Raw genomic sequence first — 230,686 nt, forward strand, 5'->3', positions numbered from 1 at the left:
GCTGAGCCGGTCAGGCGGGGCGGCGGCTCGGCCATGGTGGTCAAGCCGTCAAAGTAGAACAACAGGTGCTTTAAACGCCCGACGGCGGCACCCGGGTTCCTGGATTCCAGAACCTGGGGGCCGCCGTCGCGTTAAAGCAGCCGGCTACTTCTTGAAGGTTTGAGCCGGCGGGTTCGCAACCACCGGGGAGAGTCCGGTGTAGCCGTCGCGGGTTTCGGCGATTTGGCGGATGCGGGTGCGGCAGGCGTACCAGCCGATGATCATGAGGGTGGAGGCGATGGCGGTGACGAGCATGGTCAGGGGTGAGTCGATGAAGACCATGATGAGGACGCCGGCGAGGAAGAGCAGGGAGAGGTAGCCGGTGTAGGGGGCGCCGAACATGCGGAAGGATGGGCGTTCGACCCAGCCTTTGTCGGCCCAGCGTTTGAGTTGGATCTGGCACAGGACGATGGTGGCCCAGGTCATGACGATGCCGACGGAGGCGATGTTCAGGACGATTTCGAAGGCCTCGGCGGGGACGAGGTAGTTCAGCGGGACGCCGAGGAGGGAGACGACGGCGGTGATGGCGATGCCGCCGTAGGGGACGCCTGCTTTGTTCATGCGGGAGGCGAAGCGGGGGGCGGAGCCGTTGACGGACATGGAGCGCAGGATCCGGCCGGTGGAGTAGAGCCCGGCGTTCAGGGAGGACAGGGCGGCGGTGAGGACCACGAGGTTCATGATGACGTCTACGCCCTGGACGCCGATGGAGCCGAAGAAGGTCACGAAGGGGCTGACGCCTTTTTGGTAGGCGGTGAAGGGCAGCAGCAGGGCCAGCAGGATCACGGAGCCGACGTAGAACACGGCGATCCGGAAGACCACGGAGTTGATGGCCTTGGGCATGATTTTTTCGGGGTTTTCGGTTTCGCCGGCGGCGGTGCCGACGAGTTCGATGGAGGCGTAGGCGAACAGGACGCCCTGCATGAGGATGATCATGGGCAGCAGGCCGTTGGGGAAGATCCCGCCGTTATCGGAGAGCAGGCTGAGGCCGACCTGTTGGCCGTCGACGGGGGTGCCGAAGATGACGAAGTAGGTGCCGATGATGAGGAACGCGACGAGGGCGGCGACCTTGATCAGGGCGAACCAGAATTCCATTTCGCCGAAGACTTTCACGGAGACCAGGTTCAGGGCCAGGACCACGAGGAGGGCGGTCAGTGCCCAGGCCCACTGCGGGACGTCGGCCATCCAGGGGATGTAGTTGCCGAAGAAGTGCATGTAGAGGGCGGCGGCGGTGATGTCCACGATGGTGGTGGTGGCCCAGTTGATCCAGTAGAACCAGCCGGAAACGAACGCGGCCTTTTCGCCGAAGAATTCGCGGGCGTAGGAGACGAAGGAGCCCGAGGAGGGCCGGTGCAGGACCAGTTCGCCCAGGGCGCGCAGGATCAGGAACGCGAAGAACCCGCAGACCGCGTAGGCGATGACCAGGGACGGGCCGGCGGCGTTGAGCCGGCCGCCGGCGCCCAGGAACAGGCCGGTACCGATCGCACCGCCGATCGCGATCATCTGGATCTGCCGGGGCTTGAGGTTCTTGTGGTAACCCTTGTCCTCCGCGTGCAGGGAGGTCTCAGACGCATGCGCGTGACCGCCGTCAATCAGGTGGTCTGGAAGGGGGGAATTTGTCATGGGAGTGTCCTTTGGGGGATGTGGGGACTACTTGCTGAGGTTGGCCAGGCGTTCGGGGCTTAGGAGGTCCTGGAGCTGGGCATCGGTGAGAAGCCCGTGTTCCAGGACCAGTTCGGCCACGCCCTTGCCGGTAGCAAGTGCTTCCTGCGCGATGGCAGTGGCGGTGGCATAGCCGAGGTGGGGATTCAATGCGGTGACCAGGCCGATCGACTGCTCCACGCTGCGGCGCAGGTGCTCGGTGTTGGCGGTGATTCCACGGATGCAGCGGGCCGTAAGGGTGCGGCAGGCGGCCTCCAGGTGGGAGATGCTCTTGTGGAGGCTGTGGACGATGATTGGTTCGAAGGCGTTGAGTTGCAGCTGCCCGGCTTCGGCGGCCATGGTGATGGTGACGTCGTTGCCGATCACCTCGTAGGCCACCTGGGAGACCACCTCCGGGATGACCGGGTTGATCTTGCCGGGCATGATGGAGGACCCGGACTGGACGGCCGGCAGGTTGATCTCGCCGAAGCCGGCGCGCGGGCCTGAGGACAGTAGCCGGAGGTCGTTGCAGATCTTGGACAGCTTGACTGCCACCCGCTTGAGCACGCCGGACAGGTGCACGAAGGCGCCCACGTCCTGGGTGGCCTCAATGAGGTCGACGGCGGTCACCAGCGGCAGCCCGGTGACTTCCGCCAGGTGCCGGCAGGCCGTTTCGGCGTAGCCGGCCGGGGCGTTCAGGCCGGTGCCGATGGCAGTGGCGCCGAGGTTGATCTCGTGGATCAGCAGTTCGGCCTCCGCCAGGCGCAGCCGGTCCTCGCCGATGGTGACGGCGTAGCTGCCGAACTCCTGGCCCAGGGTCATGGGGACGGCGTCCTGCAGCTGGGTGCGGCCCATCTTCACCACGGTGCGGAATTCCATGGCCTTGGCAGCGCAGGCATCCTCGAGTTCCTCGAGTGCGGCCAGCAGCTCCCTCGCGGCGAAAATCGTGCCCAGCTTGACGGCCGTGGGGTACACATCGTTGGTGGACTGGCTGAGGTTCACGTGGTCGTTCGGGTGCAGCCGTGCGTAGTCACCCTTGGGGTGGCCAAGGATTTCCAGTGCCCGGTTGGCGATCACCTCGTTCGCGTTCATGTTCGACGACGTCCCGGCACCGCCCTGAACCACATCCACCACGAACTGGTCGGCAAGCTGTCCGGCCAAAACGTCCTTGCATGCCTGCTCGATCGCAGCGGCGCGTTCGGAGTCCAGCAGGCCGAGCTCGTGGTTGGTGCGGGCGGCGGCCAGTTTCACGGCGGCAAGGCCGCGGACCAGGTGCATGTTGGAGGACAGCTTCTGGCCGGTAATGGGAAAGTTCTCCACGGCGCGGAGCGTGTGCACGCCCCAGTACGCCTGGGCGGGTACGTCGCGGTCGCCGAGCAGGTCGTGCTCGGACCGCGTGGTCGGAGCGGACGTGGCGTCCGCGGTGGTGTCAATCATGGTCATGGGGGTCCTCACAGGGCTTCGTTGTCGGGCGTGGACCGGTCTGTGGCCGGGAACTCGGTGTTCAGGAAATCGGTGGCCAGCAACTGGCCCACCTGGTGGCCGCCGCCCAGTACAGGTGCGGTGGCGATGCCGGCGAGGACTTCGGTGTCCACGCCCAGCGCATCCAGCAACCGGACGGTGGCGGGCATCCGGGCGCGGTCGCCGCCGTCGGAAATCTTCACGGCCACGGAGCTGCCGTCGGCCAGGCCCACCAGTTGCACGCCCTCAAAGCCGTCCTTGGCCACGGCGCCGGGCAGCAGTCGCATCAGTTCCGTGACGTCGCGGCCTTCCCCGGCCACCATGTCCGGGTGCTGCTGCATGGCGAGCCCGACGGCGGCTTCCGCACTCCCGGAACCCAGCCCGCCGTCGTCGTCCAGGCTGGCGGAAGCGGCGGCGCAGGCAATCCGGCCGAAGGCGCGGGCCATGCCGCGAAGGGTGAGGGCAAACAAGGGAGTTCCGCAGCCGTCGGTGCTTACTGCCGGCGGCTCCTCGCCGGTCAGGTCGTTGACGGTGTGTGCCACGAGCTGCTGCAGGGGGTGGGACGGGTCCAGGTACCCCTGGACCGGCCAGCCGTTGATGGCGCAGGTTGCGGCCATGGCCGCGTGTTTTCCGGAGCAGTTCTGGGTGATCCGGGTGGCGCTGCCGCCATTGCGCAGCCATTCCTCACGCTCGGCGGTGCCATAAGGGAGGTCGGTGCTGTTTTCCAGGTCGGTGGGGGCGAGGGCGTGCAGTTCGAGGATGCGCAGTGCGCCCTCGCGGTGCGCTGCCGCTCCCGAATGGCTTGCGGCGGCCAGGGCCAGGAGATCTGCAGGGAGCTCAAGGCCGGCGCGGACCATGGCCACTGCCTGGAGGGGCTTGAGCGCAGACCGCGGGTAGAAGGGCGCCAGAGGATCACCTGCGGTTGCCGCCACTGAACCGTCAGCCGCAAGGGCAATCCCGGAACCGTAGTGAACGCTCTCCACCAGGCCATCACGGGTGGCGGCTACCAGGGGTGCGTGCTGCGGCAGGGCCAGCTGGGGCGGGGCAGCAGTGTGGGCGGCAGAAGGCATGGGGGATGGCATGGAGTCCTTGGGAGAGTTGGTTGGAGTCGGCTAGTTGTTGAGGATGGAGTCCAGGGCCACGCCCACGGCTTCCAGGTGGTGGGCCATGGCGGCGCGGGCGTTTTCCGCCGAGCCGGCCTCGATGGCGGCAAGGATCTGCTGGTGTTCAATGTCGGAAGCATGCTGGCGGTCTGCCACCATGTTCAGCGTCTCGGACTGGTGTGCCAGCGCGTCCCGGATATCAGCCACCACGCTCGCGAACACTTTGTTGCCGCTGGCACGTGCGATCGTGGCGTGGAAGGTGGAGTCCAGGGTCACCCAGGATTCCGGATCGGCTTCCGTGGCCATGGCGGCAACGATCCCGCGGAGGATGTCGAGTTCCTCCGGCGTGCGCCGTTCCGCTGCCAGGCCGGCGGCAGGGACCTCGATGTGCGGGCGCGCTTCCGTGAGGTCCCGTGCCGAGTACTGCCCCAGGGTGAGGTCATTGGCTACTTTGCTGGCGACGACGAATGTGCCCTTGCCGGTCCTGGTGACCGTAAGGCCCAGGGCCGTGCAGGAACGGAGGGCTTCCCGGATCACCGAACGGCTGACCCCGTACTCCTGCGAGAGCGTGGCCTCCGAGCTGAGCTTGCTTCCTACCGGAATAACACCGGACTCGATGTCCTCACGGATTGCGTTGAACACTGCCTCGGCAGCACTCAGCCGGGCAAGGGGTCGGGATACAGGCTGTCCTGCTGTCCGGCTGTCTGACAGGTTCACGCCTTAAATATGGCACTGGTCACAGTTGCTGTCAAACTCTCCCTAGTCCCGCCGCTGGCTCGCCGCGCGCCGCCGTTGCCGCCGCCGTCGTGAGCGAATGTGCCAGGCGATGAACGCCGCCACCGCCACTAGACCGATGACGACGGCGAGGTCCCGGCCCGCTGCCTGGGCTACCGCTTCATAGGAGTTGCCCGCGAGGAAGCCCAGCAGGACGAAGCCGGTTCCCCACACCAGGCCACCCATCGCGTTCCAGGCAAGGAACCTGCCGTAGGGCATCCGGGACGTGCCGGCCAAAGCGGGCATGACGGCACGGAAGAAGGCGGTGAAACGGCCCAGGAAGACGGCGGAGCCACCCTTGCGGCGCAGGAAGTCCTGCGCGTTCTCCAGCCTCCCGGAGTGGCGGGCTAATGCTCTTGTCTTCATGATGCGGGTGCCCAGATGCTTGCCTACTTCGTAGCCCACACTGTCGCCAATGATGGCTGCCGCCACCACCAGGGCCATCATGGTGGCCAGCTGCACCTCGCCCCGGCTGGCCACCACGCCGCCGAGCACAGCGGCGGTTTCGCCCGGAATGACGAAACCGACAAACAAGGCATCCTCGGCGAACACCAGGCAGAAGACGGCGATGTACGCCACGAGCGGGCTGACGTTCAGGAGTCCGTCGATGAAGCCCGTCATGGCAGCGGATCAGCCCCGGGGGGCCGGGATGGGGCCCAGCTTTGCCAGGAGCGGCACCCTGGTTAGGACTGCCAGGCCAAAGCGGTTCCACAGGCCGGTCACGAATGCCGCTCCGGTGGCCGCGGTCAGGAAGGATGCCGTGACGTCGGTGGGGTAGTGCACACCGAGATAGACACGCGAAAAGGCCACGAGGGCCGCCACAAGGATGCCGAGGACGGCCGCGGGCCGTTGCCACCGGGTGCCACGGGCCAGGAGGAAGACGGCGATGGCCAGCGCGGAAGCCAGTGCGACATGGCCGCTGGGAAAGCTGTCAGTTCCCGGTTCAGGGATCAGCGGGTTGTACAGCGCGGTGGAGTCGGGGCGGTGGCGGGCCACCAGAACCTTGAACAGTTCGCTGCTCACCCAGCCGCTGGCCGCCACGACGCCTGTGGCGACGGCATTAACGGGGCTGCGGCGCACCAGCAGCAGGTACAGGCACAGGGCCGCGATCATCAGTACGCCGCCTGCAGGGCTGAACACCACATTGATGAACATGGCCACGCCCGTCAGCGCGGCAGAGTGATCATGGCTCAGCTCCGCGTCCACGGACATGTCCGCGGAAGTCAGTGCGGGGATGAACCGCAGCGCCAGCCCGGCGGCCACAATCAGGAGGGCCGCGATGACGGGCACGGCGATCCAGTGCCGGGGCTGGGGGAGTACCGCCATACGCACGGCTGCATTCTCCGCTGGAGATGCTGGCTGTGGGAATCGGTTGGTGTGCGACGTCAAGGTTCAGCCTGGTTCTCTCGCCGGTCAGGGTACCTACGAGTATGCGCCCATGCGGCTGAAAGAAAGCTGAGAAAACGGCCGTTACAGGTGTTGGATGCCTGCCCGCTGCATCGCGTCCCGATAAGTTTCCACGCTCTTGGCGAGCAGCTCTTCCTGCTTGGCCTCGGAGACGGCGAAGGCCCTGCCGCCAAGGGCGGAGGCCTTGTAGATCTTGATGCCACTGTTCTTTAACGACGAGTGGTAGGTCTTCTCGAACAGGGTCAGGAACGTGGACGCATCCGTGCCGTGCGCGATGATCGCCGAAACACGGGAGTTGATTTTGAGGAACTGCCGGAACGGGCGGAGGCCGTCCGTCTTTTCCTGGACACTCAGGGCCGACGGGCTGCCGCTTTCGCGGACCCAGGGGTAGGCGTTCCATGGCATGACGTAGCGGGGGTCCAGTTCGGCGAGTTCGTAGATCTGGGTGGCGCGGCGGGCAGCTTCGTCATCGTTGTTGTGGGAGACAAACCCGGACTCGGTCCCCTTGCCGGGGCTGGCCTGGAGGCTGATGATCCTGCACTCATCTTCGTCGTGGACGGGGTCGATGTAGGGGACGGTGGAACCAGGCTTCTTTTCCATCAGTTCATCGCAAAGCTGGGTTACCTTCGCGATATTCGGTTCCTGTAGCAGGGCCTTTTTTTCGTCCCAGTCAATCGTCACGATTTCTCCCTTGGCAGCGAGGCGTCCAGAATCAGGCGTCCTATGTCACTCTACGCTTCCGCGGGTAGGGGTGGGCACACTGAATTTTTTGCAGCAGCTCAACCCGGGGCAGCTGCCACGATGACGAACGGCGCTGCAGCCCAGTGGGGCGGCCATGAGGAACTCAGGATCTCAAGGGGTGGCACGCGCCAACGCCATCCGCCGTTCCTGGGAGCTGCGCGCTCGATGTCCCGCTAATCGTGTACCCGGCAGTGGTGGTGCGGTGGAGTGGTAGGTGTGGCCGGCGGGGGTGGTGGTTGCCACCGTATGGCGCGGGCCGGGAACCGGTTTTGCGGTCCAGCCTGGTGTTTCCTTGGTGTGGTTGCAGGCTTCGCAGAGGCCCTGGCCGTTGCCGGCGCTGGTGCGTCCGCCGTCGTGCCAGGCGGTGATGTGGTCGTGGTGGCGGATCGGGGCGTCGCAGTACGGGGTGCGGCAGGTATCGTCCCGGATTTGAAGGAAGCGTTTGAGCCCTGCAGGGAAGATCCGAGCCTTGGAGTCCATCGCCACCAGCTCCCCGGTAGCGGGGGCGGTGTAGAGACGGCGCACCCATACGTCCAGGTCGCGTTCGTTATTGAGGGCGGTGTCTCTGGCCCGGGCTGCCGGTAGAACGCCGTAGCCGGGGAGCCGGGCGGGTTCGGCGTCGGCCTGGAGGAGGGTGCGGTCGGTCATGACGAGCTGGATCTGCACCCCGGTGATCCCGCCGGGGGTGCCGGTAACTCTCTCGACGAGGGTGTCGGCCATGACCTGCCCCCGGGACCGGTCATCCCCGGCGCTGCAGGCGGTATCGGCGTCGCGGGTCAGGGCTGCGTAGGCGGCGACGCCCTGGGCGGCGGGCAGCAGCGCGGTCAGGTAGGTCATGGTGTCCGGGGCCGGGCGCAGGCTCACAGTGCGTTCCGTGACAGCGCGGGCCGCCCGCTTCGCCACCGAGGCAGGGTCCCGCCGGTACGCGGCGGCCCGGACAGCGGCGATGACGGCCTTATCTCCCATCCCTTCGAGGGTGCCGGTGTCCGCGGCGAGTTCCTCATCCACCCCGGCCCGGTCCCCGGCACTGAGGCAGATGGTTTCCTTCACGATCAGCGTGACCCGCCACTCATTCAACAGCCCAGCCCGGAACGCGGCGAACGTGTGCGGCATCCCGGTCAGGGTTCTGGCCAGCCCCAGCAGCCGGGAACCCCGCGCCGGGGACTCCCGCCGCGCCAACGCGATCTGCGCGCCGACCCCGGCGCCCTGCTCATCGACGGGCACCCCGGCGGCGGCCTGCTCCCGCCGCTGCTGCAGGTCGAAGGCCACCGCGGTATCGGCCTGACGGGCAGCGGCAAGGCACTGTAGATCCTCCAGCCGGCGCATCTGATCGATCATCCCCGCACCGTCGGCAGCCAGCGGAACTGCAGCGAGCAGCCTCAAGACATCACGCATCGAAGGCGCAGCAGGCGGGAACGGAAGCGCTTCCTTGGCAGCCGGAACAGTAAACGTGGATTGCGGGGGATCAGCAGCTAACAGTCCCCGAGGTTCTGCCTCCAGTACCACCGCCGTCCCCACAACCGCTTCCATAACCAAAGTCTTCCACCAGGGTGTGACAACGACAGCAACCCGATTGCCCTATGTGGAAAACGGAAGGCAGCAACGGTCCCAGGACATGCTGTTCAATGGATTATGCAGTTCACCAGGAAGGGCCTGAAGGCCGAAGGGTTCGCCGGCTTCCGGCCGATCCAGGACCTCGAGACCATGAGGATTCCGCAAGGAACAGGCCTGTATATTGTCGTGGCTCCGGAAGATTTCCAGCTGCGCTTCCTCACGAAAAGCACCGCGGGCGTCTTCAAGAAGAAGGAACCGTCCCTCCCGGCAGCCGCTCTAACCGCCGAGTGGGTGGACGGCGCCGTCGTTCTCTACGTCGGAAAGGCCGGGCCCGGAAGCAAAGGCAACCGGGGGCTCCGACGCCAGATCCAGGAGTTTGTGGACTTCGGGCAGGGAAAGCCGCCCGGGCATTGGGACGGGCGGGCAATCTGGCAGCTTGCCGACTCCGGATCACTGGCCATTGCCTGGAAAGAACTCCCGGCGGAACAACTGAACGACGCAGAGGCGGCTTACCATTCAGCGTTCGTGGCGGAATTTGGTCGGTTGCCGTTCGCTAACCTCGTGCAGGCGCGCACCAGGTCCGGCGGTTGACGGCTTCGGCACGCCTTTTACGCCGGCCCCCGCAGGCGCTCCATCTCGCGGCGGTCCTTCTTGGTGGGCCGCCCGGCGCCCCGGTCACGCTGCGGAAGCCCAAGCGCCGGCAGGACAGGCCGCGGGGGAGTGTGGTCGGTGAAGCAGTGCGACGCGGCCTCGGCTCCCACGCGCTTGGCGATCAGCCTCCGCACCTCAAGGATGCGCTCGTACCCGGGCATCCGGACGGTGACGGTGTCGCCCGTTACCAGGGTTGCCGAAGCCTTCGACGGGCTGCCGTTGAGGCGGACATGCCCGGCGCGGCAGGCCGCCGTGGCGGCGGACCGCGTCTTATAAGCACGGATGGACCACAGCCAGGCATCGATGCGGACGCTGGCGGGGGAGGAAGGGAGGCTGGTCATGATTGGCACTGAGTATAGCCGCGGCCGCGGCCCACTGTCCCCGCTGCATGGAAGACTGGGAGTACCTGCCAGGAAGAGAGAACCGTGGAGCCCTACCGCCCGCACCAGCACGAAGACTTCAACCGTGACGAGGATTCGTTGAAGAAAACCCCGTTGCCTGCATGGGCAAGGATCTTCCGGACGATCCTGCTGGTCCTGGCCGGCATTCTGCTGCTGCTTCTGCTGCTCTTGATCACCATGGGCACGTCACGGGCCGGCGACATGTATGACGACAACACCATGGCAGTTTTTCAGCTGACCATCTGCCTTGGACTGGCGCTGACTGCCCTGACCATTCCCTACCTGCTCGCCAGCGTCACCTACGGGGCTCTGTGGGCGGCCAGGCTCCGCGGCAAGGGCTACCGCGGCTACCCCGCCACCACGTGGATCCTGGTGGCGGGGCCCCTTGTTGTTGGAGTGTCCGTAATGGCCCTGGTCGCGCTGGTGGCGGCCCCGCCCAGCATGTTGTAGAAGCCTCGAATTCCGGCGAAGCGCGGCTCTGCTCCGGCAGGTCTAGCCGGTTTCCACCATCACCCTGACCCGCTGCACCACGTTGTTGCCCATCCCCTGGTAGTTCCAGCTCTGCTCCAGGGGCTGGGTGGAGCCGGTGATGTCCGTGGCGCGGCAGGTCAGGACGTGCTCGCCCGGGTCTGCCACCCAGGGCAGGCTCCACCTCCGCCACGCGTATCCGCCGGCCGGCTTGTCCAGATGGGCGGGCAGCCAGGTGCCGTCGATTCCCACCTCGACGGAGGTCACGGCACCTTCCCCCGACCAGGCCCTGCCCTCCAGCATGACCGGACCCGCGCGGAGGAACCGTTGCCGCGTGAAGAAGTCCGGAACGCCCGGGGGGACCATCAACGAACGCACCCTGATCCGCGAAACCGGCCTGCCGGCGTCGTCCGCGGAATCCTGGTAGCGGTAGGCGGACTGCTGCTGGAACCCCGTGAACGGCGCCCTGGCCACGTCAATGGACTCCAGCCACTTCACACTGGCCATGCCGTACCAGCCCGGCACCACCAGCCGCAGGGGGTAGCCATGCTGCGGCGGCAGGTCGGCGCCGTTCATTTTGTAGGCGAGGACGACGTCGGGACGCAGCGCTTCACGGATCGGCAGGCTCCGCGCGTACTGCTGGGGGACGCCGCCCTGGACCCCGGCGTCGGCTCCGGTGAAAACCACCTCGACGGCGTCCGGCAGCACGCCTGCCTTGCCCAGGAGATAGGCCAGCGGCACCCCGGTCCAGTGCGCCGTGCCCACCGCCCCTAGTATCCAGGGCTGGCTGAGGGGCCGCGGCTCCAGGAGCGATCGGCCGTTGCCCGCGCATTCGAGGGTAACGGGCACGGTGATGGCCGGGTCCCTGAGAAGCGCGGCCATGCTCAGCTCCAGGGCGCGTTCCACTGCCCCGCCGATCCGAAGATGCCAGGACGATACGTCGAGGTCCGGAATGTCGAAGTGGGTCAGCACGTAGTGAAGCCCCGGCGGCGTCACCTCGCGGCGGAGGGCCTCAAGCGGCATGGCATGGTTGCGGGCGGCGAGTTGCAACTCCTCGGGGGTGAACGGGCTGGACGTGGCTTGGGCAGCCGGCGGCAGGACCGGCACCTGCCCCGCCGCCCGCTCCTGCCGGGTGGACTGCTGATTGCTGTGGCTCATGGCGGTGCGATTCTGCTTGGCGTAACTGCGGACAAGGGACGCCCCCCTGCGAGCAGGTCTACGCCGTGCCCACCCTCGCGTCAACGCCCTAAACGTCCGTCAACGCCTGACCAAGCAGCTTCTACCTCTACAGCACCGGCCGGGTCAGGAATTCGGCAAGGCTGATGGGGTCCTGCCCGGTCAGCCCATGGACATCCGGCGAGAGCCCGGCCATCTCACCAGCGGCCATGGCTGTGTAGGTGCTCACCCACGCATCCAGCTGCCACTGCGGAGCACCGTAGGAGGCCCGTGAGGCATAGGCTTCCTCCACCGTCTCCGGCTGGTAGCTGACAGTCCGCCCGGTCCCGGCACTGATCACCTCGGCCGCCCGCGCCATGGTGAGTTCCTCCGGGCCGGTCAGGTCATAGGTCTTGCCCTTGTGGATGGCGGGGTCCCGCAGCACGGCATGGGCGCAGCGGGCAACGTCCTCCCGTGCCACCCCAGAGAACACGCCGTCACCGGCGGGCCCGCGGATCACGCCGTCCTCCCCGGTCATCAGCGGCAGGAAGTCGAGGTAGAAGTTGTCTCGCAGGAAGGTGTACGCCATCCCGGACGCCTTGATCCGCTCCTCCGTGGCGTGGTGGTCCCAGGCCAGGGTGAAGGTGGCGTCCGGGGCGGCACCGTAGAAGGACGTGTACACCACGTGCTCCACCCCGGCCTCCGCAGCAGCGTCCACAAATGCATAATGCTGCTGCAGCCTGTCTTCGGCCTCCGCGGCGGACACCATGAACAGGACTTTCGCGCCGTCCAGGGCCTGCCGGGACGCCTGGCCGTCCCCGTACGAACACACCACTGGATGCGCGTCATCCAGCTGCGGAGCCCGTGCGGCATCGCGCACCAGCAGGCGCTGGGCGAAACCGGATGCGGCAAGCTGCCGCGCCACCATTCCGCCCAGGCCTCCGGTGGACCCGGTGACGGCAAGCTCTGGCAAGTCCGACGGGGACGCCATTTACGCTTCCCGTGTAGCCGGCGACTTTGTCTGCGCGGGGTCGCGTTCAGCGAGGCCACCGACGGCGTCGTCGATCTTCTTGAGAACCTCCGCCTCCAGCTTCACGCCGGCTGCGGCCACGCTGTCGGCAATCTGCTCGGGCCGTGAGGCGCCCACGATGGCCGACGCGACGTTGGGGTTCTGCAGCACCCACGCAACAGCCAGCTGCGGCATGGACAGCCCTGCCTCCTGGGCAACCGGCTTCAGTTCCTGTACGGCCGCCAGGACGTCGTCGCGCATCCACCGCTCGATCATCTTGGCGCCGCCCTTTTCGTCCGTGGCGCGGCTGCCTTCCGGGGCGGGCTGGCCGGGCAGGTACTTTCCGCTGAGAACGCCCTGTGCCATGGGCGACCAGACGATCTGGGAGACGCCCAGTTCTTCCGACGCCGGGACCACCTCCGCTTCGATAACGCGCCACAGCATGGAGTACTGCGGCTGGTTGGAGATGAGCTGGAAGCCCAGTTCCCTGGACAGCTTGTGTCCTTCGCGGAGCTGGTCCGCGGTCCATTCGCTCACACCGATGTACAGCGCCTTGCCCTGGCGGACGATGTCAGCGAATGCCTGCATGGTTTCTTCCAGCGGCGTTTCGAAGTCGTAGCGGTGTGCCTGGTAGAGGTCCACGTAGTCCGTCTGCAGCCGGCGCAGCGAACCGTTGATGGATTCCATGATGTGCTTGCGGGACAGGCCAAGATCGTTCTTGCCCTTGGGGCCGGTGGGGCCAAAGACTTTGGTGAAGATTTCCAAGGACTCCCGGCGCTCATCCTTCAGCGCCTGGCCCAGGACGGTTTCCGCAGCGGTGTTGGCGTAGACGTCCGCGGTGTCGAAGGTGCTGATGCCGGCGTCGAGGGCAGCCCGCACGCACTGGGTGGCAACGTCGTTCTCCACCTGCGAGCCGTGCGTCAGCCAGTTGCCGAACGTGATTTCCGAGACTTTGAAGCCACTGTTTCCGAGGTATCTGAATTCCATGGGTTTCACGCTAGCCCAGATGGTTGCTCAGGGTAAGGGTTTAACCATTCTCCTGCGCGTGCTCCCTGAGCACCTGCTGCGGACCGGACAGGGAAACGAGGGACCCAGTGTCCAGCGGCGGCACCGGATGCGGCGGCTGGGGTTTCTTGAAGGACCGCGGCATTTCATGCGGTGGCCGGTGGTTGTGCAGGGCGGACTCCACCAGAGGGGCTACTTCGGACACCTTGTCGGCAGGCACGGCGGGGTCCGGAAGGTCCCGCACCGACAGTTTGATCTCCGGCGCAGCTGCCCGTGCCCTGGCCTCGGCGCGCCTGTCGGCCTCGGCAACGGCAGAGGCCCAGTCTTCGGCGAGGACCGGGGGCTCGTGGCGTACGGCGGCAACCTTCGGGTGGCGTACGACGGCGGTGCGGAGCGACTCTTTCAGCCGGCCCGGCTTGGCTGCGGCGGCACGTTCCCGGAGCGGCTTTCGGGACTGGGTTGGCTTAGCGGGTGCGCCGGCAGGACGAACGGAATCACTCCTGCCTGGAACGCGCCCGAACAAGGCCATCAGCACGATGGCGGTAAGGCGCCCCAGGCCCGCGAGGACCACGGTGATGGCGCCGAGCAGGAAGAGGACCAGGAACATGAGGAGAGCCACGCCCACTGTCCCCAGGAAGGTGAGGTTGAGGACGAGAGTGTCCGGGTTCTCCACGTTTCCTCTCCTCTCCGGCCGATATCCTGGGGGCCGCGTCCGGCACCCAGTGCCGGGGGCAAGCTCCTTCTCCACCATACGGATTTTTGTCCAGCCATGCCGCCGTGGGCACGGCAGGGTCCGAGGTTGTAGCGAAGCTGTTACCCGATGTGACAGCATCGCCGGGTGACCGAATCAATTGAGTCCGCGAACTGCATGTGCCTGTCCGGGGAGCCGTATGCGGCGTGCTGCGGCCGGTTCCATTCCGGCCGGGCGGAGGCCGCAACGGCGGAACAGTTGATGCGGTCCCGGTATACCGCGTTTGCGCGGCTGGATGAGGGCTATCTGCTGCGCACGCACCATCCATCCACCGCACCGGCCACCCTGGACCTGGACCCCGCCATGGAGTGGCGCCGCCTGGACATCGTGGCCACCAGCGGCGGCGGACCTTTCGACACCGCAGGCACGGTCGAGTTCAAGGCCTTTTACCGGCACGGCAAGGAGCGCGGCGTCCTGCACGAGAACAGCAGGTTTGTCAGGGAGGACGGCCGCTGGCTGTATGTGGATGGCGACATCCTCGCCTGACTACTCCTCGTCGTCGTAAAACTCGCTGTCCGGCGTAAAGCCGGCGCGGTCAACCTTGCGGTGGAACCGCATGCCGGCCAGGCCGCCCAGCACTGCGCCCACCAGGGCCACGGCGGCAACGACGATCGCCGCGATGATGCTGGTGGTGGTCAGCTGTCCCTCATTAATGGGGATGCGCGGGAAGCTGTTCAGGTTGGCCAGGACATTGAACTGCTGTCCCGCCACGAGTCCGAGGATTGCGATCACGATCGCGGCGACCAGAGCCCAGATCCACACCATGAGCCCCTGCTTGGCGCCGTTGAAGCGGGCCATCCGGCCGGCCACGTAGCCGCCGCAGTAGTAGGAGAGGAACAGGATCACCAGCAGCACGATGATGCCCACCAGCCCAACCGTCCCGCTGTTCTGCGAGGCCTGGTTCACGGCCTCGTTGACGTCGGTGTTGCTGGCAAGGCCCACTGCGGTCCCCGCGGCTGCCACGAATGCGGTCAGCAGGACTGCCATGCCGGTGGCGGTCAGCCAGCCAAAGAATGCCGAGCCTACTTTGATGCCGCCGAACCGCTCCTTCTGGCGCGCGACGGCGGTCTCGCGGTTTGCCAGCGTGGGATCCACCCGGGGGGCCGCAGCGGTTGGCGCGGGAGTGTATTCCCGCTCCGCGCTGGGCGGGGCGGCTTCGTACTGCCGCTCCGTTCTGGGGTTTGGGTTGTAGCCCCGTTCCCCGGAGCGGGCCGGTGCCTGGTCCATCGAGCGCGTGGCGGCATCGTCCGCGGCTCCTGTACGGTAGCTTCCGCTGCGGGTTTCATCCTCCCGGGCGCGGCGGGGAGGCAGGTTCTCTGGGTCCGTTGAGCTGCTCATGGTTCAACTCAACCACCCACCCGGAGTGATAGCAAGCGTGCTTACTATTTTGTGACCTGCGGTTTTACCGGTATTTCCGGTGCAGGTCCTCCTTCGTTGACGGACCGGGCGTTGCATCGGCGATCCATGGGCCGGTGCCTTCGGACTGGTCCAGGACGCCCGCCTCCAGCCAGGTGTAGTCACCGGCAAGGACCTTGCGGGTAAGGGCATGGTCGGCGTCGTCGGTATTGCGCCACAGCTGGTCGAAGTACTCATCTACCCGCACCTTGGCCTGCTCGCAGTAGGCGTCGGCGAGCTCGTAGGCGCCGGCGGCCCTTTCGGGGGCAGTCTTCAGGAGCATCTCCGCCCGGGAGCAGCAGGCGGTCATGGCGAAAAGTTCGGCACCGATGTCCACTACCCTGCCCAGGAACGCCTGCTTGCGCTCCAGCTTGGCCTGCCACCGGCCCATGCCGTAGAAGGTCTGCCGCGCCAGCCGCCGCGACGAGCGTTCAACGAACCGGAGGTGTTTGGCCAGCCTGCCGAACTCACCATAGGAGCGGGGGTCCATGCCGGCGCCGGCCACCAGCTTGGGCAGCCATTTTGCGTAGAAGCCGGAGGCGCCGACGGCGGCCTTCGCTTTGTCGGACAGGCTCGCATCCAGGGAAGCCAGGTCGCCCGCGGCGGCCAGGTGCGCATCCACCGCTTCCCGGGCAATCAGCAGCCGCATGATTTCGGAAGACCCCTCGAAGATCCTGTTGATCCTCAGGTCACGCAGCTGCTGCTCGGCCGGCACCGCGCGTTCCCCGCGGGCAGCCAGCGACTCGGCCGTCTCAAAGCCGCGTCCGCCCCGGATCTGGACCAGTTCGTCGGCGATCCGGCAGCTGATCTCCGTGGCCCAGAGCTTGGCGAGTGCGGCCTCGATGCGGACGTCCTTCTGCCCGGCATCGGCAAGTTCGGCGGAGAGTTCGAACACGGCGTCCAGGGCAAATGCGGAGGCGGCGATGAAGGCGATCTTCTTGCCCACGGCTTCGTGTTCACCCACGGGCCTGCCCCACTGGGTGCGGGCATTGGACCATTCGCGGGCGATCTTCAGGCTCCAGCGCCCGGAGGCCACGCACAGCGCCGGCAGCGCCAGTCGGCCGGTGTTGAGTGTGGTCAGTGCGATCTTCAGGCCCTGGCCCTCGCGCCCCAGCCGGTTGGCGGCGGGCACCCGCACCTGGTGGAAGCGGGTTACCCCGTTCTCGATGCCGCGCAGGCCCATGAAGGCGTTGCGGTTTTCCACGGTGATGCCCGGCGAGTCCATCTCCACCACGAACGCGCTGATCCCGCCCTTGTGCGTGGTGCCGTCCTTATCCGTGTGCGCCGGGACCACCGCCATGGCCACCACCAGTTCCGCGATCACCCCGTTGGTGGTCCAAAGCTTCACGCCGTCCAAAAGGTACGCGTCGCCGTCGTCCGTGGGCGTCGCCGTGCTGCCCAGCCGGGCGGGGTCGCTGCCCACATCCGGCTCCGTGAGGAGGAACGCGGTGACGGCGCCGGCGGCGCACCGGGGCAGGTACTCGCGCTTTTGTTCGGGCGTGCCGAACACTTTGACCGGTTCCGGCACGCCGATGGACTGGTGGGCGGAGATGAGGGCGCCCAGGCTGGGGTGCACGCTGCCCAGCAGTGCCAGGGCGCGGCCGTAGTACACCAGCGAGAGCCCCAGGCCGCCGTATTCCTCCGGGATTTTCATGCCGAAGACGCCCAGGTCCGCCAGGCCCCTGATGTAGCCGTCGGGAATTTTCGCGTCCCGTTCGATCACCTGCCCGGACATGGTTTTCGCGAACTCCGTGAGGCGGGCCATGAACTCCTCGCCCTTGTCCACCGAAACGGGGTCCGCGGTGGGCCAGGGATGGACCAGGCTGAGGTCGAAACTGCCCAGGTAGAGGCCCTTGGCGAAGCTGGGGCGGTCCCAGCCGGACTCCCGGGCGGCTTCAGCGACTGCGCGGGCATCTTCGGCGGTAGCCCCGGCGCCGATGTTGCCGGCCGGGACGGGGGTTTCTTCAGCCGGGGCGTCTTTGGCCTGGCTGTCAGTTGCGGAGGTCATGGGTTATCTCCTTGGCCGATTGGCCGGTGTAGCCATGGATCCGCCGGGTTGGAGAACCCTTCAGCTGTCCCTCAAGATTACCCGCGGGTAGGTTCCGGTACTAGGGGACGTTTGCCCCTGGAAATCGCCGGGGAGGTCCATGGCCCCGGCCCGGCGGACCAGCCTGTCCCAACCCGAGTTGATCCCGTGGACCACCGCCAATAGCGTATTGGCCACCACCATCCAGGTGAGCTTGCCGGCGCCCAGCACCACCAGTGCAACCAGGCCCGCCGTCAGGACAAATGCGGCCAGGACCGCGGCACATCCCAGCGTCCCGATGAAGACCAAGGTGGCTGTTTCCACTGCGCTTAAATCGAACTGCATGTATCCCCCTGCTGCTACGTTGCTTTGCGAAAGACTGCTGTGGCGAAGACCAGTAGCAGAAGCGTAGGGGGACAGCCGGGCGGCCAGCCATAGACGGATGGGGCAGAAGTGACTGTTGATACTGGATTGAAACATTACCGGCAGGTAGGTCACGGAGCGGTCGCGGCTGCTGCGTTAACCTTGTAGTTGGCAGTTTCCCGGTCCGTCCTCGTTGGACCGCCGCTGCCCAGCCCCCGCCAACAGCCCAAGGAGAGTGTGTGCCCCGCTCAGCCAGGTCTTCCGCTGACGCCATCAGCGCCCGGCTCAGGGACCTCGAACTCCTTACCAAGGGACCCGCCTGGGCTTTGACGCGCTCGGCGCCCTGGGTGATTGCGGTGCTCCAGGCATCCTTCACCCGCATCCGGCCGCAGGTGCCTCTGGAGGAATTCCACGCCGACGTCGACTCCTTCCTTGAGGAGCTTCGTCGCCAGGATCCCGGGCTGGGAGGAGGGGCCAATGGAAAGGCGTTTGGTGATGAGTGGACGCGCCGGCAGTTCCTCACCCGCCGGAACCAGTCAGGCCGGATCGTGTACGAGGCCACCGAGCCGGCCGCGCGTGTGCTCGCCTTCCTGGACAGCCTTTCCAGTGAGCGGTCAACCCTCAACGGTTCCCGTTTGGGCACCCTCCTGGGCGACGTGGAAAAGCTCGCCAACGAGACCAACCCGGACCAAAGCGCCCGCCTCGAAGCCCTCGAGGAGGAAATCGAAGAGCGGCAGCAGCTGATCCAGGACATCAGCACCGGCGAGTTCGACGGCCTGCTCGATGACGATGAAGCCGTTGAAGCTGCCGGAAACATCCTGGACCTTGCCGCCAGCCTCCCCGCGGACTACAAGAAGATGCGTGACCGGATCGAGGAACTGGTGGGCGAACTGCGCAACCAGATCATCGAGGAGTCGTTGACCAAGGGCGCCACCATGGCCCAGGTCCTGGAGGCGGACAAGAGACTCCGCCAAAGCCCCGAGGGCAGGACGTTCCGGTCCTTCACCGCGTTCCTGGAGGATCCGCAGCAGCAGCTGAGGTTCCGGTCCGCTATCGGGGAGGTGCTGAGCCGCCAGTTCGCGGACGACCTCTCACCCGAGGACCGGGAAACACTGAAGAACCTGGTGGCCGAGCTCCGCCAGCAGCACAGCCAGATCCAGCGCATCTACGGCAAGCTCAGCGAAAGCCTCAACACCTACGTCCAAAGCGACGACTTCCGCCAGTCGGTCCGGCTCCGGCAGGTCCTGCGCGAAGCCGAGCAGGCCATCCGCTCCCTCCCGTACGAGCGCGAACGCCCCGGCCTGGTTCCCGGCCCCGTCCTGTACAACGCCGGATTCGAGTCACTGTCCATGGTGAAGCTCTTCGACCCCGACGAGTTCGCGGCACCGCCCCGCCTGGCCGACCCCATCGCCTTCACCGACTCGGACCGCGTGCGCTCGCCGAGGACCGGCAAGGCCAAACCCCAGGTGGTCCGGTCCGCCATGGCAGGGGCTGCAACGCTTGCCGACGCCTGGCAGCAGCTGCCGCCCGAAGAGCAGCACATCAACACCATCCGCGCCCTCCTCTCGGAAGCCCTGCACGCAGGGGCGGACTTCAACCGCGGCGCCTGGGATGGCCTGGACTACGAACAAATAGATGGCTCCACCCGCACGGCCTACCTGCCGGTGGTCACGCTCGCAAAGGATTCAGATGACTGAGGTTTCACAAGAAAACGGGCTTGCGGGGCGGGACGAGCCCCAACACGAACCGGAGACCCCGGTGACAGCAAGCGAGCGTCCCTTCACCGTGTCCCCCCGCGATACGTTCGTCGACGGTGCTGCCCTGTTCCCCGGCGACACGGGGGTTCTCTCCATGAAAGTGCGCCAGGCCCTGGTGAAGCTCCTCAAAGGCCCGTACATCGACGGCGGCCGGGATGAAAAGCTCTGGACGGTGCTGCTGGACAACCAGGTGATCCTCCGCAGCCGCCTTTCCGAGCTGTTCCTTACGTTGCAGCTGGACCATGAGCGGAAGATCGCGGTCCTTCGCCCCGTGGACCCGGAGGTGATCGGCGGCAGCGCACGCTCCAGCATCCTGCGCCAGCAGCGCGCCCTCAGCCGGGTGGAGACCATTGTGCTGCTCCGCCTTCGGCTGCTGCTGGACCGGCACGTCACGGCCCAGACGGACGCAACCATCACCCGTGAGGAAATCACGGACCTGGTGGCGCACTACCAGCCCGCCGGCCAGCAGGACGCCCTCCGTGACTCGGACGTGGTGACCCGCGCCATCACCAAGCTCCTGGCCCGCCAACTCCTGCTCCCAACCGGACTGGACGACGTCTACACGATCTCCAACGCCCTGCCCCTGGCCCTGCCGTTCGAAAACATCGGCGACATCCCTGCCCACATAGAGGCCCTGGTAGCAGCCTCGGCAGACCCCACCGGCACCGAGGCAATGCTTGACCTGGACGCAGAAACAGGTGAGGACGACGACGCCGATGCCGCCCCCGCCCCTTCCCCGGGCGACATCCGTCCTGCGGACGATGCGCCCGGCTCCGGAAGGCCCGATGCCACTCCCGGGGCGGCATCGGCGTCGTCTCACTCGGGTGCTGGCAGTAGCGACGACGGTGGGGACATGCGGCAGCATGCGTCTAAGCGAGGAACGAGCGAGCATGCAGAGCATGTGCCCGCTGGCGGCGCGGTAGGTAACCACGGCGAATCGGAGACAGCCAAGTGACCATCGCAACCATGCTCCCGTTGGGTGACGTGACGAACCCTGGCCAGATGCGGCTTGCGCTGGTGCAGGTGGTGAACTGGGGGACGTTCCATGGGGCGCACACGATGCATGTGGACCGGAACGGAACCCTGCTGACGGGCAACTCGGGCGTGGGCAAGTCGACGCTGTTCGATGCCATGCTGCGGGTTTTCGATGCGCGGCCGCGGTCCAATGAGGCGGCGGCGCAGCGGTCGGGTGGTGCCGTGGAGGATAAGCGGACCACGTTCACGTACATGCGCGGCAAGGTGGGGGACAAAGCCGTAGGGGAGGGGTCGGCGAGTGCGTTCCAGCGCCCGGGTGCCACGTGGTCCGCCGTCGCCCTGACGTTCGATAACGCCGCCGGCACGCGGGTGACGGTGTCCGCACTGTTCGACCTGCCCAAGAACGGCACGGAGTCGAGCGTGGGCCGGTTCTACTTGATCGACAACGTGCCCCTGGACCTTGAGGCTGTTGAACGGATCGCCGACAAGCGCTTCACCAAGGGCGCGCTGGAGTCTGTCTTCCCGCATACCCAGGTGTTCGACGTGCACAAGGCGTTCGCCGAGCGGTTCCGCCGGCTGCTGGGGATCAACTCGGACCAGGCCCTGCCCCTGCTGCGCGTGATCCAGGCCGGCAAGGGGCTGGGCGGCAGCGTCAACACCTTCTTCCGTGACCAGGTCCTTGACGCGCCGGCCACGCTCGCCGCCGCGGACGATGTGGTGGAGGAGTTCAGCAACCTGATGTCCATCCGGCAGCGGCTGGAGGATGTCCGGCAGCAGCGCGACCAGCTGGCCCCGGTCCCCGGGCTGAACAGGGAGTATGCGCAGTCGCTGCTGGATGCCAACCGGCTCCGGGAGCCGGTGGGCGGGGAGTTCGAGGCCTACAAGCAGCAGCTCGCCGTCACGGTCCACCAGAAGACGCTGGCCCGGTTCCGCGAGCTGGCCCAGGCCAAGGCCAAGGAGCTTGGCGCCGAGCGTGTGGTCCGTGACAGCCTTGCCAAGGAACTGCGGCAGCTGGAAACCGACTACAACAACCAGGGCGGCAACGCGATCTCGGCGATTGAGCAGTCGCTGGAGAACGCCCGGGTGGGCCTGAAACTCCGGCAGCAGGTTGAGGAGGCAGCGCAGCAGGCACTGGCCGACGCCGGGCTGCAGCTTGAGTGGAGCGCCGCCGGCTGGGAGCAGGCACACGAGCAGGCCGCGGCCCGGTCCGCCGAGCTGCAGGATGATTCGCAGGCCCTGCAGGAGCTGCGGTTCGAGGCGTTCGACGCGCACGCCACCCGCAAACGCGAGCTCGCGGCTGCCGAGCAGGAGCTCGTGTCGTTGAAGACGCGCAAATCCCTGCTGCCGCCGTCGAGCATTGAAAACCGGGCCGCGATTGCCGCCGCAACCGGCATTCCTGAGGACCGGATGCCTTTCGCCGGCGAACTCATGGACCTCGCCGAAGGGGAGGAGCGGTGGCGTCCCGCGGCCGAGCGTGCGCTCCGCAGCCTGGCCACCACCCTGCTGGTCCCGGGCGAGCACTTCGACGCAGTCACCCGGTACCTCAACGGCCACAACGTCCGCGGCGCGTTGCGGGCAGTGGACGTTTCCAAGCCGCTCGCCGGCGGTGCGCTCGCCGTGGAGGACGTGCGCGACGGCGACCTGCTCACCAAGCTGGACATCCTCGCCTCGGGCGCAGCCGCCGAAGCCGGGGAATGGGTCCGCGAACGGATCGCCCTCGATTTCGCGTACCCCTGCGTGGAGGACCCGGACGAGCTGGCCGCCCTGGACAAGGGCCTGAGCCTGGGCGGCGTGGTAAAGCGCAACCGGCACACGGTGGAAAAGGACGACCGCTTCACCAGCCGGCAGGACTACGTCCTGGGCTTCGACAACGCCGCCAAGTTGGAACTCGTGGCCGGGCAGGTGGAGGATCTCCGGCAGGAAGTGGCCAAGGCCGCCGAACTGGCGCAAAGCCGCGAGGACTCGCACCAGGGCATGAGCCGGCAGCTTGACGCGCTGCGGCGGATCGCCGAAGACGACCGCCCCTGGGAACAGGTATCCGCTGCGGTTGCCGCCGACGAGCTCACCCGGATCGAGCAGCGGCTCAAGGACGCCCTCGCCGCGCAGGCCGACCTGGAACCGCTCCGCGCCACCATCGAGGAGGTGCGGCAGAAGCACCAGTCCAGCACCGAGTCCGCCGCGGTCCTGCAAAGCGAATACAAGGCCCTGGACCGCCAGCTGACTGCTGCCGACTCCCTGCTGGAAGCCGCCCGTGACCGCCTGGCCCAGGCGCCGCCGTCGGACGCTACTGTCACGGCGCTGGAACCGCACTTCGCGGAGTTCGGCGACGTGACCGAGATGCATGAGCTGGACAACCTGGCCAACCGGGTCCGGACCGCCCTGCTGGGCGAACTGCACACCGCTGAATCACGGGGACAGGGCACGGCGGAGCGGCTCACCCGCATCTTCGAAGGCTTCGTACGGGAATGGGGCAGCGCCATCTCGGCGGACCACGGCACCAGCATCGGCGCGGCCAGCGAATTCGAGGCCCGCTACCACGCGATCGTGAACGACGGCCTGCCCGCGCAGGAGGCGGAGTTCCGGCAGTTCTTCAACCAGCGCACGCACGAGTCCTTCAGCACCCTGCTGCACCTGCTGGACGAGGAACGCCGCTCCATCACCAGCCGCATCCTGCCGCTCAACGGCATCCTGTCGCAGGTGAACTTCCATGAGGGAAGCTACCTGGAACTGGACATCAAGCAGACGCTGCCGCCCACCGCCAAGCAGTTCAAGGACGCCATCCAGAACGCGTTGAAGGCCCGCCACACGCGGCCGGCGAAGGCGGAGGGCGGCTGGGCAGACGGTTCCGGCACGGACAGGGACGACGACGGCGAGCTCACCGCCCGCTACAAGTCCCTGGAAACCCTGGTCAAGCGGCTTGGCTCCCAGGCCCCCGAGGACCGGCGGTGGCGGGCCGAGGTGCTGGACGTGCGCGGGCACCTCTTCATCCAGTGCAAGGAACACCGGGAGGTCGCCGGTCGGGCTGCAGGCAAGAAGGGCGGTGCCAAGAAGACCGAAGTCTTCATGCACGCGGACACCGGCTCCATGTCCGGCGGCGAGCGGCAGCGCTTCACCGCGTTCATTATGGCCGCTGCCCTGAGCTACCAGTTGGGGATCGCTGAGCAGGGCTTCACCACCTACGGCACGGTGATGATGGATGAGGCCTTCGTGCTCGCCTCCGAGGAGTTTGCCGGTGCCGGGATCAAGGCGCTGCACGAATTCGGCTTCCAGCTGCTGCTGGCTGCCCCGGAAAACGTGATCGACCTGTCCCGGCACCTGGGCTCCGTCACCGAGATCCTGCGCGACCGGCGCACCAACCGCTCGGGAGTCCTCACCGCGCCCGTCATCCGTCCCCGCCCGGGGGAAGCGCGAGCCTGGCGCTCGGAGGCGAACCCGGTGGACATCGTCCTGCGGTAACCGCCGCTACCCGGACGTGCAGTCCTATTTGGACCGCACGCGGGCCAGGAACTGCGCCGTGCGGTCCTGCAGGCCCTGGATCTGGCGTTCCACGACGGCGGCCGGATCCGGATTGATCTCGTTGGCCGGCGGCTCCTTGCGGACGTTGCCGCAGCACAGAAAGTCGGCGCAGATCAGCGTGCCGACGGTGTTGCCGTCCCGGCCTGGCTGGCCTGCCCGCTTGGCAACCCAGAGGAGCACGTCCTCCTTTGAGAACACGTCACGGCACAGTTCGCACAGCACGGAGCGGTTCTTCCGGGCGCCGCCTTCCGGCGCCCGGAGCAGGATTCCCATGAGGCCCTTGGCTGCCGGAACCACCAGGTAACCGCGCAGCGGCATCTTTTCATCGCGCCACCCCAGGAACTCCAGGCTGTCCCAGTTGAGGGAGCCGAAGTTCCGGGGCAGGGTGAGCTTTGCAGCCTCTGAGCGGCTGGCGTTGACGAAGGATGAACGGATTTGTTGAGGCGTGACTGATTGCATGGCTGAACTTTCGTAAAAGGGTGGGCGGCCCGGAGCCAGGCCAAGGGTAACGAAGGGAGTCAGTCAGTCTCCGCGGAGCAGGCCAAAGCGGCCACCCCGCTCTCCGCGGCAGCGGCGGTCGGAAAAGACCTTCTGCATGCTCATTGTTCCCGTTGCCCTGTTCCTGTTCAGCGTTTCCCTGTTCAGCGTTCCGGTGAAGCCACCGCCGGACCGGCAAGGCCATCCTGCCAAATGAGGGCCCGGCTGTCCAAGCACGGGCCCAGGCTGTGCCCTTCGTCACAAAAGAAGAATTAAGCGACAAAAGCGTTGCGTAATGGTGATTTACATAGGTTAGCCTTACTTAAGTTTTCATCAGCCCGAACCAAGGAGCCCCGTGACGTCCCCCCTCTTTCCCGGCCCTGTCTCCACCCGCCGGACACTTTTTTCCTCTGCCGGGAAGGCGACAGCGGTGCTGGCCGCGGCAGCCTTGACGCTCTCCGCCTGCAGCACGGGCCCGGCCTCCTCCGCGGCGGACGCAACCAGTTCCAGCAGCAGCGCCCAGTTCCCGGTCACAATCGAGCATGTATACGGGCAAACGACCATTGAGAAGCAGCCCACGCGGGTGGCAACGGTGTCGTGGGTGAATGATGACGTCGCCATCGCCCTGGGCGTAGTCCCGGTGGGTGTCCCCAAGAACGAGTGGGGTGGCAACGACAAGGGGTCCACCCCCTGGAAGGACGCGGCCCTCGACAAGCTGGGCGCCGGGTTCGGTTCGGCCAAGGCCCCGGTCCAGTACTCGGAGGCGGACGGCATCAACTTCACCGAAATCGCCAAGCTCAGCCCTGACGTCATCCTCGCCGCCTACTCAGGCCTCACCGAGGAGGACTACAAGAAGCTCAGCGGGATCGCGCCCGTGGTAGCGCACCCGGACGTGGCCTACGGAACCTCCTGGCAGGACTCCACCACCATCGTCGGCAAGGCCCTGGGCAAGGAAACAAGGGCCGCCAAGCTGGTCTCCGACACCGAGGCCACCGTCAAGGACAAGGTCTCGCAGTACCCGCAGATCCAGGGCAAGAGCTTCATCTACGGCAACCTGGAGCCGGCCAAGGGTGACGGGGTGAACGTCTATACCGCCAACGACAACCGTCCCCGCTTCCTCACCGAAATCGGCATGACCCTCGCCCCGGTGGTTGCGGACAACTCCAAGGGCTCCAAGGAGTTCTACATCCCGTGGTCCGCTGAGAAGGCAAACGAGCTGCAGTCGGACATCTTCGTCACCTGGGTCCCCGACGCTTCCACGGCGGACGCCATCAAGAAGGATCCGTTGCTCTCCCAGATCCCGGCCATCAAGAACGGCGCCCTGGTTGCCGACTCGGACAACACCCTGACCCTGTCCATCTCGGCGTCATCACCGCTGAGCCTGCCGTGGTCCCTGGACACGTTCCTGCCCCAGCTGGCCGGCGCAGCGGATGCAGTGAAGTAGGCCCACCTTCATGAGTACGACGGCGGCACGTCCGGCAGCGGGGAGGGGCACCCAGGTGCCGGCCAAGGCACTTGGTGGCCCCCTCCGCGGTGATGCGTCCGGAACGAAGCGTGCGGCCTGGCTGTCCGCCGCCGTCGTCGTGCTGGTGCTGGTGGCCGGGGCATCCCTGGCCGTGGGGGCCCGGGACGTTCCCCTGGGCGCTGTCTGGCAGGCCCTCACCGCATTTGACCCGACGAACGGTGACCATGCCGTGGTCCATGCGCGGATCCCCCGCACTGCCCTGGGCCTGCTGGCCGGCGGCGCGCTGGGCCTGGCCGGGGCCGCGATGCAGGGTGTTGCCCGCAACCCGCTGGCCGATCCTGGCATCATTGGTGTCAACGCCGGAGCGGCCCTGGCCGTGGTCACCGGCATCTACGTTTTCGGCGTCGCCAGCTTTTCCGGCTACGTCTGGTTCGCCTTCATCGGGGCTGCCGCTGCCGCCGTCGTGGCGTACCTCGTTGCCTCGCTGGGCCGGGAGGGGGCCACCCCGGTGAAACTGGCGCTGGCGGGAGCCGCGCTCAGCGCCGGTCTGTCCTCACTCATGAACGTCGTCCTGGTCTCCAGCCAGGACACCCTGGACCGGTTCCGCTTCTGGCAGGTGGGAGGCATCGCGGGCCGTGACTGGTCCGTGCTCCTTCCCGGCCTGCCGTTCCTGGCCGCCGGCGCGCTCATCGTGCTGCTGGCCGGCCGAACCCTTAACAGCCTGGCCCTGGGGGACGACATCGCCCGGGGACTTGGCCAGCGGGTTGGGCTGTCCCGTGCCGTGGTGGCCCTGGGCATCGTCCTGCTGTGTGGCACGGCCACCGCTCTGGCGGGACCTATCGGCTTCGTGGGCCTGGTCATCCCGCACGCCGTCCGCTTCCTCACCGGCCCCGACTACCGCTGGATCCTGCCCTTTTCCCTGGTGGCGGCTCCAGTGCTGCTCCTGGGCGCCGACATCATTGGCCGCGTCGTGCTGCTTCCCGGCGAAGTTCCGGCCGGCATCATGACTGCCCTCGTCGGCGCGCCGGTGTTTGTCTGGCTGATCCGCCGCGGAAAGGGGGCCGGCCTGTGACCCTCCTCAACTCCCGAGTTGCTCCATCAGATATGGCTGCAAAAGCCCCTCTAAAGAACCAAAAGTGATGGAGCATCGCGATGGGCGCCGTCGCCTGAACCGGACAGCTGTCCTGGCCGCCGGCGTCGTGGTCCTCTTCGCAGTCTCCGTCCTGCTCGGCAGCTACACAGTGACCATCCCCGACTTCTTCACCATCGTCACCAACCACCTGACCGGCGGCGCAAAGATCCCGGGCGCCAGCTTCATCGTGATGGAGAACAAGCTTCCGCGGGCACTCACCGGGACCATGATCGGGATTGCCTTCGGCCTTGCCGGCGCGCTGTTCCAGACCATGCTGCGCAACCCCCTGGCCAGCCCCGACGTCATCGGCATCAGCTCCGGGGCCAGCGCGGCGGCGGTGGTCGCGATCGTCATCTTTGGTGCCTCCGGTGCCGTGGTTTCGGGCGCTGCCCTGGGCGGCGCCCTGGCCGTGGCTGCCCTGATCTACGCCATCTCCACCGGCGGGGCTATCCGCGGAAGCGGACGGGGGAGCGCTGCCCGAAACCGGCTGGTCCTCGCCGGCGTCGGCATCGCTGCCGCCCTGCAGGCCGTGGTCAGCTTCCTGATGACCCGCGCCGACATCCGCACGGCCGCCGACGCCCTGGTCTGGCTAAACGGCTCCCTGAACTCAGCCAACTGGGACCGCACCGGCGTCCTGTTCCTGGCACTCCTGGTCCAGGTTCCCGCCGTCGTGCTCATCGCCGGGCCGCTGCGCATCCTGGAACTGGGCGACGACGCCGCGGCCGGACTGGGCGTCCGCGTCAACCCCGCACGCCTGGCCCTGGTGCTCATCGCGGTATCGCTGGCAGCGGTGGCGACGGCGGCTGCCGGGCCGGTCTCATTCGTTGCCTTCCTGGCCGGGCCCATCGCACGCCGCTTCACCGGCAAAGCCAGCCTGCCGGCGTCGGCCCTGGTGGGCGCCCTGATTGTCCTGGCGGCGGACTTCTTCGCCGCAAACCTGGCACCCCTGCTGCTGGACGGCACCGTCCTGCCGGTGGGCGTCGTCACCGGCGCGCTCGGCGCACCGTTCCTGCTGTGGCTCCTGGTCACGGCCAACCGAAAGGATGCCTGACGTGGCAGTTCTCCAAGCGCAGGGCCTGACGCTTAAATACGACCAACGCTGCGTGGTGGACGGGCTCAGCGTCCAGATTCCCGAAGGCAGGGTAACCATGATCGTGGGCGCGAACGCCTGCGGGAAATCCACCCTGCTCCGCGGCATGTCCCGGCTGCTCAAGCCCGCCGCCGGTGTCGTGACCCTGGACGGCAAAGACATCCATTCACGTCCGGCGCGCGAACTGGCCCGGACCCTTGGCCTGCTTCCCCAGCACCCAACCGCCCCGGACGGCATCACCGTCCGCGATCTGGTGGGCCGGGGGCGCTACCCGCACCAGGGCTTCTTCCGGAGCTGGAGCGAAAAAGACGACGCCGCGGTGCAGCGCGCGCTGGAAGCCACCGGGACGCTTGACCTGGCAGGGCGCGACGTGGACGAACTGTCCGGCGGCCAGCGGCAGCGGGTCTGGATCGCCATGGCACTCGCCCAGGAAACCGATGTCCTGCTGCTGGACGAACCCACCACCTACCTTGACCTGGCGCACCAGGTGGAGGTCCTGGACCTGGTGACGGACCTGAACCGCAAGCGCGGCACCACCGTGGCCATCGTCCTGCACGACCTCAACCTGGCCGCCCGTTACGCGGACCATGTCATCGCCATGAAGGGCGGCGCGGTGGTAGCGGTTGGTTCCCCGGCGGAAGTGGTGACCGAAACCCTGGTCCGCGAGGTCTTCGGCCTGGAATCCCGGGTCATCCCCGACCCCGTCTCCGGCACCCCGCTCATCATCCCTATTGGCCGCCACCACGCCCCCGCAAACGAACTGGAGCTCGTCTCATGAAGACCCGCGAGACCGCCGCCACGCAGCCCATGAGCCTGGCCTTCCAGGTCACCGTATCCGCCGTCCAGGAATTGAGCCCCAACTTCCGCAGGATCACGTTCGGCGGGTATGCGCTGCGGGACTTCGGTGTCCACGGGGACAGCCTGGACCTCCGGGTCAAGCTCCTCGTCCCCTCCCTTGCCGCGGATGGGACCGAGCTGCCGCCTCCCGTCTTCGAAACGAGCCAGGCCGGGTGGTACCGGACCTGGCTGGCCATGGACCCCGCCGTCCGCGGTTCAATGCGCACCTACACCGTCCGACAGGCCCGGCTGGATGCCGTGTACCCGGAAATCGATGTGGACTTCGTCATGCACTTCGATGACCGCGGCCATGGCGGGCCTGCCGCCAATTGGGCCCTGAATGCCAGGCCGGGCGATGCCATCACCATCATCGGACCCAACAACCGTGCCGCCCACTGCACCACCGCGGAGACCTACTCCGGCATCGAATGGCGGCCCGGGCTGGCGCAGCGCGTCCTGCTTGCAGGCGACGAAACCGCCGTTCCGGCCATCTCCGCCATCCTCGAAAGCCTCCCGCCCTACATGAGCGGGCACGCTTTCCTTGAGGTCCCCCAGGCCGGCGACTTCCTGGAGCTCAGCTCCCCGGCCGACGTCGAAATCACCTGGCTGGCCCGCGGCGCCGCCATCGGCCGCTCCCGGCCCCACGGCCAACTCCTGCAGGAGGCCGTGCGCAAAGCCGTTCCCGAGCCGGGCTGGGTGGGCATCAGAACGGACGACGGCGGCGCAGGACCCGAACCCGAGGACGTCAACGTGGACACGGACATCCTCTGGGAAACGCCCGCCCGACTGGAAACCGCGGACATCAGCGCCACCAAGAACCCTGGAATCCCTGCCGGCGCCATGCCCTTCTACGCCTGGATCGCCGGCGAGGCAGCCGTCATCAAGGACCTGCGGCGCTACCTGGTGCGCGACGTGGGGATGGACCGGAAACAGGTGGCCTTCATGGGTTACTGGCGGCAGGGCAAAGCCGAAGGTTAGCTTCGGCCTGTTGCTGGCTACGCCGGAACCGGCGGCTTGCCATCGCTTAGCGGTTGGACCCTTCCCAAACTTCGCAAGCTCAGTTCGGCGCCCTCGGGTCCGCCCTTCCTCCTTCCGCTGCGTTCCGGCCGCGGGCGGCCTTCACTGCGCTCCTGTCGGCGATGCGCTCCTACGCAAGCCCCCGGCTCCGGCTACAAGGGTTCGTCACCATTGCTTTACCTAGGCTTTCCCTGCAACGCCCCATCAGATTTCTGCAGGTCTTTCTTCGACATCCACTCCCTGTCGCTCCGCGCGTAACACACGTTTTCAAGAATCTCCAGGGTGGCAATTGCTATGTCACATGGCATGACAAGCCGTATGCTTCGGTTATTTCAACTGGAACATTAAGGTCTCATTCCATGAAAACTATCCTTCGGCCAGTTATTTCTGCCCTGACACTTTTAGTCATGCTCGTTTCGCTCGCGGTAGTGGGCAGCGTGGCCAACGCGGTTGGAGCGCTGACATTCGCACCGACCGCCGACAGCTATGTTCAGGCCGACCGGCCAACGGAGAACTTCGGGACCAGCGTCCGATGGTCCACGGAAGGCCGGACAAGCATCGCGCGGAACAGTCTGCTGCGGTTCAACGTCCAGGTCCCGGCCGGGGAGCACATCGTCTCGGCAAAGCTGCGGGCATACTCGGAGGCGGCGGCAACATCGACTGAGTTCGTGGACGTCTACACCACGGGCGGCGCATGGACCGAAACGGGCGTTACCTGGAACAACGCACCGGCGCGCGGGACCTGGTTGGGCAAGGCCGGCGGGTTCTCCACGGGTGCCTGGGTGGAATGGGACGTCACCAAGGGCGTCACCGCCACCGGCGGTGTGCAGAACTTCAGGCTGGAATCAGGCGCGCAGAAATGGCTGGGCTTCAAATCGAACCAGGCCTTGGATGCGGCGCTCCGCCCCAAGTTGGTGGTCACCACCGAGGCTGACGCGGTGGTGGTGAACCCGACCCCGACGCCAACGCCCACCCCTACCCCCACGCCCGCGCCTTCTGATCCGGGCGGTGTCCAGGCTGCTGCCACGCAGAACTGGGGTGCACCCGTCGCCGGGGACGAGTTCAACTACACCGGAGCCCCGGACGCAACCAAGTGGAGCGTGTACAACAGCGCAGGACACGCCGGCAAGGGCATCCGCAGCCCGCAGCAGGTAAAAGTGGACGGGTCCAAAATGGTCATGAACGGAACACCGGACGGGACCACCGCCGGCATGTCCGCGAAGTTCGCCCGCCAGAAGTACGGGCGGTGGGAGGTCCGCGCCGCCGGGTCGGGCGACAATGAGTACCACATGGTTTCGATCCTGTGGCCGGACAGCGGGAACTGGCCTTGTGACGGCGAAGTGGATTATGCGGAAACATCGGGCGACTGGAACGTCATCAAGTTCTTCCAGCACTTCTCCTGCAGCAACTCCCAGACCAGTGCCAGCAAGACGCTGGACGTTTCCCAGTTCCACAACTACGCAGTGGACTGGTCCCCCGCCGGGATGGTCGGTTACGTGGATGGCGTGAAGTGGTTCGAGGACAACGACCCGAGCCACCAGCCGCCAGGCAGCATGCACCAGACGCTGCAGCTGGATTGGTTCCCGGATTCCACTGCTGATGGTGCCGGTGAAATGCGCGTGGACTGGGTACGTGTTTACCCGGCAGCAGGGGCGACGAGCCCCAGCCCGACGCCTACCCCCACCTCGAGCCCGACCCCGACGCCTACCACTCCGCCGTCGGGTGATTCTTTCGAGTTCGCCGCCGTTGGCGACATGAACCCTTCAGGTAATACGTCGACGAGCTCGGCCTCCGGTAAGAACGCTGCCAGCATCATCGGGGGCCTCAACGATGGTTCGTTGGATAATTTCCTCGCCATCGGCGATTTCCAATACGACAAGGGGACCTGCTCGACGCTCGGGGCGTGGAACACGCTGTGGGGCGGGTTGAAGGCCAAGACGTACTGGACCACGGGCCCGAACCACGATCTGGAGCCGGGTGTGAATGATGACGTGGACCGGTTCATGGACGGCCAATGCGTGAACTCCACCAAGTCCGCTACCAGCACTACTCTGGGCCGGTTCCAGGATGCGATGGAGTGGTACTCGTTCGACAAGGGCAACTGGCATATTCTGGTGGCGCCCACGGCAACGTGGCGGTACAACGCGTCCCGCGCGCAGGCTATGACCGCGGAAATGGACGCCGACTTGAAGGCGGCAAAGACGGCGGGGAAGCATCTGGCCGCCGTCTACCATGACCCGTATTTCACGTCCACCACGTCCAGCCACACGCGCTTCACCCAGGCCAAGCCTTGGATCGACATGTTCTGGAACAACCGGGTGAAAGTGTTGCTGTCCGGCTCCCAGCACAACTATGAGCGGACCTGCCCGGTGAACAACGCGGACCAGTGCGTACCGGACGGCATGCAGCAGTTCCAGGTGTCCACCGGCGGTATCGGCCTCCGCTCCTTCACCAGCGATCCGGCCTACATCCAGCGGAAGTTCAGCGACACCTGGGGCCACCTGAGGATGAGTTTGAAAGCGGACGGCTCCTACACCTGGGAGTTCCGTCCGGTCCACGGAGGTATGCAAACGGATAGTGGGTCCCGGACACCATGATTGGAGGCGGTCCCGATGGCAGGGCGACGGGTTCGGGGCAATCCGCCGCCGGCTCCCCTTAGCTGGTTTGCGCGGGCGGGGTGTCCAGCAGGTTTTCAAACCCAGGCGCCACCCGGCCGGCATGGAACTCCAGCACCTCAAAGTCGGCGACCCCGTTGGTATAGAACGGGTCCTGCGCCAGGCTCGCGTCCAGGGTCTCCCGTTCGGCCTGCGAGAGCAGCAGCCCTCCGGTGCGGGGAATCTTCCGCCCGGCGGCAATGAACACGCCGTCGTCGAACGCCTTCTGCAGCCAGGCGATGTGGGCGTCGTTGTGGAAGTCGACGATCTCCTGGGGTACGCGGTAGGTGAGCGAGACAACATACATGGGGCAAGCCTACCGGTGCCGCACCAAGCTACTTGAAAGATCAATCGTAGAATGGGGACCATGACCGAACCCCGCTGGCTTTCCGCTGACGAACGCCGCGCCTGGCTGGCGCTGGTGAGCATCAATACGCTGCTGCCTGCGGCACTCGATACCAGGCTGCACACCGCCGGGAAGCTGTCCCTCTTCGACTACACGGTCCTGGCCATGCTGTCCGAAGCCGAGGACCGGTTCCTGCCCATGAGCGAGCTCGCCGCCCGCAGCAGCGCCTCACTCTCCCGCCTGTCCCATGTGGTGACCAAACTGCAGAAGCGCGGCTGGGTGGAGCGGCGTCCACACCCGCACGATGCTAGGGTGACCACCGCGCACCTCACCGAGGAAGGCATGGCCACCATCGTGGGGCTGGCCCCGGCCCATGTCGAGGACGTCCGCGACCTGTTCCTCGATGCCCTGACGGAAGAGGATGTGCTGGATCTGGCGCGGATCGGCGAAAAAGTGGTGGGCCGGCTGGACAAGGACCACTGGATCCTGCGCGAAACCCAGGGCTGACCCCAGGAACACCAATTTCGTATCTTTCAGATCCGCGCAATAGAAAGCTTTCCCCATGAACGCCAACCGGCATGAAACTATCAGGTTGTTTTCTAAAGGCGGGACTGTTTTGGGCGCCTTTGCTGCTGTCCACCTGCTTTTTCTCCTGCTTTTGATCCCTCGGATTGTTCGTGGCGGCGTGTACGGCGACGTCGACCTGTACCGCCAGTGGGCTTTCGCAGGACTCAATGAGGGCGTATGGCAAGGCGTTGATGTGCCGTGGGTCTATCCCATAGGCGCAATCTTCCCAATGGTGGCGGCCAGCATCTTTGGCAGTCATCTCTATATGCTGGGCTGGTTTCTCCTGTGTGCCGTGCTGAATCTTGGCGCACTTCTGGCATTGAAGAACAGCCGCACGCTGCGGTTTGGTTGGCAGGCAGCATATGCGTGGGTTTTGCTCATCGCAATCCTGGGCCCACTCGTCTTCTCCAGAGTTGACGGGATTTCTGCGCCCATCGTTGTCATAGGACTCGTTCTGGCTGCCGGGCGCCCCGCCATTGCCTCCGCTCTGTTGTCACTGGCCACATGGATCAAGGTCTGGCCGGCCGCAGTAATCCTTGCCCTGCTGCTCGCCACAAAAGCAAAACTTCGGGTCTTCCTGGCCGGGGCCGCCGTTTCCGCGTTCATGGTTGCAGGTGTGGTGGCCGGCGGCGGCGCAGGCAATCTGCTCGGCTTTATCAGGGCTCAGGGCGAGCGCGGAATGCAGCTCGAGGCACCCTTCACCACCCCGGGGTTGTGGCAGGCTGTCTTGGGCGCGGGTACGGTGGTGCACCCAAACTCCGAAATCGTGACCATGGAAATCCGAGGATCTCTGGCAGATTTTGTGGGCGCGCTCATGAATCCCCTTTTGTGTGTAAGCCTCGCCCTTATCAGCTTTTTGATTATGGCCGGAGTCAGGCGGGGCGCGGACCGACGCGAACTTACGATGGTGGGCGCCTTGGCACTTGTTTCGGCAATGATTGTCTTCAATAAGGTGGGGTCGCCCCAATTCATGATTTGGCTTGTGGCAGTGATCTGCGTAGGGGTTGCAGTCTATGGGCCGGGCTGGAACGTGCCATTGGCGGCTGTGGTTTCCATCGCGATCCTGACCACGCTCGTTTACCCGATTCTGTATGTGCAGCTTTTCGCCGGTCTCAACCCTGGGGTGGCGCTGTTGCTGACTGTACGCAACGCATTGGTGGTGCTGCTGCTCGGCTGGGCTCTGGTCAAACTGTCCCGTCTCGCCCGGGCGGACACCAAGACAAGCACTGGCACCGCAAGCTTTGCCGCAGTCCGGTAGACCCTGGCCGATTGGTTGCTTCCGGTAACGGATGGCAAACTAGCCGCATGGATTTCACTTCCCGGTTTGTGGCACTCGGCGACTCTTTCACCGAAGGCGTTGGTGACGACGACCCCACGCGCCCCAACGGCGTCCGCGGCTGGGCGGACCGCGTGGCCGAGCAGCTCTGCGGCGCTGACCCGGACTTCGGCTACGCCAACCTGGCCATCCGCGGCAGGAAGCTCCGCCAGATCCTGGCTGAGCAGGTGGACGCCGCCGTCGAACTTAATCCCACTTTGGTGAGCATCTACGCCGGTGCCAATGACATCCTTCGCCCGCGTGTGGACATCGACGACCTGCTCGTGGAGTACAACGACGCCGTCGGGAAACTGGCTGCCACCGGTGCCACGGTGGTGATGTTCACCGGTTTCGACGCCCGGGGCTCCAAGGTTTTTGGCACCATGCGCGGCCGCACCGCCATCTACAACGAGCTGGTCCGCGGGATCGCGGGGGACCACGGCGCCCTGCTGGTGGATTACTGGCGCTTCAGCGAATACTACGACTGGGGCATGTGGGGCCACGACCGGATGCATATGTCCGCCGCCGGCCACGCCAATATGGCCAAGCGGGTGCTGGAGGTCCTCAAGTACGATCACTCCATCGACATCCCGCCCATGACGCCGGTCCCCGAACTCAGCCGTGCCGACGCCCTCCGCGCCAACGCCCAGTGGTTCCGCGAGTATGCCGCCCCGTGGGTGGCCCGCCGCGTCACCGGCAAATCGTCCGGGGACAATCTGCAGCCCAAGTATCCCCGGCTCACACGCCTGTAGTCGCCCGCCGGCACCGGCTCAGGCGGGCTGGAAGGCCGGAGTCGCCAGCATGGAACCGTCTGCCCTGATGGCCAGGACGGCAGCATCCCAGTTGTCGGCAGCGCGGTCCAGCATGGGCGTTCCGCCGGCAACAATCGCCGTGGCCAGGACATCAGCCGTGACAATGTCCGCGGCAGCCACGGTGACCTGGACAAATTCGCTGCCGCTTCCCACCCGCCAGATGTGCTCGCCGCGTTCGGCCGAGCCTGAGGTGGCGATCGCCGTGTGCCGGCTGTTGCCGCCCAGCGCATATCCGGTGATCAGGGTGCGGCGGTCCGCAGGATCCACGATGCCGGCCTTCCACGGCTCCGCAGTGCCGGGGCACGGGGAGCCGCTGACCAGGACGTCGCCCCCGGCGTTGAGGCACCAGTCGTGCCGCCCCAGGGCAAGGAGCGAGGTTCCGGCCTCACGGATCGCGTGACCCTTGATGATCCCGGAAAGGTCCAGCACGCCGTCGGGCCGTTCGGGGGTGAAGGCGCCCTCCGTGCGCAGCCGCCATTCATGCGCCTCGGCATAGCGCTCGCGCATCGGCGGCGAGGCGCCCGGCAGGGCCAGTTCGCCGCGGGCCAGCCTTCCCGCTTCCGAGTCCCGGCGGTAAAGGCTGAATTTTTCGTCCAGGTCCCGGAAAAGGCGTTCGACGACGGCGGTGGCGGCAACGAGCTCATCGAACCCTGGCTGCCCTTCCGCAGGGGAGCCGACGGGCAGCGTCAGTCCGATCACAGTGCCCATGCACTCAAAGGTGCGGGCCTTCAGAATGGAGCTGCCGGTTGCCACCGGCCGGGTGCTAGAGGTTGGCTGCATCAATGGCTGCCTGGAGCGAGGTCAGGTAGGCGTCGCTGGTAATGGTGGCGCCGCTGACGGTTTGGACATCCGCCGACTGCGCCGCGAGGACCTTGCTGCGGAGCAGGGGCGCCGCGCGGTTGCTGATCCGGATCGACTTGCCGTCGGTGTTGGTCAACTGGAGGGCCGTAACATCCGTGATCTTTCCGTTGGCCACCGTGATCTGGACCTGCACGGGACCGAACCGGGTCTGCACGGTGGTTCCCTTATAGGTGCCGGAGGCAGAGGAACCCGAAGAGCTGGTTGAGCCGGAAGAACTCGAGGAACCCGAAGAACTCGAGGTGCCGGAGGACCCGGTGGAACCGGTCCCGGACGAGCCCGTACCCGTCGAGCCCGTGGTGCCTGTCGCCGTCGTACTTGCTGCGAGGGTGCTGATGCCGCCTGCCTGCGTGCCTGCCTGCCAGCCCGCCAGGAGGATCCCGGCGGAGGCCAAGGACGCTGCGATTGCTCCGCGTATTTTCACCAGTCAAACCTTTCGTGATGGATCTGTTCCTCGCGGACGCCGGTCTTCCCGGCATCCGCTAGGACGTTGGCCGCCCACGCCGCCGGACCGCAGACGTACACGTCCGCATCCGCGATGTCCGGCACGTAGGAGGTGAGGCTGTAACCGTTCCGCACGGCGTCCTCCGGAAGCCAGCTGGACTGGCCATGGGCCCGCGGCCCGGTCAGGTGGAAGAGCCGGGCCCCACGTGCCTGGCAGAGAGCGAGGATTTCGCTGCTGAGGTACAGCTCCTGGTCTGTGTGGCCGCGGAGCAGGACCGTTGCCTCGCCGGGAGCGAACGGCGTGGTCTCCAGCAGTGCGCGGAGGGGAGTGATGCCGATGCCCGCACCGATCATCACCACTTTGTTCCTGGTCCGGGCGGCGGTGCTCAGCAGCCCGTATGGACCTTCCAGCGCCACCTTGGTGCCTTTCCGCAGCCGGAGGAGCTGGGCCGAACCGTTGCCAAGGTTCCTTACGGTGACCCGCAACGTCCCCTGGCCCTCCGGGCCATTGAAGACAGGCTCGGCGGACAGGCTGAACGGGTGGGGGTGCCACCACATTCCCGGCGCCAGGAAGCGCCAGATGAAGAAGCGTCCGCCCGTTCCCGCCAACTGGTTGAGCTTCCGGCCCCTCATGACGATGTTCACTACGCCCGGCGCCACGGCATCCACCCTGGCCACGGTCAACTGGTGCCGTGCCGTGGCCAGCACCGGCTCCAGGACGCGGAAGTACACCAGGGCCGTGCCGGTGTAGATGCAGATGGCAAGCCAGTACCAGCGCTGCCAGCTGCCGGCCGCGAAGAGGCCGCCCACGCTGAACTGGTGGGGCAGCGACGTTGCCACGGCGGCATATGTCAGGAGATGGACCACGTACCAGAACTCATAGGGGAAACGCCGGCGGACAGCCACCAGGGATGTCACGACGACGGCGATGAACAGCGCGATGGAGACGAACGCCAGCCACATGTCGGGCACCTGGACCCAGAGGTTGATGGACTCGCTGATGGGGTCCAATCCTTCTGCCATGCCGTACCCAATGGCGATCAGGACGCCGTGGGCCAGAAGCAGGTAAAGGGAGGACTTGCCCAGCTTGCCGTGGAACTCCAGGGCGCGGTCATGGCCAATGGTGCGGTCAATAAAAGGGATCCTTGCGGCCAGGAGCAGCATGAGCAGGACCAGGTCCATGCCCGCCAGCCCGGCCACGATGCCACCTGCGGTAAAGAGTGAGGCGGGCGACCCGACGTTGGTGGCCCCGCCGTCGGCCAGCCACAAGGAAATTGCGGCGGCAACGGAGGCCCAGGCAATGACCGTCAGGAGGTCGGTCCGCAGCATGCGCTGCCGGTACTGGCGGGCGAACCAGCCGCGGGCGGGTCTCTGTGTTGATGGTGATGAAAGCTCCGGGCGGCCGGAGCTGCTTGCGGCCGGTGCTGCCGGCAGGAGCTGCGTCTTCATGCATCCAAGATGCGCTTCCAAGCTATGACCCGGCTGTGAATAGGGCCAATCTGCAGCTGTGACCTTTCCCCGGCCCTTATACACCCGTTCGCGCCGGATTGGTCTTTAATTGCGCCACCTCGTAGACTTGGTAGGCGCTAAGTGCGCGGAGCGTGCGCAATTGCTCCGGTTGCCCGGTAGTTTCTCCAGGGCGGCCGGTAGTTAGGGGCTCAAGTTGCGTGACTAACCGTTGCCCTTCTTCACTTTTGGGTCGCCCTTAGCAGCATGATCCAGCAGCAGATATGCGGATCATTACTTTCAATTCTTGAGGAGAAGTCATGGCAGCACACTGCCAAGTGACCGGGGCCGAGCCGGGCTTTGGGCACAGCATTTCGCACTCGCACCGCCGCAACAAGCGTCGGTTCGATCCGAACATTCAGAAGAAGCGCTACTGGGTTCCGTCCCTGCGCCGTAACGTCACGCTGCAGGTTTCTGCACGTGGCATCAAGACCATCGACGTACGCGGCATCGACGTAGTCGTCGCCCAGATCCTGGCTCGTGGGGTGAAGCTCTAGTGGCTAAGGACAAGGACGTACGTCCGATCATCAAGCTCAAGTCGACCGCGGGCACGGGTTACACCTACGTAACCCGCAAGAACCGTCGTAACGATCCGGACCGCATGGTCCTGAAGAAGTACGACCCCAAGATCCGCCAGCACGTCGAATTCCGAGAGGAGCGCTAAACATGGCTAAGAAGTCCAAGATTGCTCGCAACGAGCAGCGCAAGGTCATCGTTGAGCGTTACGCTGCGAAGCGCCTCGAGCTGAAGAAGACCCTGGTTGACGAAAACGCAACCGACGAAGCACGCGAAGCAGCCCGCCTGGGCCTGCAGAAGCTGCCCCGTAACGCGTCCCCGATCCGTCTGCGTAACCGCGACATCATCGACGGCCGTCCCCGCGGTACCCTCCAGAAGTTTGGTATCTCCCGTGTCCGCTTCCGCGATATGGCTCACCGCGGTGAGCTCCCGGGCGTCACCAAGTCTTCCTGGTAATTCAGTTCCGCTGATACCAGCTGCTTGAGAAGGGCCGGCAACCTTAGGGTTGCCGGCCCTTCTGCTTTCTTCAGGGATGGGCAGGGTGGAGCCTGTGCGGCAGCACACACAAGGAAATTACGACGGCGGGAGGTCGCCCGGTGCCTTGGACGCCGCTCCTGCCGCGGAATCCCGGGGATTAGGGGCCTCACGACAACCGGTTTGCGGTAGGCCCGGAGTGCGTGTATTGTTTTCTAAGTCGCCGCGGGGGAGACAGCGAAGAGCTGGTAACCGCGGGTGGCCAAAACCCCCAAAACCAAGACCATGATCTGGTTGCTCTTTAGGGCGCTGGAAAACGGTGGGGGCGGTCTTCATGCCGGTGGGAGTCCTGAGATGATGGATTTGCGTCGGGGTGGTTGGTCGGGTAAGTTTGGAAAGTTGCTCCGGAGCGATCCTGAACGGAAATGTTTGGGTGGTGCCGGGTGTGTCTGTTGTTTGAGAACTCAATAGTGTGCCAAGTTTGTTGATACCAATTGTTTTATGAATTGGTTGATTGTGCTGTGCCGCCACCTCCGTGGTTGGCATGGTGTTTTTAGCTGGTTTCAAATTTTGTGCAGCCGTTTCCGCCGTTATTTCCGGTGGTTGTGGTTGTGTCTGTTTTACTTCAACGGAGAGTTTGATCCTGGCTCAGGATGAACGCTGGCGGCGTGCTTAACACATGCAAGTCGAACGATGATCCGGTGCTTGCACCGGGGATTAGTGGCGAACGGGTGAGTAACACGTGAGTAACCTGCCCTTGACTCTGGGATAAGCCTGGGAAACTGGGTCTAATACCGGATATGACCGGCCGCCGCATGGTGGTTGGTGGAAAGCTTTTGTGGTTTTGGATGGACTCGCGGCCTATCAGCTTGTTGGTGGGGTAATGGCCTACCAAGGCGACGACGGGTAGCCGGCCTGAGAGGGTGACCGGCCACACTGGGACTGAGACACGGCCCAGACTCCTACGGGAGGCAGCAGTGGGGAATATTGCACAATGGGCGCAAGCCTGATGCAGCGACGCCGCGTGAGGGATGACGGCCTTCGGGTTGTAAACCTCTTTCAGTAGGGAAGAAGCGAAAGTGACGGTACCTGCAGAAGAAGCGCCGGCTAACTACGTGCCAGCAGCCGCGGTAATACGTAGGGCGCAAGCGTTATCCGGAATTATTGGGCGTAAAGAGCTCGTAGGCGGTTTGTCGCGTCTGCCGTGAAAGTCCGGGGCTCAACTCCGGATCTGCGGTGGGTACGGGCAGACTAGAGTGATGTAGGGGAGACTGGAATTCCTGGTGTAGCGGTGAAATGCGCAGATATCAGGAGGAACACCGATGGCGAAGGCAGGTCTCTGGGCATTAACTGACGCTGAGGAGCGAAAGCATGGGGAGCGAACAGGATTAGATACCCTGGTAGTCCATGCCGTAAACGTTGGGCACTAGGTGTGGGGGACATTCCACGTTTTCCGCGCCGTAGCTAACGCATTAAGTGCCCCGCCTGGGGAGTACGGCCGCAAGGCTAAAACTCAAAGGAATTGACGGGGGCCCGCACAAGCGGCGGAGCATGCGGATTAATTCGATGCAACGCGAAGAACCTTACCAAGGCTTGACATGAACCAGTAAGGCGCAGAAATGCGTCCCCCACTTTGTGGCTGGTTTACAGGTGGTGCATGGTTGTCGTCAGCTCGTGTCGTGAGATGTTGGGTTAAGTCCCGCAACGAGCGCAACCCTCGTTCTATGTTGCCAGCACGTGATGGTGGGGACTCATAGGAGACTGCCGGGGTCAACTCGGAGGAAGGTGGGGACGACGTCAAATCATCATGCCCCTTATGTCTTGGGCTTCACGCATGCTACAATGGCCGGTACAAAGGGTTGCGATACTGTGAGGTGGAGCTAATCCCAAAAAGCCGGTCTCAGTTCGGATTGGGGTCTGCAACTCGACCCCATGAAGTCGGAGTCGCTAGTAATCGCAGATCAGCAACGCTGCGGTGAATACGTTCCCGGGCCTTGTACACACCGCCCGTCAAGTCACGAAAGTTGGTAACACCCGAAGCCGGTGGCCTAACCCCTTGTGGGAGGGAGCTGTCGAAGGTGGGACTGGCGATTGGGACTAAGTCGTAACAAGGTAGCCGTACCGGAAGGTGCGGCTGGATCACCTCCTTTCTAAGGAGCACCTACAACTGTCCCTGTCCTGGTGTATGCCGGGGTGTGGGGGTTGTCAGGAGTAAAGGCCCGTTGCATGGACGTTCGTTCCGTGGCGGGTGCTCAAGGGTGGAATATCAGCAAATAGCGGCTGTGGTGTTGTTTCCTTGTCCCAGTACGAGCCAGTGATGGTTCTGGAACGGTGGGGGAGTGATGGCATGGTTTAGTGTTTGGCACACTGTTGGGTCCTGAGGCAACAGGACCGCGGGTTTCTTCCCTTTCCCTTTCGGGGGTGGGGGGTGGCTGTGCGGGACTTTGTTTCTGGTTTTCCTGGCCGCGCCGAGCACACACTTTTGGGTGTGTGGGGTGTGTGGTTTGGGGTTGTTGTTTGAGAACTACATAGTGGACGCGAGCATCTTGTATAAGAAGCAATTTCCAAGATATATGAACCTGGATCTGTTGTTCTGCCTTTTGGGGTGGAGCAGTGGTTTCCGTGGTTCTCTCGAAATTAGTTTTTGATCTTTGTGGTCAAGTTTTTAAGAGCACACGGTGGATGCCTTGGCATTAGGAGCCGAAGAAGGACGTAGGAATCTGCGATAAGCCTGGGGGAGTCGATAACCGGACTGTGATCCCAGGGTGTCCGAATGGGGAAACCCCGCTGAGCGCGCGAGTGACTTGGTGACCCGTACCTGAACACATAGGGTGCGTGGGGGGAACGCGGGGAAGTGAAACATCTCAGTACCCGCAGGAAGAGAAAACAATAGTGATTCCGTTAGTAGTGGCGAGCGAACGCGGATCAGGCTAAACCGTTCCATGTGTGATAGCCGGCGGGCGTTGCATGGTCGGGGTTGTGGGACTTTCCGTACTGTCTCTGCCGGGACAGTGGGGTGTGATGTGCGCGCATAGGTGAACGGTTTTGAAAGGCCGGCCAGAGAGGGTGTTAGTCCCGTAACCGTAATGTGTTTGTACCGCCTGTGAGAGTATCCCAAGTAGTACGGGGCCCGAGAAATCCCGTGCGAATCTGTCAGGACCACCTGATAAGCCTAAATACTCCCTAATGACCGATAGCGGACCAGTACCGTGAGGGAAAGGTGAAAAGTACCCCGGGAGGGGAGTGAAACAGTACCTGAAACCGTGTGCTTACAATCCGTCGGAGCCAGTCTGATTCTGGTGACGGCGTGCCTTTTGAAGAATGAGCCTGCGAGTTAGTGTTACGTCGCGAGGTTAACCCGTGTGGGGCAGCCGTAGCGAAAGCGAGTCTGAACAGGGCGAGTGAGTGGCGTGATCTAGACCCGAAGCGAAGTGATCTACCCATGGCCAGGTTGAAGCGACGGTAAGACGTCGTGGAGGACCGAACCCACTTCAGTTGAAAATGGAGGGGATGAGCTGTGGGTAGGGGTGAAAGGCCAATCAAACTTCGTGATAGCTGGTTCTCCCCGAAATGCATTTAGGTGCAGCGTTGCGTGTTTCTTGCTGGAGGTAGAGCTACTGGATGGCTAATGGGCCCTACAAGGTTACTGACGTCAGCCAAACTCCGAATGCCGGTAAGTGAGAGCGCAGCAGTGAGACTGTGGGGGATAAGCTTCATAGTCGAGAGGGAAACAGCCCAGACCACCAACTAAGGCCCCTAAGCGTGTGCTAAGTGGGAAAGGATGTGGAGTTGCGAAGACAACCAGGAGGTTGGCTTAGAAGCAGCCACCCTTAAAAGAGTGCGTAATAGCTCACTGGTCAAGTGATTCCGCGCCGACAATGTAGCGGGGCTCAAGTACACCGCCGAAGTTGTGGATTTCAAATAGTAGCCAAGCCGCCCACTTGTTGGGCTGGTTCAGGCGTTTGGAGTGGTAGGGGAGCGTCGTGTGGGCGGTGAAGTCGCGGTGTAAACCAGCGGTGGAGCCTACACGAGTGAGAATGCAGGCATGAGTAGCGAAAGACGGGTGAGAAACCCGTCCGCCGAATGATCAAGGGTTCCAGGGTCAAGCTAATCTGCCCTGGGTAAGTCGGGACCTAAGGCGAGGCCGACAGGCGTAGTCGATGGACAACGGGTTGATATTCCCGTACCGGCGAAAAACCGCCCATGCTGAGCGGGGGATACTAACTGCCCGAAGCCTGCCCAATCACCCTTGTGGTGTGCGGGTTTTGGTGGAGCGCAGGACCTGATCCCGGGAGGCAAGCGTATTAACAGGTGTGACGCAGGAAGGTAGCCGAGCCGGGCGATGGTTGTCCCGGTCTAAGGATGTAGGGCGAGTGGTAGGCAAATCCGCCACTCATATAAGCCTGAGATCTGATGGGACCCCCGTTTGGGGGGATTTGGTGATCCTATGCTGCCGAGAAAAGCATCGACGCGAGGTTTTAGCCGCCCGTACCCCAAACCGACACAGGTGATCAGGTAGAGAATACCAAGGCGATCGAGAGAATTATGGTTAAGGAACTCGGCAAAATGCCCCCGTAACTTCGGGAGAAGGGGGGCCCCAACCTTGATGGACACTTGCTGTCCGGAGGGGATCGGGGCCGCAGAGACCAGGGGGAAGCGACTGTTTACTAAAAACACAGGTCCGTGCGAAGTCGCAAGACGATGTATACGGACTGACTCCTGCCCGGTGCTGGAAGGTTAAGAGGACCGGTTAGCCGCAAGGCGAAGCTGAGAATTTAAGCCCCAGTAAACGGCGGTGGTAACTATAACCATCCTAAGGTAGCGAAATTCCTTGTCGGGTAAGTTCCGACCTGCACGAATGGAGTAACGACTTCCCCGCTGTCTCAACCATAAACTCGGCGAAATTGCAGTACGAGTAAAGATGCTCGTTACGCGCAGCAGGACGGAAAGACCCCGAGACCTTTACTATAGTTTGGTATTGGTGTTCGGAGTGGCTTGTGTAGGATAGGTGGGAGACGTTGAAGCCCGGACGCCAGTTCGGGTGGAGTCATCGTTGAAATACCACTCTGGTCACTTTGGACATCTAACTTCGGCCCGTAATCCGGGTCAGGGACAGTGCCTGATGGGTAGTTTAACTGGGGCGGTTGCCTCCTAAAAAGTAACGGAGGCGCCCAAAGGTTCCCTCAGCCTGGTTGGCAATCAGGTGTCGAGTGTAAGTGCACAAGGGAGCTTGACTGTGAGAGAGACATCTCGAGCAGGGACGAAAGTCGGGACTAGTGATCCGGCGGTACATTGTGGAATGGCCGTCGCTCAACGGATAAAAGGTACCTCGGGGATAACAGGCTGATCTTGCCCAAGAGTCCATATCGACGGCATGGTTTGGCACCTCGATGTCGGCTCGTCGCATCCTGGGGCTGGAGTAGGTCCCAAGGGTTGGGCTGTTCGCCCATTAAAGCGGTACGCGAGCTGGGTTTAGAACGTCGTGAGACAGTTCGGTCCCTATCCGCTGCGCGCGCAGGAAATTTGAGAAGGGCTGTCCTTAGTACGAGAGGACCGGGACGGACGAACCTCTGGTGTGTCAGTTGTACTGCCAAGTGCACCGCTGATTAGCTACGTTCGGATGGGATAACCGCTGAAAGCATCTAAGCGGGAAGCTCGCTTCAAGATGAGATTTCCATACACATTCATGTGTGAGAGGCCCCCAGCCAGACCACTGGGTTGATAGGCCGGATGTGGAAGCGAGGACTAACGACTCGTGAAGCTGACCGGTACTAATAGGCCAACAACTTACACCACACAGAACACATACAAATTCTGCTTGCGTCCACTATGTGGTTCCCAACCAACAACCCCGCCCAACGGGACACTGTTGAACAGGAACCAACAACTGAATACACAACACCACAATGTTGTAACCACAAACTTCCCACACCACCCCCAGGGGTCGGTGACGGGTACAAGGGTTACGGCGGTCATAGCGTGGGGGAAACGCCCGGTCCCATTCCGAACCCGGAAGCTAAGACCCACAGCGCCGATGGTACTGCACCCGGGAGGGTGTGGGAGAGTAGGTCACCGCCGGACAACCATTACGGTCGAGGCCCCAACCACACGGTTGGGGCCTCCCACATTTAACAGCATCTAGACTTACCGTCTATGACCCCCCGAACCCCAAGCCCCAGGGGCAAGCGCGCCACGATCCTGGACGTGGCAGCCGCAGCGGGCGTATCGCGCCAGACCGTCACCCGGGCTATGAATGACATGGCCGGCATCAGTGCGGAGACAAGGGAACGGGTCCAGAAGCTCGCAGCAGAAATGGGCTACAGCCCCAGCCGCTTCGCCCGGGGCCTTGTCCAAGGTGCACGGATCTCAGTTGGCCTGGCCATCCCGGACCTGACCAACCCCTATTTCCCGGCCTTTGCCTCCAGCGTGGTGGAGGCAGCCACTGAGCGGGGCTGGAACGTGGTGGTGGACGACTATGGCCACGGGACAGGCAGCGCGGCGGACGCCACCGCCCGGCTTGCGCCCCAGGTCGATGCACTGATCGGATATCTTGCGCCCCATTCGGATGAGGCACAGGCGCTGATGGGCCGGCGCCCCGTCGTCGCCCTGGATTCTCCGGGTGCCGGCACTGCCGGCGGGATCTCGTTTGACTACCGCCACGCAGCCCGGCTTGCCCTCACCCATCTTGTATCCCGGGGCTGCCGGGACATCATTTTCCTGGACTCGGACCAGGGCGGTCCCGCCGGCAGCCGAAGTGCCGCTGCCGCCGCTGTGGCGGCGGAGGCTGGCATCGAGCTCACCCACTGCCAGGCACACCCCTCGGCGGCCGCGGCAAGGTCCACTGTTGCCCTCCGTGCAGCGGGCGTGGAACGTACCGACGGCATCCTCGCCTTCAACGACCTGATGGCAGCCGGGGCCTTGAAGGCATTGCGGGAGGCAGGTACCTCTGTCCCCGATGGCTGTGCCGTCATCGGCATGGACGGTATACCGCTGGGGGAGCTGCTCACGCCTGAACTGACCACCCTGTCGCTGGACCTGCGCGCTGTGGGCCGCGCCGCCGTCGGACTCCTGGACGGTCTGCTCACGGGCTCGATCCAGGACCGCAGCCCCGAGGCCTACCTGACCCTGCAGCACCAGCTGGTACTCCGGCAATCCGCCTGACCCCCTACTCAAACCGGGAGCGGGAAGCTAAGCTTCTTGTGCAGGTGCGTGAACGTTCACGCTGCAGCCCCCCAACCCTCCCCAGCAAGGAAACCCATGCCAGCCCACATTCCCGCCGCAACTGCCGGCCCCCGGTCCGGCCAAACCACCGCAAGAGCCTTCCGCAGCCTCGATATTGGTGCTGAAGGCGTAGCGGAGCTGGCCTCGGTGACCCCCGGCAGGGGCAGCCTTCCCGCGAGGGCCCACCTGGAGTCGGACGCCCCCAGGCTCTCACTCAACGGTGACTGGCAGTTCCGGCTGAGTCCGGGAATCCGTACGGCCCCCGACGACGGGTGGCAGCACGGCACGAACCTCTCCGGCTTCACCACCCTTCCCGTCCCCTCCAGCTGGAACATGCACGGCCACGGCCGGCCCGCCTACACCAACGTACAGTTCCCCTTCGCGGTGGAACCGCCCCACGTACCGGACGCCAACCCCATTGGTGACCACCTGGTGACCTTCGAGGCCGGCCCGGAATTCTTCCCGCACGCCCTGCTGCGCTTCGACGGCATTGACTCGGCCGGGACCGTGTGGCTGAACGGGGTGGAACTTGGAACCACCCGCGGAAGCCGGCTCGCCCACGAATTCGACGTCTCGGGCGTCCTGGCCGAAGGAACCAACACCCTGGCCGTGCGGGTAGCCCAGTTCTCCGCCTCGAGCTATGTGGAGGACCAGGACATGTGGTGGCTCCCGGGGATTTTCCGGGACGTCACCCTCCAGGCCCGGCCGGCGGACGGCATCGACGATGTCTTCGTCCACGCCGGCTACGACCCCGGAACAGGCGAAGGCACGCTCCGCGTTGAGGTAACCCGGGCAGGGCAGGCGATTGACGCCGTCGTACGCATTCCTGAACTTGGCCTTGAACTGCCTGCGGGGGCGGAGCAACGCGTCCCGGGCGTGGAACCCTGGTCTGCTGAAATTCCGCGCCTTTACGACGCCGCGGTCAGCACAGAGGGTGAGACTGTTGCGCTGCAGGTGGGTTTCCGCAGCATCACCATCGAAGACGCCCAGTTCAAGGTGAATGGCCGCCGGATCCTGCTGCGTGGGGTGAACCGCCACGAGCACCATCCCCGGCTGGGCCGCGTCGTGCCGCTGGATGTGGTGGAGGCGGAGCTGCGGCTGATGAAGCAGCACAACATCAATGCCATCCGGACTTCGCACTACCCGCCGCACCCCGAATTCCTGGCGCTGGCAGACCGCTTGGGCTTTTACGTGGTTCTTGAATGCGACCTGGAGACGCACGGATTCGTCGGCGCCGGCTGGGCCCAGAACCCCAGCGATGATCTCCAGTGGGAGGCTGCGCTGCTGGACCGGATGCAGCGGACCGTTGAGCGCGATAAGAACCATCCCTCGGTGATCATGTGGTCGCTGGGCAACGAGGCGGGCACCGGCCGGAACCTTGCAGTCATGTCGCGCTGGGCCAAGGACCGTGACCCCTCCCGTCCCATCCACTATGAGGGCGATTGGTCGTCCCCGGACGTGGATGTCTACTCCCGGATGTATGCCAGCCAGGCCGAGACGGCACTGATCGGGCAGGGCATTGAGCCGGCGCTCGAGGATGCCGGACTGGACGCACGGCGCCGCGCCATGCCGTTCGTGCTGTGCGAATATGTGCACGCCATGGGCAACGGGCCGGGCGGTATGACCGAGTACCAGGACCTGTTCGAAAAGTATCCGCGGCTGATGGGCGGTTTCGTTTGGGAGTGGCTGGAGCACGGGATCCTTGTTCCCTCACCGGGCGGCGGGGAGCACTTCGCTTACGGCGGCGACTTCGGCGAGGAAGTCCACGACGGCAACTTCGTCACCGACGGGCTGGTGGACGCCAACCGCAAACCCCGCCCCGGGCTGTTGGATTTCAAGAAGGTGATCGAGCCGCTGCGTATAGAGATTGCGCAGTCGTGGGACAGTTTCACCTTGCGGAACGGGCAGGACTTTGCGGATACGTCCGCCTTTGGCTTTGAGTACAAAGTGGAGGCCGACGGCGGCACGCAGCTTGAGGGAACGGTGGCCGTTGTGCCGCTGGAGCCCCAGGCCGCGGCTGAAGTGGAACTGCCGGCGGACGTGGCCGGGTACCTGGCTGCGCTGCCTGGGGACAAGGATGCGGTGCTCACCGTCAGCGCTGTGCTCGCCCTGGATACGGAATGGGCAGCCGCAGGGCACGAGGTTGCCTGGGGGCAGGCTGCCCGTTTCGCTTCTCCACGTGCTGGCGTGAAGGCTGAGGACCTGGTGGACACCGGGGACGACGAACTGCGGCTCGGTACCGCGGTGTTCAACCGGGCCACCGGCATGCCAACGTCCATCGGCGGACTTCCCGTGGAGAAACTGGGCCTGGTTCTGTGGTGGGCTCCCACGGACAACGACCTTGGCCGGGAGTGGGGGAGCACGGACGAACGTCCCCTTGCCACGCAGTGGAAGGACGCAGGACTCGACAGGCTCCACACCCGCCTGCTGGGCATCCGGGCGAAATCCGCTTCCGACGGCGGTGAGCACCTGCGCGTCAGCACGCGTCTGGGCGCGGCGGACAAGCAGTTCGGGGTGCTGGTGGACTACCTCTGGACCAGCAGCTCCGGTTCCCTGGCATTGCGGACGCAGGTCAGGCCGGTTGGAGACTGGGTGAACGCGGGCTTTGAAGTCGAGTGGGCGCGGATCGGTCTTGAGCTCGTGCTGGGTTCATCGGCCACCGACGTGCGGTGGTTCGGCCGGGGTCCCCACCAGAGTTATCCGGACACCGGGCAGGGTGCGCGGACAGGATGGTTTGAGCTGCCCCTTGCGGAGCTGGATGTTGAGTACGTCCGCCCCCAGGAGTCGGGGGCCCGCTCCGGTGTACGGTCAGCCGTCCTGCAGGCCGGCGGCAGCAAGCTGCACATTTCCGGTGAGCCCTTTGCCCTGACCGTGCGGCCCTACAGCATGCAGGCTCTGGAAGCGGCCACACACAGGACGGACCTGGTTCCGGACGGGCGGAGCTACATCTACTTGGACCACGCCCTCAGGGGAGTGGGGACCGCGGCCTGCGGACCTGGGGTTCTGGAGCCGTACCGGCTGAAGCCGCGGGAGGCAGACTTCGAAGTGGCCTTCCGGGTGCTGGGATAGGACGCCCACCGGGGCCTCCCGGATGTGAGCCACCCCATATCAGCGGTAACCCTGCCTCGGGAGGCGGAAAGCTCCTGATTGCGCCGCCACGAACCGCGGCATTCCGCGGTTTTTGGCGGCGCAGAAGGCCTCCGGAGGCTGATTTGCGGTTGGGTGTGGGGGCGGGTATTGTTTTCTGAGTCGCCGCCGCTGAAGCGGAAAGATAGCGGCCAACCTCCTTTCTGAATGGCCTGGAAAATGGCTCGCTTTGCGGCGTGCTGTCCGGGTGGGGGCGGTCTTCATGCCGGTGGGAGTCCTGAGATGATGGATTTGCGTCGGGGTGGTTGGTCGGGTAAGTTTGGAAAGTTGCTCCGGAGCGATCCTGAACGGAAATGTTTGGGTGGTGCCGGGTGTGTCTGTTGTTTGAGAACTCAATAGTGTGCCAAGTTTGTTGATACCAATTGTTTTATGAATTGGTTGATTGTGCTGTGCCGCCACCTCCGTGGTTGGCATGGTGTTTTTAGCTGGTTTCAAATTTTGTGCAGCCGTTTCCGCCGTTATTTCCGGTGGTTGTGGTTGTGTCTGTTTTACTTCAACGGAGAGTTTGATCCTGGCTCAGGATGAACGCTGGCGGCGTGCTTAACACATGCAAGTCGAACGATGATCCGGTGCTTGCACCGGGGATTAGTGGCGAACGGGTGAGTAACACGTGAGTAACCTGCCCTTGACTCTGGGATAAGCCTGGGAAACTGGGTCTAATACCGGATATGACCGGCCGCCGCATGGTGGTTGGTGGAAAGCTTGTTGTGGTTTTGGATGGACTCGCGGCCTATCAGCTTGTTGGTGGGGTAATGGCCTACCAAGGCGACGACGGGTAGCCGGCCTGAGAGGGTGACCGGCCACACTGGGACTGAGACACGGCCCAGACTCCTACGGGAGGCAGCAGTGGGGAATATTGCACAATGGGCGCAAGCCTGATGCAGCGACGCCGCGTGAGGGATGACGGCCTTCGGGTTGTAAACCTCTTTCAGTAGGGAAGAAGCGAAAGTGACGGTACCTGCAGAAGAAGCGCCGGCTAACTACGTGCCAGCAGCCGCGGTAATACGTAGGGCGCAAGCGTTATCCGGAATTATTGGGCGTAAAGAGCTCGTAGGCGGTTTGTCGCGTCTGCCGTGAAAGTCCGGGGCTCAACTCCGGATCTGCGGTGGGTACGGGCAGACTAGAGTGATGTAGGGGAGACTGGAATTCCTGGTGTAGCGGTGAAATGCGCAGATATCAGGAGGAACACCGATGGCGAAGGCAGGTCTCTGGGCATTAACTGACGCTGAGGAGCGAAAGCATGGGGAGCGAACAGGATTAGATACCCTGGTAGTCCATGCCGTAAACGTTGGGCACTAGGTGTGGGGGACATTCCACGTTTTCCGCGCCGTAGCTAACGCATTAAGTGCCCCGCCTGGGGAGTACGGCCGCAAGGCTAAAACTCAAAGGAATTGACGGGGGCCCGCACAAGCGGCGGAGCATGCGGATTAATTCGATGCAACGCGAAGAACCTTACCAAGGCTTGACATGAACCAGTAAGGCGCAGAAATGCGTCCCCCACTTTGTGGCTGGTTTACAGGTGGTGCATGGTTGTCGTCAGCTCGTGTCGTGAGATGTTGGGTTAAGTCCCGCAACGAGCGCAACCCTCGTTCTATGTTGCCAGCACGTGATGGTGGGGACTCATAGGAGACTGCCGGGGTCAACTCGGAGGAAGGTGGGGACGACGTCAAATCATCATGCCCCTTATGTCTTGGGCTTCACGCATGCTACAATGGCCGGTACAAAGGGTTGCGATACTGTGAGGTGGAGCTAATCCCAAAAAGCCGGTCTCAGTTCGGATTGGGGTCTGCAACTCGACCCCATGAAGTCGGAGTCGCTAGTAATCGCAGATCAGCAACGCTGCGGTGAATACGTTCCCGGGCCTTGTACACACCGCCCGTCAAGTCACGAAAGTTGGTAACACCCGAAGCCGGTGGCCTAACCCCTTGTGGGAGGGAGCTGTCGAAGGTGGGACTGGCGATTGGGACTAAGTCGTAACAAGGTAGCCGTACCGGAAGGTGCGGCTGGATCACCTCCTTTCTAAGGAGCACCTACAACTGTCCCTGTCCTGGTGTATGCCGGGGTGTGGGGGTTGTCAGGAGTAAAGGCCCGTTGCATGGACGTTCGTTCCGTGGCGGGTGCTCAAGGGTGGAATATCAACAAATAGCGGCTGTGGTGTTGTTTCCTTGTCCCAGTACGAGCCAGTGATGGTTCTGGAACGGTGGGGGAGTGATGGCATGGTTTAGTGTTTGGCACACTGTTGGGTCCTGAGGCAACAGGACCGCGGGTTTCTTCCCTTTCCCTTTCGGGGGTGGGGGGCGGCTGTGCGGGACTTTGTTTCTGGTTTTCCTGGCCGCGCCGAGCACACACTTTTGGGTGTGTGGGGTGTGTGGTTTGGGGTTGTTGTTTGAGAACTACATAGTGGACGCGAGCATCTTGTATAAGAAGCAATTTCCAAGATATATGAACCTGGATCTGTTGTTCTGCCTTTTGGGGTGGAGCAGTGGTTTCCGTGGTTCTCTCGAAATTAGTTTTTGATCTTTGTGGTCAAGTTTTTAAGAGCACACGGTGGATGCCTTGGCATTAGGAGCCGAAGAAGGACGTAGGAATCTGCGATAAGCCTGGGGGAGTCGATAACCGGACTGTGATCCCAGGGTGTCCGAATGGGGAAACCCCGCTGAGCGCGCGAGTGACTTGGTGACCCGTACCTGAACACATAGGGTGCGTGGGGGGAACGCGGGGAAGTGAAACATCTCAGTACCCGCAGGAAGAGAAAACAATAGTGATTCCGTTAGTAGTGGCGAGCGAACGCGGATCAGGCTAAACCGTTCCATGTGTGATAGCCGGCGGGCGTTGCATGGTCGGGGTTGTGGGACTTTCCGTACTGTCTCTGCCGGGACAGTGGGGTGTGATGTGCGCGCATAGGTGAACGGTTTTGAAAGGCCGGCCAGAGAGGGTGTTAGTCCCGTAACCGTAATGTGTTTGTACCGCCTGTGAGAGTATCCCAAGTAGTACGGGGCCCGAGAAATCCCGTGCGAATCTGTCAGGACCACCTGATAAGCCTAAATACTCCCTAATGACCGATAGCGGACCAGTACCGTGAGGGAAAGGTGAAAAGTACCCCGGGAGGGGAGTGAAACAGTACCTGAAACCGTGTGCTTACAATCCGTCGGAGCCAGTCTGATTCTGGTGACGGCGTGCCTTTTGAAGAATGAGCCTGCGAGTTAGTGTTACGTCGCGAGGTTAACCCGTGTGGGGCAGCCGTAGCGAAAGCGAGTCTGAACAGGGCGAGTGAGTGGCGTGATCTAGACCCGAAGCGAAGTGATCTACCCATGGCCAGGTTGAAGCGACGGTAAGACGTCGTGGAGGACCGAACCCACTTCAGTTGAAAATGGAGGGGATGAGCTGTGGGTAGGGGTGAAAGGCCAATCAAACTTCGTGATAGCTGGTTCTCCCCGAAATGCATTTAGGTGCAGCGTTGCGTGTTTCTTGCTGGAGGTAGAGCTACTGGATGGCTAATGGGCCCTACAAGGTTACTGACGTCAGCCAAACTCCGAATGCCGGTAAGTGAGAGCGCAGCAGTGAGACTGTGGGGGATAAGCTTCATAGTCGAGAGGGAAACAGCCCAGACCACCAACTAAGGCCCCTAAGCGTGTGCTAAGTGGGAAAGGATGTGGAGTTGCGAAGACAACCAGGAGGTTGGCTTAGAAGCAGCCACCCTTAAAAGAGTGCGTAATAGCTCACTGGTCAAGTGATTCCGCGCCGACAATGTAGCGGGGCTCAAGTACACCGCCGAAGTTGTGGATTTCAAATAGTAGCCAAGCCGCCCACTTGTTGGGCTGGTTCAGGCGTTTGGAGTGGTAGGGGAGCGTCGTGTGGGCGGTGAAGTCGCGGTGTAAACCAGCGGTGGAGCCTACACGAGTGAGAATGCAGGCATGAGTAGCGAAAGACGGGTGAGAAACCCGTCCGCCGAATGATCAAGGGTTCCAGGGTCAAGCTAATCTGCCCTGGGTAAGTCGGGACCTAAGGCGAGGCCGACAGGCGTAGTCGATGGACAACGGGTTGATATTCCCGTACCGGCGAAAAACCGCCCATGCTGAGCGGGGGATACTAACTGCCCGAAGCCTGCCCAATCACCCTTGTGGTGTGCGGGTTTTGGTGGAGCGCAGGACCTGATCCCGGGAGGCAAGCGTATTAACAGGTGTGACGCAGGAAGGTAGCCGAGCCGGGCGATGGTTGTCCCGGTCTAAGGATGTAGGGCGAGTGGTAGGCAAATCCGCCACTCATATAAGCCTGAGATCTGATGGGACCCCCGTTTGGGGGGATTTGGTGATCCTATGCTGCCGAGAAAAGCATCGACGCGAGGTTTTAGCCGCCCGTACCCCAAACCGACACAGGTGATCAGGTAGAGAATACCAAGGCGATCGAGAGAATTATGGTTAAGGAACTCGGCAAAATGCCCCCGTAACTTCGGGAGAAGGGGGGCCCCAACCTTGATGGACACTTGCTGTCCGGAGGGGATCGGGGCCGCAGAGACCAGGGGGAAGCGACTGTTTACTAAAAACACAGGTCCGTGCGAAGTCGCAAGACGATGTATACGGACTGACTCCTGCCCGGTGCTGGAAGGTTAAGAGGACCGGTTAGCCGCAAGGCGAAGCTGAGAATTTAAGCCCCAGTAAACGGCGGTGGTAACTATAACCATCCTAAGGTAGCGAAATTCCTTGTCGGGTAAGTTCCGACCTGCACGAATGGAGTAACGACTTCCCCGCTGTCTCAACCATAAACTCGGCGAAATTGCAGTACGAGTAAAGATGCTCGTTACGCGCAGCAGGACGGAAAGACCCCGAGACCTTTACTATAGTTTGGTATTGGTGTTCGGAGTGGCTTGTGTAGGATAGGTGGGAGACGTTGAAGCCCGGACGCCAGTTCGGGTGGAGTCATCGTTGAAATACCACTCTGGTCACTTTGGACATCTAACTTCGGCCCGTAATCCGGGTCAGGGACAGTGCCTGATGGGTAGTTTAACTGGGGCGGTTGCCTCCTAAAAAGTAACGGAGGCGCCCAAAGGTTCCCTCAGCCTGGTTGGCAATCAGGTGTCGAGTGTAAGTGCACAAGGGAGCTTGACTGTGAGAGAGACATCTCGAGCAGGGACGAAAGTCGGGACTAGTGATCCGGCGGTACATTGTGGAATGGCCGTCGCTCAACGGATAAAAGGTACCTCGGGGATAACAGGCTGATCTTGCCCAAGAGTCCATATCGACGGCATGGTTTGGCACCTCGATGTCGGCTCGTCGCATCCTGGGGCTGGAGTAGGTCCCAAGGGTTGGGCTGTTCGCCCATTAAAGCGGTACGCGAGCTGGGTTTAGAACGTCGTGAGACAGTTCGGTCCCTATCCGCTGCGCGCGCAGGAAATTTGAGAAGGGCTGTCCTTAGTACGAGAGGACCGGGACGGACGAACCTCTGGTGTGTCAGTTGTACTGCCAAGTGCACCGCTGATTAGCTACGTTCGGATGGGATAACCGCTGAAAGCATCTAAGCGGGAAGCTCGCTTCAAGATGAGATTTCCATACACATTCATGTGTGAGAGGCCCCCAGCCAGACCACTGGGTTGATAGGCCGGATGTGGAAGCGAGGACTAACGACTCGTGAAGCTGACCGGTACTAATAGGCCAACAACTTACACCACACAGAACATACAAATTCTGCTTGCGTCCACTATGTGGTTCCCAACCAACAACCCCGCCCAACGGGTCAACTGTTGAACAGGAACCAACAACTGAATACACAACACCACAATGTTGTAACCACAAACTTCCCACACCAGCCCCAGGGGTCGGTGACGGGTACAAGGGTTACGGCGGTCATAGCGTGGGGGAAACGCCCGGTCCCATTCCGAACCCGGAAGCTAAGACCCACAGCGCCGATGGTACTGCACCCGGGAGGGTGTGGGAGAGTAGGTCACCGCCGGACAACCATTACGGTCGAGGCCCCAACCAGAACACGGTTGGGGCCTCCCACATTTAAACCACCACCACCACAAATGAGCGCGCCTCGCAGGAAACCCTGCAGGATGTGCACGGGCGTTCTCCAGGGGTGAAATTTACCCCCGGAATCGGTGATTAACCTCAAAAAGTCGCGGAAACACGCGGAATTTGCGGACCGGAAGCGCCCAAGCTGGTAAGTTTTCGGACAGTGGCTTGTGCGCATGCCGCGTGCAGGCTCCAGAATCAAAAGCGTCCAGGAGGACATAAATGGCTAAGAACCGTAGTGAACTTGTTGCAGAGGTAGCAGGCAAGGCCGGCACCAGCCAGGCTGCCGTCAACTCCGTCCTCGATGCACTGTTCGAGGTTTTCGAGACTTCTGTCGCCGCGGGCGAGAAGATCACCATCCCCGGCTGGCTCGCCGTCGAGCGCACTGACCGTGCAGCACGCACCGGCCGCAACCCGCAGACCGGCGAAACCATCCAGATCGCAGCAGGCCACAGCGTCAAGCTGACCGCCGGCTCCAAGCTGAAGGCTGCAGTCTCCAAGAAGTAGAGCTCGCCCCCGCCCGGCACACAGCCGGCTGGAACAGGAGCGGCAACCCTCGGGTTGCCGCTCCTTGGCGTTTAACCCGGATTCGGTGCCCGGGCGGGCGTAGCGGACAATGGAATGGTGTCTTCTGCCGCAAAACCACGTTCCACCCCGCCCCAAGCCGCTCCCGGCAAGGGAGCTGCGGTCCGGGACGCCGGAACCCGGGGGATCCCGCTACTTTGGCAGCTTGCAGGTTTGGCAGCACTCTTCCTGGGCCTCGCAGCAGCACTGATCTTTTCCGGCGCTGCAGCGGCCCGCAGCGTAGCTGACCCCGGTGCCCTGGTCCGCTGGGGCCTGCCCGTCAGCAAGGCCATCCACAACGTATCCGTGGCGACGGTCGTCGGAGGCCTGATCTTCGCCGTCGGCATCCTTCCCCGAAACCTCAACGCGCGCACCCACAGTGCGCGCGGGCGGGACCGGGAAACACCTGCAGACGGCGCGGCTCCCGAACATCCCGCCTTTACCCGGGTGTTGGCCATAGCGGCTGTTGCGGGCGCGGTGTGGACTTTGTCCGCCATCGCAGTCCTGGTACTCACCTATGCCGATGTAGCGGGGCAGGGCCTGTCGGGTGATTCGGCATTCACCCAGGCGCTGGTCTATTTCATGACGGACATCGAGACCGGCAGGGCATGGCTCGCCGTCACCATCATCGCCGCAGTGGTCACCACGGCGCTGTTCGGCGTCAGGTCCCTGGGCGGCCTGGCCCTCACCCTCATCCTGGCGCTCATCGGCCTGGTCCCCACGGCCCTGATCGGACACTCTTCGAGCTCGTCGGACCACGAGGGCGCCATCAACTCACTCGGCCTGCACCTGGTGGGCGTGAGCACCTGGGTGGGCGGCATCGTTATCCTGGCCCTGTTGTCCGGGATCCTGACTGGATCCAAGGCCGGGGCAGCCACGGATATCACAGAGCCCACGCTCCGCCGGTTCTCCACCCTGGCCGGTTTCGCGTTCGTGCTGGTTTTCGCCTCGGGCATCATCAACGCCAGCATCCGCGTCACCAGCTGGTCTGATCTTTTCGGCTCTGCCTACGGCCAGCTGATCCTGGCCAAGAGCGCGGCCGCGGTGGTGCTGGGCGGCATCGGCTTCATGCACCGGCAGTGGGTCATCCCGCAGCTGGGCCGCATGGGTTCCACCATGTCCTCGCGGCGGGTCCTGTGGCAGCTGGTGTTGGCCGAGCTGCTGGTGATGGGCGCCACCTCCGGCATTGCCGTGGCCCTGGGCCGCTCAGCCCCGCCGCAGCCAACGGAACTGGCGCCCAATGCCTCTCCCGCCTTCATCCTCAGCGGTTACGAGCTGCCCCCGGAGCTGACGCCCGAACGCTGGCTGACCGAGTGGCGCCTGGACTGGATCTGGGTTGGTGTGGCCCTCTTCGGCCTGGTGGCCTACTTCCTGGGCGTTGCCAAGGTCCGCCGCCGCGGCGACTCGTGGCAGTGGTTCCGGTCGGTCAACTGGGTCATCGGCCTGGTGGTACTGACCTACATCACTTCCGGGCCGCCGTCGGTCTATGGCCGCATCCTGTTCTCCGCGCACATGGTGGACCACATGGCGCTGACCATGGTCGCCCCGATCTTCCTGGTGCTGGGTGCGCCAGTGACCCTGGCGCTGCGTGCACTGCCCGCCCGCGGCGACGGATCGCGGGGTACGCGCGAATGGCTCCTGGTCTTCGTTCATTCCAGGTTCTCGCAGCTGGTCACCCATCCGCTGTTCGCCGCAGCCAACTTTGCCGGCTCGATCGTGCTGTTCTACTACTCGGACCTGTTCGGCTTCGCCATGCGCGAGCACGTGGGCCACGAACTGATGATCCTGCACTTCCTGCTCACCGGCTACATTTTCGTGCTGAGCATGATCGGCACCGACCCGTTGCCCCGCCGCGCACCGTACCCCATGCGGCTGCTCCTGCTGCTGGCCACCATGGGCTTCCATGCCTTCTTCGGTGTTTCCATCATGGGCGGGACGGGTCTGCTGGCCGCGGATTACTTCGGTAACCTGGGCCGCACGTGGGGACCGTCGGCCCTCCTTGACCAGCAGGCCGGGGGCGCGGTGGCCTGGGGCATCGGCGAGGTGCCCACGCTGCTGGTGGCGATCGGCGTCGCCATCATGTGGTCCCGGTCCGACCAACGGGAAACCAAACGCGTGGACCGGGCGGCAGACAGGAATAATGACGCCGATCTGACCGCTTACAACGATATGTTTGCCAAATTGGCCGAACGCGACGCCAAGCTGGCTGAACGCAACAAGCTGGAAGGACGCTGATGAGCGAAACCGTACGCACGCATGCCCGGGTCCGGGCTTCCGAACTGGTGGGCCGCAACTGGTTGAACACCGGCGGCAAGACCCTGGACCTCGAGGCCCTCCGCGGCAAGATCGTGCTGCTGGACTTTTGGACGTTCTGCTGCATCAACTGCCTGCACGTCCTGGACGAGCTGCGGCCCCTCGAGGAACAGTACTCGGACGTCCTGGTCACGGTCGGCGTCCACTCGCCCAAGTTCGAGCACGAGGCGGACCCGGTGGCGCTGGCCGCTGCCGTGGAGCGCTACGAGATCCACCACCCCGTGCTGGACGATCCCGAGCTGGACACCTGGAAGGCGTACACCGCCCGCGCCTGGCCCACCCTGGTGGTCATCGACCCCGAGGGCTACATCGTGGCGCACCTCTCCGGTGAGGGCCACGCCGACGGGCTGGGTGTCCTGATTCCCGAGCTCATCGCCGAACACGAAGCCAAGGGCACCCTGCACCGCGGCTCCGGCCCGTACGTGGCGCCCGAGGCGACATCAGGCACCCTGCGCTTTCCCGGCAAGGCATTGTTCCTGCCGCCGGGCCGCGGCTCCTTGGCTTTGGCTGGAGCGTCCGACGGCGGAGCTTCCGCCGGTGCCGCAGCACAGGATGCCGGGGGCAAGGGTTCCTGGCTGGTCACCGACACCGGCCACCACCGCCTGGTGGAGCTGGGCACCGACTTCCAGACAGTCCTGGCCACCTTCGGCTCGGGTACCAAGGGCTACGCGGATGGTTCCGCTGCGGGGGAAACCGCCAGTGCCCAGTTCAACGAACCCCAAGGCCTGGTCCTGCTCCCGGAAGATGTGGCAGCCAAGGCGGGCTACGACGTCGTGATTGCGGACTCGGTCAACCACCGCCTCCGCGGACTCTCGCTCACGGACGGCAAGGCCTCCACCCTGACCGGAAACGGCATCCAGCGGCTGCTGGAAACAGGCCCGGCACGCGTGGACGAAGAGGGCGCGGGCTTCAGCGGCTCACTGGGCAACGATCCGCTGGAGGTTGCCCTGAGCTCGCCGTGGGACGTGGTGTGGTCCCGGAAGCTCAACGCGGTGGTGGTGGCCATGGCCGGCACGCACCAGATCTTCAGCTTTGACCCCGTGACGGGCGCGGTGGCCATCATTGCCGGCAACGGCCTGGAAGGCCTGCTCGACGGGCCGGCCCATGAGGCCTGGTTCGCCCAGTCCTCCGGCCTCGCCGAAGATGCTGACGGCAACATCTGGGTGGCCGATTCCGAGACCTCCGCCCTCCGGAAGCTGGTCATCGCCGAGAACGGCACCATCACCGTGGAGTCCGCCGTGGGCAAGGGCCTGTTCGACTTTGGCTTCCGGGACGGCCCCGCCGCCGAAGCCCGGCTGCAGCACCCGCTAGGCGTCACCGTCCTGCCCGACGGCTCCGTGGCCATCGCGGACACCTACAACGGTGCCGTGCGGCGCTACGACCCCGCGTCCGGGACCGTGTCCACCCTGGCCCGTGGCCTGGCCGAGCCCTCCGACGTGATCGTTGACCACACGCAATCGGCTGGGTCAGAGCCGCTGCTGGTGGTGGTGGAGGCGAACAAGCACCAGCTCGTCTACGTTCCCATCCCCAAGGAAGCCCAGCAGGTGGACGAGGGCGCGTCCCAGACCCAGCGGCCCAAGAGCCCCGTGGCTCCGGGCGCGCTGGACCTGACCGTCCGGTTCACGGCGCCCACCGGGCAGAAACTCGATGACCGCTGGGGCGACCCCACGCAGCTGAAGATTTCCTCCACGCCGCCCGAGTTGCTGGTGTCCGGCGGCGGAACCTCCGTGGGACTGCTGCGCACCCTGGAGCTGTGCCCGGACGTGCCCGAGGGCGTCCTGCACATTACCGCCCGCGCCGCCGCCTGCGACGGCCCCGAAACCGAGGACGGCGAGATCCCGGACCACGCCGCCTGCCACCTCTACCAGCAGGACTGGGGCATCCCCGTGGTCCTGCAGGCGGACGGCGACACCGAGCTGGTCCTGGACCTGCGCGGGATGGACTGACCGCCGCGTTCCTTTGTTGAACTGGCCCGGTTTTCAGACCCTTGCAGCCTGGAAACCGGGCCAGTCCTGCTCCTGCTGGCCTTAAAACCGGGCCAGTCTGGGTCCGCCTTTGTCCACATAGCCCCCTGCACGCCTGCCGACAGCCCCGGCTTGCAGACATTGTGGCCTTATGGACCCTATGGAGATCCTCAGGTCAGCTGGGGGAGTGCTGCTGCGCCGGGATGTACTCGCTTCAGGTGCCACTGAGACCGAGCTTCGCCGGGCGGTCCGGAGCGGCCAGGTGATACGGCTGGAGCGGGGCCTCTTGGCCATGGCGGGCGCTGATCCGGAACTGGTGGCTGCCGGTATTGCCCGCGGTCTCCTGACATGCGCCTCCGCCGCCCCAAAATACGGCCTCTGGCAGCTCCGCCCCGCCGAGCGGCCCCACTACTGGCAGAGCAACGGGCGAAGTGCAGCCCCTTGTGTCACCCACCGGCTTGCGCTGACGCAGCAGCCGCAGCACAGGACCCTTGCGGCACTTCCGGATGTCCTGCTTCACGCGTTGCTGTGCCTGCCCGAACTTGAGTCCTTGGTCATGGTGGAGTGTGCTTACAGCCGCGGCGACATCGATCCGTCTTTTCTCTTTCGACATTTGGATGGCAAGCGTTGCGGCAAAGCACGGAATGTTCTGTCGAAGTTGGAGCTTGGCGCAGACTCCCTCCTGGAAACCCTGGCGAGGGTGCTGTTCCGGGACGCGGGCATTGCCACCGAGACCCAGGTGTGGATCGACGGCATTGGGCGCGTCGATTTCCTCCTGGAGCGATTCCTCATCGTGGAGATTGACGGGATCGCCTTCCACCTTGAGCCACGGCAATTCAAAAAGGACCGCCGCAGGGATAACGCGGCAACACGCCAGGGCTTCCCCGTGCTCAGGTTCTTCTACGACGACGTGGTGTACGCGCCGGATATTGTCCTGGCCCAGGTTCGGGAGGTGCTGGCACGGGGTTCCCTGAGATGGCCACAGCCAAACCGGCCCAGTTTTCGGCAGGATTGGGTCTAATTCTGCAAGCAGCACCGCAGGCAGGGCCCAAAAAGTGGGCCAGTCTGGATGCGGGGACCTAGAAGGTCAGCATCGGGGTGACCTTGACGGTGCCGCCGGAGACGTCCAGGCGGGTGGTGAAGCTGAAGTCCACCTCCGCGTCCAGCGGGTACCAGGCCCCGGTGAAGGCGTTCTGCTGCAGCGCTTCCACCTTGGCCTTGCCGTCCAGGGGAGCCACCACCCAGCGGCCGTCGAACGGTTCCACTGAGACGCCGGGGTATTCGGTTACGGTCCAGCGGATGCTGCCGTCCTGGACCCTGTTGTTGCTGGTGTAGTAGAAGGGGCAGTCAGGCTGGAGCTTCTGTTCCTTGACGGCCTCCGCGGCGCAGCCATCCAGGAATTCCCGGACCTTGGCCGAAACGTCATTCTTCAACTTGTCCGTGGCCTGGGTCAGCAGGTTAAGCGGGGCTACGGGGGTGTCCCTGGTGGTGACGGTGGCCCGGGTGGCGGGCGCCGAGAAGTACTGCCCACTCAGGGAGGCTTCGTACTCGCCCGGATAGAACACGGCAAAGGAGTTGCGGCCGTTGGGCATGTTCACCGGAACGCCGTTGACCTCTGCCTCGTTGCCGTTGACCACGGTGATGTCAACGGTGGGCAGCCGGGACGGGACGAACGCCCAGGTATTGAAGAACAGCCACTCGGTGCCGGTCTTCTGCAGCAGGAATTCCGTATGCAGCCGGCTGCCGTCGATCGTGTAGTCCAGCGGCACCATGACCTGGTTCCCGGGGCGCTCTTCAGGGTCGCCAATGGTCACATTGGCCAGGCGGGACGCGGACGTCTGCAGCCCGGGGCCATCCAGCATGGCGGCGTTGCTGGGCGGAACCGCGGCCCTCAGGAGCCCCAGCGCCCGCCCGCCGTCGCCGCTCCTCAGGGCGTCCAGGTACTCCCTGACCGGCTGCTGCGGGCTGGCCACCGTATTGTTCACCACGTTGATGGCCACGATGGCTCCGGCGACGGCAAGCATGAGGCCCAGCAGCCATCCGGCCGCGATCCTCACCAACGCTTGACTCATCTGCACGTTCCTTACAGTAACGGCAGTGCGGACGCACACTAAAGTTGGGGTCCCCCTAATCTGCCAGGCAACGCCCGGTTAACGCCCGACGGCGGCCCGCCAGGATGCTGTCAACAGGAGCCTTGGGCGGCCCAGGGGACACCCTTTGGGCTGCGTACCAGCCGCAGGGCCAGCCGGTGTGGGGCCAGCTGCCGGGACCCCCGTTCTGGGGTCAGCGGCGACGGCGCCGGGACGCCGTGCCGAACACCCCGCGGAGCAGCTCGCGTCCCAGCTGCGTGCCCATGGACCGCGCCATGCTCTTGAGCCCGCCGCCCAGCGCGCCACCAAGTACTCCGCCGAGGTCACCCATCATCCCGCCGGGCTGGGGCTCCGGTTCACGGGACTTCGGCTGCCGCGTCCTGGGCGCCCGCGGCGCTCTTGTACGCCGTGCCGTTTCCCGCGCTTCACCGTCCTCCGGCCCGCCGTATTCGGGTTCAGGATCCTGCGGCGCGGGACCCGGAGCCTGCGCGGGCCTGCTGCTGGGCCTGCCCAGGATCTCTTCCTCGATCCGCCGGGCCTCTGCGTCCACGTCGTACCCAGCCGCGGTGCCAGGTGCACCGGCATCGGCAGGCTCGGCCGCAGCCGGGCCTGTGGGGGCCGCGGCCTTGCCGGTGAGCTTCTCGTACGCGGACGCGTTGTCCACCGCGGTTCCGTACTTGCCCAGCAGTGCGGAACCGGCAACCGTGCTGCGGACCAGGGCTTCGTCGCTGGGCCCCATGAGGGACTCGGGAGCGCGCAGCCGGGTCAGGGCCACCGGGGTGGGCGCGCCCTTCTCGTTCATGACGGTGATGACGGCCTCGCCGATGCCCGCGGAGGTCAACGTCTCTTCGAGGTCGTAGTCGCTGACCGGGAACGTGGACACCGTGGCCTTCAGCGCTTTGGCGTCCTCGGGGGTGAACGCGCGGAGGGCGTGCTGTACGCGGTTGGCGAGCTGGCCCAGGACGTCGGCGGGGACATCCTTGGGGGTCTGGGTGACGAAGAAGATGCCCACGCCCTTGGACCGGATCAGCCGGACGGTGGTGGTGATGGCGTCCAGGAAAGCCTTGCTGGCTCCGTTGAACAGCAGGTGGGCTTCGTCCAGGAAGAACACCAGCTTGGGCTTGTCCAGGTCGCCGGCCTCGGGCAGGTCCTCGAACAGGTCCGCCAGCAGCCACATCAGGAAGGTGGAGAACAGCATGGGCTTGGTCTGCAGGGTGGGCAGCTCCAGGCAGGTAACCACGCCGCGCCCGTCCGGGGCCGTGCGCAGCAGCTCCGCGGTATCGAACTCCGGCTCGCCGAAGAATTTCTCCAGCCCCTGCGCCTCAAGGTTCACCAGTTCCCGCAGGATCACACCCGCGGTTGCCTTGGACAGGCCGCCGAGTTCCTCCAGCTTGTCCTTGCCCTCGTCGGAAGTGAGGTACTGGATCACGGCGCGGAGGTCCTTGAGGTCGATCAGCTCCAGGCCGTTCTTGTCCGCGAAATAGAAGACCAGCTGCAGGCTCGATTCCTGCGTGTCGTTCAGTTCCATGATGCGCGAGAGCAGGATGGGCCCGAACGAGGTCACGGTGGCGCGCACAGGAACACCGTTGCCGTCCCCGCCCAGCGCCAGGAACTCCACCGGAAACGTTTTGCCCTGCCACGCCTGGCCGATGCTGTCCGTGCGGGCCTTGAGCTTGTCGCTTCCGACGGCGGCAGTGGCCAGCCCGGAAAGGTCGCCTTTGATGTCGGCCAGGAAGACCGGAACGCCGGCCGTGGACAGCTGTTCGGCCATCATGTGCAGCGTGACGGTCTTGCCCGTGCCGGTGGCGCCGGCCACCAGCCCGTGCCGGTTCATCATGGCCAGGGGCAGCCGCACCGGCGCGTCCTTGTGGAGCTCGCCGTCGATGATGGCGGCTCCCAGCTCAATGGTGGCGCCTTCCAGCGTGTAGCCCTTCTGGATGGTGGCAAGCTTCTCTGCTGTGGTTTTGGTGGCCATGGCGCCAGCATAGCGGCGGCTGTCCGGTTTGGGCGGCACCCGGCCCGTCAACCCGGCAGTCCGTCCTAAAGCGGCGCCGGCAGGTCCTTGGTGAACGCCAGGGGCCCGATGCTTTCCGGATCGGCATCCAGATCGAACTGCGCCTGGTAGCCGGTGTTGAGGTAGAGGTGCTTGGCCTCGGGCTGCCGCGGGCCGGTGGTGAGGTAGAGCCGGGTGTAGCCCCGGGAAGCGGCCAGGGCTTCCAGCTCGGCCAGGACCAGCCGGGCCAAACCACGACGGCGGTGGGCCGAGTGCGTCCAGATCCGCTTCAGTTCCGCGGTGGTTTCGTCATAGCGGCGGAACGCGCCGCCAGCGATCGACACACCGTCCTCCTGGATCACCAGGAGGGCTCCGTGCGGTCCCTCGAATTCCTCCGCGGGGTAGCGGTTCAGTTCCTCCGCGGCAGCCGAGCGGCCGAACAGGTCCCCGTAGCGGGTGTCATATTCGACGGCGAGCTCGTCCAGGAGCGGCCGGACGCGTGGATCGTGCATGGGCAGGCTGAGGACCGCCAGGCTGGCTGGGTCAAGCGGCCTGGGACGAAGTTCGGGTTCTGCGGTCACGTTTCAGTTCTTTCCGACGGCGGCTGGTTCTGGAGTAATTGTGGCCCGGGCAGACAGGTCCTTGGCAACGCCGAGGATGGTCCGGGCCAGGGCATCGTTCTCCCGGAACGGCGCGGCGTTGGTGTTGGGCCGGGCAAAGGCGCCCGCGCCCCAGCCTGATGTGCCCGGGCCCACGCCAAACAGCGTGGACCGAGGTACGCCGTCCGCTCCCACCAGCTGGTGCTGCGGGGAGACCAGGAGTTTCCCGGTGGAGTGGATGCCATCGGACGTCAGCAGCTGCTGCTCGCTGCCCAGTCCGCTCCCATGCAGGGCAGCCAAAACGGGGTTGAGCGAGCGGGCAACCGACGTGGACGGCAGCCGCGCCTCGATCAGGGCCTTGGCCGTGACCGTCACCCCGGACTGGGCGGAAGCAGCAACAAAAAGCCCGGTGGCTTCGTTTGCTGACACTTTCAGGCCGGGGCCCAGGAACTGCAGCAGGCCCGCCCGGTGCAGCGCCAGCATCTGGCGGAGCCGGTGTGGCGGCGGCCCGGAATCCACGAAGCTGAAGAAGCCGTGCCACCAGCCGTGCATGACCTGCTGCGAGCGTGCGTTCAGCCGCTCGGGCGGGACCACGCGCCCCACCTCCATGTACACGTGCAGCAGGGCCAGGAACAGGGCAAGGGTTTCCGGATGGTCCGGGCTGTCCCGCAGCGCCAGGTCGTCCTCGATGTACCGGGCCACCGCATCCTGCACCTCCGTGTGATCACCAAAGCGGCGGCCCTCATAGGGACGGTCCAGCCGCTCCAGGTCCAGGTGCAGGCCGGAGTCCGGCACGGCAGCGTTAACAAGGTCAGCGCGCTCAGTGCTGTACCAGTCCAGGCCGGCATAGCGCTCAGCGAAATCGTCCCAGCCCATGGCGGCCCGGTCAGGACTTCCGGTGAGCAGCTCGCGGTAGTAGTAGTGCCCGGCTTCCTTGGCAATGAGGGGCCAGAGGTGCCGGTGGAAGTCCAGTTCGCCGTGCTGCCGCAGCAGGTCCTCCACCGCTGCGGCCGTAAAGAACTGCAGCGGCCCGGGGTCCTGACCCCGCAGGGCTGCGGAAATCTTGGAGTGGTACGGCACGCCCCGCCGCGAGCCGGCCCACAGGACTGGTTCCCGTCCGGACGGAAGGTAGCGCAGCCCGCCGTCGGACGTTTCCTCAAACCTGCCGCCGCGTCCTTCCATGAGGAGGGCCAGCAGGTCCACGAACGCCAGGCCCATGCCGGAGACGATCACGTCCTGCCCGGGGGCGATGGGGGAGTAGTCGACGTCGGTGGTGTAGCTGGGTGCCGCGTGGTAGCCGCCGTGCCGGGCGGCGAAGTCCGTGAAGCCGGCGGATATGGCGTCGGGGCGGGAGTCGGTGTGGCCAAACGCGGTCAACACGATGTCCGCGTGCAGGGTCCGGCCGTTGGCCAGTTCAACCGCGTGGCCGCCGCCGTCCAGGTCAGTGATGCCGACGGCGGTGGTCCGGTGGACCGTGACGCTGTGGCCCAGGGACCTGGCGGCGCGGCGGAAGAACCACTCCAGGTACTGGCTCTGCAGTTGGCGGGTGGGAAACGTGGTGGCAGTGAGGGACCGCAGCTGGTCCCGCAGCGGCTGGGGAAAGTCCGGAACGTCGATGATGGAGGCGTCCAGCACGCCGGCGGCCCATTCGGCCAGCCCCGGCCCGGGGGCGGCGGGACCGGCACAGTCCACGGAGGCGTCGGTGAACATGGTGATGTCCGCGGCCATGGAGTTCAGGAGGAGCCCGGGGTCCTGGTCGTACCGCCAGATGCGGCCCGAACCCGGGATGTGCGGCTCCACAACATGGATCTGCAGCGGGCCCGCGAAGACGTCCGGCCGGTTGGCGGCGATCCGCTCCAGCACGCCCGCCGTGCGCGGTCCGCCGCCGATGAAGACGATGGCCGGGATGGTGGCTGGCATGGGCACTCCTGACGGCCGGGGCTGGGTTGAGTGCCCATGCTAGGCAGCCGTGACGACGGCGGTCGAGCGCCTGGTCACGTCCGTTAACTCCGCGTCACGGCACGTCAAGGGACGCAAAAAACCGACTCATGACGCCGTACGAAGCCCCGTGAAGTATTGCAACCTGCCGCCTTGCCGGCACCTTCCGGCCGGTCCTAGATTTGCAGCCAGCAACCGGGGCGAGCCGTCCCGACGCCGGGCACTCCGGCTCCAGTCCAGGAAAGAGAAGTGAGGTGGCCCCGTGAGTTCAGCAACCAGGGTGGCGCAATCAAAGCAGCCGCAACCGGTCCAGCCGCAGCCGGAACAGGCCACGTCAGCGCCGCCGGACGGAACCGCTGCCCCGGCGCGGGTGGCCACGGACTACTCGTCCTACCGCGTGGTGGCAGCCAGGCATCCGTGGCGCTGGGTGGGGACCGCCCTCGTCGCGCTCGGTGTCTTTGCCGTGGCCTGGTCCCTGGCCACCAACCCGCGCTGGGAGTGGGGCGTGGTGGCCCAGTGGTTCACCGCCCAGTCCGTGGTCAACGGCCTGCTGGAAACCCTGAAGCTGACCGCCATCTCCGGCATCCTCGGGTTTGTACTCGGCTTCATCCTGGCCCTCATGCGGCTCTCCGCGTCGCCGCTGCTGGTCTCGGTGTCCTGGACGTTCTCCTGGATCTTCCGGTCAACCCCGCTGCTGGTCCAGATGCTCCTTTGGTACAACCTGGGCTACCTGTACGAGAAAATCAGCCTGGGAATCCCGTTCACGGACGTCCGGTTCTTCGAGGTGCAGACCACCACACTGATCAGCCAGTTTGCGGCAGCAGTGCTGGGGCTCACCCTTAACCAGGCTGCCTACTCGGCTGAGATCATCCGCGGCGGCATCCTGTCCGTGGACCAGGGCCAGCTGGAGGCTGCGGCCGCACTGGGCATTCCGGCCTGGCGCCGCTCCACCCGCATTGTCCTGCCGCAGGCCATGCGCGCCATCCTGCCCACCGCCTTCAACGAGATCATCGGCCTGGTCAAGGGCACGTCAATCGTCTACGTCCTGGCCTACTCCGAGTTGTTCTACACCGTCCAGGTCATCTACAACCGTACGCAGCAGGTCCTGCCGCTGCTGCTGGTGGCCACGCTCTGGTACATCGTGATCACGTCCGTGCTGAGCGTCTTCCAGTACTACATCGAGCGGCACTACTCGAAGGGCGCGGTGCGGAACCTGCCGCTGACGCCCCTGCAGAAGGCCCGCAAATTCTTCGCCACCCACGCGGCTGTGCCCAACCGGAGGAACTTCTGATGACTGAGACCCTTACCGCCCCCACTGCCACCCGCGGCCTGGTGGAGATCACGGGCGTCCGCAAATCCTTCGGCGCCACCGAAGTCCTCAAGGGCGTCAGCCTCACCGTGGAGCCTGGCGGCGTGGCCGTGATTGTGGGTCCCTCCGGCTCCGGCAAGTCCACCCTGCTGCGCACCATCAACCACCTGGAAAAGGTGGACAGTGGCTACATCGCCATTGACGGCCAGCTGGTGGGCTACGAAGTCCGGGGCGACCGGCTGCATGAGCTGCGCGAGAAGGAAATCCTGAGGCAGCGCACCGAAATCGGCATGGTGTTCCAGAACTTCAACCTGTTCCCGCACCTCACCGCGCTGGAGAACGTGGCGGAAGCACCGGTGGTAGCCCAGGGACGCTCGAAAGACGACGCCCGCCGCCGCGGCCTGGAACTGCTGGACCGCGTGGGGCTCAAGGACCGCGCCGGCGCCTACCCGCGCCAGCTCTCCGGCGGGCAGCAGCAGCGCGTGGCCATCGCCCGGGCGTTGGCCCTGGACCCCAAGATCCTGCTGTTCGATGAGCCCACCTCCGCCCTGGACCCCGAGCTGGTCAACGAGGTGCTGGACGTGATCCGCGAACTGGCCAAGTCCGGCACCACGCTGATCATCGTGACCCACGAAATGGGCTTTGCCCGCGATGTGGCGGACACCGTGGTGTTCATGGACCAGGGCCAGATCGTGGAACAGGGCACCCCGCAGGAAATCTTCAGCAACCCCCAGGAACCGCGCACCCGGAGCTTCTTCTCCAAGGTGCTCGAACCGGCTTTCAACATCTAAAGGACCCGCCCCATGGCTTTCTCCACCAGCGGCCTACGCCGCAGCCGCGCACTCGCTGTGCTTCCCGCCGTCGTACTTCTTGGCACCGCCGCTCTGGCAGGGTGCGCCGATCCCGGCGCCTCAGCCGCCGGAAACGCCAGCGGAGGAGCGCAGACGACGGCGGCCCGCAATGGCGTTGTGTACAACACCTCCCCGGACCAGCAGCGGGTCCGGGCTGAGAAGGACGCGGCGCTCGCCGCCAAGGTCCCTGAGCTGATCGGCAAGGACGGCAAGCTGACCGTGGCCACCACCGCCGGATCCATCCCGCTGTCCTTCCATGCCACGGACGACAAGACGCCGATCGGGTCTGAGCTGGATATTGCCCAGCTGGTGGCGGACAAGCTGGGGCTGGAGCTGGACGTCCAAGTGACCTCCTGGGAGAACTGGCCGCTGAAGACGCAGTCCGGCGACTTTGAGGCCGTGTTCTCCAACGTGGGCGTGAACAAGGACCGGGTGAAGCTGTTCGACTTCGCCAGCTACCGGGCCGCGTACATGGGTTTCGAAGCCAAGAAGTCGTCCACCTATGACATCAAGGGCGCGGACGACATCTCGGGCCTGAAGATCTCCGTGGGGTCCGGCACCAACCAGGAGAAGATCCTGCTGGCCTGGAACAAGGAACTCGAGTCCAAGGGCAAGGCGCCGGCCACGCTCCAGTACTACTCGTCCGACGCCGACACCATCCTGGCGCTCTCCTCCGGCCGAACGGACCTGAACATCGCCCCGTACCCGTCCACGGTGTACCGCGAGAACACGCGTGACGACCTGAAGGTGGTGGGCAAGGTCAACGCCGGCTGGCCGTCCGAAACGCTGGTGGCTGCCACCACCGTGCGCGGCAACGGCCTGGCACCGGTCATCTCGGAAGCATTGAACTCGGTCATCAAGGACGGCTCCTTCGGAAAGGTCCTGGAACGCTGGGGCCTGTCCGAGGAAGCGCTGCCGGAATCCAAGACCATCACCCAGGAAACCTTCGCTGCCACGCAGGCATCCGCCTCTGCCACATCTTCAGGAAAGGCATCATGAACGCCGTGCACACTGACACCGCCCTCGAGTCCTTCGACGCCGACTGGCAGGAATGGCACGCCGCGCACGAACGGCACCGCGCCCACCCGCACGGCTTCCTGGCGGTGACCCATCTGCACTGGCTGGGCGATGAAGCCGCCCGGCTGGAAGGTGCCCCGGGCATCTGGAGTGTGGAGGCCGACGTCGTCCGCGTGGTTTTGGGGGCGGGCGAAAGCCTGCAGCAGGACGGCGAGGAGCTGAACAGTGGGTCCGGAGCTGCGGTTGAGCTTGGCCCCATTGAGGAGCGCGGCGGCATCAACCTAGTGTCGGGCGACACGGTGATTGAGCTGGCCAAGCGCGGCGGCGAGTACATTGTGCGGCCGCGCCATCCTGAGAACCCGCTGTTGCAGGCGTACCAGGGCACCCCCGCCTACTCGCCGGATGCGGCCTACGCAGTCCGGGGAACCTACGTGCCGTTCAAGGCGCCGCGGCCCACCACGGTGGGTGCCGCCGTCGAAGGCATCCAGCACGTCTACGAGGCGCCGGGCGAGATCCGCTTCAAGCTGGCCGGCCGGGAGCTGGCGCTGACCGCGTTCAACCGGCTCTGCCCCCGGGTCGCTGCTGGTGCTCTTCACGGACCAGACCTCCGGCAAGACCACCTATGCGGCCAACCGCTCGCTCTCGGCGGTGCCCGCGGCGGACGGGTCGGTGCTGCTGGACTTCAACCGGGCGGTGAACCTGCCGTGCGCTTACACGGACCTGGCCACCTGCCCGCTGCCGCCGGCCGAAAACCGGCTGCCCGTGGCCATCGAGGCCGGCGAGAAGATTCCCTACGAACGTCAGGACCAGAAGTGAGCACCTCTTCACCACGCCAGGCAGGGTTCCTTGCCATCGAGCTCGACGGCGCCGGCTGGGAGGGTGCGGACATCACCCGCGCCGTGCTGGCTGCGGAGTCGGCCGGCTTCCACGCCGCCACCTTTACCGATGCCCCGGTGCCGGGCCGCGCCAACGCCCTGCAGCGCGCCGCGTTCGCCGGGCCCGTCTCCCGGACCATTGCCCTGGTCCCCGAGGTGGACACCGTCTACACCGAACCGTTCCACGTCTCCACCCAGCTGGCCAGCCTGGACTACGTCTCCGGCGGCCGGGCCGGGTGGATCGTGACGGCGGCCGAATCACCGGAGGCTGCTGCCGCCGTTGGCCGCTCTTCCGTGACCGGTGCCGCCCTGGGCCAGGAGGCCGCGGCGTCCATCGAGGTATCCCGGCGGCTGTGGGATTCATGGGAAGACGACGCCGTGATCCGCGACGTTGCCACCGGGCGCTACATCGACGTGGACAAGTTGCACTACGTCGATTTTGAAACGCCTGCTGATTTTGCGCGCCCGGGTTATTCCGTCAAGGGGCCGTCCATCATCCCGCGGCCGCTGCAGGGCCAGTTGCCGGTGCTGGTTCCGGCGTCCCTGCTGGGGGAGGTTTCTACGGGCGCCATGGATGGCGTGCTGGTGTCCGCGCCTGCCGCGGAACTGCTCGCCGCCGAGATCCGCGATGCGCGGACCCGGGTGGGTGCGTCTATTGCGGTGATCGCCGAGCTCGACGTCGTCCTGGACGCGCGCGGGCAGGCTGCGGCTGGGCGTTTGGCTGGCTTTGATTCCGGCCGTGCCGTCTATGCAGGTTCCGCAGCCGGCCTCACCGACTTCCTCGACGACCTCCTGAAGGAGGCCGACGGCGTCCGGCTCCACCCGGCGTCGCTCGCCGTTGACCTGGAGGAGCTGGGCCGTCTGGTCCTGCCGGAGCTGCGCGGCCGCGGGGCTCTCCGCCCGGTTATCCAGGACGGCACCTTCCGCGACCTGCTGGGACTGCAACGCCCGGTAAGCCGCTACACATCCGCCGCTGCGCCCGCCGGCGCTGGAAAGTAAGGGAAAACCATGACACAGCACAACCGTGCTAAATCCGGCGTCTTCACGCCGAGCGGGCAGATCCAGTTCGGCGTCTTCTTCCAGGGCGTCAACTCCGGCACCATCTGGAAGGCGGCCGAATCCGGCTCGCAGACGGACTTCGAATCGTTCCGCCGGATCGCCCAGACCGCCGAGCGCGGGCTGTTCGCCGCGTTCTTCCTGGGTGAGGGGCTGCGCCTGCGGGAGCACTTGGGCCGCCCGCACGCCCTGGACGTGGTGGGCCGCCCGGACGCGCAGACCATGCTCGCGGCCCTGGCCTCCGTGACCAAGAACATCGGCTTGGTGGCCACCCAGAACACCACGTACAACGATCCCGCGGACCTGGCGCACCGGCTCGCCTCGCTGGACCTGATCTCCGGCGGCCGTGCGGCGTGGAACATCGTGACCACGGACAACGCCTGGACCGGGGCGAACTTCCGCCGCGGCGGCTACCTGGACCACGCGGACCGGTACAAGCACGCCGAAGCCTTTGTGGAGACCGCCAAGCGGATCTGGGATTCCTGGGAGACCCCATCTGGGCCGGCGCGGCGGGTGCTCCATGAGGGCCAGCACTACACGGTGGACGTGACGCCGCGGCTGCCGCGCAGCGCCCAATACCGGCCGGTGCTGTTCCAGGCCGGCGACTCGCCCGAAGGCCGCAACTTTGCCGCCCGGCAGGCGGACGTGATCTTCTCGGCGCACCCGAAGTTGGACGACGCCGTGGAGTTCCGCAAGGACCTGGTGGAGCGGTCGCTGGCCGCCGGTCGCGGCGCGAACGCCGTGCAGATCATGCCGGCCAGCGAGTTCATCCTGGCTCCCACGGATGCCGAGGCCTTGGAGAAGAAGGAGTGGGTGCGGAGCCTGCAGATCGGCCCGCAGCAGGCCATCGCCTACCTGGAGCAGTTCTGGGGGCGCGAGCTGTCGTCCTACGATCCGGACGGGCCGCTGCCGGAGATCGATCCCGTGGTGGAGGAGACCTCCGAGACCCGCGGCAGCGGTTTCCACGGTGCCAAGGCGCGGCAGCTGGCGGACCAGTGGCGGGCGGAGGCCAAGGACAAGGGGCTGTCCATCCGCCAGTTCGTCACCTCGCGCACTGCACGCGTGGATGCCACCTTTACGGGCTCCTACACGTCGATCGCCGACCATCTGGCCGAGTACGCCCGGGTGGGCGCGGTGGACGGGTTCAATATCTCGCCGTGGCTGATCCCCACCGGCCTGGACGACATCGTGAACCACCTGGTGCCGGAACTGCAGGAACGCGGCGTGTACCCCACCGAATACCGCGGCAGCACGCTCCGCGAGCACCTCGGACTGGAAACGCCGGTGCGTACGGCGGACGAGGCTGCCGAGGCGGTCCGCGCCTGATGCGGCGGGCTGGTTTTGCTGGAAGGGGCGACGACGGCGGCGAGGTGAGTGCCGTCGTCGACCCTTCCGGGGGTGCTTCTTTGGGGACGGTCAGGCTGCAGCTGACGGTGTGGGAGCAGTGGTTTTAGGTTCGTTGGCCCTCGGGTGACGAAACACCGTGCGAGTGAAGTTCACTTTTCGTTGGGGGATTCGCGCCGGGCCTGGACACCGTAATCGCGGCTGCTGCTGCGGCTGTTCGTCCCAACTGTTCCAGGGCTGCGGGTGTGAAGCCATCGGTTCCGACGGTGAGGAGTCCCAGGATCAGTGCGGACATGTAGGAGTCGCCGGCACCGATAGTATCCGCCACCACGGTCTTCACGGCCGGAACGTAGACGCGGCTTGATGGTGTAGCCAGCAATGACCCTGACGAACCGCTGGTGATGACGGCCAGGTCCGCTCCAAGGCCCAGGATGTGGTCAGCGGCCTGTTCCACGTCCTTGTGTGGGTAGAGCCACAGGGCGTCTTCGTCGCTGAGCTTAACGACGTCTGCGAGGAGGACCAGCTCTTCGAAATTGCCGCATTCCTCGGCTTGGCTGCCGAGCAGGTCCGGCCTGATGTTGGGGTCGTAAGTGATGGTGCACTCATGGCGGAGTTGCTGGAGGATTGCTTTGACCATAGCGGCACCCGGGGCCAGAGAGCTTGCGATGGAGCCGGTGTGAAGGAGCTTGGGCGGGGTATTTCCGACGTCGAGCGGCTCTGGGTCCCACGTGATGTCGAAGGCGTAGCTGGCCGAGCCATCCGGGGTGATGGTGGCTGCCGCCGTCGAGGTTTTCTCCAGTGAGCGGGAGCCGGGCAGGAGCTTCACTCCGGCGCCGGCAAGATGCTGCTCGAGATCCGCGCCGCGGAGGTCATCGCCGATGGCGGTGAGCAGACCGGTGTTGATTCCCAGCCGGGCCAGGCCGTAGGCCACGTTGGCGGGGGAGCCGCCTGGGTGCTCGGTGCTGCCATCGGGTGTGGCGACGATGTCAATCAGGGCTTCCCCGATAACGACGACGTCCAGCGCCTGGGGCGCAGGGTTCGGCTTCCTGTAGTCATACATGTCTGTCATTCCCGGCTTTCCGCGCTTTAGGCCAACTGCGTCACGTGGAGGCTGTTGATGGTTGCTGAGCCGCCGGTCGCGTAGACGGCGAGGTCGGTGCTGGTCTCTGCCGGAAAGATTAACTCGGTCATGGTGACTTGGCCGCCCTGGGCAAAGACTTCGACAGAGCAGTGGTCCACGAAGATGGTGAGATCGTAGGAGCCGTCCGTTGTGCCCACGGGGGCGTGTGTCGATGGACGCGAAGGATTCATGGAAGTCCGTTTGGCCCGATTCCCGGCGGTCAACGACCAAGGATCCTTGGGCGGGGCGGATACCCACACGGGTTCCGAGCATGCCGTTGCCGCGGAGGATGAGGCCGAATTCGTTGGCAGTCCCGGGGGTGAACGTGACTTCGATGCGCTGGACGGCACCGGAGGCGCCATCCAGGAGCTGCGTGGCGTCGGAGATGGTGGTCCCGGAAAGACTGAATGATGGGGAGGAGCCAGCCCGGGCTGCCCAGTCGCCCAGGGGTTGCTGCACAAGGCGAAGGTTGCCGTCAATGGGTTTGAGTGTCACTTCGCGTGCCAGGGACATGGGGCTGCGCCAGGGTGACGTGGGGATGACGTTGGCGTATTCCCAGTTGTTCATCCAGGCGATCATGAGGCGGCGGTTGTCGGGGGCGTCGCTGAAGGAGACGGCGGCGTAATAGTCCCGGCCCCAGTCGAGCCATTGATAATCAGCCAGCCGGTCCGGGTCCTGGTGGCCCTGGGTGACGGTTGTGGCAGAGGTGAAGGTCTTCCCGTCGAAGTCCCCAACGAAGTACTGGCCGGCGGAGCCGTTGTTGGGCCCGCCGGGGTTGAGGTTGACGGTGAGAACCCACTTGACGTTTTCCGGGTCACCGTCCACCGGCAAGGGGAACAGGTCGGGGCATTCCCAGACGCCGCCGGTGGCGTTTGCGGGCCCGAAGCTGCTTAGCAGTTCCCAGTTCTTCAGGTCTTCGGATTTGTAGAGGAGCACCTGGAAGTCTTTGGCTTCGACGGCGACCATCACCCAGTAGCTGCCCGCGTCGCCGTCGTAGCGGAGGACTTTGGGGTCGCGGAACTCTGCCGATTCCCGGCTCAGGACGGGGTTGGCGTTGTGCTTGGTCCAGGTGTAGCCGCCGTCCAGGCTGTAGGCCAGGGATTGGGCCTGGGTGCCTTCATGGACGGATCCGGGTTTGAACGCGCTGGTGTAAATGGCCACGAGCGGGGGGACGGCGTCGGTGCCGAAGCCGCTGGTGTTGCCGCGGTCATAGACGATGCTGCCGGAGAAGATGTTCTCGTTCTCGTCGCAGCTGATGGCGACGGGATGCTCGGTCCAGGTCAGCAGGTCGGGTGAGGTGGCGTGTCCCCAGGACATGTTTCCCCAGACATTGTCCAGGGGGTTGTTCTGGTAATAGAGGTGGTAGACGCCTTCATGGAAGATCAGGCCGTTGGGGTCATTGAGCCAGGTGTTCCGTGCGGCGTAGTGCAGGGCCGGCCGGAATGTTTCGGCTGTCGTGGCGGTGGCGGCAGTCATGAAGGTTGTGTCTCGTTTCTGTGCAGGTTCAGGTTTTGGGGAGCATCCGGGTGTACGGGTTCCCGGCAGTGGGGTGGGCCGGCCTCGAGCCGGCCCACCCCACTGGTTGGAGCTAGGAGTTCTTCTTGTAGCGGTCGTAGGCCTGCTGGTAGACCTCGATCATTTTGTCGACTCCGACGTTCTTGAGCTGGGAGACGTAACCGTCCCATTCCTGCTCGATACCTCCTGAGACGACCCACTTGGCAGTGTTTTGCTTCACCAGGGAAGTGACGTCAGTCTGGATGGTGCTGATTTGCTGGAGTTCCTCGTTGGACAGGGCCACCGGCGGGTATCCGTCGTTGCCCGCGAAGGGTTTGTAGAACTCGTTGACGGTCTTCTGGCGTTCAGCTGCCCGCGGTTCCGGAGCGACGACCGTCTTGAAGTTTTCAGCGGTGTTGGCTTTCGGGCCGCCCGGGGCAACCTTTTGGCGGCGTTCGCCTTCACTGGTGCCTGCCGGAGCAGGAACCTGGATCAGCAGGCCGCTGGCGTCCTTTTGCAGGGTCTCGCCGATCGGCCCCCAGTTGGCCTGGGCGGACTGGATGGGGTCGTAGAGGTTATCTGCCCATCGCATGGTCGCAGCCGGGTATTTGTTTGCCCGTGTGATGGCGAAGGCGCCGCGGGCGATTTCCTGGTTGTTGGCCTGGCTGGCGATCCGCTTGCCGTCCACGCCTTCAAGGACCGGGACGAGGGCATAGTCGCTGGCACGGTCGGCGCCGACCATTTCGGGGATTTCCCACCAGGCAAAGGAACCGAGGTTTTCGGTGGCGGCTTTGCCCTTGGCCAGGTAGGCCTTGTCGTCCTGCGAGAAGGACTCGGGGTCGATCAGGCCCTCCCGGTACCACTCGTGCAGCGTCTGGAGAGCCTTCTTGTAGCCGTCCTGGGTGGCAGTGAAGATGATCTTGTCGTCCTGGACAATGCGGTGGTCCATGTTGTCCGGCACCCCGCCCAAGGCGGCGAGCAGGTCAACAATGTCTCCGCACCAGGAGCCGGGGATGAAGCTCAGGGGGATGGTCCTGCCGGTCCCGGAGGCATCCTGGTTCTTGAAGGCGAGCAGTGCGTCATGGAACTCATCGATGGTCTTGGGCATCGGGATGTTGAGTTTCTTCAGCCATGACGTGTTGATGGCCAGGGCGTGGGGGAACTGGACCAGGCCGAGTTCCTCGACTGAAGGCAGGGAGTAGATGTGCCCGTCCGAGGAGGTGATGGCCGCCTTGATGTCAGCCCGTTCGGAGAGCAGCTTGGAGAGGTTGGGGGCGTTCTTCTCGATCAGGCCCTCGAGCGGGAGGAGGGTGCCGCTGGCGGAGTAGGTTGCGATCTCCGTGTCGGTCAGGCCGGTGTTGAAGAACGCATCGGGCAGGTCGCCACTGGCGAGGATGAGGTTCTTCTTCTCCTGGAACACCGTCTCGGGGAGGTTCTCCCAGTTGATGTGGATGTTGGTGGTCTTTTCCCACTCCTTCACCACCGTCATGGTGTTGTAGTCCGGCGCCAGGGCGGTCTTGGTCCCGGAGAACTTCAGGTCCAGTTGCTTGCTGACGATCGGGAAGCCGGTCTCCTGGAAACCGAAGTCGGCGGAGGCGTCTTTGATCTCCGTGGTGCGGGAACCGCCGCCGGAGCAGGCGGTGAACGTCAATGTTCCGGCCAGGATAGCGCCAAGGGCGGCGTATTTACGGCTGAATGCCATGGGTCATTCCTATTCTGAGGGGGGTGCTGATAGCCCGGGGCGGTTGCCAGGGCGTGCTGCTTGGAGAGGGTTATTTGACGGCGCCGATCATGGCGCCCTTGGTGAAGTGCTTCTGCATGAATGGCAGGGCAATCATGAGGGGCAGGCTCGAGACGACGATCATGGCGTACTTGGTGAGCTCTGCGATCCTTTGAGCGGCGGCATAGGAGGCGATGTCTCCGCCGGTGGTTCCGGTGGATGAGACGTCGGACTGGATAAGGATGTTGCGCAGTACAAGCTGCAGCGGGTACTTGGAGTCGTCGTTGAGGAAGATCAGGGCGTCGAAGAACGAGTTCCAGTGCGCCACGACGTGAATCATGATCATGAGCATGATCAGTGGCTTGGACAGGGGGAGGACCATTTTGAAGAAGAACTTGAAGTCTGTTGCCCCGTCCATCTGGGCGGCTTCGCGCAGTTCGTTCGGGATGGTGTGTTCGAAGAACGACCTGGCGATGATCAGGTTCCAGACACCGACGGCTCCGGGCAGTACGACGGCCCAGACGGTGTTGAGCATGCCCAGGTCGCGGACCACCAGGTACTTGGTGATGAGTCCGCCGTCGAAGAACATGGTGATGACGAACAGCAGCATCAGGATTTTTCGGCCGGGCATGTCCTTGCGGGACAGGGCGTAGGCGCCACAGAGGATGGTGCTGACGCTGATGAAGGTGCCCAGAACGGTGTAGATGAGCGTGTTGCCCAGTCCGTTCCAGATCCGGCTGTCGGCGAAGATCCGTTCGTACCCTTCGGTGGTGATTCCTGAAGGGAAGAGCCAGACCTTGCCTTCGTAGACTGCGTTCGGGTCGCTGATGGAGGCGATGACGATGAAGTACAGCGGGTACACGACGGCCAGGATGGACAGCAGCAGGACAACGGTGGCGCCAAGGTTGAAGGCGCGGTCACCGTACTTCACCCGTAGGCTCTGCTTTCGTTGGCCGCGGCTGACGGGCCGGGTCGGATTCTCGATGGTGCGGGGGTTGGTAGTCAGGGACATATCGGCATCACCACAGGGTCGCTTGGTTGGCCCGGCGTGCGATCGTGTTGAAGACGAGCAGCAACGCCAGGTTGAGGAGGGAGTTGAACAGGCCGATGGCGGCCGAGTAGCTGAACTGCGCTTGCTGCAGGCCTGCGTGGTAGACGTATGTCTGGATGATTTCCGAGGATGAGATGTTCAGCGGGGTCTGCATCAGCAGCGCCTTCTCGAATCCAACGTTCAGCAGGTTGCCGATGGCGAGAATGAACAGGATCGTCACCACCGGCATGATGCCCGGCAGGTCGATGTGCCGGATGCGCTGCAGCTTGGAAGCGCCGTCGACCTTCGCCGCGTCATGCAGTGCCGGATCGATCGCCGCCAGGGCCGCCAGGTACACGATCATCGAAAAGCCGGCGTTCTGCCAGACATCCGAGATCACGTAGACGGGGCGGAACCACTCCGCCGAACCCATGAAGAAGATGGGCTCCCCGCCGCCAAGCTGGATGGCGTTGTTCACCAGGCCGGATCTGGGGGAGAGGAGGACAAACATGATGCCAACCACCACAACCGTGGAGATGAAGGCCGGCGAGTACAGGACGGTCTGGGTGAACTTCTTGAACTTCTCGCTTTGCAGCTGGTTGACCAGCAGCGCCAGGATGATCGGGATGGGAAAAGCAATCAACAGGCCGAGGATGGCGATCCACAGGGTGTTTCCGACTACCTGGCCGAATTGGTAGGAGTTTACAAACCTGATGAAATGCGTCAGGCCCACCCAGGGGCTGTCGGTGAAACCGTCCACCGGGTTGTAGTTCTTGAAAGCTATCTGCACGCCGTACATCGGCCAGTACTTGAAGACCAGGATGTAGATGACGGCGGGTGCTAGTAATACGTATAACTGCCAGGCACGGGAAATTCTTTTGAGGCGGAGCGAAAGAGAATTTTTCCGTTGCGGCAGCGGTGCCGCAGCTGGACCGCCGCGTCGGGCCGGGATGGTGCGGCTCATGGCATCTCCTTGGGATGAGTCACTGAGTTCCGTTCGATCAGGGGGCAGTCCATGAGCTCGACCCGGCCTTCGGGTTCCGCGTCCTGGAGGATCAGTTCGACCGCACGCCGGCCCATGGCGACGAACGGCAATTCAAAAGTGGTCAGGCCCGGCCGGAGGAACGGCGCCAATGTGGCCTGATTGTCGAAGCCCACAATGGACACGTCCTCAGGAATTGAAAGGCGCAGATCCGACACCGCCTGGTAGGCGCCCCAGGCGCCACGGTCGTTGGCACAGAAAATCGCGGTGGGCGGGTTGCTTGAGGTCAGCAGCTCCATCGCGTACCTGTAGCCGTCTTCCTCGCCGCCTTTGCCGAAGCGGACCAGATCAGGATCCAATTCCAGGCCTGCTTCCTGGAGCGCTTTCCTGTAGCCCTCGTAACGTCCGACGGCGGCGGGCAGCTCACTCTCGAGGGTCTCGATATTGATTAGCGCGATCCGCGAATGGCCGGCTTCGAGCAGGCGGTGGGTAGCTGCATGTCCGCCTTTGACTTCGTCGGGAGCGACACTCGCAACCCGCCCGGCCCGGTCCTGCGAATTCAGCACCACCGATCGGATGCCCGTTAGGGCCTCCGGAACATCCAGGCGGCGGTGGTACATGCCCGCGTAGACCACTCCGGCAACTTTGTAGGAGAGCATTGTGTTCAGGGATGCTGCCTCAAGCTCTTTGTCGCCGCCGGTATTGACGGTCAGCAGGAGCAGCCCGTCCTCCCACGCCCGCTGCTGCGCGCCTTCGATGATGGCGCCGGCAAAAGGAGTGGTGGCAACGGTGTCGCCGATAAACCCGATCATGCCTGCCACGCCATCGCGGAGTGTCTTGGCATGGGCGTTGGTGCGGTAGCCCAACTGGTCCACGGCGTCCCGGACCTTCTTGCGGGTCTCTTCCGAGAACCGCGACCCTGAAGCCGAATTGAGGACCAGGGACACGGTGGCCTGTGAGACGCCGGCGGCAGCAGCGACATCGTGCATTGTCGGTCCTGACTTTGGCCGTGATCCAGCCATGGGCACCTCCTCGGGCCGCTCGGGTAATGATTAGTTATTCGTATAACTTGCACAACTGTAAGGTGAATCACGCGGGGGTGTCAAGCATTACTTCATGATGTGCAACCTGGGCGCTGCACGCCGGCAAGTCGCCAGCGGCCTCATGCCCCTTGTTGACCGCGATCGGACGTTAGCGCGCGGTTGAAAGGATGAGTGGCGCGCAGCTGTTGCGGGGCAGGTAGTCAGCTTTGACCTCAATGCGCCGGGCGCCGTCGGGCAGCTTCCCGTGCATCCGCCCGAGCACCAGCTCGATGGCGTGAACGGCAAGCATGTCGAGCGGCTGGCGGATGACGCTCAGCGGGGGACAGGTCAGTTCGGTCCAGGGATTGTCGTCAAAGACGATGAGGGAAAGCTCATCCGGGATGTCAGTACCCATTTGGACGAGCCTGCGGACCGAACTCTGCACTTGCGCGGTGTTGGCCACGATGAGGGCCGTGGGTGGCTGACGCATCGCAAGCAGTGATCCTACGGCGCCGCCACCCGCGTCCCCACGAAAGGGCACGTCACGTATAAGCGTGGGGTCTACGGGCAAAGACGCGTTCTGGTGGGCTGCCGTGTAGCCGTTCAGCCTGGCACTTCCGGTGGAAGTGGTGAGAGGGCCCGTGATCAGCCCGATCCGGGTATGGCCCAGGCTGATGAGGTGCTCGGTTGAGCGTTGCGCTGAGTCGAAGTTCTCGATGCTCACAACGTCCACATCTTCGAGTTCCTCGATGGCACGGTCGATGAAGACCACGTTGACGCCGAGGTCGCGCAGGCGCCTCCATTTTTCGATGTTGCCCCCGGTGGGAGTGGCAATGACGCCGCTAACAGAGCGGTCCAGCAAGGTGTCCAGGGAGTCCGCCTCAAGGTGCGGGTCCTCCTGCGTGGTCATCAACACCACCTGCACGCCATGGCTGCGTGCTTCCCAGACGATCCTGTCCGCCAGGCGGGCGAAAAACGGATTGGAAAGGTCAGTGACCACCAGGCCGATCGTAAGCGCCTGCCCGGCGCTGAGTTCACGCGCGGCCGCCCGGGGCCGGTAACCCAGTTCCTCAATGACCCGCAGGACCTCTTGCCTTTTCGCAGGGGCCACGGGTCCCGAATCCGGGTTCAGGACCCGTGAGACCACGGAGACGGACACCCCCGCGGCCGCCGCTACATCGCGAATAGTAGGCGCTTTGCGCACCGCTCCTCCTTGAGACACAAGACCCTCGTCATCGTTACCTACGCCATTACTTCCACCCCGTTCGCTTTATTACGAAGGGCCGGGAAGGTGATCGTTGACACAGCTTATCAGCAGCTGGTACAAAAGTGGAACCGGTTCCACTCCGGACAGTTTTCCTTACAAAACGCGACGAAGAAGTTGTGCCATCCGGCCTGCCGGAGGTGCTTTCTTTCGCCAAGCACCCCTTAGAGAGATCCCGTGAACCTTCATAAACTCCTCAGCGAGCGCGAGCAGCAGTCCCGTCCGATCCGTGTTGGACTGATTGGCGCCGGCCGCTACGGCACCATGTACCTGGCCCAGGCCAACAACATTCCCGGCATCCACGTCGTTGCCATTGCAGACATCAACGTCAAGCGGGCCCAGGGGGCCTTCGAGCTGGTGGACTGGCCTGCCTCGCAGGTAGCCCCTGACATCGCTACAGCCTTGCGGGACCGCTCCACGGCCATCATCGCCAACGCCGACGAACTGTTCGACGTTGACATCGACGTCATTGTTGAAGCCACCGGAAACCCGATCGTCGGCATCAAGCACGCCCTGAAGGCGATCGAAGCCAAGAAGCACATCATCATGGTCACCGTCGAGGCTGATGCCCTTGCCGGCCCCGCGCTGGCCAAGCGGGCAGAAGAAGCAGGCGTGGTCTACTCCATGGCCTACGGGGACCAGCCGGCCCTCATCATGGAACTCGTGGACTGGGCCCGCACCAGCGGCTTTGACGTGGTCTGCGCCGGAAAGGGCGCGAAATACCTGGAGCACTACCACGAGATGAACCCGGACAACGTCTGGGAAAACTGGGAGTTCTCCAGGGAACTGACGGACTCGGGCCAGCTCAACCCTTACATGCACACTTCCTTCCGCGACGGGACCAAGGCCGCCATCGAAATGGCGGCGGTAGCCAACGGCGCAGGGCTCGCCCCCTCCGATTCCGGCCTGAGCTTCACGCCCGGCAACGTTGAAGAGATCGCGACCATCTGCCGCCCGGCCGCCGTCGGTGGTTCCCTGGCCCACGAAGGAAGCGTCGACGTCATGTCCAGCGTCAACCGCGACGGCAGCTGGATCCCCCACAACACCCAGGAGGGCGTCTTCGTCGTCGTCAAGGCCACCAACGACTACGTCTCCGGCTGCTTCAACGAATACCCCTGGCACCCGGACCCCACCGGCCAGTACGCCGCACTGTACCGCCCGTACCACTACGTGGGCCTGGAACTGAACATGTCCATTGCCAACGCAGCCCTTCGCGGCATCCCGACCGGCGGGCCCGTCGGCTTCTATGGCGACGTCGTCGCTACCGCCAAGAAAGACCTCAAGGCCGGTGAATTCCTCGACGGCGAAGGCGGCTTCACAGTGTGGGGCAAGCTGGTTTCCGCCAAGCACTCGGTTTCAACCGGCGCTCTCCCCGTCGCCCTGGCCCACCATGTGGAGCTGCGTAATGATGTGCCCAAGGGAGCCACCGTTGGTTGGGACGATGTCATCATTGATGACTCCCTGTCCCAAGCGCTGGAACTCCGCCGCGAAACTGAAGCGCTGATCTCCACCCCCGTCACTGTCTCCTGAACAGGTACCCCTGGCTCCAAGCCACACCCGCTGAAACCAGCGGCCGCCGTGTCTGCCGTGCAGCACCGCACCCTTCCAATGACGAAAGGCATCGAATGAACCTCAAGACCCGCGCCATCACCGGGGTACTGGCAACCAGCCTGGCCGCGGCCCTGCTGACCGGCTGTGCAGGCGGAACCCCAGCCGGCCAAAGCGGCCCGGTGGCCAAGATCCAGCTCTCCATCCCCGATCCGCTGACGTCTTCCGTCGGCGTCACCGCCCAGCACTTCGCCGACCAGGTCAAGAAGACCTCCAACGGCTCGGTCCAGGTCACCGTGGTGCCCAACGGCACGAGCTTCAGCGGGGACCAGAATGCCGCGGTGACCCGGTTGCAAGGCGGATCGCTCGACGGACTCATCCTGTCCACCTCCGTCTACGCCTCGGTGGTGCCGGAAATGAACGGCATCAGCATCCCCTACCTCTTCGCGGACACAAAGGAAGAGGCAAAGTTCCTCGCCGGCGAACCCGGAAAAGTTCTGAAGGAGAAGCTGGCGGCAAAGGACACCGTGGCGCTCTCCTTCCTGACCCGGACCGGCCGCGAGATCACCAACTCCGTGCGCCCCATCGAACAGCCTTCCGACCTGAAGGGGCTGAAGATCCGGGTACCGGGCAACACGCTGTGGACCGACTTCTTCGGCAAGCTGGGCGCCAGCCCCACCACCATGGCCTTCTCGGAAGTCTTCACCGGCCTTCAGACCGGAACCATCGACGGCCAGGAAAACCCGGTTGAAGTGCCTTGGACCAACAAGTTCTCCGAGGTGCAGAAATACGTGTCCATGACCAACCACATCAACGACGCCTGGGTGCTGGCCCTGTCATCGAAGAAGTGGGATTCACTGACGGATGACCAGAAGAAGGCGCTCAGTGCCGCTTCCGAGGAAACGGCAACCTTCAAGACTGGTTACGACGAGGAACAGTCCAAGAAGCAACTGGATGAACTGGCGGCCAAGGGCATGAAGGCCAATGAGCTCAGCGCGTCCGGACTCGCCGAGTTCAAGGCCACCTCCCAAAGCCTGTACCCGGAGTTCTCCAAGCTGATCGGCAAGGAATTCTTCGACCAGGCCATCGCCTTCGCCGGCAAGAAATAACAAGGACGGGTGGGAGCCCCCCGCAGGGCTCCCACCCACACTCCACTCTCCATAAAGAATCCCGCTATCAATGTCGACAGTCTGGAAAACCATGAAACCCACCGTTGCTCCCCAGGACTACGAGGAAGTCCTTCCCCTCGAAGCGGAGGAAATCCTTCATCACGACCACGTGCCCACCCGCTGGAGCGGCGCAGCATGGCTCGACAAGACCCTCGAATGGATTGTGGGAGCGGCGATTCTCGCGGAGCTCGTGGTCATCCTCCTGAATATCACCGTCCGCGTTATCACGGGTGATTCAGTTCTTTGGACACAGGAGGTGTCCGAGATTGCCCTGCTGACCATTGCCTTCATCGGGGGCGCCATCGCGTACCCGAAGGGCGCACACATGTCAGTCCAGGCGCTCATCATGCGCCTGCCCGCCACTTGGAAACCGTACCTCGCGGCCCTTGTCGACTGGCTCGTCTTTGTCATGAGCGCCGGCGCGCTTGCCCTGTTCGTGCCCACCCTCGTCCAACAGATCGAGGAAAAGACACCCATCCTGCAGCTGCCGGTCTTTTGGGTCAACATGCCCTTCTCGGTGGGCATGGTCCTCATCGCCTGGTTCGCCCTGGTCAAACTTCGGCGCCAGGCCTGGCGTCCCGCCATGGTTGGAGCCGGAATCGCGGCTGCCCTCGTCGCCGTCGTCCTTGTCTCCCCGCCGCTGTTCTACTATGCCTCCCCGAACGTCCTGCTTTTGGTCGTCCTCGTGGCCCTGTTTGCCCTGCTGTTCCTGGGCCTGCCCATTGCGTTTGTCCTGGCCCTCGCATCCGGAATCTACCTGTACGTCGGCGGTATTTCCGACGTGAGCGCCATCCCGATCGGCATGGCATCCGGAGCCAAGGGATTCGTCCTGCTGGCCATCCCGTTCTTCATCCTGGCCGGCACGGTCATGAACTCTGCGGGCCTTACCCTGCCGCTGGCCAAGCTCGTCGATGCCCTGATCGGCCATCTCCGCGGCGGACTGCTGCAGGTCGTGGTGGTCACGATGTACATCTTCTCCGGCATCTCCGGCTCGAAAGTCGCCGATGTCGCAGCCGTCGGCACCACCATGCGCGGCATGCTCGAAGAGCGCAAATACCCGCGCGGCGAAGTCGTCGCCGTGCTGTCCGCGTCGGCCATCATGGGTGAAACCATCCCGCCCAGCATCGTCCTGCTGATCCTGGGCTCCATCACCACCATTTCAACCACCACCCTGTTCCTCGCGGGCTTCGTGCCGGCAGCCTTCCTCGCCCTGGTGGTCATGGCGATGGTGTTCCTGAGGGCGCGCAAGCAGGGAGGGGTGCCAAGCGCCAAGGCCACGTGGCGGGCGCGGGGCTCCGCCACCTTCTTCGCCCTGCCCACGCTTCTGCTCCCCGTGGGCATGGTGGTCGGGATCCTCAGCGGCTTCGCCACCCCCACGGAGGTTTCCTCGGTCGCCGTCGCCTACGCTTTCGTGCTCGCGGCAGCCTACCGCCGCGGCAGCCGGCGCCTTCTCGGCGACACCCTGCGCGAAACAACCACGACGGCGGGCATGGTGCTGTTTATCATCGCCGCGGCGTCTCCCCTTGCCCAGACCCTCGCCCTGGCGGGCGTCTCACAGCAGATCCACGACCTGATGTCCGGGCTGGGCGACTCTCCCATCCTGTTTATGCTCTTCACCGTCGTGCTGCTGGTCATCATGGGCCAGCTCCTCGAAGGCCTGCCCGCGGTGCTTATCTTCGCCCCGCTGCTGCTGCCGATCGCCACCGAATTCGGCGTCAACCCCGTGCAGTACGCCATGGTCCTCATCATCTCCATGGGAATCGGCTCCTTCGCCCCACCGGCGGGTGTTGGCTTCTACGTCGCCTGCGCCACCGCCCGCGAAACCGTGGAAAACAGCCTCAAGCACTTCTGGCCGTACCTGGTGGCGGTGTTCGCCGGTCTCCTCGTTCTTGCCGCCGTGCCCTGGTTCAGCACCTTCCTTCCCGCACTCGCCGGCCTGATCCCCTTCTAATCCATGATAGAAACCAAATCTCTCTCACCCCTCGACCCCGGTGTCTCCGTTTCACTGCTGGGCACCGGCCCCATGGGAGCCCCCATCGCCCGGAACATCATTGATGCCGGGGTACCCCTGACGCTGTGGAACCGCACCACCCAAAAAGCTGAAGCCATCGAAGGAGGGGCCGTAGTCCTACGGCCGGCAGATGCCGCAGCGGACGTTGTCCTAACCGTTCTGCCGGACCTGCCCCAGGTCGAAGCACTCCTGGAGGGGGATGACGGCCTGCTCGGGGGGTGGGCGCAGGCAGGCGTGGTTGATCCCGTCCTGGTCATCCACGGCACCGTGTCACCCACGGCAGTCGCCGCTTTCGCCGCCCACTGCAAGTCCCGTTACGGCGTAGTGGTCATCGATGCGCCGCTCAGCGGTGGGACCATCGGAGCAGAGCAGGGCCGGCTGAGCATCATGACGGGTGGGCCCGCGAGCGTAGTCCAATGGCTTACTCCGCTTTTCGAGCTCTACAGCTCCACCGTCATGTGGTTCGGGGAGACCGGGGCCGGCGCCATCGTGAAGGCCTGCAACCAGATCGTCGTGGCGGCAACGGTCACCGCCCTGTCTGAATCGATGGCGCTGGCGAAGGCATCCGGTTTGGACCTGGAAAAGGTCCAGGCAATCCTCAAAGGCGGGCTGGCCAACTCTGAAGTCCTCCAACAAAAAGGCGGCCGCTGGATCACCGGGGACTTTCACGGCGGCGGCTCTGCCAAAAATCAGCTCAAAGACCTGCGCTTTGTCACGGAGGCGGCGGCGGACGCCGGACTCTCACTGCCCGTCACCAACACCCTCACATCGGCATTCCAGACAATGGTCACCGAAGGTCTCGGGGACCTTGACCACACAGGCATTTACCTGAGCATTACCAGCAATCGAGTAAAGGAACCATCATGACCATCATCGTCACAGCAGTATTCACGCCCAAAGACGGCGCCCGCGACCAGGTTGTCGCAGCCCTCGAGCCCGCCATCGCCGAGGTCCACGAAGAACCCGGATGCCTCCTGTACGCCATCCACGACGCGCCCAACGGCCAGATCGTGATGATTGAGAAGTGGGAGACGGCCGAGCTGCTCGACGCACACGGAGTCGGGGACGCCGTCAAGCGGCTCAACGCTTCACTCGAAGGACTCCTCGCAGAACCCGTCGAGGTCACCCGCCTGACTCCCATTCCCGCCGGCACCGCATTACAGGGCGCCCTGTAATGCCCCAGAGCATCGTGGTCATGGGGGTCTCCGGTGCAGGAAAATCCTCCATCGGCCAGGCGCTCGCCACCCAGTTGGGCGCCCATTTCGTAGACGGCGACACCCTGCACCCCGAAGCAAACGTCAAAAAAATGGCTTCAGGCGTTCCCCTCACGGATGATGACCGATGGCCATGGCTCCACCTCGTCGGGACGAAGCTGTCCACCAGCTCCGGAAACGGAACCATTGTTGCCTGCTCAGCACTGAAGCGAAGCTACCGGGATGCCATCCGGAAGGCCGCGCCTGCCACCACGTTCATCCTCCTGCAAGCCGACAGGACGGCACTGCAGGACCGCCTCACCCAACGCCCCGGACATTTCATGCCGGCGTCGCTGCTCACCTCCCAGCTGGACACCCTGGAGGAGCTGCAGAACGACGAATCCGGCCTGATGATCGAGTCAACGGGAGGCGTCGACACGACCGTCGTACGGATCCGGAAGCTGCTGGAGAGATCAGCAGCGGACTGACTGAATTCGCCTTGCTGGAAGGGGCGACGACGGCGGCGGGGCGAGCGCCGCCGTCGAACCTTCCGCTGGGACTGCTTTCCTCCGGGACCGTCAGGCTGTTGCTGACGGTGTGGAGTCCTGCCGTTGGTGCGCGACCCGCTGGACAAACTCGACCGTCTCGCGTTCCGTCTCGGCGCGGGTGGTGGGTTCGTTGTGCACCTCGTGCCGGACACCGGGGAAGACGCGGGTGCGGACGTCCGCGTGGCCCGAATCAGCCAGGCGGTTTGCCACGTGGTAGGCCCCTTCGCCGTAGTTGGTCACGGGGTCCTGGTCGCCGGCGAGGATCAGCACCGGGAGCTCCGCGGGGAGCTGTTTGTACCAGTCGTCGGAGTTGGCCTGGTCGTAGAGGTCCACGAAACCCTGGAGGAACCGCGCGCTCAGCGGTGCGCCGAAGTTGTTAAAGGGGTCCCTCCCGTGGTCGGCAACCACGTCGGCGTCCAGCGCCACCCATGCAGTGGGAGCGGCACCTTCACCAAAGCGGCCCAGAAAACCGTCGAACAACTGGCCCACCAATTCCTCGGGCGCGGCCTCCGCAGCGCGCTCGCCGGATGCAAGCCGTGCCAGTTCCGGCCGGTTGACCCTCTTCTCGATGCCCCGCATCTGGGCGGCGATTCCGCAGAGTACCAAGCCGGAAAGCTGGGCCCGCGGATCGACGGCCATGCCGCGCGCAATCATGGATCCCCAGCTGTGGCCGAACACCACGTACGGAAGCTGGGGGAGCGCCTCCCTGGCCTTGGCCTGGAGGGTGACTTCATCGGCAACCACCACGCTGGCAGCGTCTTCGCCGGCGTCGCCCCAGGTGCCCTGCTGCATCGCCGTGCGCCCGTGCCCGGAGTGGTCACCTGCCACCACGATGAATCCGGCGTCCACCAGGGTGGAAATGAGGTGGAGGTAGCGGCGGGAGTGCTCGCCGAGCCCATGGATCAGCTGCACGATCGCCTTGGGCTGACCGGTGGGCTCGTAAACCCACGCCTGGATGGTGTCCCGGCCGTTCGCGGACGTGAACTCGATTTCCTGCAGTGACATATCTTCCTCCTGTGGCGGCGCCATCGCCTGCCCGTGGTGAGCTTAACCCTGGGCATGTTGATGCCGTCAAGGTTGTCTTTGCATGCGGCGCCGGGTCGTGGGAAATGTTGGTTCATGCGGTGGCCCAGTGCCTAGGCTGAGGATCAGCCACGTCCCTGATTCTTGGAGGAAGCCATGCCGCAGCCCACCCGTCCTTTGCGCAAGCTTGGTTTCCTCACGATTGGGCTGTTCGATCCCGCTGATCCAGCGTCGGGCCATGAATCCACGCTGGAGATCATCGAGCTGGGCGAGCGGCTGGGATTCGACAGCGCCTGGCTGCGCCACCGGCACCTGCAGTTCGGCATCTCTTCGCCCGTTGCAGTGATGGCAGCCGCGAGCCAGCGCACCTCCCGGATTGAGCTGGGCAGTGCGGTGACGCCGCTGGGCTGGGAGAACCCGCTGCGCCTTGCCGAGGACCTGGCCACCGTGGACCTGCTGGCTGGCGGCCGCATCAATCCCGGCGTGAGTGTGGGGGAGCCGATGCAGTACGACACCGTGAAGCACGAGCTGTACCCGGATACGGCGGACGTGGAGGACTTCAGCTACGCCCGGGCGGAGCGGTTTGCGCGGTTGGTTGCGGGGGAGCCGGTGCGGGAGTTTGCCGGCAAGCAAGGTGTGGTGGAGGAGTTTTCCAACCGGGTGGAGCCGCACTCGCCCGGCTTGCGGGGCCGCCTTTGGTACGGGGCCGGCAGCAACAAGTCGGCGGTGTGGGCGGGTGCTCATGGCTTCAACCTGCTCGCCAGCAGCGTGATTTTCCCGGACAAGAAGCAGGAGCCGGACTTCGCCCTGGTTCAACAGTCGCAGATCCAGGCGTTTCGGGAAGCAGCAGCAGCGTCAGGGCATGCTAGTGCGCGGGTGTCGCAGGGCCTCGTGGTGATTCCCACCGACTCCGCGACTCCGGCCCAGCGGGAGAAGTACCAGCGGTACGTGGACGAACGCACTCCGCGCACCTCTGCTCCGCAGGGGCCGCGGGGGATGATGTTCGCGGCTGATCTCATCGGTACCAGCGAGGAGATCGCTGAGCAGCTGTACTCGCATGCCGGCTTCCAGGAGGTGGACGAGGTGGCGTTCGCCCTGCCCTTCAGCTTCGACCACGAGGACTACGTCCAGATCCTCACCGACATCGCGGGCAAGCTGGGCCCGGCCTTGGGCTGGGCTCCGGCTGGAGACGAACAGCAGGCGTCATAGAGGGCACGATATGGTCACGCCTTCCTGGCCCGGCGCACCTGCAGGCTCTTCGAAGTCCAAGTTGTCAGATTGGAACCTAAGACCGTTGGGCGTATCCGTCCGCAAAGTGCCACACTGCCCCTACTCTGACGCAAATCTCCACCCAACCTGACGTCAGGTTGGGGTGTAGCTCAGGTTGACTACGACGTTTTGAGCGGTCCCCGTCGACAGCGGAGCCGATCCTTACATTCTCGCTTGCGTATCTTAGTCGCGTCCGTACTCTCACGCTGGGATCGGGCGTGCGCGCCTCAACGCAGCCTGTTGAGCCGAACTCAGTGCTTTATGAAGACCCTGCCTGGAAAGCTGCCATCGTGTTCCTTGGATTGTGAACTCCAAAGAGTACTGAGTCGCGATGAGGGAGGAGGCCCTCGCGGGGGTCAGATGGTTCGATTCCAGCGGTTGGTGGAAAGACTTTGTAGTCTTGGCTTCAATCGAACCAACGCGCGCCACGTCGAACCATTCGTCCTCATCCGGCAGCGGCTGAGGATAAAAAAGCTGGACGTCATGGAGATCCGAACCTGTGCCGTTGGTGACTTCGTACACCCACCGAAGTGATCCATCGCCTTCGGCACTCTCAACTGTTACATGGGCCTGGACACCGGCAGCTACCTCAAACGCTTCTTCAAAACGCCTGGCTTGCTCTTCTAGATATTGATCCCTACCGAAGGCGATTGTCACAATGGCCCCAATAAAGCCTAGGACAGTTCCTATGGCAGCGACCCAATCTGCGTAGTTTCCCCACTTCTCTTCATAGGGCACCAACTGGGTTATCCACGCTATTGCAAGAAAGCACGTGCTCACAAAGAGCAGAAGAACTATGAGCAGTAGCACACGCTCGAGGAGTGTGCGCTGAGTCCACAGGATTGTTCGTAGCCTTTTCAGTTGTTGCCTCCCTAGTCCATTACCTTGATTAACCATATTGGGTTGCCTAGACGGAGAACCGCTCTCTGTCGGGTACGAACGAACCTTCAGGGCTCTCCCTGAGTGCGTCCCCATACAGCGCCGACACTAGAAGCGCCTGTTCACTAACGAGCCTTCAGGCTACCCGGACACGAGCCCGCGCAACGCCCGAGAAGGAAACCCCGAAATGATGCATCTGATGCAATACGCAGGGGTTTACTTTACGTAACGCCGCTTCGGTTGTTGAAGGCTCACCCCCACGCTTCGCGGCAGGAGATTCGCCTGCGCACCGCAGATGGCGTCGCCTAAGACGATCTTACGGAAGACGGCCATGAAGGGGACTAGCCGGCCAGCCGGGAATCTCTGTAGGCATCTGCGGTTCACTCTGTCCTACCCAAGCTGGAATCCAAGGCAAAGGTTCCGTCCTGGTGAGGACACGGACGAGCGGGCACCGACAGGGTAAGTTCCTGTGCCGAATCGTATCTGAGGCAGGATCCGAGGCGGTGTGGCGAGGGGCCGCTGCCCACAACCGGGGACAATCCTGTCCGTGACGTCCACCGCTGCGGCTGCCGAAGGGAGTTCCCCATGGCTCCCGGGAAAGACCAGTCCTGGATAACGAGGATTGACCCAAAGGGTCCACTGTATTTGTGGCGAAGTACGCGAACGGGATATCCGGAAAAAACGGGACGACTGCGGCCTGAATGTGCCCGAGCCTGGCCCTTGGTTGCACGAAGTTTGGATAGCCTGTGGAAGGATCTAGCTGCAGATTAGTGCCGTGCTCAGGATTGCCTCACGCCTCGGCCAGAATAGTGAGGACTTCAAGCGAGGAAACGGGGCAGCGGAAATGTCCTGCGGAACGATCCGGACGACGGCAACAGCCGCACCACCATTTGCGTCCGTGAGGAAGCCAGTACTTACAAGGTCAGCATCAACATGACGCAGAAGTAGCACTGGAGACTCAAACTGCGCCTAACGGCCAAGGCAATTCTCCACAGTGCTCCTCCCCGTCGAGGTCGCTAACAGCATCGAAAGACCCGGAAGCTGCGCAGCCGCCCGCCGAGAAGACCCTTATCGCACCCTACAGACTGCCCCTTCTCACCGCTTGATGACCCGGCTCCAGTAAGAGACTTCCCCAAGTACGGCAGACCCCTGGCCTATGTGAGTGGTGTCTACGGCAAGTACCACATGGGATGGGCGCACTCTTCAAGCATCAAGCGCGTGAGCCCAGAGGAGTGGAAAGGCGGGAGCGGGGCTTTGAACACCGATACGCTTATGGCCATCACTCAATAGCGGAGCGAGGGCAAGCATGGCGCTGAAGGCGGACGTTGAGAGCGACATCGTAAAGACGGTCAACACAAGTCTCACGACGACGGAACGAAATGACGGCACGATAGAGTCGGTGCCCGACCCAGCGAAGATGAGCTACTCGGAAGGCCTCTACCTTCCCTCCACGTATCTCTACGCTGATATGCGGGACTCTTCAGGGCTCGTTGGCATTGCGCCAGCGGACACGGTTGCTAGGGTCATGAAGGCGTATCTGTCGGTGAGCACGCGCATCATCCGCTCCAATAACGGGCACATCCGCAGCTTTGACGGCGACAGAGTTATGGGCATCTATGCTGGGCCTGATCGCTACACCCGCGCGGTGAAATCAGCTATGCAAATCAAGTGGGCAATGAACGAGCTCGTGCAACCCGCCATCACGAAACAGTTCCCGTCGATCAGAAACAACAACTGGCAGCTCAAGCACGGATGTGGTATCGCCAGTGGAAAGTCACTCCTGGTCCGTGCCGGCTTCCGGGGTAATGACGACATGATCTCCATTGGCACAGCCCCTAACCTTGCAGCGAAGCTTAGTGACTTACGTGAACACCCTTACAACACGATTATTGGCGGGGGAACCTACAAGCAGCTGAGTAGGGAAGCTATCGTGCATAAGGAAGAGAACATGTGGACGGGGCCTTATGACTTCAAGATGGGTGGCAAGAACTACACCTATTACAAGACTAGCTACCGGTGGCGCATCTGATGTGGTGGGACCAGAAGCCTGAGCCGCCCGTAGATACTTCCGACAAAGATGCCCTGGATGCGGCTTGGAGAATCCACGGCGCTCTCATCGACTGGACAGGCAAAGTAGATGCCAAGGCTTCATTCGCCTTTGCCCTTGAGTCCGCGGCTCTTGGAGTAATCGTGACTCTTTCCGGGAAGGATCGCCTGTTTGGAGCCCTAGAGGGACCATGGCAGAACATTTCCTACATCATCGCCGCAGCAGCCCTTGTGCTGGGGGCCGGATGCGCTATGTGGGTGGTTATCCCGCGCTTACGGGCTACGAAGGTAGGGAAAGAATGGAGCGATAACTTCATCTACTTCGGGCACTTGAAGTACTGGAAGCCGGAAAACCTGCCAGCAAAGATCAAGGCCACTGATTTGCTTCCGGTTATCACTAACCAAATGGTGCGCATGAGTAAAATCGCGTGGATGAAGCACGTGCTTGTCGTGATCTCCCTGATTCTTGCTTCAGCTGCCGGCCTCAGCCTCTTGGTGTGTGCGTTTCTCGTACGAGTGGGATGGACACCGTAATACCGCCTGGCAGTACCTAAAGTCCTTCGATGGCCTTCTCAGCTAGTGATACGACGGCTCCAACTGCTCCCTCGGCTGTGCCAAGGACAGCCAGTTCAATGACCTTGTTCAGAAGCGACTTGAGCTTGCCGGGTTGCGGAGTCACAGCTGCCGTTTCGTCTTCCAGCTCAGCAATGACCTGCTTGGCCTCGGTCTGGCGATTCTCAGGTATCCCGAGAATGGGGAGTGTCTGGCTAAAAGCAGATGCAGCCATTCTTGCGCCGTTGATTTGTGTAGTCGTGAGAGTTATCGATTGTTGAGCGCCAGGACTGTTAGTAGCGAGATTAACAGGCCCGTCATTGTTGAAGTTGTTGATGTACGTAACCGATGCCCTCTCACTCGCCAGGACGGTTGCCGGCTTGTCCTCATGTTCGATTCTTTGCATGCCATAGGTTGTGATCTGAGGCCGTATGACGCCGCCGCCCATTGCAGCTTTCCCTTGAAGAAGCTGCTCTTCCCGTAGGTACCTCGTTGCCTGGGCGATTTCGCCTTCGGTAAAGGTGGTTCCATAAAAGGAGCCGTACTTGCTGGAAGAAAAGCCGCTTATGTTTGGTGACGACTTGCCATCTAGTGACTCGTCATAGAGCCACTGGAGAACCGCGCTCCTAACAGCCTGAGCACGTCTCCGCTTGTTGGACCTGAACGCCTCGAACTCCTCCGCCGTGTCCACTCCCTGCTGAGACATCACTACATCTGTTACAGGGCCTGACGAGTTATCGAAATTGATCCAGCCCCTATCCTTGAGGCTGTCAAGATCGCTCCCTACAGCGCGCCAGCCTAGGCCAAACTCTTCGGCCTGCTCATAGAGACCAGTGGTATCCGCTGAACGATGCCTATTAGTCGCCGCCAGTTCCCGAATCTTCACCAGGAGCTGGAGCTGTCGCAGCACAGCCGGGGAACCAAGCTCAACTTCGAAATCAACCATTTCATGATGTTAACAGCGCGGTATCAGCCGGAGCCTCAAGACATGGAGGAAAGGGAAGTAAGGTCCAAACCCTGGCGATGGCCTGGCGAATGGATGAGAGGCGATAAATTCTGGCGGGACGTCGGCAGCAGGACCATATCTGGCCTCATAGTCCTCTATATGGGTACTACGCAGCTATCGGTCTCGGATACATCCAGCAGCCCGGCTACGCAAGGCTCCTTGTCGCAGAGCTAGCTATCGTCGTCTTTATGAGTGGAATGATGTATGGCGTCAGAACTACGACACAGCAAAGCATCCGCTTAATTTCCAACGTACTAAAAATAGTTGGCGACAGTGGCTTGTCTCTCGGCCTCATAATTGTGTCTACAAGTCTCTAGCTGTTAGGGCATAGTCCCAGCCTCCCTACTACTTGAGGGACAGGACCAGGACAAACCAATTACAAGCTATTCCCTACTCCCTGCCACTGCTCACGTATCTACATACGGCTGGCCATTTGGGATTTGTTCCAACAGGGAGGGTAACAAGCAACAGATCAGCTCTGAAGCGCAAGGACTATGGCAGCGACTACACGGAAGAGCTTGAGTACTGGCGACTTCCTCATTACTCGGATGAAGCTTCTGATGCCACAGTCAGGTAGCCATCGAGCTCTTCAAAAAGGCATCCTCACGCGGGACCAAACGCTAGCATGAGCCAATGGGGATTTTCTTAAACTGGTGGACCGGGCTTCAGGACGGCAGTAAAGCAGACTGGCTGGCAGGTACAGCAACGGCGCTTGCGTTCATCGTCGCGGTGGTCTCTCTCGTAATAGAGATACGGCGACGGAAGCGCGCTGAGATTGAAGAACAGGCGATTCAAGTAAGTGGCTGGTTTGATGCCTTCCACCACCACTTCGTAGTCCAGAACTCTTCAGGGGCTTTGATCTACGATGTTTTCATCTACCTCGTATCAGACAACTTTATCCAGTACTACAAGAGCTCACCTAAGAACTTCTCCCTGAAGATGCGTCTTGTAGCCCCAGGAACGAAAGTTACGGTTCCGTGCGACGTTGACTACACAAAGCTGACGGATGTACCACTGGTGGATCTCATCTTCCGTGATTCGGCCGGCCGCACGTGGATGAGAGATAGGTATGGCCGCCTTCAAGAGATGTCAAAGCCACTGAGCCACATCCGTCCTGAAACGAAGGACATCGACTACTACGAGCCTGCACCCCAGATTTTCTAGCCTATTGTCGTTGTATGCCTGGGGAGATAACTCAAGAAGCAATCAACCTCGCACTAGGCTCAGCTGGCCTCGCCGCGACAGGCGCAGTTGCAGCACAGATAGTCGCTGCCGTCTTCACGGGGAAGCGCGAAAAGAAGAAGGCAGAAGCAGAAGAGCGGCGTTGGCAGATTGAGTCGGACGTCAAGCGACGAGACCGGAACCTGGATCACAAGCTCGACTTGTTTGCTCGCTTCCTGTCTACGGCTGAAAGCGTCTACCAAGACATGGCATGGGGCACTCAGATAACCGACGATGAGTTCCACGAATACCAGCCACGTCTGCAGCAGCTACGCGAGTTGTCCGAAGAAATCGGCATCATCGCACCTGAGACGTACAAGCACACGAACCACGTTCTCACCCTCATCGGCAGGATGCTGAAGATCAAGACGCCGTTCTTGAGCCCGCCCATCAAGACTCGAGCGGATCAAGAGGCGATTGAGGAAGCGGAACAACGGGTGACCCGGATGATCCGGCTCACTCGTGCTGCGTTCCGCTCCTACGTAAGCCATCAGCCCCTAGATTGGCCCGAGAAAGACCTGAAAGAACTCGGCCTTCTTTAACCCAATAGTTTCCACAGCTCCTTGAAAAATACCTTTGACTATTGGGAAATTTGGGCCTTGTATCTTCCCTAACGACAGTGACCACACAAGTGGCTACCGGACTGATTGTTATTCTTCGCACCTCCGACTACCTACTAGAAAAGTTGCCGAAAAACATAGCAACGTACCTCTACAAAGCCATTGGCGAGGATGGCGCACCCTATTGAGCGGCCTGCACCGACTCCGCGAAAGTGTCTCCGCAGGTCAAAGGACCTTTCGAAGATGAGGGACTACGTGGCGGCAAGTGGCGGGCAGAGGAGGACCGATCATGCGTCTAATGCAATAATCACTGTTCAGCTTTACAAAACGTCGGCTATCGGCTCTCTAAATAGGCCCTTGGGGCTCGGAGAAGGACGCGCCTGGCATCGTGGCTGGGCCTTTTCTCTCACCTGCCAGGGCGTGACAGCGTTATCCCCGCGCAGTGCGGAGGCTTACCCAATTGCCGGCCGGCCATCAACCCTTGGAGGCGTGGTGCCTCAAGGGGTAGCCCATGATGGCACTATGACTGATCCCCAGCGGAAGCTGTCCGCCGCCGAGCTCGCCGAAGCCGGGCTCACCGGCTGGCGCCTGACCGGCGAGGCCCTCACCGCCACCTTCAGGACCCGGAAGTTCTCCATCGGGCTGGAGCTCGTGAACCGCATCGCCGCCTCCGCCGAGGAGGCCAACCACCACCCTGACCTCATGCTCACCTTCCCCGAGGTAGGCGTCACGCTCGCGAGCCATGATGTCGGCGGGATCACCAGCCGCGACATCGACCTGGCCCGCACCATCAGCGGCCACGCCGCGGACCTCGGGGCCGCCGCCGCGGAGTGAGTCCGCGCCGTCCGGCAGGGGCGAAGGATCGTCGAGGCGCTAAGCGGGCTTTACGGAATCGCGATTATCGGCCTTAATGCTGGGGCTTCTGTCGATGCTAGAGATATACATCCGTTTGCTCTAAACCAGGCCATGATTCAACCTGCCAGGGCGTTCCCGCCAGCGACAGGCGCCGTCGCCGAATGAGCGACACGTAAGTGACGGCGCCAGCTGCCGCACTTTAAAGAGACGATGCCTCCCCTTGACCTTCGAGGGACGTCAAGCTAACTTGCCGCCATGGATCAGACGTCAGTGGAGCAGGCACTCAACAGCGGTAACGTCCACGAACTGCTCAAAGTTTGGGAAGACTTCAACCGTGGTGAGGCCTCGCTTAGCAATTCCTCCACCGCCAGCGACCAGGCGCGGGAAGCTGCGGCACATTTTCTGTCAGAGGTGTCGGAAGTCGCCGCGCTGGAGGCGCTGCGGGCAAATGCCAGGGCAGTCGAGCTGCTCACGGCGAGGCGGTGGTATGTCATGAAATCTGCCCGTGAGGGCGGCGCGATGTGGGCACAGATCGGTGAGGCATTGGGAATCACGAAACAGGCAGCCCACGATTTCTACCGACGCAAAATCGAGGAGCAGGAAAAGTACTCGCCGGATCTCCACGACACGGCAGCCGCCCGTGCGGTCCTGGAAGACTGACATAAGCGTCGCGAGCGGGCATCAACTTGCAGCTTTGGGCTGCGAGCGCCCCCGCCGTAGTACACGGACACACAGGGCAATCTTAGGAGCCCCACACGTAACCTGTTTAAATGCCCCGTTTTGCGCTCGATATTGAGTCCGTGCCCCGCCCCGCCCGTTCGCAGGAACTCCTGGACGCAGTGAACCAGCGGGTGGTCATCGCCGACGGCGCCATGGGCACCATGCTGCAGGGCCGGGACCTGCAGCTCGAGACGGACTTTCAGAACCTTGAGGGCTGCAACGAGATCCTCAATGACACCCGGCCGGACGTCATCGCCGACATCCACGACGCTTACTTCGCCACCGGCATCGACGCCGTGGAAACCAACACCTTCGGTGCCAACTGGTCCAACCTCTCCGACTACGGCATCGACGACCGCATCACAGAACTCGCCCGCAAAGGCGCGAAAATCGCCCGCGAACGGGCCGAAGCCGCAGAAGAAACAGACGGCCGCATGCGTTGGGTCCTCGGCTCCATGGGCCCCGGCACCAAGCTCCCCAGCCTGGGCCACACCAGCTACGACTACCTCAAGCAGACCTTCGCCCTGCAGGCCGAGGGCCTCATCGACGGCGGTGCAGACGCGTTCCTCATCGAAACCAGCCAGGACCTCCTGCAGACCAAAGCCGCCGTCAACGGCTGCAAGCAGGCCATCGTGGACCGCGGCGTCCGGCTCCCCATCTTCGTCGAGGTGACGGTGGAAACCACCGGAACCATGCTCATGGGCTCCGAAATCGGCGCCGCCCTCACCGCCCTGGAACCGCTCGGCGTCGACGCCATCGGCCTGAACTGCGCCACCGGCCCGGACGAGATGAGCGAGCACCTCCGCCACCTCTCCAAGCAGTCCTCCGTCGCCATCGCCTGCATGCCCAACGCCGGCCTGCCCGTCCTCGGCGCCAACGGCGCGCACTACCCGCTCTCACCCACCGAACTCGCCACCGCGCACGAACAGTTCGTCCGCGAATTCGGCCTGGGCCTGGTGGGCGGCTGCTGCGGTACGACGCCGGAACACATGGCCGCCGTCGTCGAACGTCTTGCGCCCTTCCGCACTAAAGCCGTGGAGACCAAGGCAGTCAACGCACCGGCAAGAATCCCCGAAGAACGCGAAGCCGGCGTCGCCTCCCTCTACCAGCACGTGAATTTCGACCAGGAGTCCGCGTACCTGGCCATCGGTGAGCGGACCAACGCCAACGGCTCCAAAGCCTTCCGCCAGGCGATGCTCGAAGAGCGCTGGGACGACTGCGTGGACATCGCCCGCGAGCAGATCCGCGTCGGCGCCCACCTGCTGGACGTCTGCATCGACTACGTTGGCCGCGACGGCGTTGCCGACATCAAGGAGGTCGTCTCCCGCTTCGCGTCGGCCTCCACCCTTCCGCTGGTCATCGACTCCACCGAACCGCCCGTGCTGCAGGCCGGCCTGGAACTCATCGGCGGCCGCCCGGTGGTCAACTCCGTCAACTACGAGGACGGCGACGGCCCCAACAGCCGCTTCGCCCGCATCATGCCGCTGGTCAAGGAACACGGCACCGCCGTCATCGCCCTGACCATCGACGAACAGGGCCAGGCACGCACTACCGAAGGCAAGGTGGCCATCGCCTCCCGCCTCGTCGACGCCCTGGTGGGCGAATGGGGGATGCGCGTCGAGGACATCATCGTCGACTGCCTCACCTTCCCCGTAGCCACAGGGCAGGAAGAAACCCGCCGGGACGGCATCGAAACCATCGAGGCCATCCGCCAGATCACCGCCAAGTACCCCGGCATCAACACCACGCTCGGCGTCTCCAACGTCTCATTCGGCCTGAATCCGGCAGCCCGCGTCGTCCTGAACTCCGTGTTCCTGCACGAGGCCGTCCAGGCCGGCCTGACCAGCGGCATCATCGACGCGGCCAAGATCGTCCCGCTCGCCTCCCTCCCGGAAGAGCAGCGCAAGGTGGCCCTGGACCTCGTCTGGGACCGCCGCGAATACGATGCCGACGGCAACACCACCTACGACCCCCTCGCCAGCATGCTCGACATGTTCGCCGGCGTCGACACCGCAGCGCTCAAGGACCAGCGCGCCGCCGAACTCGCCGCGCTCCCCACCGGCGCCCGCCTGGAACGGCGCATCATCGACGGCGAAGGCAAGGGCCTCGAAGCCGACCTGGACCTGGCGCGCAGTGAGGGCGTGACCCCGCTGGGCATCATCAACGACCACCTTCTCGAGGGCATGAAGGTGGTGGGCGAACGCTTCGGCGCCGGCGAAATGCAGCTGCCGTTCGTGCTGCAGTCCGCCGAGGTGATGAAGAACGCCGTGGCCCTGCTGGAGCCGCACATGGAAAAGTCGGACTCCTCCGGCAAGGGCACCATGGTGATCGCCACCGTCCGCGGCGACGTGCACGACATCGGCAAGAATCTGGTGGACATCATCCTCACCAACAACGGCTACAAGGTGGTCAACATCGGCATCAAGCAGGGGATCGCCGAGATCATGGCCGCCGCGGAGGAGCACAACGCCGACGTGATCGGCATGTCCGGGCTGCTGGTGAAGTCCACCGTGGTGATGAAGGAAAACCTCGCCGAGCTGCAGTCCCGCGGCCTGGCCAAGAAGTGGCCGGTCATCCTGGGCGGCGCAGCCCTCACCCGCGCCTACGTGGAGCAGGACCTGGCGGAGCAGTTCGACGGTGTGGTCAGGTACGCCAAGGACGCCTTCGAAGGCCTTGCCCTCATGGAACCGCTGGTCCGCGTGGCCCGCGGCGAGTCGCCGAACGACGTCGGCCTGCCGCCGCTGAAGAAGCGCATCCACAAGGGAGGCGCCAAGTTCACCGTCACTGAGCCCGAGGCTATGCCCGGCCGCTCCGACGTCGCCACTGACAACCCGGTGCCCGTGCCACCGTTCTGGGGCACCCGCATCGTCCGCGGAGTCTCCCTCCACGACTACGCCGCGTTCCTGGACGAGCGCGCCACCTTCATGGGGCAGTGGGGCCTCAAGCCCGGCCGCGGCGAGGACGGCGCCTCCTACGAGGAACTGGTGGAGCGCGAGGGCCGGCCGCGCCTGCGCTACTGGCTGGACCGCATCCTGGGCGAGGGCATGCTCGATGCCTCCGTCGCCTACGGCTACTTCCCCGTGGTTTCGGAAGGGGAGCAGGTAGTTGTCCTGCACCACGGCGAGGATCACGACGGCGTCCTGGGCCAGGCGGGGCTGCTCGCCCCCGACGGTGGTTCAGGCGGCCCGATCGGCACCGACCGGCTGCGCTTCAACTTCCCGCGCCAGCGCCGCGACCGGCACCTGTGCCTGGCCGACTTCGTGAAGTCCCGCGAGTCCGGGCAAATCGACGTTCTGCCCGTGCAGCTGGTCACCGCCGGTTCCAAGATCGAAGAGTTCACCTCCAAGATGTTCGCCGCCAACCAATACCGTGACTACTACGAACTCAACGGCCTGGTCATGCAGCTCACCGAGGCCCTTGCCGAGTTCTGGCATGCCCGTATCCGCAAGGAGCTGGGCTTCGGGGCCGAGGAGCCGAAGGACACGGCAGGGTATTTCAAGCTCGACTACCGCGGTGCCCGGTTCTCGCTGGGCTACCCCGCCTGCCCGGACATGGAGGACCGCCGCAAGGTGACGGAGCTGCTGAAGCCGGAGCGGATGGGCGTGATCCTGAGCGATGAGCTGATGCTGCACCCCGAGCAGTCGACGGACGCGTTTGTGTTCCACCACCCGGAGGCGAAGTACTTCAAGGTGTGAGCTGGCGCCGGTCCTTGGCTTTGTGGTGAAGGGCCTGCTCCGGCTGGCCTTCATCGCTTTGATCCTCTTCGCCTTGGCGGCTACGGCCGTGTCGGGCTGGTTCAAACGCCGGGCCAACGTCTGACCGCACCCCTGACAATAGGAAGGCGGACTAAGGCTGGTGCGCACCCGCCGTAGTCCGCCTTCCTATTGCCGCCGCAGCCTATGAGGGCTCTTCGTCTTCCTCGCTGCCGGCGTCCCAATGACTCTCGTGGCGGCGGTTCTAGTTGCAGGGTTGCGGTTTGCCTTGAGGCAAGGAAGTCCCGGCTATGCGCCAGCCGGTGCCGTCCCACTTCATGGTGTACGTGATTCGCCAATTGGAACAGGTTTGTCCATCGACTCCATGGCCCGCGTCCTGCCGTGTTTGCAGTCGAACGTTTGCTTGCAGGGCATCTCCTGCCCCTGTCACGCTGACGACGTCGAGATCCGTCCAGTAAGACGAGCCAAGTCCTTCACTCCATTTCGCCTCGCCACCGAAACTTGCCCCCAGTTCGGGCGTGAATTGCTTAAATGCTGCAGCGTATGCGCCGCGGTTGATGCCTTGGCCGTGCAGTAACAAGGCTTGGCCGACGTTGTTGGCCTGATCATGATTCGAACTGACTTTCATGGGGAATATGCCGGAATTCGGCGCGGGTGCCCTGCCACAATCAACGGGTGCCATCGGTACTGCCCGTTGCTGCCATTCTGATACCGCTTCGGCGACCCTCGGCGCGGTGACTGCATAGGCCATTCCTTCCGAGTCCTTCCTGGTTGCACTGACGACTCCTGCGACTTTGCCATTCAGGTCTAGCAGGGGGCCGCCGCTGTTCCCTGGGTTGATGGCGGTGTCAGTCTGCAGCATGTTGCCGATCACGCCGCTCCCGAAGTTCACATCACGGTTCAGCCCGCTGACGACTCCCCGGGTAAGGGTCAGCGACTCTCCCCGAGGAAAGCCGAGGGCTGCGACTTCAGTTCCAATTGGCGGTTCGGAGAGTTGAAACTGGAACTGATGGCCCGCCGCTTCGGCTTCCAAGCGAACCAGCGCCAGGTCTGCAAGCTCGTTGAATCCCAAGATCACACCGCCGACTGAGGTGCCGTCGAAGTCGACGCTGATAGCTGCAGCATCATCAACGACGTGGGCCGCTGTAACCACAAGATCGGGAGCGACTAAAAACCCGGTGCCCGTGGAATTGACGGAGCAGCCTGTAACGCTCAGTTGTCCCACCCCCGTGCGCACGTCGGCCACGACTTCCGGCCAGGACATCGGAGCAGCCTGCCTGGATGACGTTGGCACCGCTGTCGTCGGCGAGGAACTGGGAACGGGGCTGGTTAATGTCGGTTGTTTCGTCACGGTCCCAGAACTTGTCGGCGAATTAGTCTGAGGCGGAGAGGTAGAGGGGGCGCTACATCCAGCCAGCGACAACGCCAACACGGAAACAGACATGACAGTAGGGAAGGTTGCCAGGACTGGAAGTTTTCTGAGCTTCATTGGAATTGGTCCTAACGCTCGGCCCGCAGCCGCGGAAGACGACTACGTACAAGCTAATCCGAGGAAAGAACGAATTCGGTAGCAAAACTCCCCTATTTTCGGCAGGGGGATACCGGTTGGCCGTTCACTCATTTGGTGGTTCAGTCGCTCATCAAACGCTAAGGGGTCTGCTGGCGCTGGTTCGTTGCAGCGTCCGAGGGTGCCTGCGCGTGCACAGCCTGTCCACGGAATCGTGCCATCCCACCCGACACTGGCTTCACCCGCCGGAGCGCGGCGAGAATGGCCCGGCCCACCACGACGATTCCGATGACCGTGGTGACGGCACGCAGGGTGTCCCAGCCCGCCGTCGACGTCACCAGCGAGTAGAGCAGGAAGCTGCTGAGGTTGGTGGCCATCGGCGCACCCGGAACATAGGAAATGCCCGTGCCGGCACCCACCGCAAAGGGCCAGAACCACAGATTGAGCAGCAGGCCGAACACGTACGACGCCACAATGCCGTAGCCGCACAGCATCCACAGCTCCGCCCTGCCCCGGACCCGGCGGGGGAGCAGGCCGGCACCCGCACCAACCCACGCACACGCGAAGATCTGGAACGGCGTCCACGGCCCCAGCCCACCCCACAGGACGCTGGAAACGGCGATAGTGGCGGCGCCCAGGAGCAAACCAAACCGGGGACCAAACGCGCGGCCGGCCAGGATCAGCACGATGAAGACCGCTTCCACGCCGCCGACGCCGGTGCTCGCCACCCGCACAGCGGAACCGACGGCTGCCAGCACGCCGAGCAGTGCCACCGTGTGTGCCGAGCGGACCGATCCGTCCAAGGAAACCACGACGGCGACCGCCGCCACGGGTGCGATGGCCAGCGCCGCGAAGGGCAGGGCAGCAGTGGCGTCCTGGGGGAGTGCCGCGGCGAGCAATGGCCAGCAAAATGCCGCGAGGGCCAGCAGGTTGGCGGCAGCAAGGACGGCAAGCTCGACGCCCCGCGGCATCCGAAAGCTGCGGGGTTTCGCGGTGCCGTGGGCATCCGTTGGTGTGGTGATGGCCGTTCGCTTCGGTCCGGTAAATACGGGGCGGGGAGCAGGAAAAAAGAGCTCCGGCGCATCCGCCACGGGTGATGAGGGCGCGACGCCGTCCCGCATCGGCAGGATCCGGGCGCCAAGGCTTCGGGCAAAGTCGAGGTCGTGGGTGGCGATCAGGACTGCCGCGCCGTCATCCGCCGCTGCCCGCAGCGCCGTTGAGACAGCTGTCCGCGCGGCGGGATCGAGGCCGCGGGTGGGCTCATCGATCAGGAGCACCTGGGGATCGTCCATGGTCTGCAGCGCGATGGCCAGGATCCTGCGCTCGCCGGCAGAGAGGTCCCGGGGATGCTCGCGCCCGATGGGCATCCTGGCATCTCCCCGGAGGCGGGCGAACCGTGACGCTGCGTAGCCAGGTGTAGGTGGCTGTCCGTTCTTTCCGCGCGCCAGGCGCCGCTCAGCCGCACGGAGTTCACCTGCGACGGTGTCCCGGGTGAAGAGGTCGTCGGAGGCGTCCGGCACCAGGGCGACCCGGCCGCCGTCGGACGTGCCGCCGTCGACAGCTGCGTCACCCAAGGCCAGCGCCACAAGGACGGATGACTTCCCGGCCCCGTTCGGCCCAACCAGGGCCACCACTTCACCGCGGTGCAGGGTGAGAGAGGCGTCCCGCACCAGCGGCTTGCCCTTGCGGTGCACGGCGAGGTTGGCTGCAGTCAGCACGGGCATGGCGTCCGCCAACTTCCGCGGAGGACTGGCGTCGTGATGAGTAGAGGGAGCCGGGGCAACACCCGGCACCAGGGCGCCGCTCTCGATGGTCCACCACGAATCCGCAATGGGGGCCAGCGCTTCCGCCCGGTGCTCCGCCACGATGACGGACACCCCCTCGTCGCGGGCCAGGGCGTGAAGCACGCTGATGACGCGGGCGCGGGCCGTTGCATCCAGGTCTGCCAGGGGCTCGTCCACCAGGAGCAGCGCCGGATGGTCCACGACGGCGGCGGCGATGGCTACCAGCGTGGCCTCACCTGCCGAGAGGGTGCTGACATCCCGGTCCAGCAGTGCCGAGACGCCGATCCGCTCCGCCACCTCCAGCACTCGGGCCTTCACGGCGGCAGACGGCAGGCCGCGGAGCTCAAGGGCCAGGGCAATGTCATCCCGGACCCGGGTGGTGGCGAAGGCGGCCCGGGGATTCTGCAGGACGACGCCAATAAGTCCGGCCGTGTCACGAGGCGGTGCGGCCGCACGGTCCAGCCCGCCTACGCACACGGTGCCGGAAATGTCCCCACCGTCAACGTGGGAGAGCAGGCCCGCGATGCCGCGCAGGATGGTGGACTTGCCGGAGCCCGTGGGCCCGGTGATCACCGTGATGGACCCGCCCGGCGGCACAAACCCGTCCACCCCGATGCACGTGTCCCCGATCCGGAACTGTGCGTCCCGGACCAGAAGCGGGACGTCGCCGTCGAGCCCTTGCTGGTGGGCTGCCTTGCTCCCGAAGCCGCGCAGCTCAAGGGCCGCAGCAACCCGCCCGGCGTGCTCGAGGGTGCGCTCCAGCACGGGCACCAGGGCGCGGGGTCCGAAGCGTTCCCCCCGTAACCGAAAGGCCAGGCGTACGGAGGCCAGGGCGTCGGACAGCGCGGGGAGCGCCGCCCACGCCACCACCAGCATCCGGGCCACGCCCTGCAGCGGGCCGCCGCGGGCCAGGCGCACAAACCCGCGGGACACATCAACCCAGGCGTTGAGCAGGCCGAAGCCGAGGATCATCCCCGCAATCGGCAGGGCGGACAGCGCCGCCGCCCACAGGCCCGGCGCGGACACCGGGCCCAGGAAGACCACGTGGGCATACGGGGCAGGCAGCCGTAACGGCGGCAGGTCGAGCAGGACCGGTTCACCGATTCCCGCCCCGTTGAACAGGATGCGGTAGATGACCCGCGCCGCGATGAACACAGCGGCGAGGGCCGCCGCTGCGCGTAACGGCGCGGGCCGGAAGGTCATGCCGCGGGTGCGGCCGGCTGGTCGTCGACCGTGAAGAGCAGTTCCAGGCTCTCTCCGGGGCTCACCTTCAGGGTGGCCAGGCCTTCCTGCGCGTAGGCCCAGTCGCCGGACCCCGGCTTAACCCACAACGACCAGTAAGCGAAGGCCGCGGGCATGCCCTTGCACTCTTCGCGGTAGGTGCCGTCCTTGTGTTTGATGTCGAAGTCGGTGGCGGGCACGCCGTTCACGCGGCATACCGCATCGGGGTACTGCGTGGTGCCCTCGGTCTTGATCTTTGCCTGTTCGAGCACCTTGGAGGCCACGGTGGGTCCGTCCACGGACACGCAGGTGGAGGTGTCGGCGGCGGCCTGCTTCAGGGCGCCCGAATCGACGATGACCTTCACGCCGGCGCAGGGCCCGGCGCTGGTTGACGCGCTGGCTGAAGCCGATGCTGAGGAAGCCGGCGCGGAGGAGCTCGGCTGGTTGGTGGCCGGCGTGGAACAGCCGGCGAGGGCAAGCAGGAGACCGGCGGCGGCGAGGGAGCCCGCGGCGGCGGTGCGGATCGTAGTCAAAGTCACCTGTCAAGGGTAGGGCGTTGCGGGTCCGGATCCGCCAGGCCTTTCCTTGTATGACGCCGACACTCAACATGGCGGGGCTGGGGACACGAAAGAGGCCGACGGCGGCACTCGGGTGAGGCCGCCGTCGACCCTTACGAAAAGGCGTTACGAGCTTTCTGTTGCCAGGACGCCGTTGACCGCCAGTTCGTCCTGCGGGGCTTGGTGCGGCGCCTCGTGCCGTGCGGCGCCTGACGACGGGTGGGCGGCGATGGCCGCGGCATGCTCGGCCAGCACCCCGGTCTGGTGGCGGATCTTGAGGCGGTAGAGCAGGGTGCCGCCAATGACCACGACGGCTACGAACATCACGCCGCCCCACTGCAGGTACCACTCGAACGGCGGCACCGAGTTGTAGATCTCCGGGCGGGGCCAAACCAGGTTTACCGTCATGGCAGCGCCCCACAGCACCGCCACGATGTTCACGGGAACACCCCACTTGCCCATGCAGAACCCGGGCTCGGAACCATCGTTGGCCAGGGGCCACTGCTTCAGGAACCGCTTGCGCAGCAGGGGAACGGTGACGAGGAGGTAGGACAGGTAGATCAGCACGATGCTGATGCTGGACAGGATGGTGAAAATCGCCGGTTGCGTCACGTTGACCAGCAGCGGGATGACGGCCATGATGCCGATTACGATCGCCGCGACAGTGGGGGTCCTGCGGACCGGATCCACCTTGCTGAGCTGCCGGCTGAAGGGCAGGTTGTTGTCGCGGGCCATGGCGAACATCATCCGGATGGCGGCGGCGTGCACGGCCAGGGTGCACACCACCACGGCCACCACGATGCAGGCCAGGAAGGCCTTGCCGAACGGGCCGCCCAGGACGGAGAGCACGATGTACTGCAGCCCGCCGTCGGCAGCTCCCACCTGGGGGTCGGCGAGGTCCGGTGCGGCCAGGATGCCGAAGAGCAGGATCCCGCCGCCCAGCAGGAATGACGCGGTGACGGCGCGGAGAATGGCCTTTGGCGCCGTCTTCTTGGGGTCCTTGGTTTCCTCACCCAGGGAGCTGGCGGTGTCGAAACCGTACATGACGTAGCCGGAGGCCATGGCCCCGATCAGGAAGACGCCGAAGAAGCCCAGGTCATGGCCTTCGCCGAAGCCGTTGGTCTGGAAGAAGACCTCGGGCCCGCGCACCACATGCCAGCCCAGGGCAAGGATCAGCAGCACGGCCGCGACCAGCTCCACGAAGACGCCGATGCTGTTGATCCTGGTCATCAGCTTCACGCCGAACGCATTGATGAGGGTGGAGATGGTGATCATGATGGTGGCCAGCACCACGCCGTTCATGGCGAAGTCGTAGGGGCCGGTGCCGTCACCCACGAACTGGAAGCCGGACCAGAGCTGCGGCAGGGTGATCTGCAGGGCCAGCGCCACGGAGCCCAGCGCCATGATGGAGGACAACAGCAGCAGCCAGCCGGCCAGCCAGGACGAGGTTCCCGACGCGAGCCGCTTGGCCCAGTTGTAGACGGAGCCGGCAACGGGGTAGCGGCCGGCGAGCTCGGCGAAACACAGGGCCACCATCAGCTGGCCGACGAACACGATGGGCCAGGACCAGGCGTACACCGGGCCGGCCATGGAATAACCGAAGTAGAACAGTTGGAAGACACCGGTGAGGATGGAGATGTAGCTGACACCCGCGGCGAAGCTGGCAAACTTGCCGATGCTCCGGTCCAGGGTCTGGGTGTAGCCAAATTCGTCCATGCCGCTTGAATCAATACTCTTGCTGGGTTCCAATATGGACTCCTAGATCAGAAAAGCACGATGGTGAAGGCCGGCCGCCCCGGGGTGCGGCGGAATCCTTGGCCTGCTGTGACGGCTTGGCCGCCCAGGCGCACTCAGGCGAAGGCTGGGTTGAGCTCCTCCTCCTGCTCCGCCGTTGGAGCCGTGAGGGCCCGCCCGGCGCGGATCAAGTCGGCGCAGCGCTCGCCGATCATCATGACGGTGATGTTGGGATTGACGGTGATGTGTTCGGGCATGACGGACGCATCGGCCACGCGGAGGCCGGTGACGCCCTTGACCCGCAGCTCGGGGTCCAGCGGCGACATATCGTCGCTGGCCGGGCCCATGCGGACGGTGCCCACCGGGTGGTAGACGGTGTTGTGGGTCTTGCGGATGTAGTCCTGGAGTTCCTCGTCCGTCTGCGCGTCGACGCCGGGCGAGAGTTCGCGGCCGGTCCATTCCGCCATGGCGGGCTGGGCGGCGATTTCGCGGGCCTTCCGGATGCCGACCACCATGACGCGCATGTCGTGGCCCTCCGGGTCGGTGAAGTAGCGCGGGTCCACCATGGGCTTGTCACGGAAGTCGCGGCTCCGCAGCCGCACGGTGCCGCGGGAACGGGCGTGCGTCACGTTCGGGGTGAGGCTGAAGCCGTTCTCCGTGGTGGGGTAGCCGTGCCGCAGGGTGTTCATGTCGAAGGGGACGGAGCCGTAGTGCATCATCAGGTCCGGCCGGTCCAGGCCGTCCTCGGTGGGGGTGAAGATGCCGATTTCCCACCACTGCGTGGAGGTCTGCACCATGGGCTGCCTGGCCTCGAACTGGACCACGCCTTCCGGGTGGTCCTGCAGGTGCTCGCCCACGCCGGGGGAGTCCACCACAACCTCGATGCCGTGCTGGGCCAGGTGTGCGGCCGGGCCGATGCCGGAGAGCATGAGCAGCTTGGGGGAATCGATGGCGCCGGTGGACAGGATGACCTCGCGGTGCGCGGAAAGCCGGTGGGTCCGGCCGAACGCGGAATCCACCACGTCCACGCCGGTGCAGCGCTTGTCCGCATCAATTACCAGCTGGCGGGCGCGGAGGCCGGTCAGCAGGGTGAAGTTGGGCCGCTCGATGATGGGGTGGATGTAGGAGACGGAGCTGGAGGCGCGCGTACCGTCCGCCCGGCGGTTGATCTGGAAGAAGTTGGCACCGTTGACCACGGTGCTTCCGGTGTTGAACTTGGCGCGGGGGATGCCCGCCTGTTCGCAGGCATCCAGGAGCGCGACGCCGGCAGGATCCACCGGGGGCACGTTCATCAGGTGCACGGGGCCGGAGTCCCCGTGGTGGGGTGCGTCCGGGCCGGCGTCCTCGTTGGTTTCCAGCCGCTTGTACAGTGGCCAGGCGGCGCCGGCGTTCCAGCCGGCGGCGCCGTACTTGGACTCCCACTCGTCCAGGTCCTCACGGGGAGCCCAGAAGGCGATGCAGGAGTTGTGGCTGGAGCAGCCGCCCATGACTTTGGCGCGGGCGTGGCGCATGAAGGAGTTGCCGTTTTCCTGCGGTTCCACCGGGTAGTCCCAGTCGTAGCCGGATTCCAGCAGTTCCATCCAGCGGTCCAGCTGCAGGATTTCGGGGATATTGCGGTCATCCGGGCCCGCCTCGACGAGGGCCACGGTCATGTCCGGATCCTCGCTGAGCCGTGCGGCCACGGCGGCGCCCGCGGACCCGCCGCCGATGACGACGTAGTCGAACGCGCGGTCCGTGACGTCGTCGATGTTGTCGTAGTGCATCTAGTTCTCCTTGCCGTGGTCAGCAAACCAGCCGGTGACCTGCGGGCTGGTGTTCTGGTAGATGTGCTTGGCTTCCTGGTACTCGGCCAGGCCCGTGGGACCCAGCTCGCGGCCGACGCCGGACTGGCCGAAGCCGCCCCACTCGGCCTGCGGGAGGTAGGGGTGGTAGTCGTTGATCCAGATGGTCCCGTGCCGCAGCCGCGACGCCACGCGCTGCGCCTTGCCGGCGTCCTGGGTCCACACGGCGCCGGCCAGGCCATAGATGGTGTCGTTCGCGGTGGCCACGGCCTCGTCCTCGGTGCGGAAGGTTTCCACCGTCACCACCGGGCCGAACGCCTCGTCGGTGACCACGGACATCCCCCGTTGGACGCGGTCCAGGATGGTCGGCTGGTAGTAGAAGCCGGCGTCGTACTTTTCGCCCTGCGGTGCCGCCCCGCCGGTGCGGAGCCGGGCGCCTTCCTGAATGCCGCGCTGGACGTAGGCGTGGACCTTGTCTCGGTGCGCGGCGGAGATCAGGGGTCCGGTTTCGGCGGCGTCGTCGAAGGGGCCGCCGATCCGGATGCCCTCTGCGCGGCGGACCAGCTCGTCCACGAAGCGTTCGGCGATGGATTCCTCCACGAGCAGCCGGGCGCCGGCGGAGCAGACCTGCCCGGAGTGGACGAAGGCGCCGTTCAGGGCATTGTCGACGGCGGCGTCGAAGTCCGCGTCCGCGAACACCACGTTGGGGTTCTTGCCGCCGAGCTCCAGCGCCACCTTCTTGACGGTGCCTGCGGCGGCCGCGGCGATGCGCTTGCCGGTTTCCAGGCCGCCGGTGAAGGAGACAAGGTCGACGTCGGGGTGTTCCGAGAGCGGGGCGCCCGCCTGCGCGCCGGCGCCGGTGACGAGGTTGGCCACGCCGTCCGGCAGGCCGAGGTCCTGCAGCAGCTGCATGGCCAGGATGCTGGTGGACGGGGTCAGCTCTGACGGCTTCAGGACAAAGGTGCAGCCTGCGGCCAGTGCCGGGGCGATCTTCCACGCCGCTTGGAGCAGGGGGTAGTTCCACGGCGTGATGAGCCCGCAGACGCCAACGGGTTCGTAAACGATGCGGCTCACGACGCCGGGGTCCCCGGCGTCCACCACCCGGCCCGCCTGCTGCCCGGCGAGCCTGCCGAAGTATTCGAAGCAGGCGGCGATATCGTCCATGTCGATGCGGCTTTCCACCATCCGCTTGCCGGTGTCCAGGGACTCGGCGCGGGCGAACTTCTCCCGGCGTTCGCGCAGGCCGGCCGCGACTTTCAGGAGGAAGGTTCCGCGCTCGGGCGCCGGGACCGAGGACCAGACGCCGGAGTCGAAGGCGGAGCGGGCTGCTGCAATGGCGCGTTCGGCGTCCTCCCGGCCGGCCTCGGAGACGGTGGCCACCAGCTCGCCATCGGCTGGGTTGCGGATCCCGCGTACGGCGCCGGATGCCGCCGGCTCCCACACGCCGTTGATAAACAGGGAGGTTGCCGTCCCGGTTTGAGTGCTGTCGACGTCGTCCCGAAGTGGTGTGGCGTAAGTCATAGGAAGGACAGTAATGCAGGTTGAACGAGTGTTCAATACTTTTCTTGAACGATTGTTCAAAGTTACGGGTGAAGCTTCCGGTGCCTTGTTGCGGCTTTCTAGTGCTGGCCGGGCTCCGGGTGACCGGCGTTGTCGTCCTGGACGGGCTTGGCCTGGATAGGTGCGAAAGCGATCTGCTCCGTGCGCGCGATGCTTCTCTGGATGGAGGCCTTGTCGACGCCGAGCAGTGCCGTCAGCCACATGCCGTTCTGGATGACGACGATGTCCGCCGCCCGCTCCCGGCATGCCGCCCAGGAGAGGCCGGGATGCGCGCTGGAGACCAGTGCCGCGAGCCCGTCGATGTACCGGTCGAAGGCGGCGGCGTTGATCTGCGCGTAGTCCTCGTCGGCCTGGGCGAGGGCCCAAAGGTGCAGGCGAAGGGACAGGTATCGGGTGGTCAGCAGGTCAGCGCCGGCCACGCGGCGGAGGGCCTTGCGCAGCTGTTCGTCCGGGGTGGAGGAGGGATCGGGGGCTACGAGCAGAAGGTCGTGCTCATCCACGCGGCGCAGGGCTGCCCGGATCAGCGTGGTCTTGTCGTCGTAGTAGTAGTTCACCAGGCCCAGGGCCACGCCGGCTTCCCGCGCCACGGCCCGCATGCTCACACCTGAAATGCCGTGACGCGACAGCAGATCCATCGCCGCATCAAGAATGCGCGACTGCCTGTCCACTTGTTCGCCGGAATTCACGGCACTGGTCCCCATCTGGCCAGACTATTGCCTAACCGCCCGGGAGTGCACTTTCCCGGACCCCGCTGACACAGAAGGATCCCCGCCGGGCGCTACCCGGCGGGGATCCATTCGTCGGAAGGACGCCTACTTCCTGGGCAGTCCCGCCGGGTTCAGTTCGGACTTCTGGATGGCCTCGGAGGAGAGGCCCCAGCGGTCCAGGATCCTGGCGTAGGTGCCGTCCTCAATCAGGTGGTTCAGCGCAGCCTGGGCGGCGGCCGCCAGGCCGTTGCCCTTCTTGGTGGTGAAGGCGATCTGCGCCGTCAGCGGCCAGCCGCCGTTGAGCGTGCCCACCTGCTTGCTCTTGCCGTCCAGCGCGGCCTTGTAGGCAGCACCGGCATTGGGGCCGAACGTCAGGTCCGCACGGCCCGACTGGAGGGCCAGGCTCGAGGCCGAGTCGTCGTCGTAATACTGGAACTCCACCGGCGCCAGGCCGTTCTTCTTGTTCTCCTCGTCCCAGCGCACCAGGATGGCTTCCTGGTTGGTGCCGGAGCCCACGATGATCTTCTTGCCCGCCACGTCCTTGGCTTCCTTGATCTCCCCGATGCTGGAGTCAGCCTTGGCATAGAAGCCCAGGAGGTCGTTGCGGTAGGTGGCGAAATCGAACTTTTCCTTCCGTGCCTCGGTGACGGTCACGTTGGAGAGCACGGCCTCGTACTTGGACGATTCGACGCCCAGCGGCCAGTCCGCCCAGGCGACGGGCAGGACCTCCACCTGCAGGCCAAGTGCCTCACCCACTGCGTAGGCAATGTCTACTTCGCTGCCGATCAGGGTCTTGTTGTCTGTGGCGAATGTGCTGAGTGGGGCCGTGCCGCCGGTGGTCACCACGGTGAGCTTGCCGTCGGCTTTGATCGCCTCCGGCACCAGCGCCGCGGCTGCGGAGTCTGCCTGCACCTTGAAGCGGTCCTGCTCAGGAGAGAGGTTGAAGGTTTTACCTGCGGCGTTAGTGGCGGACGACGACGGTGCTGTCGCCGCCGATGCGCCGGGATCGGAGCAGGCAGCCAGTCCCAGCAGCGCTGAGACGGCAAGGGCAACGACGGCGGCCGGCTTGGGTTTGATAGCCATGATTCCTCCTTGGAAGGGCGGCGGAGATGCAACGGAAGTGTGCGCGTTGCAGCAACTATCCGGCAGCCCGGGAGGGGGAATCAAAGGCTCCGAAATGCTGGGATACAGGGAGTAACGGCGGTTAACCGGAGGACCGCGGCGGTCATATTCCACCTGCGGCGTGCTCCATAAACCACGTGGCCGCGCACCACAAATTCAGCAGAAAGCGAGTACTCGGGCAAAAAAGACAAGTGGTGACTACGCGTGTTTCCTGCCCGTGCCGGATCTACGGTTGGGCAATGAAGCGGCCAGAGTGGGCCGCTGCAATGGTCTTAACAGGAGCCCGCATGCGCACTTTCCCGTCCCCCTCTGTGCTTTCCCGCCGCTTGGCTGCCGCCGTTGTCCTGCCCGGCCTGATCGCCACCAGCATGGTGCTGGTCCAGCCAGCCGTTGCAGCGACAACGTCCACCACAGGTATGTGCAATGGCGTGGTGAACCAGCTGGCGCACCGCGGTGCAGTCCAGGAGAACCTCCTGAAGGCTGCGGCCAAGAAGAATGCGGACGCGATCGCTGTGCTGCAGGCGGACAGGGCGAAGCTCCAAACCTCCAAGGACTCGCTCACAACCCAGGTCGCCGACGCAGAAAAGGCGCTGGCTGACCTTGAGGCCCAGGAGAAGCAGCTGGACGTCCAGGAACTCGCGGCGCAGGTAGAGATTGACCAGATCATCCGCGACCAGGCGACCACGGCGGCCGCCGTGGAGGCTGCCAAGGCTGACCTCGCAGACCTGCAGGGCCAGCTGGCAACGGTTGCAGACGAGCTCAACCCGCTGCAGGATGAACTGGCAGCGGCGAAGTCAGAATCTGCGGATCTGAAGATCACGCTTGCGGACCTTGAGGCCCAGCAGGCCGCGAACACCACGTCCCTTGAGGCGGCCAAGACCGAACTTGGCGACCTGCAGCAGGCAGCCTCCGATGCGGACACCGCCGTTACGGCCAAGGACCTTGAGGCCCAGCAGGCCCAAGACGAGCTGGCAGCGCTGACCACTCAGGCGCAGCAGGCAGCCGACGCTGTGACCGCTGCCCAGCAGGAAGTTGCTGATTCCGAGGCCAAGCTAAAGGAGCTTCAGGACGGAGGAACCGCCGCGGCGGCAGAACTGGAGGCCCAGCAGGCAGCGGTCGATGCCGCCAATAAGACCCTGACCGGGCTGCAGGACGCCGCCGCAGCCGCCAATACAGCGGTCACCGGTAAAAAGGACCAGATCGCCGCGGCTGAGGCACAGCTCGTGGGCCTGAAGTCCACGGCCGCCGCGGCGAAGGCAGCCCTTGACGCCAAGAACGCCGAAATCACGGCAGCCCAGACAGCCCTGGTGACGCTGCAGGCAAACGCGGCGGCAGCAGCGAAGGCCGTCAGCGACAACGCTGCCAAGATCACGGCGGTCAATGCTGACATTGCCGCCCTGCAGGGACAGATCTCTACGCTGAACAGTCAGATCTCGACGAAGCAGGCCCAGCTGGCCACAGCGCAAAAAGAGCTGGCTGATCTGCAGGCAAAAAAGACGAGCCTCGAGGCGGATGTTGCCTCGCTGAACACCCAGATTGATGCGATCAACGGCAACTCTCAGAAAAAGCGCGACCTTATCGCACAGCGCGACGCCGTCCAGATAGATCTGAACAAAATCAACGCCCAAATTAGTGACAAGAACACGCTGATCTCCGGTCTGCAGGGCGACTTGAACACCCTCAACAGCCAGGTGGCCACCCTGAACAACCAACTGCTCGCCAAGCAGACGGAGAGCAGTGGGCTGCAATCGCAGGCGGCATCCCTTCAGGTTTCGCTCGACGCGGCCAACCTGGCGGTCACGGCCAAGCAGGCTGACATCGATTCACTGAAGTCCCAGGTGCCCGCCCTCCAAACTGCGGTGGACCAGGCCAATGCCGCGGTTACCGCCAAGCAGTCCGAGCTCAGCACCCTGCAGGGCCAGCTCCCGGCACTGGAACGGGCGGCGACGGCGGCGGCGGACGCGGTGAAGGCCCAGGAGCAGGTGGTGGCCGACCTCGAAGCTGCCCTGCCAACTCTCACCGAAAATGTGCAGCAGGCCCAACAGGAGGTCGGGGATCAGCAGGCAGTTCTGGAAGCGAAGAAGGCCGCGTTGACCCAAGCGCAGGACACGCTGACCGCAGCCAACACAGCGGTGGACACCAAGAGCTCCGATATCTCCGCCCTTCAGGACCAGCTCAAGGGCCTGCAGGCAACGCTTGATGCGGCCAACACCGCGGTGACTGCGAAGACGGCGGATATCACTGCACTCAACCAGCTCGGAGACGCCCTGGTAGTTCGGGTCAGGGAACTCAATGCCCAGATCGCCACCCAGGAGGCTGCCGTTCTGGACCTTCAGGGCCGGGTAGCACCGCTGCTTGCGCAACTCAACCAGCTCAACGGCGAGATCAGCACCACGGAAGCAAAACTGGCGGAGCTGCAGGCACAGCTGAAAACTCTCGACACTCAGCTGACTGCCGCTCAGATCAAACTTCGGGACCTTCAAACCCAGAAGGGATTGAAGAAGGACGCCGTTGAAGCGCAGAGGCTGGTAGTGGCTGGCCTTCAGGCCCAGCTGTCCGATATCCAGAAGCAGATCACGGCGATCGACCCAACCATTACGAATGGCGGCTGCGCCGTCTAATCCGTAAGGCGCATGCGGGCGAGGCGCGCAACGGCGGAGCCGCAAGGAGGGGACCAGTTCAGTACGAACTGGTCCCCTCTGCTATTGCCTCGGAACTGTGGCTTGCTCAGCCCAGGGCCGCGAGGACTTCCTTGGCTACGTCCTCACTGGACTGCGGGTTCTGGCCGGTGATGAGGTTGCGGTCGCGCACCACGTTGGAGGTCCAGGCGGCACCGTTTTCGATGACGGCACCCTTCTCCTTGAGCGCATCCTCCACCAGCCACGGGGTGTTCTCGCCGGTCCCGCCGCCGAGCTCTTCCTCGTTGGTGAAGACCGTGAGGCGCCGGCCCTTGAAAGCGAACCCGCCGTCGTCGTCCGTTGCACTCAGCAGCCCCGCGGGACCGTGGCAGAACGGCGCAATGATCTTGCCGTCCTTGTTGGCTGTCACCAGCAGGCGGCCCAGGTCGGCGTCCTTGTAGAGGTCCGCCATGGGGCCGTGTCCGCCGGGCAGCACCACGGCGTCGTAGGCGGCGATGTCGACGTCGGCAAGCACCAGTGGGTGCGCAAGCTCGCCGTCGATTTTTTCCAGGTAGTCCCGGAAGCCTTGCGCCCGTTCCTCGCCGCCTGCGGACTCGGCGGCCAGGCTCACCTGGTCCACGGTGGGCTTCCTGCCGCCGGGGGTAGCCAGGTGGACCGTGTTTCCGGCTTCGGTCAGGGTCTGGTGTGACACCACCAGTTCCTCTGCCCAGTACCCGGTGGGGTGCTCGCTGCCGTCCTTCATGGTGAGGGAATCTGCGGCCGAGACGACCATCAGGATGTTTGCCATGGTGTTTCTCCTGTCTGTAATTCTTTACTTGCCGGCAGCTTCAAGCTCGGCGTACGTGTCGTCGTCGAGCGTGATGCCCGCGGCTGCCATATTTTCTTCCAGGTGCTGCACGGAACCGGTCCCGGGGATGGGCATCATGACGGGGGAGCGGCGCAGCAGCCAGGCCAGGGCCACCTGGGACGTGGTGGCGCCCAGGCGCTTGGCGGCCTCGTCCAGCGGTCCTCCCGGCTGGGCCAGCTCGCCCGCGGAAATGGGCGCCCACGGGATGAAGCCGATGCCGTTCTCCTCCGAGTAGCGCAGTACGTCCTCGGAACTGCGGTCCGTCAGGTTGTAGCGGTTCTGGACCGTGGATACCGTGAAGTGCTTTCCGGCCGCCTCCAGCTCCGCCACACTCACCTGGGACAGGCCCAGGGCGCGGACCTTGCCCTCGTCCTGGAGCTCGCGCAGCACACCGAACTGTTCCTCGGCGTCCACCTTGGGATCGATCCGGTGGAGCTGGAGCAGGTCCAGGGTGTCCACCTTCAGCTTGCGCAGGCTCAGTTCCGTCTGCTGGCGCAGGTATTCCGGCCGGCCAACGGGAATCCACTTATTGGGCCCGGTGCGGGTGAAGCCCACCTTGGTGGCGATCTTCAGGCCCTCCTTGTACGGGTGGAGTGCCTCGGCGATGATTTCCTCGCTGATGTTGGGGCCATAGGAGTCGGCGGTGTCGATGAAATCCACCCCAAGTTCGACGGCGCGGCGCACCACGGCCACGGCGGCGGCACGGTCGGCGGGCTCACCCCAGACGCCGTCACCCACGATGCGCATGGCACCAAAACCTAGCCGGTGCACGGTTCCCAGATCCTTGAGGTCAATCGTTGCGGACAGTTCCAGCTGCTTCGTTGAATCATGGCTCATAGGGGCGGCAACCTCATAAGGGTGCTGAGTATTCCGTGAAAGGTGAAATAAGCCGGGCTCCGCCGTGGTTATGCATCAAGTGCCCGCCGCAATCCGGCAGGGCGACTCTTACGAAACGTTCCCGAAAGGCCGGCACTTACCGTGACTCTCCCCCTCTCCATCCTTGACCTGGCAACCATCGGCAAGGGCCAGACGGCGGCGGAGAGCTTCGCGGGCAGCGTGGCCATGGCCCAGAGCGCCGAGAAGCTGGGATACCGGCGCATCTGGTACGCCGAGCACCACAACATGTCCTCCATCGCCTCCTCAGCCACCAGCGTGCTGATCGCCCACGTGGCAGCACATACCGAAAGCATCCGGCTGGGCGCGGGCGGCATCATGCTGCCCAACCACTCCCCGCTGACTATCGCCGAACAGTTCGGCACCCTGGAGACCCTGCACCCCGGACGGATCGACCTGGGCCTGGGCCGGGCGCCCGGCAGCGACCAGAACACCATGCGCGCGCTGCGCCGCGACCCCATGTCCGCGGACAGCTTCCCGCAGGACGTCCTGGAACTGCAGGGCTACCTGACCGGTCCCACCCGGATCCAGGGCGTTGAAGCCACCCCGGGCAAGGGGACCAACGTTCCGCTGTACATCCTGGGTTCCTCCCTGTTCGGCGCCCGCCTGGCTGCGCAGCTGGGCCTGCCCTACGCCTTCGCCTCGCACTTCGCCCCGGCCGCGCTGCAGGACGCGGTGGCCATCTACCGCCGCGAGTTCAAGCCGTCCGCCCAGCTGGACGCCCCGCACGTGATCGCCGGCGTCAACGTGATCGCCGCCGACTCCGCCTCCGAGGCGCAGGAGATGATGCAGGCCACCAAGCGTGCCCGCGTCTCCCTGTTCTTCGGCGGCGGCCGGGAATTCACCGACGACGAGGCGGACATGATCCTGGACTCGCCGCAGGGACGCCACATGGCACAAATGATGACGTACTCCGCAGTGGGGACGCCCGACGTCGTCCTTGACTACCTGGACAGCTTCGGCAGGCACGCCGACGCCGACGAGCTCATCGTGGCGCACCAGAGCCCCGGCACCGAGGCGCGCCTGCGCTCCGTTGAGCTGCTGGCCGAGGCTGCCGGACTGGTCCGGGTCTGAGATGGCGAACACCAAAGAGGGCGTGGGCTTCCGGTCCGCCCGCGGACCCATCCTCATAGCCTTGATGCTGTCCACCGGACTCGTGGCCATCGACTCCACCATCGTGGCCACGGCCGTGCCGTCCATTGTTAAGGACGTGGGCGGCTTCTCGTCCTTCCCCTGGCTCTTCTCCGCCTACCTGCTGGCGCAGGCGGTGTCCGTGCCTATCTACGGCAAGCTGTCCGACATGACGGGCCGCAAGCCCATCATCCTGATCGGCATTGGCCTGTTCCTGCTCGGTTCGGTGCTGTGCGGCGTGGCCTGGAGCATGCCCTCGCTGATCGCTTTCCGGGCACTGCAGGGACTCGGCGCCGGCGCGGTGCTGCCGGTAGCCATCACCATCGCCGGCGACATCTACACCCTGCAGGAGCGGGCCAAGGTCCAGGGTTACCTGGCCAGCGTGTGGGCTATCTCCTCCGTGGTGGGCCCCAGCCTGGGCGGCGTCTTCTCCGCGCTGGGCATCTGGCGCGGCATCTTCCTGGTCAACGTGCCGCTCTGCCTGCTGGCCGGGTGGATGCTGGTCCGCACCCTGCACGAAGACGTGGAACGGGCAAAGCACAAGGTGGACTACGCAGGCGCCGTGCTCCTGGCCGGCTCGCTCGGCCTGCTTATCCTCGGCGCCCTCCAGGGCGGCCAGGCGTGGGCATGGAACTCACCCATCAGCATTGGCGTGTTTGTGGTCGGCGCGGTCCTGCTCGTCGCGTTCCTCCTGGTGGAGCGGCGGGCAGCGGAGCCCATCCTGCCGGCCTGGGTAGTGTCCCGCCGCCTGCTGGGCACCACCGCATTGGTGTCCTTCGGGGTTGGCGCGGTGATGATCGGCCTGACCTCCTACGTGCCCACCTTCCTGGAAGGCGCACTGTCCTCCTCGCCGCTGGTGGCCGGCCTGGCGCTCGCCGCCCTGACCCTCGGGTGGCCGCTCAGTGCGTCGCAGGCCGGAAAGTTCTACCTGCGGATCGGCTTCAAGTCCACGGCCCTGATCGGCATCGCCATTTCCGTGGCGGGGCTGCTGATCCTGTCCCTGACGGCAGGCGCACCCAACGTGGCGCTGATCGCCATCAGCTGCTTCGTCGTCGGACTCGGCCTGGGCCTGCTGGCCACACCCACCCTGATCGCCGCCCAGTCCAGCGTGCCCTGGCACGAACGCGGCGTGGTGACCAGCACCAACATGTTTGCCCGGTCCATCGGCAGCGCGCTGGGCGTGGCCGTGTTCGGCGCCGTGGCCAACTCCATCTACGGCGGCAGCAGTGGCGGCGAGGGCGACCCCTCCACCACCATTGCCGCATCCGGGGCCGTGTTCCTGGCCGCGCTGGTGGCCGGGCTGCTGACCGTTGCGGCGGTGCTGGCCATGCCCGCAGTCAAGGCCGGGGCTGCAGAACCTGCGGACCAGGAACCCGTGCCCAGCCCCGAGGGCCGCGCCAGCTGACGGGACGCCTACCGGGACGCGCGGAAGATCGACGGCGCGGGCCGGGTCCCGGTGGCAAGGTCGGCCAGGATCCGGCCCACCACCGGCGTGAACTTGAAACCGTGGCCGGAGAAGCCCGCGCCGATCACCACCGGCCCCACACGGTCCAGGATGAAGTCCTCGTCCGGCGTGGTGGTGTACGTGCAGCTGATGGCCTCGAAGGAATCGGGGTCCACGCCGGGCAGCCACTGCCGGGCGTAGTCCTGCAGTGCTGCGAGCTGCGTTGGCTCCGGCAGGAAATCGCGGTGGTCCGGGTCCACCACCGGGCCTACACCGTGCCAGCCGGCCTTGATGCCTTCGCCCCGGGTCTGCATGCCGTAAACAGGGGAGTACCAGCCCTGGTAGTCCGGCCCCGGGTAGTGGTTGAAGCCCGGCCAGACGGCCCCGGCATCCGCCACCCGGAAATGCGCCGGCTGCTCCTGCGTGACCCTGAGCCGGGGGATCCGGATCCCGGCAGGGTCCTTGCCGGCGGCCGTGTCCGCGAAAGCTCCGGCCAGCAGTTTCTCCGTCCAGCCTCCGGCAGTCACTACTGCCTGCGCCGCGGTGACCACCTCGGTGCCCGCAGCCGACTCGAGCGTGAGCCGCACGCCGTCGTCGGACACCTCGAGACCCGCCACCTTGGTGTGGTGCCTGATCTCGGCGCCCCGGGCCGTGGCCAGCCGCTGAAAGACGGGCAGGGCGGCTTCCGGGTTGAGCTGGCCGCCATCGGGCATGTGCAGGACCTGCTGGTCGAAGCGGATGCCGCGCCACCGTTCGCCGGCTTCCGCCGGATCCAGGAATTCGGCGCGGATGCCGGCCGCGGTGAGGGCCGCCGCGACCTTCTGGAGGTCCCCGCCGGGACCGTGGTTCACGATGCCCGTGCGCGCCAGCAACTGCTCCCCGCTTTCCTGCTCCAGCTCGTCCCACAACGCCAGTCCCTCGGCCAGCATGGCCACGTACTCCGGCCGGTGGTAGCCCGGGTTCAGGTTCCGGGTGGCTCCATGGGACGCGCCGATCTTGTGCCCGGGACCAAACTGCTCCACCAGCGTCACCTGGCGGCCCCGCCGAGAGAGCGCCCAAGCGGCCGCAGAGCCCATGGCGCCGCCGCCAATCACCACGGTGTCCAACACGGTATTCATCAGCCCTCCAAGCTGCGGTTATGCGGTCAAGAGTTAAGCCAGCAAGAGCGCGACGCCGATCATTGCCGGCACCGCCACCACGGTGGTGATCAGTACGGTGTCCTTGGCGACGGTCAGCCCGGTCTGGTATCGGCTGGCGGCCACGAATACGTTCTGGGCTGTGGGCAGCGCCGACGTGACCACCACCGCGAACAGTGCGTGGCCGTCCATCCCCAGCGCAAAGCGCGCGAAAACGTAGGCAAGGGCCGGCTGGATGGCCAGCTTGAAGCCGCTCGCCAGCAGCGTATCCACGCGCCGCCCAGCCGAAGCCTGGAGCGGGCGGGAGCCGTTCAGGCTCATCCCGAAGGCGATCAGCATGGCCGGAATCGCGGCGCCCCCAATCAGGTGGATGGGCTCCATCACCAGCGCCGGAACCTTGAACCCCGTCCCGGCCACCAGCAGGCCCAGGCCGGAGCCCACAATCATGGGGTTCCGCAGGATCATCAGCACGAAACTGAGGGGTGTGGTGCGGTGCGCGCTGGTGCTCGAGTCCAGGATCATCAGGAACACCGGGGTGAAGAACGCCAGCTGGAAGATCAGCAGCGGTGCCACATAGCTGGCGTCGCCCAGGACATATACCGCGATGGGAATACCCAGGTTGGCCGAGTTGGCCAGCGATGCGGACATGGCGGACATCAGCGATTCGGGGAGCGCCCGCTTCAGCCAGAACCTGGTGATCGCGAAGAAGATGGCGGCGGTGGTGATGGCGGCAACCGCCGTAACCAGCAGCGGTTCGGCGAATACTTCCTGCAGGCGGGCCTTGCTCAGGGTTTCGAAGAGCAGCGCCGGACTCGCAACGAAGAACGTGAGGCCACTGAGCACGGGCCGGGCATTATCGCCGAGGATCCTCTGCCGGCCCACGAACCATCCCACCAGGATGATGCACCAGACCACGAAGAACCCCGCCAGCACCCCTAGCAAGGATCAGCCTTGTGGGCGCAGCGGAAAACAGGGCCGGGACACACGCTCCGGTTACAGGGTGGCGTTGTTAAGCGCGAAAGGGGGGCGCATCATGCCGGGAGTGAGACCCTCTGCGGGATCGTTGCCCAGCTGGATGATCCGGTTGTTCTCGTCCACGTGGACCACCCGGGGCTCGTAGGCCTGGGCTTCCTCGGTGGTCATCGCAGCGTAGGTAATCAGGATGACAATATCGTTCTCATGCATGAGGTGCGCCGCTGCACCGTTAATGCCGATTACGCCGGAGCCGCGCTCGCCCGCGATGGTGTAGGTTTCAAGCCGCGCGCCGTTGGTGACGTCCACAATGGACACCAGCTCGCCGGGCAGGATGTCCGCGGCCTCGAGCAGGTCGAGGTCCACGGTGACCGAACCTACATAGTGCAGGTCCGCGTGCGTGACGGTGGCCCGGTGGATTTTGGACTTGAACATTGTTCGATTCATAACGGCTCCAGTCTAGACCTGCGGCCCCTTGCCCGCAGTGACGCAGGAAACACTGCAGCCGGGAGACGCAGCCTCCAGGAAACAAAGTGTCACGTACGACGCCGGCCGGTCACCCGGCGTCGTCCCTCCCCACTGCGGCGGCGGCCGCAGCGAGGGTCTCCCGGGCGGCGAGGATGGCCGGACGCTGGGCGCTGGAGCGGCGGACCGAGGTGAAGATGGTGCGGGTCGGGTTGCCCGGAAGCTCCAGCAGCTGTGCCGTCGTGCCGCGGCCGGTCCACACCAGGTCCGGCATCAGGGCCACGGCGTTGCCGGACTCGATCAGCCGCGCCTGGGCCTGCAAATCGGCCGTCTCAAAGCGGACATCCGGCTCGAACCCGGCGCTGCGGCACGCCTGTTCCGCCCAGTGGCGTGACGCGGCACCCCTCGGTTCCATGACCCAGGCAAGGTCTGCAGTCTCTGTCAGCGAACGGATGGCGGGTCCGCCGTCGGACGCCGGGGGAACGGCCAGCCGGATGGCGTCGGTGGTCAGCTTTACCCGGTCCAGCTCCGGGTAGCGCGGGGCCGCATGCCCTGGATACTGCTCGGCGATCACCAGATCGAAGTCCCGCGCCCAGGTCTCATGCAGCGCGGTCTCGGGCTCACGCTGGATCATTTCGATCCTGACCTCCGGGTAGGTGGTGGCCATGCGGGTCAGGGTGTCCGGCATCAGGGCGAGCGCCGCGGACTGGAAAACCGCGATCCGCACGGTCCCCGTGACCGTGGTCAGGGACGCCGCCAGATCGGCCTCGGCCTGCTCCATGGTCTCCAGCAGCTGCGCGGTGTGCGCCACCAGGACCTCCGCCTGGGGCGTCAGCTGCACCCGCCGCCCCGTCTTCCGGAGCAACTCCACGCCCACTTCCTTTTCCAGGAGGGCCAGCTGCTGCGATACCGACGACGGACTGTACTGCAGTGCCTCCGCCACCTCGGCGAGCGTCCCCCTGATGCTTAGCTCGCGGAGCAGCCGGAGCCTGCGCACATCGAGCATGGGGAATTCCTAACTGAAACTAACGAATATAGGTTAGAAGTAGTCACTTTATCTAATGCAAGCAGGCTTGCATACTGTTGGGACCGAGTTACCCCCGTCACAGCCATTATTCGGCGTGCCGCGGCGGGGTCGCACCCCAAAGCAGGAGTTCCTGATGAGCACTAGAGATTTGACCCAGTCGATCATGCGGCGGAAGCCTATTGACGACATTGAAGAAGAGAACAAACACAGTGGCCTCTTCAAGTCGCTCGGGCTGTGGCAGCTCACAGCCATTGGCGTAGGCGGCATTATCGGCGTCGGCATCTTCTCCCTCGCCGGACTGGTGGCCGCCGGCAGCGCGGGCACGCCCGGGGTGGGGCCCGCGGTACTGTTCTCATTCCTGATTGCCGGCCTTGCGTCGGCAGCGGCGGCACTGTCCTACGCAGAGTTCGCCGGCATGATTCCCCGCGCTGGGTCCGCTTACACGTACGGCTACGTGGCGCTGGGCGAGGTGATCGGCTGGTTCATCGGCTGGGACCTGCTGCTGGAATACATCGCCATTGTGGCCGTGGTGGCCATCGGCATTTCGGGCTACTTTGATGCCTTCCTCTCCGGAATCGGCATCCACATGCCGGTTTGGATGACCTCGACGGCGGATGAAGGCAAGGGCGGCGTCGTCAACATACCGGCCATTGTGGTCTGCCTGATCGTGACCTGGATCCTTTCGCGCGGAACCAAGGCGTTCGGCAGGTTCGAACTCGTGGCAGTGGCCATCAAGGTGGTCCTGATCCTTTTCATTATCGGGCTGGGCATCTTCTACATCGACACCAACAACTACAACCCGTTCATGCCGTCCGGGTTCGGTCCGGTTCTTGCCGGTTCCGCCACCGTGTTCTTCGCGGTCTTCGGTTACGACGCCATGAGTACCGCGGCGGAGGAAGCCACTGACGGCAAGAAGCACATGCCCAAGGCAATCATCCTGTCGCTGATCATCGCCATGCTGCTTTATGTGGCAGCCACCCTGGTCCTCACGGGTATGCAGAACTACAAGGACATCGACCCGAAGGCCGGGTTCGCCTCAGCCTTCACCGGCGTGGGCCTGCCGGTCATCGCAACCATCATCTCCGTCTTCGCGGTGCTGTCCATCCTGACCGTGATGTTGACGTTCCTTCTCGGCGTCACCCGTGTCTGGTTCTCCATGAGCCGCGACGGGCTGCTGCCTGGCTGGTTTTCCAAGACCGACCGCCACGGCACGCCGCAGCGCGTCACCTGGATCGCCGGCGTCGCCTCCGCCCTCCTGGCCGGCGTGTTCCCGATCAAGGCCGTTGCCGACCTGACCAATATCGGCATCCTGGCCGCCTTCGTCGTGGTCTGCCTCTCTGTGATCATCTTCCGCTACAAGAGGCCCGACGCCCCGCGCGCTTTCCGCCTGCCGTTCATGCCCGTGGTCCCGGCCTTCGGCATGCTGGCCTCGGCGTTCCTCATGTTCCAGCTGCACTGGGAAACCTGGCTGCGGTTCGGCATCTGGCTTGTCATCGGCCTCGCCATCTACTTCGGCTACGGCCGTAAGCACTCACTGATGAACCCGAACAGCCCCCGGCACCAGGAACTCGAGGAGCTGCACCGCCCCCTCGCGTAGCCTCCGCTTCCAGATCCGGCAGGCCTCCCACCCTTAAAACCCCCGCTTGCTCTATCACTTTTGGTCCCTAACCGGCCGGTTTGACGACCAGAAGTGATAGAGCAACAGGGGGAGGGTGGGCGTGCCTGCCGTTTGGCGTTTAAGGGCCAGCTGATTCATTGGTTTTTCTAATCTGTATTGCTTAGGAAAGATCGCTTTATCTTATGTGAGTGGAAGCTCATACTGGTGGAAAGACCTCCTCCCACAGTAAGAAAGATCGGGAAAACCATGACCCACGTTGCAATGGAACCGGCAACTTCAGCCGGTGCCGCACCGCAGACCGTCGACGTCGACGTCCCCCAGGCGAAGGCCCTCGCCGATGAAGCAGTCGCCCTGGTCCGGCGCTGGCTCACGGAGGCCGCCAAGGTCCCCGTGGACGCCTCCGCCCAGCAGCTGGCCGGAGTACTGAAGGATCCCAACGGCCTGGACTTCACCGTGGGCTTCGTGGACGGCGTGGTCCGCCCCGAGGACCTGAACGTCGCCGCCCGCAACCTGGCCAGGCTCGCCCCCAAGGTGCCCGCCTTCCTGCCCTGGTACATGCGCAGCGCCGTGGCACTGGGCGGCACCATGGCCCCGGTGATGCCGCAGGTGGTCATCCCCATCGCCCGCAAGGTGCTCCGCGAGATGGTGGGCCACCTGATCGTGGACGCCACCGACTCCAAGCTGGGCCCCGCCATCGCCAGGATCCGCAAGGACGGCATCAAGCTCAACGTCAACCTCCTGGGCGAGGCTGTCCTGGGCGAGCACGAGGCATCCCGCCGGCTCGAAGGCACCCACACCCTGCTGGCCCGTCCCGACGTCGACTACGTTTCCATCAAGGTCTCCTCCACCGTGGCCCCGCACTCCGCCTGGGCCTTCGACGAAGCTGTGGAACACGTCGTCGAAAAGCTCACCCCGCTGTTCCAGCGTGCGGCGTCCTTCGCCACCCCCGGAAGCAGCACAGGCGGGAAAGCCAAGTTCATCAACCTGGACATGGAGGAATACAAGGACCTGGACATGACCATCGCGGTCTTCACCCGGATCCTGGACAAGCCCGAGTTCAAGAACCTCGAGGCCGGCATCGTGCTCCAGGCCTACCTCCCGGACGCGCTCTCCGCGATGATCCGCCTGCAGGACTGGGCCGCCGAGCGCCGCGCCAACGGCGGTGCCGGCATCAAGGTCCGCGTGGTCAAGGGCGCCAACCTGCCCATGGAACAGGTGGAAGCCTCCCTCCATGACTGGCCGCTGGCCACCTGGGGCTCCAAGCAGGACTCCGACAGCAGCTACAAGCGGGTCATCAACTACGCCCTGCACCCGGACCGGATCAGGAACATCCGGATCGGCGTGGCCGGCCACAACCTGTTCGACATCGCCTTCGCCTGGCTCCTGGCCAAGCAGCGCGGCGTGGAAGCCGGCATCGAGTTCGAGATGCTGCTGGGCATGGCGCAGGGCCAGGCCGAGGCCGTCAAGAAGGACGTGGGCTCCCTCCTGCTCTACACCCCCGTGGTGCACCCGTCCGAGTTCGACGTTGCCATCGCCTACCTGATCCGCCGCCTGGAAGAGGGTGCCAGCCAGGAAAACTTCATGTCCGCGGTGTTCGAGCTCAGCGAGAACGAAGGGCTGTTCGAGCGCGAGAAGCAGCGCTTCCTCTCCTCGCTGGACGCCCTGGACAACAACGTGCCGCTGCCCAACCGCCGCCAGGACCGCGGCCTTCCCCCGGAGCCCATGCCGCACAGCGGTTTCAGGAACACCCCGGACACCGACCCCGCGCTGCCGGCCAACCGCACCTGGGGCCGGGCCATCCTGGAGCGCGTCCCGGGCTCCACCCTGGGCAACGCCTCCGTCAAGGCTGCCTTCATCAACGACGAAGCAACGCTGGACTCCGCCGTCGCCAACGCCGTGGAAAAGGGCAAGGCCTGGGGTGACCTGTCCGGTGCCGAGCGGGCGGAGATCCTGCACCGTGCCGGCGAGATCCTGGAAGCCCGTCGCGCCGACCTCCTGGAGGTCATGGCCAGCGAAACCGGTAAAACCATCGACCAGGGCGACCCCGAGGTCAGCGAAGCGGTGGACTTCGCCCACTACTACGCCGAGTCCGCCCGCAGGCTGGACATGGTCGACGGCGCCACGTTTGTTCCAGCCAAACTCACCGTTGTCACCCCGCCGTGGAACTTCCCGGTCGCCATCCCGGCTGGGTCCACCCTCGCGGCACTCGCCGCCGGCTCCGCCGTCGTGATCAAGCCCGCCAAGCAGGCCGCACGCAGCGGCGCCGTCATGGTGGAGGCACTCTGGGAAGCCGGCGTGCCCAAGGGCGTGCTCACCATGGTGCAGCTGGGCGAACGTGAACTCGGCAAGCAGCTGATCAGCCACCCGGCCGTGGACCGCGTGATCCTCACCGGCGGCTACGAAACCGCCGAGCTGTTCCGGTCCTTCCGCAAGGACCTGCCGCTGCTGGCCGAAACCAGCGGCAAGAACGCCATCATCGTCACACCCAGCGCCGACCTGGACCTGGCGGCCAAGGATGTTGCATACTCCGCGTTCGGCCACGCCGGCCAGAAGTGCTCCGCCGCCTCCCTGGTGATTTTGGTGGGCTCGGTGGCCAAATCCAGGCGGTTCCACAACCAGCTGATCGACGCCGTGACCTCCCTGAAGGTGGGCTACCCGGAGGATCCCACCAGCCAGATGGGACCGATCATCGAACCGGCCAACGGCAAGCTCCTCAACGCCCTCACCACCCTGGGCGAAGGCGAGAACTGGGCCGTGGAGCCCAAGAAGCTGGATAACACTGGCCGGCTGTGGAGCCCGGGCGTGCGCTACGGCGTCAAGCGGGGATCCTACTTCCACCTGACCGAGTTCTTCGGCCCGGTGCTCGGTGTGATGACCGCCGACACGCTCGAAGAGGCCATCGCCATCCAGAACCAGATCGAGTACGGCCTCACCGCCGGCCTGCACTCCCTGAATTCCGAGGAACTGGGCATCTGGCTGGACACCATCCAGGCCGGAAATCTCTACGTGAACCGCGGCATTACAGGTGCCATCGTGCAGCGCCAGCCCTTCGGTGGCTGGAAGAAGTCCGCCGTGGGCGCCGGAACCAAGGCAGGCGGGCCCAACTACCTGGCCGGCCTGGGCGACTGGACGCCTTCCACCAGCACGGCCACGGCATCCGTGAACCATGCCGGCGTGCGGCGCATCCTCAACGCCGCCGGCCCCGCCCTGCAGCGGGCCGAGCTTGAGTCCGTCCAGCGGGCCCTGGCGTCCGACGCCGGGGCCTGGGCTGAGGAGTTCGGCACCGCCAAGGACGTCTCCGGACTGAGCGCGGAGCGCAACATCTTCCGCTACCGGAGCCTGCCGGTCACCATCCGCCTGTCCGAAGGCGCGCCGCTGGCGCACCTCGTCCGGACTGTGGCGGCCGGCGTGCTGGCGGGCTCGGCGCTCACCGTGTCCACCGCCGTCGAACTTCCCGCCCAGCTGCGCGCCGTGCTCACCGCAGAGGACATCGAGGTGACGGTGGAGTCCGACGCCGGCTGGCTGGCTTCGGCCGCACGCCTCGCCTCGGCAGGCAAGCTGTCCGGTGCCCGCATCCGGCTGATCGGCGGCGACGCTACGGCGCTCGCCGAGGCGACCGGCGGACAGCCCGACCTGGCCATCTACGCCCACGCGGTCACCGAGGCCGGGCGCGTGGAGCTGCTGCCGTTCCTGCACGAACAGGCCGTCAGCATCACGGCCCACCGGTTCGGCACCCCCAACCACCTCTCGGATGCGCTGATCTGAGCTGCACCGGATCTGGCCTGTGCCGGATCTGAGGGGCCGGATCCGGGGCGCCGGGGATACGGCGATAAACAAAAGGCCGGGCAGCCACCTGATGGTGGCTGCCCGGCCTTGTTGCTTTAGCCCAGATACCAGCCGGGCGGGGTCCACGAGACCGGGACGCTGTGTGCGGAGAAATCCTCGCAGCGGGTGCAGGTGTAGGCCACTTCGCCAAGGGCGGCCACTGTTCCGTCACGCCGGTACGTGGGCGGAATGTACGACTCAAGGTAAACGAACTCGTCGGTACGGCATTTGTCGCAGGTGGGTTTTCCCACGTATCCGGAGTCTGCTGAGGCGTGTCCGGTTCCGAGGGTGTTCTGGCGGGTGGACGGCCGTGCTGTGGCGTGCGGGCGTGCGTGCGCAGAACTGGGATGGGTGTTCCTGGCTGTCGTCATTGGCTGCCTGTCCCAAGCGCGGGTTTCCGGCATGCGGGTGCGCGCTCGTTTTGGTGAACTGGCCTGCTGCTTGACCTTGGAGAAAAGCATAGGGTATGCCACTTCCCCTATCAATGGACACGGGCCCCCTAACTACCCTAAATGCCGGGAATTACGCTTGCGGAGGGTTAAGTTTGGCGGTTAATTGCCCGCCCGACGATTGACTGGGTGAGGGCATCGATCACCTCGGCGTTCGCCAGCGGGTTGCGGATCAGGGTGAAATCCACGTCCCCCACCGCGGGAAGGTCGAAGCGCCGCGTGATGATCTTCAGGTCCTCGGGCACCAGGGACGTCGGCATGACTGCCACGCCAATGCCCGCCCGGACCGCCGCCAGCACCCCGCTGATCTGGCGGGTGGTGCAGGTGATCCGCCACGTCCTGCCGTGGGCTTCCAGCGCATCAATGGCCAGCTTCCGGCTGAGGCTCGGGGACGGGTAGGCAATCAGCGGTACAGGTGTCCCCGGTTCCAGCACTGTCTGCTCCAGGCCCACCCAGGAGAACGAATCATGCTGGACCACGGTGCCGTCCTTCGCTCCGGCCACCCATTTCACGAAGACAAGGTCCAGCTGGCCGGCGTTGAGCTTGCGGTACAGCTGGTCGCTTTGCCCCACCGTCAGCTCCAGGTTGATCTGCGGGTAGATCTGCCGGAACTCACGCAGGATCCGGGGCAGCCCGGTGATGGCGAGGTCATCCGCGGTGCCGAACCTCAGGCGTCCCCGCATGGCCGAGCCGGAGAAATAGCGGGCAGCGGCGTCGTGCGCGGACAGGATGTTCCGGGCGAAGCCTGCCATGGCGTCGCCGTTGTCCGTCAGCCTGACGTCGCGGGTGTCCCGGGTGATCAGGCTGCGCTTGGCAGCAGCCTCGAGTTTGCGGATGTGCTGGCTGATGGTGGGCTGGGCAAGCCCCAGGCGCTCCGCGGCCTTGGTGAAGCTGAGGGTGTCCGCCACAGCCAGGAAGGAGCGCAACTGCGCCGGTTCGAACATTCCGGTCTCTCCCGTCGGCTGGTGGGTTATTGCGTTTTGCAATACGAGTTATAGGGACCATACGTCTCCATAATCCGCTCCGCCAGCCTAGCGTTAAGGACATCCCAGACCGCCCGCAATTTGAGGACACACCTGTGGCACCCCCACCGCCTTCCTCGGCCTCCGTCTCCCAACCAGTCATCGACGCGGCGGGCTCAGCGCCGCCGGACAGCCAGACCCAGCCGCTTCCCGCCGTTACCGAACGGCTCCCCTGGAAGCACACCTTCATCTCCCTTAAGGTGCCCAACTTCCGGATCTTCGCAATCGGCCACTTTATTGCGGTCATCGCCATTTGGATGCAGCGGATCGCACAGGACTGGCTGGTGCTGGAACTCTCAGGTTCCGTGACCGCCGTGGGAATAACCGTGGCGCTGCAGTTCCTGCCTTCCCTGCTGCTGGGGCCGTGGGGCGGCATGATCGCGGACCGGTTCGCCAAGCGGAAGATCCTCATTCTGTGCCAAAGCATGGCCGCTATCCTGGCTGCAACGCTCGCCACCCTTGCCCTCACCGGGGTCATTATGGTCGGGCACGTCTACGCCATCGCCCTGGTCCTGGGTTTGGTCACCGTCCTCGACCAGCCGGCCCGCCAGGTGTTCGTCAATGAGCTTGTCGGTCCCCGGTATTTGCGGAACGCCATCAGCGTCAACTCCACCACCTTCCAGCTGGGAGGCCTGATCGGTCCGGCCATCGCGGGTCTGCTCCTCACCGCGGTGGGGGCGGGCTGGGCTTTCGCTGCCAACGCCGTCGCCTGCTGCTCCACGGTGGTGATGCTCCTGATCCTGCGCAAGGACGAGCTGTACGTCAGCGCACCCGCTCCCAAGAGCAAGGGCATGCTCCGGGAGGGGCTGCGCTACGCCTTGAGCAAGCCCACCATCTACTGGCCGTGGCTCATGGCCGGCTTCATCGCGGTATTCGCCATGAGCCTGCCCGTGGTGCTCGCCGCCTTCGCAGATCATGTCTTCCATGTGGGAGCCGGCGGGTACGGGGCCCTCAACGCCCTGGTGGCACTCGGCGCGCTGTGCGGCGCCGTGGCGTCCACCCGCCGTCGGCAGCTCCGCCTGCGTTCCGTGGTGTTCTGCGCCGGCATGTATGGGCTGATGCTCTGCCTGGCAGCTCTTGCCCCCTCCATGGTGTGGTTCGGGGTGGTGATGGTGCTGTCCGGCTTCTGGTGCCTGATGTTCCTTACCGGGTCCAACCAACTGGTGCAGGTCAGTTCCAACATGGGCATCCGCGGGCGGGTGATGAGCCTGTACATCATGGTGCTGATCGGAGGCCAGGCGCTGGGCGGCCCCATGCTGGGCTGGATCGCCGAACATGCGGACCCCCATGCTGCCCTGCTGGTATCCGGCGGCGTTCCCGCGCTGGCAGCTTTGACGGTCGGCGCAGTACTGGCCCGCAAGGGTGGGTTGAAGCTTCGGATGGACCTGAAGGGCCGCGGCCTACTGAGGATCGTCAGCCGCGAGGCAGGTGCCTAAGGCGCTGCCGTCTGCAGCGCCCGGTGCGGATACTCGGGCTCGCGCTCCTGGAAACGCAGCACGGCTTCATTCCGGATGACACCATCACGGATTTCAATGGCCCGCGCTATGGTGTCATTGCCTTCCCAAGCGGCCGGGCCGGCCAGCACGGTTTCGAGGAACGGCTGCAGGGCCTGGCTGATCTCCCAACTGGAGGAGTTCCAAAGGTACGAGGGGCTGTGGTCCACCGCGTAGTAGTTGATGTGGTCACCTACGGTGAACATCGGATCGGCAAACGTGGTGGACCGGGCCCAGCTGAAGCCCATACCCTCATCGCAGGAAACATCAACGATGAGGCTGCCCGGGCTGAATGCCGCCAGGTCCTCTGTCCGCAGGTACGTCAGGGGGTTGTTCGGGTCCTGCAGGGTGCAGTTGACCACGATGTCGCTTTCGGCCAGGAACGGCGCCAGCGGAACCCGGCCCCGTTCGGTGATGACCTGGCTCAGGAAGGGGGCCTCGGCGTCGTGGTCAAACTGCACAATGTTCACCGAATGGATTGGTGCGCCCACTGCGGCCACGCCACGGTTGGTGAGTACCTGGACGTCATGGATGCCGTGCGCGTTCAGTGCAGTCACAGCCCCACGGGCCGTGGCGCCGAAACCGATAACGACGGCGCTCAGGCGGCGCCCGTAGTCCCCGGTGGAACCCGTCAATGAAAGCGCATGCAGGACCGAGCAGTATCCGGCAATCTCGTTGTTCTTGTGGAACACATGCAGGCCGAACCCGCCGTCGCTGGCCCAATGGTTCATCGCCTCAAATGCGATGAGGGTCAGCTTCTTGTCAATGGCGAGCTGGGTGATGGCCCGGTCCTGGACGCAGTGGGGCCAACCCCAGAGGACCTGCCCGTCGCGCATGTCGGCGAGGTCTTCGGGCTGCGGTTTGGGCAGGAGCACGACGTCGGCCGCCGCCAGCAGGTCTTCCCTCGACGCCATTCTTCCCACAAGTGTGGAGAGGTGGCTGTCCGGGACTCCGAAGCGCGTGCCGTAGCCCTGCTCCAGGATGATGCGCTCCCGAATTCCGGGCGCGATCCGTTCGAAGTGCAGAGGGTGGATGGGGACGCGGCGCTCATCCGGTTTACGCGTGGAGGCCAGGACGCCCAGGCTCAGCCGGGTCTGTTGGCCACTCACTTCTTCTTTGCGGCCTTGGTGGACGTGATGTCCAGGGAGCTGGCCGGCGCACCGGCGGCCTTCTTGTCTGCGCGCTTTTCCTTGATGGACTTACCGGACTTTTTTGATGCCGTTTGACGCGGGGACTTATCAGCCATGATTGCTCCTGTAGCGGAACCGAAAAGGTTCCTGACTACCGACCCTACACCCCGGCACCTAATGGGCGCGGGGAGGCTGCAATATGTAAAAGGGAAGAATTCGGAGCGGCTGACGGGAATCGAACCCGCGTATCAAGCTTGGGAAGCTAGCGCTCTACCATTGAGCTACAGCCGCAGCGCCGCCGCTCGCGCGGGGCAGGACCTAGCTTAGCGCAGATCTGCAGGCTCCCCGCCAACCCGGCCAGCGGCGGGTTCCGTGTCCTGGTTCCGCCTCCTGCCACCCGCGACGTCATCCAGTAACTCTTCAATAACGTCGGCGCCGCCGGCTAGGTTCGGGCGCTGGGCGCTGGCTAACCTGATCCGGGTAGCAGCCGCGTTGGGGGAGGCAGCTATTGCGCCACCCGACGTCAACCACAGGAAATTCTTCATGGCAAGCGCAGAACACGAGGTCCTCATAGAACGCGACGCCGTGGCCGTCTACCAGTACCTCCTCGACGCCACCAATCTTCCCCTCTGGCGGAATGATGTCCGGAGCGTGAAGCTCGTACGGGGGCCGGCGGAGGCCACGGGCGCCGTCTACCGCAAAATGGTGGCGGGCCGCTCCGGGCTGAGCATTCCCGCCGACCTGGAGATCACCAACGTGCGCCCCGGCGCTGAAATCCAATTCCACGTTGTTTCCGGCCCTGCCACCCGCTGGGGCGGTTACTACCTCAGCACCGAAGACGCCGGGACCCGGGTGCGGTTCGCCATGGAAGCGAGACGCGAGGGACGCTTCGGCTTCCTCGACCGGTTCGGGTTCCTGAACGGCATGCTGCAGCGCCGGATCAGTTCCGACGTGGCCCAGTTGGACCGGTTGAAGCACGTGCTGGAGCTCCAGCCCGCCGTCTGAGTCTGTCCATCCGGTTTACTGGGCCAGCCGCTGCCCGGCCCAGGGACCGGCAATGGCCGACGGCGACGCCAAGGTTCCCGCGCTCAGGTCCCAGTACTGCACGGTGTCATTGGCCCGGCGGAGCGCCACGCCTGTGGAGTTCAGCCCGGTGACATTGCGCAGCGCCCGGATTCCCGTAACGTCCGTCCAGCCGGTGGCGACGGTTGGACGGGCCTCTGCCCGGAGTGCGGTGGTGCCCCACCCGCGGTAGAGCTGCACGCTTCCGTCGGTTTTCAGTGCCAGCACGTCCTGGAAGCCGTCGGCGTCGTAATCCACCATGGAGAGCCGGGAGGCGTAAACGCCGGTGGCAACGGCGGCGCGGTCCGCGAGATCACCGTTGCCCTTATTGGCATAGAGGAACAGGTTTCCACCCCCGTCCAGGGCGAGGATCTGTGGCATCCGGTTGTTGGCGCACCAGCCGCCCACCGCAAGGGTCAGCGTGTTCCATCCGCCCTTACCGAGGGTGATGGGGGCCTGGAACCCTCCGGCGGCGACGCCCCGGTGCAGTGTCAGGTCACCTCCGGTCCACTGGGTCAGGACGTCGTACGTGCCATCGCGGTCCCAGTCGGTGACAAACACTTCCTTTGCTCCGCTGAAGCCCGCGCTGATCACCTTGGCTGCGGCATAGGTGCGGGGCCCGGTGGCTGCCCTGTTCAGGAGCTGCCCTGCGGAGTCAACGGAGACGAGGTCGGCCGGTCCCGTGATTGCCGCCGCAGCGAGATCAAGGGTGGGCGGCATGTGCTTGACGGGTGCATCGCAAAGGCTTGGCGTGGGTGCCGGGAAAGCGCCGCCCGATCCCGTGCCGCCCGGGGAGTCGAGAGTGCCCGCCGGCAGCGTGGTGTAGCCGAAGAAGTTCACCACTCCCCAGATCTGGTACGTGGAGTTGGTGTAGGAGATGCCGCCGCCCATCACATTGAAACGCGGGTCGAGGAGCATGGCGTTGTGGCCGGGCGATCCCTTCCACCATTCCACGAGCTGGGCGGCGTCGCGGTCAGTGCGGATGGCAATGACCTCGCCGGCGCCGTTATTGGGACTCAGGGCGCGGGGATCGGTCCAGAAGCTTGCCCGGTGCTCGATCACCTCACGGCTGGCGATGCTGTCCGACCATTCCTGCGACATGCCGGCCACTGTGGGGTGGTACTTCACCTTGTTCAGGCCGTTGGCCACCCGGTACTCATTGATTTTGGTGAACATGGTGAGGATGGCCGCTGCGTTGGCATCCGGGACCAGAGCTTCGGTGGAGGGAAGGGCGGCGGCGGATTGCGGGGCGGCCAGCTGGGTGGTGGACGGTGATGCCAGTTCCTGGTCCGGCGCCCACAGCGGAGGGATGGAAGCCGTTTGCGGGACGGGCTCCGCCGAGACGACGGACGGTGCGGGCGCCGGTGATGGTTCTGCGGCAGGCGCAACTTCCGGGGACGGCATGGCTGTCACGGCCGCGGACGTGGGAGCCGGTGAGGCGGTGGCCTCCGGCAGGGGCGACGCGGCCCGGATGTCCGGGTCCACGGCCGGGATGAGACTCCCGGCGGGACCGTACTCCCGGGCCGCCGTGCCGCCGTCGTACACCACGGGCGCCGCCAGCGAGATACTGGCTGCTCCTGCCTGTCCGAACGGCAACGGCCCGGCAGGCGGGGCAGCGGACGAAGAGACCAGCGCCAATACGCAGAGCACGCCAATAAAAGAGGGCGCCACCAATTTATTCACAAACATCCCCAGCTCTGTTACGCCATCCGGGAGACCATTCCGGCGGCTTTCATTCGCAACATTAGCCCCACGAGGCCACAGCAACAACGGGAAAGTGCAGCTGTGGATAACCGATACGGTAATTTGGGACGGTGCTGATCTCTGACCGCGACATTCGTGCCGAAATAGACTCCCAGCGGATCGTGCTGGAACCCTTCGATCCCGCGATGGTCCAGCCGTCGTCCGTGGATGTCCGGATCGATAAATTCTTCCGGTTGTTCGACAACCACAAGTACGCGCACATCGATCCCGCGCAGGAGCAGCCAGAGCTGACGCGGCTGGTGGAAGTGGAGCAGGACGAAGCCTTTATCCTGCACCCGGGGGAGTTCGTCCTGGGGTCCACCTACGAAACCGTGACGCTGCCCGATGACATCGCAGCCCGCCTGGAAGGCAAATCATCCCTGGGCCGGCTGGGCCTGCTGACGCACTCCACTGCGGGCTTCATCGATCCCGGCTTTTCCGGCCACGTCACCCTCGAGCTGTCCAACATGGCCACCCTGCCCATTAAGCTGTGGCCGGGGATGAAGATCGGGCAGCTCTGCTTCTTCCGGCTGAGCTCGGCCGCGGAGTACCCGTACGGCCAGGGCGAGTACGGCAACCGGTACCAGGGCCAGCGCGGTCCCACCGCCAGCCGCAGCCACCTGAACTTCCACCGCACCAGCATCTAGCGCAGCTTCATCCAGCCCGGCGGCCCGCTCCGCCTAGACCCTGGTCCGCCCGCACCCGGGTCCGACTAAAGCTGCGGGGCGACCGCTGGCCTCCGAATGAACGGCTTGGCCAGGGGTTCCACGTAACGTGCCGCCAGCGGGCCGGTCACCGCCATCAGCAACACATACGCCGTGGCAAGCGCCGCGAGCTCATGTGTGACTGCTCCTGAAGCAACGGCCAGGCCGGCGATCACTATGGAGAATTCGCCGCGGGCCACGAGTGCGGCGCCGGCACGGAACCGGCCAGGCCTGGCGATCCCGGCGCGTTTGGCGGCCCAGATCCCGGTGGCCATCTTGGTGGCCGTGGTGGCCGCGGCCAGGACCAGGGCCCAGCCAAGGACCGGGGGAATGGATGAGGGGTCGGTGTTGAGCCCGAACGCCACAAAGAAAATTGCGGCAAACAGGTCCCGAAGCGGTTCGAGGATCCGGGTGGCGTTGTGGGCGGTGGCGCCCGAGATGGCAATGCCCAGCATGAAAGCCCCCACCGCGGCTGAAACCTGCATGGCTGAGGCGGCCCCCGCCACCAGCAGGGCGGCCCCGAGGACGTTGAGCAGGAAGACCTCAGAGTTCTCGCTGTGCACGGCCTTGGAGACATGGTGCCCGTGCCGCAGCGCCACCATCAGCACTATGCTCACCACGGCCAGGGCGATTCCCACCGTAGTGAGTCCGCCCAGGAAACTCACTCCCGCAAGGGTGGCCGTGAGGATGGGCAGGTAGATGGCCATTGCGAGATCCTCGAACACCAGGATGGAGAGCACCACGGGTGTCTCGCGGTTTCCAAGGCGCCCGAGGTCAGTAATGACCTTGGCAGCAATCCCTGACGAGGAAATGTACGTGACTCCGCCCATGACCATTGCCCCCACGCCGCCCCAGCCCAGGAACAGGGCAAGCGCGGCGCCGGGCAGGAAATTCAGGACAAGGTCCAGGACGCCGGCCTGCCAGGAGCGGCGCAGGCCGGTGAAGAGTTCCGAAGCCGTATATTCCAGTCCGAGCATAAGCAGGAGCAGGATGACCCCGATCTCGCCGGAGAGGTGTGCGAACTCGTGCATACCTTCAAGCTTGACGATGCCGCCGGCACCAAAAGCCAGCCCGCCCAAGAGGTAGAGCGGGATGGGTGACATTCCGATCCGTCCGGCCAGCCTGGCCAACAGCCCCAGGCAGAACACAACGGCCCCCAGTTCAATGAGGGTCAGGGCCAACGGGTCCATAGGGATTAGCCGTGGCGCAGAATATCGGCCGCCGAATCCAGGCCTTCCTGGGTGCCCACCGCCACCAGCAGGTCACCGGGGTGCAGGACGACGTCGGGCCCGGGCGAAGGCAGCACCTCGCCCTCGCGCATGATGGCCACAATCGATACGCCGCACCGGGTGCGGATGCACGCCTTGCCCATGGGCTGGTTCTGGAAGGGGGAATCCGCCGCGATGGAGAACTGGCGGGTGACTATGCCCGGGACGTCCTTGTGCTCCTCCGCGAGCTTCATGGCCAGGTGCGTCCCGCCCAGGAGGTTGCCCAGCGTGGCTGCTTCGTCGCTGGTCAGCGGAATGGAAGCCTGGCAGGTATCGGGATCGTCCCAAGTGGAAACGATGAGTTCCGTCTGGCCTTCCCGCCGCTCCACCACGCCGATGCGGCGTCCGGAGGCGGTCATGAAATCCTTCCGGCGGCCCAGTCCCGGAAGGTTGGTCTCGTCCACGTTCATGACTCCAGCCTAGTCCGCCTGGCAACACCTTGCCGGGGCGTGGAACAGGACCCCGAAGGTATTTTCAGTGGGCAGGGACCACCGCGATGGGTGCTTTCTCCGGCGGCTTCACGGGCAGCAGCACCAGGAGCCCTGCCAAAAGGACCACCATGATGCCCAGGATCCCCCACCGCTGCGCCTCCCCGGCCGGCACGAACGGGGTTGCCAGGGTGATGCACAGCGTGAACAGCGCGGGCGCGAGGAAGCTGACGGCCCGCCCGGTGGTGGCATAAAGGCCGAAGAGCTCGCCGGACTCGCCGTGCGGCGCAAGCCGTGCCAGGTAGGCGCGGGACGAGGACTGGGCGGGTCCGACGAACAGGCAGAGGAAGAGCCCGAACACCCAGAACGTGGTGCTGCCGGCCCATTGCATGCCGAAGAAGGAATAGTTGCCGTTGCCCAGGACCAGGATCGCGGTCCCGGCAACCAGGAGCCCCGCCAGGGAGCCGGTGATGACGGCTTTCGGGCCCACCTTGTCGTCGAGGAATCCGCCGATGACGGCACCGATGGCCGCCACCACGTTCCCGAAGATGGCGAAGAAGATGACCTGGGGCAGGGCAAAGCCGAAGGTGCCGGCAGCGATGATGCCGCCAAAAGTGAAAACGGCGGCGAGGCCGTCACGGAAGACGGCGCTGGCCAGCAGGAAGTAGATGGTGTGCGGGCTGGTGGCGTAGATCGCCTTGATCCGCCGGAACAGCAGCCCGTAGCTGGCAAGGAATCCCAGGCGGCTTGCCTGGGCCGGGCGGGGCAGCTCAGGGACGGCAAACAGGACGGGGAGGGCGAAGACGAAGAACCACAGTGCCGAGAAGACGGCCACCAGCCGGATGTTGAGGCCGTCCTGGGTCGAGGCGCCGAACCAGTCAAAGGCCGGCTGGACGAACAACTGCAGGACGACCAGTAGCGCCACGATGCCGCCAAGGTAGCCTGCGGCCCAGCCGAAGCCGCTGACCTTTCCAATGTTTTGCGGCGTGGAGACCTGGGCCAGCATGGCGTTGTAATTAACGCCGGCGAATTCAAAGAACACATTGCCCAGCGCGATCAGCGATACTCCGAGGATCAGGAATTCCGGGCGCGGGAACACAAAGAAGCACAGGCCCGTGAGGATGGCGACGGCGGCGGAGTTCACTCCCAGCCACAATTTGCGCCGGCCGCCAGCGTCCGAGCGCTGCCCGGTGACGGGTGCCAGCAGCGCGATGGCGAACCCTCCAACGGCCAGTGCGGCACCCAGGACAGCCGAGGCATTGTCCTCGCCGCCGAAAACGCTGGACGTCAGGTAGACGGTGAAGACGAAGGTGGTCATCACCGCATTGAAGGCCGCCGAGCCCCAGTCCCAGGAAGCCCAGGCCAGCACGCGGCCTCTGCTGGATGACCGGGGTCCGCTTTCGAGTTCCGAGGCAGGCTGCATTGCTCCCGGAGCACTGGCGCTGTTCATACGATGCATCGTATCCGCCGGTGGCGAACACCCGGGGACCGTGGGCCCTTGTTGCCGGGGATTCCGCCCGGAACGGCGGACGGGAACGGGCAGCCCACCCGACGGGCCTTGATAAACTGAACCCTCCCGGACCTAACTTTTTGCCGCCTGCTCCAACTTTTGACAATCGAATTCCTGACGTTGCGGAGAATACAGTGATCACAGTCCTTGCCGTGCATTTTTCGGTGGCTGTCCTCGCGCCCTTCCTCTTCAGGCTGTGGGGCCGCAACGCCTTTTACGCGCTGGCTGCTGTTCCGGCTGTTTCCTTCGGCTGGCTGATGTTCCAGCACGGCCCAATCTATTCAGGATCCGGGGCAGTCACAGAGGTCTTCGACTGGATCCCCAGCCTCCATCTGGAATTCGCCTTCCGCATGGACCCACTGGTCTGGGTGATGTCGCTGCTGGTGCTCGGCGTCGGCTCCCTGGTGCTGGTCTACTGCGCGCGGTACTTCAAGAGGAAAGACCAGGACCTCGGTGCGTTCGGCGCCCAGCTGCTGGCCTTTGCCGGTGCGATGTTCGGCCTGGTCACGGCGGATGACCTGCTGCTGCTGTTCATTTTCTGGGAACTGACCACCATCCTGTCCTACCTGCTGATCGGCTTCGCCCGGACCAGGCTTGCCGCCCGCCGGTCCGCCCTCCAGGCACTGATGGTCACCACGGCGGGCGGCCTGGCCATGCTGGTGGGCCTGATCATGCTCGGTCACACTGCGGGCACCTACCGCATCTCCAGCATCCTGGAGCAGGCGGCCGCGCTGGTCTCCGGACCCTCGGGCGCCACGGTGAGCGCCGCCGTCGTGCTCATCCTGGTGGGTGCCATCACCAAGTCCGCGCTGGTCCCGTTCCACTTCTGGCTTCCGGGTGCCATGGCCGCGCCCACCCCCGTCAGCGCCTACCTGCATGCTGCGGCGATGGTGAAGGCAGGCATCTACCTGGTTGCGCGGCTTGCACCGGGATTTTCGGAGACGGCTTTCTGGCAGCCCGTGGTCCTGGGGCTGGGCCTGGCCACCATGCTGGTGGGCGGCTACCGGGCACTGCGGCAGACCGACATCAAGCTGATCCTCGCCTACGGCACCGTCAGCCAGCTGGGCTTCCTCACCATGGTGGTGGGCCTGGGAACGCCCGACGCCGCGCTGGCGGGCCTTGCCATGCTGCTGGCCCACGGCCTGTTCAAGGCAACGCTCTTCCTGGTGGTGGGCATCATCGACCACCAGTCCGGGACCCGCGACGTGCGGAAGCTGTCCGGTGTCTTCCGCTCCGCCCGTGCGCTTGGGATCGTGGCCGGCATCGGTGCCGCGTCCATGGCAGGCGTCCCGCTGCTGGCCGGGTTCGTGGCCAAGGAATCCGTGCTGGAGGCGTTCGTGCACCACGCTGCAGACCCGCACTCCGGCCCATGGGGCATGGTGGTGCTGGTTGGGCTGGTGGTGGGGTCGGTCCTCACCTTCGCCTACAGCGCCCGCTTCATGTGGGGTGCATTCGCGGCCAAGCCCGGCGTGGACCCCACCCCGTTCAAAGCGATCAGGCCTTCCTTCCTTGCCGCCCCTGCACTCCTCAGCGTCCTTACCATCGCCTACGGGCTCTGGCCGGTGCCGGTGGACGCCTGGATCCAGCCGTACGCGGCGCTGTTCGCGTCCACAGCGGCCGACGCCGGCACCCCGGCTGAGCAGGCGGGCCACCTTGCGCTGTGGCACGGGTTCACCCCGGCGCTGGGGCTGACGGCCCTCACCTTTGTGCTGGGCGCGGCCATGTACTTCGGCCGCAACGCGGTGGCCCGCGTCCAGTCCCTGGTCCCGGGCTGGGTGGACGGCGACCGCGCCTACCAGCTGACCATCGGGGCCCTGGACGATACGGCCGTCTGGATCACCGGCCGGACCCAGCGCGGCTCCCTGTATTTCTACCTTGCGGTGATCCTCAGCGTGGCGTTCGTCCTGCCGCTCGTGGCCATCCTCTTGGGCGGCAACGCCCTCCCGCCGGACATCTACCTCGTGGACCCGAACTCCCCGCTGCAGCTCGTGGCAGGAGTGGGCATTGTGATCGGCGCCCTGGCCGCCGTCAAGGCCAACAAGCGCTTCCTCGCCGTGCTGATGGTGTCCGTCACCGGATACGGCATCGCGCTGGTGTTCGCCCTGCAGGGCGCTCCGGACCTGGCCCTGACCCAGATGCTCGTGGAAACCATCATCCTGGTGGCGTTCGTCCTGGCCATGCGCAGCCTGCCGCCCGAGCTGCGGGACCGCACCCGCGGCAAATACCGGGTGCTGCGCGTCATCATCGGGCTGGGGTTCGGCGTGACCATGGTCTTCGCCGCGATTTTCGCCATGGGTGCCCGGACTGCCCTCCCCGTGTCACTGCAGTTTCCACAGCTTGCCTACGAGGGCGGCGGGGGCCTGAACGTTGTCAACGTGACCCTGGTGGACATCCGTGCGTGGGACACGTTCGGTGAGATCAGCGTCCTGGCCCTGGCCGCCACCGGCGTGGCGAGCCTGATCTTCGTCCGTGGCCGCGGCGACCGCCTGCAGAGGTCCGCGTCCGTGGCCGAAGGTACGGTCGGGCGGTACCACGGCGTGGACCCCGGCTCCCGCGACGGCGCGGCACTGGCCATCAGCCGGAAGTTTGCCGCCTCAGCCCGTGATCCCTGGATCGTGGCGGGCCGCACGCTGGCCCCCGAACGCCGCTCCATCATCTTCGAAGTGGTCACCCGGCTGATCTTCCACTCCATGATCATCTTCTCGCTCTACCTGCTCCTGGCCGGCCACAACCTGCCGGGCGGCGGTTTCGCCGGCGGCCTCACCGCCGGGCTGGCTTTGACCATCCGTTACCTGGCAGGCGGGCGCTTCGAACTGCGGGAGGCCGCACCGCTCAGTGCCGGCGCACTGCTGGGCACGGGCCTGGCCCTGGCTGCCATGTCCGGCGCTGTGCCCCTGCTGCTGGGCGGCCAGGTGTTCCAGTCCGCCATCATCCAGATCTGGCTGCCCGTATTCGGGGACATCAAGTTCGTTACCTCCACCCTCTTTGATATCGGCGTCTACATCGTGGTGGTGGGCCTGGTGCTCGACGTGCTGCGCAGCCTCGGGGCCGAAATTGATGAGCACATGGAGGAGCGGTCGGCGGCCAGCACCCAGCAGGACGAGCCGGACGAGGACCGTCCCCAGCAGCCGGAACCGGAAGCCGAACGCGACATGGAGCCGGTGCTGGAGCCGGGCGCCGTCCCTGCCGAAACCACCGCAAAGGGCCACGCATGAGCGTCAACCTGACCCTGCTGATCGTCATGGGCGCCCTGTACGCCTGCGGCATCTACCTGATCCTGGAACGCAGCCTGACCCGGGTGCTGCTGGGGCTGATGCTGCTGGCCAACGCCACCAACCTGTTGATCCTGGCCACCGGGGGATATGCCGGCCTGGCTCCGCTGTTTGCCAAGGACATCCCGGCCCAGGAGTACAACGATCCGCTGCCCCAAGCGCTGATCCTGACCTCGATCGTGATTTCCTTCGCTGTCACGGCGTTCATGCTGGGCATCATCTACCGCACCTGGGTACTGGCACGCCAGGACGACATCCAGGACGACCTGGAAGACCGCCGCGTGGCGGCAACCCCCAGCTTCGACGCGGAGGACGACGCCGAAGTCCCCGCGGAAACATCAGAGTTTCCGCTGACCATGCTTGGCTCCGACGGCCGGGACGTGTCAAACCGGCCGGCTTCCCGCAGGGCCGCGGACCAGGAGACAGGCCAGGAAGCGGAACAGGACACGGACGAGCCCGTGGCAATCGTGGCCGGCGGGCGCGAAATGCCTGCCCATCATGCTGCCGCGGAGGAAACGCCCGGCTCCCTCAACGTTGACCCCAGCCCGGAAGGAGGCGGAAAGTGAACATCGCAAGCTTTGCCCCGCTCGCCGTCGTACTTCCCATCCTGGGCGCTGCCCTGACCTTCCTGCTGATCCGGCACTCCCGGGCCCAGCGTGCGGTGAGCATCAGCCTGCTGTCGCTGACCCTGGCGCTGGAATGCCTCCTGCTCGCATCCGCGTGGAACAGCGGGACTGCCGCGGTGACGATCGGCGGCTGGCTGCCGCCATGGGGCATCGTCATGGTGGTGGACCAGTTCTCCTCCCTGATGCTGGTGGTTTCCTCCGCAGTGAGCCTGGCCGTGCTGGTCTACGCCACGGGCCAGGGCATGGCCGACGGCGACCAGGACGCCCCGGTCTCCATCTTCCACCCCACCTACCTGATCCTGGTGGCCGGGGTGTCCAACGCGTTCCTCTCCGGTGACCTCTTCAACCTCTACGTGGGCTTCGAGATCCTGCTGACGGCCAGCTACGTGCTGATGACCCTGGGCGGAACGGGGCCGCGGATCCGGGCCGGCGTCACCTACGTGGTGGTGTCCGTGGTGTCCTCGGTGCTGTTCCTGATCGCCATCGCCATGGTGTACGGGGCCACCGGAACGGTCAACATGGCGGACCTGGCCATCAAGCTCGGCGAACTGGACCAGGGCACCAAGACCCTGCTGCACGTGATGCTCCTGGTGGCGTTCGGAATCAAGGCGGCAGTCTTTCCCCTGTCCTTCTGGCTTCCCGACTCCTATCCCACGGCGCCGGCACCCGTCACTGCAGTGTTCGCAGGGCTGCTCACCAAGGTGGGCGTATACGCGATGGTCCGGACCGAGACGCTGCTGTTCCCCGGCGACACCCTGAACACGCCGCTGATGGTGGTGGCGCTGCTGACCATGGTGGTGGGCATCCTTGGTGCGCTGGCCCAAAGCGACATCAAGCGTCTGCTCTCATTTACGCTGGTAAGCCACATCGGCTACATGGTCTTCGGACTGGCCATGTCCTCCGCCGCAGGGCTGGCGGCCGCGGTCTTCTACGTGGCACACCACATCACCATCCAGACCAGCCTCTTCCTGGTGACCGGCCTCATTGAACGCCGCGGCGGCAGCTCGTCCGTGGACCGCCTGGGCGGCCTGGCCAAGCTCTCACCCGTGCTGGCCCTGCTGTTCTTCATCCCGGGCATGAACCTCGCCGGCATCCCGCCGTTCTCCGGGTTCCTGGGCAAGGTGGGGCTGCTCCAGGCCGGCGTCCAGCTGGGCACGCCGCTGGCCTACGCGCTGGTGATCGGCGGGGTGGTGACCAGCCTCTTGACGCTGCTGGCCATTGCCAGGGTATGGAACCGTGCGTTCTGGCGCCGCCCCACGGACGCCGAACATCCGGATCCGGTGCTCCTCGCAACCCCTGCGGCGAGGGTGGCCGGGCCCGGGGCCAAGCTCAATACCGTGACGCTCCTGCCGCGCACCATGGTGGGCCCAACGCTGGGCCTGGTGGTGCTCGGTGTTGCCCTCACCGTCTTTGCCGGGCCGCTGTTCGGTCTTTCGGACCGTGCCGCGCAGGACATGCTGGACCGGACGCCGTACATCCAGGCGGTCCTGGGCAGTGGTTTCCCCGTCCCGGCCGCACCACCCGTGGGAGGAGGACGATGAGCCGCAAACGCATTTCCCTGCGCCAGGAGCTCCCGCTCCTGGTCTGGCTGGTCATTGTCTGGGGCGCCCTCTGGCAGGATTTCAGTCCCGGAAACCTGCTGTTCGGTGTCCTGCTGGCAGTGGGCGTGGCACGGCTCTTTTACCTTCCGCCCGTGGAGCTCAGCGGCCGCTTCAACATCCTCTACGCCGTGCCCTTTGCACTTGTCTTCGTGGCCAAAGTGGTGGTGGCCAGCGCACAGGTCCTGTACCTGGCCACGGTCCGCGGCCCCAAGGTGACCAACGCCGTCGTCGCGGTGAGGCTCCGCAGCCACCAGGACCTGATCGTCACCGCCACCGGGCACGTGATCTCCCTGATCCCGGGGTCCCTGGTGGTTGAGGTGGACCGCTCCACGTCCACCTTGTACCTGCACGCGCTCAACATCACCTCCAGGCAGGACGTGGAGGGCCTGCGGAACGAGGTACGGTCCATCGAGGCCGGGCTGATCCGCATCATGGGCAGCCCGGAGGAACTCGAAGCCGTCCGAATGGAGGCCACCACGTGATGCACGTTGTCCTGGCTGTTACAGCCGTCATTTTCTCGCTGGCTGCCGCCGGCGCCATCATCAGGATTGCCAGGGGCCCGTCACTGCTGGACCGGGTGCTCGCGGCCGACGTGCTGCTCGCCATCCTGGCCGGCGCCCTGTGCGTCGATATGGCCGTGAACCGGCACCTGAACAACCTGATGCTGGTGGTGGCCATTTCCATCATCGGTTTCATCGGGTCCGTGACGGTGGCCCGGTTCGTGGCGGACCGGAGGGTGAAGCCCAATGAATCCTGACTTCGCGGGCCCTGACGCCTGGATCGATGCCGTCTCCGCGGTGTTCATGGTGGTGGGGGCGCTCATGTCCCTGGGCGCGGCCATTGGCCTGCTCCGGTTCCCGGACCTGCTGAGCCGGATGCATGCGGCCACGAAGCCCCAGGTTCTGGGGCTGTTCCTCCTGTTGGCAGCGATCGGGCTCCAGATGCGCACCTGGTGGGTGTGGCCGGTACTGGTGGTGGCGTGGATCTTCCAGCTGCTCACAGTGCCCGTGTCCGCGCACATGGTGGGGCGGGCCGGTTACCGCACCAAGCACCTGCACCGGGAGCTGCTGGCCGCGGATGAGCTTGAGGCGGTAGTGCAAAAAGCCGCCGCCGAGGCTGCCCGGAAGGACAACCCCGACGGCGGCGGGTAGCGCCGGAGGTTAGACGATGTCCTGCGTCTTGGCGAAGCGGGTGATGGCGCGCTGGGTGCCGCGGTTGGCCAGGACCTGGATGATGGCGCTGACCGACGCCGAGATCAGCGCGAAGGTCAGGGCCGAACGCAGGCTGGTGGGGACATCCTCGTTCTTGCCGGTGGGCGCTTTCTGCCCAGTGGCCTTCTCCCAGATGGTATTGACCAGCTTGGTGCCGGCCAGGCCTGCGCCGAGGCTCACCCCGGTCCCGAGCAGCTTGATGAAAAGGTTCATTCCTAGTACTCCTTGCGGGCGGAAAACGGACTTCCTCCAGCCTAGCCTCACACCTGCGCTGGTCAGGGCAAGGGCGTGGCCGGTTGGAAGCGGCTTTTTGGACTAACCGGCCGGAGGCTCGGTGCGGAACTTGATCATCTTGTGCGTGCCGTCGCAATACGGCTTGATGGCCGACGCCCCGCAGCGGCACAAGGCAACGGTCTTCCGTTCCCGGGGCACCGCGTCCCCGGACGGGGTGACGATTTCGAACTCGCCCCTGACGATCAGGGGTCCGTCCGGACAGACCACAATGGAGCTTGCGGCGGATTCCTGGTCCACGTGGGCTCCTGTTCCATGCTGTTCGGGGTTCATGTCTGCACCGCATTCACTGTTGTTGCCGGCTTGCTTGGGCTTTGGGGGAGCTTTCCGGAATGGCGCCGCCGGAGCTCCGCCTCGGAGTGCGCCGCGGTCCTGATCCTGCTGCCCGCATAGGGAATGCCGCCCCCCATCCGGAAAGCGAGGGCCAGCCAGGCGCAGACGGCACGCTCAAGTGCCCAGAGCGGCGCCAACCAGGCTGCCGAGGCGGGAAAGACGGCGGTCCCGTTGTGCCGCCGTCGTCCGATTTCCGCACATGCGACGGCCGCGCCGGCAAGGGCCGGCAGAACCGCGCGCCGCATCCTGGCAGGAAGGAAGGCGGCGGCGCAGGTTGCGGGGAGCAGGGCAAGCTCCGCGGCCAGCCGCCGCGGCTGGGCGAAGTCGTCGTACGCCTGCCGCACACGTTGGCGCAGGAAGTGCCGCGCCGTGGGCGGCCGCCGGGCCACGAACAGGTCCGGGAGAATCCGTTCACCTCCGCCGGCGGCTTTGATGGTCCGGACGAGCTCCAGGTTTTCGAACAGGACGCCTTCATAGCCGCCGGTGGCCAGGAGGGCGCTCCGGCGGACTCCGAGCGTGCCCGGCCAGTCGGCGGACCAGGCGCGGTTCAGGAGCGTCCTGGCCGTGTCCCACCGGGCGTGCCACGGGCAGGGCGCAAAGTAGTTTTGCGGCCGCACCACGTCCGCCGATTCCAGGTGATGCACGACGGCGGCGAGGGCCTCGCGCGTGTAGCGGACGTCGTCGTCCGCAATCACAAGGGACTCAGCGCTGGAGGCGCGCACGCCGGCCATGACGCCTGCCACCTTGCCGTTGCCGGCGCACCCAGCCTCCCGGTGGTCCACGGAAGCGTGGGGGTCCGGCCGGATGTGGCGCACCGCTGCGGGAAACGCGGCGCGGTGGTGTTCGAAGAGGCCGGGGCCGGAGCCATCCACCACGGTGACGGGAATCCAGTCCACGAGGTGCCGGAGGTAGCCCGAAAGATCAGCCAGGCCGGAATCGTCAGTCCAGCGCAGGGGCAGGATGTACTCGGCATTGGGTGCCACCCAGGCGCGCGGCCCCTGCCCGGCAGGGGGTGGGACTGTCATGCCGCCGCCGGCACGGCCGCCCGCAGTGATGATTTCCCGGCTTCCCATGAGGACAGCAGGTGGGCGGACAGGCGGTTGTCGATGGCCATGACGGCAGTCGCGCCAAACAGGACGTCCGCGAGGAGTTCCGGTTCGGCTTCGACGAGGCCGCCGGCGAGGTCACGCCCTGCGATCTGCTCGTGGACGGCGTCGGCCTCCACGTGCTCGTCGAAGTAGTGGGTGACGTCCGGGCCGAAACCGTGCCGGCGGAATCCGTTGCCGTAGAACCGGTTGGGCTGGGAGGAGGTCATTTCGTAGATTGCCAGGTGGCCGGTGATGGCACCCCGGAGCCGCCGGTTCAGGCCGCAGAGCGACATGAGGTTTACCGAGGCGAGGGAGACGGCGGGGACGGCATCAACATAGGCCCCGTAGCTGTGGTCCAGGCCCAGGCCGCGCATGGTCCGGGCGAACAGTGCGCTGTGCATCCGCTCGGGCCGGCCGCCGCCGTATTCGTCTGCCTGGATTTCCACCAGGGCCGCTTTCGGCCGTCCGCTGAGGCGGGGGATGGCCCACGTGTGGGGGTCGGCTTCCTTCAGCTGGTACATGGATTTATGGACCAGGAACTCCTTGAGCTGCTCCAGGCTTGCCTTCCTGGCAACGTAGCGGGAGACGCTGGGACCCGTGTCCATGGCGGCGAGGCCGAACAGGACGTCGGCTACTTCGTCGCTGGTCAAGGCAGCACCGGCGGGCAGTTCGAAGTCTCCGGCGGCCTGCTGTGCCGCGGCGCGGAGAGCCGCCTCAAACGGCCCTTCAATCAGCTGCCGGACCCTGATCAACCCCGGCTCCCACTCCCAGTTGTCCGAGACGCCGTCCAAGCCGGAGTAGTGGAGCTCGTAGAGGCAGAAAAGGGCCAGCTGGATGTCTTCATCGCCAATGATGTCGCCGGTTTCAGCCACCTGCCCCGCCACCAGCCGGTACAGCTCCTCAAGGTCCTCCTTGGGGGCGTCCGGGGCCTCTGCAAGAACCGCGAACAGGGCGCTGCTGACGGGACCTCTGGTTTCCGGGACTCTCATGGTGCTCCTTGGTCTGCCGCGCTGGTGACGGGCTCGAACGGGGGACCGCCCATGGTGACTCCCATGCCCTGTCCTCGTCGAAACCCGGGTCACAATATAGTAAGCATGATTACTAATAAAAGCTAAGCAGCCTTCCATGGGCGCATGGCTGTGCCGGTCCCTTCAGCTCCTAATCCGCCAGCGCCGGCCCAAGAATGTCACGCAGCGCCTCCACCACCAGGTCATGGTCCTGCAGTTGCGGCAACCCGGAGACGGTGACCGTTGCCACCGCGCCCACCCCGGCTACATAGACCGGAAACGCGCCGCCGTGTGCCGCATACCGTGATTGGTCAAACCAGGCGTTGTCCTCAATCCGGCCACCGCCCAGCCTGCCCCGCAGTCCCACCAGGAGGGACGGCACCTCGTACCGGGCGGCCGTGCGCTGCTTGGCCCGGATCCAGTGTTCGTTGTCCGGGGTAGCGCCCGGCAGCGCCACATGGAACAGCACCTGCTCACCCTTCGTGATATCGATGGCGATGGGAAGGGACCGCTCCTTGCCCAGTTCCACCAGGAGCAGGCCGAGGTTCAGGGAGTCATCCAGGCTGAAGCCGGGAAACTGGAGCTCCCGGACTTCGGCTTCGACACGGGCGATCAGCGCCTCCACGGACCCCTCCGGCTGGGCGTCGGGGGAATCAGGATCGAACTCGGTCACATGCGGGGGATTGGCAGTCATGGGCCACAATCTACCCCGCCAGGTGTAAACTTGAGCACGCCCAAAGCGGGCGAAAAAAGCCTTACCCAAACCAAAAGCAACACTTAAACGACAGGGGAGCGCCGCCGTCGGACATCCTGGCAAGAGCCGGGCACCGCAGGTGGGCGCTGAGAGTGCGGACAGCCGCAGACCCTCGAACCTGATCCGGTTAGTACCGGCGCAAGGGAGTCGAGTTCTCAAAGTGTCGCGGCTGCACGGCAAACACCGTCAGCCGGGATCCACTTTCCCCTCCTGTTTCCCAGGAGGATTACATGAGCACTGCATCAATCAAGAAGACCACCAGTAAGTCCTGGCGCGTCGTGGACATTGTGGTCGCCGCGCTGGTGGCCATCGCCGGCGGCGTCATTTTCTGGGCCTGGTCCCAGGGCGCGGCCGCAGTATCCGTGCCGATGAACCGCGGCCTACCCGCCCTTGACCGGCCTGATCGCCGGCGGCTGGATGATCCCCGGCGTCCTGGGAATGCTTATCATCCGCAAGCCCGGAGCTGCACTGTTCTGCGAAACGGTCGCGGCCACCGGCGAGCTCCTGATGGGTTCCCAGTACGGCGCGTCCGTCCTGTTCTCGGGCTTCGTCCAGGGGCTGGGCGCAGAAATCATCTTCGCGATCTTTGTCTACCGCAAGTTCAACCTGCCCGTGTCCCTGCTGGCCGGTGTGGCGTCGGGCCTGTTCTGCGGCCTGAACGACTCCTTTGCGCCCTGGGGCTGGAACATCGCCTACTCCGGCGGAGACAAGCTCGCCTACATTGTCTTCTGCATGATCTCCGGAGCCATCATCGCCGGCGCCCTGTCGTGGGTTGCCACCCGCGGCCTGGCACGTACCGGCGTGCTGAGCTCCTTCGCGTCCCGCAAGGCTGCCGCGGAGCCAGTCTTCTCCTGATGGCACCCGCCCAGGACGCCGCGGCCACGGTCCGGCCCGCCGCTGTCACCGCCCGTGGCTGGGGTTGGCGGCACGCCGGCAGGACCAAGCCTGCCGTCCGTGCCCTTGACCTGGATATCAGGCCCGGGGAGCGGGTGCTCCTGCTCGGCCCTTCGGGTGCCGGGAAGTCGACGCTCCTGCATGCGCTCGCCGGGGTGCTGGGAGATATCAACGACGACGGCGGCGAGGCGGGGGACGCCGACGAGTCGGGGTCGCTGCTGGTTGACGGCGCCGTGCCCCGCGCCCAGCGCGGGCGCGCCGGACTTATGCAGCAGGACCCCGAGACCCAGGTGGTCCTGTCGCGGGTAGGGGACGACGTCGCCTTCGGCGCCGAAAACCTCGCGGTGCCCCGCGACGCCATCTGGGCTCGCGTGCACGAGGCGCTCGCCGACGTCGGCCTGTCCCACCTCCCGCTGGACCACCCGACGTCGGCCCTGTCCGGCGGGCAAAAGCAGCGCCTGGCGCTGGCAGGCATCCTGGCCATGCGCCCGGGACTGATCCTGCTGGACGAGCCAACCGCCAACCTGGACCCGGACGGGGTGCTGGAGGTCCGCGACGCCGTGGCGCGCTGCCTGGACAAGACCGGGGCCACGCTGGTGGTGGTTGAGCACCGGGTGTCCGTGTGGAAGGACCTGGTGGACCGGATCGTGGTCCTGCAGCCGGGCTCCGACACCGATCCGGCCGTGCTCCTGGACGGGCCGCCGGACCGCGTGCTCACGGAAGCGCGGACAATGCTCGCCGCGGTGGGTGTCTGGGTCCCCGGCTACGTGCCCGCCACCCGACACCGGGCTGCAGTCCCCGCCCCCGGCGCGGGAAACCTCCTGTTGGCCGCGGAACAACTTGCTGTTTCCCGGGAACGTCCGCGCCGCCAAGGCTTCCGGAAGATCCTGCCCGTCCCCGTCCAGGAAGGCCTGTCCGCGCAGGTCCGCGCCGGCCAGGCCCTCGCCATTACAGGCCCCAACGGTGCGGGTAAATCCACTTTCGCCCTGACGCTGGCCGGGCTGCTGGAACCTGTGTCCGGAAAGGTGTCCGCCACCCTGGACCTCAGCCGCGGCGCCGGCATTGACCCTTACAGGTGGAAAGCGGAGCAGCTGATCTCGCGTGTGGGGACGGTGTTCCAGGAGCCGGAGCATCAGTTCGTTACCGGCAAGGTGCTTGATGAACTGCTGTTCGGCCCCCGGCACCTGGGCCACGGCGAGGACCGGGTTGATGAACTGTTGGAGCGGCTGCGGCTCACCCAGCTGGTGGATGCCAACCCCTACACGCTTTCCGGTGGCGAGAAGCGGCGGCTGTCCGTGGCCACCGTCCTGGCCGCCAGCCCGCAGGTCCTGGTCCTGGATGAGCCCACGTTCGGGCAGGACGCCAATACCTGGGCCGAGCTGGCCTCATTCCTGTCCGAGCTCCTGGATGCCGGCACCGCAGTGGTTTCGGTGACCCATGATGCCGAATTCACGGAGGCCCTGGGTGGGGCTGAGCTGCGGATGGCCGTGGCGGAACCGGTGGCGCCATGAGGCAGGAACTGACACTGCTCGGCAACCGCGCCCTCCTGGCCCGTGCCAATCCGCTGAGCAAGTTCGCGGCCGTCCTCCTCATCACGGCGGTCCTGGCGTTGTCCATCGACTGGGTGTCGGCGTCGGTGGCCCTGGTTTTTGAGCTTCTGCTGTTTCCCCTGGCCGGCCTCACCTTGTCCCTGCTGTGGCAGCGCGGCTGGCCGCTGATCCTTGCCGCCGCCGTGGGAGGCTGGAGCACCTCCATCCTGGCCCCGGACAGTGGAAGGATCCTGCTCGACGCCGGCATCTGGACCATGAGCGAAGGTTCCCTCCAGCTGGGCATCGGCTTCATGCTGCGGGGCTTTGCCATCGCCCTTCCGGCGGTGCTCCTGATGAGCTGCACCGATCCCACCGATCTTGCGGACGCGCTGGCCCAGAAAGCCCGGCTGCCGCACCGGTTCGTCCTGGGAACCCTGGCCGCGATGCGGCTGGTGGGCCTCATGGCCGAGGAGTGGCAGACCATCGGCATGGCGCGGCGGGCCCGCGGCGTGGGCTCGCGCGGTAGCCTGGCACAGCGGGTCAAGGCGACGCTGGGGCAGAGCTTCGGGCTTTTGGTGCAGGCCATTCGCCGGGCGTCCCGGCTTGCCGTCACCATGGAAGCCAGGGGTTTCGGCGGCGGCCAACGGACGTGGGCCCGCGAATCCAGGTTCAGCCTGCTTGATGTATGGGTGGTGGCGGGCGGGGTCCTGGTGGCCGGGCTTGCCCTTTATACAGCCGTGACCGCCGGTACGTGGAACATGGTGTGGCTTGGCAGTTGACCCTCTTCCAAGGCCTGTATGTGTTTTCTATCGCATGTAGCGGGTAAAGCCTTTCCTGATACGCCCTGAACCTGCGCGGCGGCGAAGCGCTAGCTCATTTATGATATATTTTTGCTTATGACGCAGGAGACCGCCGAACACGTTGCCGCCATGTTGAGGGACGCCCGCAGTGAGAAGGGCTGGACCCAGGGCCAGCTGGCCGCTGAGCTGGGCACCAGCCAGAGCGCCGTTGCCCGGATGGAACAGGGCAAGCAGAACCTGAGCCTGAAGATGATCCAGCGGCTGGAAAACATCTTTGACCGCAGCATCGTCAACGTAGGCAAGCCGCAGATGACGCACCTGCGGGTGGAGGGCGGCCACACCCTGTCCGGCGCCGTGGACGTGAACAGCAGCAAGAACGCCGGCGTCGCCCTGCTGTGCGCCAGCCTGATCAATCGCGGCACCACCGTGCTCCGCCGGCTGGCCCGGATCGAGGAAGTCAACCGCATCGTCGAAGTACTCACCAGCATCGGCGTGGAGTGCACCTGGCTCAACGACACGGATCTGCGCCTCCGCCGTCCCGCGGTCCTGGACCTGGACGCCATGGACGTGGACGCGGCACGCCGGACCCGCAGCGTCATCATGCTGCTTGGCCCCCTGCTGGACGAGTCGCGGGAGTACCGGCTGCCCTACGCCGGCGGCTGTGATCTTGGCACCCGCACTGTGGAGCCGCACATGCAGGCGTTGCGCGAGTTCAGCCTTTCAGTGGAGGCCACGGCAGGTTTCTACACCGTCCAGGCACCCCCTGCCGACACCCGCGACCGTTCCTTCGTCCTCACCGAACGCGGTGACACCGTCACCGAGAACGCCATTATGGCCGCTGCCCACCGGGCGGGCACCACCGTGATCCGCAACGCCAGCCCCAACTACATGGTGCAGGACCTGTGCTTCTACCTGCAGATGCTCGGTGTCACCATCGAGGGCGTAGGCACCACCACCCTGAAGATCACCGGCCGGCCCGAAATCGACGCAGAGATCGAGTACTTCCCCTCCGAGGATCCCATCGAGGCCATGAGCCTCATCACGGCCGGCATCGTCACCAACTCAGAGGTCACGGTGCGCCGGGTTCCCATCGAGTTCATGGAAATCGAGCTGGCCACGCTGGGCCAGATGGGACAGGAGCTGGAGATTTCCGGCGAGTACATGGCCCGCAATGGGCGCACCCGGCTGGTGGACGTCACCACCAAGCCCTCCGAGCTGCGCGCCCCCGAGGACAAGATCCACCCCATGCCGTTCCCCGGGCTGAACATCGACAACCTGCCGTTCTTTGCGGTCATTGCCGCCAACGCCAGCGGCCAGACCATGATCCACGACTGGGTCTACGAGAACCGGGCGATCTACCTTACGGAGCTGAACCGGCTCGGCGCGCAGGTGCAGCTCCTGGATCCGCACCGGATCTACGTTAACGGGCCCACCAAGTGGCGCGCCGCCGAGGTGGGCTGCCCGCCCGCGCTCCGTCCGGCCGCCTGCCTGCTGCTGGCCATGCTCGCCGCGCGGGGCGTGTCCGAACTGCGGAACATCTACGTCATCGAGCGCGGTTACGAGGACCTGGCGGAGCGCCTCAACACGATCGGCGCCAAGGTGGAGTACTTCCAGGACTGATCCGTTCATGCTTCGTCATGAACCGCGGGCCGCAGTCCCAATGCCCGCCCTCTGCCGCAGAATGTTCGTATGCGTACGTTCGGCGTAGAGGAAGAACTCCTGATCGTTGATCCGGAGTCCGGAGAGCCGCTTGCCCTGGCTGACGCCCTCCTTGCCGGCCACCACGTTGCGGCGGACGATCTTCCCGTGGACCAGGGTGTCCACCATGCCGGAAACCACGCGGATTACGACGACGAGATGGGCTTGAGTGCCGAGCTGAAGCTTGAGCAGATCGAGACCCAGACCCGGCCGTGCCTGGAGTACGGCGGCCTGCTCGAACAGATCCGCGCGGGCCGCGCGCTGGCGGACCAGGCCGCCAGGAAGCATGGCGCCCGGGTGGCGGCACTGGCCACCTCGCCCATGGCGTCCACCACCCACACGACGCCTGACCCCCGCTACGCCCGGATGCTGGAGCGCTTTGGCCTCACCGCCCAGGAGCAGCTGACCTGCGGCTTCCACGTCCACACGTTCATCGAGTCGCCGGACGAAGGCGTGGCGGTCCTGGACCGCATCCGCGACAAGCTGGCGGTGCTGACGGCCCTGAGTGCCAACTCGCCGTTCTGGAACGGCGTGCCTACCGGGTTCGAAAGCTACCGCACCCAGGCCTGGAACCGCTGGCCGACGGCGGGGCCGGCAGGCATCTATGGAACATACCTTGCCTACCGGCGGGTGGTTACACGGCTGCTGGAGAGCGGCGTCATGCTCGATGAGGGCATGCTGTATTTCGACGCCCGGTTGTCCCGCAACCACCCCACCGTTGAGGTTCGCGTGGCGGATGTGTGCCTTCGTTCCGAGGACGCCGCGCTCATCGCCGTGCTGGTCCGGGCGCTGGTGGAGTCGGCCAGCAGGGAATGGCGCGACGGTGTGGATCCCGCCCCCGTTCCGACCGTCCTGCTCCGGATGGCTTCCTGGCAGGCCAGCAGTGCCGGACTAAGCGGTGAACTCCTGGACTTCGGCAACTTCCGGCCCGCGCCGGCCGCGGATGTCGTCCGCTCCCTGGTGGATTACCTGGCCCCCGTCCTGGCCGAACAGGGCGAGCTGGCGCTGGCCCGGCAGGGTGTGGAGGACATCATCGCCCGCGGAACCGGGTCCGCGGAACAGCGACGCGCGCGCGACAAGGCCCTCGCCGGGACGCCGCCGGAGGACAAGGGATTCGGTGCGGTGGTCCGCCAGGCCGTGCACGTGACAATGCGCGGTGCGCTCGATCTCCCAGACGTGGAGGACACGCCGGAGTTGCTCCGGGTCCGCCAGTCCTGACCCACGACTGGCTTGTTCATTCCCGACGCGCAGGCTCCTTTTCGCGACGCACATATTGTGCGCGAAAGGGAATCTGCGCGTCGCAAATGGGGATGCGTGTCGCGAAACGCCGAAAGCGCGACGGCGGCAAGCGTCCAGCTAGATCTGCTTCAGTGCCTGTTCCAGGTCGCGGATGAGGTCGTCCGCGTCCTCCAGCCCCACGGAGAGCCGGACTACGCCGTCGCTCAGGCCAATGGCGGCGCGACCCTCCGGCCCCATGGCGCGGTGCGTGGTGGTGGCGGGATGCGTGATGAGGGACTTGGAATCACCGAGGTTGTTGGAAATGTCGATGATGCGCAGTCCGTCCAGCAGTGCGAAGGCAGCTTCCTTGCCGGAGCGCCCACCGGAGGGAGCGAGCTCGAGGGTGAGGACCGTACCGCCGGCACTCATTTGCTTTGCCGCCAGTTCGTACTGCGGGTGCGACCTCAGCAGCGGGTACTTCACCCAGCTCACGGCAGGCTGTTCTTCCAGCCACTCTGCGAGCCGCAGGGCAGTGGCGGAGGAGTGCCGCACGCGCAGGCTCATGGTCTCCAGGCCCTTGGTCAGGACCCAGGCGTTGAAGGGCGAAAGTGCCGGTCCCGTGTGGCGCATCAGCTGCTTCACCGGCCCGTCGATGAATTCCTTGGTGCCCAGGATGGCGCCGCCCATGACCCTGCCCTGCCCGTCGATGTGCTTGGTGCCGGAGTAGACGATGACGTCCGCGCCGAAGTCCCCGCAGCGCTGCAGCAGGGGAGTGGCGAAGACGTTGTCGGCCACCACCTTGGCCCCAGCGGCGTGCGCCAGTTCGCTGACCGCGGCGATGTCCACGATCTCCTGCATGGGATTGGACGGGGACTCGAAGAAGACCGCGGTGGTGGGCTTGGAGAGGGCCTCGCGCCACTGGTCCAGGTCCGGGCCATCGACGAAGACCGTCTCAACGCCCCACCGGGGCAGGATCTCGTTCAGGATCACAAAACACGAACCGAACAACGAACGGGCGGCCACCACGCGGTCGCCGGCAGCCAGCAAGGCGCCAAGCGCGGTGAACACCGCGGACATGCCCGACGCCGTCGCGAAGCACGCTTCCGTTCCTTCAAGGAGGCGAAGCCGCTCCTGGAAGGTGGCCACGGACGGGTTGCCGTAGCGCGAGTAGACAAAGCGCTCGTCTTCGCCGGTGAAGGCGCGTTCAGCTGCTGCGGCGGATTCGTAGACGAAGCCGGAGTTCAGGAAGATTGCCTCGGACGTTTCCTGGAAGTTGGTGCGGTCCAGCCCGCCGCGGACGGCCTGGGTGTCGGGGTTCCAGCCGGGGGCGTCTTGGTTGAAAGCCACTTAGTTCTTTCCGAGGTTGGTGGGCAGGCCGCGGTTCTTCCAGCCATTGACGGTGCGTTCGCCGTAGCGGTCCGGCTCGCCTTCAAAGCCTTCCAGCACGTTGTAGGACGTGAAGCCGGCCTGCGTGGCGGCGGTGGCAGCCGCAACCGAACGGGCACCGGACCGGCACAGGAACACCAACTCGGCGCCCGGGTCCTCCGGCGCCTGCTCCTTGAGGTCCTTCACGAAGTCCGGATTGGGAATGCCGCCGGGGAAGGTCCACTGGATGAACAGCGGATCATTGTCCGTAGCTTTGGTGTCCGGGATGCCGATGTGGGCCCATTCGCCCTCGGTACGGACATCCACCAGGATTGCGCCCTGCTCCAGCTTCTCCCACGCTTCCTGCGGCGTCAGGTCCCCTGCGTAGCTCACGCGTGGCCCTCGCCGTCGAACTCGCCCTCAAACTCAGCATCCAGCTCATCCACCGCAGTGGCCACCGCCGCGTCAGCCGAGGCGATCGCAGCCGGAAGGACCACTGCCTGCGCCACGATCACGCGGGTGCCGTTGAACGTGGCCGCCGGACTGCCGTGCAGCACATAGCCCTCAGCCAGTGCGGCGGAGATCCGCTCGCAGAAGGCACGGTCGTCCGGGCCCGTGATCAGGCGGTAGGACAGTTTTTCTTCAGGGACGGGCGCGTCGGACACGACGGATCTCCTTCTCTCACGCTTGCAGCTCGAATCGGTCGATATGCCGAGTATTCACCTGAGGCACCCCGCCGCGAAAGGGAGGGTTGCCGACCGGCCAGTCAGGGCTTCACACCGGTACTCATTACTCCCCAAAAACGTAACACCTGCCGCGCCAAGCCGCACCGCCGCCGCCGTCATGTTCCGTAATTGAGCTGATGGCAAGGCGATAGGGTTCTTACCGGGGAGGCATGAAAAATGCTGCGGCACGTGCGTGCCGCAGCATTTGATCATGTGCCACCGTTACCCGGCGGCCTCCTGCAAGCCCAGGCGGACCCTATACAAGGCCGGGGTAGCTGGTCAGGATGTAGTCGGCAGCGGCCGGGCCCTTCATGCGAAGCCCGTTGCGGCGCGGCGAAATCCGGTATTTCATGGCTTCCCAGAAGCTGGACTCGGTGCCGGGCGTCTGCTCGTTGATGAAGCACCAGCTGGTGTACAGCCCGTAAAGGCGGTCGCGGTCCAGGCTGGAATCGGATGCCTGGTCGGGGTAGGTGGCTTCGTTAAGAAAAGTATCGAACTGCGAATGTGCCATGACGGCTCCCTTCGCTAGGTGCGCGGCGCCGCCGTTCGGCTACAGCAGCAGATCCGAGGCCCTGCACGGTGGCCATCGGATCTATAGGTCGTGTCCCGTCAAACGCATCGGGGCCATCAGCGGTGTCAGCGCTTCTCTACGCTGTAGACTTTACCCGTAGACTACAAGTGAGGCAACCGTCTCGAATCATCACCCCACGGTGACGGCAGGCAGCGAGGACCCAACCAATGATTTCCGCCAAAACTTCCGGGCCTGGCAGGCCTAAAACGAGGTTGAGCAGGGAGGTCGTGCTGGCCAAGGCCCTGGAGTTGGTTGACGCCGAGGGGCTGGATGCGCTGACCATGCGCCGCCTGGGGCAGGAGCTTGGCCGGGACCCGATGAGTCTTTACCGCTATGCCGAGAACCGCGCCGCACTGCTGGACGGTGTTTCCGAGCTGGTACTGAATCAGCTCGGGGTTCATCCGGACGACCCTGACTGGAAAGCCCAGCTGCGGAAAATCGCCCATGATCTGCGGACCCTGGCACTCCAGCACCCCAACGTGGTCCCCCTGCTGGTGACCCGGCCCCTTTCCACGCCGCTGGGCCTGCGTCCGCTGGGCACGCTGCGGCCCCTTGAGCAGATCCTGTCCCTGCTGGTGGCAGCAGGGTTCGAACCGGCAGATGCGCTCCATGTCTACCGCGCCTACTACGGCTTCCTTTACGGGCACATCCTGAACGAACTGCAGGAATACGTGGTGGACCCGGAAGAGAACGAGGTGCTGCTGCGCCTGGGGCTCCACCGCCTGCCCGCCACGGAGTTTCCGCGGCTGCGTGCCCTGGCGCCGGCGCTGGCTGAGTATGACGGCGCCACGGAGCTTGACCAGGGACTCACCATCCTGCTCTCCGGGCTGGAAGCGCAGCTGTCACGGCAGGCCTCGGTTTCCAGAGGCTGACGGGCCGCGCTGAACCTGGTTTACAGGGCGGTGCTATTCGAATGACGCCCTGCGCTGGTCCTGGAGGCGGGTGTTCCAGATGTCCGGGCGGTTCACCTGGAACCTGCGGCCGGTCAATGCCTTGGCGTTCAGCCTGATGTAGTTTGCCTTTTCGCCGGGCTGCCACGGCTCCAGGCCGAGGCTGTCAACGGCATCCTTGACAGTCTGGTCCTCGACGATCTCGGTATCGCCCCGCACCACTACGCTCCAGGCCTGTTCGGTGGCGGGATCGTAGCCGTCGATTTCCAGCGCCGCCGGCCGCTCCATCCTGGCGCCCCAGAGCTTGGAGCCAGGCGCCGTGCGGAAGAAGATGCTGCGCAGGTGGACAACGTAGTTCACGGGGAAGATCTCGGGATGTTCGTCCACCACGATGGCCAGCCTGCCCACGATGTCATTGGCAAGGAGGTCCCAGCAGTCGTCAAAGGACAATTTCTCGATCGGCAGCTTTTGCGAGTCCATGCTGCACACCTTACGGGTGATGCCGGGACGGCAAAAGGGGTGGCCCTGCCCGTCGCGGACTAATGGATGCCGGCGAAAAGTCCGCTCAATTCGGTGGTCAGTTCCTTTTGGACGGACGGGGCACCGATCTCCTTGCCGTCGATCCGGTTCACCGGCGCCAGCAGCCGGACGCTGGAGATCAGCCAGACTGCATCGGCGTCCAGAAGGTCCTGCGGCTCAAGCGGGCCGTAGCCCAGCTCCCAGCCCGCCGCCTTGGCTGCAGCGAAGAGCGCACCCTGGGAGGTCCCGGGCAGGATGCCGCTGTCCAGCTGTGGCGTGATGAGGCGCTTCACCGTCGTGCCGTCGTCGGACTTTTCCACATGCGCCATCAGCACTGTGGACGTGGGGCCTTCCAGCACCCGGCCATCTGAGGAGGTGAAGATGACGTCGTCGGCGCCCTGTTTGTGCGCGTAGCGCAGCGCTGCCATGTTGACGGCGTAGGAGAGCGTCTTGGCCCCCAGGAGCAGCCAGGGCGCCCGTTCGGCCACGTCACTGTCGTAGCCCCGGTCAAGGAGGATGACATCAATGCCCGTTTCCCGTTGCCGCCGCCCGGCAGCCCCTGGCGGCGAGGCCTGTACCCAGGCGGTGGGGGCGGGCGCACCCTCCACGCCGCGGGTCACCACCAGTTTGACCACCAGTTCATCTGCCGCAGCGTCTGCCGGCGGGTTCTCCGACCGGTGCCGGGCAACGGCAGCCGCAATGGCACTCCGCCACACGTCCTGGTCCGGGATGTCCAGGTCCAGCGCCCGGGCGGAGCCGGCAAGCCGGTCCAGGTGGGCCTGCATCTTCCGCACGGTTCCACCCACGGCCAGCATGGTCTCGAAGACCCCGTCGCCTCGCGTAACGCCCAGGTCCGTGACCAGCAGTTGCGGCTTGGCGGCATCGGCCACCCTGCCGTCGGGGAAAGCGGGGTCAAGGAAAACGAGAACCACGGGGGCTGGAGAGGTCATGGCACCAGCTTAGTGCGGCACCGCGGATAAGCTGGGCGGAGTGCCCGGGCCGGAAACCGTCCCCCGGAGCCGAATATCCCCGGGAGTTATTGACGTGTTGTGGCCTTTTTCGCTTGCCGGCACCGCGCCGACGTGGGTTGTGGTGCTCTTGGGCTTCGCCGACCTTGTCATCCGGGTCCTGGCCCTCGGCATCATCCCCGGCAACAGGCGCCCCACCACGGCCATGGCCTGGCTGCTGGGGATCTTCTTTATCCCGTTCGTGGGCATCGTGCTGTTCCTGCTGTTCGGCAACTTCCAGCTGTCCAGCCGGCGGCGTGCGCAGCAGGAGCAGGTCAACGAGAGGGTGCGGGCAGGGCTCAGCGCGCTCTCTGACGTGGAAAGCTCCTACCCCGGCCCGGAATGGGTAAAGTCCGCGGCTGAGCTCAACCGCACCCTGGGTTCGCTGCCCATGGTGGACAACAACTCCGTGGAACTCATCCCCGGCTACCCCGACTCCATCCTCGACATGACGAACGCCGTGCGGAAGGCGAAGAAATTCGTCAACGCGGAGTTCTACATCATGAGCTCGGACCACATCACCAATGACCTGCTTACCGCCATGGAGGAAGCCGCCGAACGGGGCGTGGAAGTGCGGCTCCTGTTCGACCACATCGGCACGCTGCGCATCAAGGGCTACCGGAAGCTGCTCAAGCGGCTCAGGGCCGGCAAGATCCAGTGGAAGCGGATGCTGCCGCTGCTGCCCATCCATGGCCAGTGGCGCCGGCCGGACCTGCGCAACCACCGCAAGATCATGGTGGTGGACGGCGAGATTGCCTTCACGGGATCGCAGAACCTGATCGAGCCCTCCTACAACAACCCGCGCCACCGCAAAGCCGGCCGTGAATGGGTGGAGCTGATGGCGTGCCTGCGCGGTCCCATCGTGACCACCCTGAACGTCGTTTTCGCCACCGACTGGCTGAGCGAGACCGACGAATCCCTGGAACACCAGCTGCAGCTCCCGGCGAATCCCGAGCCCGGCCATGTCACGGCCCAGGTGGTGCCGAGCGGCCCGGGGTTCATCACGGAAAACAACCTCCGGCTCTTCAACACGCTTATCTACTCCGCGCAGCACCGGATCTCCATCTGCAGTCCCTACTTTGTGCCCGACGACTCACTGCTTTACGCCATCACCACGGCGGCCCAGCGCGGCGTTGACGTGGAGCTGTTCGTTTCGGAGAAGGGCGACCAGTTCCTGGTCCACCACGCACAGCGGTCCTACTACGAGGCCCTCCTGGAAGCCGGCGTGCGGATCTACCTGTACAAGGCACCGTTCGTGCTGCACGCCAAGCACTTCACGATCGATGACGAGGTGGCCGTCCTGGGCTCCAGCAACATGGATATGCGGTCGTTCTCGCTGAACCTGGAGGTGTCAGTGATGCTCTTGGGCGCGGACATCGTGAACAAGATGCGGGCGGTGGAGGACACGTACCGGGATATCTCCCATGAGCTCAAGCTGGCGGACTGGCTCAACCGGCCGCTCGCCGCGCGGTATGTGGACAACGTGGCGCGCCTGACCGCCACGGTTCAGTAACGCGTACAGTGCAGGAACTGCCGGCCCACAAGATCCCTAGTCGTCGGCGCTGACCCGCTGGCCGTCGTCGCGCCCGGAGTGCTCCAGCCAGCCGCCCTGCCGGTAGGCAGGGGTTCCCAGGGCAAGCACCATCACCGCCAGGGCGCAGCTGCCGATCATGACGATGGCCATCGACAGCGAATTCCCGCCGAGGACCCCTACGAGGGGGCTCACGAGTCCGGCGACCCCGGACTGCAGGGCACCGATGACCGCCGCGGCCGTTCCCGCCATGTGGCCGTAGTTGTGCAGGGCCATTACGGAGGCATTCGCCGGGATCATTCCCTGGGCTGACAGGACCAGCCACAAGGCGGCCACCAGGCCAAAGACACCGCCGGCGCCCGTGGACACCACCACGAGCAGCAGCAGGGCCAGGGCCAACTGGACCAGCAGGGCGGTGCGCAGGAGGCGGACCGGCGGGAATTTCCGGACCAGGGCGGCATTGAGTTGCGCGGAGAGGACAAGCGCGGCGCCGTTGAGGGCGAAGACGAGGGCGAACTGCTGGGCGGTGAGGCCGTATTCGTTCTGGAAGACGAAAGGCGAGCCCACCACGTAGCTCATGATCAGCGCCAGCCCCAGCCCCGGGATGACGGCCAGCGCCATGAAGTGCCTGTCCCGCAGCAGCGACCAGTAGGCTCCCGCCACATGCCTGGGGTTGCCCGGGCTGCGGCTGTCCTCCGGCAGCGTCTCCGGCATAAACCTCACGACGATTGCCACCAGGACCACCCCGATAAGCGCCAGCGCGTAGAACACGGCGCGCCAGTCCCAGAGTCCGGCGATGGCCTGGCCCACGGTGGGCGCCAGGAGCGGCGCCACGCCGATCACCAGCATCAAACGGGAGAGCAGCCGGGCGGCGGCGGAGCCAACGAAGCGGTCGCGGATGACGGCGAGTGCCACCACCGCGGCGGCTGCGTTGAAGAAGCCCTGCAGCACGCGCAGCCCTGTCAGCGTTTCGATGTTCGGCGTGATGGAGCACAACAGCGAGATGGCCACGTGCAGCGAGATGCCGATGACCAGCGGCAGCCGCCGCCCGAACCGGTCCGAGAAGGGGCCGATCACCAACTGGCCGATCCCGGCTCCCACCAGGGTTCCGGACAACGTCAGCTGGGGCGGCGGTCTGGGTAGTGTGGAGGTCAGCTTCCACGGCGGGCAGGGAGGGCAGGTACATGTCCGTGGTCAGGGCCGGAAGTGCGGCCAGGGCGCCAAGCATGAGGACGTACTTGAAGCTGCGCGGTGCCTGCTTGCTGGTGTTGTGGGCTTGGGACGGGTCCGTCACGCGGCAAACCTAACTCATGGGGAGCCTGGGTGTCCCGCCGCGTGGCTTGAGCGGTTCATCTGACCCTCAGCACCCTACCCCCGGCCCGGTCTTCCTAAACGGGGTGTCCGTCCTGTGACCGCCGGTGCGGATGGTCCGGGACGCGTCAGCCGTCCGGGAAGCCTGAGCCCAGGGTGGAGAGCACCCCGTAGGCCTTGGTCCGGATCTCCTCATACTCGTCATCCGGGCGGGAGTCCGAGGTGATGGCACCGCCGACGCCGAGCGCGAGTTCCACGGTTCCGTCGCCTGCCTCGTTGATCACCAGGGTCCTGATGGCGACGGCGAGGTCCGAGGCCGCGTTGAGCGAGAAGTAGCCGATGGCGCCGGAATAGATCCCCCGGGGTCCTGCCTCCAACTGGTCAAGGATGGCCATGGTGCTGATCTTGGGAGCGCCGGTCATGGAGCCTGCCGGGAAGCAGGCTGCCACCGCTTCCGCCCGCGGCGCTCCGGGCAGGAGGCGGGCATCGATGGTGCTGACCATCTGGTGGACCGTGGCGTAGCTCTCGATGGCGCAGAGGCGGCTGACCGTAACGGAACCGGGCGCCGCAAAGTGGCTGAGGTCGTTGCGCAGCAGGTCCACGATCATGATGTTTTCGGCCCTGTCCTTCAGGGAGGCGGCCAGGTCCGCGCGCAGGCGGCCGTCCTCCTGCGGGTCAGCAGCCCGGCGCCGGGTGCCCTTGATCGGCTCGGCGCGCATGCCGCCGTCGGACCCTATCTTCAGGAACCGCTCCGGCGAGGTGCTGGCTACGGCAAGGGTTCCCAGCCGGAGGTAGCTGGCGAACGGGGCCGGGTTCCTGCGGCGGAGCGCCAGGTACGTGGTCCACGGATCCAGCGAGCCGGCCTGGATCCTGGCTTCGAGGGTGGTGGTCAGGCACACCTCGTAGGTATTCCCCTGGGCGATCTGGTGCTGGGCGGCGGCGATCTTCTCCCGGTACCCTGCGCCCGTGTCCCGGCTGCGGAAAGTGGGAGGTTCGGGATGTACGACGCCGGTGCTGCCGCCGGCTTCCGCTGTTGGGTCCTCCGCCGCTTCCACGGCTGCCCGTGCCTGCGCCAGCCACTCCTCGGAGTCCGGTGCCTCCAGCGCCAGGAGCCAGGCGGTACCCTCGGCATGGTCCAGGACCACCGCACGGCCCGCGAAAATCAGGGCGGCGTCCGGGGTGGCTGCGGAGACGTCGCTGCCCCCGGTTTCACGCTTCAGTTCGTAACCCAGGCAGCCCAGCCAGCCCAGGGTGAACTCGCCAGGGTAGCCCTCGGGTGTCCGCACCGCCCGGCGACCCCAGACGGTGTCGAGCCAGCGGAAGAAGGGGCCCGGGACTTTGGCCGTGGACGAGCCTGCGCTGATCCGGCTCACACCTCCGCGGTGCGTAACACGCTGTCCGAACGTGCCGCCGTCGTCCGCCATGATGCTGAACCGGCTGCGCTCGGCGGCAGTCCGCTGGGCCGGATCCCCGCCGCCAGGTCCCGTGCCCGCGTTGGAGGAGTCCAGCCACACGGCGTTGGCGGAACGCCCGTACAGGGACTGGAACAGGGCCGGCGCGTCCGGGGCGGCATCCAGGCGCTCGGCATGAAGGCGAAGGCCGCGGCGGGCAGACAATTCCGGTGCCAGGACCGGCGCCAGGGCGGGCAGGTAGGGGAGGAGCTGCAAAAGGTCCGCCGGGGCCGATCCGTCGGCGAGGTTTTGGACGCGAAGGTCCGCATGGCCGGGCACGTCGTCACTGCCCAGCCACTCTTCCTCCTGGGCGGCCCACCGGTCCCAGTACGGCTCATACGTTGCACCGTCGCGGTCCAGCGCCCGGGTCCGCCGGACGTCGTCCGGGGATTCCGCCCAGACCACCGCGTCCAGCATGCGACGGGCGGCCTCCGCGGCGGCCCCCACTCCCTCCACGATGACGATCTCCGCGGGCAGCGTCACCCGGGCGGCGCCGTCGTAATGCCTTTCCCAGTCCCAGCTGGTCCAGGCGGCTGCCTCGCCACGGCTCAGCGGCGTGAGGACTGTGGACACATAGCGTTCGACGCCGGCCGCCAGCCCGTCCCAGCCCGGGTAGATGTCCTCAAGGTGGAACAGCGACACCTTGTGATGGGTGCGGAGCCGTGCCGCAAGCTCGACGGCGAGGGTGGTCTTCCCTGCGCCGGAGCGCCCGTCGATGGCGATAATGACGGGGGCTGGGCTCATGGACTAGAGCGTACCGTTTACAGTGTGCCTGCCGCTTCAGCCGGTTGTTCCCCGCGGCTAGTGCGGCTGGAGCTGCGTGTTCTGGAGGACTGCTGTCCTGATGTGCTCCACCAGGCCGGGAAGGGCGGAGTGGATCTGGTGCCAGACGGCGTCGAAATCCGCATGGCCGCCGTACCAGGGGTCCTCGATGCCCTGGTCCAGCCGGTCCCGTTCCGCCATGGCGGGATCGAAACTTCGGAGCATCCTGATCTTCTCCAGGGATTCCTCGTCCGGCGCCGCTTCACCAAGCCAGGCGTAGTGATCAATGTCCAGGGCCAGGATCAGGTCCCGCTCGCGGAACCACGCAGGGTGCCATTCGCGGGCCACGTGGTGGTCCGAGGCCAGCTGCGCTGCGGCGAGCCGCCGGGCGGCGCGGGGGTCAATGGGCCTGCCGGCCTCGTAACCGGTGATGCCGGCAGAGTCCACCTCCACCAGGCCGGCAAGGCCCTCGCGTTCAAGCGCAGCCTGGAGCATAAGCTCGGCCATGGGGGACCGGCAGATGTTGCCCGTGCAGACAGTGATGACGCGATATGCGCTCGGCGCTGAGTTCATGCACCTAAGCATGCGCGCTTCCGTTCCCTCTTGGCTAGCCGCCTGTTCACAATGTTTGACGGGTTTGTAAAGATGCATGACTTACCTCCGCGCGGGGTACGTATCACGCTGGTGCAGCCCCCGGAACGCCCCTTCTCAGTGGATCAGGGCCAGCAGGATGCCCACGCCCACGAACAGGACGCCGAATACCCTGCTGAGGACCACTTGGCCGCGTTCCGTATTGGTAAAGCGCTGGAATGACCTTGCGGCCGCGGCGAAGAAGAACCACATCACCAGGATGTCGATGACGACAATCGTGGCCGTCAGCACCGCGTACTGGGTGAACAGCGGTTGGTCGGGCCGGATGAACTGGGGCGTGAAGGCCAGGAAGAATACGATCGCCTTCGGGTTCAAGAGGTTGACCCAGAACCCGCGCCGGAAGATTGACCAGCCGGGCTCGTTGCGGAGGGCGGCGGCCTGCTCCTGGGCGACAGTGGGCTTGCTCAGGAACTGGCGGATGCCCAGATACACCAGGTAGGCCGCCCCGGAGTAGCGGATCACATTGAAGGCGACGGGCGAACTGGCCACCAGCACCCCAACGCCCAGGGCCACAATCAGGACGTGCACTATGAGCGCTGCCTGCTGGCCCAGGATTCCCCAGATGGACCGGCGGAAGCCCGCGTTCAACGAGTTGCTCATGGTGTTGATGGCCCCGGCTCCCGGGGTGAAGCTGATCAGGACGCCGGCACCCGCCAGGGCGAGCCACAGGGAAAATTGCACCTCACAATCTTAGGCGGGTGAAGCGGGGTGCCGACGCCAGCCGGGGAACCATGGGGACGGGAGGCGAGTGGGCCAGGTGGACAACCCGGAACTAGGCCCGGGCAATGACCTCGCCGTTCGGGATCAGGAACCAGCCGTCATCGGTGGAGCCCCAGCGGTGCCAGCCCGCCGAGATCCGGGCCAGGTCCGCGGGGTTGGCGAAGCCGTATTCCAGGGCCTGCTCGGCGAAGGCCGAGTGCAGCACCCGCTCTCCCCAGACGCGGGCCTGCCAGCGGCGCTGCTGCGCCGTGGCGTACAGCCAGTTGCTGCTGGTGGGGGCGACGTCGGTGAATCCCGCCGCCTGTGCCCAGCTGACCAGCCGCCGTCCGGCGTCGGGCTCTGCTCCGTTCCGGCGGGCAATCCGCTGGTACAGGTCCATCCACTCGTCCAGCTCCGGGAGGTCGGGGTACCAGCTCATGCCGTGGAAGTCGGCGTCGCGCACGGCCACGATGCCACCGGGCTTGGCCACCCGCCGCATCTCCCGGAGGGCCTCAACGGGGTCGGTCAGGTGCTGGAGCACCTGGTGGGCGTGGACCACGTCGAACGTCTCGTCCTCAAAGTCCAGGTCATAGATATTGCCGGCCACGAACTCCACGTTGGGTACGTCCCGTTCGACGGCGAGGGCCTGCGCCTGGGCAATGATGTCCGGTGAGCGGTCCAGGCCGGTGACCGTCCCGGGGCGGACCAGGGCGGCGAAGTCGCAGGTGATGCTGCCGGGCCCGCAGCCGACGTCGAGCAGCATCGACCCGGGTGTGAGGTACGGGAGGACGAACGCTGCCGAGTTTTCGGCGGTCCTGGCGGCATGGGCGCGGACCACCGATTCGTGGTGGCCGTGCGTGTAAACGTCGTCTTCAGGCTGCTGCTCATTCATAAGCAAACGCTACCCCCAACCTGGGGTACACGAGGGGAAGGTGTGCGGCTACCCGGGCTCCGTCCTTGCCGCTACTGTGGCGTCAACCATCGCCGTCATGAAACGTGTGACGGTTTCCAGTTCCTCCGCGGAGAACCCCGCCATGGCACTCCCCATGTGCTGTGCCAGAGGCGCAAAGATGGCAGCGCCTTCCTGAAAAGCCTTGGGCGTCATCTTCAGCTGGACCTGGCGCCGGTCAGTGCTGTTCCGTTCACGCACGATGTGCCCCGAGTTGTCCAGGCGGTCGATCAGCGCGGTGGTGGCGGGAGAGCTGAGGTTCAGTTCTTTCCGCAGCAGCCCGGGTGTCACCACGTTGCCGGCGGCCGTGTGCCGCATGATGACCGCCAGGGCGTTCATGTCCGTGCGGTGCATGTCCTTCCGGCCGCCGGCAAAATCCACGTAGCGGTTGGCCTCCATGGTGAACTCCTGCAGGAGCCGGAGCAAGGGGTGTGGCGGACCGCCGGGAGCGCCATCCGGCAGGCCTGGTACCGCGTCAGGTGATCTTTTGCCTGCCATGCCCACCTCCCTGCATTCCTGGTTCCCCGCCGGCGTTTCTGTCCGGCCGTACTGACGGATATTACTGCAGCCCCGGCATTCACTTCCGAGCCGGCAGCCGGAAAAAACCTTGGCAGCCACTTATCTCTACTATGGAGATAATCTATGCTGGAACAAATACTACTCCGCCGCTTATCACTGGAAGGCACCATGAATCGCACACAAGTTGCCAGGGAACGTGTCCCGTTCTGGCTTCGCTGGCTGGTCCCCGTTGTCCTGGTGCTGACCTGGCTGGGGCTCGCCGGGGTTGGCGGCCCCACGTTCGGCCGGCTGGAAGAGGTCTCCTCCAATGACCAGGCGTCCTTCCTGCCCGCCAGCGCGGAGGCCACCGAAGCCCAGGACTGGCAGGCTAAATTCCGTGACTCGGACGAGGTTCCGGGCATCATCGTCATTGAAAAAAATGAGGCTTTCACACCCGCGCAGTTGGGGGAGTTGGCCGCGCTCAAGACCAGCCTCGAAGAGCTCAAGCTCGGCAGCACGGTGATTGGCCCGATTCCCTCCAAGGACGCCAAGGCGGTCCAGTTCGTGGTCCCCGTCGGATCCTCGGTGGAGGTCAAGGACGCGGTTAAGGAGCTCCGCAGTACGGTCACCGAAGCAGCACCGGAGGGCAGCCAAACCTTCGTGACCGGACCCGCCGGCCTTGCCGCCGACCTCACCGCAGCCTTCGGCGGAATCGATGGGATCCTCCTGCTCGTTGCCCTGTCCGCGGTGTTCGTGATCCTCCTGGTCGTCTACCGGTCCCTGCTGCTGCCCATCATGGTGCTGCTGACGTCAGTATTTGCCCTATGCGCCGCGATCCTGCTGGTATTCGGCATGGCCAAGGCCGGCTGGATCCAGCTCAACGGCCAAAGCCAGGGCATCCTTTCCATCCTGGTGATCGGCGCAGCCACGGACTACGCGCTGCTGTTCGTGGCCGGCTTCCGGGAAGCCCTCACCCACACCACCAACCGCACGGCCGCCGTCCTGACCGCCTGGAAAGCGTCCTTCGAGCCCATCCTGGCATCCGGCGCCACCGTGATCATTGCGCTGCTGTGCCTGCTCTTCTCCGACCTGAACTCCAACAAGGCGCTGGGCCCCGTTGCCGCCGCAGGCATCCTGTGTGCCCTGTTCGCCGCCCTGACCCTGCTGCCCGCGCTGATGGCGCTGCTGGGCCGGGCCGCCTTCTGGCCTTTCCGGCCCAAGCTTCTCCCCGCCGACCAGCGCGAACCCGAGCTGGTCACGGGTCTGGAAGGCCAGAAGGGGCTGTGGCGTGCCACCGGTTCACTGGTATCGCGGCGGCCCCGGACGGTGTGGGTGGCGTCGGTCCTCCTGCTGCTGGTCGCCGCCGGCGGCCTGTTCCAGCTGAAGGCCAACGGCGTGCCGCAAACCGATGTCATCCTCACCGCTTCCAACGCCGTTGACGGGCAGGACGCGCTGGCCCGCCACTTCGACGCCGGCAGCGGCAGCCCCGCCGTCGTAGTGGCGGACCAAAGCAAGGCCGCCGAGGTGCTGGACCGCGTGAAAGCGGACGACGGCGTGGGCGAGGCCTACCTGCTGGGGCAGGGCAGCGTCCCCATCACCGGAGCCCCCGGTGCTCCCAGCGTTCCCGACGTTCGCGAGGGGAAAGTGCTCATCAACGCCACGCTGAACGACGCCGCGGACTCGCTGGAGGCGGAGGAGACCATTAAGGCCCTGCGCACCGAAGTGAAAGCTGTTGATCCCGGCGCCCTGGTGGGCGGCGTAACTGCCACAGCCCTCGACACCAACACCACGGCCCAGCATGACCTGGTGGTCATCATTCCGGTGGTCCTGGTGGTGATCCTGTTCATCCTGATGCTGCTGCTGCGCTCCATCGTGGCCCCGGTCCTGCTGGTGCTCTCCGTGGTGCTGTCCTACGCAGCTGCGCTTGGCGTGGCAGCCTTCGTTTTCAACAACATCTTCGGCTTCCCCGGCGCCGATGCCACCGTTCCGCTGTTCGGCTTCGTGTTCCTGGTGGCCCTGGGCGTGGACTACAACATCTTCCTGATGAGCCGGGTCCGGGAGGAGTCACTCAAGCACGGCACGCGGCCAGGAATCCTCCGCGGCCTCGGCGTGACAGGCGGCGTGATTACCTCCGCCGGTGTGGTGCTGGCCGCCACATTCGCAGCACTGGGCGTCATCCCCATCATGTTCCTTGTGCAGCTGGCCTTCATTGTGGCGTTCGGCGTGCTGCTGGACACCGTCCTGGTGCGCTCGCTGCTGGTACCGGCGCTGGCCTACGACATTGGACCGAAGATCTGGTGGCCCAGCAAGCTGGGGCGCACTGATGTTGGGAGCGCAGTGCGGCCGCGGGAGCCCGGCGTCGAACCACTGGAAGAGGTTCCCAGCCGCTGACCATTGCGCGCGTGCATCAACCCCGTGCACTAACCCTGCTGCCGCCACCAGTCCACGGTGGCGGCAGCAGCCTCGTTTAAGGGTGTGGGGCTGATGCCGAGGGTTGACTCGGACAACGCGGAGTCCATGACGAACGGCCGCTCAAACTGGTACAGCATTTCCGCCAACTCCCTGGCATCGGAGGAAAACAAAGCTGCCGCCCGGAGGACCCAGCCAGGCAGGACGCGCACCTTGGGAGCGGGCACCCCGGCTGCCGTGGCGAATGCGTGGCCGAGCTCCCGCTGCGTCATCGCGGGTCCGGTGGGCGCGTGCCATACACAGCTCCAGGCCGAGGGCATATCTGCGGCCCTGATCATTGCCCTGGCCAGGTCGGGGACGTATGTGAACGAGTGCGGTTGCCGCGCGCTTCCCACCACGCTCACGCTCCTGCCCGCCAAAATCGGCACCACTATGCGTTCGCCACCGTGCGCCATCCGTACGCGGGGCCCAAAAAAGTCGCCCGCCACCACGCTCACAGTTGGCGTGGCTGACGCCTCGCGCGCCTGCAGCAGCTCCGTCCGCGCGCCGCGCTTACCGCCGGCGGCCCGGCGCGGACTGCCCTCCGTCATCACGCTGTCCGGCTCGCTGTAGGAGTAGAGGCTTTCGGGGAATACGACGACGGCCCCTGCCTGGTGTGCGGCGCTGAGCACTGCCTGCTCAGCGGCAGGCAGTTCGGCCCGCCAGGCCGCAGCGTTGTACGCCGACCCGTGGATGCAGTGGAAGACGGCTTTCGCGCCGGCAAAAACGGTCCGCAGGATTGCCGGGTCCTTCGCATCCCCCTTGATGCGCTCAATGAGCGGGTGGTCCGGTCCACTGCCCGAACGCGTGAGGACGCGCACCTGCCGCCCTTGGTCCGCCAATTGTTCTGCTACCGTCCAACCCACCGGTCCAGCTCCGGTCACCACATAGAAATCCGCCATTTTGGCCTCCTTATCCACGTCTGCGAGAGCAGTGCTCTCAGAAACAGGATGGCGCCTTCTGGGTGGCCTGCAAACAGTGGCGGACATCGTCCGCCTGGGGCGGCAGCACCTGGCAACTGACGGTGCGGCCGCGCTCTCCCTGCGGGCGGCGGCGAGGGATTTGGGCGTGGTGTCCACTGCCGTCTACCGGTACGTGGAGAGCCGCGACGAGCTACTGACACTGTTGCTGGAAGGTGACCACGTTGCGCGCTTCCTGGCGCTGGGCCGGGCAACCAGTACGGCGCGGAGACCTTCCGGGCGCCCGCTGAGCTCTTCGACCATCATCTTGCCGTCCTTGCCGGCATCGCCGTCCTTGCCGTCCTTGCCGTCCTTGCCGGCGTCGCCGGCCTGCCTGTTCCGGCCTCGGGATAAGTGGCCTGCCAGGCCCTGTTGATGCGGCCAGGCCGTCGATAGACTGCCAGTGCGCCCGCACGGACGCGCAGCCTCGAAGGAGAGATGCACCATGACTGAGAATCCTGAAGTTGCAGCCGAGGAGCCCCGCAAGGGCAGCAGCGCACCCGGGCTGGAAGGTGAAGGCGGGCAGTACGTGGACGGCGACTACGGCGACGCCGGCGCCGTGGAAAGGCCGGCAGGGGAACTGGACGACCAGTATCCGGAGGGCGATTACGGTGCCGCCGGAACAGCTGGAAGCCCTGCCGGAAGTGTGGAGGACGGCGGGCAGTACGTGGACGGGGACTATGGCGATGCCGGCGCCATCAACGAGCCCGAGCGGGCGCTTGCCGACGGCGAGTACGAGGAAGGCGACTACGGCGATGCCGGCACCGCTGGCGGCCGCACCGAGGAGGCCATCCGCGAAGGACTCACGGACCGCCAGGTCCAAACGACGGCGGAAGAGCGCGGCCCGCTGCATGGCGACCGGGATACGGAGCGTTAAGCAGCCCGGCGGTACGTTCTCCCAAAGCGAACCCGGGGACCGGCGTCGTAATCCTGCGCCCTGGGGCCCGGGAATCCAAGGAATGTCGAGGCAAGAACCTGACGTGACACGCAAAGTTGAGCGGAGTCCGCTCAACTTTGGATTGACATCGCTGGCGCGCTGAGTAAAGTTGAGTGCAGAACGCTCAATTCTTAGGGCGCCAGCCAGTTTCCAAGGAAAGAAGGAAGCAACACATGTCACGTGCAGTAGGTATCGACCTCGGAACCACCAACTCCGTCGTCTCCGTTCTCGAAGGTGGCGAGCCCACCGTTATTGCCAACGCCGAGGGTGGCCGCACCACGCCGTCGGTCGTTGCGTTCTCCAAGTCCGGCGAGGTCCTGGTGGGCGAGATCGCCAAGCGCCAGGCCGTCAACAACATCGAGCGCACCATCGCGTCGGTCAAGCGCCACATGGGCACCGACTGGAAGGTGGACATCGACAGCAAGAAGTACACCCCGCAGGAAATTTCCGCGCGTATCCTCATGAAGCTGAAGAACGACGCCGAGTCCTACCTGGGTGAAAAGGTCACCGACGCGGTCATCACCGTCCCGGCCTACTTCAACGACGCCGAGCGCCAGGCCACCAAGGAGGCCGGCGAAATCGCAGGCCTGAACGTCCTGCGCATCGTCAACGAGCCCACCGCCGCAGCACTCGCCTACGGCCTGGACAAGGGCAAGGAAGACGAACTCATCCTGGTCTTCGACCTCGGCGGCGGCACCTTCGACGTCTCCCTGCTGGAAGTCGGCAAGGACGAAGACAACTTCTCCACCATCCAGGTCCGCGCCACCGCCGGTGACAACCGCCTGGGCGGCGACGACTGGGACCAGCGCGTCGTTGACTACCTGCTGAACCAGCTCAAGGTGAAGGGCATCGACCTCTCCAAGGACAAGATCGCCCTGCAGCGCCTCCGCGAAGCCGCAGAGCAGGCCAAGAAGGAGCTCTCCTCCTCGTCCAGCACCAACGTCTCGCTCCAGTACCTCTCCGTCACCCCCGACGGCCCGGTCCACCTGGATGAGCAGCTGACCCGCGCCAAGTTCCAGGACCTCACCAAGGACCTGCTGGAGCGCACCAAGAAGCCGTTCCACGACGTGATCAAGGAAGCCGGCATCAAGCTCTCCGACATCAACCACATCGTGCTCGTCGGTGGCTCCACCCGTATGCCCGCCGTTTCCGAGCTCGTCAAGGAACTGGCCGGCGGCAAGGAACCGAACAAGGGCGTGAACCCGGATGAGGTTGTGGCCGTTGGTGCAGCCCTGCAGGCCGGTGTGCTGAAGGGTGAGCGCAAGGACGTCCTCCTGATCGACGTCACCCCGCTGTCCCTCGGCATCGAAACCAAGGGCGGCGTGATGACGCACCTGATCGAGCGCAACACCGCCATCCCCACCAAGCGGTCCGAGACCTTCACCACCGCTGACGACAACCAGCCGTCCGTGGCGATCCAGGTCTTCCAGGGCGAGCGCGAGTTCACCCGCGACAACAAGCCGCTGGGCACCTTCGAGCTGACCGGTATCGCCCCGGCTCCGCGCGGCGTTCCGCAGGTCGAGGTCACGTTCGACATCGACGCGAACGGCATCGTGCACGTTTCCGCGAAGGACAAGGGCACCGGCAAGGAACAGTCGATGACCATCACCGGCGGTTCCAGCCTCTCCAAGGAAGACATCGACCGCATGGTCCGCGACGCCGAGGAGCACGCAGCTGAGGACAAGGCCCGCCGCGAGGCGACCGACACCCGCAACACCGCCGAACAGCTCGCCTACTCCGTGGACAAGCTGATCGCCGACAACGCGGACAAGCTGCCCGAAGAGGTCAAGACCGAGGTCCAGGCCGACGTCGACGCCCTCAAGAAGGCCCTCGAAGGCACCGACGACGCCGCCGTGAAGTCCGCGTTCGAGAAGCTGCAGGCTTCCCAGACCAAGCTCGGCGAAGCCATCTACGCCCAGGCCGGTTCGCCGGACGGCGCAGGCGCTGCAGGTGCTGAGGGTGCCGCCGGTTCCGCCGGATCCTCCACCGGTGCTTCCGACGAGGACATCGTCGACGCCGAGATCATCGACGAAGACGAAGCGAAGAAGTAACCCATGCCGCACCACGGTAACGAGGAAGAGCACAACGCATCCGCAAGCCAGCAGAACACGCAGGGCAACGGCCAGGAGCCGGTCATCCGGGACAACCGCAAGGTTGACCCGGTGACCGGGCAGGCCCGGCACCCCGAGGGCGGCCACGCTGAAGGCGCCAACCCCGCCCCCGGGACCGGCTCCCAGGCCGGGGCAGCAGATTCCGAAGGGGACGCGCTGGCCCAGGCCGAGGAGATTCTCAACGGCGTGGACGTGCCGGCCGAGGACTCCGTGGCCCAGGGAGCTCCGGCAGGGGCCGCCGGCAACGCCGAGGCAGCCGAACTGCGCAACGACCTGCTCCGCCTTCAGGCCGAGTACGTCAACTACCGCAAGCGCGTTGAACGCGACCGCGCCGTTGCAGGGGAAATGGCCGTCATCGGCGTCCTGAACTCCCTGCTCCCGGTCCTGGACGACGTCGACGCCGCCCGGCAGCACGGCGACCTGACCGACGGCCCCTTCGCCGCGATCGCCACCAAACTGGAGAACGCGCTGAAGACTTACGGCCTGGTCCGGATCGACCAGACCGGCGTGGAGTTCGATCCCACGATCCACGAGGCCCTGATCCAGCAGCCCGGCGAGGACATCGAGGTTGACACCGTCAGCCAGGTGCTCCGCTCCGGCTACAAGTCAGGAGACCGAGTCCTCCGCGCAGCACAGGTGATCGTCGCAGTTCCGGCGTAACGGTCACCAATGCGCTACGCCGGATATGGGGCGGTGCCCGCTTCGCGGTGCCCTCCACACCGCCGCCCCATATCCGGCCTCCGCGCAGGTCGGTCATCTCGCCTAAGGTGAGGTAACCACAAAGCTCGCAGCGGTACAGGGGCCCCGGGAGTGGCATCGGGCCTGCCGGAGCGTGGTGGCTTGGTCCGTCAGGACCGAGCCACCACGCGTAGGGGCGGGGGCCCCTGTACCGCGGAGAGCTGTAAGTTAAAAGACTTTGAAAGGAAACGCCATTGGCTAGCCAGGATTGGGTGGACAAGGACTTTTACAAGATCCTTGGTGTTGCCAAGGACGCTTCCGATGCCGATATCAAGAAGGCCTACCGGAAGCTTGCGCGGCAGCACCACCCTGATACGAATGCGGGGAACGCTGCTTCCGAGAAGAAGTTCAAGGACATCTCCGAGGCTTATTCGGTGCTCTCGGACCCCGACGAGCGCCAGCAGTATGACGCCATCCGGGCCATGGGCAGCGGGGCCCGCTTTGCCCCCGGCGGTGCCGGCGCCACTAACGGCGGGTTCGAGGACATGTTCGGCGGCCTGTTCACCGGCAACACCGGACGTCATGCCGGCGGGTTCAACCCGTCCGCCGGAGGCATCCCGCCTGAATTTGCCGACCTCTTTGGCGGCTTCGGTGGGGCGCCCGGCTTCCAGCGCACCCCGCAGAAGGGCGCGGACCGCACTGCTTCCACGAGTATTTCGTTTGCCGGTTCCATCCGTGGCACCTCGATCGGCCTGCGTGAACCCAGCGGCGAGGTCATCGACGTCCGGGTGCCCGCCGGCATCAAGGACGGGCAGAAGGTCCGCGTGCGCGGCAAGGGCCAGCCCGGTGCCGCCGGCAACGGCGACCTGGTGGTATCGGTCTCGGTCCAGCCGCACCAGTTTTACACGCGCGACGGCGACAACCTCCGCATCCATGTCCCCGTCACCTTCCCGGAGGCTGCTTTGGGTGCGGACATTGAAGTGCCCACGATCGACGGCGACAAGGTAAAGGTCCGTGTCCCGGCGGGCACGCCGTCGGGCCGTACCCTGCGGGTGAAGGGCAAAGGCGTGAAGACGTCGAAGGCGACCGGCGACCTGCTGGTGACCATCGACGTCGCGGTTCCCAAGAATCTCAACAAGGACGCCGAAGCTGCGGTCAAGGCGTTCGCCGAGGCAACGTCGTCGGCGGACGTTCGCGAGGGCCTGGCAGCCAAGGCCCGGCTCTAGAAGCGGAGGTGAGCCGTGGACATCAGTGCTGACCAGCCGATCTTCGTGATTTCCGTGGCGGCAGAACTGGCGGACATGCACCCTCAGACCCTGCGGCAGTACGACAGGCTTGGCATCGTCAAGCCCAGCCGTGCCCCCGGAAAGTCGCGGCGCTACTCCCAGCGTGACGTTAACATGCTGCGGGAAGTGCAGCGGCTTTCCCAGGAAGGCGTCTCACTGGAGGGGATCAAACGGATCCTTGAACTCGAGAACCAGGTGGCCGCACTCCAAAACCGGATTTCTGAACTCACCGAGGAACTCGGGCGGCGGCCGCGGGGCGTTGACTCCCGGATCTTCGCCGCCGGAACCGCCGGTGACGTGGTGAGCCTGGCGCGTGGCCAGCGCCCCCGGCCGCGGTCCCAGGCTGTCATGCTGTGGCGGCCGCGCGCGATTGGGCAGTAACGCGACCGGGGCCGTAAGTAGCGTTTCCCGGAGCCCCGGCAAATATGAGTACCCACTACTGGTGACGGAAAAGCCCCCTGGAACTTGAATGGAACCATCGCCGGATCAGCGGCGATGGTTCCGCAAGTTCGGGGGTTTTCCGTGTTTATAGTTCACAGCAAAGGTCTCTGCAGCAAGGCCCGGCCATGAGCCCGGGGATGGAATCGGTGGCCGCCTTCAGCGGCTCAATGCCGGGCCAGATCCTGCTGGCTCTCGGCCAGACCATTGTGGTGGTCTGCGTCTGCTTCGACATGGTCCGCGAGCTGTCTGTCCCAAGATCGCACCGGCGCTATGTGGCCAGCACCGTGTTCCGCACGCTCGCCGTCCCCTCGATCATGGCCAACGCCCTGACGGTCTTCATCGCCCTGGTGGTGTCCTCCTGGGTGGACGTGGTGATGGGCATGTTCGTGCTGGTGGCCATCGTCTTCCGGTTCCACCACAACCAGGACGAGGACAACTGGTGGAAGGGCAAGGGCAAGAAGCTGGCCCGCTGGGCCCGCCGGCAGTTCTCCGGCCGGACGTCCGCCGCCCCGGCCCTGGGTTAAGGCCGCAAAGCCCCGGGAGCCCGGCACTGGCAACCTGCGTGCCGGGCTCCCGCGTCAACATCAGCCGTTGATGACCTGGGGTACGCCGAGGGCCTTGAGGCCTTCAACGCCGAACTCCACGCCGTAGCCTGACTGCTTGGCTCCGCCGAAGGGGATGCGGGGGTCCACGGCGCCGTGCCGGTTGATCCACACAGTCCCGGCCTGGATGCGGGCGGCGACCTCCCGGGCGGCGGCCAGGTCCGGGGACCAGACGGAGGCGCCCAGGCCGACGTCGAGGCCGTTGGCCTTTTCCACCGCTTCGTCGATGGTGTTGTAGCGGATGATGGGCAGGGCGGGGCCGAACTGTTCCTCGGCAACCAGCGGGTTGTCGTTGTCGATGTCGGCCACCAGCGTGGTGGGGTAGAAGTAGCCCGGTTGGCTGGTGTCCGGGTTCCCGCCCAGCAGGACGCGTGCTCCGGACGCCTTCGCTGCCTCCACGAGGTTGGCCACGACGTCGTACTGTGCCTTGTTCTGCAGCGGGCCCAACACGTTGTTTTCGTCCAGGCCGTTGCCCATCGGCATTTGTTTGGCGACCGCCACGAGCTCCTCGCAGACTGCGTCGTAGATGTCGTCGTGCACGTAGAGGCGCTTGAGGGCCGCGCAGGTCTGCCCGGTGTTGAGGAACGCGCCCCAGAAGATGTCCTGGGCGATGGCCTTGGGGTCTGCGTCGGGCAGGACGATGCCTGCATCATTCCCGCCCAGTTCCAGGGTGAGCCGCTTGACGGTGTCTGCGGAGGACTTGATGATGGCCCGGCCGCCGGCAGTGGAACCGGTGAACATGATTTTGCCGATCGCGGGGTGGTTGGTGAGCTGCGCGCCCACCTCGCGGCCGCAGGACACCACCGACAGGATGCCCTCCGGCAGTTCCTCATTGATGACCTTGACCAGGGCCAGGACGGACAGCGGCGTGTTTCCGGAGGGCTTGACCACCACCGTGTTGCCCATGCGCAGCGCCGGGGCGAGCTGCCAGACGGCGATCATCATCGGCCAGTTCCACGGGCCGATCGCGCCGACCACGCCGATCGGGCGGTAGTGCAGTTCGGCACGGGTCTCGCCGTCGTCCACGATGGTTTCCGGCTCCAACGGGAGGCTGGCCGTGGCGCGCAGCCACGCTACGCAGGCGCCTACTTCGAACCGGGCGTTGGGGCCGTTCAACGGTTTGCCCTGCTCGCGGGAGAGCAGCTGGGCCAGTTCCTCGGCGGAGCGTTCGACGGCGTCGGCTGCCTTCAGGAGCGCGGCGGACCTTGCATCGTGGCCCAGGGCAGCCCAGGCCGGCTGGGCGGCGACGGCTGCGGCCACGGCGTCCTCGAGGTATCCGAGGTCGTGGACGGGGGCTTCGCCCACAGCTTCACCGGTTGCCGGGTCAAAGATGGTCCGGCCGGCGCCGGCCGCGGGGGCAATGGACGCGAGAAGCGCATCATAGGTTTCCAAGGGGTACTCCACTTCGAGTAGGCAAAGACGCCAGCCGGTCGGCGTAGCGGGTTACTCCCCAGTCTGGGTGAAGGCCCGGTCCCTGCTCTTGTCTTTGTGCGCAGACTCCTTGACGAGGAGGGAACGGGGCGGATGAAATCCACCCCGTTCCCCTGCTTCCGGTGGTTACAGTTCCGGCCCTACAGTCCCGGCGCCTGGCCGAGTTCCGTGCGGAGCTGGGCCAGGCGTGCGTAGGCGTTGTCCCGGTGGGCGAGCAGGGCGGCCTTGTGCGCGGGGTCGAGGTGGAGAAAGCCATGTCCGCTTTTCAACCCGAGGTTCCCTTCCCGGACCGTCGCGGCCAAGGCTTCGGGGGCTGCGAACCGTTCGCCATAGGCTTTTTCGAGGGTGCGGTAGGCGGATTCGTACACGTCGAGTCCTGCCATGTCCCCGATGGCGAAAGGACCAAACAGGGCCAGCCGGAATCCAAACGTGCTGGCGACGACGGCGTCGATCTGCTCAGGGGTGGCGACCCCGTCGTCAACGATCTGGACGGCTTCCTTATACAGGGCGAACTGGAGGCGGTTGGCGACAAAGCCAGGGGTATCCGCCACTCGGGCCGGTGTCTTGCCCAGACTCTGGATGAGATGCTCGGCGCGCTCCAGGACCCGGGGGTCCGTTTCCTCGCCTGGAATGAGTTCGACGCCGGGGATGAAGGGGGCTGGATTCATCCAGTGCACGCCAAGGAACCGCTCCGGGCCGGTCACCGAAGAGGCAAGTTCTCCGATGGGGATGGCGGAGGTATTGGTGCCGATGATCGCGTGGCGCGGTGCGGCACCCGAGACACGGCGGAGGATGCTGGCTTTCAGGTCAGGCTGTTCCGGAACAGCTTCCGCAATGTAGTCTGCCCCCTCCACGGCTTCCTCGATGCTGGCTGCTGCCACGAGGTTCCCCTCGATGGTTTCCGCGGCACCTTCGGGCAGGAGCCCGGCTCCCTCAAAGTCACGGGCCTGCTCCACGAGCCGGACGCGGGCACATTCCGCCGTTTCGCCGTCGACGTCGCCCAGCGCAACTTTGTAGCCGTGCAGGGCCAGCACCTGGGCGATGCCGCCGCCCATGTACCCGGAGCCGACAACGGCGGTGGTTGAAATGGTGTCTTTGATGCTCATGGACAGCTCCTCGGAAAAAGTTGGTCAGCCGCGGAAAGGCAGAATGGACGGGATCAGCGGATGGTGTAGCCGCCGTCGATGGCCAGGGTGTGGCCCGTAATCAGCGCCGCGGCGTCGCTCAGGAGAAATGCAACTGCACCCGCAATGTCTTCGGGTTCCCCAAAGCGGCCGATGGGGATCCTTGACAGCAGCTCGGCTGCCCAGTCGGGGCGGCTGAGGGTTGAAGCGGTCAGTTCCGTGCGCACGAAGGTGGGTGCCACAGCGTTGACACGTATTCCCGCCGATGCCCACTCCAGGGCCAAAATCTTGGTGAGATGGATGAGGCCGGCCTTACTGGTGCCGTACGCGGCGCGCTCCTCGATTCCGACGATTCCCGCCTGCGACGCGACGTTGACGATTGCCCCCCGGGTTCCGTTATTCACCCAGTGGCGGGCCAGCGATGTGGTGAGGAAGAAGCTGCCTTTGAGGTTCGTGTCGAAGACGGTGTCCCAGTCTTCCGTGGTCAGTTCGAGCGCGGGTTTGGGCACGTTGACGCCGGCGTTGTTGACCAGCAGGTCAATGCCTCCGCTCTCCTGCACGAGATCGTCGGCGAATTGGAGCACCTGGGCGGGCTCCGTGATGTCAAGGGGCAGGGCAGGAGTGCCGTAGCGTTCGCTGATCTGCCGGGTGCTTTCGGCGTCGCGGCTGGTTCCGTAGACAGTCGCGCCGGACTCGGCAAGGCCATCGGCGATGGCCTTGCCGAGTCCGCGGGCTGCTCCGGTGACCAGTGCTTTCTTGCCGTCGAGGCGGAAGTCAGGCACCGGTATTCCTTAGCTGTCGAAGGTGTGGTCTGACCAGGACAGGCCGGTGCCGCGGTACTTTGCGGCCCGGACGTCGCCGGAGCGGGCATGTCCTTCGAACCGTTCCACCCGGGCGGCGCGTCCGCAGAGTTCGCCGAAGAAGGCGCTGGACTCGGTGTTGGTCACTTCCTGGTAGGTGACGGTGCGCAGGTACTTGCCGACCCAAAGACCGCCGGTGTAGCGGGCGGCGCCGCGGGTGGGAAGCACGTGGTTCGTGCCGATGACCTTGTCTCCGTAGGAGACGCAGGTTCCTTCGCCCAGGAACAGCGCGCCGTAATCGTGCATCTTCTCCAGCGCTTCGCGTGGGTTCTCGGTAAGGATCTGGACGTGCTCGTAGGCGTACTCGTCTGCCAGGACATAGGCGTCGTCGAGGGTTTCAACCACGTGGACGGCACCCCAGTCCCGCCATGCGGCTCCTGCGTAGTCCCGTGTGGGCATGTCGACGAGGATCGTGTCGATGTGCTCGATGACCTTCCGGCCCAGTTCCTCGCTGGTGGTGATCAGAACGGCGGGCGAGTCGGGGCCGTGCTCGGCCTGGGACAGAAGGTCGACGGCGACGATGAACGGGTCGGCGTGCTCGTCGGCCACGATCAGGACTTCGGTGGGTCCGGCGAAGAGGTCGATGCCGACCTCCCCGAAGAGCTGGCGCTTGGCCTCGGCGACGAAGGCGTTTCCGGGTCCGGCCAGCATGTTGACCGGCTTGATGGTTTCGGTGCCGACGGCCAGCGCAGCTACAGCCTGGATGCCGCCGAGGAGGTAAATTTCGTCTGCTCCGGCCAGGTACATGGCGGCAACAGTGGCGTCCGGGACCTCACCCTGGATCAGCGGCGTGCAGGCGGCGACCCGCTCCACGCCTGCCACCTTGGCGGTGATGATGGTCATGTGGGCGCTGGCCAGCAAGGGGTACTTGCCACCCGGGATGTAAGCGCCTGCGGCCTGGATCGGAACGTTCTTCTGGCCAAGGAAAACCCCCGGCATGGTTTCAATTTCAAAGTCACTCAGGGATTCAAGCTGCTTCTGCGCCATCACCCTGACCTGCTCCTGGACAAACTTGATGTCCTCGATGGTTTGTTCCGGAACGCGGGCGATGATCTCGTCCAGCTGATCCTTGGAGAGCAGGAAGGATTCCGGTGCGTACTTGTCGAACTTCTCGGAGTATTCACGGACTGCTGCGTCGCCGCGTTCACGGATATCGGCAATGACGCCTTCGACCGTTGCGCGGACTTCGGGGGTGCTGCCCCGGTTGATGCTGTTCTGGGCCGGCTCCTTCAACATCACGGAGTCCACGGCCGAACTGATTGCTGTTGTAGCGGTCATGAGCAATACCTTCCATCTTCATTGATGGGCGACCAATGGAGCGCCCGGGCCAGGCTGGTGTGAGCCTTCATGTCGGTCGAGTGTATACGTATACATTTTCTTCCGCAAGCTGTTGGTGCTACGAAGTGTTTACGTATACACTCGATCCCCGAGGCGGCTGATGTGGCTGCCGTCACTGTCCGGTCGAAGACAAAGGAGTCTCATAGTGAGCACCCCCACGACAACCGCAGCGCCACCCGCAATTGACCCGAAGATGCGCCGCAAGGCCCTTGTTTCATCAGTTCTGGGCAGCTGCATCGAGTGGTACGACTTCTACGTCTACGGCGTAGCTGCAGCCATCATCCTGAACAGTCAGTTCTTCCCGAACGCGAGCCCCTTCGTGGGCATCCTGCTCTCCTTCAGCACCTACGCCATCGGCTTCGCGGCCCGCCCCATCGGCGGCGTCATCTTCGCCCACTTCGGCGACCGCCTGGGCCGCAAGAAGATGCTCATGATGACACTCGGTCTCATGGGCGGCGGCACGTTCCTTATAGGCTGCCTGCCCAACTTCGCCACCATCGGCATCGCCGCACCCACCCTGCTGGTGCTCCTGCGCATCATCCAAGGCATCGGCGTCGGCGGCGAATGGGGCGGAGCTGCGCTCATGGCAACCGAGTTCGCCCCGGCCAAGCGGCGCGGATTCTTCGGCTCCTGGCCCCAAATCGGCGTACCCGCAGGAACACTGCTGGCCAATGGTGCCTTCTACATCATGGGCTACCTGATCTCACCCGAGGCCTTCCTGGCGTGGGGCTGGCGTATCCCGTTCCTCGTCTCGATCCTGCTGGTCGCGCTCTCCTTCTATATCCGGAGCAAGGTGGATGAATCCCCGGCGTTCGAGGAAATCAAGCGCAAGGGCGAGATCGAGAAGATGCCGGTGGTCAAGGTCATCAAGACCCGGCCGCTGACCATTCTCAAGGTGATCATGATGCGTTTCGCCGAGAACGCGAACTACTACATCTACACGACCTTCTTGCTCGCCTACGGTCCGGCAGTGCTGCTGGAAAAGAACACCATCCTGCTGGCAACCATGATCATGGCCGGGCTGGGCGTGTTCTCGATCCCGTTCTGGGGCTGGGTATCAGATCGCTGGGGCCGCCGCTACACGGTCATCGCCGGGGCCACCACCATGCTTCTGATGGCATTCCCCTTCTTCTGGGCCGTCCAGACCGGCGACTTTTTCATGGTCCTGCTCGTCCTGATCCTGACCTGCAACGTGGGACGCGACCTGTGCTACTCCGTGGAACCTGCCTACTTCACCGAACTCTTCGAACCCAAGCTCCGCTACTCCGGGGCCTCGGTCGGCCCGCAGGTGGCAGCCGTATTCGCTGGAGGATTCGCTCCCCTGATCGCCACCGCACTCATCGGCCCGTCCTTCGACCGCTACTGGCTCGTCGCCCTCTACATGGTGGTCACGTCACTCATCACCATTGCTGGTGCTCTCTGGGCACCTGAAACCGCGCCCCAGGTGCGGCTCCGCAAGGGACTCAGCGCAGAACACGACCCCACAACCACCCGGTAGGCTGCCGTTCCTCCGGGATCCTCCGACACCTGGCGGCAAGCCGGGTGCCGGAGGATCCGGGCAGTGATGATTGGCTAGTCTGAAGGCCGGGACTTCACCGAGTGTGCCGGACCTGAAAGTAACTTATGAAGCAAGGAGGACGCGACCGATGGTAACGAGCCGCGACGTCGCAGAACTGGCCGGCGTCTCACAGGCCACGGTCTCCCGGGTCATGTCCTCATCCCCGAAACTGTCGGCGGCAACCAAGGCCCGGGTGCAGGCAGCCATGGAGACGCTCGGCTATGTCCCGCACGCGGGTGCCCAGGCCATGAAGACCAGGCGAACCAACACCATTGGGGTGGTGGTGGCAGACCTGAACAACCCCTTCTACTCCGAGGCCGTCGACGAACTCACCCAGGAACTGGATACCTCCGGTTTCAGGGTGGTCATCTGGAACGCCGGCGGCGGAAGCCACAAGGACGCGCTGAAGGCCATCAGGGAACACGCGGTGGATGGCGTCATCTTTACCACCGCAACCGAAGACTCGATCGAGCTGCAGGCAGCGATCGAAAAGAACAGCCCGATCGTTCTGATCAACCGGATAGTAGAGGGCCTTGACTGCGACCAGGTCACCAGCAGCAATGCCGACGGCGGCGCGGCCGTAGCCGACTACCTGCTAACCAACTCCAGGACCCGAGTGGCTTTCATCGGCGGCCCCGAGAACGCGAGCACCACCCGCGAGCGGGGCCGGGGGTTCCTGAGCAGGATGGAAGAGCAGGGACATGCCGTGCCGGAGCACCTCCGGTTCAACGGCCGGTTTTCGCACGACACCGCTGCGCAGATCATGAGCAGGCTGCTCTCCCGGGGGGACCGGCCGCAGGCGGTGTTCTGCGCCAACGACCTCATGGCCTTCGGTGCGCTGGACGCCCTGCGTGCCCATGGAATGGACACTGAGGATTGCTGGGTCATCGGCTATGACGATGTCGATATGGCGGCTTGGGAATCCTTCAGCCTGACCACAGTCCGTCAGCCCAGCCGTGAAATGGCCCGGATAGGAGCCCGGATGTTGGTGGACCGCATTACGTCCCCCGGCCAGCCCACGCGCCGCGTTGTTTTTCCCTGCGAATTAATCGTTCGGGGAAGCGCAGGGCAGCGGCAGTAAAAGCAGCCCTGGCGCATGGCCTCCTTGTCCCTGGAGTCAACCCTCGCCGTCGTTCATTATGTTGACCATTCCTTCAATTAACTGGAACATAGAATTTATGCATAGCTACGCGCCGCACCCTGCCGCCGACATTGAACCGCACGGCGCCGACGATCAGGCCGAGCGCGCAATGACGGCGGTCGGAGCCCTGGTTCTCCAGTTGCGGAAGGACTCCGGCTACAGCATTGGAAGTTTGGCTGCTGCCGCCGGGCTCAGCCCCGGGCTGCTGAGCCAGATAGAACGTGGTCAGGGAAACCCTTCCCTGACTACCTTGATCAAGCTGTCGCAGGCCCTCAAAGTGCCTGTCGGGCGGTTTTTTGACACGGGGGACCAGGCCGGCGCGATTGTCCGACGAGCGGACCGGCGGCGTCTTGAGGTCGCTGAGGACAATCTGGTGTACGAACTCCTCACGCCCCACATGCACGGACAGCTTGGGATGTTGAGGGCCCAGATTGGCGCGGGTTGGGACAACAAGGACGCGCCGTTCAAGCACCCTGGGGAGGAATGCGTCACCGTGGTGCAAGGCCGGCTGCATGTTTGCGTCAATGGCGTGGGGTACGACCTTGAGGAGGGCGATTCCCTCACCTACGACTCGTCGCTGCCGCACTGGTACCGGAACCCGACATCGGAAGACGCAGCCCTGATCGGCGCCATGACGCCCCCCACTTTTTGAACCGCAGCTTTACGCCGTTCATTTAAATGAACAAATCCACTCTAAAGTGTTGACTCTCGTGAAGTTCCAGTTAATACTGGAAGGGATGTGGCCTGCGCCTCAGTACTCCTGGCCGGCCACAGGGCTTCCTGCACCAGGTCAGGTTTGCTCTTCTCCTTCTCCCTGAATCCAAGGACCTTCACGTGACGACCCTTGCCACGGCCTCTGCCGAACCAACTTCGAGTGCCCCTACCGCACCCACCCCTCGACTGGGTCAACAAGCTCGTCTCCTTCGACACCACCAGCCGGAACTCCAACCTTCCGATGATCGATGCGATGGCAGCCGCGCTCAACGCCCACGGCTTGTCCCCCGTTATCCTGCCGAACCCGGAGGGAACAAAGGCCAACCTTTTCGCTACTATCCCCGCGGGAGATGGGTCAGCCACGGGCGGAATCATGCTCGCCGGCCACACCGACGTCGTCCCCGTGGACGGCCAGGACTGGGCCAGCGAGCCCTTTTCGCCCGAGATCCGCGACGGCAGGCTCTATGGACGCGGAACCACGGACATGAAGGCCTTCAGCGGCGCGGTCCTGGGCGTCCTGCCCGAATTCCTGTCCCGTCCCCTGCTCGAGCCGCTCCACCTCGCATGGACCTACGATGAAGAAGTCGGCTGCCACGGCGCTGTTGCCCTCGTGAGGGAACTGAGCGCACGAGGCATCCTGCCGCGGCTGTGTTTCGTGGGCGAACCAACCAGCATGTGTGCCGTGTCGGCACACAAAAGCAGTCAGCTTTACCGCGTCACGGCCAGCGGACGGGCCGCCCACTCATCGATGACACCCACGGGCGTCAACGCCATTGAGTACGCGGCCCGGTCCATTGCCTTTATTCGCTCGCTGGCTGACGAGTACAGGCTCTCCGGCCCATTCGACGAAAGCTTCGTGGTTCCGTACACCACGGCAAACGTCGGCGTGGTTTCCGGTGGTGCAGCCGTGAACACCGTGGCCGAAAAGTGCGAGTTCGAATTCGAGTTCCGGACCATTCCCGGTGACGACCCGGCATCCGTTATTTCCCGGATCGAGGACCACATCACGCTCCTGCGGGCCGAGATGCAGCTGGAAAACCCCGCTGCAGATATCTGCATGACGCCGTTGGGCGCTGTTCCCGGCCTCAGCCCGCAGGGCACCGGCGCCGCGCTTGAACTGGCCCAGGCGTTGACCGGCAACGACGCCGAGGAGACCGTTGTCTACGCCACCGAAGCCGGCATCTTCCAGAGGGCCGGAATCGATGCGGTGGTCTGCGGCCCGGGCAGCATGGACCAGGGCCACACCGCCAACGAATACATAGAACTCACCCAGATCGCGGCCTGCGAAGAGTTCCTGCACAACCTCGCCGCGCACCTCTCCACTACTGAACGGAACGCACAGCCATGAGCCACGAAGCAGCCACAAGCGTCGGGCCGGGTCCCGTAACGCCGGAAGCCCTGACCCCAGCTGCCGGTGCGGCTGAACTGAAGAACGCCAAGAAAGCAGTCGTTGCTGCGTCTATCGGCAACGGTTTGGAGTGGTTCGACCTCATCGTCTACGGCACTTTCGCCGTCACCATCTCCAAGCTGTTCTTCCCCACCACCAATGAAACCGCCTCGTTGTTGCTGACGTTCGCTTCCTTCGGAGTGTCTTTCATCATGCGCCCGCTCGGCGGCATCATCATCGGCCGCTACGCCGACCGGGCCGGCCGCAAGGCCGGCATGATGGTCTCCATCCTGGTCATGTTCATCGGCACCCTGCTCATTGTTCTCGCTCCCACAGCGGTGGCCATCGGGATCACCGCGAGTATCCTCGTGCTCGTTGCCCGCCTCCTGCAGGGGTTCGCAACAGGCGGGGAGTTCGGCACGGCCACGGCCTACCTCATCGAGTATGCCCCCAACCGTAAGGCGTTTTACGCGAGCTGGCAGGTGGCAACGCAGGGCACGGGCATACTGCTGGCCGGAATCTTCGGATTCGTGTTGAACACCTACCTCAGCGTCCAGTCGTTGGAATCCTGGGGTTGGCGGCTTCCGTTCATCTTCGCACTGGCCATCGGACCCGTTGGCTGGTACATCCGCTCGAAAATGAAGGAAACCCCGGAGTTCATGGCCACGGAACGGTCCGAGGCGCCGCTGAAGGAAACACTCATCGGGAACGGCGGCCGCCTGTGGGCAATCGTGGGCGTCGTTTCCCTAGGTTCGGTGGGTGTCTACATTGCGCTGTTCATGCCCACCTACGCGATCGTCAACCTCGGCATGCCCAAGACTGCGGCGTTCGTCTCCACTCTGATCTTCGGGGTTGTCATGAGCATCGGCTCACCCTTCATCGGGATGCTCGCCGACAAGGCAGGGCCGGCCCGGGTCATGACGTGGGCTGCTGTCGGAACCATCCTCATCGGTATTCCGGCGTTCCTGCTGCTCATGGCTGCCCCGGGCCTGCCCATGATGATTATGGTTGAACTGATCCTTTCACTCCTGGCCACGGCATACTTCGCCCCGTTGCCGGCCATCATGTCTTCAATGTTCCCGGCACGCATCCGCTCGACCGGACTTTCCCTGGGATACAACATCGGCGTCACGGTGTTCGGCGGGTTCGCTCCATTTATCCTCACCTGGCTCATCGACAAAACCGGTTCTCTCCTGGTCCCCGGCTACTACCTTGTGGTTGTCGCCGCAATCGCCACCGCCAGCCTCGCTGTTTCCCGGAAAGTATTCCGGCAGGCCTAAACGCCATCTTGGTTGTGTCGGCGTCACGCGGAGCATGCTTTTGGGCACTGAACGACGGCGGGATCCCGGGTTTCCGGGGTCCCGCCGTTTTTGGTGCGTTGAACGTGTGCCCTGCGTGGCCGTTCCAGCTCTTAGCTGGCGTAGGGGTCGGCGATGCCGATGTACTGGGTGGTGGTGTATTCGGCGATGCCTTCGGTGCCGCCTTCGCGGCCGAGGCCCGATTGTTTGACACCGCCGAAGGGTGCTGCGGCGTTGGAGATGACGCCTGCGTTGAAGCCGACCATGCCGAATTCAATCTGCTCTGCCACCCGCAGCAGGCGGTTGAAGTCCTTGCTGTAGAGGTAGGAGGCCAGGCCATACTCTGTGGCGTTGGCCAGCCTGATGGCTTCTTCCTCCGTTTGGAAAGTGGTGACGGGGGCGACGGGGCCGAAAATTTCCTGGCCCAGGATCGCTGCGCCGTTGGGCACGTTCGCCAGGACCGTGGGCTGATAGAAGTAGCCAGGGCCTTCCACAGGCGCACCGCCGGTGACTACGGTCGCTCCGGCTTCGACGGCGGCGCTCACCAAAGCGTGAACGTCGCCCCGTGCTCCTGCGTCAATCAAAGGCCCTACCTGGGCGGCGGCTTCGGTGCCGCGTCCGGTGACCAGACCGCCCATGGCATCGGCGAACTTCCGGGTGAACTCCTGCGCTACGGATTCGTGCACGAGGAAGCGGTTGGCGGCTGTGCACGCCTCGCCCATGTTCCGCATTTTCGCGGCCATGGCCCCTTCGACGGCGGCATCGAGATCGGCGTCCTCGAACACGATGAAGGGGGCGTTCCCGCCCAGTTCCATGGAGGTCCGCAGGACATTCTGTGCGGCGTCGGCCATCAGGCGTTTGCCCACGGGCGTGGAGCCGGTGAAGGAGACCTTGCGGAGGCGGGAGTCTTTGAGCAGTGGCCCGGAAATCCCCGACGCGGAGGAGGAGGCGACGACGTTCAGGACCCCGGCGGGCAGGCCGGCGTCGAGCATGGTCTGGGCGAAGTACTGGGCCGTGAGCGGGGTTAGCTTGGCGGGTTTGAGGACCATGGTGCAGCCGGCGGCGACGGCGGGGGCGACTTTGCGGGTGGCCATGGCGAGCGGGAAGTTCCAGGGTGTGATGAGCAGGCAGGGCCCGACGGGTTTGTGCTGGACCAGGATCTTGTTCCTGCCCTCGGGGGTGGTGAGGTAGCGGCCGTAGTCACGCACTGCTTCTTCGGCGAACCAGCGCAGGAACTCGGCGCCGTAGGTGACTTCGCCGCGGGCTTCGGCCAGGGGTTTGCCCATTTCCAGGGTCATGAGGAGTGCGAAGTCCTCGGCCCGTTCGGTGACCAGGTCGAAGGCGCGGCGCAGGATCTCAGACCGGGTTCGGTGCGCGGTGCGGGCCCAGGCGGCCTGGGCGGCGTCGGCCGCGTCCAAAGCCTTGACCGCGTCCTCGCTCGTGGCCGAGGCGAGGGTGGCGAGCACCTCCCCGGTGGCGGGGTCGTGCACATTGAACGTGCCGCCGTCGGACGCGTCCACCCACCCGCCGTCAATCAGCAAACCGGTGGGCACGGACGCCAGCAGGGAGGCCTCGCGTTCCGGCGTGAGGGCAGGGGAAATCTCGGAAATCGTCATATGGAAGTCCTAAAGGTGTCAGTAGCTGGCGCGGGTGTCGCCGCCGGCCTGGGGAATGTACTTCGAGGCCAGGGCTTCGGAGCCGCGGGCCAGGATGGCGACGTCCGCGCCCACCAGGATGAAGTTGGCGCCGTTGGCGAGGTAGTGCCGGGCGGTGTCGGGGTTGAAGGCATTCACGCCGGCGGGTTTACCGGCTGCCTTGGCGGCTGACAGGCAGTGTTCGACGGCGGCGCGCACCTCGGGGTGTTCCTGCTGTCCCAGCAGGCCCATGGACGCGGCGAGGTCGGAGGGGCCCATGAAGACGGCGTCCACGCCGTCGACTGTGAGGATGTCCTCCACGGCATTGACGGCCGCGGTGGATTCGATCTGGACGGTGACGCTGATGGTCTCGTTCGCTCGCGCCAGGTAATCCGGGATTCGGTTCCAACGGGCGGCACGGGCCAGCGCGGACCCCACGCCGCGGACGCCCTGCGGCGGGTAGCGGGTAGCGGCCACCGCTGCTTCTGCTTCCGCCACGGAGTTCACCATGGGGATCAGCAGGTTCTGTACGCCGAGGTCCAGGTACTGCTTGATCACCACGGTGTCGTTCACCGGCGGCCGGACCATGGTGTGCACCGGGTAGCCGTGGACGGCCTGGAGCTGGGCGAGGATGGACTCGAGCCCGTTGGGGCTGTGTTCGGCGTCCACCAGGAGCCAGTCCAGCCCGGCGCCGGCGCAGAGCTCGGCGACCAGCGGGCTGCCGGAGCACACCCACATCCCGGCCAGGGGCCGGCCTGCTTCACCGTTCTGCGCTGCCAGGGCGGACCGGAAGGTCTCTTCTACTCGAAACGGCATGTGACACTCCCCAGGGGTCCGTAGTCGGCGTGCACGGTGTCGCCCTTGTACACCCACATGGGGCGGGTGAAGGATCCTGCCAAAATGATGTCCCCGGCCTTGAGGGAATCTCCGTGCGCGGCGATCTTGTTGGCCAGCCAGTGGACCCCGTTGGCGGGATGGTCCAGCACGCCGGCGGCCACCCCGGTTTCCTCCACGGTCTGGTTCTTGTACAGGATGGCGGAGACCCAGCGCAGGTCTACGGCGTCCGGTTTCACGGGGTTGCCGCCGATCACCATGGCGCCCATGGCGGCGTTGTCCGAGATGGTGTCCACGATGGTCCGGCCCTCCATCTCGATCCTGGAGTCCAGGATCTCGAGGGCCGGCACTACGTAGTCGGTGGCCTTCAGGACGTCGAAGATGGTGACGCCGGGGCCCTTGAGCCCGTCCTTGAGGACGAACGCCAGTTCCACCTCCACCCGCGGGTGGGTGTATTTGTCCCACTCCACGGAGCAGCCGGTGTCCAGCACCATGTCATCGAAGATGGCGCCGTAGTCGGGTTCGGTGATGCCGGTGGCAGCCTGCATGGCCTTGGACGTGAGGCCGATCTTGCGCCCCACCAGGGTCCGGCCGGCTTCCTCGTTGCGGCGCCGCCAGAGCTGCTGGACGGCGTAGGAGTCTTCCACCGTCATGTCCGGGTAGCGGGCGGTCAGCCGGGGGACGGGGGTGCGGGTCCGGCCGGCTTCCACCAGCTCGTCCGCAATGGCCTCTATCGTCTTTGGCTCCAGCATGGTTAGACCTGTACTCCCAGCTTGAAGCCCGTCCGGTCACCTTCCGCGGCTCCCTCCTTGCGGGTGTAGGAGAAGCCGTCGGCACCAACCGTGACGGCCATCTCCGACTTTTCTTCACGTTCGATGACGGGCTGCGGGTTCCCGTCGAGGTCCAGGACCAACGAGGCTTCGGTGTACCAGGAGGGGACCACGGGGTTGCCCCACCAGTCGCGGCGCTGGTTGTCGTGGACGTCCCAGGTGATGGTGGGGTTGTCAGGGTCGCCGGTGTAGTAGTCCTGGGTGTAGATCTCGATGCGGTGGCCGTCCGGGTCCAGGATGTAGAGGTAGAACGCGTTGGATACGCCGTGCCTGCCGGGACCGCGTTCGATCCGGTCACTGATCCTCAGGGCGCCCATCTTGTCGCAGATCTGGATGATGTTGTGCTTCTCGTGGGTGGCGAACGCGACGTGGTGCATGCGCGGGCCGTTGCCGCCGGTGAGGGCGGTGTCGTGGACTGTCTGCTTGCGGTGCATCCACGCGGCGTACGTGACGCCGTCGGAATCCTTGATGTCTTCGGAGACGCGGAAGCCGAGGTCCTCAAGGTAGGCGCGGCCGCGGGGGACGTCCGGGGTGACCTGGTTGAAGTGGTCCAGGCGGACCAGTTCGCCGGCGGAGTAGAGGTCGTAGCGCTGGGTGAGGCGCTCCACGTGCTCCACGTCGTAGAAGAACTCGTACGGGAAGCCCAGCGGGTCCTCGACGCGCACGGAGTCGCCGATGCCCTTGGTGAAGCCTTCCTTGCGGCGCTCGGTGCGGCAGCCGAGTTCCTTGTAGTAGGCCTCGGCGGCGTCCACTTCGGCGGGGGACTTCACCCGGTAGGCGAAGGCGGCGACGGCGGCGACCGGGCCCTTGCGCAGCACCAGGTTGTGGTGGATGAACTCCTCCAGGGAGCGCAGGTAGATCGCGTTCTCGTCCTCCTCGGTGACGTGCAGGCCCAGGACGTCCACGTAGAACTCGCGGGACTTGGCAAGATCGGTGACCACGATCTCCATGTAGGCGCAGCGGACGATGTCTGGCGCCGGGACAGAAGGGGTGGGAACAAAGTTGGTCATGATGGTCTCTCTTCTTTGAAAGTTTTATGGAATGTGCGACGGCGGATGGCTGGCTTGGGTGCCGGAGCCTACCCTTCGTTGGCGGCGGAGGTTTCGATGCTGCCGAACTTGGGGGTGTGGACGGTGCCGAGGGTGATGTGCACGGCCTGCTGGTCTGTGTAGAAGTCGATGGAGCGGTAGCCGCCTTCGTGGCCCAGGCCGGAGGCTTTGACGCCGCCGAACGGGGTGCGGAGGTCGCGGACGTTGTGGCTGTTCAGCCACACCATGCCGGCCTCAACGTTCTGGGAGAAGTTGTGCGCGCGGGTCAGGTTCTGGGTCCAGATGTAGGCGGCCAGACCGTATTTGGTGTTGTTAGCCAGGGCGAGGGCTTCGTCGTCGTTCTCGAACGGGGTGATGGCCACCACGGGTCCGAAGATTTCCTCCTGGAAGATCCGGGCATCAGGGGCGACGTCGGCGAACACCGTGGGTGCGATGTAGTTGCCTTCGGGCAGGTGGCCGGGGCGGCCGCCGCCGGCCAGCAGCCGGCCTTCGGACTTGCCGATCTCCACGTAGGAGGCCACCTTTTCGTAGTGCTCCGGGTGGACCAGGGCCCCCACCTGGGTCTTGGGATCGTGGGGATCGCCTACCACGATGTTCTTGGCCCGGGCGGCGTACTTCTCGCAGAATTCGTCGTAGATGGCGCGTTCAACGAGGATGCGGGAACCTGCGGTGCAGCGTTCGCCGTTGAGCGAGAAGACGCCGAACAGGGCGGAGTCGATGGCGGCGTCCAGGTCCGCGTCCGCGAACACAACGCAGGGGGACTTGCCGCCGAGTTCCATGGACAGGCCCTTGAGGTTGGCGGCGGCGTTGCGGAAGATCGTCTGGCCGGTGGTGGTTTCGCCGGTGAAGGAGATCAGCGGGACGTCCGGGTGCTTCACGAGTGCGTCGCCGGCTTCCTCGCCCAGGCCGTTGACCAGGTTGAAGACGCCGTCGGGAAGGCCGGCGTCCTTGAAGATGGTGGCCCAGAGCGAGGCGGAGAGCGGGGTGAACTCGGCCGGCTTGAGGACAACGGTGTTGCCGGTTGCCAGGGCCGGGGCGAGCTTCCAGGACTCGAGCATGAACGGGGTGTTCCACGGAGTGATCAGGCCGGCAACGCCAATCGGCTTGCGGTTCACGTAGTTGATCTGCGAACCCGGGACCTTCATGGCGTCATCGAACTGCGCCACGATCAGGTCCGCGAAGAACCGGAAGTTCTCCGCTGCGCGGAGGGCCTGGCCTTTGGCCTGGGTGATCGGGAGGCCGGTGTCGAAGGTTTCGAGTTCGGCGAGCCGGGCTTCCTGCGCCTCCACGGCGTCTGCGATCTTGTTAAGAATGCGGGCGCGTTCGCGGGGCTTCATCCTGGGCCAGGGGCCGTTGGTGAATGCTTCACGGGCGGCGGCGACGGCCAGGTCAATGTCCTCCTTCTGGCCTGCCGCGGCGGTGGCGTAATTCCGGTTGGACACCGGATCCAGGACGTCGAAGGTCCTGCCGGAGACCGAGTCCACGAACTTGCCGTTGATGTAATGCTGGATGTGGGTGGGCAGGTCTTCGGGAACGTAGTGCTTGCTGGTTTCTACTGAGGTCGTCATCGTTGAAGTCCTTACTGTGGTCTGTGCGTACTAGTTGGTTTGGGCGAGGTAGGCATCCAAAGTCGCGGTTCGATGCTGGCGGGCTGCCTTTTCAATGTCTTCCGCGTCGGCTCCGGTTTCGATGAGCTTCAGCAGGTTTTCGTGTTCCTCCACGGAGTCGTGGGCGCGGCCGGGGACGAAGCGGAAGGTGGAGGACCGGAGCGAGGCAAGCCGGTTCCAGCCGCGGTGGACCAGGTCCAGGATGTGGGGGTTGGGGCAGTGCTCGAACAGGACGCTGTGGAAGTCCTGGTTGAGCTGGGTGAAGCGGACGGGGTCAAAGTGGTCCAGGCACTCGCGCATCTGCTCGTTCACCGCGCGGGCCCGCGCAATTGCAGCCGGGTCGATCAACGGTGCGGACAGTGCCGTGGCGGCACCTTCCACGATGCTGAGCGTCTGCATGGTGTAGAGGTATTCGGTGGGGTCGATGCCGGCGACGGTGGCGCCGACGTTCCGTTCGAAGGTCACCAGCCCTTCCGCTTCGAGCCGCCGGATGGCCTCGCGCACGGGAACAACGCTGAACCCCAGGTCCTTGGCAATTGCGCCCAGGACCAGCCGGTAGCCGGGAGTGTAGCTGCCTTCCACGATGCGCGCCTTGACGGCCTGGTAGGCCTGCTGGGACTTGCTGCCGGGAGTGGCGGTGGCCTCGGTGAGGGCTGTTTCAGTCATCAGCGCTGCCTTCCCATTCCTTGTACCGCGCCTGCCATTCGGAGTTCATGGGATAGAGGCCGTCCACGCTGTTGCCCTGTTTGACCATCTCGAAGATGAAGGCTTCTTCCTTTTCCTGCTGGATGCAGTCCTCCACGAGTTCTTCGGCGATGGATGGCGGGATCACCAGGATGCCGTCGGAATCGGCCACGATGATGTCCCCGGGCTGCACGGTGGCTCCGCCGCAGGCGATGGTGATGTCCGTGTCCCAGGGGATGTGGCGGCGGCCCAGCACGGCGGGGTGCGGGTTGGCGAAGTAGGTGGGCATCTCAAGATCCGCCACGGCCGAGTGGTCACGGACCCCGCCGTCGGTGATGATGGCGGCCGCGCCGCGCACCTGGGCGCGCAGGGCCAGGATGTCGCCCACCGTGCCGGTGCCCTTTTCGCCGCGGGCTTCCATGACCAGGATTTCGCCCTCGTTGACGGAGTCGATGGCGCGTTTCTGGGCGTTGAATCCACCGCCGTGGGTCTTGAAGAGGTCCTCGCGGTTGGGAACGTAGCGCAGGGTCCGGGCCAGGCCCACCACGCGGCGGTCCGGGCGGGTGGCCTGCAGCCCGTCAATGCTGACGTTGTTGAGTCCGCGCTTGCGCATTTGGGAGGACAGGGTGGCGGTGGCGACAGACTCAAGCTTGGCCTTCAGCTCCGGAGACAAGGCAGGTCCGACGGCGGGAAGCCCCGCAGCTTCTCGGGAACCATAGGCCTCCTCCCGCTGCAGGTCGTCAACCTTGGGCCGGGCACCAAAGTCCGCGAACGCCGTCGTGCCTTCCTCAACCGTGGTGACCAGGCGCCCGGTGGAGAAGGTGCCGTCCACGGTGCCCACCTCAACTTCCAGGACGTCGCCCGGCGTGGCAACCGAAGCGCCGGCAGGGGTGCCGGTGAGGATGATGTCCCCCTCTTCGAGGGTGAGCAGCTGGGACAGGTCCGCCACCAGGCGGGCGAAGGGAAAGAGCAGGTCCTCAGTGGTGTCGTCCTGGACCAGGTTGCCGTTGTGCCAGGTGCGGATGCGGAGCTTGGAGGGGTCGACGGCGTCTGCCGGGATCAGTGCCGGACCAACAGGGGTGAAGCCGTCACCGCCCTTGGAGCGGAGGTTGGAGCCCTTGTCCGCCCAGCGCAGGTCGTACACGCCGAGATCGTTGCTGGCGGTAACGGCGGAAACGTGGCTCCAGGCGTCCTCCATCGAAACCCGGCGTGCGGCCTTGCCGATCACCAGGGCAATTTCGCCCTCGAAGCCGAGCAGTTCGCAGCCGGCCGGACGCTCAACGGGGCTTCCGCTGGCTGCCAGGGAGCTGGAAGGCTTGAGGAAGTAGGACGGCTGGGCGGGAGTGCGGCCCCGCTGGGCGGCCCGGCTGGGGTAGTTGATGTGCACTGCGATCACCTTGCGTGCTGCTGCCAGGGTGTCGCCGTTGACCTGCTCCAAAGCCTTCTCCTCATCAAGTACGAAATCGTATACGATCACTATCACCCATTCGGACCGCCCCGTCAACCCCCCGTTTCCCGGGCTCTTTGCAGGGCGACCGGTGGGTACTTGTCGCCCGCGTCACACCCGGCGTACAGTGGAAGCCAACCGAGTATTTTCGATTATCGAATCATCTGTTCTGATATAGAACACACCTGAGGGCAGATGGTCAGCCACAACGAAGTGAGGAAATCCCGTGCAGTTCCACCACCACGGATACGTATCCGGTGACCCGCGCCTCCAGCCAGCGGCCGGCGTCGGCATCAACCGCCCCGAGGAGCTTCCGGAGGAAGTGGATGTACTCATCGTGGGCACCGGCCCGGCGGGCATGCTCGCGGCCGCCCAGCTCTCCCGCTTCCCAAACATCACCACCCGCATCATCGAACGCCGGCCGGGGAGGCTGGCGATCGGCCAGGCGGACGGGATCCAGGCGCGCAGCGTGGAGACCTTCCAGGCCTTTGGTTTCGCGGAGCGGATCATCGCCGAGGCGTACCGGATCACCGAGATGGCCTTCTGGAAGCCGGACCCCGCCAACCATGCCAACATCATCCGGACCGCCCGCGCCGTGGACGACGAAATGGGCATCAGCGAATTCCCGCACCTGATCGTCAACCAGGCCCGCGTGCTGGACTACTTCGCCGAGTACATGGCCAATGCGCCCACCCGGATGAAGCCTGACTACGGCTACGACTTCCAGGGGCTCGAGGTCACCGACGGCGGCGACTACCCGAACAAGGTGCGGCTCGTCCACACATCCGGCCCCAAGGAGGGCCAGGAGCGCATTGTCCGCGCCAAGTACGTGGTGGGTGCCGACGGCGCGCGAAGCAAAGTGCGCCAGGCGATCGGCTGCACGCTGGCGGGCGACCAGGCCAACCACGCCTGGGGCGTCATGGACGCGCTCGCCGTCACGGACTTCCCGGACATCCGCACCAAGTGCGCCATCCAGGGGGCCGAGGGCAGCATCCTGCTCATTCCCCGCGAGGGCGGGCATCTGTTCCGCATGTATGTGGACCTGGGCGAAGTGGACCCCACCAGCCACCATGCAGTCCGGGACACCTCCATTGAGGAGATCATCGCCAAGGCCAATGCAATCCTCCACCCCTACACGCTGGACGTGCGCAACATCGCGTGGCACAGCGTGTACGAGGTGGGCCACCGGCTCACGGACAGGTTCGACGACGTCCTGCCGGGGGACCGGGGAACACGCGCCCCGCGGGTGTTCATCACCGGCGACGCCTGCCACACCCACAGCGCCAAGGCCGGCCAGGGCATGAACGTCTCCATGCAGGACGGGTTCAACCTCGCCTGGAAGCTGGGACACGTCCTGGAGGGCCGCAGCCCGGAAAGCCTGCTGAGCACCTACTCTGAGGAGCGGCAGGTGGTGGCCAAGAACCTGATCGACTTCGACAAGGAGTGGTCCACCATGATGGCCAAGAAGCCCGAGGAGTTCGAGCACCCCTCCGACCTCGAGGACTTCTACGTGCAGACTGCCGAGTTCCCGGCCGGCTTCATGACCCAGTACGCGCCGTCCCTAATTGTTGGCAGCAGCGACCATCAGGACCTCGCCACCGGCTTCCCCGTGGGCAAACGCTTCAAGTCGGCACCCGTGGTCCGCGTGGGGGACACCAACCCCATCCACCTGGGCCACCACGCCACCGCTGACGGGCGCTGGCGGATCTACGTCTTCGCCGACGCCGCACCGGCCGGTGCGCACTCAGCTGTGGCGGACTTCGCCGAGTGGGTCGCGACGGCGCCTGACTCGCCGCTTGCCGCCACGCCGTCGGACGCTGATCCCGATGCCTGGTTCGACGTGAAGGTCATCTACCAGCAGCCGCACACCGCCGTCGACATCAACGCCGTGCCGGCCGTCTTCAAGCCGCAGGTGGGCCCATTCAAGCTGACGGACTACGAAAAGGTGTACGCCTCGGATCCCAAGGCGGACATTTTCGACCTGCGCGGACTGGACCGAAACGGCGTTGTGGTGGTGGTCCGCCCCGACCAGTACGTGGCGAACGTCCTGCCGCTGACGGCCACGGGTGAGCTCGGCGCCTTCTTTGCGCCGCTGCTGAAGGCGGCACCTTCGGCGCCGCGTCAGGCCGTGGCTGCAACCGCCCGGTAGTCCGCCGCCGGGTACACGCCGAGGATCCGCACTTCCGTGGTGAAGAAGTCCAGTTCCTCGAGGGCCAGCTTCAGCGGCAGGTCCTCGGGGTGGCCTTCGACGTCGGCCATGAACATGGTGGCGGCGAACTCGTTGCCCACCATGTAGCTCTCCAGCCGCGTCATGTTCACGCCGTTGGTGGCAAAGCCGCCCAGCGCCTTGTACAGCGCGGAGGGGACGTTGCGGACGCGGAACACAAAGCTGGTGACTGCCGGTCCGGGAAGATCCTTCCGGGCCGGCAGAGCCGTTTCCCGGGCAAGGACCACAAAACGCGTTGTGTTGGAGGGGTCATCCTCCACGCGGGAAGCCAGCACCTCGAGGCCGTAAATCTGCGCTGCGAGAGGAGGAGCCAGGGAGAGCTTGCGGGGATCGTTCCACTCGGCCACTTCCCGGGCGGAGCCCGCCGTGTCGCCCGCGATCACCGGCTTGAGGCCGTGCCCGCGGATCAGGTTCCGGCACTGGCCCAGGGCGTGGATGTGGCTGTGGACCTCCGTGGCGCCCTCAATGGTGCTGCCCGGGATGCCCAGCAGGTCGAAGTGGATGGGCAGGAAGTATTCGCCCACGATCTGCAGGTTGGACTGCGGGAGCAGGATGTGGATGTCCGCCACCCGGCCGGCAATGGAGTTCTCGATGGGAATCATGGCCAGGTCCGCTTCGCCGCTGGTTACCAGCTCGAAGGCATCCTCAAAACTGGCGCACGGGACGCTTTCCATGTCCGGGAACATCTGCTGACACGCGATATTGGAGTTGGCGCCGGGCTCACCCTGGTACGCAATCTTGGAGGCCATGATCCGTATGCTTTCACGCCCCCGGGCCCGTTGGGAAAACGGGCCCGCGATGCTACGTGGGGGTGACGCGCAGCCAGAGGTATTGCCGGGGGAGCAGCGTCACGCCCTCGTCCAGTTGCATGGCTGCCTCGGAGAGAAGGTCGACGGCGGCCGGAGCGAAACCGCCGAAGGTTTCCGCGGGCAGGGTCTGGGCCAAGTCGCTGAAATTGGCGAGGGCAAGGACAGTGCCGGCGCCCTCCACATCGCCCGGGCGCTGGTAGCCGAGCACCGAGCGGTTGTTCGTGCCGAAATCGACCAGCGTGGTTCCGGCAAGTTCGGGAGTACTTGACCGGACCTCGATCATCCGCTTCAGCCCGGCGTAGACGGCGCCTTCCGGCGCGGCGGGGTCCTCACGCCGGGCGTACTGCTCTTCCGGGAAGGGCGGCCGGTGCACCCAGCGGCTGTCCTCCTCATGGCCCGGCTCGGACGCGTAGGAGTAGTCGTTGACCTGGCCCACCTCGTCGCCCAGGTACAGCAGCGGGATGCCGCCGGTGCTGAGCGGCACTGAATGGGCCAGGAGGATCCGTTCCACCGCCTCGGCCGGGTCAACCTCCATCCCGCACAGCGACGCCGTCGTACCGGAAATCCGGCAGTCACCTGTCTTGGGGTTGTCCTGGAAGGGGACGCCGCGGGCAAAACTTCCGGGGAACCGGTTGACGTAGAAGGAGTTCAGGAAGCGGCGGTGGTCAAAGCCGTTGATGCCCAGCTCGGCGGCGTCCTCGTCCGCGAAGGTCCAGCCGATGTCGTCATGGCTGCGGACGTAGTTCACCCACGCGGTGCCGTCAGGAATGTTGTGCCTGCGTTCCAGCGCCTGTGCCAGGAGGGAAACGTCCCTGGTGGCCAGGGACTCCCAGATCAGGGCCATCTGCAGGGGGTTGTAGGACAGCTGGCATTCGGCGGGGTCGATGTAGAGCGCCACCTCGTCCGGGTGCACGATCGCCTCGGACTTGAACAGCAGCGACGGTGCCGACAGCCGGCAGACCGCGTTGAAGGCCCGGAGCAGCGTGTGCGCCTGGGGGAGGTTCTCGCAGGGCGTGCCCAACTGCTTCCAGATGAACGCCACGGCGTCCATGCGCAGGATATCCACGCCCTGGTTGGCCAGGAACAGCATTTCACCCGCCATGGCCCGGAAAACCTCCGGGTTGGAGTAGTTCAGGTCCCACTGGTACGTGTGGAACGTGGCCCAGACCCACCGGCCGTCCTCCATCTGGATGAAGGACCCCGAGTGGTTCTCCGGGAAGATCTCGCGCACGTTCGCCTCAAAGGCGTCCGGCATGGTCCGGTCCGGGAAGATCCAGTAGTAATCGCTGTATTCCGGGTCGCCGGCGGCTGCCTTGCGGGCCCACTCGTGCTCGTCGGAGGTGTGGTTGAAGATGAAGTCCACCACCAGGCTGATCCCGTTGCTCCGCAGTTCGGCGGCGAGGGAGCGCAGCTGCTCCATGGTGCCCAGTTTCGGATTGACCTCCCGGTAGCTGGAAACCGCGTAGCCGCCGTCCGAGTGCGGTTCGGGGGCGAGGAACAGGGGCATCAGGTGCAGGTAAGTGAGGCCCAGTTCCTTGAAATAGGGAATGCGGGCGCGCACTCCCTCCAGGCTTTCGGCATAGCGGTCCACGTAACAGACGCCGCCGAGCATCCGGTTGGATTGGAACCAGTCCGGCGCCTCCTCGCGTTCGGCGTCCAGCGCCTTCAGCTCGGGGGAGCGCTCCTGCCATGACCGTGCACTTTGGACCACCAAAGCGGACAGCTGGTCCAGCCAGTCCTGCCTGGCGCCGTAGAGCGAGTGGAAGAGGCTGCGGAGCGTGGGAAAGTGCTCGTCCAGCCGCCGGTCAAACTCCGGATCCGGGCGCAGGCCACGGCCCCGTTCCCGCGCCACGACTGACAGCACGTACCGGCGCGCTTCTTCGTCCTCGTTAACGGTTTCCTGCATGTGACCGGACCCTTCCGCACTTCCGCCGGACGTCCCGGCCGCGCACCTCTACGGAAGTATTCCACGCCACTGCAGGGCGTCCGACGGCGGCGCGATAGTTCCGCCCAACCACTGCCTTTAGGCTTTAGGTACCAAAGATCAACGAAGATTGGACACACATGCCCCGCACCTACACCATCGATTCGATCCCCGGTGATGGCATTGGCGTCGACGTTACCGAAGTCGCCATGGACTGCGTGGACGCGGTGGCTGAACTGCACGGGTTCGCCGTCAACTGGCGGGTACGCGGCTGGAACAGCGACCTTTACGTCAAGACGGGCCGGATGATGCCGGTGGATGGGATCGAGCAGCTCAGCAGCGGAGACGGCATTTACCTGGGAGCGGTGGGAACCCCCGAAGTCCCGGACGACGTCACCTTGTGGGGGCTGCTGATTCCCATCCGCCGTGAATTCGACCAGTACGTCAACCTCCGTCCCATGAAGCTGCTGCCGGGTGTTACCGGAGCCATGCCAGGTATCGAGGACCTGGATATCGTGGTGGTGCGGGAAAACGTTGAAGGCGAATACTCGCAGATCGGCGGCCGGTTCGGCTCGGGCACGGACGCGGAATTCGCCGTCCAGGAGAGTGTCTTCACCAAAGCCGGCGTCAGCAGGGTAGCGCGCTACGCGGCGGAAGCGGCCACCCGCCGTGGCGGCACCTTGGTCTCGGCAACGAAATCGAACGGCATCATCCACACCATGCCGTTCTGGGACGAAGTGGTCGCCCGAACCGTCGAAGAGTTTCCGGGTGTCACCTTGGACAAGGTGCTCATTGATGCCCTCGCGGCTCGGCTGGTCATGAAGCCCACCAGCGTCCGCACCATCGTGGCCTCGAACCTGTTCGGCGACATTCTTTCCGACCTCGTCGCCGGAGTCGCCGGCTCCATCGGCATCGCTCCGAGCGCCAACCTAAACCCTGAGCGCCGGCATCCGTCAATGTTCGAGCCCGTCCACGGTTCTGCCCCGGACATCGCGGGCAAGGGAATCGCCAATCCCGTCGGCGCCCTGTGGGCTGCGTCCATGATGCTAAACCATTTAGGGGAGGCGGAGGCCGCGCAATCCCTCACTACTGCGTTTGAATCCACCCTTGCAGACGACATTGCCACACCGGACCTTGGCGGTTCAGCCACCACTCTGGAATTCGCGAAAGGGGCCCGCGACCGGCTGCGATGACCCTCCGGTTGTCCCCCGGCTTCGCAAAACTGTCCTAAAGCACGCTGCGGATGGCCTGCTCGAAACTGGTGACGTGCTCAAGGGCGAGCTTGCCCGCCCGCTCGGTGTCGCCGTCGGCCACTGCTTCCAGCAGTTCCACGTGCTCGGCGATGTGCTCCGCCACGGACGGCACCTTGTCCAGCACCATGCACCAGATGCGGGTGGCGAGGTTGTCGTACCGGATCAGGACGTCCTCGAGGTGGGTGTTGGCAGCAGCCCGGTAGATCAGGCGGTGGACCTTGATGTCGTACCGCATGAGGTCATAGGGATCATCGTTCGCCCCCATGTCCGCGATCGCCGCGGCGGTTTCCCTGATTTCCTTGCGCAGGGCGGGGGTGGCCAGCTTGGCGGCCCGGCGGGCGGCCAGCGGTTCCAGCGACTCGCGCAGCTCCGAAACGTCCGCGAGTTCGGTGATGTCGACGACGGTGGCGAAGGTCCCGCGCCGGGGGTACGACACGACGAGGTGGTCGCCTTCCAGGCGCTTGAGTGCTTCACGGACCGGCGTGCGACCGACCCCGAGTTCGGCGGCGAGCTTGCCGTCGTTGATCGCTTCGCCGGGCCGGATGTCCAGCATGATCAGGCGATCGCGAAGGTGCCGGTAGGCCTGCTCGGCGAGCGAGAGCTCGCCTTCTCCGGCCAGCTGGTTTTCTAGCGTTACGCTCATCCGAGCTCTCCCAAGGTAGCTATTGACTGCCGCGTGATCTACAACATACTATTACGTCAGTTCTAATATATCAGTTACAGATCAGTTATGGATCAGTAACTCCGAAGGGCTCAAAAGGAGAACAATGCAGGACGTACTCAACGCCTCGCTCGCCACGGTGGACGCCGACGTCGCCGCCGCTGTGGCACAGGAACTGCACCGCCAGCAGTCCACTTTGGAAATGATTGCGTCGGAGAATTTCGCTCCGTCGTCCGTCATGGAAGCCCAGGGCTCGGTCCTTACCAACAAGTACGCCGAGGGCTACCCGGGGAAGCGCTATTACGGCGGCTGCGAGCACGTCGACGTGATCGAGCAGCTCGCCATCGACCGCGTGAAGGCCCTGTTCGGCGCCGAGTTCGCCAACGTCCAGCCGCACTCCGGCGCCCAGGCCAACGCCGCCGCCATGTTCGCGCTGCTGAACCCGGGCGACACCATCCTTGGCCTCTCGCTGGCCCACGGCGGCCACCTCACCCACGGCATGAAGATCAACTTCTCCGGCAAGCTCTACAACGTGGTCCCGTACCACGTCCGCGAATCAGACCTCCGGGTGGACATGGCCGAGGTGGAAGCCCTGGCCCTGGAACACAAGCCCAAGCTCATCGTGGCCGGCTGGTCCGCCTACTCCCGCCAGCTGGACTTCGCCGAATTCCGCCGGATCGCCGACCTTGTGGGCGCCTACCTCATGGTGGACATGGCACACTTCGCCGGCCTCGTGGCCGCCGGCCTGCACCCCAACCCCGTCCCCTACGCGGATGTGGTAACCACCACCACCCACAAGACCCTTGGCGGACCCCGCGGCGGCGTCATCCTGGCCAAGGAGGAATACGCCAAGAAGATCAACAGCGCCGTTTTCCCGGGCCAGCAGGGCGGTCCGCTGGAGCACGTCATCGCCGCCAAGGCCGTGGCCTTCAAGCTCGCCGCCACCCCGGAATTCAAGGAACGCCAGGAACGCGTCCTGCAGGGTGCCAAACTGCTGGCAGAACGCCTCCTCCAGCCCGACGTCCAGTCCGCCGGCATCTCCGTGGTCAACGGCGGCACCGACGTCCACCTGGTCCTGGTGGACCTGCGCCACTCCGAACTCGACGGACAGCAGGGCGAAGACGCCCTCCACCGGATCGGCATCACCGTCAACCGCAACGCCGTCCCCTTCGACCCCCGCCCGCCGATGGTCTCCTCCGGCCTCCGGATCGGCACTCCCGCCCTGGCCACCCGCGGCTTCGGTGCTGCTGAGTTCGCCGAGGTTGCAGACATCATTGCCACGGCGCTGATCGCCGCTGCCGCGTCCGGCGCAGACGGCACGGGCACCCTGCCCGGGGACACCGCCGTCGAACTCCGCAACCGCGTGACGGCCCTGGCCAACAAGTTCCCCCTTTACCCGCACCTCACCGCCGACGCCGGCCTGGCCGAAGCCGAAGCAGACCTGATTGGAGCCGCCCAGTGAGCACCCAGCAGCTTCCGGAGCACCCGGACTTCCTTTGGCGGAACCCGGAACCCAAGTCCTCCTACGACGCCGTGGTGGTGGGCGGCGGCGGCCACGGCCTGGCCACCGCCTACTTCCTGGCGAAGAACCACGGGATGACCAACATCGCGGTCCTGGAAAAGGGCTGGCTGGCCGGCGGCAACATGGCCCGCAACACCACCATCATCCGCTCCAACTACCTCTGGGACGAGAGCGCCGCCATCTACGAGCACGCCCTCAAACTCTGGGAGATCCTGCCCGAGGAACTCGAATACGACTTCCTCTTCAGCCAGCGCGGCGTGATGAACCTGGCCCACACCCTGGGCGACGTCCGTGAAAGCATCCGCCGCGTGGGCGCCAACAAGCTCAACGGCGTGGACGCCGAATGGCTGGACCCGCAGCAGGTCAAGGAACTCTGCCCCATCCTGAATATCAGCGACAACATCCGCTACCCCGTCATGGGCGCCACCTACCAGCCCCGGGCCGGCATCGCCAAGCACGACCACGTGGCCTGGGCCTTCGCCCGCAAGTGCGACGAGATGGGCGTGGACATCATCCAGAACTGCGAGGTGACCGGCTTCCTCAAGGACGGCAACCGCGTGGTGGGCGTCAAGACCAGCCGCGGCACCATCCACACCGAAAAGGTGGGGCTTTGCGCCGCCGGCCACAGCTCGGTCCTGGCCGAAATGGCCGGCTTCCAGCTCCCCATCCAGTCCCACCCGCTGCAGGCCCTGGTCTCCGAACTGCACGAACCGGTCCACCCCACGGTGGTCATGTCCAACCACGTCCACGTCTACGTCTCGCAGGCGCACAAGGGCGAACTGGTCATGGGCGCCGGTGTGGACTCCTACAACGGCTACGGCCAGCGCGGCTCCTTCCATGTGATCGAGCAGCAGATGGCGGCCGCCGTCGAATTGTTCCCGATCTTTGCCCGGGCGCACGTGCTCCGGACCTGGGGCGGCATCGTGGACACCACCCTGGACGCCTCACCGATCGTGGGCCTGACCCCAGTGGAGAACATGTTCGTGAACTGCGGCTGGGGGACCGGCGGGTTCAAGGGCACCCCCGCCGCCGGCCTGACCTTCGCGCACACCATCGCCACCGGGGAACCGCACAAGCTGAACAAGCCGTTCTCGCTGGAACGCTTCGAAACCGGCGCGCTCATCGACGAACACGGCGCCGCCGCTGTGGCCCACTAGCCGCCGCCACCAGAAAAGGACTAACGCACATGCTGCTGATCCCATGCCCCAACTGCGGCCCGCGGGACGAAACCGAATTCCACTACGGGGGACAGGCCCACGTCCCGTACCCGGAGAACCCGAACGAGCTGACCGACACGGAGTGGTCCCGCTACCTCTTCTACCGCGAGAACCCCAAAGGCATCTTCGCTGAGCGCTGGGTCCACAGCACCGGCTGCCGCCAGTGGTTCAACATGCTCCGCGACACCGTCAGCTACGACATCCAGGCTATTTACCCCATGGGTGCGCGCCGGCCGGACCTCGCCGCTGCCCCGGCTGCCGAAGCCGGCACGGCCAGCACAGCCGCGGACAGTACCACCACCGGGACCGCGGCGCCCGGCACTGCTGCGACCAGCATTGCCGCCAGCACCACATCCGCCAGCACCACCGCCCCGGAAGGAGCAACCAAGTGACTTCCCAGAACGCCCGCCTGGCCACCGGCGGCCGCATCGACCGCACCATTTCCTGGCGCTTCACGGTGGATGGTGAAGAGTTCACCGGCCACCCGGGCGACACCCTGGCCTCGGCCCTGCTGGCCAACGGCCGCGTGGCCGTGGGCAACTCGCTCTACGAGGACCGGCCCCGCGGCATCATGTCCGCCGGTGTGGAAGAAGCCAACGCCCTGGTCCGCATCGAAGCCCGCTTCCCGGGCCACGTCGCGGAATCCATGCTGCCCGCCACCACTGTTTCGCTGGTGGACGGGCTCAAGGCCGCCCTGCTGAACGGCCTGGGCAGGCTGGACCCTGAGGACGACCGGGCCGAATACGACAAGAAGTACGTCCACACCGATGTCCTGGTGGTGGGCGGTGGGCCCGCCGGACTCGCCGCAGCCCGTGAAGCCGTCCGCACCGGCGCCCGCGTCATGCTGCTGGACGACCAGCCCGAACTCGGCGGCTCACTGCTCTCCGGTTCCACCGCCCCCGGCCTTGCCGAAACGATCGAGGGCAAGCCCGCCCTCGAATGGGTGGCGGACGTGGAAGCCGAACTGGTCTCCGGCGCGGAATCCACCGTCCTGAACCGCACCACCGCCTTCGGCGCCTACGACGCCAACTACGTCATCGCGGTCCAGAACCGCACCGACCACCTTTCCAGCCCTGCCGCGCCGGGCGTTTCCCGCCAGCGGATCTGGCACATCCGTGCCAATCAGGTGGTCCTGGCCCCCGGCGCGCACGAGCGTCCCCTGGTGTTCGAGAACAACGACCGCCCCGGCATCATGCTCGCCTCCGCGGTGCGCAGCTACCTCAACCGGTACGGCGTGGCCGCCGGCAAGCGCGTGGCCATCAGCACCACCAATGACAGCGCCTACGCGGTCGCAGCCGACCTCACCGCGGCCGGCGTCAAGGTGGCCGCCGTCATCGACGCCCGTCCTGCGCTCACTCCCGCGGCAACGGCCGCCGTCGAGTCCGGCATCCGGGTGCTGATCGGCAGTGCGGTGGCCAATACATCCTCCTCCGGAGAAGGCACTGAGGCGGGCCGGCTGGACGGCATCACCGTCCGCAGCATCAACGACGACGGCGAGCTCACCTCCGGCGTCGAGCAGATCGCCTGCGACCTGCTGGCGGTATCCGGCGGGTGGAGCCCGCTGGTCCACCTGCACTCGCAGCGGCAGGGCAAGCTGCGCTGGGACGACGAGCTCGCAGCCTTCGTGCCCAGCACCGAGGTACCCAACCAGCAGACCATCGGCTCCGGCCGCGGCTCCTTCGCCACCGAGGACTGCCTCGCCGAGGGCGTCTCCGCGGGAGCACGGGCGGCCATCGCTGCCGGCTTCACCTCCGCCGTCGTTCCTTCGATGCTGGCCGAACCCAAGGCAACCGCCCCCACCCGCCAGCTCTGGCTGGTACCGGGGGAGAGCGGAACCCCGGATGACTGGCACCACCACTTCGTGGACTTCCAGCGCGACCAGTCCGTGGCGGACGTCCTCCGCTCCACTGGGGCCGGCATGCGCTCCGTGGAACACATCAAGCGGTACACCTCCATCAGCACCGCCAACGACCAGGGCAAGACCTCCGGCGTCAATGCCATCGGTGTGATCGCCGCGGCCCTCCGGACAGCCGGCGAGGCATCGCGAGGCATCGGCGACATCGGCACCACCACCTACCGCGCCCCGTTCACCCCTGTGGCGTTCGCGGCACTGGCCGGACGCCAGCGCGGCGAACTGTTCGATCCCGCCCGCGTCACGTCCATCCACCCCTGGCACGTGGCGAAGGGTGCGCTGTTCGAGGACGTCGGACAGTGGAAGCGCCCGTGGTACTACCCGCAGGACGGGGAGGACATGGACACGGCCGTGCTCCGCGAATGCGCCGCCGTCCGGGAGTCCGTGGGCTTCATGGACGCCACCACCCTGGGCAAGATCGAGATCCGCGGCAAGGATGCGGGGGAGTTCCTGAACCGCGTCTACACCAACGCGTTCAAGAAGCTCGCCCCGGGCTCGGCACGCTACGGCGTCATGTGCACGCCGGACGGCATGATTTTCGACGACGGCGTGACCCTCCGTGTGGATGACGACACCTACTTCATGACCACCACCACGGGCGGGGCCGCAAAAGTGCTCGACTGGCTCGAGGAATGGCTGCAGACCGAATGGCCGGAACTGGACGTGCACTGCACGTCGGTGACGGAGCAGTGGAGCACCATTGCCGTCGTCGGACCCAAGTCACGTGAAGTGATCGCCAAGGTGGCCCCGGAACTCGCTGCCAACGGCGGCCTCGACGCCGAAGCCTTCCCGTTCATGACCTTCCGCGAAACCACCCTGGCATCCGGGGTCCGTGCACGGATCTGCCGGATCTCGTTCTCCGGCGAACTCGCCTACGAAATCAACATCCCGGCCTGGTACGGACTGAACACCTGGGAAGCCGTGGCTGCCGCGGGTGCCGAATTCAACATCACCCCGTACGGCACGGAAACCATGCACGTGCTGCGCGCCGAAAAGGGCTACCCGATCGTCGGGCAGGACACGGACGGCACCGTCACCCCGCAGGACGCGGGCATGGAATGGATCGTTTCCAAGGCCAAGGACTTCATCGGCAAGCGCTCGTACTCACGGGCGGATGCCAGCCGCGAGGACCGCAAGCACCTGGTGAGCGTCCTCCCGGTGGACGGAACGCTCCGGCTGCCCGAAGGCACCCAGCTGGTGGAAAAGGGCCGCTCCACCAACCCGGCCTACGGTCCGGTGCCGATGGAAGGCTTCGTCACCTCGAGCTACCACAGCGCAGCGCTGGGCAGGTCCTTCGGCCTGGCCCTGATCAAGAACGGCCGCAACCGCATCGGCGAAACCCTGGTGGCCGCCGCCGGCGACCAGCTGGTGGACGTGGTTGTTGCGGAAACAGTGCTTTTTGACCCAGAAGGGACCCGTAAAGATGGCTGAAACAGCAGCATCCCCCACCCAGAGCGCCGCAGAACAGGACCTTGCGGCCCGCGTCAGCCCGGCCCGCCAGCTGGCGGAAGCCTTCACCGCAGGTTCCCTGGCCGGCACCGTTGAGCTCTCCGAAGTGCCCTTCCTGACCATGGTGGGTCTCCGGGCCACTCCCGGCTCGGAGGCGGCGCAGCGCCTGGCCGCCGTCACCGGCGGCCTGCCCGCCGGATCCGGCGCCGTGGCCGGCTCAGGGGATACGTCGGTCCTGTGGCTGGGCCCCTCCGAGTTCCTGGTGGTGGCCCCCACCGAGGCCCACGAATCCCTGGGCGGCGGCCTGATCCCCGCACTCCGGGACGCGCTGGGCGCCGGCGCAGGCCAGGTGGTGGACCTTTCCGCCAACCGCACCACGTTTGAACTGACCGGCCCCCGTGCCCGTGCCGTCCTGGAGAAGGGCTGCTCGCTGGACCTGCACCCCCGGGTGTTCAGGGCAGGCACCGCCTTCTCCACCGAGATCGCCAACATCCCGGCCATCCTGTGGAAGACCGGCGAGGAGTCCTTCCGGATTTTCCCCCGCGCATCCTTCGCCGAGTTCCTGGGCCGCTGGCTGCTGGACGCCATGCGGGAGTATGCCTCGCCTGAGGTCCCCTGATGGCGCTTAGCGTCCTTGACCTGTTCTCTGTTGGCATCGGGCCCTCGTCGTCACACACGGTGGGCCCGATGCGGGCGGCCAAGCTCTTCGCCGACGGGCTGAAGGGTGACGGGCAGCTGGCCTCCACCGTGCGCGTCCAGTCGGAACTGTTCGGTTCCCTGGGCGCCACGGGACGCGGCCACGGCTCGGACAAGGCGGTGGTCCTGGGACTGCAGGGCCTGGAACCCGAAACGGTCAACACCTTCACGGCCGATGACCAGGTGGCTGCGGCCGCGCTGAACGCCGAGCTGCAAATTGCCGGCAGCCATCGCGTGGATTTCAACTGGGAAGAAGACGTGGTGCTCCACCGGCGCAAGTCCCTCCCGGCCCATCCCAACGGCATGACCTTCCGCGCGCTGGACCACACCGGAGCGGTATTGAGCGAACGGAGCTTCTATTCCATTGGGGGCGGCTTCGTGGTGGACGGGGACGCGGTGGGCGCTGACAAGGTGGTGGCGGACGACACCGTGCTGCCATACCCTTTCTCCACCGCGGATGAGCTGCTGCAGATCTGTAGCCGCGAAGGCATGTCCATCTCCGACGTCATGCTGGCCAACGAACTGACCTGGCACAGCGAAGCGGAGCTCCGGGAAGAACTGCTGGGGCTCTGGGCCGTGATGCGCGAGTGCGTGGAGAACGGGTGCAACGCCGAAGGCATCCTGCCGGGCGGGCTCAAAGTGCCCCGGCGCGCACCCGCACTGTTCCGCACCCTGACCGCCTCCGCAGCGTCGGCGGAAGCCTCCGCCAAGGCGGCGGCAGCAACGCCGTCGCCCGTCCAGGCACCGGCGGACCCGCTGCTCGCGATGGAATGGGTCAACCTGTTCGCGCTCGCCGTGAACGAGGAGAACGCCGCCGGCGGCCGGATCGTCACCGCCCCCACCAACGGTGCGGCCGGGATCGTGCCGGCCGTGCTGCACTACTACATCAAGTTTGTTCCCGGAGCTGACGACGACGGTGTGGTCCGCTTCCTGCTGGCGGCGGCCGCCGTCGGAATCCTCTTCAAAACGAACGCCTCCATCTCCGGCGCCGAAGTGGGCTGCCAGGGCGAAGTGGGTTCCGCCTGTTCGATGGCGGCCGCCGGGCTTTGCGAAGTCCTCGGCGGGACGCCGGCGCAGGTGGAGAACGCCGCCGAGGTGGGCATCGAGCACAACCTGGGCCTGACCTGCGATCCGGTGGGCGGCCTGGTGCAGATCCCCTGCATCGAGCGGAACGCGATCGCCAGCGTGAAGGCGATCAACGCGGCCCGGCTGGCCCTGCACGGGGACGGCAGCCACAAGGTCTCGCTGGACAAGGCCATCAAGACCATGCGCGACACCGGCGCCGACATGAAAACCAAGTACAAGGAAACCTCCCGAGGAGGCCTCGCCGTGAATGTAATCGAGTGCTGAACCATGACCATCACTGAAACCCACATCCCCAGCCGCAAGGTTCCCACCACGGTGGAGCACGTGCTCACCCTGGACTGTCCGGAAGGCCCCGGCATTGTGCATGCCGTCTCCGGCTTCCTGCTGGAGCACGGCTGCGACATCATCGACAACAAACAGTTCGGTGAGCGCTCCGAGGGCCACTTCTTCATGCGCGTGCACTTCGCATCCGAGGGCGACGGGTCCACGCGGGACCTTTTGCGGACTTCCTTTGCTCCTGTGGCGGACCGGTTTGCCATGCGGTGGCAGCTGGAGCGCCAGGGCTCCAAGCGCAGGGTGCTCATCATGGTGTCCAAGTTCGGCCACTGCCTGAACGACCTGCTCTTCCGTGCCCGGATCGGAGAGCTGCCCGTGGACGTGGTGGCCGTGGTGTCCAACCACCGGGACCACCAGGCGCTGGTGGAGTGGCACGGCATCCCGTTCCACCACATTCCGGTCACAGCTGGCACCAAGCCCGAGGCGGAGGCCCGGCTGATGGAGCTGGTGGATGGCCTGGACGTGGAGCTGGTGGTGCTGGCCCGCTACATGCAGGTGCTCAGCGACGACCTGACCCGGAAGCTGGACGGCCGCGCCATCAACATCCACCACTCGTTCCTGCCCAGCTTTAAGGGCGCTAAGCCCTACCACCAGGCCTATGCCCGCGGCGTCAAGACCGTGGGTGCCACGGCACACTACGTCAACGCGGAACTGGACGAGGGGCCGATCATCGCGCAGCAGGTGGTGGAAGTGGACCACACCTACGGGCCCGAGGACTTGGTGGCCGCCGGCCGTGACACCGAATGCAAGGCCCTCTCCAACGCGGTGAAATGGCACTGTGAAGGCAGGGTCCTGCTGCAGGGCAACCGCACCGTGGTGCTTCGGTAACCGGAGATAACTGAATATTGCCAGCGCGGCCGGCTGCCCTTGGGGCGGCTGGCAGCGCTTTGTTGTGCCCGGCGGCTTGCGCTGACCGACAACAACTGATCGCTGGTGGACAAAGCTGCGGCGCTGGCCGCTGCCAAGCTGGATTCCACAGCAATCTTCCCGAGCTCATGACCGTTAAGAAGGATCAAATGAGTATTTCGAATTCCGAGACCCGGACCACTGACGCTCCGGCCAAGGAGCATTCCACGGCCCTCCGGGCCGGCAGCATCGGCGTGCTGGGTATCCTGTTCTTCGTACTGTCCGCCCAGGCGCCCCTGACGGGGATCGTCGGCGCAGCGCCGCTCGCCGCGGCGCTGGGCAACGGTGCCGGCGCCCCGGGAGCCTACCTGATCGTGGGCATCGTCATCGTGATCTTCGCCGTGGGTTTTGTTGCCATGAGCCGGAAAATCCAGGCCAACGGTGCCTTCTACGCCTACGTGACGGCGGCATTCGGCAGGCGGACCGGAGCCGGCGCGGCCTGGCTGGCCCTGCTGGCCTACAGCACCGTCCAGGCCGCCATGTACGGGCTCTACGGCGCGGCCTTTTCCGGACTCCTGGCCTCCGTGGGCCTGGAGATTCCCTGGTGGCTGCTGGCCCTGGCCACCATGGCCGGAGTCCAGGTGCTGGGCTCCCTCAACATCGAACTCGGCGCCCGCGTCCTGGCCGTCCTGGTGGGACTCGAGGTGGCCATCCTGCTGATGTTCGGCTTCACCGTGCTGTTCCACGGCGGCGGCCCGGAAGGCATCAGCGTTGCCGCGTCCTTCTCGCCCGAAGCGATCGGCGCGGGAGCTCCTGGTGTTGCCATCATGTTCGCGGTGGCATCCATGTTCGGCTTCGAATCGACGGCCATCTACTCCGCCGAGGCCAAGGACCCGCACCGCACCGTGGCCCGCGCAACCTACCTGTCGGTCGTTGTGATCTCGGTGTTCTTCGCCTTCATTTCCTGGATGCTGGTCAGCTATTACGGGCCCTCGCAGGTGATGGACGCCGCCGGCGCGGCCCTCGGATCAGGGGATGCCACCTCCTTCGTCATGGGTCCGCTCGTGGAACTGTTCGGCCCCTGGGCGGGCGTCGTGGCAGGCATCCTGCTGGTCACCTCGCTGCTGGCCGGCATCATCGCCTTCCACAACGGCATCAACCGCTACCTTCACTCCCTGGCCCTGCGCGGTTCCATGCCCGCGGTCCTCGCCCGGACCAACCGGCACCGCGCACCCGCCGTCGCCGCATGGGTCCAGTCCGCCACCGCCGTCGTGCTGGTGGTGCCCTTCGCCATCCTGGCGCTGGACCCGGTGCTGACCCTGTTCTCCTGGTTCAGCGGCCTGGCCGTGGCGGCCCTGCTGGTGCTGTACATGCTGTGCTCGGCCGCCGTCGTCGCGTTCTTCCGCCGGGAACGCGCCGGAGCCCAGCTGTGGCAGACCCGCGTCGCTCCCGTCCTGGCGGCGGTCCTGCTGGCCTGGGTCCTGAGCCTGGTGGTCAGCAACTTCACGGCCCTCATTGGCGGCAGCGCCGAGACGGCCACGGCCCTGCTGGCGGCGGTCCCGGTGGTCTTCCTGGCCGGTGTGCTGGTGGAGTGGGCCATCCAGCGCCGCCACCACGCCGCCTCCCTGGGCCACGCGCTTACTTAGCCGAGAGGGGATCTCCGGTACTGGCCCGGCGCGGAACCTTCGGTCCGCGCCGGGCCACAACGCGTGCCGCCACGAACAGGCAGCCCAGCAGCAGCGCCGCCAGCGAGGCCACGTAGCCCGAAACCGGCCAGAGTCCCGCCAGACCCAGAAGCGCGGGAACAGTGGCGGACGCCTGGCTGGACAGCACCAGCGACCAGCCCGTGAACGGCTCCAGCCGCGCCCCAAGGGCCAGACATGCGAACAGCAGCGCCCACAGCACGCTCCAGCACAGCCAGAGCACGGCCAGCAGCGGGTCGCTGCCCAGCCAGGCGGCTGCCAGCAGCACCCCGCAGAACGCCACCATCCCGCAGAACCAGCCCAACCCCTTTGAGCCCAGTCCCATCAGCACATCCAGCCCCGAATACAGATACGTCACTCCGAACAGGAACATGCCGGCCCCCGTCAACAGCATCACCGGAGCGTTCCCGGCGGTGGATACATGGACGACGCCGAGCACCAGCTGGGTGCCGCCAACCACCAGGCTGAGGACGGCGGCGTCGCGGCGGGGCAGGTGCCCAAGGGTGGCCAGTCCGTTGGCCAGCATTGCGGCACCGGAGAGCAGGAGGCAGACGTAGGGCATCAGGCCGTCCTCACCGTATTTCTAGACGAGGGTAATCTCATTAAGCGGAAATTTACTGTCACATTACGGAGATTAGAGCATTCCGTGCCGCCCGGTTATCAGCGCCCAGTCGTAATCCGATAGCTTGAAGCGTAAACCTATCGGGGCGATGCTGCCTGCCTGGCGCCCGCTCCCACTCTGGCTCCAAGGTAAGGAAAGAGTTTATGGATGCACGGCTGGAAGCCATCAGGGACACCGTCCTGGCACGGAATCCCGGGGAGGCGGAGTTCCACCAGGCCGTGGTGGAGGTCTTCGAAAGCCTGGGCCCCGTGCACGACCGCCACCCCGAATTCCTTGAAGCCGCCATCCTGGAGCGCCTCTGCGAGCCTGAACGCCAGATCATCTTCCGGGTCCCATGGACGGACGACTCCGGCCGCGTCAGGATTAACCGCGGCTTCCGCGTCGAGTTCAACTCCGCCCTGGGGCCCTACAAGGGCGGACTGCGCTTCCACCCTTCCGTGTATTTGGGCATCGTCAAATTCCTCGGCTTTGAGCAGATCTTCAAGAACGCGCTCACCGGCATGCCCATCGGCGGCGGCAAGGGCGGCTCCGACTTCGACCCCCGCGGCCGCAGCGACGCCGAGGTAATGCGTTTCTGCCAGTCCTTCATGACCGAGCTCTACCGCCACATCGGCGAATACACCGACGTTCCCGCGGGCGACATTGGGGTAGGCGGCCGTGAGATCGGCTACCTCTTCGGCCAGTACAAGCGCATCACCAACCGGTACGAGTCCGGCGTGCTGACCGGCAAAGGGGTCTCCTGGGGCGGATCCCTGGTCCGGCCCGAGGCGACGGGGTTCGGCACCGTCATCTTCACCGAGCAGATGCTGCGGACCCGCGGTACGTCCTTCGAGGGCCAGCGCGTGGTGGTCTCCGGTTCCGGCAACGTGGCCATCAACGCGATCGCCAAGGCGCAGTCCCTGGGCGCCACCGTGGTGGCCTGCTCCGACTCCTCAGGCTACGTGGTGGATGAGGCGGGCATCGACGTCGCGCTGCTCCGCGAGGTGAAGGAAGTGCAGCGGGCCCGCCTCAAGGACTACGCCGGGCGGCGGCCCGGCGTTGCGTACGTGGACGGCGGCTCCGTCTGGGACGTGGACGCGTCGGTGGCGCTGCCCTGCGCCACCCAGAACGAGCTCGACGGCGGTGCTGCCGCCCGGTTGGTCCGTGGCGGTTTGGTTGCCGTCGGCGAAGGCGCCAACATGCCGTGCACGCGTGGGGCCGTGGCGGTGTTGCAGGAGGCCGGCGTGCTGTTCGGGCCCGGCAAGGCGGCGAACGCCGGTGGTGTGGCGACGTCGGCGCTGGAGATGCAGCAGAACGCCAGCCGGGATTCGTGGTCCTTTGAGCACACTGAGGAGCGGCTGACGGACATCATGGTGGGCATCCACGACCGCTGCGCGGCAACAGCCGAGGAGTATGGCGAGCCGGGGAACTACGTGCTGGGCGCGAACATCGGCGGCTTCGTCAAGGTGGCCGATGCCATGCTGGCGCAGGGGCTGATCTAGCCGCGGCGCCACTGGGTGGGGGAGACCCCGAACGCGTCGCGGAAGGTGCGGCTGAAGTGGGCGGCGTCCAGGAATCCCCAGTCGGCGGCCACGGCGCCCACGGACTTGCCGGCGTGCAGCGGGTCCCGCAGGTCGCGGCGGGCACCCTCAAGGCGCTGGCTGCGGATGAAGCCGGCAACGGTGGTCCCGGTCTCGTGGAAGACGTTGTGCAGGTGCCGGGTGGAGATAAAGTGCGCCGCGGCGATACCCGCCGGTGAAAGCAGGGGGTCGGAGAGGTTGGCCTCAATGTACTCGCGGATGGACACGGCCAGCAGCGTCTGCGGCTTCATCCGGTCAGGAGAGATGTCCATCTCCGCGTGCAGCATGGTGGACACCAGATCCAGTGCGTTTGTGGCGAGCCGGGAGCCGCTGGGACCGTTGAGGACATCCAGGTTGGCCGACAGTTCCCGGATGAACTGGCCCACGATGCCGCTGAGGCCGCCGCCGCCCATCCGTACCGCCGCAAGCTGGCCCACATAGTCCGCAGGCAGGGACAAGGCGTCGCAGGGGAACATGAGCACCATGATCCGGGTCTGTTCCTCGAAGGCGAGCGTGTACGGCCGGTTGGTGTCGTAGATGGCCAGGTCACCGGGCTGAAGCACGGCTTCCCGGTTGTCCTGGATCAGCAGGCCCGTTCCTTCCAGCTGCAGGTTCAGCTTGAAGTAGCGCTCATGGGCCTGGGCAATCAGTGCCGGCGTGCGGTGCACCTCGTGCGAGGTGGCGGTGACCTCCACGATGGACATGCGGTCCAGTACCCGGGAACGCATCCGTCCCTGGAATCCGTCCACGTCATCGGTGCGGGCCGTGAGGGGTACAAAGGACTCCGCCACCAGATGCTTCCAGTGGTGGAAGGACGTGGCGACGCTGGAGGTGAGCTGCTGGCTGGTTTCCCGGGACGTTGCCCCGGTTGGAGCTGTTGCTGGCATTGAGGTTCCTTGCGACGGACTGCAGCGTGGCGTTTCCCCCGGCCGTGTCGTGGGACACAGTCCACCCAGATTAACTCCGCCGGAATCTTTTTTCAACAGCTGGCGAAAATAAGAAATGGAACCTGCCAGCCGTAACCAAGCCTCCCCGCTGTCCGGACTCATCCACCAGCCACCGGCCGCCCGCGGGCCAGGACATAGTCTGGGGCCATGACGGACATCAGAAGCAACTGGCATCGGCGGCACAAGGAGGGGCTCAGTCCCGGCGAAAGGGCAGCGGACACGCTCCGGAACGGGATGGGCAGTTGGCCCTTCGTGGGCACTTTCCTGGCCTCCATGGGGGCCTGGGCTGTGGTGAATACCTACGTTCTTGCCGCCGACGCGTGGGACCCTTACCCCTACATCCTGCTGAACCTTTTCCTGTCCATGCTGGCGGGCCTGCAGGGTGCAATCCTGCTCATTGCCGCGAAACGCCAGGACGCCATCGCCTCCGCCATGGCCCAGCATGACTATGAAACGGACGTTCGCGCTGCCGCACAGATCGAAATGCTCATGAACATCAACGCCGAGCAGCTGAAGCTGCTACAGGAACTGCGGGACATCAGAGTCAACCCGCAGGGCGGAAGCGCCGGGGCCGGGCTGCCCTGAAGGCCGGCTCCCCCTCAAAACAGCAATGGGTGCAGCTCCTGCAGGAGCTGCACCCATTATTGCGAGCGTCGATTAATCCTTCTTGAAGGCGTCCTTGACGTGCTCGCCGGCCTGCTTGAGGTCCGACTTTGCCTGGTCCGTCTGGCCTTCAGCCTTCAGGCTTTCATCGCCTGAGGCGTTTCCGGCAGCTTCCTTGCCCTTGCCGCCGAGCTTCTCTGCTGCGTTGCCGATCTTGTCATCCAAACCCATGGAGATGCTCCTTACAGTTCGTGCTCGCTCCGGCGTCCGCCAGAACCTGACTCCTCAATAGTAAGCATACTTTCGAGTCTGGCGCTTATTTCCCGCCTGGAATTTTGCCCAGCAGGGCAAGGTAGCCCTCCAGTTGCGCCACGTGGCCGAAGTCCGTCCGGGCCTCGGGCGCAAGCGCCGCTTCGATCTGCGCACCGAGAAGCATGTTCAACAATTGGCCGGCCAGGACCTGGTCATCAACGGCGGCGGTTACGTCACCGTTGTCCCTCGCCTCTGCCAGGTACCGGCGGATGGCGGCCAGCCACTCGTCCATGGAGCGCTGGTGGATTTTGGCCTTCTGGGGATCGCTGACCGCCTTCTGCCAGAACGGAATGACGATGCGCGCCTCATTGATGCGTTCCTCGTCCAAGGGGAGGACCTCCATGCAGAAGGCGCGCAGCGCGGCCAGTCCGGCCTTGCCCGCGGTGACCTCCGCAATCCGCTGGTTAGTCCGGTTGAAGACATGGCTGAAGGCGAATTCGAGCAGCGTGTCCTTGGTGGGGAAGTAGGGTTTCAGGGCGCCGTTGGCGAAGCCGGCCTCCATGGCGATCTCGCGCATGGTGGCACTCTCCAGGCCCTGGCGGGCGATGATCCGCCAGGTGGCATCCACGAGTTCCAGGCGGCGCTCGTCATGGTCAACAATCTTCGGCACCGCGGCCACTCCCCGGAAATATTTTCGCTCAGACTCTTGTGGGCCATGTTACGGACCTTTATTCTCTACAACTATAGAAAATAAACCCCCCAGTGGCCGGCGACGGCCCGGACAAAGGTTCTCCCATGACTCTTGCACCAACCCGCACTTCATCTGCCTTCCGCCTGGCAACGGCGCAGGAAATCCTGGACGTCCGCTCCATCCTGAAGTCGGAAGGGCACCTGGGCCCGCAGCACCGCATCGCCTACCTGGGGCTGCTTGACCCGGCGCGCGGCGCGGATGCGGAGGAGGCGGAGCGCCGGTTCCGCGTCTTCATCCACGATGTCTCCGGCGCTGCGCCGCGGGACGTCGTTGTCTCCACGACACAGCAGAGGGTGCTGGCCGCCGTCGAACTCGACACTGCGGCGACCGGTGAACTGCCGGTCCTGGAAGAGGAGTTCGAAGTGGTGGAGTCCCTTCTGGCCACTGATGAACGGTGGCTCAAGGCCCTCGCGGCCCGTGGACTCGCCGTCGAAAAGGTCCGTGTTGCCCCGCTGTCCGCCGGTGTTTTCGAATACGCCGAAGAGAAAGGCCGGCGCATCCTGCGCGGGCTGGCGTTCGTCCAGGAGTTCCCGGAAGACAGCGCGTGGGCGCACCCCGTGGACGGCCTGGTGGCGTATGTGGACGTGGTGAGCAAGGAAGTCACACAGGTGATTGACCTGGGTGTGATGCCCATCCCGGCCGAACACGGCAACTACACGGACCCGGAACTGACCGGCCCGCTGCGGACCACTCAGAAGCCCATCAGCATCACCCAGCCGGAAGGGCCCAGCTTCACCGTCACCGGCGGCAACCACGTGGAGTGGGAGAAATGGAGCGTGGACGTAGGGTTCGATGTCCGCGAAGGCGTGGTCCTGCACAACCTCGCGTTCCAGGACGGCGGCCGGAATCGGCCCATCATCAACCGGGCGTCCATCGCCGAAATGGTGGTCCCGTACGGTGATCCCTCGCCCGTCCGGTCCTGGCAGAACTACTTCGACACCGGCGAATACCTGGTGGGCCAGTACGCCAACTCCCTGGAGCTGGGCTGCGACTGCCTGGGGGAGATCACCTACGTCAGCCCCGTCATCAGCGACGCCTTCGGTAACCCGCGGGAAATCCGCAACGGCATCTGCATGCACGAGGAGGACTGGAGCATCCTCGCCAAGCACTCCGACCTGTGGAGCGGCGTCACCTACACCCGCCGCAACCGGCGCCTGGTGATCTCCTTCTTCACCACTATCGGCAACTACGACTACGGCTTCTACTGGTACCTCTACCTGGACGGCACCATCGAATTCGAAGCCAAGGCCACCGGCGTCGTTTTCACCTCCGCTTTCCCCGAAGGCGGCTCGGACAACATCTCCCAGCTGGCCCCCGGTTTGGGCGCGCCGTTCCACCAGCACCTCTTCAGTGCCCGGCTGGACATGGCGATCGACGGGTTCACAAACCGCGTGGAGGAAGAGGACGTGGTCCGCCAGGCGATGGGTTCCGGCAACGAGCGGGGCAACGCCTTCTCCCGCAAGCGGACCCTGCTGGCCCGCGAATCGGAAGGCGTCCGGGAAGCTGACGCCCGCGCCGGCCGCACCTGGATCATCTCCAACCCCGAATCCCGCAACCGGCTGGGCGAGCCGGTGGGCTACAAGCTGCACTCGCACAACCAGCCAACGCTGCTCGCGGATCCGGGCTCCTCCATTGCCCGCCGCGCGGCCTTCGCCACCAAGGATCTGTGGGTCACCCGCTACTCCGAGGATGAGCGGTACCCCACGGGCGACTTTGTGAACCAGCATTCCGGCGGCGCCGGCCTGCCCGCCTATGTGGCGCAGGACCGGGACATTGACGGCCAGGACATCGTGGTGTGGCACACCTTCGGGCTGACGCACTTCCCGCGTATTGAGGACTGGCCGATCATGCCGGTGGACACGGTGGGTTTCAAGCTGCGGCCCGAGGGGTTCTTCGACCGCAGCCCCGTCCTGGACGTGCCGGCCAACCCGAACAAGCAGGCCGCCTCATGCCACACCGAGGGCGGCAGCGGTGGCTGCCACTAGCCTCGCCCCCGCCACGGCAGGGAGTACGACGGCGGCAGCACGGGGCCGCGCCCACGATCCCGTCCTGCATCCCCGGCTGGTGGCCGTGGTCACCGCCCTGGGCTGCGCTGCGCACCTGTGGCTGGCCGCATCCAGCCATCATGACGTCTGGCTCGCTGTCCTGATGGTGGTGCTCGCCGCCGTTTGCCTCCCGTGTGCCGTCCATATCTGGCGGTACAGCAGGGTGGGCGCGCTCCATCAGGTAGCCGGTGCTGCCGCCGCCATGGCTGCCCTGCACGCATCCCTGCTGCTCGGCTCCGGCGGTGCGGGACACTCCCACGCGGGGGTGCCGCCGTCGTCCGCTGCCCATGCGGACGGTGCCGGCGGGCTGCTGTTGGTCATCGCGCTGGAACTGGTGACGGCGCTGCTGGCTGCCTCGCTGGTGGCGCGGCTCAGGCGGCTGCCCGCGTAGCGGGGCCCAGCCCGCCTCAGCCGGCCGGGACGCCCAGCGGGCGGGCGACGTGCAGCCGGTCATGGTCAACAAGCCATCGGATGGACTCGAAGACGGCCTGCTCCGGCTCATACCGTGGCGCATAGCCCAGCACCGACGCGGTCTTCTCGATGCTGAAGCATTGGCTGCGGAAGAGGTGGCCCCAGCTTGACTCGGCGTACTCCGGGGAGGTGTTTTCGCGGAACCGCTCCCAGCTGACCGTCTCCAACACCGCGGCGTGCCCGAACCAGGCGGCGGCGATATCCGCGTAGCCGCGGACGGTCAGCGCCGTCGGGGCCACAATGTTGAAGTCCTCGCCGGTGGCGGCCTCCCGCCGGGCGATGGCCTGCTCGAAAGCCTGGGCGACGTCGTCGGCATGTACATGGTGCATCAGCTCGGCCCCGCTGCCGGGGACGCGGAGGGGCTGGCCGGCGGACAGTGTCTGCCAGACGGCGGGGTCGAGGTTGCCAAGCGGGCCGACCGGGTGCCATCCCGGCCCGACGATGTGGCCCGGGTGCAGCGAGGTGGTTGCCAGCCCGCCGCGGGCCGTCTCCTCCTGCAGCATCAATGCAATCCGGTTCTTCTGGATGCCGTACTCACCAAAAGGCTCAGCGGCAGAATCCGAGCCTTCCCTGATTGGCAACTTCAGGCTTTGCCCGTAGCGCCAGATGGAACCGCAGTGCAGCAGGTGCCCCACCTCGCCGCGCAGCCGCTGCACCAGCGACGTCGCCGATTCGAGGGTGAAGCAGACCAGGTCCACCACGGCGTCCGGCTTGAGCGCGGATACGCGGTCCGCAAACGTTCCGTCCCGGTCTTCCGCCTGCCGGTCCGCGGTGACGTGGTGCACCTGCTGCCATTCAGGTGAGTCGGTGTAGGGCCTGCTGGTACCGCGGCTGATGTTGGTGACCTCGTGGCCGGCGCGGACCAGCCGGGGGACCAGGAACGAACCGATGTGGCCGCTGCCGCCGATGACGGTGACTTTCATTGCTCTCCGATCGTTTGTGTTTCCCTCAACCGTAGGGCCGCTGCAGCAGTAAAGGGAGGTCCTGGCGGGCCTCCCTTTGCTGCTGCAGCCTGCTTGCCGCTCCTAAGTCAGGCGGGCTTGGCGTACTCGGCTGCACTCATGACTTCATAGCCAACGAACGTCTCGTCGTTTTCCACCCAGGCGTCGTGCCCGGCGGGAATGGAGTAGGCGTCGCCGGTGTGGATGGTTTTCTGCGTTCCGTCGTCGAGTTGCACCGTGAGGGTGCCGGCGGTGCAGAAGCCGAGGTGGTTGTTCTGGCAGCTGTCCGTGTGGACCACGGTCTTGACGGTCTCTGACCAGCGCCAGCCGGGCTCAAAGGTGAAGCGGCCCAGGGTGGCGCCGCCAATGCTGACCACGTCAACCTGGGTCTTGGGTGGGCGGCGCTTCTCATCGGGTTCGTTGAAAGATTTGGATTCGAGGTTCGTGACCGTTACTGCAGGCATTTCTGGCTCCCGGTAAGGAGTGGTTGTTAATTCATCCGGCGCGCTGGGCGACGCCGGGAAATGGCTCGCCAGGGAGGGATGTGCCCGTCCAGAACCTGCCGAACCGCGTGCGCGACGCTCTCAATGTGCTCCCGGCCGGGCCGGATGTCAATGACGCTTTTCCTCCTGGAACCACTCCCGGGCAGGGTTGGTCACTTCCGGGGCGGAACGGTTCAGCCCCGGTTGCGCCGTCCACTTGACGCCGTTGGCCAGCACCCGCTGGATCTGCGGGTGGTGGTACACCGGGTACTCCTGGTCGCCCGGGCTGAAGTAGAAAATGCGGCCCTTGCCGCGGGTGAAGGTAACACCGGAACGGAACACTTCGCCGCCCGCGAAGGAGCTGATGAAGATCAGGTCGTCCGGGTCCGGGATGTCGAACAGTTCCCCGTACATCTCCTGTTCGGGGATGACGATGGGGCTGTCCACGCCCTCGGCGATCGGATGTGAAGGCTTGACGGTCCAGACCAGCTCGCGTTCGCCCTCGTTCCGCCAGGCCAGCGAGCAGCTGGTACCCAGAAGCTTGGTGAAGATTTTCGCGAAGTGCCCCGAATGGAGCACGATCAGTCCCATTCCGCCGAGTACGTGCCGGTGGACGCGTTCGACGACGGCGTCGCTCACCTCGCCGTGGGCCATATGGCCCCACCAAAGCAGGACGTCCGTTTCCGCCAGCACCTCCTCGTCAAGGCCGTGTTCGTCGTCCGTGGCGAGGACCGCCGTCGTAATTTCTGCTTCTGGGTAGAAGGAACGAAGGCCCGCGGCGATGGCGCCGTGGATACCCTCCGGGTAGATTTCCCCGATGTGGGAGGGCTCGTTGATGGCCTCGTGGACGCCTTCGTTCCACACCCGGATTTTCAGTTTGCCGTTCATTAGAGACGGACCTCCCTCTGCTCCCGCGCGGACTGGTAGCACGCATCGATGATCTGTGCCCGGTAAAGCGCCAGGGATCCATCGTGCTCACCCCAGACTGCCTCGCCCCCGCGCACTGCCGTTACGAAGTCTTCCACCACTGCATCATGGGCGCGGCCCGGCACTACCGGCGGAATGTAATCGGCGGATTCGCCGTCCTTGTCCGTGAACACGCGGAGCTGGCCGACCGGCGGGAACGGCGCACCCTGTACCTTGAGCTCGGCGCCGCCGTCGGTGCCATAGATCGTGAAGTCGAGCAGGTCGTCGGTTTCCCGGTACGTTGCCCAACTGGCCTCGATGAGCAGCGTTCCACCGCCCTCGAGGCGGATGAACGCCGATGCGAAGTCTTCCACCTCGAATGCGTGGGTGGAGGCGAGGGCCGAGTACTGGCTTCCACCGCCGCGGCCCTGCGGGCCCAGCTCCGAATGGGTGGCGGCGGACACTGCCAGCACTTTCGGTTCGCCGAGGAGGTGCAGGGCGTAGTCGAGGGCGTGAACACCGATGTCCGCCAACGGTCCGCCGCCTGCCAGCTCCGGGTTGGTGAACCAGCTGCCCAGTGTGGGAATGCCGGAGCGGCGGAGCCAGGACGCCTTGGCGTAGTAGGGGCGGCCCAGCCCACCCTGGTCGATGATTCCCTTCAAGGCCTGGATGTCGCCACGGCGGCGGTGGTTGAAGGCGACGTCCAGGACTCGTCCGGCCTTGCGTGCCGCGTCAACCATGGCTTGGCCTTCGACGGCGTTGCGCGCGATGGGCTTCTCGCTCAGCACGTGCAGTCCCCGTTCCAGTGCCGAGATGGCGATGGGGGCATGCAGGAAGGTGGGTACTGCCACACTGACAGCGTCCAGACCGCCGTGGTCCAGCATGTCCTGCCAGTCCGCAAAGGCGTTGGGAATCGCGTACTCGGCTTGCAGGGAGTCGCGGAGGTCCTGTTCCATTCCCGCCAGCGACACGATGCGGACGCCTTCCAACTCGGAGTAAGCCTTCAGGTGCTGCTGGCCGGCCCAGCCAATGCCAACAACACCTACCCTCAGTTCCGTCGCCGGGGCTTCGCCCTGCGCAGCTGGGTGTTCGGAGGATTGCTCGTAGGTCACGGGTGGGTTCCTTCAGGTCGTGTTCTTGTTGACGCGCTGCCGAAGCGGCTGGAATCGATGACGAATGCGGGTTGTGTGCAAGGGTGACATTTGGAATCGATTCCAAAAGTCTGTCAGCGGCTGCGCGGGACTGTCAACCTCTTAGCTTTTGGTGGAGCCGCGAACCACCAGTTCGTGCGGGAGGAACGTCCTGCCGCGGCGGTGCGCGCCCGGCTCTGTCATCCGGTCCAATAGCGCCTTAAAGGCGAGTTGGCCCATGTCATAAGCCGGCTGCCTGATGGTGGTCAGTTCAGGGACGCACATTTCCGCCTGTATTGAGTCGTCGAAACCCGCCACGGCAATGTCGTCCGGGACCCGTAACCCTGCCTCAGTAATTTCGCGGACGCATCCGGCCGCCACTGTATCGCTGCCGCAGAATACGGCGTCAGGCAGGTGGTCCGCGGCGAGGAGTTCCCTGGTAAGGCTCCGCCCGGCATGGAAGTCGAAGTCACCGTTGGCGAAAAGGCTCTGTGCCGCGTCCAGGCCTGCCTCGGACAGGGCTTCGCGGAACCCTTGTTCGCGCAGCCTCCCCGAGCGGGCCGCCCGGTTGCCAATCATGGCAAGCCGCCGGGCGCCGGTCCTGATGAGGTGCCGCGTGATGTCGGATGCGGCCTGCCGGTCGTCTATGGATACACCGAAGGCTGCTTCCGACTCCGCTACCTCGCACAGTTGGACGACGCTCAGTTGGGTGGCGAGTGACTCAATCTCGGCATCGGGCATGGTGGGCGAAAAAAGGATCAACCCGTCCACGGATCCGTTCCGGAGCATGTCCACGAGCTGCTGCTCCCGTTCCAGGCTCCCGGACGTGGGGGCAATGAGGCTGACGTAGCCGGACAGCGCCGCGGCGTCGCCCACCCCGCGGAATGCTTCACTGATGATGGGGGACTCAAGGTTTTTGGAGAGGGCCAGGATGCGCATGGTCCGGTCGCGGCGCAGGTCGCGGGCGGAGGCGAGCGGCCGGTAGTTGAGCTCCCGGATTGCTCCTGCCACCTTTTCCCTGCTCGATGCGCTCACTGCCGGACTTCCGTTGAGTACGCGCGAGACCGTGCCGACGGACACCCCCGCGGTCTTGGCGACGTCCTGCACGGTGGCTCGAGCCATTCCGATGTGTCCTTCCGCGGGCGGGGCCCTGGTCTGTTCCGGCGTGTGGGTTTTTCAGCTTAGCCGCCGCTCAGGTGGGGCAAGGATGGGGAGTCGTTCATGCATCCAAGGCGCAGGAGCCCGGTCCACCGTCACCCAGGGCATACTTTCGGTGCAGGCTACTGGTGCTGCCCCTGCAATCCCGGCCACCCGCCGTCGTGCGGTTCCCTAAAACCTGCCCTGCGTGACGCACGCGTAACTGCTGCGAGTGGCGGGACGCCTGAAACTGGCCAGTGGACGACTGAAACCACCATTTAACACATCCGAAACCCACCCAAAAATCGCCGCCATACAGTTGGAACCAGACGGCACCAGCCGCCCCTCCGCTGAACGTGGTGTCTCCGTCCACGTCCCTCCGCAGAGCGGCTCTGACGGCAACTTACCGTTCTCTCTTCGCATCTTGAAAGGGGTTTCCCATGGATTCGGGAAATGTCGCTTGGATTTTGGCCAGCTCAGCGCTGGTGTGCATGATGATCCCCGCCCTGGCCCTGTTTTACGGGGGCATGGTGGGGTCGCGCCGCATCCTCAACATGATGATGATGTGCTTCGGCGGCGCCAGCCTGGTGGCCGTCCTTTGGGCACTGTTCGGGTACTCCATGGCTTTCGGCAACTCGGTGGGCGGCCTCGGGCTGATCGGTGACGTCACCGAATTCCCCGGCATGGGCCAGCTGCTGGCCAAGGATGACTCGGCGTCCATCCCGGTGATCCTGTTTGCCGCATTCCAGCTGTTCTTCGCCTGCGTCACCACGGCACTGGTTGCCGGGGCTGCTGCGGGGCGCATGAAGTTCGGCGCCTGGATGCTGTTCGCCGGCATCTGGGCCACGATCGTGTACTTCCCCATCGCGCACTGGGTGTTCGCCTTCAACTCCGCGGACGGCAGCACGATGGGTGGCTGGATCGCCAACGGCATCAAGGCCATCGACTTTGCCGGCGGTACCGCGGTCCACATGAATGCCGGCGCCGCAGCGCTGGCCCTGGCACTGGTCCTCGGCAAGAGCTCCGGCTGGCCCAAGGTGGAACACGCCAAGCCGCACAGCCGGCCGCTGGTGCTGGTGGGTGCCGGCCTGCTCTGGGTTGGCTGGTTCGGCTTCAACGCCGGTTCCGCGCTCTCCGCCGGCCAGTCGGCGTCGGTGGTCTTCCTTAACACGGCAGTCGCCGCGTCCGCCGGCCTGCTTGCCTGGGCCCTCGTGGAGCGGGTCCGCCACGGCGCAGCCACCAGCATGGGCGCCGCATCCGGCCTGATCTCCGCGCTGGTGGCCATCACTCCGGCCTGTGGTGCGGTCAGCCCGCTCGGTGCCGTGGCCATCGGCGCGATTGCCGGGGCCGTCTGCTCACTGGCCATCGAACTCAAATTCCGGCTCGGTTTCGACGATTCCCTGGACGTCGTGGGCGTACACCTGGTGGGCGGCATCCTGGGGACCCTGCTGATCGGCCTCTTCGCCACCGACGCCGCCCCCAACGGGGTCAGCGGCCTGTTCTACGGCGGCGGGTTCGAGTTGCTGGGCGTCCAGGCGATCGCCACCGTCAGTGTGCTGGCCTACTCCTTCGGGATTACCTGGATCCTGGCCAAGGTCCTGGACAAGACCATCGGCCTGCGCATCAAGCCCGAGGACGAACTGCGCGGCATCGACCTCGCAGCGCACTCCGAGCTGGCGTACCTGACGGACGAGGACCCGGTGGAACTCGGTTCCCCGCAGCGGGTCTAACGAAAGCTGCCGGGCGCCCGTCGGCTGGGGACGGCGCCCGGTGCACGCCCTTCGTCATGCCCCGCAGCTAATGCTCGATGCACACCAGGTTTCCGTCGCGCACTTCC

General features: G+C 65.2%; 189 protein-coding genes, 1 tRNA gene, 6 rRNA genes, 5 pseudogenes and 2 riboswitches (2 of these 203 cut by a window edge). Of the genes and pseudogenes, 100 read left to right on the plus strand and 101 right to left on the minus strand.

From position 1 onward, the window contains the following. Positions 1 to 57 carry the final stretch of a gamma-glutamyltransferase gene (gene ggt / locus QFZ57_RS05845; RefSeq protein WP_306898690.1) on the plus strand. It extends 1,779 nt beyond the left edge of the window, so only the last 57 of its 1,836 coding nucleotides appear in the window; its start codon lies off the left edge, out of view; it ends in the stop codon at positions 55 to 57. 87 nt (positions 58 to 144) lie between these two features. On the opposite strand, the gene QFZ57_RS05850 is transcribed toward ggt, so the two are convergent. The 8 genes from QFZ57_RS05850 to QFZ57_RS05885 form a co-directional block, all read right to left on the minus strand. Then, complete coding sequence (locus QFZ57_RS05850) at positions 145 to 1,659, minus strand: amino acid permease (protein ID WP_306898692.1); 1,515 nt, start codon at positions 1,657 to 1,659, stop codon at positions 145 to 147. Between the two features lie 27 nt (positions 1,660 to 1,686). Further along, positions 1,687 to 3,120 (minus strand): aspartate ammonia-lyase, encoded by a 1,434-nt coding sequence (locus QFZ57_RS05855; protein WP_306898693.1) that lies wholly within the window; start codon positions 3,118 to 3,120, stop codon positions 1,687 to 1,689. A gap of 8 nt (positions 3,121 to 3,128) precedes the next feature. Next, positions 3,129 to 4,220, minus strand: coding sequence for an asparaginase (locus QFZ57_RS05860; protein WP_306629495.1), 1,092 nt, complete (start codon positions 4,218 to 4,220; stop codon positions 3,129 to 3,131). A 30-nt stretch (positions 4,221 to 4,250) separates the two neighbouring features. Then, positions 4,251 to 4,958 (minus strand): FadR/GntR family transcriptional regulator, encoded by a 708-nt coding sequence (locus QFZ57_RS05865; protein ID WP_306629496.1) that lies wholly within the window; start codon positions 4,956 to 4,958, stop codon positions 4,251 to 4,253. A 42-nt stretch (positions 4,959 to 5,000) separates the two neighbouring features. Further along, a complete protein-coding gene (locus QFZ57_RS05870; RefSeq protein ID WP_306898695.1) occupies positions 5,001 to 5,636 on the minus strand; it encodes a DedA family protein in 636 nt (211 codons plus the stop codon). 9 nt (positions 5,637 to 5,645) lie between these two features. Continuing rightward, positions 5,646 to 6,341, minus strand: coding sequence for a phosphatase PAP2 family protein (locus QFZ57_RS05875; RefSeq protein WP_306901538.1), 696 nt, complete (start codon positions 6,339 to 6,341; stop codon positions 5,646 to 5,648). Between the two features lie 144 nt (positions 6,342 to 6,485). Further along, the gene (locus tag QFZ57_RS05880; protein ID WP_159629723.1) at positions 6,486 to 7,103 is read right to left on the minus strand and encodes a uracil-DNA glycosylase; all 618 of its coding nucleotides are present in this window, start codon (positions 7,101 to 7,103) and stop codon (positions 6,486 to 6,488) included. A 171-nt stretch (positions 7,104 to 7,274) separates the two neighbouring features. Further along, positions 7,275 to 8,693, minus strand: coding sequence for an HNH endonuclease (locus tag QFZ57_RS05885; RefSeq protein WP_373461188.1), 1,419 nt, complete (start codon positions 8,691 to 8,693; stop codon positions 7,275 to 7,277). Positions 8,694 to 8,795: 102 nt separating this feature from the next. On the opposite strand from QFZ57_RS05885, the gene QFZ57_RS05890 reads away from it, so the two are divergent. Then, positions 8,796 to 9,308, plus strand: a complete 513-nt coding sequence (locus QFZ57_RS05890) for a hypothetical protein (protein WP_306629498.1) — start codon at positions 8,796 to 8,798, stop codon at positions 9,306 to 9,308. A 17-nt stretch (positions 9,309 to 9,325) separates the two neighbouring features. Here the strand turns inward: QFZ57_RS05890 and QFZ57_RS05895 are convergent, their stop codons facing one another. Further along, positions 9,326 to 9,709 (minus strand): RNA-binding S4 domain-containing protein, encoded by a 384-nt coding sequence (locus tag QFZ57_RS05895; RefSeq protein WP_306629499.1) that lies wholly within the window; start codon positions 9,707 to 9,709, stop codon positions 9,326 to 9,328. Between the two features lie 84 nt (positions 9,710 to 9,793). On the opposite strand from QFZ57_RS05895, the gene QFZ57_RS05900 reads away from it, so the two are divergent. Continuing rightward, the gene (locus QFZ57_RS05900) at positions 9,794 to 10,219 is read left to right on the plus strand and encodes a hypothetical protein (RefSeq protein WP_306898700.1); all 426 of its coding nucleotides are present in this window, start codon (positions 9,794 to 9,796) and stop codon (positions 10,217 to 10,219) included. A gap of 42 nt (positions 10,220 to 10,261) precedes the next feature. On the opposite strand, the gene QFZ57_RS05905 is transcribed toward QFZ57_RS05900, so the two are convergent. From QFZ57_RS05905 to QFZ57_RS05920, 4 genes are all read right to left on the minus strand, one after another. Then, positions 10,262 to 11,395 (minus strand): sulfite oxidase, encoded by a 1,134-nt coding sequence (locus QFZ57_RS05905; RefSeq protein ID WP_306898702.1) that lies wholly within the window; start codon positions 11,393 to 11,395, stop codon positions 10,262 to 10,264. A 127-nt stretch (positions 11,396 to 11,522) separates the two neighbouring features. Then, the gene (locus tag QFZ57_RS05910; protein WP_306898704.1) at positions 11,523 to 12,383 is read right to left on the minus strand and encodes an SDR family oxidoreductase; all 861 of its coding nucleotides are present in this window, start codon (positions 12,381 to 12,383) and stop codon (positions 11,523 to 11,525) included. Next, a complete protein-coding gene (locus tag QFZ57_RS05915) occupies positions 12,384 to 13,388 on the minus strand; it encodes an aldo/keto reductase family protein (RefSeq protein WP_306629503.1) in 1,005 nt (334 codons plus the stop codon). It abuts the gene before it with no gap. 40 nt (positions 13,389 to 13,428) lie between these two features. Then, complete coding sequence (locus QFZ57_RS05920; RefSeq protein ID WP_306898710.1) at positions 13,429 to 14,079, minus strand: hypothetical protein; 651 nt, start codon at positions 14,077 to 14,079, stop codon at positions 13,429 to 13,431. Between the two features lie 195 nt (positions 14,080 to 14,274). On the opposite strand from QFZ57_RS05920, the gene QFZ57_RS05925 reads away from it, so the two are divergent. After that, on the plus strand, positions 14,275 to 14,643 hold the full coding sequence (locus QFZ57_RS05925; protein ID WP_306901541.1) for a YchJ family protein: 369 nt from the start codon (positions 14,275 to 14,277) through the stop codon (positions 14,641 to 14,643). On the opposite strand, the gene QFZ57_RS05930 is transcribed toward QFZ57_RS05925, so the two are convergent. From QFZ57_RS05930 to QFZ57_RS05940, 3 genes are all read right to left on the minus strand, one after another. Beyond that, positions 14,644 to 15,495, minus strand: coding sequence for a TIGR04086 family membrane protein (locus tag QFZ57_RS05930; RefSeq protein ID WP_306898711.1), 852 nt, complete (start codon positions 15,493 to 15,495; stop codon positions 14,644 to 14,646). 64 nt (positions 15,496 to 15,559) lie between these two features. Further along, positions 15,560 to 17,560, minus strand: a complete 2,001-nt coding sequence (locus tag QFZ57_RS05935; protein ID WP_306898714.1) for an acyl-CoA dehydrogenase family protein — start codon at positions 17,558 to 17,560, stop codon at positions 15,560 to 15,562. Positions 17,561 to 17,620: 60 nt separating this feature from the next. After that, positions 17,621 to 17,923 carry a hypothetical protein gene (locus QFZ57_RS05940; protein ID WP_306629507.1) on the minus strand — a complete coding sequence of 101 codons (303 nt, stop codon included), beginning with the start codon at positions 17,921 to 17,923 and terminating at the stop codon, positions 17,621 to 17,623. A gap of 257 nt (positions 17,924 to 18,180) precedes the next feature. Between QFZ57_RS05940 and QFZ57_RS05945 the strand changes: the two genes are divergently transcribed. The 3 genes and pseudogenes from QFZ57_RS05945 to QFZ57_RS05955 all read left to right on the plus strand — a co-directional run bounded on the left by QFZ57_RS05945 (position 18,181) and on the right by QFZ57_RS05955 (position 24,129). Then, positions 18,181 to 19,638: a DUF3375 family protein gene (locus QFZ57_RS05945; protein ID WP_306898717.1), complete on the plus strand. Its 1,458-nt coding sequence runs from the start codon at positions 18,181 to 18,183 to the stop codon at positions 19,636 to 19,638. Beyond that, positions 19,631 to 20,428: pseudogene (locus QFZ57_RS05950) on the plus strand (DUF4194 domain-containing protein); the annotation flags it as partial. The gene QFZ57_RS05945 and the pseudogene QFZ57_RS05950, both read left to right, overlap by 8 nt. A gap of 221 nt (positions 20,429 to 20,649) precedes the next feature. Then, positions 20,650 to 24,129: an ATP-binding protein gene (locus QFZ57_RS05955; RefSeq protein ID WP_306898718.1), complete on the plus strand. Its 3,480-nt coding sequence runs from the start codon at positions 20,650 to 20,652 to the stop codon at positions 24,127 to 24,129. A 24-nt stretch (positions 24,130 to 24,153) separates the two neighbouring features. On the opposite strand, the gene QFZ57_RS05960 is transcribed toward QFZ57_RS05955, so the two are convergent. Continuing rightward, on the minus strand, positions 24,154 to 24,648 hold the full coding sequence (locus tag QFZ57_RS05960) for an FBP domain-containing protein (protein WP_306898720.1): 495 nt from the start codon (positions 24,646 to 24,648) through the stop codon (positions 24,154 to 24,156). 373 nt (positions 24,649 to 25,021) lie between these two features. Between QFZ57_RS05960 and QFZ57_RS05965 the strand changes: the two genes are divergently transcribed. The 6 genes from QFZ57_RS05965 (at position 25,022) to QFZ57_RS05990 (ending at position 32,804) form a co-directional block, all read left to right on the plus strand. Then, entirely contained in the window at positions 25,022 to 26,110 is a 1,089-nt protein-coding gene (locus tag QFZ57_RS05965; RefSeq protein WP_306898722.1) for an iron-siderophore ABC transporter substrate-binding protein, read from the plus strand. A 10-nt stretch (positions 26,111 to 26,120) separates the two neighbouring features. Continuing rightward, positions 26,121 to 27,203 carry a FecCD family ABC transporter permease gene (locus QFZ57_RS05970; RefSeq protein ID WP_306898724.1) on the plus strand — a complete coding sequence of 361 codons (1,083 nt, stop codon included), beginning with the start codon at positions 26,121 to 26,123 and terminating at the stop codon, positions 27,201 to 27,203. Positions 27,204 to 27,270: 67 nt separating this feature from the next. After that, entirely contained in the window at positions 27,271 to 28,314 is a 1,044-nt protein-coding gene (locus QFZ57_RS05975) for a FecCD family ABC transporter permease (RefSeq protein ID WP_306898726.1), read from the plus strand. 1 nt (position 28,315) lies between these two features. Then, entirely contained in the window at positions 28,316 to 29,131 is an 816-nt protein-coding gene (locus tag QFZ57_RS05980; RefSeq protein WP_306898728.1) for an ABC transporter ATP-binding protein, read from the plus strand. After that, a complete protein-coding gene (locus QFZ57_RS05985) occupies positions 29,128 to 30,168 on the plus strand; it encodes a siderophore-interacting protein (protein ID WP_306629515.1) in 1,041 nt (346 codons plus the stop codon). Before QFZ57_RS05980 ends, QFZ57_RS05985 begins: the two co-directional genes overlap by 4 nt. Positions 30,169 to 30,566: 398 nt before the next feature. Then, positions 30,567 to 32,804 (plus strand): CBM96 family carbohydrate-binding protein, encoded by a 2,238-nt coding sequence (locus QFZ57_RS05990; protein WP_306898731.1) that lies wholly within the window; start codon positions 30,567 to 30,569, stop codon positions 32,802 to 32,804. A 58-nt stretch (positions 32,805 to 32,862) separates the two neighbouring features. Here the strand turns inward: QFZ57_RS05990 and QFZ57_RS05995 are convergent, their stop codons facing one another. Next, positions 32,863 to 33,168 (minus strand): YciI family protein, encoded by a 306-nt coding sequence (locus QFZ57_RS05995; protein ID WP_306898732.1) that lies wholly within the window; start codon positions 33,166 to 33,168, stop codon positions 32,863 to 32,865. Positions 33,169 to 33,228: 60 nt separating this feature from the next. Here QFZ57_RS05995 and QFZ57_RS06000 point away from each other — a divergent pair, with 60 nt between their 5' ends. From QFZ57_RS06000 to QFZ57_RS06010, 3 genes are read left to right on the plus strand one after another with little or no spacing between them, the layout of a single operon-like run. Continuing rightward, on the plus strand, positions 33,229 to 33,714 hold the full coding sequence (locus QFZ57_RS06000; RefSeq protein WP_306629518.1) for a MarR family winged helix-turn-helix transcriptional regulator: 486 nt from the start codon (positions 33,229 to 33,231) through the stop codon (positions 33,712 to 33,714). Between the two features lie 55 nt (positions 33,715 to 33,769). After that, entirely contained in the window at positions 33,770 to 35,032 is a 1,263-nt protein-coding gene (locus QFZ57_RS06005) for a glycosyltransferase 87 family protein (RefSeq protein WP_306898736.1), read from the plus strand. A gap of 47 nt (positions 35,033 to 35,079) precedes the next feature. Beyond that, positions 35,080 to 35,841: an SGNH/GDSL hydrolase family protein gene (locus QFZ57_RS06010; protein WP_306629522.1), complete on the plus strand. Its 762-nt coding sequence runs from the start codon at positions 35,080 to 35,082 to the stop codon at positions 35,839 to 35,841. 18 nt (positions 35,842 to 35,859) lie between these two features. Here the strand turns inward: QFZ57_RS06010 and QFZ57_RS06015 are convergent, their stop codons facing one another. The 3 genes from QFZ57_RS06015 to QFZ57_RS06025 are packed head-to-tail and all read right to left on the minus strand — an operon-like array spanning position 35,860 to position 38,652. Beyond that, positions 35,860 to 36,609, minus strand: a complete 750-nt coding sequence (locus tag QFZ57_RS06015) for an FAD:protein FMN transferase (protein ID WP_306632442.1) — start codon at positions 36,607 to 36,609, stop codon at positions 35,860 to 35,862. A gap of 55 nt (positions 36,610 to 36,664) precedes the next feature. Beyond that, positions 36,665 to 37,183, minus strand: coding sequence for an FMN-binding protein (locus tag QFZ57_RS06020; RefSeq protein WP_306898739.1), 519 nt, complete (start codon positions 37,181 to 37,183; stop codon positions 36,665 to 36,667). Continuing rightward, entirely contained in the window at positions 37,180 to 38,652 is a 1,473-nt protein-coding gene (locus QFZ57_RS06025) for a ferredoxin reductase family protein (protein WP_306898741.1), read from the minus strand. The genes QFZ57_RS06020 and QFZ57_RS06025 overlap by 4 nt, the downstream gene beginning before the upstream one ends. Positions 38,653 to 38,969: 317 nt before the next feature. Here QFZ57_RS06025 and rpmB point away from each other — a divergent pair, with 317 nt between their 5' ends. The 15 genes from rpmB (at position 38,970) to QFZ57_RS06100 (ending at position 61,937) form a co-directional block, all read left to right on the plus strand. Beyond that, entirely contained in the window at positions 38,970 to 39,206 is a 237-nt protein-coding gene (gene rpmB, locus QFZ57_RS06030) for a 50S ribosomal protein L28 (RefSeq protein ID WP_013602738.1), read from the plus strand. Next, positions 39,206 to 39,373, plus strand: a complete 168-nt coding sequence (gene rpmG / locus QFZ57_RS06035; protein ID WP_013602737.1) for a 50S ribosomal protein L33 — start codon at positions 39,206 to 39,208, stop codon at positions 39,371 to 39,373. Before rpmB ends, rpmG begins: the two co-directional genes overlap by 1 nt. Before the next feature lie 2 nt (positions 39,374 to 39,375). Next, a complete protein-coding gene (gene rpsN, locus QFZ57_RS06040; protein WP_102976597.1) occupies positions 39,376 to 39,681 on the plus strand; it encodes a 30S ribosomal protein S14 in 306 nt (101 codons plus the stop codon). Between the two features lie 643 nt (positions 39,682 to 40,324). Beyond that, positions 40,325 to 41,849: ribosomal RNA gene (locus tag QFZ57_RS06045) — 16S ribosomal RNA — on the plus strand. A gap of 505 nt (positions 41,850 to 42,354) precedes the next feature. After that, positions 42,355 to 45,495, plus strand: a 23S ribosomal RNA gene (locus QFZ57_RS06050). 168 nt (positions 45,496 to 45,663) lie between these two features. Then, positions 45,664 to 45,780, plus strand: a 5S ribosomal RNA gene (rrf, locus tag QFZ57_RS06055). The 16S, 23S and 5S rRNA genes sit together here, the layout of an rRNA operon. A gap of 72 nt (positions 45,781 to 45,852) precedes the next feature. Next, a complete protein-coding gene (locus QFZ57_RS06060; protein ID WP_306898773.1) occupies positions 45,853 to 46,860 on the plus strand; it encodes a LacI family DNA-binding transcriptional regulator in 1,008 nt (335 codons plus the stop codon). Between the two features lie 96 nt (positions 46,861 to 46,956). Continuing rightward, entirely contained in the window at positions 46,957 to 49,989 is a 3,033-nt protein-coding gene (locus QFZ57_RS06065) for a glycoside hydrolase family 2 TIM barrel-domain containing protein (protein ID WP_306898775.1), read from the plus strand. Between the two features lie 571 nt (positions 49,990 to 50,560). Next, positions 50,561 to 52,086 (plus strand): 16S ribosomal RNA (locus QFZ57_RS06070). Positions 52,087 to 52,591: 505 nt separating this feature from the next. Further along, positions 52,592 to 55,732: ribosomal RNA gene (locus QFZ57_RS06075) — 23S ribosomal RNA — on the plus strand. A gap of 167 nt (positions 55,733 to 55,899) precedes the next feature. Continuing rightward, positions 55,900 to 56,016 (plus strand): 5S ribosomal RNA (rrf, locus tag QFZ57_RS06080). Between the two features lie 281 nt (positions 56,017 to 56,297). After that, the gene (locus QFZ57_RS06085) at positions 56,298 to 56,582 is read left to right on the plus strand and encodes an HU family DNA-binding protein (protein WP_011693739.1); all 285 of its coding nucleotides are present in this window, start codon (positions 56,298 to 56,300) and stop codon (positions 56,580 to 56,582) included. Positions 56,583 to 56,696: 114 nt separating this feature from the next. Further along, positions 56,697 to 58,874 (plus strand): cytochrome c oxidase assembly protein, encoded by a 2,178-nt coding sequence (locus tag QFZ57_RS06090; RefSeq protein WP_306898785.1) that lies wholly within the window; start codon positions 56,697 to 56,699, stop codon positions 58,872 to 58,874. Beyond that, positions 58,874 to 60,898 (plus strand): NHL domain-containing thioredoxin family protein, encoded by a 2,025-nt coding sequence (locus QFZ57_RS06095; RefSeq protein WP_306898786.1) that lies wholly within the window; start codon positions 58,874 to 58,876, stop codon positions 60,896 to 60,898. Before QFZ57_RS06090 ends, QFZ57_RS06095 begins: the two co-directional genes overlap by 1 nt. A gap of 169 nt (positions 60,899 to 61,067) precedes the next feature. After that, positions 61,068 to 61,937: a type IV toxin-antitoxin system AbiEi family antitoxin domain-containing protein gene (locus tag QFZ57_RS06100; protein WP_306898787.1), complete on the plus strand. Its 870-nt coding sequence runs from the start codon at positions 61,068 to 61,070 to the stop codon at positions 61,935 to 61,937. Positions 61,938 to 61,995: 58 nt separating this feature from the next. Here QFZ57_RS06100 and QFZ57_RS06105 read toward each other — a convergent pair whose 3' ends face one another. The 4 genes from QFZ57_RS06105 to QFZ57_RS06120 all read right to left on the minus strand — a co-directional run bounded on the left by QFZ57_RS06105 (position 61,996) and on the right by QFZ57_RS06120 (position 67,518). Then, positions 61,996 to 62,988, minus strand: coding sequence for a hypothetical protein (locus QFZ57_RS06105; protein WP_306898788.1), 993 nt, complete (start codon positions 62,986 to 62,988; stop codon positions 61,996 to 61,998). A 211-nt stretch (positions 62,989 to 63,199) separates the two neighbouring features. Continuing rightward, positions 63,200 to 64,981: a helicase HerA-like domain-containing protein gene (locus tag QFZ57_RS06110; RefSeq protein WP_306898789.1), complete on the minus strand. Its 1,782-nt coding sequence runs from the start codon at positions 64,979 to 64,981 to the stop codon at positions 63,200 to 63,202. Positions 64,982 to 65,046: 65 nt separating this feature from the next. Next, positions 65,047 to 65,580, minus strand: a complete 534-nt coding sequence (locus QFZ57_RS06115) for a GNAT family N-acetyltransferase (protein ID WP_306898790.1) — start codon at positions 65,578 to 65,580, stop codon at positions 65,047 to 65,049. Between the two features lie 3 nt (positions 65,581 to 65,583). Then, entirely contained in the window at positions 65,584 to 67,518 is a 1,935-nt protein-coding gene (locus QFZ57_RS06120; RefSeq protein WP_306898791.1) for an FAD/NAD(P)-binding protein, read from the minus strand. A 388-nt stretch (positions 67,519 to 67,906) separates the two neighbouring features. Between QFZ57_RS06120 and QFZ57_RS06125 the strand changes: the two genes are divergently transcribed. From QFZ57_RS06125 to QFZ57_RS06150, 6 genes and pseudogenes are all read left to right on the plus strand, one after another. Beyond that, positions 67,907 to 68,827, plus strand: coding sequence for an amino acid ABC transporter permease (locus QFZ57_RS06125; protein WP_306901542.1), 921 nt, complete (start codon positions 67,907 to 67,909; stop codon positions 68,825 to 68,827). Further along, positions 68,827 to 69,636 (plus strand): amino acid ABC transporter ATP-binding protein, encoded by an 810-nt coding sequence (locus tag QFZ57_RS06130; RefSeq protein ID WP_306898792.1) that lies wholly within the window; start codon positions 68,827 to 68,829, stop codon positions 69,634 to 69,636. The genes QFZ57_RS06125 and QFZ57_RS06130 overlap by 1 nt, the downstream gene beginning before the upstream one ends. A gap of 12 nt (positions 69,637 to 69,648) precedes the next feature. Next, positions 69,649 to 70,695, plus strand: a complete 1,047-nt coding sequence (locus QFZ57_RS06135; protein WP_306898794.1) for a transporter substrate-binding domain-containing protein — start codon at positions 69,649 to 69,651, stop codon at positions 70,693 to 70,695. Continuing rightward, positions 70,692 to 71,529: pseudogene (locus QFZ57_RS06140) on the plus strand (DUF1684 domain-containing protein). The gene QFZ57_RS06135 and the pseudogene QFZ57_RS06140 overlap by 4 nt, the downstream one beginning before the upstream one ends. Next, positions 71,526 to 72,587 (plus strand): LLM class flavin-dependent oxidoreductase, encoded by a 1,062-nt coding sequence (locus tag QFZ57_RS06145; protein WP_306898796.1) that lies wholly within the window; start codon positions 71,526 to 71,528, stop codon positions 72,585 to 72,587. Before QFZ57_RS06140 ends, QFZ57_RS06145 begins: the two are co-directional and overlap by 4 nt. A 9-nt stretch (positions 72,588 to 72,596) precedes the next feature. After that, the gene (locus tag QFZ57_RS06150) at positions 72,597 to 73,970 is read left to right on the plus strand and encodes an NtaA/DmoA family FMN-dependent monooxygenase (protein ID WP_306629539.1); all 1,374 of its coding nucleotides are present in this window, start codon (positions 72,597 to 72,599) and stop codon (positions 73,968 to 73,970) included. A gap of 124 nt (positions 73,971 to 74,094) precedes the next feature. Here the strand turns inward: QFZ57_RS06150 and QFZ57_RS06155 are convergent, their stop codons facing one another. The 7 genes and pseudogenes from QFZ57_RS06155 to QFZ57_RS06185 form a co-directional block, all read right to left on the minus strand. Beyond that, positions 74,095 to 75,048, minus strand: coding sequence for a carbohydrate kinase family protein (locus tag QFZ57_RS06155; protein ID WP_306898797.1), 954 nt, complete (start codon positions 75,046 to 75,048; stop codon positions 74,095 to 74,097). Positions 75,049 to 75,074: 26 nt separating this feature from the next. Beyond that, positions 75,075 to 76,584: pseudogene (locus QFZ57_RS06160) on the minus strand (glycoside hydrolase family 32 protein). 112 nt (positions 76,585 to 76,696) lie between these two features. Beyond that, on the minus strand, positions 76,697 to 78,304 hold the full coding sequence (locus QFZ57_RS06165; protein WP_306898799.1) for an ABC transporter substrate-binding protein: 1,608 nt from the start codon (positions 78,302 to 78,304) through the stop codon (positions 76,697 to 76,699). 70 nt (positions 78,305 to 78,374) lie between these two features. After that, positions 78,375 to 79,334 (minus strand): carbohydrate ABC transporter permease, encoded by a 960-nt coding sequence (locus tag QFZ57_RS06170; protein ID WP_306629545.1) that lies wholly within the window; start codon positions 79,332 to 79,334, stop codon positions 78,375 to 78,377. Positions 79,335 to 79,341: 7 nt separating this feature from the next. Beyond that, complete coding sequence (locus QFZ57_RS06175) at positions 79,342 to 80,316, minus strand: ABC transporter permease (protein WP_306898803.1); 975 nt, start codon at positions 80,314 to 80,316, stop codon at positions 79,342 to 79,344. Further along, entirely contained in the window at positions 80,313 to 81,323 is a 1,011-nt protein-coding gene (locus QFZ57_RS06180) for a LacI family DNA-binding transcriptional regulator (protein WP_306898805.1), read from the minus strand. The genes QFZ57_RS06175 and QFZ57_RS06180 overlap by 4 nt, the downstream gene beginning before the upstream one ends. Positions 81,324 to 81,525: 202 nt before the next feature. After that, positions 81,526 to 82,560, minus strand: a complete 1,035-nt coding sequence (locus QFZ57_RS06185; protein WP_306898807.1) for a LacI family DNA-binding transcriptional regulator — start codon at positions 82,558 to 82,560, stop codon at positions 81,526 to 81,528. 237 nt (positions 82,561 to 82,797) lie between these two features. Between QFZ57_RS06185 and QFZ57_RS06190 the strand changes: the two genes are divergently transcribed. The 6 genes from QFZ57_RS06190 (at position 82,798) to QFZ57_RS06215 (ending at position 89,029) form a co-directional block, all read left to right on the plus strand. Further along, positions 82,798 to 84,150, plus strand: a complete 1,353-nt coding sequence (locus QFZ57_RS06190) for an NAD(P)H-dependent oxidoreductase (RefSeq protein WP_306898809.1) — start codon at positions 82,798 to 82,800, stop codon at positions 84,148 to 84,150. 95 nt (positions 84,151 to 84,245) lie between these two features. After that, a complete protein-coding gene (locus tag QFZ57_RS06195; protein ID WP_306898811.1) occupies positions 84,246 to 85,277 on the plus strand; it encodes a DctP family TRAP transporter solute-binding subunit in 1,032 nt (343 codons plus the stop codon). Positions 85,278 to 85,368: 91 nt separating this feature from the next. Continuing rightward, positions 85,369 to 87,288: a TRAP transporter large permease gene (locus QFZ57_RS06200; protein WP_306898813.1), complete on the plus strand. Its 1,920-nt coding sequence runs from the start codon at positions 85,369 to 85,371 to the stop codon at positions 87,286 to 87,288. 3 nt (positions 87,289 to 87,291) lie between these two features. Further along, a complete protein-coding gene (locus QFZ57_RS06205; protein WP_306898815.1) occupies positions 87,292 to 88,215 on the plus strand; it encodes an NAD(P)-dependent oxidoreductase in 924 nt (307 codons plus the stop codon). Then, positions 88,212 to 88,523: a putative quinol monooxygenase gene (locus QFZ57_RS06210; protein ID WP_306898817.1), complete on the plus strand. Its 312-nt coding sequence runs from the start codon at positions 88,212 to 88,214 to the stop codon at positions 88,521 to 88,523. Before QFZ57_RS06205 ends, QFZ57_RS06210 begins: the two co-directional genes overlap by 4 nt. Beyond that, positions 88,523 to 89,029, plus strand: coding sequence for a gluconokinase (locus tag QFZ57_RS06215; RefSeq protein WP_306898819.1), 507 nt, complete (start codon positions 88,523 to 88,525; stop codon positions 89,027 to 89,029). The genes QFZ57_RS06210 and QFZ57_RS06215 overlap by 1 nt, the downstream gene beginning before the upstream one ends. Positions 89,030 to 89,119: 90 nt before the next feature. Here the strand turns inward: QFZ57_RS06215 and QFZ57_RS06220 are convergent, their stop codons facing one another. Then, positions 89,120 to 90,094, minus strand: a complete 975-nt coding sequence (locus tag QFZ57_RS06220) for an alpha/beta fold hydrolase (RefSeq protein WP_306898822.1) — start codon at positions 90,092 to 90,094, stop codon at positions 89,120 to 89,122. A 174-nt stretch (positions 90,095 to 90,268) separates the two neighbouring features. On the opposite strand from QFZ57_RS06220, the gene QFZ57_RS06225 reads away from it, so the two are divergent. After that, positions 90,269 to 91,321 carry an LLM class flavin-dependent oxidoreductase gene (locus QFZ57_RS06225; protein ID WP_306898824.1) on the plus strand — a complete coding sequence of 351 codons (1,053 nt, stop codon included), beginning with the start codon at positions 90,269 to 90,271 and terminating at the stop codon, positions 91,319 to 91,321. Positions 91,322 to 91,582: 261 nt separating this feature from the next. Here QFZ57_RS06225 and QFZ57_RS06230 read toward each other — a convergent pair whose 3' ends face one another. Next, a complete protein-coding gene (locus QFZ57_RS06230) occupies positions 91,583 to 92,038 on the minus strand; it encodes a hypothetical protein (RefSeq protein WP_306898826.1) in 456 nt (151 codons plus the stop codon). 1,528 nt (positions 92,039 to 93,566) lie between these two features. Here QFZ57_RS06230 and QFZ57_RS06235 point away from each other — a divergent pair. Together QFZ57_RS06235 and QFZ57_RS06240 are read left to right on the plus strand one after the other, a co-directional pair. Then, positions 93,567 to 94,289, plus strand: a complete 723-nt coding sequence (locus tag QFZ57_RS06235; protein WP_306898830.1) for an adenylate/guanylate cyclase domain-containing protein — start codon at positions 93,567 to 93,569, stop codon at positions 94,287 to 94,289. Beyond that, a complete protein-coding gene (locus QFZ57_RS06240) occupies positions 94,277 to 94,840 on the plus strand; it encodes a Pycsar system effector family protein (protein WP_306898831.1) in 564 nt (187 codons plus the stop codon). The genes QFZ57_RS06235 and QFZ57_RS06240 overlap by 13 nt, the downstream gene beginning before the upstream one ends. Before the next feature lie 16 nt (positions 94,841 to 94,856). Here the strand turns inward: QFZ57_RS06240 and QFZ57_RS06245 are convergent, their stop codons facing one another. Next, complete coding sequence (locus QFZ57_RS06245) at positions 94,857 to 95,804, minus strand: hypothetical protein (RefSeq protein ID WP_306898833.1); 948 nt, start codon at positions 95,802 to 95,804, stop codon at positions 94,857 to 94,859. A gap of 693 nt (positions 95,805 to 96,497) precedes the next feature. Here QFZ57_RS06245 and QFZ57_RS06250 point away from each other — a divergent pair. The 5 genes from QFZ57_RS06250 to metH all read left to right on the plus strand — a co-directional run bounded on the left by QFZ57_RS06250 (position 96,498) and on the right by metH (position 102,915). Beyond that, positions 96,498 to 97,028, plus strand: a complete 531-nt coding sequence (locus QFZ57_RS06250) for a hypothetical protein (RefSeq protein WP_306898835.1) — start codon at positions 96,498 to 96,500, stop codon at positions 97,026 to 97,028. 14 nt (positions 97,029 to 97,042) lie between these two features. Further along, entirely contained in the window at positions 97,043 to 97,627 is a 585-nt protein-coding gene (locus tag QFZ57_RS06255; protein ID WP_306898837.1) for a hypothetical protein, read from the plus strand. A 540-nt stretch (positions 97,628 to 98,167) separates the two neighbouring features. Then, a complete protein-coding gene (locus tag QFZ57_RS06260; RefSeq protein ID WP_306898838.1) occupies positions 98,168 to 98,479 on the plus strand; it encodes a 4a-hydroxytetrahydrobiopterin dehydratase in 312 nt (103 codons plus the stop codon). Positions 98,480 to 98,755: 276 nt separating this feature from the next. Next, on the plus strand, positions 98,756 to 99,160 hold the full coding sequence (locus QFZ57_RS06265; protein ID WP_306898840.1) for a hypothetical protein: 405 nt from the start codon (positions 98,756 to 98,758) through the stop codon (positions 99,158 to 99,160). Positions 99,161 to 99,270: 110 nt separating this feature from the next. Next, on the plus strand, positions 99,271 to 102,915 hold the full coding sequence (gene metH / locus QFZ57_RS06270) for a methionine synthase (RefSeq protein WP_306898842.1): 3,645 nt from the start codon (positions 99,271 to 99,273) through the stop codon (positions 102,913 to 102,915). A 262-nt stretch (positions 102,916 to 103,177) separates the two neighbouring features. Here metH and QFZ57_RS06275 read toward each other — a convergent pair whose 3' ends face one another. From QFZ57_RS06275 to QFZ57_RS06310, 8 genes are all read right to left on the minus strand, one after another. Further along, the gene (locus QFZ57_RS06275) at positions 103,178 to 104,197 is read right to left on the minus strand and encodes a S1C family serine protease (protein WP_306898843.1); all 1,020 of its coding nucleotides are present in this window, start codon (positions 104,195 to 104,197) and stop codon (positions 103,178 to 103,180) included. A gap of 383 nt (positions 104,198 to 104,580) precedes the next feature. Continuing rightward, positions 104,581 to 107,427, minus strand: coding sequence for an ATP-binding cassette domain-containing protein (locus tag QFZ57_RS06280; protein WP_306898845.1), 2,847 nt, complete (start codon positions 107,425 to 107,427; stop codon positions 104,581 to 104,583). Next, on the minus strand, positions 107,424 to 107,984 hold the full coding sequence (locus QFZ57_RS06285; protein ID WP_306898847.1) for a hypothetical protein: 561 nt from the start codon (positions 107,982 to 107,984) through the stop codon (positions 107,424 to 107,426). The genes QFZ57_RS06280 and QFZ57_RS06285 overlap by 4 nt, the downstream gene beginning before the upstream one ends. A gap of 144 nt (positions 107,985 to 108,128) precedes the next feature. Then, a complete protein-coding gene (locus tag QFZ57_RS06290) occupies positions 108,129 to 109,718 on the minus strand; it encodes an APC family permease (protein ID WP_306901543.1) in 1,590 nt (529 codons plus the stop codon). Between the two features lie 134 nt (positions 109,719 to 109,852). Continuing rightward, complete coding sequence (locus QFZ57_RS06295) at positions 109,853 to 111,499, minus strand: GMC family oxidoreductase (RefSeq protein ID WP_306898849.1); 1,647 nt, start codon at positions 111,497 to 111,499, stop codon at positions 109,853 to 109,855. Beyond that, a complete protein-coding gene (locus QFZ57_RS06300; protein ID WP_306898851.1) occupies positions 111,500 to 113,038 on the minus strand; it encodes an aldehyde dehydrogenase family protein in 1,539 nt (512 codons plus the stop codon). A 98-nt stretch (positions 113,039 to 113,136) separates the two neighbouring features. Continuing rightward, positions 113,137 to 113,778, minus strand: coding sequence for a TetR/AcrR family transcriptional regulator (locus QFZ57_RS06305; RefSeq protein WP_306629600.1), 642 nt, complete (start codon positions 113,776 to 113,778; stop codon positions 113,137 to 113,139). A 111-nt stretch (positions 113,779 to 113,889) separates the two neighbouring features. Continuing rightward, entirely contained in the window at positions 113,890 to 114,867 is a 978-nt protein-coding gene (locus tag QFZ57_RS06310; RefSeq protein ID WP_306898855.1) for an ABC transporter substrate-binding protein, read from the minus strand. 326 nt (positions 114,868 to 115,193) lie between these two features. On the opposite strand from QFZ57_RS06310, the gene QFZ57_RS06315 reads away from it, so the two are divergent. Next, positions 115,194 to 117,527 (plus strand): chromosome segregation ATPase, encoded by a 2,334-nt coding sequence (locus tag QFZ57_RS06315; RefSeq protein ID WP_306898857.1) that lies wholly within the window; start codon positions 115,194 to 115,196, stop codon positions 117,525 to 117,527. A 106-nt stretch (positions 117,528 to 117,633) separates the two neighbouring features. Here QFZ57_RS06315 and QFZ57_RS06320 read toward each other — a convergent pair whose 3' ends face one another. Together QFZ57_RS06320 and QFZ57_RS06325 are read right to left on the minus strand one after the other, a co-directional pair. Next, positions 117,634 to 118,332: a type 1 glutamine amidotransferase domain-containing protein gene (locus tag QFZ57_RS06320; protein WP_306898859.1), complete on the minus strand. Its 699-nt coding sequence runs from the start codon at positions 118,330 to 118,332 to the stop codon at positions 117,634 to 117,636. Between the two features lie 24 nt (positions 118,333 to 118,356). Then, the gene (locus tag QFZ57_RS06325) at positions 118,357 to 119,229 is read right to left on the minus strand and encodes an aldo/keto reductase (RefSeq protein WP_306898861.1); all 873 of its coding nucleotides are present in this window, start codon (positions 119,227 to 119,229) and stop codon (positions 118,357 to 118,359) included. Between the two features lie 141 nt (positions 119,230 to 119,370). On the opposite strand from QFZ57_RS06325, the gene QFZ57_RS06330 reads away from it, so the two are divergent. After that, positions 119,371 to 120,360, plus strand: coding sequence for an LLM class flavin-dependent oxidoreductase (locus QFZ57_RS06330; protein WP_306898863.1), 990 nt, complete (start codon positions 119,371 to 119,373; stop codon positions 120,358 to 120,360). 1 nt (position 120,361) lies between these two features. After that, positions 120,362 to 121,822 carry an MFS transporter gene (locus QFZ57_RS06335; RefSeq protein WP_306629606.1) on the plus strand — a complete coding sequence of 487 codons (1,461 nt, stop codon included), beginning with the start codon at positions 120,362 to 120,364 and terminating at the stop codon, positions 121,820 to 121,822. Between the two features lie 8 nt (positions 121,823 to 121,830). Here QFZ57_RS06335 and QFZ57_RS06340 read toward each other — a convergent pair whose 3' ends face one another. The 4 genes from QFZ57_RS06340 to QFZ57_RS06355 all read right to left on the minus strand — a co-directional run bounded on the left by QFZ57_RS06340 (position 121,831) and on the right by QFZ57_RS06355 (position 125,440). Beyond that, positions 121,831 to 122,979, minus strand: a complete 1,149-nt coding sequence (locus QFZ57_RS06340; RefSeq protein ID WP_306898866.1) for an FAD-dependent oxidoreductase — start codon at positions 122,977 to 122,979, stop codon at positions 121,831 to 121,833. Between the two features lie 33 nt (positions 122,980 to 123,012). Continuing rightward, positions 123,013 to 123,939 (minus strand): AEC family transporter, encoded by a 927-nt coding sequence (locus QFZ57_RS06345; RefSeq protein ID WP_306629608.1) that lies wholly within the window; start codon positions 123,937 to 123,939, stop codon positions 123,013 to 123,015. Between the two features lie 51 nt (positions 123,940 to 123,990). Then, a complete protein-coding gene (gene panD, locus QFZ57_RS06350; protein WP_306898868.1) occupies positions 123,991 to 124,416 on the minus strand; it encodes an aspartate 1-decarboxylase in 426 nt (141 codons plus the stop codon). Between the two features lie 109 nt (positions 124,417 to 124,525). Beyond that, positions 124,526 to 125,440, minus strand: coding sequence for a LysR family transcriptional regulator (locus QFZ57_RS06355; RefSeq protein ID WP_306629610.1), 915 nt, complete (start codon positions 125,438 to 125,440; stop codon positions 124,526 to 124,528). Between the two features lie 154 nt (positions 125,441 to 125,594). Here QFZ57_RS06355 and QFZ57_RS06360 point away from each other — a divergent pair, with 154 nt between their 5' ends. Next, positions 125,595 to 127,058, plus strand: a complete 1,464-nt coding sequence (locus QFZ57_RS06360) for an amino acid permease (protein WP_306629611.1) — start codon at positions 125,595 to 125,597, stop codon at positions 127,056 to 127,058. A 267-nt stretch (positions 127,059 to 127,325) separates the two neighbouring features. Beyond that, positions 127,326 to 130,844, plus strand: a complete 3,519-nt coding sequence (locus tag QFZ57_RS06365) for a bifunctional proline dehydrogenase/L-glutamate gamma-semialdehyde dehydrogenase (RefSeq protein ID WP_306898870.1) — start codon at positions 127,326 to 127,328, stop codon at positions 130,842 to 130,844. A 116-nt stretch (positions 130,845 to 130,960) separates the two neighbouring features. Here QFZ57_RS06365 and QFZ57_RS06370 read toward each other — a convergent pair whose 3' ends face one another. Further along, positions 130,961 to 131,275, minus strand: coding sequence for a hypothetical protein (locus QFZ57_RS06370; RefSeq protein WP_306629613.1), 315 nt, complete (start codon positions 131,273 to 131,275; stop codon positions 130,961 to 130,963). Positions 131,276 to 131,442: 167 nt separating this feature from the next. Next, positions 131,443 to 132,297 carry a LysR substrate-binding domain-containing protein gene (locus tag QFZ57_RS06375; protein WP_306898873.1) on the minus strand — a complete coding sequence of 285 codons (855 nt, stop codon included), beginning with the start codon at positions 132,295 to 132,297 and terminating at the stop codon, positions 131,443 to 131,445. A gap of 134 nt (positions 132,298 to 132,431) precedes the next feature. On the opposite strand from QFZ57_RS06375, the gene QFZ57_RS06380 reads away from it, so the two are divergent. Continuing rightward, complete coding sequence (locus QFZ57_RS06380; RefSeq protein ID WP_306629615.1) at positions 132,432 to 133,811, plus strand: MFS transporter; 1,380 nt, start codon at positions 132,432 to 132,434, stop codon at positions 133,809 to 133,811. Here QFZ57_RS06380 and QFZ57_RS06385 read toward each other — a convergent pair. The 3 genes from QFZ57_RS06385 to QFZ57_RS06395 all read right to left on the minus strand — a co-directional run bounded on the left by QFZ57_RS06385 (position 133,808) and on the right by QFZ57_RS06395 (position 135,289). Next, positions 133,808 to 134,977 (minus strand): N(5)-(carboxyethyl)ornithine synthase, encoded by a 1,170-nt coding sequence (locus QFZ57_RS06385; RefSeq protein ID WP_306898875.1) that lies wholly within the window; start codon positions 134,975 to 134,977, stop codon positions 133,808 to 133,810. The genes QFZ57_RS06380 and QFZ57_RS06385 overlap by 4 nt on opposite strands. Next, a complete protein-coding gene (locus QFZ57_RS06390; protein WP_306629617.1) occupies positions 134,974 to 135,114 on the minus strand; it encodes a hypothetical protein in 141 nt (46 codons plus the stop codon). The genes QFZ57_RS06385 and QFZ57_RS06390 overlap by 4 nt, the downstream gene beginning before the upstream one ends. A gap of 104 nt (positions 135,115 to 135,218) precedes the next feature. Beyond that, positions 135,219 to 135,289, minus strand: a tRNA-Gly gene (locus QFZ57_RS06395). 252 nt (positions 135,290 to 135,541) lie between these two features. On the opposite strand from QFZ57_RS06395, the gene QFZ57_RS06400 reads away from it, so the two are divergent. Continuing rightward, positions 135,542 to 136,003, plus strand: coding sequence for an SRPBCC family protein (locus QFZ57_RS06400; RefSeq protein ID WP_306898877.1), 462 nt, complete (start codon positions 135,542 to 135,544; stop codon positions 136,001 to 136,003). A 15-nt stretch (positions 136,004 to 136,018) separates the two neighbouring features. Here the strand turns inward: QFZ57_RS06400 and QFZ57_RS06405 are convergent, their stop codons facing one another. Next, positions 136,019 to 137,749, minus strand: coding sequence for a CAP domain-containing protein (locus QFZ57_RS06405; protein ID WP_306898880.1), 1,731 nt, complete (start codon positions 137,747 to 137,749; stop codon positions 136,019 to 136,021). Positions 137,750 to 137,874: 125 nt separating this feature from the next. On the opposite strand from QFZ57_RS06405, the gene dcd reads away from it, so the two are divergent. After that, positions 137,875 to 138,450 carry a dCTP deaminase gene (dcd, locus tag QFZ57_RS06410; protein ID WP_018769967.1) on the plus strand — a complete coding sequence of 192 codons (576 nt, stop codon included), beginning with the start codon at positions 137,875 to 137,877 and terminating at the stop codon, positions 138,448 to 138,450. A 65-nt stretch (positions 138,451 to 138,515) separates the two neighbouring features. On the opposite strand, the gene QFZ57_RS06415 is transcribed toward dcd, so the two are convergent. The 3 genes from QFZ57_RS06415 to QFZ57_RS06425 form a co-directional block, all read right to left on the minus strand. Next, the gene (locus tag QFZ57_RS06415) at positions 138,516 to 139,697 is read right to left on the minus strand and encodes a cation:proton antiporter (protein WP_306898885.1); all 1,182 of its coding nucleotides are present in this window, start codon (positions 139,695 to 139,697) and stop codon (positions 138,516 to 138,518) included. Positions 139,698 to 139,702: 5 nt separating this feature from the next. Beyond that, positions 139,703 to 140,185, minus strand: a complete 483-nt coding sequence (locus QFZ57_RS06420) for a cation:proton antiporter regulatory subunit (protein WP_018769969.1) — start codon at positions 140,183 to 140,185, stop codon at positions 139,703 to 139,705. A gap of 64 nt (positions 140,186 to 140,249) precedes the next feature. After that, the gene (locus QFZ57_RS06425; RefSeq protein WP_306898888.1) at positions 140,250 to 141,653 is read right to left on the minus strand and encodes an MFS transporter; all 1,404 of its coding nucleotides are present in this window, start codon (positions 141,651 to 141,653) and stop codon (positions 140,250 to 140,252) included. Between the two features lie 194 nt (positions 141,654 to 141,847). Here QFZ57_RS06425 and QFZ57_RS06430 point away from each other — a divergent pair, with 194 nt between their 5' ends. Genes QFZ57_RS06430 through mnhG form a run of 6 tightly spaced genes read left to right on the plus strand, consistent with a single transcriptional unit; the run spans position 141,848 to position 148,363 of the window. Then, complete coding sequence (locus QFZ57_RS06430) at positions 141,848 to 144,928, plus strand: Na+/H+ antiporter subunit A (RefSeq protein WP_306898889.1); 3,081 nt, start codon at positions 141,848 to 141,850, stop codon at positions 144,926 to 144,928. Next, a complete protein-coding gene (locus tag QFZ57_RS06435) occupies positions 144,925 to 145,551 on the plus strand; it encodes a Na(+)/H(+) antiporter subunit C (RefSeq protein ID WP_306629623.1) in 627 nt (208 codons plus the stop codon). The genes QFZ57_RS06430 and QFZ57_RS06435 overlap by 4 nt, the downstream gene beginning before the upstream one ends. Beyond that, positions 145,548 to 147,152, plus strand: coding sequence for a Na+/H+ antiporter subunit D (locus QFZ57_RS06440; RefSeq protein ID WP_306898892.1), 1,605 nt, complete (start codon positions 145,548 to 145,550; stop codon positions 147,150 to 147,152). Before QFZ57_RS06435 ends, QFZ57_RS06440 begins: the two co-directional genes overlap by 4 nt. Beyond that, positions 147,149 to 147,694, plus strand: a complete 546-nt coding sequence (locus QFZ57_RS06445; protein WP_306629625.1) for a Na+/H+ antiporter subunit E — start codon at positions 147,149 to 147,151, stop codon at positions 147,692 to 147,694. Before QFZ57_RS06440 ends, QFZ57_RS06445 begins: the two co-directional genes overlap by 4 nt. Continuing rightward, a complete protein-coding gene (locus tag QFZ57_RS06450; RefSeq protein WP_306901544.1) occupies positions 147,694 to 147,969 on the plus strand; it encodes a monovalent cation/H+ antiporter complex subunit F in 276 nt (91 codons plus the stop codon). The genes QFZ57_RS06445 and QFZ57_RS06450 overlap by 1 nt, the downstream gene beginning before the upstream one ends. Then, positions 147,959 to 148,363, plus strand: coding sequence for a monovalent cation/H(+) antiporter subunit G (gene mnhG / locus QFZ57_RS06455; protein WP_306898893.1), 405 nt, complete (start codon positions 147,959 to 147,961; stop codon positions 148,361 to 148,363). The genes QFZ57_RS06450 and mnhG overlap by 11 nt, the downstream gene beginning before the upstream one ends. 9 nt (positions 148,364 to 148,372) lie before the next feature. Here mnhG and QFZ57_RS06460 read toward each other — a convergent pair whose 3' ends face one another. The 5 genes from QFZ57_RS06460 to QFZ57_RS06480 form a co-directional block, all read right to left on the minus strand. Then, entirely contained in the window at positions 148,373 to 148,636 is a 264-nt protein-coding gene (locus tag QFZ57_RS06460; protein ID WP_306629628.1) for a DUF4235 domain-containing protein, read from the minus strand. Positions 148,637 to 148,738: 102 nt separating this feature from the next. Further along, positions 148,739 to 148,954: a CDGSH iron-sulfur domain-containing protein gene (locus QFZ57_RS06465; RefSeq protein ID WP_306898896.1), complete on the minus strand. Its 216-nt coding sequence runs from the start codon at positions 148,952 to 148,954 to the stop codon at positions 148,739 to 148,741. A 29-nt stretch (positions 148,955 to 148,983) separates the two neighbouring features. After that, entirely contained in the window at positions 148,984 to 150,072 is a 1,089-nt protein-coding gene (locus tag QFZ57_RS06470; protein ID WP_306898898.1) for a glycosyltransferase, read from the minus strand. Continuing rightward, entirely contained in the window at positions 150,069 to 151,124 is a 1,056-nt protein-coding gene (locus tag QFZ57_RS06475; RefSeq protein ID WP_306898899.1) for an iron-containing redox enzyme family protein, read from the minus strand. Before QFZ57_RS06475 ends, QFZ57_RS06470 begins: the two co-directional genes overlap by 4 nt. Before the next feature lie 169 nt (positions 151,125 to 151,293). Further along, on the minus strand, positions 151,294 to 151,836 hold the full coding sequence (locus QFZ57_RS06480; RefSeq protein ID WP_306629632.1) for a heme-degrading domain-containing protein: 543 nt from the start codon (positions 151,834 to 151,836) through the stop codon (positions 151,294 to 151,296). An 82-nt stretch (positions 151,837 to 151,918) separates the two neighbouring features. Then, a riboswitch (TPP riboswitch) is annotated at positions 151,919 to 152,059 on the plus strand. Between the two features lie 67 nt (positions 152,060 to 152,126). Here QFZ57_RS06480 and QFZ57_RS06485 point away from each other — a divergent pair. From QFZ57_RS06485 to QFZ57_RS06505, 5 genes and pseudogenes are all read left to right on the plus strand, one after another. Then, positions 152,127 to 152,751 (plus strand): annotated as a pseudogene (locus tag QFZ57_RS06485) (ECF transporter S component). Further along, complete coding sequence (locus QFZ57_RS06490; RefSeq protein ID WP_306898901.1) at positions 152,751 to 154,301, plus strand: ABC transporter ATP-binding protein; 1,551 nt, start codon at positions 152,751 to 152,753, stop codon at positions 154,299 to 154,301. Before QFZ57_RS06485 ends, QFZ57_RS06490 begins: the two are co-directional and overlap by 1 nt. Beyond that, a complete protein-coding gene (locus tag QFZ57_RS06495) occupies positions 154,298 to 155,098 on the plus strand; it encodes an energy-coupling factor transporter transmembrane component T family protein (RefSeq protein ID WP_306898903.1) in 801 nt (266 codons plus the stop codon). Before QFZ57_RS06490 ends, QFZ57_RS06495 begins: the two co-directional genes overlap by 4 nt. A gap of 117 nt (positions 155,099 to 155,215) precedes the next feature. Then, complete coding sequence (locus QFZ57_RS06500; protein ID WP_306898905.1) at positions 155,216 to 156,739, plus strand: UDP-N-acetylglucosamine 1-carboxyvinyltransferase; 1,524 nt, start codon at positions 155,216 to 155,218, stop codon at positions 156,737 to 156,739. Between the two features lie 69 nt (positions 156,740 to 156,808). Then, a complete protein-coding gene (locus tag QFZ57_RS06505; protein WP_306629637.1) occupies positions 156,809 to 158,035 on the plus strand; it encodes a glutamate--cysteine ligase 2 in 1,227 nt (408 codons plus the stop codon). Positions 158,036 to 158,173: 138 nt separating this feature from the next. On the opposite strand, the gene QFZ57_RS06510 is transcribed toward QFZ57_RS06505, so the two are convergent. The 4 genes from QFZ57_RS06510 to QFZ57_RS06525 all read right to left on the minus strand — a co-directional run bounded on the left by QFZ57_RS06510 (position 158,174) and on the right by QFZ57_RS06525 (position 160,636). Next, entirely contained in the window at positions 158,174 to 159,382 is a 1,209-nt protein-coding gene (locus QFZ57_RS06510; RefSeq protein ID WP_306898909.1) for an O-succinylhomoserine sulfhydrylase, read from the minus strand. Next, complete coding sequence (locus tag QFZ57_RS06515; RefSeq protein WP_306629639.1) at positions 159,383 to 159,793, minus strand: rhodanese-like domain-containing protein; 411 nt, start codon at positions 159,791 to 159,793, stop codon at positions 159,383 to 159,385. It abuts the gene before it with no gap. Then, positions 159,790 to 160,065, minus strand: coding sequence for a DUF1737 domain-containing protein (locus QFZ57_RS06520; protein WP_306629640.1), 276 nt, complete (start codon positions 160,063 to 160,065; stop codon positions 159,790 to 159,792). Before QFZ57_RS06520 ends, QFZ57_RS06515 begins: the two co-directional genes overlap by 4 nt. Positions 160,066 to 160,078: 13 nt before the next feature. After that, a riboswitch (SAM riboswitch) is annotated at positions 160,079 to 160,194 on the minus strand. Between the two features lie 187 nt (positions 160,195 to 160,381). After that, positions 160,382 to 160,636, minus strand: a complete 255-nt coding sequence (locus tag QFZ57_RS06525) for a hypothetical protein (RefSeq protein WP_306629641.1) — start codon at positions 160,634 to 160,636, stop codon at positions 160,382 to 160,384. Between the two features lie 227 nt (positions 160,637 to 160,863). Here QFZ57_RS06525 and QFZ57_RS06530 point away from each other — a divergent pair, with 227 nt between their 5' ends. Next, a complete protein-coding gene (locus QFZ57_RS06530; protein WP_306898912.1) occupies positions 160,864 to 161,568 on the plus strand; it encodes a TetR/AcrR family transcriptional regulator C-terminal domain-containing protein in 705 nt (234 codons plus the stop codon). A gap of 33 nt (positions 161,569 to 161,601) precedes the next feature. Here the strand turns inward: QFZ57_RS06530 and QFZ57_RS06535 are convergent, their stop codons facing one another. Together QFZ57_RS06535 and QFZ57_RS06540 are read right to left on the minus strand one after the other, a co-directional pair. After that, positions 161,602 to 162,066 (minus strand): pyridoxamine 5'-phosphate oxidase family protein, encoded by a 465-nt coding sequence (locus QFZ57_RS06535; RefSeq protein ID WP_306898913.1) that lies wholly within the window; start codon positions 162,064 to 162,066, stop codon positions 161,602 to 161,604. Between the two features lie 59 nt (positions 162,067 to 162,125). Then, complete coding sequence (locus QFZ57_RS06540; protein ID WP_306898915.1) at positions 162,126 to 163,055, minus strand: aminodeoxychorismate lyase; 930 nt, start codon at positions 163,053 to 163,055, stop codon at positions 162,126 to 162,128. A 94-nt stretch (positions 163,056 to 163,149) separates the two neighbouring features. Here QFZ57_RS06540 and cls point away from each other — a divergent pair, with 94 nt between their 5' ends. Then, entirely contained in the window at positions 163,150 to 164,625 is a 1,476-nt protein-coding gene (gene cls, locus QFZ57_RS06545; protein ID WP_373461192.1) for a cardiolipin synthase, read from the plus strand. A 36-nt stretch (positions 164,626 to 164,661) separates the two neighbouring features. On the opposite strand, the gene QFZ57_RS06550 is transcribed toward cls, so the two are convergent. The 6 genes from QFZ57_RS06550 to QFZ57_RS06575 form a co-directional block, all read right to left on the minus strand. Continuing rightward, positions 164,662 to 165,744 (minus strand): multidrug effflux MFS transporter, encoded by a 1,083-nt coding sequence (locus QFZ57_RS06550; protein ID WP_306898918.1) that lies wholly within the window; start codon positions 165,742 to 165,744, stop codon positions 164,662 to 164,664. Between the two features lie 338 nt (positions 165,745 to 166,082). After that, positions 166,083 to 168,149 carry an aminodeoxychorismate synthase component I gene (pabB, locus tag QFZ57_RS06555; protein WP_306898920.1) on the minus strand — a complete coding sequence of 689 codons (2,067 nt, stop codon included), beginning with the start codon at positions 168,147 to 168,149 and terminating at the stop codon, positions 166,083 to 166,085. A gap of 57 nt (positions 168,150 to 168,206) precedes the next feature. Beyond that, the gene (locus QFZ57_RS06560; RefSeq protein ID WP_306629647.1) at positions 168,207 to 168,740 is read right to left on the minus strand and encodes a low molecular weight protein-tyrosine-phosphatase; all 534 of its coding nucleotides are present in this window, start codon (positions 168,738 to 168,740) and stop codon (positions 168,207 to 168,209) included. 135 nt (positions 168,741 to 168,875) lie between these two features. After that, positions 168,876 to 169,499 (minus strand): LysE family transporter, encoded by a 624-nt coding sequence (locus tag QFZ57_RS06565; protein WP_306629648.1) that lies wholly within the window; start codon positions 169,497 to 169,499, stop codon positions 168,876 to 168,878. A gap of 91 nt (positions 169,500 to 169,590) precedes the next feature. Further along, the gene (locus QFZ57_RS06570) at positions 169,591 to 170,409 is read right to left on the minus strand and encodes a methyltransferase domain-containing protein (RefSeq protein WP_306898922.1); all 819 of its coding nucleotides are present in this window, start codon (positions 170,407 to 170,409) and stop codon (positions 169,591 to 169,593) included. 48 nt (positions 170,410 to 170,457) lie between these two features. After that, positions 170,458 to 170,964, minus strand: a complete 507-nt coding sequence (locus tag QFZ57_RS06575) for a MarR family winged helix-turn-helix transcriptional regulator (protein ID WP_306898925.1) — start codon at positions 170,962 to 170,964, stop codon at positions 170,458 to 170,460. 189 nt (positions 170,965 to 171,153) lie between these two features. On the opposite strand from QFZ57_RS06575, the gene QFZ57_RS06580 reads away from it, so the two are divergent. Beyond that, the gene (locus QFZ57_RS06580) at positions 171,154 to 173,355 is read left to right on the plus strand and encodes an MMPL family transporter (RefSeq protein ID WP_306898927.1); all 2,202 of its coding nucleotides are present in this window, start codon (positions 171,154 to 171,156) and stop codon (positions 173,353 to 173,355) included. 29 nt (positions 173,356 to 173,384) lie between these two features. Here QFZ57_RS06580 and QFZ57_RS06585 read toward each other — a convergent pair whose 3' ends face one another. Beyond that, positions 173,385 to 174,314, minus strand: a complete 930-nt coding sequence (locus QFZ57_RS06585; protein WP_306898928.1) for an NAD-dependent epimerase/dehydratase family protein — start codon at positions 174,312 to 174,314, stop codon at positions 173,385 to 173,387. Positions 174,315 to 174,345: 31 nt separating this feature from the next. On the opposite strand from QFZ57_RS06585, the pseudogene QFZ57_RS06590 reads away from it, so the two are divergent. Beyond that, positions 174,346 to 174,585 (plus strand): annotated as a pseudogene (locus tag QFZ57_RS06590) (hypothetical protein); the annotation flags it as partial. Here the strand turns inward: QFZ57_RS06590 and QFZ57_RS06595 are convergent. After that, a complete protein-coding gene (locus QFZ57_RS06595; protein ID WP_306901638.1) occupies positions 174,498 to 174,818 on the minus strand; it encodes a hypothetical protein in 321 nt (106 codons plus the stop codon). The pseudogene QFZ57_RS06590 and the gene QFZ57_RS06595 overlap by 88 nt on opposite strands. Here QFZ57_RS06595 and QFZ57_RS06600 point away from each other — a divergent pair. The 6 genes from QFZ57_RS06600 (at position 174,817) to QFZ57_RS06625 (ending at position 180,348) form a co-directional block, all read left to right on the plus strand. Further along, entirely contained in the window at positions 174,817 to 175,248 is a 432-nt protein-coding gene (locus tag QFZ57_RS06600; protein WP_306629653.1) for a hypothetical protein, read from the plus strand. The two genes, QFZ57_RS06595 and QFZ57_RS06600, sit on opposite strands and share 2 nt — an antisense overlap. Before the next feature lie 233 nt (positions 175,249 to 175,481). Beyond that, on the plus strand, positions 175,482 to 177,359 hold the full coding sequence (dnaK, locus tag QFZ57_RS06605) for a molecular chaperone DnaK (protein ID WP_306629654.1): 1,878 nt from the start codon (positions 175,482 to 175,484) through the stop codon (positions 177,357 to 177,359). A gap of 3 nt (positions 177,360 to 177,362) precedes the next feature. Beyond that, entirely contained in the window at positions 177,363 to 178,079 is a 717-nt protein-coding gene (locus tag QFZ57_RS06610; RefSeq protein ID WP_306629655.1) for a nucleotide exchange factor GrpE, read from the plus strand. A 272-nt stretch (positions 178,080 to 178,351) separates the two neighbouring features. Next, complete coding sequence (locus QFZ57_RS06615; protein WP_306898931.1) at positions 178,352 to 179,323, plus strand: DnaJ C-terminal domain-containing protein; 972 nt, start codon at positions 178,352 to 178,354, stop codon at positions 179,321 to 179,323. 15 nt (positions 179,324 to 179,338) lie between these two features. Next, complete coding sequence (locus QFZ57_RS06620; protein ID WP_306629657.1) at positions 179,339 to 179,764, plus strand: heat shock protein transcriptional repressor HspR; 426 nt, start codon at positions 179,339 to 179,341, stop codon at positions 179,762 to 179,764. Positions 179,765 to 179,961: 197 nt separating this feature from the next. Further along, positions 179,962 to 180,348 carry a hypothetical protein gene (locus QFZ57_RS06625; protein WP_306632447.1) on the plus strand — a complete coding sequence of 129 codons (387 nt, stop codon included), beginning with the start codon at positions 179,962 to 179,964 and terminating at the stop codon, positions 180,346 to 180,348. Positions 180,349 to 180,408: 60 nt separating this feature from the next. On the opposite strand, the gene QFZ57_RS06630 is transcribed toward QFZ57_RS06625, so the two are convergent. From QFZ57_RS06630 to hisD, 4 genes are all read right to left on the minus strand, one after another. Next, positions 180,409 to 181,818 carry an aldehyde dehydrogenase family protein gene (locus tag QFZ57_RS06630; RefSeq protein WP_306898933.1) on the minus strand — a complete coding sequence of 470 codons (1,410 nt, stop codon included), beginning with the start codon at positions 181,816 to 181,818 and terminating at the stop codon, positions 180,409 to 180,411. A 179-nt stretch (positions 181,819 to 181,997) separates the two neighbouring features. After that, positions 181,998 to 182,963: a 3-hydroxyacyl-CoA dehydrogenase family protein gene (locus QFZ57_RS06635; RefSeq protein WP_306898934.1), complete on the minus strand. Its 966-nt coding sequence runs from the start codon at positions 182,961 to 182,963 to the stop codon at positions 181,998 to 182,000. A gap of 53 nt (positions 182,964 to 183,016) precedes the next feature. Beyond that, positions 183,017 to 183,763 (minus strand): SDR family NAD(P)-dependent oxidoreductase, encoded by a 747-nt coding sequence (locus tag QFZ57_RS06640; RefSeq protein WP_306898937.1) that lies wholly within the window; start codon positions 183,761 to 183,763, stop codon positions 183,017 to 183,019. Between the two features lie 9 nt (positions 183,764 to 183,772). Beyond that, positions 183,773 to 185,119 (minus strand): histidinol dehydrogenase, encoded by a 1,347-nt coding sequence (hisD, locus tag QFZ57_RS06645; RefSeq protein WP_306898939.1) that lies wholly within the window; start codon positions 185,117 to 185,119, stop codon positions 183,773 to 183,775. 205 nt (positions 185,120 to 185,324) lie between these two features. Here hisD and QFZ57_RS06650 point away from each other — a divergent pair, with 205 nt between their 5' ends. The 5 genes from QFZ57_RS06650 (at position 185,325) to QFZ57_RS06670 (ending at position 191,259) form a co-directional block, all read left to right on the plus strand. After that, on the plus strand, positions 185,325 to 186,677 hold the full coding sequence (locus QFZ57_RS06650; RefSeq protein WP_306898941.1) for an MFS transporter: 1,353 nt from the start codon (positions 185,325 to 185,327) through the stop codon (positions 186,675 to 186,677). Between the two features lie 148 nt (positions 186,678 to 186,825). Continuing rightward, the gene (locus tag QFZ57_RS06655) at positions 186,826 to 187,818 is read left to right on the plus strand and encodes a LacI family DNA-binding transcriptional regulator (protein WP_306898943.1); all 993 of its coding nucleotides are present in this window, start codon (positions 186,826 to 186,828) and stop codon (positions 187,816 to 187,818) included. A 58-nt stretch (positions 187,819 to 187,876) separates the two neighbouring features. After that, positions 187,877 to 188,530 (plus strand): helix-turn-helix domain-containing protein, encoded by a 654-nt coding sequence (locus tag QFZ57_RS06660; RefSeq protein WP_306898945.1) that lies wholly within the window; start codon positions 187,877 to 187,879, stop codon positions 188,528 to 188,530. A 222-nt stretch (positions 188,531 to 188,752) separates the two neighbouring features. Further along, positions 188,753 to 189,940, plus strand: coding sequence for an acetylornithine deacetylase (gene argE, locus QFZ57_RS06665; RefSeq protein WP_306898947.1), 1,188 nt, complete (start codon positions 188,753 to 188,755; stop codon positions 189,938 to 189,940). Further along, complete coding sequence (locus tag QFZ57_RS06670) at positions 189,937 to 191,259, plus strand: MFS transporter (protein ID WP_306898948.1); 1,323 nt, start codon at positions 189,937 to 189,939, stop codon at positions 191,257 to 191,259. The genes argE and QFZ57_RS06670 overlap by 4 nt, the downstream gene beginning before the upstream one ends. A gap of 131 nt (positions 191,260 to 191,390) precedes the next feature. On the opposite strand, the gene QFZ57_RS06675 is transcribed toward QFZ57_RS06670, so the two are convergent. From QFZ57_RS06675 to QFZ57_RS06705, 7 genes are all read right to left on the minus strand, one after another. After that, positions 191,391 to 192,893 (minus strand): NAD-dependent succinate-semialdehyde dehydrogenase, encoded by a 1,503-nt coding sequence (locus tag QFZ57_RS06675; RefSeq protein WP_306898951.1) that lies wholly within the window; start codon positions 192,891 to 192,893, stop codon positions 191,391 to 191,393. Positions 192,894 to 192,911: 18 nt separating this feature from the next. Then, positions 192,912 to 193,727, minus strand: coding sequence for an HpcH/HpaI aldolase family protein (locus QFZ57_RS06680; protein WP_306629660.1), 816 nt, complete (start codon positions 193,725 to 193,727; stop codon positions 192,912 to 192,914). Continuing rightward, the gene (gene hpaH, locus QFZ57_RS06685; protein WP_306629661.1) at positions 193,712 to 194,497 is read right to left on the minus strand and encodes a 2-oxo-hept-4-ene-1,7-dioate hydratase; all 786 of its coding nucleotides are present in this window, start codon (positions 194,495 to 194,497) and stop codon (positions 193,712 to 193,714) included. Before hpaH ends, QFZ57_RS06680 begins: the two co-directional genes overlap by 16 nt. Positions 194,498 to 194,499: 2 nt before the next feature. Next, positions 194,500 to 195,585 (minus strand): 3,4-dihydroxyphenylacetate 2,3-dioxygenase, encoded by a 1,086-nt coding sequence (gene hpaD / locus QFZ57_RS06690; protein WP_306898953.1) that lies wholly within the window; start codon positions 195,583 to 195,585, stop codon positions 194,500 to 194,502. 68 nt (positions 195,586 to 195,653) lie between these two features. Continuing rightward, positions 195,654 to 197,192, minus strand: a complete 1,539-nt coding sequence (gene hpaE / locus QFZ57_RS06695; RefSeq protein ID WP_306898955.1) for a 5-carboxymethyl-2-hydroxymuconate semialdehyde dehydrogenase — start codon at positions 197,190 to 197,192, stop codon at positions 195,654 to 195,656. Between the two features lie 30 nt (positions 197,193 to 197,222). After that, the gene (locus QFZ57_RS06700) at positions 197,223 to 197,897 is read right to left on the minus strand and encodes a GntR family transcriptional regulator (protein WP_306898957.1); all 675 of its coding nucleotides are present in this window, start codon (positions 197,895 to 197,897) and stop codon (positions 197,223 to 197,225) included. Next, the gene (locus QFZ57_RS06705; RefSeq protein ID WP_306901546.1) at positions 197,890 to 199,353 is read right to left on the minus strand and encodes a fumarylacetoacetate hydrolase family protein; all 1,464 of its coding nucleotides are present in this window, start codon (positions 199,351 to 199,353) and stop codon (positions 197,890 to 197,892) included. The genes QFZ57_RS06700 and QFZ57_RS06705 overlap by 8 nt, the downstream gene beginning before the upstream one ends. A 235-nt stretch (positions 199,354 to 199,588) precedes the next feature. Here QFZ57_RS06705 and QFZ57_RS06710 point away from each other — a divergent pair, with 235 nt between their 5' ends. Beyond that, positions 199,589 to 201,511: an FAD-binding monooxygenase gene (locus tag QFZ57_RS06710; RefSeq protein ID WP_306898959.1), complete on the plus strand. Its 1,923-nt coding sequence runs from the start codon at positions 199,589 to 199,591 to the stop codon at positions 201,509 to 201,511. Here the strand turns inward: QFZ57_RS06710 and QFZ57_RS06715 are convergent. Both QFZ57_RS06715 and QFZ57_RS06720 read right to left on the minus strand, forming a co-directional pair. Continuing rightward, complete coding sequence (locus QFZ57_RS06715; protein ID WP_306898961.1) at positions 201,484 to 202,338, minus strand: prephenate dehydratase; 855 nt, start codon at positions 202,336 to 202,338, stop codon at positions 201,484 to 201,486. The two genes, QFZ57_RS06710 and QFZ57_RS06715, sit on opposite strands and share 28 nt — an antisense overlap. Positions 202,339 to 202,390: 52 nt before the next feature. Continuing rightward, positions 202,391 to 204,304, minus strand: a complete 1,914-nt coding sequence (locus QFZ57_RS06720) for an amylosucrase (protein ID WP_306898963.1) — start codon at positions 204,302 to 204,304, stop codon at positions 202,391 to 202,393. 158 nt (positions 204,305 to 204,462) lie between these two features. Between QFZ57_RS06720 and QFZ57_RS06725 the strand changes: the two genes are divergently transcribed. Beyond that, a complete protein-coding gene (locus QFZ57_RS06725; protein ID WP_306898964.1) occupies positions 204,463 to 205,515 on the plus strand; it encodes a tartrate dehydrogenase in 1,053 nt (350 codons plus the stop codon). Positions 205,516 to 205,549: 34 nt separating this feature from the next. Here QFZ57_RS06725 and QFZ57_RS06730 read toward each other — a convergent pair whose 3' ends face one another. Next, the gene (locus QFZ57_RS06730) at positions 205,550 to 206,218 is read right to left on the minus strand and encodes a GntR family transcriptional regulator (RefSeq protein ID WP_306629669.1); all 669 of its coding nucleotides are present in this window, start codon (positions 206,216 to 206,218) and stop codon (positions 205,550 to 205,552) included. A gap of 124 nt (positions 206,219 to 206,342) precedes the next feature. Between QFZ57_RS06730 and glyA the strand changes: the two genes are divergently transcribed. From glyA to QFZ57_RS06770, 8 genes are all read left to right on the plus strand, one after another. Further along, positions 206,343 to 207,698, plus strand: a complete 1,356-nt coding sequence (gene glyA / locus QFZ57_RS06735; RefSeq protein ID WP_306898967.1) for a serine hydroxymethyltransferase — start codon at positions 206,343 to 206,345, stop codon at positions 207,696 to 207,698. Next, positions 207,695 to 208,915, plus strand: a complete 1,221-nt coding sequence (locus QFZ57_RS06740) for a sarcosine oxidase subunit beta family protein (protein WP_306629671.1) — start codon at positions 207,695 to 207,697, stop codon at positions 208,913 to 208,915. Before glyA ends, QFZ57_RS06740 begins: the two co-directional genes overlap by 4 nt. Before the next feature lie 29 nt (positions 208,916 to 208,944). Then, complete coding sequence (locus QFZ57_RS06745; protein WP_306898969.1) at positions 208,945 to 209,367, plus strand: sarcosine oxidase subunit delta; 423 nt, start codon at positions 208,945 to 208,947, stop codon at positions 209,365 to 209,367. Beyond that, positions 209,364 to 212,318 (plus strand): sarcosine oxidase subunit alpha family protein, encoded by a 2,955-nt coding sequence (locus QFZ57_RS06750; protein WP_306898971.1) that lies wholly within the window; start codon positions 209,364 to 209,366, stop codon positions 212,316 to 212,318. Before QFZ57_RS06745 ends, QFZ57_RS06750 begins: the two co-directional genes overlap by 4 nt. Continuing rightward, on the plus strand, positions 212,311 to 212,955 hold the full coding sequence (locus QFZ57_RS06755) for a sarcosine oxidase subunit gamma (protein ID WP_306898973.1): 645 nt from the start codon (positions 212,311 to 212,313) through the stop codon (positions 212,953 to 212,955). Before QFZ57_RS06750 ends, QFZ57_RS06755 begins: the two co-directional genes overlap by 8 nt. Next, entirely contained in the window at positions 212,955 to 214,382 is a 1,428-nt protein-coding gene (locus tag QFZ57_RS06760) for an L-serine ammonia-lyase (protein ID WP_306898975.1), read from the plus strand. Before QFZ57_RS06755 ends, QFZ57_RS06760 begins: the two co-directional genes overlap by 1 nt. Positions 214,383 to 214,385: 3 nt before the next feature. Then, on the plus strand, positions 214,386 to 215,282 hold the full coding sequence (purU, locus tag QFZ57_RS06765; protein ID WP_306629676.1) for a formyltetrahydrofolate deformylase: 897 nt from the start codon (positions 214,386 to 214,388) through the stop codon (positions 215,280 to 215,282). Positions 215,283 to 215,470: 188 nt separating this feature from the next. Then, complete coding sequence (locus tag QFZ57_RS06770) at positions 215,471 to 216,946, plus strand: APC family permease (RefSeq protein WP_306898978.1); 1,476 nt, start codon at positions 215,471 to 215,473, stop codon at positions 216,944 to 216,946. On the opposite strand, the gene QFZ57_RS06775 is transcribed toward QFZ57_RS06770, so the two are convergent. Beyond that, the gene (locus tag QFZ57_RS06775; RefSeq protein WP_306898980.1) at positions 216,939 to 217,565 is read right to left on the minus strand and encodes an AmiS/UreI family transporter; all 627 of its coding nucleotides are present in this window, start codon (positions 217,563 to 217,565) and stop codon (positions 216,939 to 216,941) included. The two genes, QFZ57_RS06770 and QFZ57_RS06775, sit on opposite strands and share 8 nt — an antisense overlap. A gap of 203 nt (positions 217,566 to 217,768) precedes the next feature. Here QFZ57_RS06775 and gdhA point away from each other — a divergent pair, with 203 nt between their 5' ends. Beyond that, positions 217,769 to 219,106, plus strand: a complete 1,338-nt coding sequence (gdhA, locus tag QFZ57_RS06780; protein ID WP_306898982.1) for an NADP-specific glutamate dehydrogenase — start codon at positions 217,769 to 217,771, stop codon at positions 219,104 to 219,106. Here the strand turns inward: gdhA and QFZ57_RS06785 are convergent. Continuing rightward, positions 219,103 to 220,071, minus strand: coding sequence for a helix-turn-helix domain-containing protein (locus tag QFZ57_RS06785; protein ID WP_306898983.1), 969 nt, complete (start codon positions 220,069 to 220,071; stop codon positions 219,103 to 219,105). The genes gdhA and QFZ57_RS06785 overlap by 4 nt on opposite strands. Before the next feature lie 207 nt (positions 220,072 to 220,278). Between QFZ57_RS06785 and QFZ57_RS06790 the strand changes: the two genes are divergently transcribed. After that, on the plus strand, positions 220,279 to 220,716 hold the full coding sequence (locus QFZ57_RS06790; protein WP_306629681.1) for a DUF1003 domain-containing protein: 438 nt from the start codon (positions 220,279 to 220,281) through the stop codon (positions 220,714 to 220,716). Between the two features lie 72 nt (positions 220,717 to 220,788). Here the strand turns inward: QFZ57_RS06790 and QFZ57_RS06795 are convergent, their stop codons facing one another. Next, on the minus strand, positions 220,789 to 220,965 hold the full coding sequence (locus QFZ57_RS06795) for a CsbD family protein (RefSeq protein ID WP_306629682.1): 177 nt from the start codon (positions 220,963 to 220,965) through the stop codon (positions 220,789 to 220,791). Positions 220,966 to 221,050: 85 nt separating this feature from the next. Then, complete coding sequence (locus tag QFZ57_RS06800; protein WP_306898986.1) at positions 221,051 to 221,656, minus strand: TetR/AcrR family transcriptional regulator; 606 nt, start codon at positions 221,654 to 221,656, stop codon at positions 221,051 to 221,053. Between the two features lie 125 nt (positions 221,657 to 221,781). Between QFZ57_RS06800 and QFZ57_RS06805 the strand changes: the two genes are divergently transcribed. Next, positions 221,782 to 223,722, plus strand: a complete 1,941-nt coding sequence (locus QFZ57_RS06805; RefSeq protein WP_306898988.1) for a primary-amine oxidase — start codon at positions 221,782 to 221,784, stop codon at positions 223,720 to 223,722. Next, positions 223,709 to 224,173, plus strand: a complete 465-nt coding sequence (locus tag QFZ57_RS06810; RefSeq protein ID WP_306898990.1) for a hypothetical protein — start codon at positions 223,709 to 223,711, stop codon at positions 224,171 to 224,173. Before QFZ57_RS06805 ends, QFZ57_RS06810 begins: the two co-directional genes overlap by 14 nt. A gap of 16 nt (positions 224,174 to 224,189) precedes the next feature. Here the strand turns inward: QFZ57_RS06810 and QFZ57_RS06815 are convergent, their stop codons facing one another. The 5 genes from QFZ57_RS06815 to QFZ57_RS06835 form a co-directional block, all read right to left on the minus strand. Beyond that, a complete protein-coding gene (locus QFZ57_RS06815) occupies positions 224,190 to 225,176 on the minus strand; it encodes an NAD-dependent epimerase/dehydratase family protein (RefSeq protein WP_306898991.1) in 987 nt (328 codons plus the stop codon). A gap of 107 nt (positions 225,177 to 225,283) precedes the next feature. Next, positions 225,284 to 225,658 (minus strand): cupin domain-containing protein, encoded by a 375-nt coding sequence (locus QFZ57_RS06820; RefSeq protein ID WP_306629687.1) that lies wholly within the window; start codon positions 225,656 to 225,658, stop codon positions 225,284 to 225,286. 147 nt (positions 225,659 to 225,805) lie between these two features. Next, positions 225,806 to 226,564: a ThuA domain-containing protein gene (locus QFZ57_RS06825; RefSeq protein ID WP_306898994.1), complete on the minus strand. Its 759-nt coding sequence runs from the start codon at positions 226,562 to 226,564 to the stop codon at positions 225,806 to 225,808. After that, a complete protein-coding gene (locus QFZ57_RS06830; protein ID WP_306898996.1) occupies positions 226,564 to 227,694 on the minus strand; it encodes a Gfo/Idh/MocA family protein in 1,131 nt (376 codons plus the stop codon). The genes QFZ57_RS06825 and QFZ57_RS06830 overlap by 1 nt, the downstream gene beginning before the upstream one ends. Before the next feature lie 141 nt (positions 227,695 to 227,835). Beyond that, a complete protein-coding gene (locus tag QFZ57_RS06835; RefSeq protein ID WP_306898998.1) occupies positions 227,836 to 228,834 on the minus strand; it encodes a LacI family DNA-binding transcriptional regulator in 999 nt (332 codons plus the stop codon). 455 nt (positions 228,835 to 229,289) lie between these two features. Between QFZ57_RS06835 and QFZ57_RS06840 the strand changes: the two genes are divergently transcribed. Beyond that, positions 229,290 to 230,579 (plus strand): ammonium transporter, encoded by a 1,290-nt coding sequence (locus QFZ57_RS06840; RefSeq protein WP_306629701.1) that lies wholly within the window; start codon positions 229,290 to 229,292, stop codon positions 230,577 to 230,579. A 67-nt stretch (positions 230,580 to 230,646) separates the two neighbouring features. On the opposite strand, the gene QFZ57_RS06845 is transcribed toward QFZ57_RS06840, so the two are convergent. Then, positions 230,647 to 230,686: the end of a glycoside hydrolase gene (locus QFZ57_RS06845; protein WP_306899001.1), read on the minus strand. 986 nt of this gene lie beyond the right edge of the window; 40 of the gene's 1,026 nt are visible here — the last part of the coding sequence; its start codon lies off the right edge, out of view — the gene reads right to left on this strand; the stop codon is at positions 230,647 to 230,649.

Origin of the sequence: Arthrobacter sp. B1I2 (assembly GCF_030816485.1) — a bacterium.
Classification (GTDB): domain Bacteria; phylum Actinomycetota; class Actinomycetes; order Actinomycetales; family Micrococcaceae; genus Arthrobacter.

Excerpts from the sequence above, each read along its gene's own strand:
- QFZ57_RS05850 (WP_306898692.1), bottom strand. The coding sequence starts at position 1,659 with ATGACAAATTCCCCCCTTCCAGACCACCTGATTGACGGCGGTCACGCG.
- QFZ57_RS05855 (WP_306898693.1), bottom strand. The coding sequence starts at position 3,120 with ATGACCATGATTGACACCACCGCGGACGCCACGTCCGCTCCGACCACG.
- QFZ57_RS05860 (WP_306629495.1), bottom strand. The coding sequence starts at position 4,220 with ATGCCATCCCCCATGCCTTCTGCCGCCCACACTGCTGCCCCGCCCCAG.
- QFZ57_RS05870 (WP_306898695.1), bottom strand. The coding sequence starts at position 5,636 with ATGACGGGCTTCATCGACGGACTCCTGAACGTCAGCCCGCTCGTGGCG.
- QFZ57_RS05875 (WP_306901538.1), bottom strand. The coding sequence starts at position 6,341 with ATGGCGGTACTCCCCCAGCCCCGGCACTGGATCGCCGTGCCCGTCATC.
- QFZ57_RS05885 (WP_373461188.1), bottom strand. The coding sequence starts at position 8,693 with ATGGAAGCGGTTGTGGGGACGGCGGTGGTACTGGAGGCAGAACCTCGG.
- QFZ57_RS05890 (WP_306629498.1), top strand. The coding sequence starts at position 8,796 with ATGCAGTTCACCAGGAAGGGCCTGAAGGCCGAAGGGTTCGCCGGCTTC.
- QFZ57_RS05895 (WP_306629499.1), bottom strand. The coding sequence starts at position 9,709 with ATGACCAGCCTCCCTTCCTCCCCCGCCAGCGTCCGCATCGATGCCTGG.
- QFZ57_RS05905 (WP_306898702.1), bottom strand. The coding sequence starts at position 11,395 with ATGAGCCACAGCAATCAGCAGTCCACCCGGCAGGAGCGGGCGGCGGGG.
- QFZ57_RS05910 (WP_306898704.1), bottom strand. The coding sequence starts at position 12,383 with ATGGCGTCCCCGTCGGACTTGCCAGAGCTTGCCGTCACCGGGTCCACC.
- QFZ57_RS05915 (WP_306629503.1), bottom strand. The coding sequence starts at position 13,388 with ATGGAATTCAGATACCTCGGAAACAGTGGCTTCAAAGTCTCGGAAATC.
- QFZ57_RS05925 (WP_306901541.1), top strand. The coding sequence starts at position 14,275 with ATGTGCCTGTCCGGGGAGCCGTATGCGGCGTGCTGCGGCCGGTTCCAT.
- QFZ57_RS05930 (WP_306898711.1), bottom strand. The coding sequence starts at position 15,495 with ATGAGCAGCTCAACGGACCCAGAGAACCTGCCTCCCCGCCGCGCCCGG.
- QFZ57_RS05935 (WP_306898714.1), bottom strand. The coding sequence starts at position 17,560 with ATGACCTCCGCAACTGACAGCCAGGCCAAAGACGCCCCGGCTGAAGAA.
- QFZ57_RS05940 (WP_306629507.1), bottom strand. The coding sequence starts at position 17,923 with ATGCAGTTCGATTTAAGCGCAGTGGAAACAGCCACCTTGGTCTTCATC.
- QFZ57_RS05960 (WP_306898720.1), bottom strand. The coding sequence starts at position 24,648 with ATGCAATCAGTCACGCCTCAACAAATCCGTTCATCCTTCGTCAACGCC.
- QFZ57_RS05970 (WP_306898724.1), top strand. The coding sequence starts at position 26,121 with ATGAGTACGACGGCGGCACGTCCGGCAGCGGGGAGGGGCACCCAGGTG.
- QFZ57_RS05975 (WP_306898726.1), top strand. The coding sequence starts at position 27,271 with ATGGAGCATCGCGATGGGCGCCGTCGCCTGAACCGGACAGCTGTCCTG.
- QFZ57_RS05985 (WP_306629515.1), top strand. The coding sequence starts at position 29,128 with ATGAAGACCCGCGAGACCGCCGCCACGCAGCCCATGAGCCTGGCCTTC.
- QFZ57_RS05990 (WP_306898731.1), top strand. The coding sequence starts at position 30,567 with ATGAAAACTATCCTTCGGCCAGTTATTTCTGCCCTGACACTTTTAGTC.
- QFZ57_RS05995 (WP_306898732.1), bottom strand. The coding sequence starts at position 33,168 with ATGTATGTTGTCTCGCTCACCTACCGCGTACCCCAGGAGATCGTCGAC.
- QFZ57_RS06000 (WP_306629518.1), top strand. The coding sequence starts at position 33,229 with ATGACCGAACCCCGCTGGCTTTCCGCTGACGAACGCCGCGCCTGGCTG.
- QFZ57_RS06005 (WP_306898736.1), top strand. The coding sequence starts at position 33,770 with ATGAACGCCAACCGGCATGAAACTATCAGGTTGTTTTCTAAAGGCGGG.
- QFZ57_RS06010 (WP_306629522.1), top strand. The coding sequence starts at position 35,080 with ATGGATTTCACTTCCCGGTTTGTGGCACTCGGCGACTCTTTCACCGAA.
- QFZ57_RS06015 (WP_306632442.1), bottom strand. The coding sequence starts at position 36,609 with ATGGGCACTGTGATCGGACTGACGCTGCCCGTCGGCTCCCCTGCGGAA.
- QFZ57_RS06025 (WP_306898741.1), bottom strand. The coding sequence starts at position 38,652 with ATGAAGACGCAGCTCCTGCCGGCAGCACCGGCCGCAAGCAGCTCCGGC.
- rpmB (WP_013602738.1), top strand. The coding sequence starts at position 38,970 with ATGGCAGCACACTGCCAAGTGACCGGGGCCGAGCCGGGCTTTGGGCAC.
- rpsN (WP_102976597.1), top strand. The coding sequence starts at position 39,376 with ATGGCTAAGAAGTCCAAGATTGCTCGCAACGAGCAGCGCAAGGTCATC.
- QFZ57_RS06060 (WP_306898773.1), top strand. The coding sequence starts at position 45,853 with ATGACCCCCCGAACCCCAAGCCCCAGGGGCAAGCGCGCCACGATCCTG.
- QFZ57_RS06065 (WP_306898775.1), top strand. The coding sequence starts at position 46,957 with ATGCCAGCCCACATTCCCGCCGCAACTGCCGGCCCCCGGTCCGGCCAA.
- QFZ57_RS06085 (WP_011693739.1), top strand. The coding sequence starts at position 56,298 with ATGGCTAAGAACCGTAGTGAACTTGTTGCAGAGGTAGCAGGCAAGGCC.
- QFZ57_RS06090 (WP_306898785.1), top strand. The coding sequence starts at position 56,697 with ATGGTGTCTTCTGCCGCAAAACCACGTTCCACCCCGCCCCAAGCCGCT.
- QFZ57_RS06095 (WP_306898786.1), top strand. The coding sequence starts at position 58,874 with ATGAGCGAAACCGTACGCACGCATGCCCGGGTCCGGGCTTCCGAACTG.
- QFZ57_RS06100 (WP_306898787.1), top strand. The coding sequence starts at position 61,068 with ATGGACCCTATGGAGATCCTCAGGTCAGCTGGGGGAGTGCTGCTGCGC.
- QFZ57_RS06105 (WP_306898788.1), bottom strand. The coding sequence starts at position 62,988 with ATGAGTCAAGCGTTGGTGAGGATCGCGGCCGGATGGCTGCTGGGCCTC.
- QFZ57_RS06110 (WP_306898789.1), bottom strand. The coding sequence starts at position 64,981 with ATGGCCACCAAAACCACAGCAGAGAAGCTTGCCACCATCCAGAAGGGC.
- QFZ57_RS06120 (WP_306898791.1), bottom strand. The coding sequence starts at position 67,518 with ATGCCAGCCACCATCCCGGCCATCGTCTTCATCGGCGGCGGACCGCGC.
- QFZ57_RS06130 (WP_306898792.1), top strand. The coding sequence starts at position 68,827 with ATGACTGAGACCCTTACCGCCCCCACTGCCACCCGCGGCCTGGTGGAG.
- QFZ57_RS06135 (WP_306898794.1), top strand. The coding sequence starts at position 69,649 with ATGGCTTTCTCCACCAGCGGCCTACGCCGCAGCCGCGCACTCGCTGTG.
- QFZ57_RS06150 (WP_306629539.1), top strand. The coding sequence starts at position 72,597 with ATGACACAGCACAACCGTGCTAAATCCGGCGTCTTCACGCCGAGCGGG.
- QFZ57_RS06155 (WP_306898797.1), bottom strand. The coding sequence starts at position 75,048 with ATGTATGACTACAGGAAGCCGAACCCTGCGCCCCAGGCGCTGGACGTC.
- QFZ57_RS06165 (WP_306898799.1), bottom strand. The coding sequence starts at position 78,304 with ATGGCATTCAGCCGTAAATACGCCGCCCTTGGCGCTATCCTGGCCGGA.
- QFZ57_RS06170 (WP_306629545.1), bottom strand. The coding sequence starts at position 79,334 with ATGTCCCTGACTACCAACCCCCGCACCATCGAGAATCCGACCCGGCCC.
- QFZ57_RS06175 (WP_306898803.1), bottom strand. The coding sequence starts at position 80,316 with ATGAGCCGCACCATCCCGGCCCGACGCGGCGGTCCAGCTGCGGCACCG.
- QFZ57_RS06180 (WP_306898805.1), bottom strand. The coding sequence starts at position 81,323 with ATGCACGATGTCGCTGCTGCCGCCGGCGTCTCACAGGCCACCGTGTCC.
- QFZ57_RS06195 (WP_306898811.1), top strand. The coding sequence starts at position 84,246 with ATGAACCTCAAGACCCGCGCCATCACCGGGGTACTGGCAACCAGCCTG.
- QFZ57_RS06200 (WP_306898813.1), top strand. The coding sequence starts at position 85,369 with ATGAAACCCACCGTTGCTCCCCAGGACTACGAGGAAGTCCTTCCCCTC.
- QFZ57_RS06205 (WP_306898815.1), top strand. The coding sequence starts at position 87,292 with ATGATAGAAACCAAATCTCTCTCACCCCTCGACCCCGGTGTCTCCGTT.
- QFZ57_RS06210 (WP_306898817.1), top strand. The coding sequence starts at position 88,212 with ATGACCATCATCGTCACAGCAGTATTCACGCCCAAAGACGGCGCCCGC.
- QFZ57_RS06215 (WP_306898819.1), top strand. The coding sequence starts at position 88,523 with ATGCCCCAGAGCATCGTGGTCATGGGGGTCTCCGGTGCAGGAAAATCC.
- QFZ57_RS06220 (WP_306898822.1), bottom strand. The coding sequence starts at position 90,094 with ATGTCACTGCAGGAAATCGAGTTCACGTCCGCGAACGGCCGGGACACC.
- QFZ57_RS06225 (WP_306898824.1), top strand. The coding sequence starts at position 90,269 with ATGCCGCAGCCCACCCGTCCTTTGCGCAAGCTTGGTTTCCTCACGATT.
- QFZ57_RS06235 (WP_306898830.1), top strand. The coding sequence starts at position 93,567 with ATGGCGCTGAAGGCGGACGTTGAGAGCGACATCGTAAAGACGGTCAAC.
- QFZ57_RS06245 (WP_306898833.1), bottom strand. The coding sequence starts at position 95,804 with ATGGTTGATTTCGAAGTTGAGCTTGGTTCCCCGGCTGTGCTGCGACAG.
- QFZ57_RS06250 (WP_306898835.1), top strand. The coding sequence starts at position 96,498 with ATGGGGATTTTCTTAAACTGGTGGACCGGGCTTCAGGACGGCAGTAAA.
- QFZ57_RS06255 (WP_306898837.1), top strand. The coding sequence starts at position 97,043 with ATGCCTGGGGAGATAACTCAAGAAGCAATCAACCTCGCACTAGGCTCA.
- QFZ57_RS06260 (WP_306898838.1), top strand. The coding sequence starts at position 98,168 with ATGACTGATCCCCAGCGGAAGCTGTCCGCCGCCGAGCTCGCCGAAGCC.
- QFZ57_RS06265 (WP_306898840.1), top strand. The coding sequence starts at position 98,756 with ATGGATCAGACGTCAGTGGAGCAGGCACTCAACAGCGGTAACGTCCAC.
- metH (WP_306898842.1), top strand. The coding sequence starts at position 99,271 with ATGCCCCGTTTTGCGCTCGATATTGAGTCCGTGCCCCGCCCCGCCCGT.
- QFZ57_RS06275 (WP_306898843.1), bottom strand. The coding sequence starts at position 104,197 with ATGTCCTGGCCGGAAGTCGTGGCCGACGTGCGCACGGGGGTGGGACAA.
- QFZ57_RS06280 (WP_306898845.1), bottom strand. The coding sequence starts at position 107,427 with ATGACCTTCCGGCCCGCGCCGTTACGCGCAGCGGCGGCCCTCGCCGCT.
- QFZ57_RS06290 (WP_306901543.1), bottom strand. The coding sequence starts at position 109,718 with ATGGACGAATTTGGCTACACCCAGACCCTGGACCGGAGCATCGGCAAG.
- QFZ57_RS06295 (WP_306898849.1), bottom strand. The coding sequence starts at position 111,499 with ATGCACTACGACAACATCGACGACGTCACGGACCGCGCGTTCGACTAC.
- QFZ57_RS06300 (WP_306898851.1), bottom strand. The coding sequence starts at position 113,038 with ATGACTTACGCCACACCACTTCGGGACGACGTCGACAGCACTCAAACC.
- QFZ57_RS06305 (WP_306629600.1), bottom strand. The coding sequence starts at position 113,778 with ATGGGGACCAGTGCCGTGAATTCCGGCGAACAAGTGGACAGGCAGTCG.
- QFZ57_RS06310 (WP_306898855.1), bottom strand. The coding sequence starts at position 114,867 with ATGGCTATCAAACCCAAGCCGGCCGCCGTCGTTGCCCTTGCCGTCTCA.
- QFZ57_RS06315 (WP_306898857.1), top strand. The coding sequence starts at position 115,194 with ATGCGCACTTTCCCGTCCCCCTCTGTGCTTTCCCGCCGCTTGGCTGCC.
- QFZ57_RS06320 (WP_306898859.1), bottom strand. The coding sequence starts at position 118,332 with ATGGCAAACATCCTGATGGTCGTCTCGGCCGCAGATTCCCTCACCATG.
- QFZ57_RS06325 (WP_306898861.1), bottom strand. The coding sequence starts at position 119,229 with ATGAGCCATGATTCAACGAAGCAGCTGGAACTGTCCGCAACGATTGAC.
- QFZ57_RS06335 (WP_306629606.1), top strand. The coding sequence starts at position 120,362 with ATGGCGAACACCAAAGAGGGCGTGGGCTTCCGGTCCGCCCGCGGACCC.
- QFZ57_RS06340 (WP_306898866.1), bottom strand. The coding sequence starts at position 122,979 with ATGAATACCGTGTTGGACACCGTGGTGATTGGCGGCGGCGCCATGGGC.
- panD (WP_306898868.1), bottom strand. The coding sequence starts at position 124,416 with ATGAATCGAACAATGTTCAAGTCCAAAATCCACCGGGCCACCGTCACG.
- QFZ57_RS06355 (WP_306629610.1), bottom strand. The coding sequence starts at position 125,440 with ATGCTCGATGTGCGCAGGCTCCGGCTGCTCCGCGAGCTAAGCATCAGG.
- QFZ57_RS06360 (WP_306629611.1), top strand. The coding sequence starts at position 125,595 with ATGAGCACTAGAGATTTGACCCAGTCGATCATGCGGCGGAAGCCTATT.
- QFZ57_RS06365 (WP_306898870.1), top strand. The coding sequence starts at position 127,326 with ATGACCCACGTTGCAATGGAACCGGCAACTTCAGCCGGTGCCGCACCG.
- QFZ57_RS06370 (WP_306629613.1), bottom strand. The coding sequence starts at position 131,275 with ATGACGACAGCCAGGAACACCCATCCCAGTTCTGCGCACGCACGCCCG.
- QFZ57_RS06375 (WP_306898873.1), bottom strand. The coding sequence starts at position 132,297 with ATGTTCGAACCGGCGCAGTTGCGCTCCTTCCTGGCTGTGGCGGACACC.
- QFZ57_RS06390 (WP_306629617.1), bottom strand. The coding sequence starts at position 135,114 with ATGGCTGATAAGTCCCCGCGTCAAACGGCATCAAAAAAGTCCGGTAAG.
- QFZ57_RS06400 (WP_306898877.1), top strand. The coding sequence starts at position 135,542 with ATGGCAAGCGCAGAACACGAGGTCCTCATAGAACGCGACGCCGTGGCC.
- QFZ57_RS06405 (WP_306898880.1), bottom strand. The coding sequence starts at position 137,749 with ATGTTTGTGAATAAATTGGTGGCGCCCTCTTTTATTGGCGTGCTCTGC.
- QFZ57_RS06415 (WP_306898885.1), bottom strand. The coding sequence starts at position 139,697 with ATGGACCCGTTGGCCCTGACCCTCATTGAACTGGGGGCCGTTGTGTTC.
- QFZ57_RS06420 (WP_018769969.1), bottom strand. The coding sequence starts at position 140,185 with ATGAACGTGGACGAGACCAACCTTCCGGGACTGGGCCGCCGGAAGGAT.
- QFZ57_RS06425 (WP_306898888.1), bottom strand. The coding sequence starts at position 141,653 with ATGAACAGCGCCAGTGCTCCGGGAGCAATGCAGCCTGCCTCGGAACTC.
- QFZ57_RS06435 (WP_306629623.1), top strand. The coding sequence starts at position 144,925 with ATGAGCGTCAACCTGACCCTGCTGATCGTCATGGGCGCCCTGTACGCC.
- QFZ57_RS06445 (WP_306629625.1), top strand. The coding sequence starts at position 147,149 with ATGAGCCGCAAACGCATTTCCCTGCGCCAGGAGCTCCCGCTCCTGGTC.
- QFZ57_RS06450 (WP_306901544.1), top strand. The coding sequence starts at position 147,694 with ATGCACGTTGTCCTGGCTGTTACAGCCGTCATTTTCTCGCTGGCTGCC.
- mnhG (WP_306898893.1), top strand. The coding sequence starts at position 147,959 with ATGAATCCTGACTTCGCGGGCCCTGACGCCTGGATCGATGCCGTCTCC.
- QFZ57_RS06460 (WP_306629628.1), bottom strand. The coding sequence starts at position 148,636 with ATGAACCTTTTCATCAAGCTGCTCGGGACCGGGGTGAGCCTCGGCGCA.
- QFZ57_RS06470 (WP_306898898.1), bottom strand. The coding sequence starts at position 150,072 with ATGACAGTCCCACCCCCTGCCGGGCAGGGGCCGCGCGCCTGGGTGGCA.
- QFZ57_RS06475 (WP_306898899.1), bottom strand. The coding sequence starts at position 151,124 with ATGAGAGTCCCGGAAACCAGAGGTCCCGTCAGCAGCGCCCTGTTCGCG.
- QFZ57_RS06480 (WP_306629632.1), bottom strand. The coding sequence starts at position 151,836 with ATGACTGCCAATCCCCCGCATGTGACCGAGTTCGATCCTGATTCCCCC.
- QFZ57_RS06490 (WP_306898901.1), top strand. The coding sequence starts at position 152,751 with ATGGCACCCGCCCAGGACGCCGCGGCCACGGTCCGGCCCGCCGCTGTC.
- QFZ57_RS06495 (WP_306898903.1), top strand. The coding sequence starts at position 154,298 with ATGAGGCAGGAACTGACACTGCTCGGCAACCGCGCCCTCCTGGCCCGT.
- QFZ57_RS06500 (WP_306898905.1), top strand. The coding sequence starts at position 155,216 with ATGACGCAGGAGACCGCCGAACACGTTGCCGCCATGTTGAGGGACGCC.
- QFZ57_RS06505 (WP_306629637.1), top strand. The coding sequence starts at position 156,809 with ATGCGTACGTTCGGCGTAGAGGAAGAACTCCTGATCGTTGATCCGGAG.
- QFZ57_RS06525 (WP_306629641.1), bottom strand. The coding sequence starts at position 160,636 with ATGGCACATTCGCAGTTCGATACTTTTCTTAACGAAGCCACCTACCCC.
- QFZ57_RS06530 (WP_306898912.1), top strand. The coding sequence starts at position 160,864 with ATGATTTCCGCCAAAACTTCCGGGCCTGGCAGGCCTAAAACGAGGTTG.
- QFZ57_RS06535 (WP_306898913.1), bottom strand. The coding sequence starts at position 162,066 with ATGGACTCGCAAAAGCTGCCGATCGAGAAATTGTCCTTTGACGACTGC.
- QFZ57_RS06540 (WP_306898915.1), bottom strand. The coding sequence starts at position 163,055 with ATGACCTCTCCAGCCCCCGTGGTTCTCGTTTTCCTTGACCCCGCTTTC.
- pabB (WP_306898920.1), bottom strand. The coding sequence starts at position 168,149 with ATGAGCCCAGCCCCCGTCATTATCGCCATCGACGGGCGCTCCGGCGCA.
- QFZ57_RS06560 (WP_306629647.1), bottom strand. The coding sequence starts at position 168,740 with ATGAACTCAGCGCCGAGCGCATATCGCGTCATCACTGTCTGCACGGGC.
- QFZ57_RS06570 (WP_306898922.1), bottom strand. The coding sequence starts at position 170,409 with ATGAATGAGCAGCAGCCTGAAGACGACGTTTACACGCACGGCCACCAC.
- QFZ57_RS06575 (WP_306898925.1), bottom strand. The coding sequence starts at position 170,964 with ATGGCAGGCAAAAGATCACCTGACGCGGTACCAGGCCTGCCGGATGGC.
- QFZ57_RS06580 (WP_306898927.1), top strand. The coding sequence starts at position 171,154 with ATGAATCGCACACAAGTTGCCAGGGAACGTGTCCCGTTCTGGCTTCGC.
- QFZ57_RS06585 (WP_306898928.1), bottom strand. The coding sequence starts at position 174,314 with ATGGCGGATTTCTATGTGGTGACCGGAGCTGGACCGGTGGGTTGGACG.
- QFZ57_RS06600 (WP_306629653.1), top strand. The coding sequence starts at position 174,817 with ATGACTGAGAATCCTGAAGTTGCAGCCGAGGAGCCCCGCAAGGGCAGC.
- QFZ57_RS06595 (WP_306901638.1), bottom strand. The coding sequence starts at position 174,818 with ATGGTGCATCTCTCCTTCGAGGCTGCGCGTCCGTGCGGGCGCACTGGC.
- dnaK (WP_306629654.1), top strand. The coding sequence starts at position 175,482 with ATGTCACGTGCAGTAGGTATCGACCTCGGAACCACCAACTCCGTCGTC.
- QFZ57_RS06610 (WP_306629655.1), top strand. The coding sequence starts at position 177,363 with ATGCCGCACCACGGTAACGAGGAAGAGCACAACGCATCCGCAAGCCAG.
- QFZ57_RS06625 (WP_306632447.1), top strand. The coding sequence starts at position 179,962 with ATGGAATCGGTGGCCGCCTTCAGCGGCTCAATGCCGGGCCAGATCCTG.
- QFZ57_RS06635 (WP_306898934.1), bottom strand. The coding sequence starts at position 182,963 with ATGAGCATCAAAGACACCATTTCAACCACCGCCGTTGTCGGCTCCGGG.
- hisD (WP_306898939.1), bottom strand. The coding sequence starts at position 185,119 with ATGACCGCTACAACAGCAATCAGTTCGGCCGTGGACTCCGTGATGTTG.
- QFZ57_RS06655 (WP_306898943.1), top strand. The coding sequence starts at position 186,826 with ATGGTAACGAGCCGCGACGTCGCAGAACTGGCCGGCGTCTCACAGGCC.
- QFZ57_RS06660 (WP_306898945.1), top strand. The coding sequence starts at position 187,877 with ATGTTGACCATTCCTTCAATTAACTGGAACATAGAATTTATGCATAGC.
- QFZ57_RS06670 (WP_306898948.1), top strand. The coding sequence starts at position 189,937 with ATGAGCCACGAAGCAGCCACAAGCGTCGGGCCGGGTCCCGTAACGCCG.
- QFZ57_RS06675 (WP_306898951.1), bottom strand. The coding sequence starts at position 192,893 with ATGACGATTTCCGAGATTTCCCCTGCCCTCACGCCGGAACGCGAGGCC.
- QFZ57_RS06680 (WP_306629660.1), bottom strand. The coding sequence starts at position 193,727 with ATGCCGTTTCGAGTAGAAGAGACCTTCCGGTCCGCCCTGGCAGCGCAG.
- hpaH (WP_306629661.1), bottom strand. The coding sequence starts at position 194,497 with ATGCTGGAGCCAAAGACGATAGAGGCCATTGCGGACGAGCTGGTGGAA.
- hpaD (WP_306898953.1), bottom strand. The coding sequence starts at position 195,585 with ATGACCAACTTTGTTCCCACCCCTTCTGTCCCGGCGCCAGACATCGTC.
- hpaE (WP_306898955.1), bottom strand. The coding sequence starts at position 197,192 with ATGACGACCTCAGTAGAAACCAGCAAGCACTACGTTCCCGAAGACCTG.
- QFZ57_RS06700 (WP_306898957.1), bottom strand. The coding sequence starts at position 197,897 with ATGACTGAAACAGCCCTCACCGAGGCCACCGCCACTCCCGGCAGCAAG.
- QFZ57_RS06715 (WP_306898961.1), bottom strand. The coding sequence starts at position 202,338 with ATGGCCTCCAAGATTGCGTACCAGGGTGAGCCCGGCGCCAACTCCAAT.
- QFZ57_RS06720 (WP_306898963.1), bottom strand. The coding sequence starts at position 204,304 with ATGCAGGAAACCGTTAACGAGGACGAAGAAGCGCGCCGGTACGTGCTG.
- QFZ57_RS06725 (WP_306898964.1), top strand. The coding sequence starts at position 204,463 with ATGCCCCGCACCTACACCATCGATTCGATCCCCGGTGATGGCATTGGC.
- QFZ57_RS06730 (WP_306629669.1), bottom strand. The coding sequence starts at position 206,218 with ATGAGCGTAACGCTAGAAAACCAGCTGGCCGGAGAAGGCGAGCTCTCG.
- glyA (WP_306898967.1), top strand. The coding sequence starts at position 206,343 with ATGCAGGACGTACTCAACGCCTCGCTCGCCACGGTGGACGCCGACGTC.
- QFZ57_RS06745 (WP_306898969.1), top strand. The coding sequence starts at position 208,945 with ATGCTGCTGATCCCATGCCCCAACTGCGGCCCGCGGGACGAAACCGAA.
- QFZ57_RS06755 (WP_306898973.1), top strand. The coding sequence starts at position 212,311 with ATGGCTGAAACAGCAGCATCCCCCACCCAGAGCGCCGCAGAACAGGAC.
- QFZ57_RS06760 (WP_306898975.1), top strand. The coding sequence starts at position 212,955 with ATGGCGCTTAGCGTCCTTGACCTGTTCTCTGTTGGCATCGGGCCCTCG.
- purU (WP_306629676.1), top strand. The coding sequence starts at position 214,386 with ATGACCATCACTGAAACCCACATCCCCAGCCGCAAGGTTCCCACCACG.
- QFZ57_RS06770 (WP_306898978.1), top strand. The coding sequence starts at position 215,471 with ATGAGTATTTCGAATTCCGAGACCCGGACCACTGACGCTCCGGCCAAG.
- QFZ57_RS06775 (WP_306898980.1), bottom strand. The coding sequence starts at position 217,565 with ATGCCCTACGTCTGCCTCCTGCTCTCCGGTGCCGCAATGCTGGCCAAC.
- gdhA (WP_306898982.1), top strand. The coding sequence starts at position 217,769 with ATGGATGCACGGCTGGAAGCCATCAGGGACACCGTCCTGGCACGGAAT.
- QFZ57_RS06785 (WP_306898983.1), bottom strand. The coding sequence starts at position 220,071 with ATGCCAGCAACAGCTCCAACCGGGGCAACGTCCCGGGAAACCAGCCAG.
- QFZ57_RS06790 (WP_306629681.1), top strand. The coding sequence starts at position 220,279 with ATGACGGACATCAGAAGCAACTGGCATCGGCGGCACAAGGAGGGGCTC.
- QFZ57_RS06795 (WP_306629682.1), bottom strand. The coding sequence starts at position 220,965 with ATGGGTTTGGATGACAAGATCGGCAACGCAGCAGAGAAGCTCGGCGGC.
- QFZ57_RS06805 (WP_306898988.1), top strand. The coding sequence starts at position 221,782 with ATGACTCTTGCACCAACCCGCACTTCATCTGCCTTCCGCCTGGCAACG.
- QFZ57_RS06815 (WP_306898991.1), bottom strand. The coding sequence starts at position 225,176 with ATGAAAGTCACCGTCATCGGCGGCAGCGGCCACATCGGTTCGTTCCTG.
- QFZ57_RS06820 (WP_306629687.1), bottom strand. The coding sequence starts at position 225,658 with ATGCCTGCAGTAACGGTCACGAACCTCGAATCCAAATCTTTCAACGAA.
- QFZ57_RS06825 (WP_306898994.1), bottom strand. The coding sequence starts at position 226,564 with ATGAACGGCAAACTGAAAATCCGGGTGTGGAACGAAGGCGTCCACGAG.
- QFZ57_RS06835 (WP_306898998.1), bottom strand. The coding sequence starts at position 228,834 with ATGGCTCGAGCCACCGTGCAGGACGTCGCCAAGACCGCGGGGGTGTCC.
- QFZ57_RS06840 (WP_306629701.1), top strand. The coding sequence starts at position 229,290 with ATGGATTCGGGAAATGTCGCTTGGATTTTGGCCAGCTCAGCGCTGGTG.